204 protein-coding genes, 1 tRNA gene, 6 pseudogenes and 1 other annotated feature (2 of these 212 only partly in view) are annotated in these 227,371 nt (G+C 66.3%); of the genes and pseudogenes, 129 read left to right on the top strand and 82 right to left on the bottom strand.

Going from position 1 to position 227,371, the window contains the following annotated elements:
* The 11 genes in view from ACOGXA_RS04270 to ACOGXA_RS04220 are tightly spaced (at most 52 nt apart) and all read left to right on the top strand, a layout consistent with a single transcriptional unit that may run on beyond the window.
* On the top strand, nt 1-201 hold the final stretch of the coding sequence (locus tag ACOGXA_RS04270) for a sugar ABC transporter substrate-binding protein (protein ID WP_419926043.1). Its footprint begins 798 nt before the window's first position; 201 of the gene's 999 nt are visible here — the last part of the coding sequence; the start codon falls outside the window, past its left edge; its stop codon occupies nt 199-201.
* A 33-nt stretch (nt 202-234) separates the two neighbouring features.
* A complete protein-coding gene (locus tag ACOGXA_RS04265; protein ID WP_419926042.1) occupies nt 235-1,845 on the top strand; it encodes a GMC family oxidoreductase in 1,611 nt (536 codons plus the stop codon).
* Nucleotides 1,842-2,276, top strand: a complete 435-nt coding sequence (locus ACOGXA_RS04260; RefSeq protein WP_419926041.1) for a hypothetical protein — start codon at nt 1,842-1,844, stop codon at nt 2,274-2,276. Before ACOGXA_RS04265 ends, ACOGXA_RS04260 begins: the two co-directional genes overlap by 4 nt.
* Nucleotides 2,277-2,328: 52 nt before the next feature.
* The gene (locus tag ACOGXA_RS04255) at nt 2,329-3,417 is read left to right on the top strand and encodes a zinc-binding dehydrogenase (RefSeq protein ID WP_419926040.1); all 1,089 of its coding nucleotides are present in this window, start codon (nt 2,329-2,331) and stop codon (nt 3,415-3,417) included.
* Entirely contained in the window at nt 3,414-4,886 is a 1,473-nt protein-coding gene (locus ACOGXA_RS04250) for an aldehyde dehydrogenase family protein (RefSeq protein ID WP_419926039.1), read from the top strand. The genes ACOGXA_RS04255 and ACOGXA_RS04250 overlap by 4 nt, the downstream gene beginning before the upstream one ends.
* Nucleotides 4,883-5,596, top strand: coding sequence for a class II aldolase/adducin family protein (locus ACOGXA_RS04245; RefSeq protein ID WP_419926038.1), 714 nt, complete (start codon nt 4,883-4,885; stop codon nt 5,594-5,596). Before ACOGXA_RS04250 ends, ACOGXA_RS04245 begins: the two co-directional genes overlap by 4 nt.
* The gene (locus ACOGXA_RS04240) at nt 5,596-7,917 is read left to right on the top strand and encodes a xanthine dehydrogenase family protein molybdopterin-binding subunit (RefSeq protein ID WP_419926037.1); all 2,322 of its coding nucleotides are present in this window, start codon (nt 5,596-5,598) and stop codon (nt 7,915-7,917) included. Before ACOGXA_RS04245 ends, ACOGXA_RS04240 begins: the two co-directional genes overlap by 1 nt.
* Nucleotides 7,914-8,747, top strand: a complete 834-nt coding sequence (locus tag ACOGXA_RS04235; protein ID WP_419926036.1) for an ATP-binding cassette domain-containing protein — start codon at nt 7,914-7,916, stop codon at nt 8,745-8,747. The genes ACOGXA_RS04240 and ACOGXA_RS04235 overlap by 4 nt, the downstream gene beginning before the upstream one ends.
* A complete protein-coding gene (locus tag ACOGXA_RS04230) occupies nt 8,734-9,525 on the top strand; it encodes an LLM class F420-dependent oxidoreductase (RefSeq protein WP_419926035.1) in 792 nt (263 codons plus the stop codon). The genes ACOGXA_RS04235 and ACOGXA_RS04230 overlap by 14 nt, the downstream gene beginning before the upstream one ends.
* 43 nt (nt 9,526-9,568) lie before the next feature.
* Complete coding sequence (locus tag ACOGXA_RS04225) at nt 9,569-10,810, top strand: aspartate aminotransferase family protein (RefSeq protein ID WP_419926034.1); 1,242 nt, start codon at nt 9,569-9,571, stop codon at nt 10,808-10,810.
* Complete coding sequence (locus tag ACOGXA_RS04220; protein WP_419926033.1) at nt 10,807-11,334, top strand: MarR family winged helix-turn-helix transcriptional regulator; 528 nt, start codon at nt 10,807-10,809, stop codon at nt 11,332-11,334. The genes ACOGXA_RS04225 and ACOGXA_RS04220 overlap by 4 nt, the downstream gene beginning before the upstream one ends.
* Here ACOGXA_RS04220 and ACOGXA_RS04215 read toward each other — a convergent pair.
* Nucleotides 11,331-11,750, bottom strand: coding sequence for a hypothetical protein (locus tag ACOGXA_RS04215; RefSeq protein ID WP_419926032.1), 420 nt, complete (start codon nt 11,748-11,750; stop codon nt 11,331-11,333). The genes ACOGXA_RS04220 and ACOGXA_RS04215 overlap by 4 nt on opposite strands.
* Before the next feature lie 143 nt (nt 11,751-11,893).
* Between ACOGXA_RS04215 and ACOGXA_RS04210 the strand changes: the two genes are divergently transcribed.
* On the top strand, nt 11,894-13,789 hold the full coding sequence (locus tag ACOGXA_RS04210; protein WP_419926031.1) for a protein kinase domain-containing protein: 1,896 nt from the start codon (nt 11,894-11,896) through the stop codon (nt 13,787-13,789).
* A gap of 75 nt (nt 13,790-13,864) precedes the next feature.
* Here ACOGXA_RS04210 and ACOGXA_RS04205 read toward each other — a convergent pair whose 3' ends face one another.
* Nucleotides 13,865-14,296, bottom strand: a complete 432-nt coding sequence (locus tag ACOGXA_RS04205) for a hypothetical protein (RefSeq protein ID WP_419926030.1) — start codon at nt 14,294-14,296, stop codon at nt 13,865-13,867.
* 130 nt (nt 14,297-14,426) lie between these two features.
* Here ACOGXA_RS04205 and gatC point away from each other — a divergent pair, with 130 nt between their 5' ends.
* From gatC to ACOGXA_RS04175, 6 genes are all read left to right on the top strand, one after another.
* On the top strand, nt 14,427-14,732 hold the full coding sequence (gene gatC / locus ACOGXA_RS04200; protein ID WP_419926029.1) for an Asp-tRNA(Asn)/Glu-tRNA(Gln) amidotransferase subunit GatC: 306 nt from the start codon (nt 14,427-14,429) through the stop codon (nt 14,730-14,732).
* A complete protein-coding gene (gene gatA, locus ACOGXA_RS04195; RefSeq protein WP_419926028.1) occupies nt 14,729-16,144 on the top strand; it encodes an Asp-tRNA(Asn)/Glu-tRNA(Gln) amidotransferase subunit GatA in 1,416 nt (471 codons plus the stop codon). The genes gatC and gatA overlap by 4 nt, the downstream gene beginning before the upstream one ends.
* 11 nt (nt 16,145-16,155) lie before the next feature.
* Nucleotides 16,156-17,595 (top strand): Asp-tRNA(Asn)/Glu-tRNA(Gln) amidotransferase subunit GatB, encoded by a 1,440-nt coding sequence (gene gatB / locus ACOGXA_RS04190; RefSeq protein WP_419926027.1) that lies wholly within the window; start codon nt 16,156-16,158, stop codon nt 17,593-17,595.
* Nucleotides 17,596-17,657: 62 nt separating this feature from the next.
* The gene (locus ACOGXA_RS04185) at nt 17,658-18,899 is read left to right on the top strand and encodes an alkyl sulfatase dimerization domain-containing protein (RefSeq protein ID WP_419926026.1); all 1,242 of its coding nucleotides are present in this window, start codon (nt 17,658-17,660) and stop codon (nt 18,897-18,899) included.
* Entirely contained in the window at nt 18,896-20,050 is a 1,155-nt protein-coding gene (locus ACOGXA_RS04180) for a nitroreductase family protein (protein WP_419926025.1), read from the top strand. The genes ACOGXA_RS04185 and ACOGXA_RS04180 overlap by 4 nt, the downstream gene beginning before the upstream one ends.
* A 169-nt stretch (nt 20,051-20,219) precedes the next feature.
* Nucleotides 20,220-21,068, top strand: a complete 849-nt coding sequence (locus ACOGXA_RS04175; RefSeq protein ID WP_419926024.1) for a DUF5131 family protein — start codon at nt 20,220-20,222, stop codon at nt 21,066-21,068.
* On the opposite strand, the gene ACOGXA_RS04170 is transcribed toward ACOGXA_RS04175, so the two are convergent.
* Together ACOGXA_RS04170 and ACOGXA_RS04165 are read right to left on the bottom strand one after the other, a co-directional pair.
* A complete protein-coding gene (locus ACOGXA_RS04170) occupies nt 21,047-22,156 on the bottom strand; it encodes a three-Cys-motif partner protein TcmP (protein WP_419926023.1) in 1,110 nt (369 codons plus the stop codon). The genes ACOGXA_RS04175 and ACOGXA_RS04170 overlap by 22 nt on opposite strands.
* A gap of 113 nt (nt 22,157-22,269) precedes the next feature.
* Nucleotides 22,270-25,101, bottom strand: a complete 2,832-nt coding sequence (locus ACOGXA_RS04165) for a hypothetical protein (protein WP_419926022.1) — start codon at nt 25,099-25,101, stop codon at nt 22,270-22,272.
* Between the two features lie 371 nt (nt 25,102-25,472).
* Here ACOGXA_RS04165 and ACOGXA_RS04160 point away from each other — a divergent pair, with 371 nt between their 5' ends.
* A complete protein-coding gene (locus ACOGXA_RS04160) occupies nt 25,473-26,642 on the top strand; it encodes an ATP-binding protein (RefSeq protein ID WP_419926021.1) in 1,170 nt (389 codons plus the stop codon).
* A gap of 115 nt (nt 26,643-26,757) precedes the next feature.
* Nucleotides 26,758-28,053 (top strand): DUF222 domain-containing protein, encoded by a 1,296-nt coding sequence (locus ACOGXA_RS04155; RefSeq protein ID WP_419926020.1) that lies wholly within the window; start codon nt 26,758-26,760, stop codon nt 28,051-28,053.
* 132 nt (nt 28,054-28,185) lie between these two features.
* On the opposite strand, the gene ACOGXA_RS04150 is transcribed toward ACOGXA_RS04155, so the two are convergent.
* A complete protein-coding gene (locus tag ACOGXA_RS04150; RefSeq protein ID WP_419926019.1) occupies nt 28,186-29,502 on the bottom strand; it encodes an MATE family efflux transporter in 1,317 nt (438 codons plus the stop codon).
* Nucleotides 29,503-29,544: 42 nt separating this feature from the next.
* On the opposite strand from ACOGXA_RS04150, the gene ilvD reads away from it, so the two are divergent.
* Nucleotides 29,545-31,221 carry a dihydroxy-acid dehydratase gene (gene ilvD, locus ACOGXA_RS04145; RefSeq protein WP_419926018.1) on the top strand — a complete coding sequence of 559 codons (1,677 nt, stop codon included), beginning with the start codon at nt 29,545-29,547 and terminating at the stop codon, nt 31,219-31,221.
* A gap of 7 nt (nt 31,222-31,228) precedes the next feature.
* Here ilvD and ACOGXA_RS04140 read toward each other — a convergent pair whose 3' ends face one another.
* Nucleotides 31,229-31,792 (bottom strand): nicotinate-nicotinamide nucleotide adenylyltransferase, encoded by a 564-nt coding sequence (locus ACOGXA_RS04140; protein WP_419926017.1) that lies wholly within the window; start codon nt 31,790-31,792, stop codon nt 31,229-31,231.
* A 218-nt stretch (nt 31,793-32,010) separates the two neighbouring features.
* Here ACOGXA_RS04140 and ilvB point away from each other — a divergent pair, with 218 nt between their 5' ends.
* The 5 genes from ilvB (at nt 32,011) to ACOGXA_RS04115 (ending at nt 38,348) form a co-directional block, all read left to right on the top strand.
* Nucleotides 32,011-33,750, top strand: a complete 1,740-nt coding sequence (gene ilvB, locus ACOGXA_RS04135) for a biosynthetic-type acetolactate synthase large subunit (RefSeq protein ID WP_419926016.1) — start codon at nt 32,011-32,013, stop codon at nt 33,748-33,750.
* Entirely contained in the window at nt 33,747-34,280 is a 534-nt protein-coding gene (gene ilvN, locus ACOGXA_RS04130) for an acetolactate synthase small subunit (protein WP_419926015.1), read from the top strand. Before ilvB ends, ilvN begins: the two co-directional genes overlap by 4 nt.
* Nucleotides 34,281-34,307: 27 nt before the next feature.
* Nucleotides 34,308-35,345 (top strand): ketol-acid reductoisomerase, encoded by a 1,038-nt coding sequence (gene ilvC / locus ACOGXA_RS04125; RefSeq protein WP_419926014.1) that lies wholly within the window; start codon nt 34,308-34,310, stop codon nt 35,343-35,345.
* 74 nt (nt 35,346-35,419) lie between these two features.
* Entirely contained in the window at nt 35,420-36,733 is a 1,314-nt protein-coding gene (locus ACOGXA_RS04120; RefSeq protein WP_419926013.1) for a bifunctional o-acetylhomoserine/o-acetylserine sulfhydrylase, read from the top strand.
* Nucleotides 36,734-36,776: 43 nt separating this feature from the next.
* Nucleotides 36,777-38,348, top strand: coding sequence for a hypothetical protein (locus ACOGXA_RS04115; RefSeq protein WP_419926012.1), 1,572 nt, complete (start codon nt 36,777-36,779; stop codon nt 38,346-38,348).
* Here the strand turns inward: ACOGXA_RS04115 and ACOGXA_RS04110 are convergent.
* Nucleotides 38,345-40,696, bottom strand: coding sequence for a CaiB/BaiF CoA transferase family protein (locus tag ACOGXA_RS04110; protein ID WP_419926011.1), 2,352 nt, complete (start codon nt 40,694-40,696; stop codon nt 38,345-38,347). The two genes, ACOGXA_RS04115 and ACOGXA_RS04110, sit on opposite strands and share 4 nt — an antisense overlap.
* Before the next feature lie 182 nt (nt 40,697-40,878).
* Here ACOGXA_RS04110 and ACOGXA_RS04105 point away from each other — a divergent pair, with 182 nt between their 5' ends.
* Both ACOGXA_RS04105 and ACOGXA_RS04100 read left to right on the top strand, forming a co-directional pair.
* Entirely contained in the window at nt 40,879-41,808 is a 930-nt protein-coding gene (locus ACOGXA_RS04105; RefSeq protein ID WP_419926010.1) for an alpha/beta hydrolase, read from the top strand.
* Between the two features lie 51 nt (nt 41,809-41,859).
* A complete protein-coding gene (locus ACOGXA_RS04100; protein WP_419926009.1) occupies nt 41,860-43,134 on the top strand; it encodes a hypothetical protein in 1,275 nt (424 codons plus the stop codon).
* Between the two features lie 10 nt (nt 43,135-43,144).
* On the opposite strand, the gene ACOGXA_RS04095 is transcribed toward ACOGXA_RS04100, so the two are convergent.
* Nucleotides 43,145-43,612: a PPOX class F420-dependent oxidoreductase gene (locus tag ACOGXA_RS04095; RefSeq protein WP_419926008.1), complete on the bottom strand. Its 468-nt coding sequence runs from the start codon at nt 43,610-43,612 to the stop codon at nt 43,145-43,147.
* A 37-nt stretch (nt 43,613-43,649) separates the two neighbouring features.
* On the bottom strand, nt 43,650-44,534 hold the full coding sequence (locus ACOGXA_RS04090; protein ID WP_419926007.1) for a crotonase/enoyl-CoA hydratase family protein: 885 nt from the start codon (nt 44,532-44,534) through the stop codon (nt 43,650-43,652).
* Nucleotides 44,535-44,615: 81 nt separating this feature from the next.
* On the opposite strand from ACOGXA_RS04090, the gene ACOGXA_RS04085 reads away from it, so the two are divergent.
* On the top strand, nt 44,616-45,386 hold the full coding sequence (locus ACOGXA_RS04085; protein ID WP_419926006.1) for an amidohydrolase family protein: 771 nt from the start codon (nt 44,616-44,618) through the stop codon (nt 45,384-45,386).
* Between the two features lie 12 nt (nt 45,387-45,398).
* Here the strand turns inward: ACOGXA_RS04085 and ACOGXA_RS04080 are convergent, their stop codons facing one another.
* Together ACOGXA_RS04080 and ACOGXA_RS04075 are read right to left on the bottom strand one after the other, a co-directional pair.
* The gene (locus ACOGXA_RS04080) at nt 45,399-46,250 is read right to left on the bottom strand and encodes an enoyl-CoA hydratase/isomerase family protein (protein WP_419926005.1); all 852 of its coding nucleotides are present in this window, start codon (nt 46,248-46,250) and stop codon (nt 45,399-45,401) included.
* Nucleotides 46,247-46,858 carry a nitroreductase family protein gene (locus ACOGXA_RS04075; RefSeq protein ID WP_419926004.1) on the bottom strand — a complete coding sequence of 204 codons (612 nt, stop codon included), beginning with the start codon at nt 46,856-46,858 and terminating at the stop codon, nt 46,247-46,249. Before ACOGXA_RS04075 ends, ACOGXA_RS04080 begins: the two co-directional genes overlap by 4 nt.
* Before the next feature lie 121 nt (nt 46,859-46,979).
* Here ACOGXA_RS04075 and ACOGXA_RS04070 point away from each other — a divergent pair.
* Together ACOGXA_RS04070 and ACOGXA_RS04065 are read left to right on the top strand one after the other, a co-directional pair.
* A pseudogene (locus ACOGXA_RS04070) lies at nt 46,980-47,195 on the top strand (Rdx family protein); the annotation flags it as partial.
* Nucleotides 47,196-47,233: 38 nt separating this feature from the next.
* On the top strand, nt 47,234-48,496 hold the full coding sequence (locus ACOGXA_RS04065; RefSeq protein ID WP_419926003.1) for a cytochrome P450: 1,263 nt from the start codon (nt 47,234-47,236) through the stop codon (nt 48,494-48,496).
* A gap of 32 nt (nt 48,497-48,528) precedes the next feature.
* On the opposite strand, the gene ACOGXA_RS04060 is transcribed toward ACOGXA_RS04065, so the two are convergent.
* Complete coding sequence (locus ACOGXA_RS04060; RefSeq protein WP_419926002.1) at nt 48,529-49,731, bottom strand: acetyl-CoA C-acetyltransferase; 1,203 nt, start codon at nt 49,729-49,731, stop codon at nt 48,529-48,531.
* A 75-nt stretch (nt 49,732-49,806) separates the two neighbouring features.
* A complete protein-coding gene (locus ACOGXA_RS04055) occupies nt 49,807-51,525 on the bottom strand; it encodes an N-acyl-D-amino-acid deacylase family protein (RefSeq protein ID WP_419926001.1) in 1,719 nt (572 codons plus the stop codon).
* A 102-nt stretch (nt 51,526-51,627) separates the two neighbouring features.
* Here ACOGXA_RS04055 and ACOGXA_RS04050 point away from each other — a divergent pair, with 102 nt between their 5' ends.
* From ACOGXA_RS04050 to ACOGXA_RS04035, 4 genes are all read left to right on the top strand, one after another.
* Nucleotides 51,628-52,848, top strand: coding sequence for an amidohydrolase family protein (locus tag ACOGXA_RS04050; protein WP_419926000.1), 1,221 nt, complete (start codon nt 51,628-51,630; stop codon nt 52,846-52,848).
* Between the two features lie 37 nt (nt 52,849-52,885).
* Complete coding sequence (locus ACOGXA_RS04045; protein WP_419925999.1) at nt 52,886-54,367, top strand: aldehyde dehydrogenase family protein; 1,482 nt, start codon at nt 52,886-52,888, stop codon at nt 54,365-54,367.
* A gap of 16 nt (nt 54,368-54,383) precedes the next feature.
* Complete coding sequence (locus ACOGXA_RS04040) at nt 54,384-55,358, top strand: NAD(P)-dependent oxidoreductase (RefSeq protein ID WP_419925998.1); 975 nt, start codon at nt 54,384-54,386, stop codon at nt 55,356-55,358.
* A 189-nt stretch (nt 55,359-55,547) separates the two neighbouring features.
* A complete protein-coding gene (locus tag ACOGXA_RS04035; RefSeq protein WP_419925997.1) occupies nt 55,548-56,018 on the top strand; it encodes a peroxiredoxin in 471 nt (156 codons plus the stop codon).
* 15 nt (nt 56,019-56,033) lie between these two features.
* Here ACOGXA_RS04035 and ACOGXA_RS04030 read toward each other — a convergent pair whose 3' ends face one another.
* The 10 genes from ACOGXA_RS04030 to ACOGXA_RS03985 form a co-directional block, all read right to left on the bottom strand.
* On the bottom strand, nt 56,034-56,270 hold the full coding sequence (locus ACOGXA_RS04030) for a hypothetical protein (RefSeq protein ID WP_419925996.1): 237 nt from the start codon (nt 56,268-56,270) through the stop codon (nt 56,034-56,036).
* A gap of 556 nt (nt 56,271-56,826) precedes the next feature.
* Nucleotides 56,827-57,768 (bottom strand): NADP-dependent oxidoreductase, encoded by a 942-nt coding sequence (locus tag ACOGXA_RS04025; RefSeq protein WP_419925995.1) that lies wholly within the window; start codon nt 57,766-57,768, stop codon nt 56,827-56,829.
* Nucleotides 57,769-57,802: 34 nt separating this feature from the next.
* Nucleotides 57,803-58,621, bottom strand: coding sequence for an RCC1 domain-containing protein (locus ACOGXA_RS04020; RefSeq protein WP_419925994.1), 819 nt, complete (start codon nt 58,619-58,621; stop codon nt 57,803-57,805).
* Nucleotides 58,622-58,917: 296 nt separating this feature from the next.
* Nucleotides 58,918-59,748, bottom strand: coding sequence for an SDR family NAD(P)-dependent oxidoreductase (locus ACOGXA_RS04015; RefSeq protein WP_419925993.1), 831 nt, complete (start codon nt 59,746-59,748; stop codon nt 58,918-58,920).
* The gene (locus ACOGXA_RS04010; RefSeq protein WP_419925992.1) at nt 59,745-60,716 is read right to left on the bottom strand and encodes an LLM class flavin-dependent oxidoreductase; all 972 of its coding nucleotides are present in this window, start codon (nt 60,714-60,716) and stop codon (nt 59,745-59,747) included. Before ACOGXA_RS04010 ends, ACOGXA_RS04015 begins: the two co-directional genes overlap by 4 nt.
* 28 nt (nt 60,717-60,744) lie before the next feature.
* Nucleotides 60,745-61,578 (bottom strand): enoyl-CoA hydratase-related protein, encoded by an 834-nt coding sequence (locus ACOGXA_RS04005; RefSeq protein ID WP_419925991.1) that lies wholly within the window; start codon nt 61,576-61,578, stop codon nt 60,745-60,747.
* Nucleotides 61,578-63,950 carry an HAD-IC family P-type ATPase gene (locus ACOGXA_RS04000; protein ID WP_419925990.1) on the bottom strand — a complete coding sequence of 791 codons (2,373 nt, stop codon included), beginning with the start codon at nt 63,948-63,950 and terminating at the stop codon, nt 61,578-61,580. The genes ACOGXA_RS04005 and ACOGXA_RS04000 overlap by 1 nt, the downstream gene beginning before the upstream one ends.
* Before the next feature lie 51 nt (nt 63,951-64,001).
* Nucleotides 64,002-65,381: a hypothetical protein gene (locus tag ACOGXA_RS03995; protein ID WP_419925989.1), complete on the bottom strand. Its 1,380-nt coding sequence runs from the start codon at nt 65,379-65,381 to the stop codon at nt 64,002-64,004.
* Entirely contained in the window at nt 65,378-66,115 is a 738-nt protein-coding gene (locus tag ACOGXA_RS03990; RefSeq protein ID WP_419925988.1) for an NUDIX hydrolase, read from the bottom strand. The genes ACOGXA_RS03995 and ACOGXA_RS03990 overlap by 4 nt, the downstream gene beginning before the upstream one ends.
* Nucleotides 66,112-66,951 (bottom strand): SDR family NAD(P)-dependent oxidoreductase, encoded by an 840-nt coding sequence (locus tag ACOGXA_RS03985; protein WP_419925987.1) that lies wholly within the window; start codon nt 66,949-66,951, stop codon nt 66,112-66,114. The genes ACOGXA_RS03990 and ACOGXA_RS03985 overlap by 4 nt, the downstream gene beginning before the upstream one ends.
* 196 nt (nt 66,952-67,147) lie before the next feature.
* Between ACOGXA_RS03985 and ACOGXA_RS03980 the strand changes: the two genes are divergently transcribed.
* Nucleotides 67,148-68,356, top strand: a complete 1,209-nt coding sequence (locus ACOGXA_RS03980; RefSeq protein WP_419925986.1) for a phytanoyl-CoA dioxygenase family protein — start codon at nt 67,148-67,150, stop codon at nt 68,354-68,356.
* A 24-nt stretch (nt 68,357-68,380) separates the two neighbouring features.
* On the opposite strand, the pseudogene ACOGXA_RS03975 reads toward ACOGXA_RS03980, so the two are convergent.
* The 3 genes and pseudogenes from ACOGXA_RS03975 to ACOGXA_RS03965 all read right to left on the bottom strand — a co-directional run.
* Nucleotides 68,381-68,611: pseudogene (locus ACOGXA_RS03975) on the bottom strand (UGSC family (seleno)protein); the annotation flags it as partial.
* A gap of 12 nt (nt 68,612-68,623) precedes the next feature.
* The gene (locus tag ACOGXA_RS03970; protein ID WP_419925985.1) at nt 68,624-68,929 is read right to left on the bottom strand and encodes a hypothetical protein; all 306 of its coding nucleotides are present in this window, start codon (nt 68,927-68,929) and stop codon (nt 68,624-68,626) included.
* A 21-nt stretch (nt 68,930-68,950) separates the two neighbouring features.
* Entirely contained in the window at nt 68,951-69,994 is a 1,044-nt protein-coding gene (locus ACOGXA_RS03965) for a hypothetical protein (protein ID WP_419925984.1), read from the bottom strand.
* 112 nt (nt 69,995-70,106) lie between these two features.
* Between ACOGXA_RS03965 and ACOGXA_RS03960 the strand changes: the two genes are divergently transcribed.
* From ACOGXA_RS03960 to ACOGXA_RS03950, 3 genes are all read left to right on the top strand, one after another.
* Entirely contained in the window at nt 70,107-71,009 is a 903-nt protein-coding gene (locus ACOGXA_RS03960) for an LLM class F420-dependent oxidoreductase (RefSeq protein WP_419925983.1), read from the top strand.
* Between the two features lie 2 nt (nt 71,010-71,011).
* Nucleotides 71,012-71,869 carry an MBL fold metallo-hydrolase gene (locus tag ACOGXA_RS03955; RefSeq protein ID WP_419925982.1) on the top strand — a complete coding sequence of 286 codons (858 nt, stop codon included), beginning with the start codon at nt 71,012-71,014 and terminating at the stop codon, nt 71,867-71,869.
* 153 nt (nt 71,870-72,022) lie between these two features.
* Nucleotides 72,023-72,454 carry a hypothetical protein gene (locus ACOGXA_RS03950; RefSeq protein WP_419925981.1) on the top strand — a complete coding sequence of 144 codons (432 nt, stop codon included), beginning with the start codon at nt 72,023-72,025 and terminating at the stop codon, nt 72,452-72,454.
* A gap of 83 nt (nt 72,455-72,537) precedes the next feature.
* Here the strand turns inward: ACOGXA_RS03950 and ACOGXA_RS03945 are convergent, their stop codons facing one another.
* On the bottom strand, nt 72,538-72,882 hold the full coding sequence (locus ACOGXA_RS03945; RefSeq protein ID WP_419925980.1) for a carboxymuconolactone decarboxylase family protein: 345 nt from the start codon (nt 72,880-72,882) through the stop codon (nt 72,538-72,540).
* A gap of 199 nt (nt 72,883-73,081) precedes the next feature.
* Here ACOGXA_RS03945 and ACOGXA_RS03940 point away from each other — a divergent pair, with 199 nt between their 5' ends.
* The 6 genes and pseudogenes from ACOGXA_RS03940 (at nt 73,082) to ACOGXA_RS03915 (ending at nt 81,191) form a co-directional block, all read left to right on the top strand.
* Nucleotides 73,082-74,266: a hypothetical protein gene (locus ACOGXA_RS03940; protein WP_419925979.1), complete on the top strand. Its 1,185-nt coding sequence runs from the start codon at nt 73,082-73,084 to the stop codon at nt 74,264-74,266.
* Between the two features lie 87 nt (nt 74,267-74,353).
* Nucleotides 74,354-75,937 carry a type I restriction-modification system subunit M gene (locus ACOGXA_RS03935; RefSeq protein ID WP_419925978.1) on the top strand — a complete coding sequence of 528 codons (1,584 nt, stop codon included), beginning with the start codon at nt 74,354-74,356 and terminating at the stop codon, nt 75,935-75,937.
* Entirely contained in the window at nt 75,938-76,360 is a 423-nt protein-coding gene (locus tag ACOGXA_RS03930) for a nucleotidyltransferase substrate binding protein (protein ID WP_419925977.1), read from the top strand. It abuts the gene before it with no gap.
* The gene (locus ACOGXA_RS03925; protein WP_419925976.1) at nt 76,351-77,895 is read left to right on the top strand and encodes a restriction endonuclease subunit S; all 1,545 of its coding nucleotides are present in this window, start codon (nt 76,351-76,353) and stop codon (nt 77,893-77,895) included. The genes ACOGXA_RS03930 and ACOGXA_RS03925 overlap by 10 nt, the downstream gene beginning before the upstream one ends.
* Nucleotides 77,896-78,220: 325 nt before the next feature.
* Nucleotides 78,221-80,706: pseudogene (locus tag ACOGXA_RS03920) on the top strand (type I restriction endonuclease subunit R).
* 128 nt (nt 80,707-80,834) lie between these two features.
* Nucleotides 80,835-81,191 (top strand): DUF2442 domain-containing protein, encoded by a 357-nt coding sequence (locus ACOGXA_RS03915; protein ID WP_419925975.1) that lies wholly within the window; start codon nt 80,835-80,837, stop codon nt 81,189-81,191.
* Here ACOGXA_RS03915 and ACOGXA_RS03910 read toward each other — a convergent pair.
* On the bottom strand, nt 81,188-81,964 hold the full coding sequence (locus ACOGXA_RS03910) for a YhjD/YihY/BrkB family envelope integrity protein (RefSeq protein ID WP_419925974.1): 777 nt from the start codon (nt 81,962-81,964) through the stop codon (nt 81,188-81,190). The genes ACOGXA_RS03915 and ACOGXA_RS03910 overlap by 4 nt on opposite strands.
* 10 nt (nt 81,965-81,974) lie before the next feature.
* Complete coding sequence (locus ACOGXA_RS03905; protein ID WP_419925973.1) at nt 81,975-83,813, bottom strand: FAD-binding protein; 1,839 nt, start codon at nt 83,811-83,813, stop codon at nt 81,975-81,977.
* 85 nt (nt 83,814-83,898) lie between these two features.
* Between ACOGXA_RS03905 and ACOGXA_RS03900 the strand changes: the two genes are divergently transcribed.
* Nucleotides 83,899-84,852 (top strand): cupin domain-containing protein, encoded by a 954-nt coding sequence (locus ACOGXA_RS03900; protein ID WP_419925972.1) that lies wholly within the window; start codon nt 83,899-83,901, stop codon nt 84,850-84,852.
* A gap of 41 nt (nt 84,853-84,893) precedes the next feature.
* Here ACOGXA_RS03900 and ACOGXA_RS03895 read toward each other — a convergent pair whose 3' ends face one another.
* Nucleotides 84,894-85,352 carry a cupin domain-containing protein gene (locus ACOGXA_RS03895; RefSeq protein WP_419925971.1) on the bottom strand — a complete coding sequence of 153 codons (459 nt, stop codon included), beginning with the start codon at nt 85,350-85,352 and terminating at the stop codon, nt 84,894-84,896.
* 20 nt (nt 85,353-85,372) lie between these two features.
* Here ACOGXA_RS03895 and ACOGXA_RS03890 point away from each other — a divergent pair, with 20 nt between their 5' ends.
* Together ACOGXA_RS03890 and ACOGXA_RS03885 are read left to right on the top strand one after the other, a co-directional pair.
* Complete coding sequence (locus ACOGXA_RS03890) at nt 85,373-87,175, top strand: flavin-containing monooxygenase (RefSeq protein WP_419925970.1); 1,803 nt, start codon at nt 85,373-85,375, stop codon at nt 87,173-87,175.
* A gap of 4 nt (nt 87,176-87,179) precedes the next feature.
* Nucleotides 87,180-88,355 carry a cytochrome P450 gene (locus ACOGXA_RS03885; RefSeq protein WP_419925969.1) on the top strand — a complete coding sequence of 392 codons (1,176 nt, stop codon included), beginning with the start codon at nt 87,180-87,182 and terminating at the stop codon, nt 88,353-88,355.
* A 3-nt stretch (nt 88,356-88,358) separates the two neighbouring features.
* On the opposite strand, the gene ACOGXA_RS03880 is transcribed toward ACOGXA_RS03885, so the two are convergent.
* Together ACOGXA_RS03880 and ACOGXA_RS03875 are read right to left on the bottom strand one after the other, a co-directional pair.
* Nucleotides 88,359-88,700, bottom strand: a complete 342-nt coding sequence (locus ACOGXA_RS03880) for a hypothetical protein (protein ID WP_419925968.1) — start codon at nt 88,698-88,700, stop codon at nt 88,359-88,361.
* A 31-nt stretch (nt 88,701-88,731) separates the two neighbouring features.
* Nucleotides 88,732-89,151 (bottom strand): hypothetical protein, encoded by a 420-nt coding sequence (locus ACOGXA_RS03875; protein WP_419925967.1) that lies wholly within the window; start codon nt 89,149-89,151, stop codon nt 88,732-88,734.
* Between the two features lie 371 nt (nt 89,152-89,522).
* Between ACOGXA_RS03875 and ACOGXA_RS03870 the strand changes: the two genes are divergently transcribed.
* Complete coding sequence (locus ACOGXA_RS03870) at nt 89,523-89,927, top strand: TIGR03668 family PPOX class F420-dependent oxidoreductase (RefSeq protein ID WP_419925966.1); 405 nt, start codon at nt 89,523-89,525, stop codon at nt 89,925-89,927.
* 17 nt (nt 89,928-89,944) lie between these two features.
* Here the strand turns inward: ACOGXA_RS03870 and ACOGXA_RS03865 are convergent, their stop codons facing one another.
* A complete protein-coding gene (locus tag ACOGXA_RS03865; protein ID WP_419925965.1) occupies nt 89,945-91,381 on the bottom strand; it encodes an FAD-dependent oxidoreductase in 1,437 nt (478 codons plus the stop codon).
* A gap of 9 nt (nt 91,382-91,390) precedes the next feature.
* Complete coding sequence (locus ACOGXA_RS03860; protein ID WP_419925964.1) at nt 91,391-92,533, bottom strand: amidohydrolase family protein; 1,143 nt, start codon at nt 92,531-92,533, stop codon at nt 91,391-91,393.
* Nucleotides 92,534-92,604: 71 nt separating this feature from the next.
* Here ACOGXA_RS03860 and ACOGXA_RS03855 point away from each other — a divergent pair, with 71 nt between their 5' ends.
* Nucleotides 92,605-94,308 carry a glutamine--tRNA ligase/YqeY domain fusion protein gene (locus tag ACOGXA_RS03855; RefSeq protein ID WP_419925963.1) on the top strand — a complete coding sequence of 568 codons (1,704 nt, stop codon included), beginning with the start codon at nt 92,605-92,607 and terminating at the stop codon, nt 94,306-94,308.
* 26 nt (nt 94,309-94,334) lie between these two features.
* On the opposite strand, the gene ACOGXA_RS03850 is transcribed toward ACOGXA_RS03855, so the two are convergent.
* A complete protein-coding gene (locus ACOGXA_RS03850) occupies nt 94,335-95,132 on the bottom strand; it encodes an SDR family oxidoreductase (protein ID WP_419925962.1) in 798 nt (265 codons plus the stop codon).
* A 97-nt stretch (nt 95,133-95,229) separates the two neighbouring features.
* Here ACOGXA_RS03850 and ACOGXA_RS03845 point away from each other — a divergent pair, with 97 nt between their 5' ends.
* Nucleotides 95,230-96,453, top strand: coding sequence for an ATP-binding protein (locus ACOGXA_RS03845; protein WP_419925961.1), 1,224 nt, complete (start codon nt 95,230-95,232; stop codon nt 96,451-96,453).
* A gap of 16 nt (nt 96,454-96,469) precedes the next feature.
* Here ACOGXA_RS03845 and ACOGXA_RS03840 read toward each other — a convergent pair whose 3' ends face one another.
* Both ACOGXA_RS03840 and ACOGXA_RS03835 read right to left on the bottom strand, forming a co-directional pair.
* A complete protein-coding gene (locus ACOGXA_RS03840; RefSeq protein WP_419925960.1) occupies nt 96,470-96,775 on the bottom strand; it encodes an AAA family ATPase in 306 nt (101 codons plus the stop codon).
* A gap of 111 nt (nt 96,776-96,886) precedes the next feature.
* Complete coding sequence (locus ACOGXA_RS03835; RefSeq protein ID WP_419925959.1) at nt 96,887-97,690, bottom strand: enoyl-CoA hydratase/isomerase family protein; 804 nt, start codon at nt 97,688-97,690, stop codon at nt 96,887-96,889.
* 90 nt (nt 97,691-97,780) lie between these two features.
* Between ACOGXA_RS03835 and ACOGXA_RS03830 the strand changes: the two genes are divergently transcribed.
* The 6 genes and pseudogenes from ACOGXA_RS03830 (at nt 97,781) to ACOGXA_RS03805 (ending at nt 101,730) form a co-directional block, all read left to right on the top strand.
* Nucleotides 97,781-98,590 (top strand): DM13 domain-containing protein, encoded by an 810-nt coding sequence (locus ACOGXA_RS03830; RefSeq protein WP_419925958.1) that lies wholly within the window; start codon nt 97,781-97,783, stop codon nt 98,588-98,590.
* Nucleotides 98,591-98,606: 16 nt separating this feature from the next.
* Nucleotides 98,607-99,416: an enoyl-CoA hydratase/isomerase family protein gene (locus tag ACOGXA_RS03825; RefSeq protein WP_419925957.1), complete on the top strand. Its 810-nt coding sequence runs from the start codon at nt 98,607-98,609 to the stop codon at nt 99,414-99,416.
* Nucleotides 99,417-99,463: 47 nt separating this feature from the next.
* Nucleotides 99,464-99,751, top strand: coding sequence for a hypothetical protein (locus tag ACOGXA_RS03820; protein WP_419925956.1), 288 nt, complete (start codon nt 99,464-99,466; stop codon nt 99,749-99,751).
* Nucleotides 99,752-99,763: 12 nt separating this feature from the next.
* Nucleotides 99,764-99,997 (top strand): annotated as a pseudogene (locus ACOGXA_RS03815) (UGSC family (seleno)protein); the annotation flags it as partial.
* A complete protein-coding gene (locus ACOGXA_RS03810; protein WP_419925955.1) occupies nt 99,998-101,086 on the top strand; it encodes a hypothetical protein in 1,089 nt (362 codons plus the stop codon).
* A complete protein-coding gene (locus tag ACOGXA_RS03805; protein WP_419925954.1) occupies nt 101,086-101,730 on the top strand; it encodes a thiamine diphosphokinase in 645 nt (214 codons plus the stop codon). Before ACOGXA_RS03810 ends, ACOGXA_RS03805 begins: the two co-directional genes overlap by 1 nt.
* Here the strand turns inward: ACOGXA_RS03805 and ACOGXA_RS03800 are convergent.
* Together ACOGXA_RS03800 and ACOGXA_RS03795 are read right to left on the bottom strand one after the other, a co-directional pair.
* Nucleotides 101,720-102,187 (bottom strand): nuclear transport factor 2 family protein, encoded by a 468-nt coding sequence (locus ACOGXA_RS03800; protein ID WP_419925953.1) that lies wholly within the window; start codon nt 102,185-102,187, stop codon nt 101,720-101,722. The two genes, ACOGXA_RS03805 and ACOGXA_RS03800, sit on opposite strands and share 11 nt — an antisense overlap.
* 10 nt (nt 102,188-102,197) lie before the next feature.
* On the bottom strand, nt 102,198-103,208 hold the full coding sequence (locus ACOGXA_RS03795) for an NADP-dependent oxidoreductase (protein WP_419925952.1): 1,011 nt from the start codon (nt 103,206-103,208) through the stop codon (nt 102,198-102,200).
* A 161-nt stretch (nt 103,209-103,369) separates the two neighbouring features.
* Between ACOGXA_RS03795 and ACOGXA_RS03790 the strand changes: the two genes are divergently transcribed.
* From ACOGXA_RS03790 to ACOGXA_RS03775, 4 genes are all read left to right on the top strand, one after another.
* A complete protein-coding gene (locus tag ACOGXA_RS03790; protein ID WP_419925951.1) occupies nt 103,370-103,609 on the top strand; it encodes a hypothetical protein in 240 nt (79 codons plus the stop codon).
* Between the two features lie 226 nt (nt 103,610-103,835).
* Entirely contained in the window at nt 103,836-106,154 is a 2,319-nt protein-coding gene (locus ACOGXA_RS03785) for an arylsulfatase (RefSeq protein WP_419925950.1), read from the top strand.
* Nucleotides 106,155-106,186: 32 nt separating this feature from the next.
* Nucleotides 106,187-108,511: an arylsulfatase gene (locus tag ACOGXA_RS03780; protein ID WP_419925949.1), complete on the top strand. Its 2,325-nt coding sequence runs from the start codon at nt 106,187-106,189 to the stop codon at nt 108,509-108,511.
* Between the two features lie 201 nt (nt 108,512-108,712).
* Nucleotides 108,713-109,105 (top strand): hypothetical protein, encoded by a 393-nt coding sequence (locus ACOGXA_RS03775; RefSeq protein WP_419925948.1) that lies wholly within the window; start codon nt 108,713-108,715, stop codon nt 109,103-109,105.
* A gap of 57 nt (nt 109,106-109,162) precedes the next feature.
* Here the strand turns inward: ACOGXA_RS03775 and ACOGXA_RS03770 are convergent, their stop codons facing one another.
* The 3 genes from ACOGXA_RS03770 to ACOGXA_RS03760 form a co-directional block, all read right to left on the bottom strand.
* On the bottom strand, nt 109,163-109,756 hold the full coding sequence (locus ACOGXA_RS03770; RefSeq protein ID WP_419925947.1) for a DUF6036 family nucleotidyltransferase: 594 nt from the start codon (nt 109,754-109,756) through the stop codon (nt 109,163-109,165).
* On the bottom strand, nt 109,740-110,189 hold the full coding sequence (locus tag ACOGXA_RS03765) for a hypothetical protein (RefSeq protein ID WP_419925946.1): 450 nt from the start codon (nt 110,187-110,189) through the stop codon (nt 109,740-109,742). Before ACOGXA_RS03765 ends, ACOGXA_RS03770 begins: the two co-directional genes overlap by 17 nt.
* A gap of 563 nt (nt 110,190-110,752) precedes the next feature.
* Nucleotides 110,753-112,237 (bottom strand): sulfatase-like hydrolase/transferase, encoded by a 1,485-nt coding sequence (locus ACOGXA_RS03760; RefSeq protein WP_419925945.1) that lies wholly within the window; start codon nt 112,235-112,237, stop codon nt 110,753-110,755.
* Nucleotides 112,238-112,384: 147 nt separating this feature from the next.
* On the opposite strand from ACOGXA_RS03760, the gene ACOGXA_RS03755 reads away from it, so the two are divergent.
* The 3 genes from ACOGXA_RS03755 (at nt 112,385) to ACOGXA_RS03745 (ending at nt 116,280) form a co-directional block, all read left to right on the top strand.
* The gene (locus tag ACOGXA_RS03755; RefSeq protein WP_419925944.1) at nt 112,385-114,481 is read left to right on the top strand and encodes an ABC transporter substrate-binding protein; all 2,097 of its coding nucleotides are present in this window, start codon (nt 112,385-112,387) and stop codon (nt 114,479-114,481) included.
* Nucleotides 114,482-114,560: 79 nt separating this feature from the next.
* Entirely contained in the window at nt 114,561-115,337 is a 777-nt protein-coding gene (locus ACOGXA_RS03750) for an ABC transporter ATP-binding protein (protein ID WP_419925943.1), read from the top strand.
* The gene (locus tag ACOGXA_RS03745; protein ID WP_419925942.1) at nt 115,324-116,280 is read left to right on the top strand and encodes an ABC transporter permease; all 957 of its coding nucleotides are present in this window, start codon (nt 115,324-115,326) and stop codon (nt 116,278-116,280) included. Before ACOGXA_RS03750 ends, ACOGXA_RS03745 begins: the two co-directional genes overlap by 14 nt.
* Nucleotides 116,281-116,292: 12 nt before the next feature.
* Here the strand turns inward: ACOGXA_RS03745 and ACOGXA_RS03740 are convergent, their stop codons facing one another.
* The 6 genes from ACOGXA_RS03740 to ACOGXA_RS03715 form a co-directional block, all read right to left on the bottom strand.
* The gene (locus ACOGXA_RS03740) at nt 116,293-117,741 is read right to left on the bottom strand and encodes a DNA-methyltransferase (protein WP_419925941.1); all 1,449 of its coding nucleotides are present in this window, start codon (nt 117,739-117,741) and stop codon (nt 116,293-116,295) included.
* Between the two features lie 62 nt (nt 117,742-117,803).
* A complete protein-coding gene (locus tag ACOGXA_RS03735) occupies nt 117,804-118,244 on the bottom strand; it encodes a hypothetical protein (RefSeq protein ID WP_419925940.1) in 441 nt (146 codons plus the stop codon).
* 70 nt (nt 118,245-118,314) lie between these two features.
* Nucleotides 118,315-119,103 (bottom strand): ABC transporter ATP-binding protein, encoded by a 789-nt coding sequence (locus tag ACOGXA_RS03730; RefSeq protein ID WP_419925939.1) that lies wholly within the window; start codon nt 119,101-119,103, stop codon nt 118,315-118,317.
* A gap of 5 nt (nt 119,104-119,108) precedes the next feature.
* Nucleotides 119,109-121,007, bottom strand: a complete 1,899-nt coding sequence (locus ACOGXA_RS03725) for an ABC transporter ATP-binding protein (RefSeq protein ID WP_419925938.1) — start codon at nt 121,005-121,007, stop codon at nt 119,109-119,111.
* Nucleotides 121,007-122,941 carry an ABC transporter ATP-binding protein gene (locus ACOGXA_RS03720; RefSeq protein ID WP_419925937.1) on the bottom strand — a complete coding sequence of 645 codons (1,935 nt, stop codon included), beginning with the start codon at nt 122,939-122,941 and terminating at the stop codon, nt 121,007-121,009. The genes ACOGXA_RS03725 and ACOGXA_RS03720 overlap by 1 nt, the downstream gene beginning before the upstream one ends.
* A complete protein-coding gene (locus ACOGXA_RS03715) occupies nt 122,938-123,393 on the bottom strand; it encodes a MarR family winged helix-turn-helix transcriptional regulator (RefSeq protein ID WP_419925936.1) in 456 nt (151 codons plus the stop codon). The genes ACOGXA_RS03720 and ACOGXA_RS03715 overlap by 4 nt, the downstream gene beginning before the upstream one ends.
* A gap of 62 nt (nt 123,394-123,455) precedes the next feature.
* Here ACOGXA_RS03715 and ACOGXA_RS03710 point away from each other — a divergent pair, with 62 nt between their 5' ends.
* The 3 genes from ACOGXA_RS03710 to ACOGXA_RS03700 are packed head-to-tail and all read left to right on the top strand — an operon-like array spanning nt 123,456 to nt 126,770.
* Nucleotides 123,456-124,784 (top strand): hemolysin family protein, encoded by a 1,329-nt coding sequence (locus ACOGXA_RS03710; protein WP_419925935.1) that lies wholly within the window; start codon nt 123,456-123,458, stop codon nt 124,782-124,784.
* Nucleotides 124,781-125,854 (top strand): hemolysin family protein, encoded by a 1,074-nt coding sequence (locus tag ACOGXA_RS03705; protein WP_419925934.1) that lies wholly within the window; start codon nt 124,781-124,783, stop codon nt 125,852-125,854. The genes ACOGXA_RS03710 and ACOGXA_RS03705 overlap by 4 nt, the downstream gene beginning before the upstream one ends.
* 7 nt (nt 125,855-125,861) lie before the next feature.
* Complete coding sequence (locus tag ACOGXA_RS03700; RefSeq protein WP_419925933.1) at nt 125,862-126,770, top strand: TIGR03619 family F420-dependent LLM class oxidoreductase; 909 nt, start codon at nt 125,862-125,864, stop codon at nt 126,768-126,770.
* A 92-nt stretch (nt 126,771-126,862) separates the two neighbouring features.
* Here ACOGXA_RS03700 and ACOGXA_RS03695 read toward each other — a convergent pair whose 3' ends face one another.
* Complete coding sequence (locus ACOGXA_RS03695; RefSeq protein WP_419925932.1) at nt 126,863-127,333, bottom strand: hypothetical protein; 471 nt, start codon at nt 127,331-127,333, stop codon at nt 126,863-126,865.
* Between the two features lie 108 nt (nt 127,334-127,441).
* Nucleotides 127,442-128,212 (bottom strand): enoyl-ACP reductase FabI, encoded by a 771-nt coding sequence (gene fabI, locus ACOGXA_RS03690; RefSeq protein WP_419927039.1) that lies wholly within the window; start codon nt 128,210-128,212, stop codon nt 127,442-127,444.
* 209 nt (nt 128,213-128,421) lie between these two features.
* Here fabI and npdG point away from each other — a divergent pair, with 209 nt between their 5' ends.
* Nucleotides 128,422-129,087, top strand: coding sequence for an NADPH-dependent F420 reductase (gene npdG, locus ACOGXA_RS03685; RefSeq protein WP_419925931.1), 666 nt, complete (start codon nt 128,422-128,424; stop codon nt 129,085-129,087).
* A 50-nt stretch (nt 129,088-129,137) separates the two neighbouring features.
* Complete coding sequence (gene cysS / locus ACOGXA_RS03680) at nt 129,138-130,262, top strand: cysteine--tRNA ligase (protein ID WP_419925930.1); 1,125 nt, start codon at nt 129,138-129,140, stop codon at nt 130,260-130,262.
* A 34-nt stretch (nt 130,263-130,296) separates the two neighbouring features.
* Here the strand turns inward: cysS and ACOGXA_RS03675 are convergent, their stop codons facing one another.
* The gene (locus ACOGXA_RS03675) at nt 130,297-130,800 is read right to left on the bottom strand and encodes an HIT family protein (protein ID WP_419925929.1); all 504 of its coding nucleotides are present in this window, start codon (nt 130,798-130,800) and stop codon (nt 130,297-130,299) included.
* A complete protein-coding gene (gene thrS / locus ACOGXA_RS03670; RefSeq protein ID WP_419925928.1) occupies nt 130,800-132,788 on the bottom strand; it encodes a threonine--tRNA ligase in 1,989 nt (662 codons plus the stop codon). The genes ACOGXA_RS03675 and thrS overlap by 1 nt, the downstream gene beginning before the upstream one ends.
* A 105-nt stretch (nt 132,789-132,893) precedes the next feature.
* Here thrS and ACOGXA_RS03665 point away from each other — a divergent pair, with 105 nt between their 5' ends.
* From ACOGXA_RS03665 to ACOGXA_RS03625, 9 genes are read left to right on the top strand one after another with little or no spacing between them, the layout of a single operon-like run.
* Nucleotides 132,894-133,400: a hypothetical protein gene (locus tag ACOGXA_RS03665; protein ID WP_419925927.1), complete on the top strand. Its 507-nt coding sequence runs from the start codon at nt 132,894-132,896 to the stop codon at nt 133,398-133,400.
* A 7-nt stretch (nt 133,401-133,407) separates the two neighbouring features.
* On the top strand, nt 133,408-134,001 hold the full coding sequence (locus ACOGXA_RS03660) for a CDP-alcohol phosphatidyltransferase family protein (protein ID WP_419925926.1): 594 nt from the start codon (nt 133,408-133,410) through the stop codon (nt 133,999-134,001).
* Complete coding sequence (locus tag ACOGXA_RS03655) at nt 133,998-135,002, top strand: phosphatidylinositol mannoside acyltransferase (RefSeq protein WP_419925925.1); 1,005 nt, start codon at nt 133,998-134,000, stop codon at nt 135,000-135,002. Before ACOGXA_RS03660 ends, ACOGXA_RS03655 begins: the two co-directional genes overlap by 4 nt.
* On the top strand, nt 134,999-136,120 hold the full coding sequence (locus ACOGXA_RS03650; protein WP_419925924.1) for a glycosyltransferase family 4 protein: 1,122 nt from the start codon (nt 134,999-135,001) through the stop codon (nt 136,118-136,120). Before ACOGXA_RS03655 ends, ACOGXA_RS03650 begins: the two co-directional genes overlap by 4 nt.
* Nucleotides 136,117-136,875, top strand: coding sequence for a M48 family metalloprotease (locus ACOGXA_RS03645; RefSeq protein WP_419925923.1), 759 nt, complete (start codon nt 136,117-136,119; stop codon nt 136,873-136,875). The genes ACOGXA_RS03650 and ACOGXA_RS03645 overlap by 4 nt, the downstream gene beginning before the upstream one ends.
* Nucleotides 136,876-136,919: 44 nt before the next feature.
* Nucleotides 136,920-138,203: a DUF3048 domain-containing protein gene (locus ACOGXA_RS03640; RefSeq protein WP_419925922.1), complete on the top strand. Its 1,284-nt coding sequence runs from the start codon at nt 136,920-136,922 to the stop codon at nt 138,201-138,203.
* Between the two features lie 48 nt (nt 138,204-138,251).
* Nucleotides 138,252-139,151 carry a pyridoxal 5'-phosphate synthase lyase subunit PdxS gene (gene pdxS, locus ACOGXA_RS03635; RefSeq protein WP_419925921.1) on the top strand — a complete coding sequence of 300 codons (900 nt, stop codon included), beginning with the start codon at nt 138,252-138,254 and terminating at the stop codon, nt 139,149-139,151.
* A 55-nt stretch (nt 139,152-139,206) separates the two neighbouring features.
* Nucleotides 139,207-139,773 (top strand): pyridoxal 5'-phosphate synthase glutaminase subunit PdxT, encoded by a 567-nt coding sequence (pdxT, locus tag ACOGXA_RS03630; protein WP_419925920.1) that lies wholly within the window; start codon nt 139,207-139,209, stop codon nt 139,771-139,773.
* A 12-nt stretch (nt 139,774-139,785) separates the two neighbouring features.
* Entirely contained in the window at nt 139,786-140,535 is a 750-nt protein-coding gene (locus ACOGXA_RS03625) for a YebC/PmpR family DNA-binding transcriptional regulator (RefSeq protein ID WP_419925919.1), read from the top strand.
* A gap of 48 nt (nt 140,536-140,583) precedes the next feature.
* On the opposite strand, the gene ruvB is transcribed toward ACOGXA_RS03625, so the two are convergent.
* From ruvB to ruvC, 3 genes are read right to left on the bottom strand one after another with little or no spacing between them, the layout of a single operon-like run.
* Nucleotides 140,584-141,618 (bottom strand): Holliday junction branch migration DNA helicase RuvB, encoded by a 1,035-nt coding sequence (gene ruvB / locus ACOGXA_RS03620; protein ID WP_419925918.1) that lies wholly within the window; start codon nt 141,616-141,618, stop codon nt 140,584-140,586.
* 7 nt (nt 141,619-141,625) lie between these two features.
* Nucleotides 141,626-142,228 (bottom strand): Holliday junction branch migration protein RuvA, encoded by a 603-nt coding sequence (gene ruvA / locus ACOGXA_RS03615; protein ID WP_419925917.1) that lies wholly within the window; start codon nt 142,226-142,228, stop codon nt 141,626-141,628.
* The gene (gene ruvC, locus ACOGXA_RS03610) at nt 142,225-142,722 is read right to left on the bottom strand and encodes a crossover junction endodeoxyribonuclease RuvC (protein ID WP_419925916.1); all 498 of its coding nucleotides are present in this window, start codon (nt 142,720-142,722) and stop codon (nt 142,225-142,227) included. Before ruvC ends, ruvA begins: the two co-directional genes overlap by 4 nt.
* Nucleotides 142,723-142,903: 181 nt before the next feature.
* Here ruvC and queA point away from each other — a divergent pair, with 181 nt between their 5' ends.
* The 5 genes from queA (at nt 142,904) to secF (ending at nt 148,099) form a co-directional block, all read left to right on the top strand.
* Nucleotides 142,904-143,908, top strand: coding sequence for a tRNA preQ1(34) S-adenosylmethionine ribosyltransferase-isomerase QueA (gene queA / locus ACOGXA_RS03605; RefSeq protein WP_419925915.1), 1,005 nt, complete (start codon nt 142,904-142,906; stop codon nt 143,906-143,908).
* Nucleotides 143,905-145,044: a tRNA guanosine(34) transglycosylase Tgt gene (gene tgt, locus ACOGXA_RS03600; protein WP_419925914.1), complete on the top strand. Its 1,140-nt coding sequence runs from the start codon at nt 143,905-143,907 to the stop codon at nt 145,042-145,044. The genes queA and tgt overlap by 4 nt, the downstream gene beginning before the upstream one ends.
* A 95-nt stretch (nt 145,045-145,139) precedes the next feature.
* A complete protein-coding gene (gene yajC / locus ACOGXA_RS03595) occupies nt 145,140-145,427 on the top strand; it encodes a preprotein translocase subunit YajC (protein WP_419925913.1) in 288 nt (95 codons plus the stop codon).
* 18 nt (nt 145,428-145,445) lie between these two features.
* Nucleotides 145,446-146,999, top strand: a complete 1,554-nt coding sequence (gene secD / locus ACOGXA_RS03590) for a protein translocase subunit SecD (protein WP_419925912.1) — start codon at nt 145,446-145,448, stop codon at nt 146,997-146,999.
* Nucleotides 146,996-148,099: a protein translocase subunit SecF gene (gene secF, locus ACOGXA_RS03585; RefSeq protein ID WP_419925911.1), complete on the top strand. Its 1,104-nt coding sequence runs from the start codon at nt 146,996-146,998 to the stop codon at nt 148,097-148,099. Before secD ends, secF begins: the two co-directional genes overlap by 4 nt.
* Nucleotides 148,100-148,163: 64 nt before the next feature.
* Here secF and ACOGXA_RS03580 read toward each other — a convergent pair whose 3' ends face one another.
* Nucleotides 148,164-148,427: a hypothetical protein gene (locus ACOGXA_RS03580; RefSeq protein WP_419925910.1), complete on the bottom strand. Its 264-nt coding sequence runs from the start codon at nt 148,425-148,427 to the stop codon at nt 148,164-148,166.
* A gap of 468 nt (nt 148,428-148,895) precedes the next feature.
* On the opposite strand from ACOGXA_RS03580, the gene ACOGXA_RS03575 reads away from it, so the two are divergent.
* The 4 genes and pseudogenes from ACOGXA_RS03575 to ACOGXA_RS03560 all read left to right on the top strand — a co-directional run bounded on the left by ACOGXA_RS03575 (nt 148,896) and on the right by ACOGXA_RS03560 (nt 151,332).
* Nucleotides 148,896-149,132: a helix-turn-helix transcriptional regulator gene (locus ACOGXA_RS03575; RefSeq protein ID WP_419925909.1), complete on the top strand. Its 237-nt coding sequence runs from the start codon at nt 148,896-148,898 to the stop codon at nt 149,130-149,132.
* 30 nt (nt 149,133-149,162) lie between these two features.
* A pseudogene (locus ACOGXA_RS03570) lies at nt 149,163-149,444 on the top strand (HipA N-terminal domain-containing protein); the annotation flags it as partial.
* A gap of 99 nt (nt 149,445-149,543) precedes the next feature.
* A complete protein-coding gene (locus ACOGXA_RS03565) occupies nt 149,544-150,611 on the top strand; it encodes a HipA domain-containing protein (protein WP_419927038.1) in 1,068 nt (355 codons plus the stop codon).
* A 172-nt stretch (nt 150,612-150,783) separates the two neighbouring features.
* Nucleotides 150,784-151,332: a hypothetical protein gene (locus ACOGXA_RS03560; protein ID WP_419925908.1), complete on the top strand. Its 549-nt coding sequence runs from the start codon at nt 150,784-150,786 to the stop codon at nt 151,330-151,332.
* Here the strand turns inward: ACOGXA_RS03560 and ACOGXA_RS03555 are convergent.
* From ACOGXA_RS03555 to ACOGXA_RS03540, 4 genes are all read right to left on the bottom strand, one after another.
* Nucleotides 151,308-151,727 carry a hypothetical protein gene (locus ACOGXA_RS03555; RefSeq protein WP_419925907.1) on the bottom strand — a complete coding sequence of 140 codons (420 nt, stop codon included), beginning with the start codon at nt 151,725-151,727 and terminating at the stop codon, nt 151,308-151,310. The genes ACOGXA_RS03560 and ACOGXA_RS03555 overlap by 25 nt on opposite strands.
* 603 nt (nt 151,728-152,330) lie before the next feature.
* Nucleotides 152,331-152,765 (bottom strand): hypothetical protein, encoded by a 435-nt coding sequence (locus ACOGXA_RS03550; protein WP_419925906.1) that lies wholly within the window; start codon nt 152,763-152,765, stop codon nt 152,331-152,333.
* Nucleotides 152,766-152,943: 178 nt separating this feature from the next.
* A complete protein-coding gene (locus tag ACOGXA_RS03545) occupies nt 152,944-153,135 on the bottom strand; it encodes a hypothetical protein (RefSeq protein ID WP_419925905.1) in 192 nt (63 codons plus the stop codon).
* 291 nt (nt 153,136-153,426) lie between these two features.
* Complete coding sequence (locus tag ACOGXA_RS03540; RefSeq protein ID WP_419925904.1) at nt 153,427-153,915, bottom strand: DUF488 family protein; 489 nt, start codon at nt 153,913-153,915, stop codon at nt 153,427-153,429.
* Nucleotides 153,916-154,150: 235 nt separating this feature from the next.
* Between ACOGXA_RS03540 and ACOGXA_RS03535 the strand changes: the two are divergent.
* The 5 genes and pseudogenes from ACOGXA_RS03535 to hisS all read left to right on the top strand — a co-directional run.
* Nucleotides 154,151-154,288: pseudogene (locus ACOGXA_RS03535) on the top strand (DUF2188 domain-containing protein); the annotation flags it as partial.
* A 56-nt stretch (nt 154,289-154,344) separates the two neighbouring features.
* Nucleotides 154,345-155,037, top strand: coding sequence for a DUF4145 domain-containing protein (locus ACOGXA_RS03530; protein WP_419925903.1), 693 nt, complete (start codon nt 154,345-154,347; stop codon nt 155,035-155,037).
* 202 nt (nt 155,038-155,239) lie between these two features.
* Nucleotides 155,240-155,785 carry an adenine phosphoribosyltransferase gene (locus ACOGXA_RS03525; protein ID WP_419925902.1) on the top strand — a complete coding sequence of 182 codons (546 nt, stop codon included), beginning with the start codon at nt 155,240-155,242 and terminating at the stop codon, nt 155,783-155,785.
* A 30-nt stretch (nt 155,786-155,815) separates the two neighbouring features.
* Nucleotides 155,816-158,026 carry a RelA/SpoT family protein gene (locus tag ACOGXA_RS03520; RefSeq protein WP_419925901.1) on the top strand — a complete coding sequence of 737 codons (2,211 nt, stop codon included), beginning with the start codon at nt 155,816-155,818 and terminating at the stop codon, nt 158,024-158,026.
* An 8-nt stretch (nt 158,027-158,034) separates the two neighbouring features.
* Complete coding sequence (gene hisS, locus ACOGXA_RS03515; protein ID WP_419925900.1) at nt 158,035-159,288, top strand: histidine--tRNA ligase; 1,254 nt, start codon at nt 158,035-158,037, stop codon at nt 159,286-159,288.
* Nucleotides 159,289-159,316: 28 nt separating this feature from the next.
* Here the strand turns inward: hisS and ACOGXA_RS03510 are convergent, their stop codons facing one another.
* On the bottom strand, nt 159,317-160,834 hold the full coding sequence (locus tag ACOGXA_RS03510; protein ID WP_419925899.1) for a S1C family serine protease: 1,518 nt from the start codon (nt 160,832-160,834) through the stop codon (nt 159,317-159,319).
* A 207-nt stretch (nt 160,835-161,041) separates the two neighbouring features.
* On the opposite strand from ACOGXA_RS03510, the gene aspS reads away from it, so the two are divergent.
* From aspS to ACOGXA_RS03445, 13 genes are all read left to right on the top strand, one after another.
* Complete coding sequence (gene aspS, locus ACOGXA_RS03505; protein ID WP_419925898.1) at nt 161,042-162,778, top strand: aspartate--tRNA ligase; 1,737 nt, start codon at nt 161,042-161,044, stop codon at nt 162,776-162,778.
* A 117-nt stretch (nt 162,779-162,895) separates the two neighbouring features.
* Nucleotides 162,896-164,212, top strand: coding sequence for a replication-associated recombination protein A (locus ACOGXA_RS03500; protein WP_419925897.1), 1,317 nt, complete (start codon nt 162,896-162,898; stop codon nt 164,210-164,212).
* A 40-nt stretch (nt 164,213-164,252) separates the two neighbouring features.
* Nucleotides 164,253-164,501, top strand: coding sequence for a hypothetical protein (locus ACOGXA_RS03495; RefSeq protein WP_419925896.1), 249 nt, complete (start codon nt 164,253-164,255; stop codon nt 164,499-164,501).
* Between the two features lie 10 nt (nt 164,502-164,511).
* The gene (alaS, locus tag ACOGXA_RS03490) at nt 164,512-167,088 is read left to right on the top strand and encodes an alanine--tRNA ligase (protein ID WP_419925895.1); all 2,577 of its coding nucleotides are present in this window, start codon (nt 164,512-164,514) and stop codon (nt 167,086-167,088) included.
* Nucleotides 167,088-167,522, top strand: coding sequence for a Holliday junction resolvase RuvX (ruvX, locus tag ACOGXA_RS03485; RefSeq protein ID WP_419925894.1), 435 nt, complete (start codon nt 167,088-167,090; stop codon nt 167,520-167,522). The genes alaS and ruvX overlap by 1 nt, the downstream gene beginning before the upstream one ends.
* Complete coding sequence (gene mltG / locus ACOGXA_RS03480) at nt 167,519-168,616, top strand: endolytic transglycosylase MltG (RefSeq protein ID WP_419925893.1); 1,098 nt, start codon at nt 167,519-167,521, stop codon at nt 168,614-168,616. The genes ruvX and mltG overlap by 4 nt, the downstream gene beginning before the upstream one ends.
* Nucleotides 168,617-168,688: 72 nt before the next feature.
* A complete protein-coding gene (gene aroE, locus ACOGXA_RS03475) occupies nt 168,689-169,537 on the top strand; it encodes a shikimate dehydrogenase (protein ID WP_419925892.1) in 849 nt (282 codons plus the stop codon).
* Nucleotides 169,538-169,638: 101 nt separating this feature from the next.
* Nucleotides 169,639-170,337 carry a prepilin peptidase gene (locus ACOGXA_RS03470; RefSeq protein ID WP_419925891.1) on the top strand — a complete coding sequence of 233 codons (699 nt, stop codon included), beginning with the start codon at nt 169,639-169,641 and terminating at the stop codon, nt 170,335-170,337.
* Between the two features lie 16 nt (nt 170,338-170,353).
* Complete coding sequence (locus tag ACOGXA_RS03465; RefSeq protein WP_419925890.1) at nt 170,354-170,884, top strand: shikimate kinase; 531 nt, start codon at nt 170,354-170,356, stop codon at nt 170,882-170,884.
* Between the two features lie 32 nt (nt 170,885-170,916).
* Nucleotides 170,917-171,954 carry a 3-dehydroquinate synthase family protein gene (locus ACOGXA_RS03460; protein ID WP_419925889.1) on the top strand — a complete coding sequence of 346 codons (1,038 nt, stop codon included), beginning with the start codon at nt 170,917-170,919 and terminating at the stop codon, nt 171,952-171,954.
* Nucleotides 171,951-172,391, top strand: coding sequence for a type II 3-dehydroquinate dehydratase (locus ACOGXA_RS03455; protein WP_419925888.1), 441 nt, complete (start codon nt 171,951-171,953; stop codon nt 172,389-172,391). The genes ACOGXA_RS03460 and ACOGXA_RS03455 overlap by 4 nt, the downstream gene beginning before the upstream one ends.
* Nucleotides 172,388-173,494, top strand: a complete 1,107-nt coding sequence (locus tag ACOGXA_RS03450) for a M24 family metallopeptidase (protein ID WP_419925887.1) — start codon at nt 172,388-172,390, stop codon at nt 173,492-173,494. Before ACOGXA_RS03455 ends, ACOGXA_RS03450 begins: the two co-directional genes overlap by 4 nt.
* Before the next feature lie 99 nt (nt 173,495-173,593).
* Nucleotides 173,594-174,076 (top strand): hypothetical protein, encoded by a 483-nt coding sequence (locus ACOGXA_RS03445; protein ID WP_419925886.1) that lies wholly within the window; start codon nt 173,594-173,596, stop codon nt 174,074-174,076.
* Between the two features lie 7 nt (nt 174,077-174,083).
* Here the strand turns inward: ACOGXA_RS03445 and ACOGXA_RS03440 are convergent, their stop codons facing one another.
* Nucleotides 174,084-175,748 carry a class I adenylate-forming enzyme family protein gene (locus ACOGXA_RS03440; RefSeq protein WP_419925885.1) on the bottom strand — a complete coding sequence of 555 codons (1,665 nt, stop codon included), beginning with the start codon at nt 175,746-175,748 and terminating at the stop codon, nt 174,084-174,086.
* 172 nt (nt 175,749-175,920) lie between these two features.
* On the opposite strand from ACOGXA_RS03440, the gene ACOGXA_RS03435 reads away from it, so the two are divergent.
* Nucleotides 175,921-175,991 (top strand) — tRNA-Ser (locus ACOGXA_RS03435).
* A gap of 73 nt (nt 175,992-176,064) precedes the next feature.
* Here ACOGXA_RS03435 and ACOGXA_RS03430 read toward each other — a convergent pair.
* Genes ACOGXA_RS03430 through ACOGXA_RS03415 form a run of 4 tightly spaced genes read right to left on the bottom strand, consistent with a single transcriptional unit; the run spans nt 176,065 to nt 179,300 of the window.
* Complete coding sequence (locus tag ACOGXA_RS03430; protein WP_419925884.1) at nt 176,065-177,321, bottom strand: amidohydrolase family protein; 1,257 nt, start codon at nt 177,319-177,321, stop codon at nt 176,065-176,067.
* Between the two features lie 18 nt (nt 177,322-177,339).
* Nucleotides 177,340-177,798: a hypothetical protein gene (locus tag ACOGXA_RS03425; RefSeq protein ID WP_419925883.1), complete on the bottom strand. Its 459-nt coding sequence runs from the start codon at nt 177,796-177,798 to the stop codon at nt 177,340-177,342.
* The gene (locus tag ACOGXA_RS03420; protein WP_419925882.1) at nt 177,795-178,478 is read right to left on the bottom strand and encodes a hypothetical protein; all 684 of its coding nucleotides are present in this window, start codon (nt 178,476-178,478) and stop codon (nt 177,795-177,797) included. The genes ACOGXA_RS03425 and ACOGXA_RS03420 overlap by 4 nt, the downstream gene beginning before the upstream one ends.
* 24 nt (nt 178,479-178,502) lie before the next feature.
* Nucleotides 178,503-179,300, bottom strand: a complete 798-nt coding sequence (locus tag ACOGXA_RS03415) for an enoyl-CoA hydratase-related protein (protein ID WP_419925881.1) — start codon at nt 179,298-179,300, stop codon at nt 178,503-178,505.
* 81 nt (nt 179,301-179,381) lie between these two features.
* On the opposite strand from ACOGXA_RS03415, the gene ACOGXA_RS03410 reads away from it, so the two are divergent.
* Nucleotides 179,382-180,557 carry a CaiB/BaiF CoA transferase family protein gene (locus tag ACOGXA_RS03410; RefSeq protein WP_419925880.1) on the top strand — a complete coding sequence of 392 codons (1,176 nt, stop codon included), beginning with the start codon at nt 179,382-179,384 and terminating at the stop codon, nt 180,555-180,557.
* 11 nt (nt 180,558-180,568) lie between these two features.
* On the opposite strand, the gene ACOGXA_RS03405 is transcribed toward ACOGXA_RS03410, so the two are convergent.
* The 7 genes from ACOGXA_RS03405 to ACOGXA_RS03375 all read right to left on the bottom strand — a co-directional run bounded on the left by ACOGXA_RS03405 (nt 180,569) and on the right by ACOGXA_RS03375 (nt 192,036).
* Nucleotides 180,569-181,537: a nucleoside hydrolase gene (locus ACOGXA_RS03405; protein ID WP_419925879.1), complete on the bottom strand. Its 969-nt coding sequence runs from the start codon at nt 181,535-181,537 to the stop codon at nt 180,569-180,571.
* Nucleotides 181,534-182,280, bottom strand: a complete 747-nt coding sequence (locus ACOGXA_RS03400) for a type 1 glutamine amidotransferase (protein WP_419925878.1) — start codon at nt 182,278-182,280, stop codon at nt 181,534-181,536. The genes ACOGXA_RS03405 and ACOGXA_RS03400 overlap by 4 nt, the downstream gene beginning before the upstream one ends.
* Nucleotides 182,277-183,659 carry a MurT ligase domain-containing protein gene (locus tag ACOGXA_RS03395; RefSeq protein ID WP_419925877.1) on the bottom strand — a complete coding sequence of 461 codons (1,383 nt, stop codon included), beginning with the start codon at nt 183,657-183,659 and terminating at the stop codon, nt 182,277-182,279. The genes ACOGXA_RS03400 and ACOGXA_RS03395 overlap by 4 nt, the downstream gene beginning before the upstream one ends.
* A complete protein-coding gene (locus tag ACOGXA_RS03390; protein ID WP_419925876.1) occupies nt 183,659-184,834 on the bottom strand; it encodes an ATP-binding protein in 1,176 nt (391 codons plus the stop codon). The genes ACOGXA_RS03395 and ACOGXA_RS03390 overlap by 1 nt, the downstream gene beginning before the upstream one ends.
* A gap of 122 nt (nt 184,835-184,956) precedes the next feature.
* Nucleotides 184,957-186,087 carry an epoxide hydrolase family protein gene (locus ACOGXA_RS03385; RefSeq protein ID WP_419925875.1) on the bottom strand — a complete coding sequence of 377 codons (1,131 nt, stop codon included), beginning with the start codon at nt 186,085-186,087 and terminating at the stop codon, nt 184,957-184,959.
* A 233-nt stretch (nt 186,088-186,320) separates the two neighbouring features.
* Nucleotides 186,321-187,319, bottom strand: coding sequence for a tryptophan--tRNA ligase (gene trpS, locus ACOGXA_RS03380; protein WP_419925874.1), 999 nt, complete (start codon nt 187,317-187,319; stop codon nt 186,321-186,323).
* A gap of 247 nt (nt 187,320-187,566) precedes the next feature.
* Nucleotides 187,567-192,036: a fibronectin type III domain-containing protein gene (locus ACOGXA_RS03375; protein WP_419925873.1), complete on the bottom strand. Its 4,470-nt coding sequence runs from the start codon at nt 192,034-192,036 to the stop codon at nt 187,567-187,569.
* A gap of 15 nt (nt 192,037-192,051) precedes the next feature.
* Here ACOGXA_RS03375 and ACOGXA_RS03370 point away from each other — a divergent pair, with 15 nt between their 5' ends.
* The 4 genes from ACOGXA_RS03370 (at nt 192,052) to ACOGXA_RS03355 (ending at nt 195,826) form a co-directional block, all read left to right on the top strand.
* Complete coding sequence (locus ACOGXA_RS03370) at nt 192,052-192,255, top strand: MarR family transcriptional regulator (protein WP_419925872.1); 204 nt, start codon at nt 192,052-192,054, stop codon at nt 192,253-192,255.
* A 63-nt stretch (nt 192,256-192,318) separates the two neighbouring features.
* The gene (locus ACOGXA_RS03365; RefSeq protein WP_419925871.1) at nt 192,319-193,188 is read left to right on the top strand and encodes a hypothetical protein; all 870 of its coding nucleotides are present in this window, start codon (nt 192,319-192,321) and stop codon (nt 193,186-193,188) included.
* Nucleotides 193,185-194,213 (top strand): nucleotidyl transferase AbiEii/AbiGii toxin family protein, encoded by a 1,029-nt coding sequence (locus ACOGXA_RS03360; protein WP_419925870.1) that lies wholly within the window; start codon nt 193,185-193,187, stop codon nt 194,211-194,213. Before ACOGXA_RS03365 ends, ACOGXA_RS03360 begins: the two co-directional genes overlap by 4 nt.
* Nucleotides 194,214-194,542: 329 nt before the next feature.
* Complete coding sequence (locus tag ACOGXA_RS03355; RefSeq protein WP_419925869.1) at nt 194,543-195,826, top strand: type IV toxin-antitoxin system AbiEi family antitoxin domain-containing protein; 1,284 nt, start codon at nt 194,543-194,545, stop codon at nt 195,824-195,826.
* 261 nt (nt 195,827-196,087) lie between these two features.
* On the opposite strand, the gene ACOGXA_RS03350 is transcribed toward ACOGXA_RS03355, so the two are convergent.
* Complete coding sequence (locus ACOGXA_RS03350) at nt 196,088-196,225, bottom strand: hypothetical protein (protein WP_419925868.1); 138 nt, start codon at nt 196,223-196,225, stop codon at nt 196,088-196,090.
* Between the two features lie 342 nt (nt 196,226-196,567).
* Here ACOGXA_RS03350 and ACOGXA_RS03345 point away from each other — a divergent pair, with 342 nt between their 5' ends.
* Nucleotides 196,568-196,888, top strand: coding sequence for a DUF3467 domain-containing protein (locus ACOGXA_RS03345; protein ID WP_419925867.1), 321 nt, complete (start codon nt 196,568-196,570; stop codon nt 196,886-196,888).
* Nucleotides 196,885-197,043, top strand: coding sequence for a hypothetical protein (locus ACOGXA_RS03340; protein WP_419925866.1), 159 nt, complete (start codon nt 196,885-196,887; stop codon nt 197,041-197,043). Before ACOGXA_RS03345 ends, ACOGXA_RS03340 begins: the two co-directional genes overlap by 4 nt.
* A gap of 385 nt (nt 197,044-197,428) precedes the next feature.
* Here the strand turns inward: ACOGXA_RS03340 and ACOGXA_RS03335 are convergent, their stop codons facing one another.
* Both ACOGXA_RS03335 and ACOGXA_RS03330 read right to left on the bottom strand, forming a co-directional pair.
* On the bottom strand, nt 197,429-202,342 hold the full coding sequence (locus ACOGXA_RS03335) for a fibronectin type III domain-containing protein (protein ID WP_419925865.1): 4,914 nt from the start codon (nt 202,340-202,342) through the stop codon (nt 197,429-197,431).
* Nucleotides 202,343-202,639: 297 nt separating this feature from the next.
* Nucleotides 202,640-207,553 (bottom strand): fibronectin type III domain-containing protein, encoded by a 4,914-nt coding sequence (locus ACOGXA_RS03330; RefSeq protein ID WP_419925865.1) that lies wholly within the window; start codon nt 207,551-207,553, stop codon nt 202,640-202,642.
* An 853-nt stretch (nt 207,554-208,406) separates the two neighbouring features.
* Here ACOGXA_RS03330 and ACOGXA_RS03325 point away from each other — a divergent pair.
* Nucleotides 208,407-208,745, top strand: coding sequence for a hypothetical protein (locus tag ACOGXA_RS03325; RefSeq protein WP_419925864.1), 339 nt, complete (start codon nt 208,407-208,409; stop codon nt 208,743-208,745).
* Between the two features lie 110 nt (nt 208,746-208,855).
* Nucleotides 208,856-209,095: a hypothetical protein gene (locus tag ACOGXA_RS03320; protein ID WP_419925863.1), complete on the top strand. Its 240-nt coding sequence runs from the start codon at nt 208,856-208,858 to the stop codon at nt 209,093-209,095.
* A gap of 190 nt (nt 209,096-209,285) precedes the next feature.
* Here ACOGXA_RS03320 and ACOGXA_RS03315 read toward each other — a convergent pair whose 3' ends face one another.
* Entirely contained in the window at nt 209,286-209,912 is a 627-nt protein-coding gene (locus ACOGXA_RS03315) for an alpha-ketoglutarate-dependent dioxygenase AlkB (RefSeq protein ID WP_419925862.1), read from the bottom strand.
* A gap of 2 nt (nt 209,913-209,914) precedes the next feature.
* Nucleotides 209,915-210,349, bottom strand: a complete 435-nt coding sequence (locus ACOGXA_RS03310) for a hypothetical protein (RefSeq protein WP_419925861.1) — start codon at nt 210,347-210,349, stop codon at nt 209,915-209,917.
* Nucleotides 210,350-211,116: 767 nt separating this feature from the next.
* Between ACOGXA_RS03310 and ACOGXA_RS03305 the strand changes: the two genes are divergently transcribed.
* The 6 genes from ACOGXA_RS03305 to ACOGXA_RS03280 all read left to right on the top strand — a co-directional run bounded on the left by ACOGXA_RS03305 (nt 211,117) and on the right by ACOGXA_RS03280 (nt 215,343).
* Entirely contained in the window at nt 211,117-211,488 is a 372-nt protein-coding gene (locus ACOGXA_RS03305; protein WP_419925860.1) for a hypothetical protein, read from the top strand.
* Between the two features lie 110 nt (nt 211,489-211,598).
* Nucleotides 211,599-211,970: a hypothetical protein gene (locus tag ACOGXA_RS03300; RefSeq protein ID WP_419925859.1), complete on the top strand. Its 372-nt coding sequence runs from the start codon at nt 211,599-211,601 to the stop codon at nt 211,968-211,970.
* A gap of 802 nt (nt 211,971-212,772) precedes the next feature.
* Nucleotides 212,773-212,898 (top strand): hypothetical protein, encoded by a 126-nt coding sequence (locus ACOGXA_RS03295; protein WP_419925858.1) that lies wholly within the window; start codon nt 212,773-212,775, stop codon nt 212,896-212,898.
* Nucleotides 212,899-212,965: 67 nt separating this feature from the next.
* Complete coding sequence (locus ACOGXA_RS03290; RefSeq protein ID WP_419925857.1) at nt 212,966-213,748, top strand: hypothetical protein; 783 nt, start codon at nt 212,966-212,968, stop codon at nt 213,746-213,748.
* Nucleotides 213,745-214,902 carry a nucleotidyl transferase AbiEii/AbiGii toxin family protein gene (locus tag ACOGXA_RS03285; RefSeq protein ID WP_419925856.1) on the top strand — a complete coding sequence of 386 codons (1,158 nt, stop codon included), beginning with the start codon at nt 213,745-213,747 and terminating at the stop codon, nt 214,900-214,902. The genes ACOGXA_RS03290 and ACOGXA_RS03285 overlap by 4 nt, the downstream gene beginning before the upstream one ends.
* An 84-nt stretch (nt 214,903-214,986) precedes the next feature.
* Nucleotides 214,987-215,343, top strand: coding sequence for a hypothetical protein (locus ACOGXA_RS03280; protein ID WP_419925855.1), 357 nt, complete (start codon nt 214,987-214,989; stop codon nt 215,341-215,343).
* 71 nt (nt 215,344-215,414) lie between these two features.
* Here ACOGXA_RS03280 and ACOGXA_RS03275 read toward each other — a convergent pair whose 3' ends face one another.
* Both ACOGXA_RS03275 and ACOGXA_RS03270 read right to left on the bottom strand, forming a co-directional pair.
* A complete protein-coding gene (locus ACOGXA_RS03275) occupies nt 215,415-216,158 on the bottom strand; it encodes a hypothetical protein (RefSeq protein ID WP_419925854.1) in 744 nt (247 codons plus the stop codon).
* A protein-coding gene (locus tag ACOGXA_RS03270; protein WP_419925131.1) for an IS3 family transposase occupies nt 216,155-217,431 on the bottom strand; the annotation gives its coding sequence in 2 pieces (ribosomal slippage) (nt 216,155-217,152 and nt 217,152-217,431; 1,278 coding nt in all). Before ACOGXA_RS03270 ends, ACOGXA_RS03275 begins: the two co-directional genes overlap by 4 nt.
* Nucleotides 217,025-217,153 (bottom strand) — a sequence feature (AL1L pseudoknot). (Overlaps the previous gene by 129 nt.)
* Before the next feature lie 875 nt (nt 217,432-218,306).
* On the opposite strand from ACOGXA_RS03270, the gene ACOGXA_RS03265 reads away from it, so the two are divergent.
* Both ACOGXA_RS03265 and scpB read left to right on the top strand, forming a co-directional pair.
* Entirely contained in the window at nt 218,307-219,149 is an 843-nt protein-coding gene (locus tag ACOGXA_RS03265; RefSeq protein WP_419925853.1) for a segregation and condensation protein A, read from the top strand.
* Between the two features lie 50 nt (nt 219,150-219,199).
* Complete coding sequence (gene scpB, locus ACOGXA_RS03260; RefSeq protein WP_419925852.1) at nt 219,200-219,808, top strand: SMC-Scp complex subunit ScpB; 609 nt, start codon at nt 219,200-219,202, stop codon at nt 219,806-219,808.
* Nucleotides 219,809-219,820: 12 nt separating this feature from the next.
* On the opposite strand, the gene ACOGXA_RS03255 is transcribed toward scpB, so the two are convergent.
* Nucleotides 219,821-221,449, bottom strand: coding sequence for a fibronectin type III domain-containing protein (locus ACOGXA_RS03255; protein ID WP_419925851.1), 1,629 nt, complete (start codon nt 221,447-221,449; stop codon nt 219,821-219,823).
* A 66-nt stretch (nt 221,450-221,515) separates the two neighbouring features.
* Between ACOGXA_RS03255 and ACOGXA_RS03250 the strand changes: the two genes are divergently transcribed.
* From ACOGXA_RS03250 to ACOGXA_RS03225, 6 genes are all read left to right on the top strand, one after another.
* Nucleotides 221,516-222,235: a pseudouridine synthase gene (locus tag ACOGXA_RS03250; RefSeq protein WP_419925850.1), complete on the top strand. Its 720-nt coding sequence runs from the start codon at nt 221,516-221,518 to the stop codon at nt 222,233-222,235.
* Nucleotides 222,236-222,325: 90 nt separating this feature from the next.
* Entirely contained in the window at nt 222,326-222,694 is a 369-nt protein-coding gene (gene aroH, locus ACOGXA_RS03245) for a chorismate mutase (RefSeq protein WP_419925849.1), read from the top strand.
* Nucleotides 222,695-222,740: 46 nt separating this feature from the next.
* The gene (locus ACOGXA_RS03240; protein WP_419925848.1) at nt 222,741-223,817 is read left to right on the top strand and encodes a prephenate dehydrogenase/arogenate dehydrogenase family protein; all 1,077 of its coding nucleotides are present in this window, start codon (nt 222,741-222,743) and stop codon (nt 223,815-223,817) included.
* A gap of 70 nt (nt 223,818-223,887) precedes the next feature.
* A complete protein-coding gene (aroA, locus tag ACOGXA_RS03235) occupies nt 223,888-225,165 on the top strand; it encodes a 3-phosphoshikimate 1-carboxyvinyltransferase (RefSeq protein ID WP_419925847.1) in 1,278 nt (425 codons plus the stop codon).
* A gap of 46 nt (nt 225,166-225,211) precedes the next feature.
* The gene (gene cmk / locus ACOGXA_RS03230; RefSeq protein WP_419927037.1) at nt 225,212-225,844 is read left to right on the top strand and encodes a (d)CMP kinase; all 633 of its coding nucleotides are present in this window, start codon (nt 225,212-225,214) and stop codon (nt 225,842-225,844) included.
* 34 nt (nt 225,845-225,878) lie between these two features.
* A complete protein-coding gene (locus ACOGXA_RS03225) occupies nt 225,879-226,604 on the top strand; it encodes a lysophospholipid acyltransferase family protein (RefSeq protein WP_419925846.1) in 726 nt (241 codons plus the stop codon).
* 58 nt (nt 226,605-226,662) lie between these two features.
* Here ACOGXA_RS03225 and ispH read toward each other — a convergent pair whose 3' ends face one another.
* Nucleotides 226,663-227,371, bottom strand: partial view of a 4-hydroxy-3-methylbut-2-enyl diphosphate reductase gene (ispH, locus tag ACOGXA_RS03220; RefSeq protein WP_419925845.1) — the 3' portion only. 329 nt of this gene lie beyond the right edge of the window; only the last 709 of its 1,038 coding nucleotides appear in the window; the start codon falls outside the window, past its right edge — the gene reads right to left on this strand; it ends in the stop codon at nt 226,663-226,665.

Below are 227,371 nucleotides of genomic sequence, written 5' to 3'. Positions count from 1 at the left end.
GTGTTCGACCAGATCCGGGCCGGTAGCGGCGTGGATATGACCATCGCGCTACGGGGCTATCAGTGGGGTTGGCAGACCGCTGCGGTCGCCCACCAGTACCTGACCACCGGTAGCACCGGCCAGGGCTACTTCATTCAGGCGCCCACCATCGTGGTGGATGCCGACACTATCGAAGGCACGACCAACGCCGATCTCCGGTAGGGGTTCTTCCTCTCTGGATTTTCGATAGCGAACATGACCTATCGGGCCGACGTCCTCATCATCGGCGCCGGTGCTTCCGGCGGGGTGGCGGCGCGCCACTTGGCCGAGCACGGCTTCGATGTCGTCTGCCTCGAGCAGGGCGATTGGCCCGACAGGTCTGCGTTCCCCGGAACCCGGCCCGACTGGGAACTGGCCATCCGCAAGGACTGGGCCATGAGCCCCAACGTGCGGAATCGGCCGGAGGACTACCCAGTGGTGTACGACGACTCGGACATCGAGCCCCTCATGTACAACGCCGTGGGGGGCAGCATGATCATCTACGCCGGTACGTGGCCGCGGATGCTTCCATCAGATCTGCGGGTGCGAACCCTGGACGGGGTTGCCGATGACTGGCCCATCGCCTACCGCGACCTGGTGCCGTACTACGACGCCATCGACCGGCAGATCGGCGTGTCCGGCCTGGCCGGCGATCCGGCCTACCCGCCCCATGACGACTACCCGCTTCCGCCGCTGCCCTTGGGAGTGGCCGGACGGCGGGTAGCCGAGGGGCACAACAAGCTGGGGTGGCACTGGTGGCCCGAGCCCAACGCTATCTTGTCGGCCCCCTACGACGGGCGGAGGCCGTGTGTGCAGCGGGGAGTGTGTACCTCGGGATGCGCCGAGGGGGCCAAGGCCTCCACCGACCTGACCCATTGGCCCAAGGCGGCCGCCGCCGGTGCTCGACTCATCACCGGCGCCCGGGTCGCCCGGGTAACCATCGGGCCTCGGGGCCTGGCTACCGGGGCCGTGTGGTTGGACCGTGCCGGGGTCGAGCACCACCAGGAAGCCGATGTGGTGATCCTGGCGGCCAACGCGGTGGGCACGGCCCGCCTGCTGTTGCTGTCGGCGGATGACCGCCACTGCCCTGAAGGCCTGGCCAACTCCAGCGGCCTCGTCGGTCGGCGCTTGATGATGCACCCCTTCTCGGTGGTTACCGGGTGGTGGGACGATCAGGTTGAGGGCTGGCAGGGCCACTTCGGGGCCAGCATCACCACCTACCAGTTTTACGAGACCAACGCCGACCGAGAGTTTGCGCGGGGGGCCAAGTGGGCGCTCTCGCCAGTCGGCGGCCCCCTCAACCACATCCTGCCCATGAGGGCCGGCAACGAGGTGTGGGGACCCGATCACCACGTGCTCATGGGAAAGACATTTGGGCGGGGGGCGAGTTGGGCCATTTTCGGGGAGGACCTCCCCGAGAAGTACAACCGGGTGGAACTCGACCCGGACCGCACCGACAGCCACGGCATTCCCGCGCCCCGGGTGACCTATCGGATCTCTGACCACTCTCGGCGGCTGATGGCCTTCCAAGAAGAGAGGGCTACCGAATCGCTCAAAGCATCGGGATGCCAGGAGACCGCGGTGGCCAGCATGATTCCCTATTCGGGGTGGCACCTCATGGGTACGGCCCGCATGGGAGACGACCCGGCGGCATCTGTGGTCAACTCCCGCCAGCAGGCCCATGATGTGGCCAACCTGTATGTCGCCGATGCCAGCGTGTTCGTGACTAGCTCGGGGGTCAACCCCACCTGCACAATCACTGCACTGGCGCTGCGGACTGCCGATCTGCTGGTTCAAAACCGAAGCGAGCAGAAAGTCCCGGCATGACGACCGCCGACAACCGCACCGCTATCGACGTTGACCGATTGAAACAGCTGGCCGACATCATGCTGCCCGCGGCCCATGGCATGCCCTCGGCCTCCGAAGTGGAGGCGGTGGACTCGTATCTCGACGAGGTGCTGGGATGGCGCGACGATCTGCGCCAACCGCTGGCCGAGGCTTTGACTGCTCTCGATCCGGCAACGTTCACGATGGAAAGGCTGTCGGCCTTACTTTCTGAGGATGAAGATGCATACACCGCTCTCACCACCGTGGTGGCGGCCTGCTACTACCTCAGCCCGGTGGTGCGCGACCACATCGGCTATCCGGGCCAGGTGGCCAAAACCTATGATCCCTTCGCCTACACCGAGTGGGTGGCCGAAGGGCTGCTCGACCCGGTTGTCGAACGGGGCCCGATATGGCGAAAGGCCCCAGAATGACTTGGACAAACCGGGTGAATAGGGAAGACGGAGCGGCCGTGGAGTTGTCAATATGAGCCGCGCCGTAGTCTTGTCCGACTATGCCCGGGGTCCCGCGGTCGAGCGCCTGGAGCTCGGCCCGGTTTTGCCGGGGGGCGCCTTGGTGAAGATCGACGCGGCCACGGTGTGCGGAACCGACGTCCACATCTCCGACGGCGTGTTCGAGCAGTTGGCCCGCTTACCGCTGGTGATGGGTCACGAGGGCACCGGAACGGTTCTAGAGCTGGGCGCGGGATTGGAGCGCGACGCCCGCGGCCAACCGCTGCGACCGGGCGACCGCATCATCTGGGCCCACAACTGGTGCGGTCGTTGCTACTTCTGCGCAGTAGCCAAACAACCCACCCTTTGCGAGAACACCATGGGCTACGGGTGGGGGCCGTACGAGGAGGGGGCAGTCAACGGCACATTCTCGGAGCACCTCCACGTGTCGCCCGATTCACGGGTGCTGCGGGTGCCTGACAGCGTGTCCAGTCCGCTGGCGTCGGCGGCCACCTGCGCCCTCCGCACGGTGATGCACGCCTTAGACCGCCTGCCCCGCGTCCGCTTCAGCGACACCGTGGCCGTGCTCGGTGCCGGCCCGGTGGGCGTTCTGTGCGCGGCGGCGGCCCTGCACAGCGGGGCCCACCAAGTGGTGCTCATTGGCGCGCCCGCCTCCCGGCTAGCGGCCACCGAGAAGTGGGGTCTCACTACGCGCATCGACATCGACCACACCGAACCCGAGGAGCGAATCGAGGCAGTCCGCAACCTGACCGGCGGCCGCGGCGCCGACGTGGTGTTCGAGTGCGCTGGGCCTCCCGACGCCTTTACCGAGGGAATGGAGATGGTACGGGTCGGTGGCGCGCTCATGGTGATCGGCCAAGCCCACGGACAAACGGTGCCGGTGGCCACCACGGCCATGAAGGTACGCCAGCTCACGGTGCGGACCTCCCTGTCGGCCGACATCTCCCATTTCTACGACGCCCTCCAGTTCTTGGACCGCCATGGCGAGGCGCTGGATCTGGAGTCGGTGGTGTGCTCCAAGACCTATGCGCTGGATCAAATTGCCGATGCCCTTTCCTCGATGCGGGCGGGGGCGGAGATGAAGCCGGTGATCGTCCCATGACTGCTGAAGCTGCCATCCGAGATCGCTATCCGCTACTGGTAGGGGGCCGCGAGGTCTCCGCAAGCGCAAAGATGGCGGCCAAGGCACCGGGCACCGGCGAGACAGTGGCCGAAGTTCCGCTGGCCGATGCCGAGGTTGTGGATCGGGCTGTCGAGGCGGCGGCGGCGGCCCAGCCGGCATGGGCGGCGTTGTCGGCGGCTGAGCGAGGACGACATCTCCGCGATCTGGCCGACGCGGTGCGGGAACAAGCCGAGCGGCTGGCCCGGATCGACGCCCTGGACAGTGGCAATCCCCTGGCCGCCATGCGAAACGACGCGGCCTACGGGGCCGACTCCCTGGACTACTTCGCCGGAATTGCCCGCGAGCTGCACGGCAAAACCCTCCCGGCTTCGGCCAAGGGCCTCCATCTGACGCTGCCTGAGCCCTATGGCGTGGTGGCCCGCATTCTGCCCTTCAACCACCCGCTCATGTTCACCCTCTTCCACGCGGCCGCCCCCCTGGCTGCCGGCAACACGGTGATTGTGAAGGCCCCCGATCAGACGCCGATCTCCCCCCTGGAGGTGGCCTATCTGGCCGCGGAGATCCTTCCCCCCGGCGTGCTCACCGTGCTCACCGGCGATGGGGCCACCACCGGCGAGGCATTGGTGGCCCACCCGGGGATCGGCCGGATCGGGTTCACCGGGCGGGGAACCACTGGCCTGCGGGTTATGGAGGCTGCTGCTGCGTCGGGCCACGTCAAGCACGTGACCGTCGAGCTCGGCGGGAAGAACCCCCTGTTGGCCGCCCCTGATGCCGACCCCGCCTATGTGGCCGAGCAGGCCGTGGGGGGCATGAACTTCGAGTCCTCCCAAGGGCAGTCGTGCGGGTCGACATCGCGGCTGTATGTGCCGGCTGGAATGCGCGATGACGTGGTGGACGCAGTGGCCGCCCGGCTCGACCAAGTCAAGGTGGGCGACCCCCTCGATCCGGCAACCACCATGGGGCCCCTGGTCTCCGAGCCCCAGCTCAACCTGGTCCGGGGCTACGTGGAGACCGGAAAATCAGAGGGCGCCCGACTGGTCCGGGGTGGAGGCACTCCAGGGGGCGTACACGACGGCGGGTATTACCTGGCGCCCACGCTGTTCGACCAGGTGACGCCCGGCCATGTCATCGCCACCGAGGAAATATTCGGTCCGGTGCTGTCGGTGCTGGAATGGCGCGACAGAGACGACCTCATCGCCCAAGCCAACGCCACCCGTTACGGGCTGACCGCCAACATCATCACCAACGATTTGGACTGGGCTATGGACACCGCCCGCCAAGTGCAGGCCGGATGCGTATGGATCAACGGGCGAGGCCAGCACTTCTTGGAAACCCCGTTCGGGGGATACAAGGACTCCGGGCTGGGAGCAGAGGGGTCGATGGAGTCGCTGATCAGCTACACCCGGACCAAAGTCGTCCACGTTCTCGACATCGGAGCACGACCATGAGCAACCACCCCGCCGAGGCCATCGCCGTCCTCAAGGAGAAGATCGCCACCTCGACTCGGATTCTGGTCCGAGAGCGGCTGATCGGGCCCTTCGGCCACCCTTCGGCCCGGATCCCCGGCACCGATCTGGTGGCGGTGCTGGGCCATACCCACGACGACGTGAAAGACCTGGCCGAGACCGAGCCAGGCGACGTGGTAGTGATGGACTTGGACGGCGAGATGGTCGAGGGGTCCATGGACGCCCCCGGCGAGCGCTTCATGCACACCGAGATATATCAGGCACGACCCGACGTGGGCGCAGTGATCCACGCCCACCCCATGCACTGCATCGCGTTCTCGATGACCGACGTTCCCCTCGCCCCGGTGTGGCATCTGTGTACCCTGTTTGCCGACGGCGTGCCGGTTTACGACTCCGCCGTGCAGATCGACAACCCCGACCGCGGCCGGGAGGTGGCCGCGGCCTTGGGCGACTGCAAAGGCGTGCTGTTGAAAGGCCATGGCCTAACCGTGGTGGGCTCGTCTATCGAGGAGGCCACGGTGAGCGCGGTCAACCTCGAGCGCTCAGCCCGATTGCAGATCATGGCCCAGGGCATCGGATCGGTGGAGGCCATCGATCGAAACGAGCTCACCGACGATCTGTTGACCGACGGCCTCACGCTGGAGGAGTACACCCACACCCAGTGGGACTATTGGGCCATGGAGACGACCTGATGACACAGCTGCGGCGCGAGGATCCCCGGCTTCTGCGGGGAGGCGGACGCTACGTGGCCGACATCGAGCAGCCGTCGATGCGGTACGCCGCGTTTGTGCGCAGTCCGGTGGCCCACGCCGATGTAATCGGGGTGGAACTGCCCTCCGGCGTTGTCGGCTGGACAGGCCAAGACCTGATCGGGCGGATCGACACCATGGCGCCCAATGAAGCCGACGGCGGCGTCTACCAGGACAGATTGCTGGAATCTCTAGGTGACGACCGGCTGTTCGTGCGTCATGAGGGGCGGCCTCTGCTGGCAGTAGACCGGGTGCGCCATGTGGGCGACCCCATTGCCGTAGTCGTCGCCGACACTCCCTACGGTGCGGCGGATGCGGCCGATCGGGTGGGCCTCGACCTGGAGAGCCGCCCGGCGGTGGTCGACCCCTTTGCCGCACTGGCCGACGACGCTCCCCGGCTGTACGACCACTGGCCCGACAACCGGTCGCTGTTCGTTGCCGCCGGTTTCGGCGACATTGCCGCCGCCTTCGCCGACGCGGCCCACGTGAGTCGCCGCCGACTGCACTCGGGAAGGCTGGCTTGTCATCCCATGGAGCCTAGGGGCGTGGTGGCCCAGCACGATCCCCGCACCGATCTGCTCACGGTATGGAGCAGCACGCAGATTCCCCATCCGTTGCGCACCGCGTTGGCCAAATCCCTGGGGCACCCGTCCCACCGGATCAGGGTGGTAGCCCCCGATGTGGGCGGCGGATTCGGGGTCAAGGCCATTCCCTACGCCGAGGAGATGATCTTGGCCTTTCTCGCACTGGAACTCGGCGTGGCGCTCAAATGGGTGGAGGAGCGGAGCGAGCACGGCATAGCCGCCATTCAGTCCCGCGACCAGATCCACGACATCGAACTGGCCCTTGACGGCGACGCCCGAATCCTGGGAGTACGCGACCGCTTCGTAATGGACAGCGGGGCAGCCAACCCCCTTGGCGTCGTCCAGCCCTACAACACGCTGGCCCACCTCTGCGGGTGCTATCGGGTACCGGCGCTGGATGTGGAGGCCACCGCGGTGGTGACCAACAAGGCCCCGAACTCGCCCTATCGGGGGGCGGGCCGGCCCGAGGCGGTCTTCGCTATGGACCGCATCCTTGACGTGGCCGCCCGAGAGATGGGAATCGATCCGGTGGAACTTCGCCGCCGCAACCTCATCTCCACCGAAGAGATGCCCTATTCCGTCGGGCTCAACTACCGAGACGGCACTGCCATGACCTACGACAGCGGCGATTTCTCCGGTTGCTTCGAGACGGCCATTGCCATGAGCGACATTTCCAAAGGGCTCAGGGGAGGGGCCCGGGACCAAGCCGGCCGGCTGGTGGGCGTTGGAGTGTCCTCCTATGTGGAAGGCACGGGGGTTGGCCCGTTTGAGAGCGCCCGAGTGCGGGTAGACGAGACCGGTTGGGTGGAAGTGGCCACAGGTGCCTGCTCTCAGGGCCAAGGCCATGAGACGGTGTTTGCCGATGTATGCGCACAGGCGCTCGGGGCCGACCCCGCAAGGGTGACGGTGATCGGAGGTGACACCGCGGCGGTCGAATTCGGCTGGGGCACGCTGGCCAGCCGCAGCGCGGTGGTGGCAGGCAGCGCCATCCACCAAGCCGCCACGGCGCTGCGCAACCGGATTGTCGATGCGGTGGCCGGGCAGTGGGAGGTGGCCTCGGCCGACCTGTGCATCCGCAACGGCGCGGTGGAGGTGGTGGGAACCCCCACCCGCCGCATGGAATTGTCCGAGGTGGCCGCCGGCTTCGCCCCCGGGGGGGTGTTGGCCAACGGCAGCAGCGCCGGCTTGGAGGAGATGGTCTGCTTCGAGCCACCCACCGTCACCTTTGCGGCTGGCGTACACGTGGCCCGGGTGGCGGTTGACCCGTCCACCGGCGCGGCGGAGATTCTCGACTACGTGGTGGCCCATGATTGCGGGCCGTTGCTGTCGCCGATGATCGTGGACGGCCAGATCGCCGGGGGAGTGGCCCAGGGGATCGGGGCTGCGCTGTTCGAGCAGGTGGCCTACGACGCCGAGGGGCAGCCCCAGAACCCCAGTCTGGCCGACTATCTAGTTCCCGACGCCGCTGGGGTGCCCGGTTTGTCGGTCACCCATTTGGAGACCCCATCGACGCTCAACCCGCTGGGCATCAAGGGTGTGGGGGAGGCTGGGGCGATCTCGCCGCCAGCCGCGGTGGCCAACGCCATCGAAGACGCTCTGGCCGGGCTGGGCGTGGAGGTGAACCGGGTGCCGGTGTCGCCCGACTTTCTGTTCGACCAACTTCACGGAGCGAGATCATGACTGCGAGCCGATCGAGATCTGTTGTCGACGCACCCCGTTCAGGCGGGCCGGATGCGTCGGACATCGCTCTGAGCGTGGCGGGAATCCACAAGCGCTACGGCGGAGTGGTTGCCCTTCGAGACGTTTCGCTGGATTTTCCCACTGGGACGCTCACCGCCATCGTGGGCGACAACGGCGCTGGGAAGAGCACCCTGCTGAAGGTGATCTCCGGAGCAGAGCAGCCCGATGCGGGAAGAGTGGTGCTGCACGGTGTGGCCCGCCGCTTCCGCTCTCCCCTGGACGCCCGGACCGCGGGCATCGAAACCGTGTATCAAGACTTGGCGCTAGCCGACAACCTTGATGCCGCCCAGAATCTGTTCATGGGGCGGGAGCTCAAAGTGGGATGGGGACCGTTCACATTCCTGCGCCAACGGGCTATGCGGCGTGAGACCGAGCAGATCATCCAGCGGCTCAACATCAAGATCCCATCGGCGCGAATCCCGGTGCAGCACTTCTCCGGGGGCCAGCGCCAAGGGGTGGCCATTGCCCGGGCCATGAACTGGGGCAACGAGGTGCTCATCATGGACGAGCCCACCGCGGCGCTGGGAATCGCCGAGACGGCCCGGGTGGAAGACCTCATCACCACGCTGCGAGAGCGCAAGTTGACCATCGTCGTGGTGAGCCACAACCTCGACCAGGTGTTTCGGCTCGCCGACCGGATTGCGGTCATGCGCCGAGGCCAGCTCATCGAACTGCTGGACGCCCACAGCACCGACGCCCAGAAGCTGGTGTCGCTCATCACCGGGCTGTCCGCATCTCATGAAGGGACAGATGGCCATGAAAGCGCCTGAGATGGTGCCGCGGGTGGGCGTCCAGATACGGCCCAACCATGTGAGTTGGGGCGAAATGGTGGCCGCCTGGCAGTACGCCGATGGGGCCGGGGCCGACAGCATCTGGACCTTTGATCACTTCTTTCCCATTGACGGCGATCCCGAAGGCTCTGCCTTTGAATGCTGGACCACGCTCGCCGCCATGGCGTCGGTCACCAAGACAGCCCTGATCGGCCCGCTGGTCACCTGTACGGGTTTCCGCAACCCCGATCTGCTGGCCGATATGGCCCGAACAGTCGACCACGCGTCCGAGGGCCGGGTGGTGCTCGGGCTGGGGTCGGGCTGGTTGGAGCGGGACTACCAGTCCTACGGGTACGCCATGCCCCGCGACGCCGATCGGATCCGCGAGATGGAGGTCGCCATCCACCGCATCCGCCATCGGCTGGGCCAGCTCCGTCCCGGCCCGGCAGGCCCACTCCCCATTCTTGTGGGCGGCCTGGGGGAGCGTATGACCCTGAACGTGTGCGCCCGGTTGGCCGACGCCTGGAACGGGTGGGGCGCCCCCGACGAGATCGCCCGCCTCAACCGGGTCTTGGACCACTGGTGCGAGCGGGCCGAGCGCGATCCGTCACAGGTGGAGAGGACGGTGGCGCTGTTCGAGGTTGCCAGCGATGCCACCTATGACGATTATGCGGCTGCCGGGGCCGAGCATCTCATCTTGGTCCGCTCGGGCCCCGACTATCGGATCGAAGAGATGGGCTCCCTCCTGGCCTGGCGGGATTCGCGGAGCGGATTGTGAGACGGGCCGATCAAGAACAGAGGCGGCAATGGGCGCGGGCCGCATGAGGAGCGCAACCGGCGCCCTGTGGATGCCGTTCACCTCGGCGGGCGGCAGCACGCCGCCGGTGGTGGTGGCCGGGGACGGCAACTACGTGGTGACCGACGATGGAACCCGACTGCTCGACGCCACCGCCGGCGGGGTGGCCTGTGTGATCTTGGGGCACGGCCGGACCGAGATCGCCGACGCGGTGGCCGAGCAGCTCCGCACGCTCGAGTATCACTGCCTCTTCGGGTACAGCCATCCTCGGGCCCGGGAGCTGGCCGAGGCGGTGGCCGCCCGCGCCCCGGGCGACCTGGACCACGTCTTCTTCACCAACTCCGGCTCAGAGGCGGTGGAGACGGCCCTGAAGATGGCCCGCGGGTACTGGCGCCGGGTCGGCCAGGGATCCAAGACCGGATTCGTGTCGCTGCACCGGGGCTACCACGGCATGAACTTCGGCGGCATCTCAGTGGGCGGCCTCACCGAGAACCGGGCCGGATTCGGCCCGCTGCTGGAAGGCTGCACCCAGGTTCCGGCCCACGACATCGGCGCCCTGGAGCGGGAGTTGGCCTACCGGGATCCCAGCACCATAGCCGCAGTGATAATGGAGCCAGTGCAGGCCGCCGGAGGCGTCTTCCCACCCCCCGAGGACTACTTGTGCCAGGTGAGGGCGATGTGCGACCGCAACGACGTGCTCCTGGTGTTGGACGAGGTGGTCTGCGGATTCGGACGGCTGGGGCACTGGTTCGGCGGCCACCGCTATGGGGTGGTTCCCGATATCATGACCACAGCCAAGGGGCTGACATCGGCCTACGTCCCAATGGGAGCTGCGGTAGCCGGCAATCGGGTTCATGATGCGTTCGTAGATCCCCAAGGCTCCATCGAGCTGATGCACGGCTACACCTATAGCGGGCATCCCGCGGCCTGCACCGCGGGGCTGAAGGTGATCGAGATCATGGAGAGGGAGGAACTGGTGGGCCACAGTCGCCAAACCGGCCGGCATCTTCAGGAGCGAATCGGCACGCTGGCCTCTCTGCCGGCGGTGGCCGAGGTTCGGGGGGAGGGGATGCTGGCCGCGGTGGAGCTGCGCGGCGACAGCCCGGCGCCCCTGGTGGCCGAGGCCCAGCGGCGCATACAGGCGGCCGGGGTGCTCGTTCGGGCCCAGGCCGACCATCTGGGCATCTACCCTCCGTTCACGTTCACCCCTGCCGAGGTAGACCGAGTAGTGGACACCGCCGGGACGGTACTGGGGGAGTTGTCGTGACCCTTGACCGGGTGGACTCGATCTTGGAGCAGTGGGCCGGCGAGCGCCCCGACTTGGATGCCTCGCCCATCGGGATCTTCGGGCGGATCTCCCGCATAGACCGCCTGTTCGAGCAGTCCATGGCCGAGTTCCTCCGCCCCTACGGCCTCACCTTGGGCCTGTTCGACGTGTTGGCCGCTCTTCGGCGAAACGGCGAGCCCTTCAAGGCGAAGCCGAGCCAGTTGGCCGCTATGACCATGCTCACCTCCGGGGGCATGACCGGGCGGCTGGACCAGCTCGAGAAGCTGAGCCTGGTGTCGCGGGTGCCCGACCCCGACGACCGCCGGGTCATGATGGCCCAACTCAGCCCTGAGGGCAGAGTCCTGATCGACCGGCTCATGGGCGAGCACCTGGATCGCGAGCGCACACGGCTGGAGTGGTTGCAGGCCGGAGAGCCGGAGGAGTTCGCCGGATACCTGCGAAAGCTGGAGGCTTCCCTCCGGTCCCTCGATGGCAAAGGCTGGGCAGAAGGCTCGGACGGCTAAGAGGCGGTGAAGCACCAGGAGATGGTGCTGGCAGCCTCGGCACCGGCCGCCTGGCGCCAGTAGATCGCCTGCACGCAGTTCTGCTCGGCTTGAAGACGCTCGATCACTTTGTCCTGATCGGGTCGGAAGGTGAAGCGGTTGAGGTTGGGCAGATGGCGCAGCTGCTCTCGGGGTATGGCCACCCCGTTGATGGCCAGACGGGCGTCATAGCCGAGGGCCAGGTCGATGCCGACGGTTTCTTGGGAGAGGACCTCGGCGCCGCGAGGCGGGATGAGCTCGTCCACTGCGGCGTTGCCGGTCACAGACACGTCGTTGTCGTCGGTTTCGGCCAACCACAGGGCCGACAAGATGGCCGCCGCGCCCACCAGGGCCGCGGCGGCCAACAACACCCGGCGCAGCACAATGGACTCCAGCACCCTCACAGTGTGCCCGCTGGCCGGGCAAGACCCCAAGCATGGGTGGGCGGACGAACGCCCGCCGGGCCCGTGTGCTCGCCGGCCGGGTGGTGGGCCACCCTGGGTGGCGCAGAATCTCACGGAACAGCCGGTACCCTCAAGGCGTGTCCCAAGGCAGCGGCGAGACCGGGGTGATCGGCCGAGTCCTGGGAGGGCGCTTCCGGCTCGCGGCCCGAATCGGCGCCGGCCGGTTCACCGAGGTCTACCTGGCCTACGACCTGGCCGCGTCGCGCCAGGTGGCGGTCAAACTGCTGCCCGAGGAGATCCTGGCCGAGGCGAATAGACACGACCCGCTGTTCGCCGCCCGATTCTTGGAGGCCGCTGAGGAAGCCGCCGCGGTTAACCACCCGCACCTGGTGGCTGTGTACGACTGGGGAGACTCCGATATCGGCCTCTACGTGGTGAGCGAATACGTGATGGGCGGCAGCCTTGGGGGAATCCTGGGGACCGGCTACCTGCTGTCGCCGTCGCAGGCTCTGTTGGTTGGCTTGGAGGCTTCCCGGGGGTTGGAGCACCTGCACAGCCAGGGGTTCGTCCATCTCGATGTCCGGCCCTCCAACATCCTGTTCGACAGCCGCGGCCGGGTCCGCCTGGCCGACCGGGGCACGTCTTGGATCATGACCTCGTCGGGTGTGGGGAGGGCGCTGATGGCCCGGTCGGTCTTCATGGCGGTCGACGAGGTGCGATATGCCTCCCCCGAGCAGGCCCAGGGCCTCACCCCCGGCCATAAGAGCGACGTGTACTCCCTGGTCTTGGTGCTCACCGAGGCGCTGTCGGGCCGGGTGCCATTCGAGTCCGACGACCCCGAGTACACCCAGATGGCCAAGATGAGCCGGCATCTGGATTTGGCCGGACAGTTCGGCCGCTTGGGCCGAGTATTGGAGCAGGCGGGGCGACCGGAGAGGAACGACCGTCCCAGCGCACGCGATCTGTCCATTGCGCTGTTGGCTGCGGCGGAGTCGCTGCCCCGCCCCGGGCCTCTTCCGCTGTCGAGGGCGTTGCCGGAGATTCCCGAGCCGGGTGAGACCGCAGGTCAAGCCGGCGCCCCCGCCCATGAGCGGCGGCAGGAGCTCAGCACCCCATCACAGGCTGCCCCCGCGGCGGTTCCAAGACTGCTGCTGCCCCTGGTGGCGCTGCTGCTTTTGGGGGCTGTGGGATTCGGCGCCTACACGCTGTGGGACAACTGGTTCGGCACTGAGACCCAACCGGTACCCGATCTGGCCGGCGCCACCGAGGCCGATCTGGTTGGTATCGAGAATGAGTTCGGTTGGGTGCTCAACCGCCGCGAGCAACGCCGAGACGGCACCGTGGCGGGCCAAGTGCTGGGCCAGGCGCCCCAGCCGGGCACTGCGCTGGAACGGGGCAAGACGGTCACGGTCTGGATCTCGCTGGGCCCCGAGTTGGCGCTCATTCCCAGCAACCTGGCCGGACTGGCGGTGGAGGACGCCGTGAATGCCCTAGAGGCAGCGGGTCTGTCGGCGGGAGAGATCACCGAGCGCTACGACGAGTCCATGCTTCAGGGGGTTGTCATCGAAGTAGACGAGATGCTCCCCCAGGCCGAGCGGGGGAGCCGCGTGGGGTTGGTGGTGTCACTCGGACCGATGCCCCGGCTGGTGCCCGAAATCAACGCGGGCACGTCGCTGGCCCTAGCTCTTGAGGAACTGGAAGAGGCCGGGTTGGGAGTGCTCGAATGGCGGGTGGAGAACAATCAGGTGGAAGCTGACCACGTTGTGAGGGTGGAGCCTGCGCCGGGAACAGAAGTGGCCGCCGGCTCGGTGGTAACGGTGGTGGTCTCAGACGGTCCCGAGCAGGTGAGAGTGCCTTTCTTGGCCACCCTCGGCGTGGAGGAGGCCGCTGAGATCCTGGAGTCAATCGGTTTGTGCCGGGGCGAGATCGAGGGTCCGCCCGACACGGAGGTGTTGGCGACCAACCCGCCGGCCGAAGCAGTAGTGGACTTTGGGGCGTGCATCAGCCTCATCACCCGGGCAGAGGAGAGCTGAGGGCTCAGTCCTCGCTGAGCACTGTGATCGGCCGACCAGCACCACATCCTGCCCGACCCCGCGAGAGCTGAGGGATCAGTCATCGCTGAGCACTGTGATGGCCCGCAGCCGGGTCTGAGCATGGCGGGCGAAAGCAGCCTGCTCATCGGTCATCCCCTCTCCGAACAGGATTAGGACCAGGGCCAAGTCGCCGTCCACTCTGAGAGCACCGGTGAGAAACCCCTGGGCAACGATGTCTGGGTCGTCGGCGACGAAAGCGGCCAGGGCTGCCGGGTAGTCGAGCATCACGGTGGCGTCGGGGCAGTCCAGGCTGCCCGGTACCGGCAGCGGACCTCCGGCCCCGGTGTCGATGTAGGCCCGGAACTCGCCGTCGCCGAAAGGGCTTTCGGCGACTACCAGGTTGACCCTGGCTGTTTGAACCGGATCAGGGGCGACTGGCGCCAGCTCATCGCGCAGCGCCGTGGCTGCTTCAATCCACTCAGGGCTGAGAAACGGGTGCGCCCCCATCTCGGCAACGTATCGCCATCGGGGCACGGGCAAAGCGATGGTTGGGCGGTAGCCCCCCACACCCACGACGGTGGTGCAACCATTGGGGCACGGGCAAAGCGATGGTTGGGCGGTACGATGTCGCTTCGGTATGGGGCACCAACGAATCACCCGGGACGAGTGCGGCCATGTGGCCGCTTTGGCCCGACTCCACCTGACCGACGACGAGCTAGATCGGTTCAGCGTCCAGATGGATGCGCTGTTAGACCATGTGGCCGAGGTGGAGGCCCTCGATGTCGGGGGCTTGGATCCCACGATGCACGCGCTGCCTGTCTCCAACTTGCTCAGGCCCGACACCCCGGGCGATGTGTTGGACCGCGACGAGGTGCTGGCCCACGCACCGCAGGCCGAAGGCGGCCAGTTCCGGGTTCCCCCGGTGTTGGGAGAGGCCCCGTGACCGCCGTGGAGATCGCGGCGGCCGTACGCACGGCTCAGCGCTCGGCCCGATCGGTGGTCGACGACCACCTGGCCGCGATCTCAGAGGGCGACGGCGATATCAGCGCATTCAACTTGGTGGCCGCACAACAAGCGCAGACTCGGGCCGACGAAATCGACGCCGCGGTGGCCCAGGGCTGCGATCCCGGTCCGCTGGCCGGCGTGCCGGTGGCGCTCAAAGACAACCTGTGTACTCGAGGGGTGCCCACAACCTGCTCTTCCCGCATCCTCGAAGGCTGGGCGCCTCCCTATGACGCCACCGTGGTCGAGCGGCTCCGCGATGCCGGCGCGGTGCTGGTTGGCAAGACCAACATGGACGAGTTCGCCATGGGAAGCTCCACTGAGAACTCCGCGTTCGGCCCCACCCGCAACCCGCGCGATCCCAACCGGGTGCCGGGGGGCTCGTCGGGGGGAAGCGCCGCCGCAGTGGCCGCCGGGTTCGCCCCGATAGCGCTGGGCAGCGACACCGGCGGTTCGATCCGCCAGCCCGCTGCATTGTGCGGGGTGGTCGGCGTCAAGCCCACCTATGGCTTGGTTTCCCGCTATGGCCTGGTGGCTTTCGCCTCGTCTTTGGACCAGATCGGCCCGCTCACCACCACGGTGGCCGATGCGGCCGCGGTTCTGGACGTGATTGCCGGCCCCGATTCCCGGGATTCCACCAGTATCAGACAGCCTCAGCCCCCGGTGTCTGAGACGCTGGTCGAAGGAGTGGGCGGTCTCCGGGTGGGGGTGCTGGCCGAGTTGAGCGGCGACGGCATCGCCGCCGATGTGGCGGCGCGATTGCAGGCTGCGGTGGGCGCGCTGGAATCAGCCGGCGCCCGAGTGGGCCAGGCCAGCGTGCCGGCGGCGGTGTACGGGCTGTCGGCCTACTACCTGATAGCCCCGGCCGAGGCGTCGAGCAACCTGGCCCGCTACGACGGCGTCCGCTATGGGCTGAGGGTGGACGCCCCCAGCACCCCGGAGATGAACACCGCCACCCGCTCCGCCGGCTTCGGCGACGAGGTGAAGCGCCGCATCATGCTCGGCACCTACGCCTTGTCGGCCGGGTACTACGACGCCTACTACGGCAAAGCCCAGAAGGTGCGCACGCTCATCATCAACGACTTCGCCTTGGTGTGGGAGCAGTTCGACCTGCTGATTAGCCCCACGTCGCCCACCACCGCGTTCTCGCTGGGTGAGCGCACCGCCGATCCCATGGCCATGTACATGAGCGACGTGTGTACCGTGTCGGTGAACCTCACCGGCCAGGCGGCCATGTCGGTGCCCTACGGCGTCGGCAACGACGGATTGCCGGTGGGCGTGCAGATCTTGGCCCCCGCGCTGGGCGAGCCGGTCATGTTCCGGGCCGCTGCGGTGCTGGAAGCGAGTCTGTGATGAGCACGGGGATGCGCGAAGTGCCTGGCCTCGGCGCCCCGGCCGACACTGAGTGGGAGACGGTGGTAGGGCTTGAAGTCCACGCCGAGCTGGCCACCGCCACCAAGCTGTTCAGCGCCAGCCCCAACCGGTTCGGCGGCGAGCCCAACACCCACATCGACCCGGTGTCGCTGGGCCTGCCCGGCTCGCTCCCCGTGCTCAATGAGCAGGCGGTGGAGTTGGCCATCCGGGTGGGCTTGGCCCTCAACTGCCGGATCCAGCCGTCGGTGTTTTCCCGTAAGAACTACTTCTACCCCGACATGCCCAAGGACTACCAGATCAGCCAGTACGACCAGCCGATCAACGTCGACGGCTGGCTGGAGCTGCCCTCGGGCAGGCGCATCGGCATCGAGCGGGCCCACCTGGAAGAAGACACCGGCAAGACCGTCCACATCGGCGGGGGAGGGCGCATCCACGAGGCCGGCTACTCGCTGGTGGACTACAACCGAGCCGGGGTGCCGCTCATCGAGATCGTCGGCCATCCCGAGCTGCGCTCGGCCTCCGAGGCCCGCCAGTATGTGGCCGAGCTGCGGTCGATCCTGGTGGCGGTGGGGGCGTCGGACGGCAAGATGGAGGAGGGGTCGCTGCGGGTGGACTGCAACGTTTCGGTGAGGCCGGTGGGCTGCGACCGGCTGGGAACCCGGTGCGAGATCAAGAACGTGAACTCGCTGCGGTCGCTGGGCCGGGCCGTCGAATACGAGTCCCGCCGCCAGATCGACCTTTTGACCGCCGGGCAGCCCATCGAGCAGCAAACCCGGCACTGGAACGAGGACGACGGGCGCACCCACGCCCTTCGCTCCAAGGAGGAGGACTACGACTACCGGTATTTCCCCGAGCCCGACCTGCTGCCCCTAGACCCCAGCCCCGCGTGGGTGGAGGAGATCCGCCGCCAGTTGCCCCCGCTGCCCCGCGATCGCCGGCTTCGGCTGGTGCAGGCCGCGCCCTCGGTGGAGGCGGACCACATCGCATTGGCCGTCGAGCGCTCGATGGATGATCTGGCGCTGGCCGCCATCGGCGGGGGAGGGGCACCCGAGCGGGTGATGACCCACATTGTTCACAATCTGGCCGACGGGGCCGGGGTTCTGTCGCCGGAATCGCTCGCTGGCCTGGTCGCCATGGAAGAAGCGGGGGAGCTGACCGCAACCCAGGCCAAAAGGGTGCTCGCTTCGCTGGTGGAGAGCGGGGGATCGCCCCAAGACGCGGCCCAGTCACTGGGATTCGAGGCCATGGACACCGGCGAGCTGGAGTCCATGGTCGACGGCCTCATCACCGCTCACCCTGACGAGTGGTCTCGCTTCTGCGAAGGCGACAAGAAGCTGACCGGATTCTTCGTCGGCCAGGTGATGAAGGCCACCCAGGGCCGAGCCGACGGAAAAGCAGTGACCCAGCTCCTCAGCTCCCGCCGCGGCTAGCAGCCGGCAACCCCGTCTTCCCCGGTGGACTCCGAGGATGACGGGGTAGGGTGCTGGCCTGTATGACGCTGCTGGAGCGGTCGGCCCGGTATATCGACGAAGGCATTCATGAGGGGCAGCAGTCGGTACAGCCCATGGACGGCTCGTTCCACGAGATCGCTGATGGCATTGCCTTGGTGTGCGCCTTCTCGCATATCTGGTCGGTGGCCGCCGATGAGGGGCTGGTGGTGATCGACACGTCGTTGCCGGGGTTCGCCCCCGGTGCGCGGGATCATCTCCGCCGGTGGAAGGACCATCCAGTCCACACCATTGTGTACACCCACGGCCACGTGGATCATGTCGGCGGGGCCGGCGTCTTTGTGGAAGAAGCCCGAGAACAGGGGCGACCCGCTCCCCGGGTGCTGGCCCATGAGGACGTGGAGCGCCGATTCGACCGCTACGACCTCACTTCGGGATACAACCAGGTGATCAACCGCCGCCAATTCGGCGATGGCCCCTTCGCCGATCTGTTCGACGGCGAATGGGTGCGCCCCCAAACCACCTATTCCACCACGCTCGACGTGGAGGTGGGCAGCACATCGATGAGGTTGATCCATGCCCAAGGTGAGACCGACGACCACACTTTTGTGTGGGTGCCCCAGTCACGGGCGCTGTTCGCGGGCGACCTGTTCATCTGGTTCTTCCCCAATGCGGGCAATCCCCAGAAGGTGCAGCGCTACCCCGCTGAATGGGCCGCCGCCCTGCGCCGGATGATCGAGTTGCGTCCCGCATTGCTCCTGCCCGCTCACGGCCTGCCCATCGAGGGAGAGGGGCGCATCGCCACGGTGCTCGACGATGTGGCCACCGCGCTGGAGGGGCTGGTGGCCGACACCCTGGAGATGATGAACGCCGGCGCTCGCCTCGACGACATCATCCACCAGGTGCGGGTGCCCGATGATCTGCTGGCCAAGCCCTACCTGCGACCCAACTACGACGAGCCCGAGTTCGTGGTTCGCAACATCTGGCGCCTATACGGGGGCTGGTACGACGGCAACCCCGCTCACCTCAAGCCCGCACCTGATGGGGCGGTGGCCGCTGAGGTGGCCGGGCTGGCCGGGGGTGCTTCGGCGCTGGCTGCCCGGGCCGTCGAGCTATCCGAGATGGGCGAGTTGCGGCTCGCCTGCCATCTCGCCGAGTGGGCCGCCCAAGCCGCTCCCGATGACCCAGCGGTGATCGAGCAGCGAGCCGAGGTGTACCGGCAGCGGCGAAGCCAAGAGCAGTCGCTAATGTCCCGCGGCATCTACAACGAAGCCGCCAAAACGTGAACATAGACACAGCGGCGGTGGATTTGGCGCTGACCACGACGAGGGCGGTGCGGCGGCGGCTGGATCTGGAGCGGCCGGTGGACGACCAGATCATCCTCGACTGCATCGACATCGCCGAGCAGGCCCCCACCGGGGGCAACCAGACCAGCCGCCGATGGATCGTGGTGCGCGACCCTAAGATCAAACAAGAACTGGCCCGGCTCTACCGCGAGGTGGTGGGCGGCTTCATGCTCGAGGCCCGCGACCGCCTGGAGGGCACCAACCATCCCCAGGCCAAAACGGTGAACTCGGGGGCCCATTTGGCAGAGCACTTGGCCGAGGTACCGGCGATCGTCATTCCCGCCATCGTGGGCCGCCACGACGGAAGCGGTGCTCCCGGCCTGTTCGACTCCGTCATCCAGAGCGGTTGGAGCTTCTGCGTGGCCCTGCGTGCCCGGGGGCTGGGCACTGCTTGGACCACGGCCGTCTTGGCCAAGGGTTCTGAGTTGAAGGAACTGCTCGGCATCCCCGACGAGATCACCGAGATCGCCATATTCCCCGTGGCCTGGACCATAGGAACCGACTTCCGCCCCGCTCGCCGCACCCCGGCCCGAAAGATCACCTTCTTCGACGGCTATGGCCGCACCTATGAGTCAGGTCCGGCAACCCCGGTGAGCATGGCCGACGGCCCCGGCACCATGGTGGAGGTTGACATTGCAGCCGAGTTGGACGAAGTATGGGCCGCGGTCACCGACATCGACCTGCCGGCCCAGTTCTCCGACGAGTTCACCGGCGCGACCTGGGACGAGGGCTTCGACGGCCCTGCGTTGGGCGCCACCTTCACCGGCCGCAACTACCTGGAGGTCATGGGCGACTGGGAGGTGCCGTGTTTTGTGGATGTGTGCGAGGCGCCCGCGGCCTTCGGCTGGTGTACCTCCGACCCCGACAACCCCGGCGCCCGATGGCGCTTCGAACTCCAACCCCTCATGGGCGGCGGCACCCGGCTGATCTACCGCCTTCTCCTCGGCCCCGGCCCCTCCGGCCTCAATACGTTCATCGAGCAGAACCCCGAAAAAGAGCACCGCATCATCGCCAACCGCCTCCGCGTCCACCGAACCAACATGCAGCGAGTGGTGGATGGCTTCAAAGCCCACGTCGAGACATCAATGTGATCCTGTTAACCACCATGAAGACCGGGTGTCCACACTTGACGACGATTAGTCATTGCAGTTGCAACTATTGCTCTATCATAGACCTTGAAGATTCACCCGACAGGTGAACTGTCGCTCCCCTTCCCTATGATGTATCCCGCTAAACCAGTAATGAATGAGGGAGGTGCCTGTGAGCGACCGGTCAACGATTGAGTGGACCGAGGCTACTTGGAATCCCACAACGGGATGTGACCAGCTTTCGCCTGGCTGCGACAACTGCTACGCGCTCACCCTTGCCAAGCGGCTTAAGGCGATGGGTAATCCGAAATATCAAGAAGATGGAGCCTCACGAACCAGTGGTCCTGGATTTGCCTTGACGCTTCATAAGGATGAACTAGCCCTTCCACATCGTTGGAAATCTCCACGGGTGATTTTCGTGAACTCAATGAGTGATCTATTCCATCCTGAAGTTCCTGATGAGTTCATTGAAGATGTCTTTCAGGTTATGGCTGATACGCCCCGGCACACGTACCAAGTTCTTACCAAGAGATCACAACGGCTGCTCAAACTTTCCACGCGCCTTTCTTGGCCCGACAACATTTGGATGGGTGTGAGTGTGGAGACGGACCGCTATTGTTTTAGGGTCGACCACCTGAGAAAAGTGCCCGCAGCAATTCGCTTTGTATCTGCCGAGCCTCTCCTGGGAGAATTACATTCCCTTGGCCTTGACGCCATAGATTGGGTCATAGCTGGAGGTGAATCAGGAGCAAACGCTCGACCCATGCATCCTTCATGGGCATTTGATCTCCGAGATAGGTGTATAGATACCAATACAGCATTCTTCTTCAAGCAATGGGGGGCATGGACTCCGAGGGATGATGATAATGCAGTCCTAGTAGTGAATGATGGAACGTTTGTTGCGAAATCAGACTCTACCCTCATCCCTGGATCGCCAATCCTTATGCGTCGAGTCAGCAAGAGTGAGGCAGGTCGCGAACTTGAGGGAAAAACCTGGGATCAAATGCCCAATGTAGGTTGAAAGAATATCTTCGTTCCTGGTGGAACAGTACCAGTTCTGGGCTTTTCGGGAGAGTCAACTACTGCGAGTCTCCCTGCATTTTCCAAGGGTGCCAAGGTCATGCGTTTTATGTGGGACTCTTTGTAGGGTGTTTCGAGGAGTACGTACTCTTCAATTTTCTCGATGCCCAAGGTCTCCCCTGAGAATACCCTGCTAAGTTCCTGTTGGAGCAAAGTAGTATCTACATTAGGCCCTGCAAAAAGAGGTACTTGATTCCAGTGCAAGTCTGAGAATTGCTGCCCACCTGCAGTATCAACTGTCCACATTGCGTCTTTCAACTTTCTGACTCCAGTGATGTTCTTTGTAGCGTAAATTATATAATAGGCATTGTGGCCGTCTGATCGTATCATTTGGAAGTCTAACGCAAACAAAAAGCCAGCGACTTTCTTTAGTTGATTCTTATATTTCTCAACTAACACAGGTACAGCATCATCAGCAGCTTCTACGTCATCGAAGTTGACAGTTCCATAAAGAGTTTCAAAATGGCCCCTTACCGAACTGGGCGACTTGAATCGGTTGAGATGATCTACCATTAGAATCATTATCAATTCACACTTTGGCGCGCTTGGAAATCGCCGAATGGTATCCATTGGAACCCCCGAAAATCCAAATGGATCAATGAATGCAAGCGTCGGAGCTAGTCTCGCTTCTTCTTCTGCTGGATTTCCCAGTATTTCTTCAATTACGTTTTGAAACTCTCCCTCGATCGCCTCAACACTCACATTGAGTGGCAGCGGATACAAACTACGCAACTCGGTCTTTAGGCGGTCTAGTCTCTGGCTATCGTTTTCGATAAATAGGAAAACAAAGTTGCATTCATTTAGATTTGGAAAGTAGCTGTGTTCGAGAAGAGTATTGATGGCGACTATTGGTGAGCCAGGTTGACTGCCTTCGTAGATGCCTGGTCCAGCGAAACCGTCTAGGAAGACAACACGTCCCGAATGTCGTGCGAGAATCGGATACCAAGCCTTCAGATAGTGCCTGAGAAGGTCATGTTTTGCCGCGGTGTGCGGTTCAAGCGTCCATACCGTGTCGCGGGGAGCAGCCATGGGAGAGAAAACGGTAGCAGTGCCAACGGGGAAAGCGGTGGATGCCACCCAAGAGATGGAATGGGTTAATTGACGAGGAGAATCGGCGGGTCCGTGGACAGCGGCGCCTGCCGCTAGGCCCTTCTAGCGATGTGTGGCTCAGCGCACCACGCAGTTCTCAGTACGGCCAGTGCTTCCATGAACTCGTCGTCGGTCGCATTGCATAGGAGGGGCAGTCCGAGTAGCCCGCAGAAGACCCTTCGGTCTAGGCAAACCCGATTCTCGTCGACGTCGGCTTGGTTCGCAGGGAGCAACTTCCACGACTTTGCCTCTTCGAACAAAGTGGTGGCGTCTTGGGCCTTGCCAACGCTCAGTGACCGCGGGTCGTACACGGGCAGCAAAGGGAGGCTGGTTACCGTGTGTATCGACCTCCTTTTCTGCTGGCGGCTGCCAGTGCTCCAAAAGGTAAAGAGACCGAGGGTGGTGTTCATCCACAGGGCAAGGAACTCCGTGTGAGCCTCGTTCGCCGGTTTGAAACCGGGCCATGCCCTGCCGCCCAGAGACCTCTTCGGGGTGACTGCAGCAGCGAGCATCTGCGACCCGAAGTCAAAGTCTTGGTTGATGTGGAGGCGCACAGCCCAGTTCTTGAATAGTTGGCGAGCCGTCGCGCCCTTTCCCTTTCTGATGCTCCCCGCCTTGTCTGGGTGTGTTTCTATACACGATTCTCGCCCGCTGACTGCATCGTGCGCCCAGAGCATCGGGAATGGATCGCTGCCTGGCGGTCCTGATCCGTCAATGAAGAACGGGGCGCGGTCGCCCTTCGACCCCTGCGAGTCTCGGCTAGTGGCAACGTCGAGGTGGTATGGCCCCCTTTCACCTAGTTCGCCCAAGGGGACAACCGGCAAGCTCGCTGGGGCGAGGCGCTGAAGCCGTAATTCTCCGACGGCGATGCCGGAGCACGCTTCGGTCACTGTCTGAGACTTGACAGCGAGCAGTCCGCCGTCTTCGATACCTGCCTCGACGACTCGCCCGATCTCGGTTTGGCCGAGGCGCAATGACGCGAAAGCTTTCTCGGAACGTTCGTCAGAGATGATCCTGGCTGCGACCACCGCTTCGGGTTCTGAAGGCGGCCTCGTATCTAGGCTGGCCCACCTCACTCTTGCAGGTTCGTCGTCTGTCCCGCGTGCCTGATGCCGTCTTGTTGCTATCAACAAGGTTTCGGCTATGCCAGTGTCGGCTGAGAATTGGCGTTCGTCATCGGTGGCTCCTGCTAATCCGACGAACACGATGTCGTCGTAGTGGGATGCGAGAAGGCTTCTGAGCCCGCTCCAGTCCTTGCCTGTGGCAGAGGTGAGGGGCAGCACCAGCGCCACCACACCGCCAGACTTCACCTTGGCGTGTGCGAGGTCGAAAAAGTAGGAACCCATCCCCGCGTTCCCGTGGGCAGCACCTCGTGAACGCTTTACGATTTTGTTCAGCCGATCGGCCATGGCTCTTTGGTCTTCGGGTGATGCTCCGAACGCTGCGAACGGCGGTATTAGCTCTACAGTCCGGCCAGCGTGCGTGGCGGACGCTCGGCTGTGTTTCGTCGCCCGACCATAAGGTGGGTTCATTATCACCAGGTCGCAGGATCCGCTTTCAATGACAGCCAGGAAGTCGCCGCCCTCAGCGCCGTCCGGTGATCCAGCGACCTGTTGGTCTGATTGCCTACCGAATAAGGACGCGGTGCCCTTCACGTCGGTGTCCAGCAGTTCCAGGGAGCCAATTTTCGCCACCTGCATTCCCTTGGTGTTCGTTTCGACTCGGAACGGCACGAGGTGAATGTTGGACTTGGTATAAATCTGGTCAGGGTGAGCGGCTGAAACTGCCATAGCGGTGAGGTGCGCCGCTGACGGAAGAACGTCCATGCCGATGATGCACTCTTCGATCATCTGCCTGTGAACGTCAGCGTCGTCGAGGCCGTTTCGTCGTACTCTAGATGCGATGCGCCGATACACGGACGACAGCAGCATCCCCGTACCGCAGGCAAAATCGGCGACCCGGATCGCGGTGACAGTGTCGGGATCGCCGTAATTCCGCTGGCGATCAAGTTGCTTCACCGCCATCTCGGACAGTAAGGCAGCGGCTTCGGGCCGCGTGTAGTGAGCCTTTAGCAAGTCCCTGTCGGTAACCATCTTGCCGAACATCTGGCCTGCCATATCTTGGACGCCTCCCAGATTGGCGGACAGCATTCTTCGAGCGCCGCTAACCGTTTCGTCTAAGATCAGCGGTGCCTCCAGCGGTGGCAGTGTCTCAACTATGCGCTTGGCAATGTCGAAGATTGGCCGCCAGTTGGTTTTCAGTATCTGCGCCCACTGCAAACACACCGCCTCTACGGTCGGCAAAAGCCTCTCCTGTCCGTCCGCACCAATCGTCAGGTCGCTTCGCAGCGCCTGAACTGGCCGTATATTGAAACGGGAACTCCCTTTCTGTGTGGCAAGAATGTCTTGGAATACAAAAGCGTTCACGATGAGCATTGCGGCCATGCGGGATGCCTGGGCGGGGGTCGCTTCGGGATCGTGGTGCTGTCTCAGCAGTTCGGCGATAGCGGTGGCCTGGCCTGTGTTTTCAATGCGGCTGCCAGCTTTTCTGATGGTTTCAGCGAGCACGTCGGCCGCTGCTTGGACTTGGGAGGCAGACACTCCGCCTAACTCGATGATGTCTGCAAGTCCGTGCAGAGTGGTCGGAATCCACCCATCTTCCGGAAAGCGGCCAGCATGGGTGAGTATGGCCCAAGCCAGACTCCCACCGCCTTCTTCTTGCAGCGCGGCCCAAATGGCGTCGTCGGTCTCTCTTGCCCAGTCTGAGGGGTAAGTGAGCATTATTACCGTTTCGACAGACTGCCCGCCGACTGTCTCTTCAAGCCTCTCTTCGCACTGGTCCTCCAAGGCAGCTGTGTTGTTGTCGAACTTCGCTTCGACGATCACAGGCGCATGGCTTTTCGGGCAGACCAGGATGTCAGGCCTGTCAGACGGCTTACCGTCTAGCACCTGCGTCGACTCGATACGGAAACTGTCTCCTGACCACCGGGGGCTCAACGCGCGCAGCATCGGCCCGACCATGCTCGAAGTGATGTGCGACTCCGTGCTCACTAGGTCCTCCCTTGAACAAGAATGGCAAAAGGAAGGCTACACAGCGCTGACCTTGCACCTTTGTCACCGCAACAAGCTTTGACGTCAACCGCGCCAGCCCAGTCATTCAGCGATTGGGGCCGGGGATGAGCAAGTTCTGGAGGAACGTATCTTAACATTATGTTGATTTATCATAAACTCCATAATACTGGATAAGATCTGTTGATATGGACCGTTTCGAGAATCCCTATCGGCCGGGAGCAGGATCGGCGCCTCCTGCGCTTGTGGGGCGCGACGATCTTATTGGCGACTTTGAGATAACCATGCGAAGGGCCTTGGACAGGCGGCCCGGAAAGAGTTGCGTGCTGCTGGGTTTGCGGGGAGTCGGCAAGACGGTGCTCCTGAACCGCTTCTCGCGGATCGCGGAGCAACAAGGAGTGAAGGTCGGATTCATCGAAGCCTCGGAAGGCAGAGGCTTTCCCGAGCTGCTAGCTGTTCGTTTGAGGAGAATCCTACTAGATCTTGAGCAGGGAGCGGCCCGCCGCGCGCTGTCAGCGGTGAGGCGGGCTCTCTCGGTGCTTGCATCGTTCACCCATACCTTCGCCGATGGCTCATCTGTCGCCGTGAGTCTCGAGCCGCTGGCTGGTCAAGCCGATTCTGGTGTGTTTTCTGAGGATCTCACCGATCTGCTGGTGGCAGTCGGAGAGGCAGCAGACACCTGCGAATCTGGATTGCTCTTGGCCATCGACGAACTTCAGTACCTGACCGACGAAGAGCTGGCCGCGGTTGTCGGAGCGACGCATCGATCAGTGCAACTCGACCTGCCGGTCGTCGTTGCCGGAGCTGGACTGCCTCAGGTGCCTGCATTGCTGGGAAATGCCAGAACTTATGCCGAGCGGCTGTTCCAGTTCCCTGAAATTGGGCGCTTGGACGAGGACGACGCAGCTGCGGCGATCGTGCTTCCGGCTGTTGACCTCGGTGTCGAGATCGAAGAAGCAGCAGTGCGGAGGATAATCGAAGAGTCGGGCAGCTATCCCTACTTCTTGCAGGAATGGTCCTACCACGCATGGAACGCGGCACCGGCCTCGCCGATTACCGATGACGACGCCAGGTCAGCAAAGGCCAGCGTGGTGGACAAGCTGGACCGGGACTTCTTCCGAGTTCGCTACGACCGGCTTACACCGAAGGAGAGCGAATACCTGCGGGCTATGGCCGAGTTGGGCCCCGGCCCCCACCGCTCTGGAGACATCGCTGAAGTGCTGGGGGTGCAGGTTACGTCTGTCGCACCTCGCCGATCGGCGTTGATAGCCAAGGGAATGATCTACAGCCCTTCCCATGGTGACACTGCCTTCACCGTCCCGCTGTTCGATGAATTCATAAAGCGCGCTGCCCATTGATAAATGTGAGTGGTATTGCCTATGTTCAAGTCACAGTTAATAACTCCCAGGATATTTTCGCCTATACGGCCTTATTCAGGTGGTTGTTGTCACTGGGGTCGGTATACTTGCATGTATGGAGTTTAGGCCCCTTGAGCAGGGGAGACGGGCTGATAACGAGCCTTCCGGGCCGGTATGGCCGGAGGCGGTTGACGTTGACGTTTTGTCGTTGTCGGAGTTGCGGGAGCGGCTTGGGTTGATCAAGAGGGCCGAGGCTCGGCTGGCGGCGATGAAGACGGAGACGCTGGCTGAGTATTCCAGCCGGGGAGGCGAGGGCTTGGCCCGCCGGGTGGTGTTGGAAGAGCTTCAGGCTTCCAAGCAGCAGGCCCGCCGGGAGGTGGAGACGGCCTCTCAGCTCTCCAAGGTTCCCGAGACCCTAGATGCGCTGGGCGCCGGTGAGATTCCCGAGGCTCACGCCAAAAAGATCGCCAAGGCCGCTTCTGAGGGGCCGGTCGACGAGACCGTGCTGGTGGAGGCGGCCCGCCGAGAGGATTTCGGCACGTTCTCCAAGACGTTGCGCGACCACCAGCATGAGATGTCGGGCGACGACGGCAAGTCGTTGATGGCCAAGCAGCGGGAGCGCCGCTCTTTGAGCTTTTTCAAGTCTCCTGACGACGGCATGTTCATCTTGAACGGCCGGTTCGACCCCGTTGCGGGGAACCGGATCGAGGCTGCGCTGGCCGATGAGGTGCGTCGCCAACGGAAAGGCAGCGACGCGGGCGATCTGATCGCGTTCGACCAGCGGATGGCCGACGCGCTCGAGAATCTGGTCTGCGCCGACACCGACGACCGCAAACCGCAGGGAACCACTTTGATCCTGACTGCCGACTGGGACGCGCTGAACCAGAAGCTGGCCGATGCCCGCCTGCTCGACGGCACGCCTTTGCCGGTGTCTGAGGCTCTGCGGCTGGCCTGCAACGCCGAGGTTGTGCCCACGGTGTTCGACACCAGGAACCAGGAGCTGTGGGTGGGGCGCAAACACCGTTTGGCCACCGAGGCCCAGCGGGCAGCGCTCATCGTCCGCGACAAGCACTGCATCGGCTGCGGACGATCAGCCGTTTGGTGCGAAGCCCACCACATCGACGAATGGCTGAGGGGCGGACCCACCGACATCGACAACCTGGTGCTGGTCTGCAAAAGCTGCCACCACAACATCCACGACGACGGCTGGGTTGTGTACCGAAACCAAAACGGCACCTACGAACTACGACCACCGCCAGCGCCCTACGCCGACCTTCCGCCTGGACAGGCACGCTCAGGGCCACCCCACGCAAAATCGCAATCCAGCCCCGACGTCCTTGCCGACGCCTTTCCTGAAATTGGCATCACCAACTGGCAGCCCAGGGATTCCAAGCAGCTGCTATTGAGCTGACACAGCGTTCCAGAGTTCGCTGAATCGCAGAATCAAGCTGCCGCCCAGGGGTTCTTGATTCTGACGCTAACCCCAGACCCCTGCTGATGAACTGGCGACCGCTATGGGATTTACTGCTAGGCGCTCAGGTCTTCAGCGAACGGCGCCGGGTACTAGCCAGCGGGGGCCGGCGAAGCGCCAGAGCAGGGCTACCAGGCGGGCAACCATGAGGGCCCACATGGCGCCCCACAGCCAGCCGATGCCCCCGTCGGCGGCCATCACCCACCACGCCAGGGGGACGAACACCATGGCGGCGGCAGTCATGGCCTTGGCCAGAAACCGCATGTCGCCGGCACCGATCAGCACGCCGTCAAGGGCGAACACGACCCCGTTCACCGGCTGCAAAAGGGCCAGGTGCAACATCAAGAATCCGACCAGCGACAGCACCGCCTCATCGTTGGAGAACACCAGCGGCAGCCACGGCCTGCCGGCCAGCAGTACCACGGTGGCCGTCAAGCCCGAAGCCAGTCCCCACTCGATCATGCGCCGTCCCGCGGCCCGGGCCTGCTCCAACTCGCCGGCGCCCAGGAGACGCCCGATCATGGCCTGTCCGGCGATGGCCACCGCGTCGAGGGCTAGGGCCACGAAGAACATGAGTTGGTAGACAACCTCATGAGCGGCCAGATCGACATCGCCCAGACGGGCGGCCACCGCCACCGACATGGTGAACGAAGCTCGAAGGGCCGCAGTCCTCAGGAACAGGTCCAATCCCACCACGGCCAACTGGGCGATGATGGATCGGTCAGGAGCCATGGTCACCCCGTGTGCTTTCACCGCCTCTCGGATCCACCACACGTAGGCCCCGGCCGCCAGCCATTGGGCAACCACAGTGGACAGAGCCGAGGCCCCTATCCCGAAGCCGAGCCCATAAATCAACAGCAGCTCCAACACGAGGTTCAGCCCGGCGGTGACCACCGCCACCTTCAGCGGGCGCATCGTGTCTTGGAGCCCGCGCAGGTAGCCCACCCCGGCCAGGGTGATGAGCATTCCCGGCAGGCCGAAGAGGCTGATGCGCAGGTAGATCCGGCCTTGGGCCAGCACCTCTCCGTCGGCGCCCAGAACTCTTAGCAGGGGATCGGCGAGGACATAAGCGGCCACGGCCAGCACCGCTCCTACCGCCGCGGCCAGCCACAGCCCCTGCACCGCCTGCTGGGCGGCCCGGCGGTGGTCTCCGGCGCCGATGAGCCGTCCCACCGCGGCGGTGGTCCCATAGGCCAGGAAGATGAACAGCGACAGCGCCCCCAGCAATACCTGGGAAGCCACTGCCAGCCCGCCGAGGTGGGGGGTGCCAAGATGTCCGACCACGGCGGTGTCGGCCAGGGTGTAGAGCGGCTCGGCGATCAGCGCTCCGAGGGCGGGTACCGCCAGCCGGGCGATCTCCCGATCGTAGGGCGATTTGTGCAATCCCACTAGCCCTCTGATCCGCGCCATGCCACTGGATAGCCTGTCGCCATGAGCGATATGAAGCCACGTTCCCACGAGGTCACTTCCGGAGCGGGGCGGGCGCCGGCCAGGGCCATGCTCCGAGCCGTGGGCATGACCGACGACGACTGGGACAAGGCCCAGGTAGGGGTGGCGTCGTCGTGGAACGAGGTGACCCCCTGCAACCTGCCGCTGGACCGGCTGGCCAAGCGGGCCAAGCAGGGGGTGCGCGACGCCGGCGGCTTTCCCATCGAGTTCAACACCATCGCAGTATCCGATGGCATCTCCATGGGACACGAAGGGATGCGGGCCTCGCTGGTGAGCCGGGAGATCATCGCCGACTCGGTGGAGGCGGTGATGCACGCTGAGCGGTTGGACGCCTTCGTCAGCTTCGCAGGCTGCGACAAGTCGCTCCCCGGCATGCTGATGGCCGCGGCCCGCCTCAATCTGCCGTCGGTGTTCGTGTACGGCGGGTCGATTCTCCCCGGACAGCACAACGGACAAGTGCTCGACATCGTGAGCGTGTTCGAGGCGGTGGGTGCTCACGCGGTGGGCGACATCGACGACGAAGAACTCGACGCCATTGAGCGCAACGCCTGCCCCACCGAGGGCTCGTGCGCCGGAATGTTCACCGCCAACACCATGGCCTCGATCGGAGAGGCTCTGGGCATGTCTTTGCCGGGCAGCGCATCGGCCGCCGCGGTCGACCGCCGCCGCGACGACTACAGCTATGCCAGCGGCACCGCGGTGATCGGACTCTTGCGGGAGAACATCCGGCCCCGCGCCATAATGACCAAAGCGGCGTTCGAGAACGCCATCGCGGTGACGATGGCTCTGGGCGGGTCTACCAACGCGGTGCTGCACCTGCTGGCCATCGCTTGGGAGGCCGAGGTGGAGTTGGAGCTCGACGACTTCAACCGGGTGGCCGCCAGGGTTCCCCATCTGGCCGACACCAAGCCCCACGGGCAGTACCACATGGCCGACATCGACCGCATCGGCGGCGTCCCGGTGGTGCTGAAGATGCTGCTGGATGAGGGCCTGCTGCACGGCGACGAGGTCACCGTGACCGGCAAGACCATGGCCGAGAACCTGGCTCTGCTCGACCCGCCCGGACCCGACGGGGAGGTGATCCGCCGCTTCGGTGAACCGATCCACGACATCGGCGGCATCGCGGTGCTGACCGGGTCGCTGGCCCCCAACGGGGCGGTGTTGAAGGTGGCCGGCATCGACTTCGACCACTTCGAGGGCCGGGCCCGGGTGTTCGACGGGGAGGACGCGGCCATGGATGCAGTGCTGAACGGGAGCATCGAGGCCGGCGACATCGTTGTGATCCGCTACGAGGGCCCTAAGGGAGGTCCTGGCATGAGGGAGATGCTGGCCATCACCGGGGCGATGAAGGGCGCGGGCCGCGGGGGCGACGCCGCCTTGGTGACCGACGGCCGGTTCTCCGGGGGCACCCACGGGTTCTGTGTGGGCCACATTGCCCCCGAGGCCGCCGAAGGAGGGCCGATCGCGCTGGTGGCCGAGGGCGACCGGATTCGGATAGACGTGCGGGACCACTCCATCGACCTGCTGGTGGACGAGGTCGCCCTCGCCGAGCGCCGGGCCAACTGGAAGCCCCCCGAGCCCCGCTACACCAAAGGCGTGCTGGCCAAATACGCCCGCCTGGCTCAAGGCGCCGAAAAGGGCGCCATCACCGAGGCTTGAGCAGCCTCTAGGGCCGCCCAGAGAGATCGGGGTCGGACCAGGCGCCGGTGGCTTCGTCGAAGGCCCGGGCCGCGGCGGTCATCCAATCCGGCCGTCCCTGGCGGGCGCCGCTTGAGGACACCGGCCCCAATTCGGCGTCGACAAACAGCTCGGCGCCAGACGGCACCTCGAACGGAGGTCGGGGAGCGATGGCCAATTCCAACTGGGAGAGGGCGTCAACCGCCTGGTCGCGGGACTGCTCTGAGTGGCCGTAGAACGCCGGATCCAGCACTTGGGCCCACTTGTCGGCCCCCATGACCACCACATCGTACCCCCGGGCGATGTCCGCTAGGAGCTGGTGATCGGTCACCGCCACCTCCAACCCGTCGATGTCGGCCACCGATGCTTCCAGCACTGCGATGCGATCATCGAAGGCCGGTCGGTCCACCAGCTCTTTGCCCAGCGCCACCCGTGACACCATGAGGTCCACCCGGTCAAGCCCCCGCTGGTGCAGCGCCGCCCGCGCGATGGCCAGGTGCCCGATGGTGGGCGGGTTGAACGAGCCGGGATACACCCCTAACCGTCTTGTCACCGGGAGGCCTCAGCGTTCATACTGGTGTGATCCTATGAAGCGCCATCCCCACCCCGGGGCGATTCTCGTAGTACGCCTATAGCGCACGGTCCCGGCCGACCCGGAGACCGAGCGCTTCCGACCTCCCTCGCTGGGAGGTCTTTCCTTTTAGGACAAGCCCGAAAGGTTGATCCCAACAGGAAGATCATGGTGGAAGTCAAAGTGAACGGTTGCCAAACATGAATATGAACGGCGGACAAGCCCTGATGAAGGCCCTCGAGGACGAGGGGGTGGACATCTTGTTCGGGCTGCCCGGCGGGGCCATCCTGCCGGTGTACGACCCGCTGATCGACTCGTCCATCCGCCATGTGCTGGTGCGCCACGAGCAGGGCGCCGGCCACATGGCCGAGGGGTACGCCCACGCCACCGGGCGCCCCGGCGTGGCCATGGTCACCTCGGGACCGGCGGCCACCAACATCGTCACCCCGCTGTGCGACGCCTACATGGACTCGATTCCCATGGTGGTGGTCACCGGCCAGGTTCCCTACGCGGCCATCGGCACCGATGCCTTCCAGGAGTGCGACACCACCGGGATAACCATGTCGGTGACCAAGCACAACTACCTGGTGACCGAGGCGGCCGACATCCCGCAGGTGATTCACGACGCCTTCCACATCGCCACCACCGGCCGACCCGGCCCGGTGCTGGTGGACATCCCCAAAGACATCGTCGACCCCAACAACCCCCGCTCGGCGATGGAGTGGTACACCCCCGACAGCCACGACCTGCCCGGCTACCGGCCCAACCGCGCCGGCGACGCCGAGTTGGTCCGCCAGGCGGCCAAGCTGATCTGCGAGTCCGAGCGCCCGGTGATCTACAGCGGAGGCGGAATCTTGAAGGCCCGGGCCGCCGAGGCCCTGTTGGAGTTGGCCGAGCTCACCGGCACCCCCGTGGTCACCACGCTGATGAACCGAGGCGGGTTCCCCGACGACCATCCGCTTTGCTTGGGCATGCCCGGCATGCACGGCAACTACACCGCGGTTACCGCCATGCAAGAGGCCGACCTGCTCATCGCACTAGGCGCCCGCTTCGACGACCGGGTCACCGGCAAAGTGGCCGGGTTCGCCCCCCTGGCCAAGATCATCCACGTGGATATCGACAGCGCCGAGTTGGGCAAGGTGCGCCGCCCGGATGTGGCCATTCAGGGCGACTGCCGGTTGGTGATCGAGGATATGGTCAAAGCCCTGGGAGAGCTGGGCGGGAGCGAGGCCCAAGCCGACCGGAATCCGTGGAGGTCCCGCATCAGCGGATGGCAGGAGCGGTTCCCGCTGACCTATGAGCACTCGAAGGACGATGAGCTGCTGAAGCCGCAGTTCGTTCTGGAGCAGTTGCGCGACGCCACCCCCGACGACACCATCGTGGCCTCAGGCGTGGGCCAGCATCAGATGTGGACCAGCCAGTATTGGAAGTTCAACCACCCCTATACCTGGGTGAACTCGGGAGGGCTGGGCACCATGGGTTTCGCCATCCCCGCGGCCATCGGGGCCAAAGCGGGCCGCCCCGAAGCCATGGTGTGGGCGGTGGACGGCGACGGCTGCTTCCAGATGACTGCCCAAGAGCTGGTCACCGCGGCCACCGAGGGGTTCCCCATCAAGGTGGCCCTGATCAACAACGCCTATCTGGGCATGGTCCGCCAATGGCAGGAGATGTTCTATGAGGAGCGCTATTCCGAGGTGTACCTGACCCGCGACGTGCCCGACTACAAGCTGTGGGCTGAGGCCCTGGGCTGTGTCGGGCTCCGGGTGGAGTCGCCCGAGGAGGTCGGTCCGGCCATCGAGCAGGCCAATGAGGTAGACGACCGCCCGGTGGTGGTCGAGTTCCGCTGCGAGGCGGGCGAGAATGTGTACCCGATGGTCCCCGCCGGCATGTCGAACAGCGACGTGGTGGTCGATCCCTCCCAGCAGGATCGCCCCCGATGAGCGCGTCAGCCGGACCGAACGGGGGCGGCACCACCACTCTGGTGGTGCGGGTGGAGAACAAGGCCGGCGTGCTGGCCCGGGTGGCCGGGCTGTTCGCCCGACGGGGGTTCAACATCGAGTCGCTGGCGGTGGCCCCCACCGACGACGAGCGGTTCAGCCGGCTCACCATCGTGGTGGGGGTCGACGCCGCCCCCATGGAACAGGTGGTGAAGCAGCTCGACAAGCTGGTCAACGTGGTGGAAATCCGGGAGCTGAACCCCGCGGCCAGCGTGGAGCGGGAGCTGATGATGGTCACCGTCCGGGCCGATCCCGCCATTCGGGGCCAGATCTTGGACTTGGTGAGGATTTTCCAGGCCACCGTGTTGAACGTCGGCTACGACGAGATCATGGTGTCGCTCACCGGATCGCCCAGCCGAGTGGATGACTTCGAGGACCTTCTGCGACCCTATGGGATTGTTGACGTTCAGCGGACCGGCAAGGTAGCGCTGCCGAAGCTGGCGAAGACCGCCCCCGACCCCCTGGCCCCCTGACGGCCCTCAAACAACCAAGGACAGCAAATGGCAACCGTGATGTACGAGAAGGACGCCGACCGCTCCCACATCGCCGACCGCAAGGTGGCGATCTTGGGATACGGCTCTCAGGGCCACGCCCACGCCCTGAACCTGAGAGACTCAGGGGTCGACGTGCGGGTCGGGCTGCGCGAGGGATCGTCATCGGCGGCCAAGGCCGCTGAGGCCGGCCTGCGGGTGATGTCGATTGCGCAGGCTTCGGACGAGGCCGATGTCATCATGCTGCTTCTGCCCGACACCGAGCAGGGAGACATCTACCAGGCCCATATCGAGCCCCACCTCCAGGCGGGCGACGCGCTGTTCTTCGCCCACGGGTTCAACGTGCGGTTCGACTTCATCTCCGCCCCCGCCGGGGTGGACGTGGCCATGGTGGCCCCCAAGGGCCCTGGCCATCTGGTGCGGCGCACCTACGTGGAGGGCGGCGGGGTGCCGTGCCTGATCGCGGTTGGACAAGATGCCACCGGCGCCGCCCGGGAGCTGGCCCTAGCCTATGCCGACGCCATCGGCGGGGCCCGGGCCGGGGTGATCGAGACCACCTTCGCCGAGGAGTGCGAGACCGACTTGTTCGGTGAGCAGGTGGTGCTGTGCGGCGGGCTCACCTCGCTGGTAACCGCGGCGTTCGAGACTCTGTGCGAGGCGGGATACCAGCCTGAGGTGGCCTACTTCGAATGCCTCCACGAGCTGAAGCTGATCGTCGACCTCATGTACGAGGAGGGGATCGGCGGGATGCGCTACTCCATCTCCGACACCGCCGAGTACGGAGATCTGAGCCGGGGCGACCGGATCATCAACCAGGACACCCGAGCGGAGATGAAGAGGATCCTGAGCGAGATCCAGAGCGGGTCGTTCGCCGAGGAGTGGATGGGGGAGAGCCGCAACGGCCGGCCCAACTTCTTGCGGCTGGAGGCCGAGGGCCAAAAGCACCCCATCGAGCAGGTGGGAGCGGAGCTGCGGGCCATGATGCCGTGGATCTCCGAGGGCCGCCAGAGCGTGGCCGACGTGTCCGGCGGGCAGGGGAAGGGGTAGCTCCCCGATAGCTGCCGGTAGCCAGTATTTCAGTAGTATCTACCCGGCAACTCTGAGAGAAAGAGAGAAGAGCCGTGAGCGACAACTGGGGTTTCGAGACCAAACAGATCCATGCCGGGCAGGAGCCCGATCCGGCCACCGGGGCCCGGGCCGTGCCCATCTATCAGACCACCTCCTATGTGTTCCGCGATACCGAGCACGCCGCCGCGCTGTTCGGGCTGGCCGAGGTGGGCAACATCTACACCCGCATCATGAATCCCACCCAGATGGTGCTGGAGGCCCGGCTCTCCGCGCTTGAAGGCGGGACTGAGACCGCCATCGGGATCCCCGGCGCGCTGGCCATGGCATCGGGGCAGGCGGCAGAGACGCTGGCCATCTTGAACCTGGCCGAGTCGGGCGACCATGTTGTGTCCTCCGCGTCGTTGTACGGCGGCACCTACAACCTTCTTCACTACACCCTGCCCAAGATGGGCATCGAGGTGTCGTTCATCGAGGACCCCGACGACTTGGGCGCCTGGAAGAACGCCATCCGGGAGAACACCAAGGTGCTCTACGCCGAGACCATCGGCAACCCCAAGAACGACTGCCTCGACATCGAGGGCGTCGCCGCAGTGGGACATGCCGAGGGCATCCCCCTGATGGTGGACAACACGGTGCCGTCTCCCTACCTGATCCAGCCGCTGGCCCACGGCGCCGACATCGTGGTGCACTCCATGACCAAGTTCATCGGCGGCCACGGCAACTCCATCGGGGGGGTCATCGTCGACGGCGGCACCTTCGATTACGGGGCCAGCGGCCGTTTCCCCAACTTCACCGAGCCCGACCCCAGCTATCACGGATTGGCCTTCTGGCCGGCGCTGGGACACGGCTCATTCATCATCAAGGCTCGGGTGCAACTGCTTCGGGACATCGGAGCAGCCATCTCCCCGCAGAACGCCTTCTACTTCCTGCAAGGCCTCGAGACGCTCAGCATCCGCATGGAACGGCACTGCTCCAATGCCGAGGCGGTGGTCGAATATCTGGACGGCCACGACCAGGTGGAATCGGTGCAGTTCGGGGGGCTGTCGTCCAGCCCGTGGCACGAGCGGATAAGCCGCTACACCGGCGGCAAGGGCTACGGCTCGGTGCCCGCCTTCCACATCAAGGGCGGACGTGAGGCCGGCGAGAAGTTCGTGAATGCGCTCACCCTGCACAGCCACGTGGCCAACATCGGCGATGTGCGCAGCCTGGTGATCCACCCGGCGTCCACCACCCATTCGCAGCTCACCGAAGCCGAGCAGATCAGCACCGGGGTGTACCCCGGACTCGTGCGGTTGTCGGTCGGCTTGGAGACGGTGGACGACATCATCTCCGACCTGGAGCAGGGCTTCGCGGCCGCCCAGGCCTGATCCCGCGGCCCGCGCGACACTGAAGACGCGCGACCATTAGGGCGTGCAGCCCGCCCGCCTGCTCAAGAAAGCCTCGGCACCGCTGGCCTTGGCCACGGCTCTGGTATTGGTTGCCGCGGCCTGCGTAGAGCCCGATTTGCAGGGGCCGGAGGTGTCCTCGCCCGTTCTGTCCACCGCCACCCCCACCCCGGAGATCACCGCCACCGCGGCACCGGGGCCGACCGCGGCACCGGTCATTCCAGGCATCGGCGAGGAGGTGATCCGAATCGGGGTCATCGCCGACGGCAGTGACGGCAATGTGGTCACCGACGGCAGCGAGGCGGCCTGGCTGGCCATGCGGGCTTGGGCCCAGTCGGTGAACGACAGCGGGGGCCTCGGGGGTCGTGATGTGGAGGTCGTCCTCATAGACGCCAGCGTGTTCGACCACCGGGCCGCCATCCAGCAGGCGTGCCGGGGCGACATCTTCGCCCTGGTGGGCTCCTACGCGTTGTTCGACGGCGACGGGGTTGACATCTTGAACGACGATTCCTGTCGCCTGCCCGACTTCCCGGCAGCCGCGTTGAGCCCGGCCCGGCGCGACTCGCCGGTCACCTTCGTGTCCAATCCCATCTCCAGCGATCGGTGGCAAGCCGGCCCGGCCCAGTTCCTGAGCGAGCAGTTCCCCTTGGCCGCCGCCGCGGTGGGCACAGTGGTTCTGGATCTGCCGATGTCCTTCTACCGGGCCGAGCGGGAGATCGAGGCGGCCACCGAGGGGGGATTCACCTTCACCTTCCAGACCTCCGCTGACATCAACGAGGACTACGGGGCAATAGCGGTAGCGCTGCTGGAGGAAGAGGTCCGGGCGATCTCCTGGTCGGCGGACAGCCGCCGGCTTCTTGAACTGCTCGAGGCCCGGGCCGAGCTGATAGCACAGCTGCCGCTGCCTCCCGCTGCGGCCGAGGAGCCAGACGAACAGACCCCTGGGGACCCTGAGGAGGAGCCCCCAAGCGATGAGGATGAGCCAGAACCAGAGCCAGAGCCGGAGGGGGAGCCAGAGCCAGAGCCGGAGCAGGAGGGGTTTCCGAGGGATCTGACCTTTGTCCACTGCCCGATGGACTGCTACTCCCGTAGTTGGGCCAACGAGGTGGGGGAGCTGGGATCGAACATCTGGGTGAGTATCGGGATGCTCCCGTTCGAGGAGTCGGGTGAGAACGCCGCTTTGGTGGAGTATCTGTTCTACCTGACCCAGGTCGACCCTGATGGCGACCCGGAGGCCGGGCTGGAGCTGATCGGCCTGTCCAGCTGGGCGTCGGCCCTGTTGTTCGAGCAGGCGGTCAATCAGGCCATGTTCACCAGCGGCGGCGGGCTGACCCGGGAGCTGGTGATCGAGGCCGCGGGCACCATCACCGAATGGGACGGCCGCGGCCTGCACGGCCCGACCAACCCTGCCGAGGGCATCCCCTCGCCCTGCTTCGTGCTGATGACTCCCACTCCGGGCGGCTGGATCCGCCGCCACCCCCTCACCCAGGGCACCATGGACTGCGACGCCGACAACCTGGTGGAGCTCACCGCCTCGGCCACGCTGGGGATGGATCCCAGCGGTCCCGGTCCCGCCGAGCCATCTGGGACGCGCTAGAGCCCAGCGGGGCGGGTGCCGATTATGGCTCTGGCCTCCAATTCGGCCAGCTCCTCATCGGTCAGGCCCAGTTCACCGCCCAGCACCTCGCGGTTGTGCTGGCCCAGGGTGGGCGCGGGGATCCGGACCCAGCCGTCTGGCGCCGACTCGAACCGGAACGGCAGGCTGGCGGCGGGGACCTTGCCGCACACCGGGTGGTCGATTGGCTCGATGAACGAGCGCTGGAGAAGCTGGGGATGGCTGCCGACCTCGGCGCCGAGTACCACCACGCTGGCCGGGATCCCGGCGTCGAGCAGTTGCGCCACCGCGTCAGCGTCGGTTTGAGGGGCTATCCACTCGGCCAGCCCGGCATCGATGGCGTCGGCGGCAGCCCGTCGCTGGTCGGCGGTGCCGTAGTCGCCCCAGTCGGGGCGGTCGAGCAAGCGGCAGAGGGCCTCCCACTGGTGGTCGTCGGCCACCGACACGGCCACCCAGCGCTCGAAACCGGCCGCGGGGTATACGCCTTGGGGGGCGGCCCGCGGGCTCCGGTTGCCCTCACGGGGGGGTTGGCGGCCGAGGGCCGAGTACTCCACTAGCTGCTCGGCGGCGGCATTGAGGGCGGCGGCCACCATGGTCACCTCCACCAGTCGGCCCCGGCCGGTGCGGTCTCTTTCCTCCAACGCGGCGAGGGTGGCGAACACCGCGTGCATGCCGGCCAGCGGGTCGCACGGCCCTCGGGGAATCTGGGGGTCCTCGTCGGGATACCCGGTGATGGCGGCCATCCCGGTGAGCTGCTCCATGGTCTGGGCGAACCCGGTGTTGTTCCGCCAGGCGCCGTCGAGGCCGAAGGCGGGCATCCGCGTCATGATCAGCCTCGGATTGAGGGCCGACAGCCGCTCCCAAGTGAGGCCGAAGCCCTCCATCACCCGGGGGGTGAAGTTCTCGATCACCACATCGGCATCGGCGATGAGCTCCTCGGCCACTGCCACTCCCTCGGGGGAGCGGAGGTCGAGGGTGATCCCCCGTTTGTTGGTGTTGGATCCGTGGAAGACCATGCCCCAATCCCACCACTGGTCCACGCTGGGCGGGCGGGCGGAGGCGAAGCGCATTCCATCGGGTCGCTGAACCGACTCGACCTTGACCACGTCGGCGCCCAGAAGGGCCAGGGAATGGCTGGCGATGGGGCCGGCCCACCAGGCGGTGAAGTCGATGACCCGCACTCCCTCCAAGGGGAGAGCAGCGGGTTCGCCCCGGTTGGGCTGGGCGGCATGGGCCTCGATCTGGCCGGTGTGCTCTCCCGCAGCGGGCACCGGCTCGAAGGGCCGGGTGGGTGCTCCGTGCAGCCGGTAGGGGACGGCCGGCTGGGTGAAGCCACCCGACGGGTTGACGGTGAATGCGTCCCGACCGGAAAACGCCTCCAGAGTCGGCACGGTGGCCCCGTTCCCGATGGGGGCCACCGGGATGCGCCGGGCCGACGCTTCGGCGATCACCTCAGCGGTGGTCCGCTGGGTGGTCCAGGCGTGCATGGCAGCTCGGAACTCGTCCCGCCGCTTCCAGCGGCCGCCGTAGCCGCACATCTCCTCGTCCTCCAGCCAATCAGGACGGTCGATCATCACCAGGAAGTCCAGGAACTGCTGGCGGGCCACCGTGCAAAAGCCCACGTGGCCGTCGGCGGTGGGCTCGATGGAGGGCAGCTCCACCGTGCGCCCGGGCCGTTCGGGGGTGGTGTCGCCGGCGAACAGGCCGGATATCCACGCGTAGGTGTTCATGGTCATGACCATCGTCTCGAACATGGACACGTCCACGTGATCGCCCCGACCGCTGCGCCCGGCGGCTCGGGCGGCAGCCAGCGCTCCCGCGCCGGCGTAGATTGCCGCGGTCCATTCGCCGATGGCACCTCCGGCCTGCACCGGTGGTCGCTCTGGATTGCCTCGCTTGCCGATGCCCCCGCACTCGGCCTGGAGGGTGAACTCGGTGGCCGGCCGGTGGGCGTAGGGTCCGGTGCGCCCCCAGGGGGAGATCGACACCAACACCAGGGCGGGGTTGGCCCGGCGGGCGGTGTCGATGGTTGCGGGAGGCAGCCCTTGGTCGGTGGAATCGATGAGGATGTCGGCGCTGACCAGCAGATCAGCCGTGGCCGGATCGGTTGGGTCGCCGGTCACCGAGCGCTTGGAAGTGTTGAGAAACTGGAACAGCGGGCCGTCTTTATCGCCCAGTTCCGCGCCTGACGCCGACCACCGGCGCAGAGGCTCGCCCCCAGGGGGCTCAATCTTGATCACGTCGGCCCCGGCGTCGGCCAACAGCTTGCCCGCATAGGAGGCCGATATGCCACCGCCCACCTCGACGACCCGCAGGTGCTGGAGGATCATCGCGGGCTCAGGGGCTCAGCGCAGGGCATCGCCCGGCAGGTTACTCAGCACGGGCATCAGGTACCCACGCCAGTGAACTGGGTGCCGGTGAACCATTCATGACAAGCGGTTGGCTTCAGTGTCTAGTATTCGTGCTCGTTCATACCGGTCGGGTAGCCGACGAGCAAAGAGAGGGAGCTGACATGGCGACGGTTGCGCTGCACGAGGAGATTGAGCCGCTCAAGGACATGGTGCCCATCGGTGAGGTCAATGCGGAGGTCTTGCCCGAGTTGCGGGAATCACGGCTGGGGGAGCTTCCCGAGCTCAGCGAGGCGGTGGAGCGCACCGACTACATGGTGGACGAGGCCAATGGCGTGGTGGTGCGGGTACACCGAGCGGTGGGGCAACAGGGTGCGGTTCCGTGCGTGTACTCGATCCACGGCGGGGGCTACATCCTGGGCAGCTACGAGATGGACGACGCCAAGTTCGACCGGTGGTGCCCCACCTACGGCATTGTCGGGGTGTCGGTGGAATACCGCCTGTCGCCCGAGACGGCGTATCCCGGACCGCTGGAGGACTGCTATGCCGGTCTGAAGTGGACGTATGACAACGCCGACAAGATCGGCATCGACCGAAACAAGATCGGCATCACCGGCGTCAGCGCCGGAGGCGGGCTGTGCGCGGCGCTGGCGCTGCTGGCTCGGGACCGGGGCGAGGTGCCGTTGCGGTTCCAGTTGCTGGACTGCCCGATGATCGACGACCGCCAGATCACCCCTTCCAGCCAGCTCGACGACCTGTTGATCTGGCACAAGAACTCCAACACGTTCGGCTGGCAGTGCTATCTCGGCGACCTCTACGGCGCCGACGACCTGCCCTACACCGCGGCGCCCGCCCGAGCCGAGGACTTGTCGGGCCTGCCCGAGGCCTACGTGTGCGTCGGCGGTGCCGACGGCTTCCGCGACGAGGACATCGACTACGCCATGCGCCTCTACGGCGCCGGCGTCCCCACCGAACTCCACGTCTACCCCGGCGCCCCCCACGGAGTGGCGATGTTCGCCCACCTCGAAGTGGCCCAGCGCTACTCCGCCGACCAGGAGGATTGGCTCCGTCGCCAACTCGGGCGGCTGAGGTAGAAGAAGCGAGTCAGCAGGACACAAGGCGATCAGGTAGGGGATACTCCTGTCGTGGATATAACCCTGACCGTGGTCTTGATCGCGTTGGTGTCAGCGTTGATCGGGCTGGTGCTGGTGGTTGTTCGCCGACTTGAGCCAGCAGGGGAGGAACACCGCACGAAAGCCGCCTTTGAGGAGTCCCCGGGGGAGTTGGAGCTGTCTGTGCCGGTGGTCCGCTCGCAGCGGTCCGAAGACGGTCGGCTGACACTTCGAGCCGATGACCGTCTGTTGGCCACCATCGATCTTGAGCCTGCCCCGGCTGTTTCGGGAGTTGAGGCCGCGCCGGCTGGTACAACGGTCACGGCCGCAGTGTTGGAGCTGTCCCGCACCGTGCCCGGTCTGCTCGACACGTTGGCCTCAACCGGGTCTCAGCTGACGTTTTCCCGAGACACGCTGCGAGGCTTGGCCGAGGGGTCGCTGCGCATGATGAGCGGAGACTACGCCCTAGCGGTGGATGCCGCTACCGCCCGCATTGTTGAAGTCGGCAAGATCGGCCGAACAGCAGCAAGCCGCTTGTCGGCATCCTGGCCTCAGCTGCTGGCCGGGGGGACGGCCATTGCCGCCGCAGCAGTGCAGCAGCACCAACTCGAGGCAGCTCTTTCGGAGATCAACGCGGGAATCGAAGAGGTCTACCAGCGTCAGATAGACGACGACAGCGGGAGGCTTCATGCAGCCTCCCACCTCGTGCGAGAAGCCATCAGCGCCGCGCAAGAAGGGCCGATTCCCGCCCAGATGGCCACTGAGCTTGCCGTCGCGCGACGGGAGGTCGAGGGCATCTACTTTGCCCGTCGAGAGCAGATGCGGAGATTCATCGAAGACATAGAGAAGGCCCAAGACCAACATGAGGCCAAGCACGGGCAAGCCGTTGCGTGGGCTAAAGGGGTGAAGGGGGCATTCGGCAACCCAGACCACTTTCATGCCGACGCTCTCGCCTTTATCCGATCAGCCGCCGTCAAGGCCCATCTGGCGGCAGGCGCTGCTGCCGTCATAGCGGCTGATGGCCGCCCCGACTTCTCCTTCACCCTCCTTCAGGAGAACGAAGACCTGCTCCGGGCCGATGTGCTCGATTTCCAGCGCAGGATCAGCGCTCTAGCTGCTGTAGCTCCCTCACAGTTCTTGCGCCGATTCGGCAAGAGCGATGAACTCCATGCCGTGGTGGAGTCGCTACGAGGGGAGATCGACCACCGAATCAAGCCGCTGCTCCCACTCAGAGCCCCCGATACCATTGCCCTGCAACTCGACCCGGCGATCGTGCGGAGAGAGATCGGAGCATCACCACCCAAGTAGAGCTGTCATTTCAGCCCCCCTGGGCTAGGCGGGCGGGGAAGCCGCCTTTGGATATGGGGCCCCATTGGTCGATGGTCAGGCGGATGAGGCATTTGTTCTGGTGGGCCATGGCTTGGCGGTATTCGTCCCAGTCGGGGTGCTCGCCGGAGATGACCCGGAAGTACTCGATGAGGCCGTCTAGGGCCTCGGGCATGTCTAGGCACTCAGCCATTCCGTCGAGCTGAATCCACTCGCCGCCGAACTCGTCGGACATCACCACCATCGAAGCCGCGGGGTTGCGCTTGACGTTCATCGACTTGGCCCGCTCGGGGTAGCTGGAGACCACCACCCGGCCGCTGGTGTCGAGGCCCAGCGTGACCAGCGAGCTCTGGGGACGGCCGTCGCGGCGCGTGGTGAGCAGGACGCCTCGGTGACGGGGACGGACGAAGTCCTCCATCTCGGCTCGGTCGACATAGCGGTCGGTTGCAATTGAAGCCATGTATTGAACCTAGTTGCCTGCTACTTGCACTCCAGAACTACAGAGTGCGCCGGATGGGCAGGAGGTTCTGGAATACCGGGTCGCGGCTTTCTGTCCGGGCCGCGAAGACCTCGGCCATGTCGTCGGGGTGGAACATGCCAGCTTGCCAGGTGGCTACGTGGTTGAGGCCGTCGGCCACGCTGTGGTCGCGGGTGTAATTGAGCATCTCCTTTGATCCCCACACGGCCAATGGCGAGCGTTCGGCGATCTCCCCGGCGATCTCCAACACACCCTCAAGCATGGCTTCCTGATCGGCGTAGACCCGGTTGACCAGGCCGGCTGCCATTGCTTCATCGGCTGTGAGCCGGCGCCCGGTGTAGGCCAGTTCTCGGGCCAGGCCATCGGGAATGATCCGGGGCAGCCGTTGCAGGGTGCCCAGATCAGCAGTCAGAGCGATGTTGATCTCTTGAATGCAAAAGAAAGCATCACCAGTGCAGTACCGCATATCGGCGGCGCAAACCATGTCCACCCCTCCGCCGACGCAGCCCCCCTGAACCGCGGCCAGCACCGGCATCCGGGCCTTCTCCAAGCAACTAAACGACTCCTGGAGGGTCAGGGCCAAGTTGCGGGTCTCCGCCCGGACCCGGCCGAATTCCGGTGCCCCCCGAGATTCTGAGTCGGCATCTGAGCCGCCCGAGAACAGCGAATCCGGCTGCGTGAACACCGACAGGTCCATTCCCGCGGTGAAATGGCGGCCGGTGGAGGAGACCACCAGTGCTCGGGCCTCCCCGGAGTCGGACAGCTCGTTCACCGCTGCGGGCAGCTCAGACCAGAACTCCGGAATCATCGAGTTCCTGGCCTCAGGTCGGCTGAGCTGAAGGTGGGCTACTCCGTCTTCGAGGCTGACCTCAAAGCAGGCATACGTCGGAAATGAACTGGTCATCTCCCGGCCTCCTCTCACGCCCTGCCGGTTGTGTCTGCCGAATGATCGGCGTTGGGGGGCGCTGAGGGGCAGACTACCCAAGTGCTCATAGTGGACACCCATACTCACGTGATCTCTGACGACCATGGGAAATACCCCCTTCGGGTGGCCGACTATCCGGGGGTCGAGTGGGTACACGAGGCGCCGGTGACTGCTGAGGAGTTGCGGGCTGAGATTTTCGCCGCCGGGGTGAACCGGGCGGTGCTAGTGCAGGCCCAAGGGGGCTACGGCACGGACAACTCCTATGTGGTGGACGCTCGGGCCTCCTATCCCGAGACATTCAGCGCGGTGGTCATCGTGGATGACCCCGCCGAACTCGATTCGCTGGCCGCCGCCGGGGCGGGCGGGGTGAGGTTCTTCGCCATCGGCGGGGGAGGGCCGTTGCACGAAGAGGCAACTTGGGACACTGCGAGGCGGCTCGGCCTGCGGGTGAGCGCGGCCACGGTGCCCGAGCACCTGCCCGCGCTGGTGGAGGCAGTGGCCGCTCATCCTGATGTGGTCTTGGCTCTGGACCACTGCGGGTTCGCCCCGGAGACAATTGGCGACTACGCCCACCTGCCAAATCTGTTCTTGAAGGTCACGCCCCATGTGCTGGATACGGGGGGCGACGATCCGGCCCCAGCGCTGGAACGGCTGGCCGAGCAATTCGGGCTCGACCGGCTAATGTGGGGATCGGACTACTCCCAGACCCACGACCGGCCCTACGGTGAGCTCGCCGACCAGGCTCGAGCGGCCTGTGCAGGGCTTTCAGCTAGCGAGCAGGCCCAGTTCCTGGGGGGCACCGCACTGGCGCTCTGGCCTGAGCTGAGTTGATCCTGCGCCGGGCTAGTCGATCTCCAGCATCTGGTCGATCACCGCGGCCATAGCATCGGGGTCACGCTCAACATTTCGAGTCTGGCCGCCGGCGTCGAGGAAGCGCTGCATGAGGGGCACATGCTGGCCAGTGGCCGAGCAGGCCATCATCGCCTGGGTCTCGGCCAACAGCCCCGGTTCCACCGGTCCCAGTGCAGCGTCCACCGCCTGCTTGGCCTTGCTTATGGACAACCGGGGCGATGCGGCAATGCGTCCAGCTACTTGAGCGGTGTGGGCTCGGAGCTGGTCGGAGGGCAGCACCCGGTTGACGTAGCCGATGGCCGCAGCCTCTTCGGCAGTCACGTCGTTACCCGATAAAACGATCTCCAACGCCCGGCTGCGGCCCACCAGGCGGGCCAGGCGCTGGGTGCCGCCGGCGCCGGGGATGATGCCCATGGCCACCTCGGGCTGGCCGAGCACGGTTCGGGGTCCGGCGAAGCGCATGTCGAGCGACAGCAGGAACTCCGATCCGCCGCCCCGGGCGACACCGTCGATCATTCCGATGGTGGCCACCCCGATGGTGCGGCACCGGTCGAACGCAGCGGCAGCCATGTTGGGCTCGGCGGGCACTTCAGCCGGGGCCTCCATGGCCAGGATCTGCTCAACATCGCCGTGCATCAAGAAGAAGTCGGGATCGGCGCTCTCGAACACCAGCACCCGAACTTGACCGCCATCCCCATTGGCAGCTTCCACCGCGTTCAGCAGCCCGATCAACCCGCCGATCAGATCACCGTCCACCAGCTGCTTCGGCGGGTGGTCGATCATCGCCCAGCCGACGCCGCGGTCAACGCTCAGCGAAAACGGGCCAAAACTCTGTTCGTTCATTCTGGGCCCTCCCACTGGTTCCAATACGCAACTTCAGACAAGGGCCGCCGCCGGACCGGGCCGAAAGGCACCGCGGGCCAACCCATCGGGATGCCGCACACGATGTGGATGTCGTCGGGGATGCCGAGCACGGCCCGCACCTCGTCGGCCCGAAACGTGTGCAGCGTGGTCAACACGGTGCCCAGGCCCAGGCTGCGAGCGGCTACCAGGAGGTTCTGCACCGCGGGATACACCGAGTGGCTCACCCCACGGCGGGTGGAGCACACGATGATGAACACCGGCACATCGCCCACCTCCCGGGCGAACTTGGCCGCCTTCTCAACGATCTCCGCCTCCTGACCCCGCAGCCCTTCGGCACCCGCGGCCGGGTTGTTGTAGGACTCCTGCTGGGCGTCGAGATAGAACTCGCCCAAACGGCGGCGTTTTGCGGGATCAGTGACCACCACGAAGCGGGCGAACTGGCCGTTGATGGCGCTGGGGGCCCGGATGGCGGCGTCCAGCACCTTGGCGATGAGCTCGTGCGGCACTGGGTCGGGCAGATAGCGGCGCACTGCCCGCTGGGTATGCATGGCCTCGAACACGCCGACCTCGGCGGCTTGTTGATTCATGGGCTGGACAGTAGTTGCAGCCGGGGTGGTAGTAGTCACCCCACTCCGGCGGTAGCCTGCCCCCATGGCGCAAAAGCACCGAATCACCATCACTTATTGAGTTCCTTGAAACTATTCCGAGCACGCCGTGAGCGCTGCCCAGGACCTGCTTCAGAACTACCAGCACATCATCGAGGATCTGACTCTGGTGACCGGTGCGTCGGGCATCTTCGACGTGGAAGTAGACGGCGAGATGCTCTACTCCAAAGACGACTGCTGTCGCCACGCCGAACCCGGCGAGGTGCTGAAGCTGTTCGCCGACCGGTACGCCGCCGGAGTGCTGCGCTACGGAACCTAGCCGCAGGGGCCGACTAGGCGGGCCACTACGCTGCGGGCGTGGACGGCGCCACAGCAGAAGACACAGTCGACATCGATCATCAGACGCCGGAGTTCGTCGCCGACCGCCATAACCGCTACCACGAGTTGCGGGAGCGCTGCCCGGTGGTGTTCAACCAGCACTATGGCGGGTTCTGGATGGTTACCGACTACGAGTCGGTGGCCCAAGTAGCCCGAGACAACGAGACGTTCGCCCACAAGTACGAGCCCGACGCCCCCGACGGCATTTCCTACATGGGCATCTGCGGCGTGCCCCGCCCGTCGTACATACCTCGCCAGGGGGTCTCAGAAATCGACGGCCCCGAGCACGCCGATCTGCGCCGGGTGCTGAATCCGCTCATGACCATCAATGCCGTCGAGAGCAACCGACCCAGGATGGAAGCGGTGTCGGGGTGGTTCCTCGACGAGATCGTCGAGGCGGGCGCGGCCGATCTGGTGCTGGACTACACCACCCCGGTTCCTGCCGTGCTGACGCTGGAGATGATGGGAATGGTTTCGTCGAACTGGCAGCACTACGCCGATTTTTTCCATGCCACATCGTCGTACGAGCCCTCCGATGAGCGATACCTCAGCGCTATCGCCCACCAGCCGGATATGTGGGGTGAACTGCGCGACTTCGCCAGATTCCGCCGGGAGAATCCGGCCGACGATGTCACTTCGGCCCTGGTTTCGTCCCCGCTCGCTGGCCGGTTGCTGAGCGACGACGAGATCACCGCCATCATGTGGAACCTGGTGGCCGGAGGCCTCGATACCACCACCTCGCTGGTGTCTTGGGGCCTGCACCACTTGGGCACCCATCCCGAGGACCGTTCCCGGCTCGTCGAGGACCCGAGCCTTATCCCGGCGGCGGTGGAGGAGTTCCTCCGCCACTACAGCCCCAGCGAGACCCTCACCCGAACCGCCACCCGCGATGTGGAACTGGGCGGCCGTGAAATACGGCGGGGCGACGTGGTGTTCATCAGCTGGGTGACGGCCAACCACGATCCCGAGGTGTTCGATGCCCCCGACGAGGTGCGTTTCGACCGCGACGTGAACAAGCACCTGGCGTTCGGACTGGGCGGCCACCGCTGCATCGGCTCGTCGATCGCCCGCATCGAGTCGGAACTCATGTTGAGGGACGTGCTGTCTAGGATCGGCGACTACGAGATCGACGCCGATGGGTTCAAGCCCTATCCTGGCAACCTGCTGATGACCGGCGTGGTGTCGATGCCGGTCGCTTTTACGCCTGGAAATCGCTCAGGCGCAATCGACCCTTTCGTATGAGCGCTCGAACAGCCCCAGATTGACAAGTCGGGCTAGCTCAGCCGTTCGACGATCATGGCCATGCCCTGGCCGCCGCCCACGCACATGCTCTCGACGCCGATGGTCTTGTCGGCGTCCTCCAGCCCGTTGAGCAGGGTTCCCATGATGCGGGCGCCGGTCATGCCGAAGGGATGGCCCAAGGCGATGGCGCCGCCGTTCACGTTGAGCTTGTCGTAGTCGATGCCCAGTTCGTCGGCCGAGGGGATCACCTGGGCGGCGAAGGCCTCGTTGATCTCCACCAAGTCGATGTCGTCGATGGTCATGCCCGCCCGGTCCAGCACCTGGGTGATGGCCGGAATGGGGCCGAGGCCCATGATCTCGGGGTTCACCGCAGCCACGCCGGAGGCCACGATCCGGGCCAGCGGCCTGACGCCCAGCTCAGCGGCCTTGGTGTCGCTCATCACCACCACCGCGGCGGCCCCGTCGTTGAGAGGACACGCATTTCCCGCGGTGACCGTGCCGCCGGGGCGGAACACCGGATTGAGCTGGGACACCTTCTCGATAACGGTGCCGGCCCGGATGCCGTCGTCGGTGCTCACCAGCGTGCCGTCGGCCAGCGGAAACGGGGTGATCTCCCGCTCGAAGAATCCCCGCTCCTGGGCGGCTTCGGCCCGGTTCTGAGACCTGACGCCGAACTCGTCTTGGCGCTCCCGGCTCACGTTCCAGGCCTGGGCCACGTTCTCAGCGGTCTGGCCCATGGCGATGTAGATGTCGGGCAAGCCCTCGGGGGGCGACCACACCGGCGTGTCCTCGCCGCTGCGCTCGGCCGAGCGGGCCTCGGCCTCGGCGAACTTCTCGTTCTTGCCGCCCCGGTCGGAAGCGCCCGCGGCGAAGCGGCTCACGCACTCAACGCCGCCGGACACGAACACATCGCCCTCGCCGGCGCGCACCGCGTGGGCGGCCATGCGGATGGTCTGGAGCGACGAGGAGCAGTACCGGTTGACAGTCACGCCGGGCACGTCGAGGCCGGCTAGGAGCCCCGACAGGCGGGCGATGTTGTAGCCGGCCTCGCCCGCGGGCTGAGCGCAGCCCCACATAACGTCCTCAACGTCGGACCCGTTGATCTGGGGAACCTTGCCCAGCACGTCGTCGATGATGAACGCCGACATGTCGTCGGGGCGGACGTCGACCAGCGATCCCTTCACGGCCCGTCCGATGGGCGTGCGGGAGGTGGCGACGATTACTGCTTCGGGCATGGTGGGCTCCTGTTTGTTGATTGGGATCTCTCGATCGGTGGAGTTGGGGCCTCTTGGAGGCTAGGACAGGTCGACTTAAGACAGATCGACTCTCTCGGTATCGCTTCCGCTGCGCAGGTGCTTGCCGGGTCGGGCGTCGGTGAACTGCCCGTCCCGCACGATCTCCTCACCGTTGCAGAACACATGGTTGATGCCCTCGGCCTCCCCGAAGAGGCGGGGGGCGCCGGCGGGCAGGTCGGCCACGACAGTGAGCGGCTTGGCCCCCACCTGGCTCTCGTCGATAACCACCACGTCGCCGTGCCAGCCCTCTTGGAGCTGGCCCCGCTCTTTGAGGCCGTAGAGGCGGGCCTGAACGTCGGTCATGAGGTGGACAGCCTCTTCGGCCGAGATCAGCTCCCGCTCCCGCATGCACTGGCCGAGCATCGAGGTGGCGTAATTGGCCGTCATGAACAGGTCGAGGTGGGCGCCGGCATCAGAGGCCCCGATCACCGCCCGGCCGTCTCGCCAGATCTCCATGCGGGCCTTCCAGTCCTCGGTGGAGGACACCGGCGGCGGGGTGCCGAAGGACGTCTTCAGCTCGTCGGCCACCACGATGTCGCACAGGGCGTCGAACGGCTTTTTGCCCTCGGCTTCGGCGATCTGGCCCACGGTGCGTCCCCGGTACTGCTCGTTCTCGGGGGCGAAGGTGTCGAAGATGATCTTGGTGGACCAATCAGCCAGTCCCTTGAGGGGTCCAGGCTGTTGGGACAGTTCATTGAGCCGGTCGCGCTCGGCCTGGTCGGCCAGAAGCGCCATCTTCTCGGTGGGCGGGGCCAGCATGGCGCCCTCCCAGTCGGGCAGGGCGTCGAGCACGAAGCCGCCGGCCATGCTGAGGCGTACCGAGAAGGCCATGGGAACGGTGAGGGCCACCACCTTGCCGCCGTTGGCCTTGGCGTGGTCGCTGGCCTCCAGCTTGGCGTAGCACTCGTCCAAGTTGCCCTCAGCCACGGTCATCACGTTCCAGTTGAGCTGGGTCTGGGCGGCCACCGACATGTCGGTCATGAGGTTGACGGCAGCGTCGTCGAACGGGCCGACGCAGGGGATCAACTCCAGCGAGGTGCCCTCGTACTCCGAGCACACCCGGGCCAGCTCCACCAGCTCATGGCGGCTGGCGTAACGGCTGGGCACCATGTTGCCGAAGGGATCGTTGTGGGTGCGGGCATACGAGGACGAGAAACCCAAGGCGCCGGCCTCCAGCCCGGCCCGGAGCAGATCCTGCATCTGGGCCAACTCCTCGGGGGTGGCCTCCCGCTTGACGCACTCGGGGCCCATCACCACCCGGCGCAGCGCGGAGTGGCCCACCTTGAAGGCGGTGTTGATCGACAAAGTGCCGTCGAAGGCGTCGAAGTACTCGGCGGTGGAGCGCCAGTTCCACGGCACGCCGACCTGGAGCGACTCAAGCGGCATGCCCTCCACCCGGGCCAACATTTGCATCAGGTATTCGCCGTCGGCGGGATCATCGGTGAGAGGGGCGATGGTGAACCCGCAGTTCCCCCCGATCACGCTGGTCACCCCGTGCAGAGGCGAGGGGCTCAGCGTGGTGTCCCAGAACACCTGGGCGTCGAGGTGGGTGTGAACGTCCACGAAGCCGGGGCACACCGCCTTGCCGGCAGCGTCCACCGTATTGGCCGCCTCGGCCGCGCTCAGGTCGCCGATCGACGCGATCCGCCCGCCTGACAACCCCAGATCGGCTCGATAGCGGGGGCTGCCAGTGCCGTCGATGATGTCTCCGCCCTTGATGATGGTGTCAAACATGATTTGCCCCTTGTATTCGCCCTTGCGCTGCACTCCTTTTGTGCACCGTGGTTGCGTGCTCGGTGAACAATCTAGGCCATAGCGTCGATAAGCTTCCTGCTCATGGCTGAGATCCCCCGCATCATCTCCGTGGACGACCACGTGGTCGAGCCGCCCGACCTGTGGATCGAGCGTCTTCCCCGCAAGTACCACGACCGCTGCCCCCGGGTGGAGCGCGACAAGGCCACCTTCCACTTCGAGGGCGGGGTGTTCAGCTACGAGAAAGGGGCGCCCGACGGCACATGGGGCGACTGGTGGCTCTACGACGACCTGATCTATCCGTTCCCCAAGCTTTCGGCCGCCATCGGGTTCGAACCGCTCACCAACACGCCGGTGACCTTCGACGAGATCCTGCCGGGGTGCTGGAAGCAGAAGGAGCGCCTGGCCGACATGGCCGCCAACCACGTTGATGCGTCGATCTGCTTCCCCAATGTGCTGCCCCGATTCTGCGGCCAGACCTTCCACGAGCGGGAGGACAAGGAACTGGCCCTGCTGTGCGTCAAGGCCTACAACGATTGGATGATCGACGAGTGGTGCGCCGGCGACGGCCAGGGGCGGCTGATCCCGCTCACCATCATCCCGCTGTGGGACTCCCGCCTGGCCGCTGAGGAGATCCACCGATGCGCCGACAAGGGCAGCTTCGCGGTGGCCTTCTCCGAGAACCCCTACCACCTGGGTCTGCCGTCGATCCATCACCCCAGCAAGTTCTGGGAGCCGTTCTTCGCCGCCTGCGAGGAGACCGGGACGGTGGTGAACATGCACATCGGCTCGTCCTCGAAGATGCCGAGCACGTCGCCCGACTCGCCGTTCGCGGTCAGCTCCACCATCACCTTCAGCAACGCCATGGGCTCGATGTGCGACTACATCTTGTCGGGGGTTTTCGAGCGGTACCCCGGGCTGCGGGTGGCCTATAGCGAGGGCCAGGTGGGGTGGATGCCCTATGTGATCGAGCGCATGGACAAGCTGTGGGAAGAGCGGATCAACGACGACGACGGCGAGTTCGGGGTGAACCTGCCCAACCCGCCGTCCACCTATATCCCCGGCCACGTTTGGGGCTGCATGTTCGACGACGCAGTGGGGCTGCGCAACCGCGACCTGATCGGCATGGACCAGATCACCTTCGAGGTGGACTATCCCCACGCCGACTCCACCTTCCCCCGCTCCAAGGAAGTGGCCACCAGGATCGTGACCGAGGCCGGGCTCGACGACGAGGAGACCTACAAGCTGCTCCGGGGCAACGCCATCGAGCTGTACGGCCTGGAGAAGTACGGCATCGCAGCCTAGCCCGCTTGACGAACGAGCACCAACAAAGGGGACTGCCATGGCGCTGGCCGAGATGGAGCCGCTGAACGTCGACGAGGAGTACCGCCTGCTCATCGGGGGTGAATGGGCGGCCCCGGAGTCGGGCACCTACGAGATCGTCGATCCCAACACCGCTCAGGTGATCGGCCATGCCCCCGAGGCGTCGATGGCACAGGTGGCCGACGCGGCCGCGGCGGCCAAGGCCGCTCTGCCGGGCTGGCGGGACACGCCGATGGTGGAGCGGTGCGCCCTTTTGGGCCGGGCCGCCAACCTGATCGACGAGCGGATCGGCGGCTTGACCGGGCTGGTGCAGGGGGAGACCGGGGCCACCATCAACATCACCGAGGCCGTGCAGCTTCCGGCGTGCGGCGAGCGGTTCCGCCAGTACGAGATCCCCGTGAATCTGGACGAGTCGATGGCGCCGTACCCGGTAGAGGCCAACCCGCTGGGGCCGGCCGGCCTGGCCGGGGCCCATGTGATCCGCCAGCCGGTGGGGGTGGTGGCTTGCATCACCTCGTACAACTTCCCGCTGGTCAACGTGTCGGGCAAGGTCGCGCCCGCGCTGGCCATGGGCAACACCGTGGTGATCAAGCCCGCGCCTCAGGATCCCCTGGCCATGATCAAGGCGGTGGAGTTCATCGAGGAGGCCGGATTCCCGCCGGGGGTGGTCAACATCGTCACCGGATCGGGGGCCGCAGCCGGGGCCGCGCTGGTGGATTCTCCCGATGTGAACATGGTGAGCTTCACCGGCTCCTCCGCGGTGGGGGTGAAGATCATGGAAGCGGGAGCCGCCACCATGAAGCGCCTGCTCATGGAGTTGGGCGGCAAGGGCGCCTGCGTGCTGACCGACGATTGCGACGTGGACGCCGCGGTGGGGGCCATCGCGTCGGTGTGGGGGCTCCACAGCGGGCAGATCTGCACCGCCCCCACCCGGGTGATCGTCCACCGCTCCCGCCACGACGAGCTGGTGGACAAGCTGACCACGGTGGCCGGGATGCTCAAAGTGGGCGACGCCCTCAACCGGGAGACCATCGTCGGCCCGGTCATCACCGAGGCCCACCGCGACCGGGTGGAGCATTTCATCGCCGGCGGCGTGGCCGATGGGGCCACCTTGCAGTGCGGAGGGGAGCGACCGGATCTGCCGGGATACTTCGTGGCCCCCACCCTGCTGGTGGATTGCGGGCCAGACATGAGCGTCGTGCAGCACGAGATTTTCGGGCCGGTGGTGGCGGTGCTGGCCCACGACGGCGACGATCACGCTGTAGAGCTGGCCAACGACAGCGACTACGGTCTGTTCAGCTACGTGTTCGCGGGCAGCGCCGCCCGGGCTTTCGAGATCGGCCGGCGCATCGAGTCGGGCAATGTCGGCCTCAATTCACTGGCCCCCCACGTCCAAGCCCCCTTCGGCGGCTTCAAGCTGAGCGGCGTGGGCCGCGACCGGGGCGTCTTCGGCCTCCACGCCTACAGCGAAATCCAAGCCCTCAGCTGGCTGGCCAAGTAGCTCCCGTTCCTGATTGATGGAGACCTCAGCCACAGGCCGGGTCGGGTTCATCGGGCTGGGCAACGTCGGGGGGAAGCTGGCGGCCAGTCTGCTGCGGCAGGGGTTCGAGCTAACCGTGCGCGACCTTGACCGGGCTGCGGCCGAGCCCCTGCTCGCCGAGGGGGCGCATTGGGCCAATACCGGAAAAGAGCTGGCCCAGCGATGCGATGTGGTCGTGACCTGCTTGCCGTCGCCCGCAGCGTCAGCGGAGGTGATGGAGGCGCCCGACGGGGTGATCGCCGGACTCCGCCCGGGAACGATCTGGCTGGAGATGAGCACCACCGACAACGCCGAAGCCCGCCGCATCGGTGCGCTGGTGGAGGCTGTCGGCGGCCTCCCGCTGGACACGCCGGTGTCGGGCGGCTGCCACCGGGCCGCCACCGGCAACATCGCCATCTTGGCGGGTGGCGAGAGGGCGGCTTTCGAGCGGGCGTTGCCGCTGCTGGCCGCCATGGGCCGCGAGATCGTGCATACCGGGCCATTGGGGAGCGCGTCGGTGCTCAAGGTGGTCACCAACTATCTGGCCGGAGTGCATCTGCTGGCCATCGGCGAGGCCCTGATGGTGGCCAAGAAGGCGGGCGCCGACCTGGGCGTGGCCTATGAGGCCATCCGGGTGTCGTCGGGCAACTCCTTCGTACACGAAACCGAGAGCCAGGTGATCTTGAACGGCAGCTACAACATCAACTTCACCATGGACCTCGAGGTGAAGGACCTCACCCTGTTCGACAATCTCGGCACCAAGCTGGGCGTGCCCCTGGAGCTGTCGCCGCTGGCGGTGTCGATCATGCGCGACGGCCTGGATCGCTACGGACCCCGGGCATGGTCGTCAATGATCGTGAAGCGCTTGGAGGACGCCTGCGGCGAGGACCTGCGAGCCTCCGGCTTCCCCGCCGAGCTCACCGACTCCGAGCCCCCGGCCCCCGGCCACGAAGTCCGACGACCAGGGGTTTAACCCCTAGATCGACCGGTAGCCACCGGGGTAGGGGGCGGTGGGTTAGAGGGTCATGACGGTGATGCCCAGTTCGTCGAGCAGGGAGAGGCTGGACATGATTTGGCCGCAGCGGTCGAAGGGGCAGTCGCAGAAGGCCACAGGCGCTTCCAACTGCTCTGTCTTTGACTGCCGGCACTAGGGTCACCACCCATGTTGAGCGAAGGCACGAAAGCCCCGGAGTTCACCGCGCTAGACGAGAACGGCGACGATCTGTCGCTGGCCGACTTGCGGGGCAATTGGGTGGCGTTCTGGTGGTACCCGAAAGCGTCCACCAAGGGTTGAACCATCCAAGGACAGGGATTCCGTGATCGAATCTCCGAGTTTGAGGCCCTCGGCGCCGTGGTGGTGGGGGCGTCGTTCGACACCGTGGCGGAGCAGAAGGCCTTTGTCGACGGGGAAGGTTTCCCGTTCAAGCTGATCTCCGACCCCGACCGCACTGTCGGGCGGGCCTATGACGCCGAGCGGGCCGAGGGCGAGCCCTACTTTGAGCACGGCCTGCCCCGCCGGATCAGCTACCTGATCTCACCCGACGGCACCGTGGCCAAGGCCTACGACCTAGAGAGTCAAGATCTGGCCCAGCACGCCGCCGCGGTCATCGCCGACATCAAGGCGCTGAGCTAGCAAGTACCCCCGGCCCTACCCGGTAGGAGCCAGCTTGAGCACCGCCTCCTGTGCGTGCGAGAGCAGGTCGTTGATCAATTGCTCTTCGGTGAGCAGGGACTTCTCGGCCAGGGTGTGATCGATTTCAGCAATCAACCTCGACGTCATGCCCCAGGTGCGTCCGACATGCCAGTCTTCGAACTCGAAGACCGTCATTCTGCCGTTTTCAATCTGTTTGAGTTGATCTAGAATCTCGGTATCGATTCCTTCCATGTGAAGAATCCTACGCGACAGTGTGTCCAAGACCACGGGTACATGGACGAAATTGGGTGCAAAGCAACCAGACGCACCTGTCCGACGTCGCGTCGAGCCCGACGAAATTAGAAGGCGATTCAACAGTTCGGAATTGTTTGAACGAGCTGTGCGAGGTGAGTTGGTCCAAGTGTTGAGGTCTGACCGGTTGGTCCAGCCAGAAGTGGGGTTGCCTGACGGAGCGCGTAGCCAAATGGTCTGGTATCTAAGCCCCGAGGGTCAAGAGCCGGCCCTTGTTCACCAATACCTGCTGCCCGATGGCACCATAGGGGGTTCGGGGCGGCCTGATCCTAAGCGCATGAATCTGGATGACGAGATCATCTACTGCTGATGTGCTGGTTGCCGAGAACGAGGCTCCTCAGAGCTGGCAGTCTGCCAAAAACCGGTTGCCCATCGGCCCTGGGTCCGTCGTCTGCCACCGGTTCGTTCATCATGGCGAAATTATGGCCGAAAGTTCTGAGTTCGACCCATTGCGCGGTCTGGTGAGCGAGACATAGGTAGAGCCGTCGGTGCAAACTCAGAACTCGATAATCCAACGGCCCCGGGTGCCGCCGGCTTCCAGTCGGGCGTGGGCTTCGGAGGCGTTTTCCATGGGGACGGTGCCGGCCACCCTCAGGGATACCTGGCCGTCTTCGGCCTGTTGTCGCAAGCGGTCGAGCTTTGCCTGTTCTTTGAAGTAGTCGAATACCCAGGTGACGTGGAACTGGATGCCCCGCTCGCCGTTGCCCGGCCATCCCCGCACCGAGGCGAAGCCTCCGCCGTCGCGCACTGCGGCCACCAAGGGCTCCATCTGCACCGAGCCGTCGGCCAAGCCGTCCACGCCGTCGGGGGCGTGCTCTCGGATGCGGTCGGCCACGTCGTCGCCCCGCCGCACGGTCACATCGGCCCCGAATCCCACCACCAGCTCCTCGTCGGCCTCGGAGGCATCGGCGATCACCCGCAGGCCGTCGGCCTTGGCCAACTCCACCATGTAGCCGCCATAGCACCCCGCCGCGCCGGTGACCGCCAGGGTCTGGCCGGGCAAAAGGGCGAGTTGGTCGAGGCTCAGCCGGGCGGTGAGGCCGTTCATGGGCAGGGTGCTGGCCTCGGCAAACGACGATCCGTCCGGCATCCGGGCCACCGATTCGGCCGGCAGCACCACAAGTTCCGAGTAGGCCCCGTGGGACCCCATGGGTAGAACGATGGCCATGACCTGATCGCCCACTTGCAGGTCGGTCTCGGTGCCTTCGCCGATTTGGTCGAGCACCCCGGCAACGTCCATGCCTGGGACATACGGCGGCGGGCCGGTTTTGGCCTGGTCTGCGGCTCGGGTGCCCGAGCGCACATGAGTATCGGTGGGGCTGACCGCGGTGGCCCGCACCCGAATTCTCACCTTGCCGGTACCAGCCTCTGGAGTGGGGAGCTCCACAACCTCAAGGGCATCGGGCCCGCCGTATTCGATGACTCCAACTGCTCGCATGGGCCGAGAGCCTAGTGGCGAAAACCTGGGAAGCTCAGTCCCAGCACTGCACTCTGTCGTTGTCGCGTAACCCGCAGACATGGTGGGGGCCGGAGGAAAGGGAGACGAACCGGCGCCCCGGCGGATCAGCTGCCCCGCCGGTGCCCCAACATCGAACGGTCTGGTCGTCGCGGATGCCGCACGTGTGGGCCTCTCCGGCCGAGATGGCGGTGTACAGGCTGAGCGGCGGGTCGGCGCGCCCGCCAGTGTTGTCGCCCCAGCATTGGGCGGTGCCGTCGTCGCGCAGCCCGCACGCATGGGAGACACCAACCGTTATGGCCGTGAAACGGCCGCCAGGGGGAGTCGCCCAACTGGCAGCGCCCCAGCATTGGGCGGTGCCGTCGTCGCGCAGCCCGCAGGACACGTCGCCCCATCCGACTGAGATGGCGGTGAAACGGCCCTCAGGCGTGTCTGGGAGATCAGGGCCGCCCTCGCGGTTGCTCCAGCACTGAAGACTGCCGCTCTCATCAAGGCCGCAGGTGTTCTTGGCGCCCCCGGAGATGGCGGTGAAGATTCCCCCAGGGGGGTCCACCCCTGCTCGATATTCATCGCCCCAGCACTCGACAGAGCCGTCTTCCCGCAAGCCGCACGAATAGCCTGATCCTGCGGAGACGGCAGTGAAACGGCCCTCGAGGTACACCGCCCACCCCGGGTTGTCCCAACCGGCTCCCCAGCAGAGGGGGGCACCGTTTTCGCCTACCCCGCACGAGTGATCGCCGCCGGCGGAGACAGAGATGAAGTTGCCACCAGGAGAGTCGGATTCCTCGACGCCACAAGCCGCGGCCAAGACCGCCAGCAGGACCACCGCTGGCACGAGGCGTGCAGCGGATGCCGATTGCCGGAAAAGCCGATCCATCCAGACCAGTGTGCCCCAACACACCGCCAGGCCGTAAAGAGCCACTGGAGCCGAAGGCCGCGTGCCCGGCGCAGAGCAGCACTTGAACTCCGTCGGGATGCAAGTCAGGCCGTAAAGAGCCACCGGAGCGGAAAGCGATGGCCGCCGACGTGAGTAGCCTGCAACCAGCGGAGGTGACGCGCCATGCAGCCGTTCAAGATCGCTAGGTGGAGTGAAGTGCCCGACCGTGAGCCGGCTGAACTTTGGTTTGGGGGTTACTGCGCTGTGGCGCGAGAGGCCACCACATCGGAGAAGTCCACGAACGAGCGCAGGGTGTGGCCGCCGTCCACGGTGATGAACTGGCCGGTGGTGAAGCTCGACTCTGGGCCGGCCAGAAAGCGGATGGCTTCGGCGATGTCGTTAGGGCGGCCGATGCGCTGGAGGGGCTGCTGGTCGAGATACTGGGCCACCACAGAGTCGTTGTTCACCAGTCCTTGGGTGGTGTCGGTGGCGGTAAGCCCCGGCCTAACTGCGTTGACCCGGACCCCGAGAGCACCCAACTCATCGGCGGCCACTCGGACCAGGGCGTCTACCCCGGCCTTGCCCGCGCAATAGGCGGCCAGGAAGCGGCATGATTGGATGGCCGCGGTAGACGACACTGCCACGATGGAACCGCCTCCGGCGCCGGCCATGTGCTGTCCGGCGTGTTTGATCATGATGAAGGGCGCCACCACGTTGAAGCTGACGATTTCGGCGACCTGCTCTGGTTCGTAGTCGAGCACCGCGGCCATTGCGCCCCCGCCAGGCACCGACACCGCCATGTCGAGCCGTCCGGTAGGCTCGGCGGCCAGCGCCACCGCGGCCAGCACCTGTTCGCTGTCGGTGGCGTCGCAGGTGGTCCAGCGGATGGAGCCGCCCGCCTCGACAGCCAGCGGGGACAGCTCCTCGGCCGTCTCTCGGAGATGGCCCGAACTGCGGCTGGCGATCACCACATGGGCACCGTCGCCCACAAGCAACCGGGCGGTGGAACGGCCGATGCCGCCGGCGCCGCCGGTGATCAGGGCGGCCATTCCGGTCAATGGACGGCTCTCAGACTGGATGCTCATAGGTCGGCCACTCCCTCTCTCACCGCGGTACACAGCAACTCCGCGTGGCGGTGGGCCAAGTCGTCGGGCATGCCGGCGATGCTGGCCCAGCAGTAGGCCTCCACCATGGGAATGTCCTTCGACAAGCGCCGCAGATGGTCGATGGCGTCGTCGGGGGTGAGCACTTCCAGCGGGGAGATCACCCCCATGGTGCTGCGGCGCTCCCGCAGCTTCTCCACTGTGAGCGGGCTGGGGGTCTTGCCGGTGCCCGACGCCCCCGCGGCCCGGTAGGTGTTGAGCTGCCACGCCAGGTGGGGCAGGATGCGCTCGTGGGCCTCGTCGGGGTCGTCGGCCACCACCATGCTCACCACCCCGGCCATCTTGGCCGTGCCCGAGTGGTGGCCTGCCTCGGCCAAGCCCTCGGTATAGGGGGCCAGCGAGGCCGGGTTGACCGACAGCAGGCCGCAGCCCAGCCGCCCGGCCCGCCGGGCGCCCTGGGGGCCGTTGTAGCCCAGCCAGATGGGGAAGGGGTTCTGCACCGCCGGCGGGGTGACGACGCCGCCGTCGAGCAGCTCCCGCAACTCCCGAACCCGCTGGTCGGTGATGGTGTAACGCTTTGACAGGTCGGCCCCGTAAGCGGCGAACTCATCGGATACGTAGCCCGCGCCCAAGCCCAGGTCGATCCGGCCGTTGCTGATCTGGTCGGCCACCGCGGCCTCCTCGGCAATCTGGGGGGCGAGGCGCAGCGGGGCCAGCAGAACGGCGGTTCCGATCCTGATGCGCTGGGTTCTGGCCGCTACGGCAGCAGCGAAGGTGAGGGGCTGGGGCAAATAGCCGTCCTCGAAGAAGTGGTGCTCGCTGAGCCACACCGAGTCGGCCCCCCACTCCTCGGCTTGGACGGCCAGCTCCAGCGCCTGCCGGTAGAAGTCGGGCCAGGGCTTTTGCCATTCGGGCGGATTCCGCAGGTCCAGGTAGATGCCTATGCGCATCCTGTGACCCTACTGATCCTGGGTGGCTCTATTCGTCTTGAGTGGCGGGGGGCATCCAGTCGGGCCAGTGTTCGGCCAGGGTGAGCGACCACTCCGGCGGGCGTTTCTCCAGGAAGGCCATGACACCCTCGGTGGCGTCGGGCCGGCCCATGACGTGGAGATGGGTGCGGCGCTCCAGATCGTTGACAACTCCCTGGTCGCCGGGCGAAGTGGTCCACAGCAGACGTTTGCTGAGGGCGACCGAAACCGGGGCCACGTTGACGGCGATGTCTTTGGCGGTCTCCATGGCGGTGGGCAGAACCTGGTCAGCGGGCAAGGCGGCGGTGGCCAAACCCATTTGGGCGGCTTCTTCTCCGGTGTACATCTTGCCGGTGAGCAGGATTTCCAAAGCCTTGGCGTGACCCACCGTGCGGGGCAGAGTCCAATGGGCGCGGAAGTCGGGCAGCACTCCCCGTCGGTTCTGCACGATGCCCCATCGGGCGTCGGACGCGATGTAGCGGATGTCGCACTGGAGGGCCATGGTCATGCCCAGGCCCACCGCATGGCCGTTGACGGCCGCGATGACCGGCTTGCGCACATCCCAGGGATGGAACTCGAGGGCGTCGGAGCGGAACCTGTCCTTGTCGGGGGTGCCGAACACTCCCGGACCGCCGGAGAAGTCGGCACCGGCACAGAAGGCCCGCCCCGCCCCGGTGATGATCGCCGCCCGCACTTCCTCATCAGCATCACAGCGGCGCAGGGCGCCGGACAGCTCGGTGCCCATGAGGCTGCTGAAGGCGTTGAGCTTCTCCGGGCGGTTCAGGGTGATTACCGCCACTCGGTCGTCGACCGAGTAGGCGATGTCTTGGTAGTCGTAAGCCACTAGTGCTGGTATCTCCTCAAGGCTCGGGGGATGGTAACCACGCCGGCGCCAGCAATCACCACTGCGGCGATGGTGGGAATCCACATCCAGGCCGGCGGCACGTCCAGCTCGAAGAACTTCCGGGCCCACGGCCACACCATGACCACCATGTACGACCCGGCCATGGCCGCGGCCAGGCCGATCTTCCACGGGCGCAGCGGACGGCTGATTACCACCAAGATCACCAGCCCCACTCCCAGCAAGGTGAACGTGGCCACCGTGCGGGCCTCGGGCAGAGTCACTTCTTCGTGGCGACGGGCGATCTCGTAGACGAAGAACGACGCCACTGCGGCCAGCGCTCCGGCGGGGATGGAGAACCGCAGCACCCGGTTGAGAAAGCCGGGGCGGATCAGCTCGGTGCTGGGGGCCAGGGCCAGAAACAGGCCGGGCACGCCGATGGAGAACGTGCCCACCAGGGTGAGGTGGCGGGGCAGAAACGGATATTCCACCGTGAAAATGCCCACCAGCACGGTGAGCAGCACGGCGTAGGCCGCCTTGGTCACGAACAGATTGGCCACTCGCTCCACGTTGTTGATCACCTTGCGGCCCTGGGCCAGCACCTCGGGCAGGGTGGCGAACGAGTTGTCGAGCAACACCAACTGGGCCACCGCCCGGGTGGAGGCCGACCCGCTGCCCATGGCGATGCCCATATCGGCGTTCTTCAGAGCCAGCACGTCGTTCACGCCGTCGCCGGTCATGGCCACGGTGTGTCCTCTCGACTGGAGGGCCCCAACCATGGCCCGCTTCTGCTGGGGGGTGACCCGGCCGAACACCGCGTTCTCAGCCAGCACCGAAGCCATCTCGTCGGTGTCGTCGGGCAGCTCCCGGGCATCCATGTGGTTGTGGGCGTTGGGTATGCCTGCCCGCTGTGCCACCGCGGCCACCGTGGCGGTGTGATCCCCCGATATCACCTTTAGACTCACCCCCTGCTCCTGGAAGAAAGCCAAGATCTCAGGAGCGTCGGGGCGGATCGTGTCCTCCAGCAGTATCAGGCCCAGCGGGGACCGGCTCTCGGGCAGGGTCTCGTCGGCCAGGGATTCGGGGCTGCGGGCCAAGAGCAGGGTGCGCCGCCCCGCCTCGGCATGCCCTGCCACCCGGTCCATCACCGCGGGGAGGTCGCCGGCAATCACGTCGGGGGCGCCGAAATAGAAGGCGCCATGGCTGCGGAACTCCATGGCCGACCACTTGCGGGCGCTGGAGAATGGAGTGGCGCCCACTGGGGTCCAATCCCCGGAGTCGTGGCCCTCCGGGGCGGGGTAGGCATCGCGCACGGCCAGCATGGTGGCATTGGGGGCCTCATCGCCATGGGCCAAGGCCCCGAGAGCAGCGGCAACCAGGGCAGGATCTGCGCCGGGCAGGATCTCCACCTCGCCGAAGCTGATGTGGCCGGTGGTGATGGTTCCGGTTTTGTCCAGGCAAAGCACATCGGTGCGGGCCAGCAGCTCCACGGTGGCCAGTTCTTTGGCCAGCGCCCTACGGCGGGCCAACGCGATCACCCCGGCCACGAAAGAGAGGCTGGTGAGCAGTACCAGTCCGTCGGGCACCATGGCCACCGCAGCAGCCACCGTGCCTTGGAGGGCGTTGTGCCAACGGTCCTCGGTGTCCAGCAGCACCAAGATGAGAAGCGCCGAGGCCGGCGGGATGATGATGATGAGCCAGCGCAGCACAGTGTCGATGCCTCGGCGCAGCTCGCTGTTGACCAAAGTGAAGCGCTTGGCCTCCTCAGACAGAGAACTAGCGTAGGACTCGGCACCGATGCGGGTGGCCTGGTACCTCCCGCTGCCCGCGGCCACGAAGCTGCCCGACAGCAGCTCGTCGCCGGGGGTCTTCTCGATGGGGTCGGCCTCGCCGGTGAGCAGGGACTCGTCGGCTTCCAGCCCGGAAGATGTCAAGACCGTTCCATCCACCACCACCTGATCGCCGGGGGCCAGATCCAGCACCTCGTCGGCCACCACTTCGCTGACACCTACCTCGAGAATCTCCCCGTCGCGAACCACCCGGGCCTGGGGGGCGCTGAGCACCGCCAACTTGTCCAACTCCCGTTTGGCCCGGATCTCCTGGGCCACCCCGATGATGGCGTTGGACACCACCACCCCTACGAACAGCCCGTCTCTGGGGAATCCGGCGACCAATATGGCGGCGAACAGGGCCAGCATGATCCCGTTCACCGGGGAGAAGACGTTGGCCCGAAGGATCTCACCCAGCGTGCGCACCGGCGCATCCGGCACCCGGTTGGTGCGACCCGCGGCCACCCGCTGGGCCACCTGCTCGCTGGCTAGGCCCAGTGCTGGGCTCACCGCGGTTGGCGGGTTCGGAGCGGCGTCAGGAGCCATTGGGCTTTGAAGTTATCGGCTGAGAATCGAAGCGGGTGGACTCAAGGTCGCTCACTGCCAAATCCTCAGGGAGCCCTCGAGGGTGGCGGCGGCGATCGACAGCGTGCCGTCGGGGCGGGTCAAAACCGCGATGTTGGTGGCCAGCGTTCCCCCCAAGGGGCGGCTCCACATGTCCACCACTCCGTCGGGACCGTGGCGAACCCCGGCTACGTTCTGGCGATCGAGGGTGGGGACGATCACCTCGATATGGCCGTCCCGGTCGACATCGGCCGCCAGAGTCTGCTCGAGGTTGCGGGACCCGAATTGGTGGGACCGGTAGCCAGTGCGGGTGGATACCACCCTCAATTCGCTCCCGTCCAAGGCCAGGAACCGGACCGAACCGGTGGCGTCGGGATAGAGGACCTCGGCGATCTCGGTTTCTCCGCCTGGCCCAAACGGGCCCACCGCCACCAGTTGCCGCCAGCCCAAGAGCCGGTCCACCGGTTCGCTGGCCGCCACCACGCCGCCACCGGTGCCCGATGCCACCACGAACCAGATTTCTTCGTCGTTGCTCACGGTGAGGACCACCTCGTCGATCCCGTCGCCGTCCACATCGGCCAAAAGGGGTGCGATGGATTCAATGACGTCACCCTCCGATCGGAACACCGTCTCGACCTCATTCACCCCCACAGTCACCACCACTGCGGTGGTGGCCTCGAGATTGTCGCCCAAAGAGGAGTGGGGAAAGCGATCGGTCGGCTCGGCCAGCACCAGGACCTGCTCGGGGCCCACTTGGACGACACGGGAGTCGGGCAGGACTTCGAGATCGGGCCGCCAAAGCGTGCCGTCGGCCTCCAGCACGGTGAGCCGTTGCAGGTTGTCCACATAGGCGGCTCTACCACCGGCCAGATACACCGGAACGCTGTTGGGCGACGCATTGGCCGGCGTGGTGGCCAGGCGCACCGAATTGCCCCGGACCGCCAGCACCGGCGGCTGGTCGGGTACCAGCCGGTCGCCGGTGAAGTCGATTTCAACCGGCTGGTCTGCCGCAGGAACCTGGAATCCGACGACCGTTCCGTCGTCCAAGGCCACCACCCAGACGTCGCCGTCGGGAGTGCTGGCACCGGTGACCCAAGCGGGGATGCCGTCGAGATTTATGTCTTTGGTGGTCACCTGCTGTATGAAACCGGTGCCCAGCCCCGATCCGTCAGCCAGCCGATTGCCATCGGGCTGGTACACGGGGTCGGCGTAGACCGGCGACCCCAGGTCGGCGGTCAGCGTGGTGGTCGGCATGGGAGCAGGGGAGGACGGAGGGGCAGATGGAGTGGTCACCGCAGCGGAGCCGCTCGAACCGGTGCCGCAGGCCCCGATGAGCACTGCGGCGAGGACGGCGATGAGCACAGCCGTCGAACGGGGCAACACCGCGGGCTCGCGGGCAGCGCCGCGTCTCATGTCCGCTCGAACCGCCAGCCGCCCTCGAGCAGGGTTAGGCGATGCCGGGGACCAGGAGCGCCGGCGTCATGGGATTCGTAGCCGGCGTCGCCGTGCCATAGCGACACTGGGACCTTGCCGTCGAGGGCGATGTGGGTGGCGTATTGGGGGATGTCGTCGGCTCGGGCGCGTGCCGCGGCCAAGGCGTGGTCGGCGGTGGGGTGTTCGGCCAGTTCCATCAGGGTGATGAACGTGGGCGGGACCATATCGATTTCGCCCGCCTTGTGGCGGGCCAGGGTGTCGCCCGGGCGCCACCAGGCGTGCTCTTTGATCTCGCCGCCGTCCACGGTGACCGCGCCGGCAGGAGCGGGGGCGAGGAAGAACCAGGTGGCGAACCGCTTTTCGATGGTGGTGGGGGGCACCCAATGGGAGTAGGGCACCAAGTCTTCGACCGCGATGACCAGATTGGCCTCCTCGGCGGCTTCTCGCACCGCCGCAGCCCGGCTGGCGGCCAGAACGTCGTCAGGCCGGCCGGCAGGGTAGTCGCCGTCATCCACCCGCCCGCCGGGGAATACCCACATCCCTCCCACAAAGCTGAGCTTGGAGCTTCGCCGCACCATCAGGGTCTCCAGTCCCCCGGGGGTGTCGCGCAGCAAAACCACAGTGGCGGCCGCCACCAGCTCGGGGGCGTCTTCGGACTTACCGGCCCATTCTGTGAAACGCACGCGCCGGGCACCGCTGGGGGATTCGCTCATGGGGAGTCGCTTCCCATCATCCGCGCTTTGACCTCGGGGTCGGTGACAAACACCGGGGCGTTGTCGTCGCCCAGCATGGCCAGCTTCACCGACATGCCTCCGTCCACGGCCAGCACCTGTCCGGTGATGTAGCTGGCTTGGGGGCTGAGCAGGAACGCCGCGGCGCCGGCAATCTCGACGGGATGGCCTCGGCGGCCGAGGGGGATGGCCCGCTTGGCCGCTTCGGGAGACTCCTCGTCGCCTGCCCGGGGGGTGGTGATGGTGCCGGGGGCGATGGCATTGACCCTGATGCTGTGGCCACCCCACTCCACTGCCATGGTGCGGGTGAGCGAGTTGAGTCCGGCCTTTGCCGCCCCGTAGGCGGCGAGGAAGGGCTGGGACGCCAGGCTGCTAACCGAGGAGACGTTGACCATGGCTCCTCCGGTGCCGGCGCCGATCATGGCCCGGGCCACCGCCCGGTTGAGAAATGCCACATAGCGGAGGTTGTTGGCCATGACCCGGTCCCAGCCTTGGTGGTCGATGTCCACCAGGGGGCCGAAGTCGTCGATGCCGGTGCCGCCGGCCACGTTGATGAGCCCGTCGATGCGGCCATGGGCATTGAGTGCGGCCTGGACAACGGCTGCTGGGGCGTCGGGGTCGGTGAGGTCGGCTTGGACTTTGACCACCGGGCGGGAGAGCAGGTCGAGCTTGTCCAACTCCCCCGGAGACCGCTCCACAGCCACCACCTCGGCACCAGCAGCCAGCGCGGCCTCGCAGGAACAAGTGCCGATGCCACCTCCTCCGGCCCCGGCCACGATCACAATTGCCCCGGTGAGATCGACAACAGGATCAGCCATCCCCCTCACCCTACGGCCTGTCGCCCAAGCTGCCTTGTCATGCAGAAATCACCGGCGGAGAGACGTTCCTGGCCATACGGGTCGCAGCCCTGCAAGAGCTCAAAGGCAAGGTTGCGGTGGTGACCGGGGCGGCCAGCGGGATCGGGTTCTAGGGGCGCTTCGGGGTTTGCCAGGAACACTGGACTAAATTCTCGTCATGGCTGTAGTGGATCATGCTCCCCGTCTTCCCCTGTTCGACACCCTCGACTTCGACGACTTCCATGCCGAAGATCTGCCCCGGCGGCTGGCCGCGGGCCATGGAGCGCTGGCCGCGGGCATAGGGGCCGGGGCTCTGGTCGAGAGCTTCGCCTGGCGGCTGACCGACGGGCGGTCGATTACCTATGCGATCGGCGAAAACGGTGTTGAGCTCCGCCCCGGCGACGACGCCGAACTGGTGGTGGAGGTCAGCGAGCAGGACTGGTCGAACTACGTGGCCGAGCTGTGGACCTGGGTCGGCTTGCTGTATGCCGAGGCCGCCGAGATGGTTAGGGGCGATTTCGGGCTGTTCGAGGACTTCGAGCCGGTGCTGTTGGCCATGTACCACGGTCGCCCCCTGTATGAGGGATGGGCGCCCACGGTGGACCTCTCACGGAGCTTCACCCTTGACGACGACCACGAGGAGATGGGCCGGTTCCTCGATGAGGCCGGGTTCCTCCACATCCGCGGTGTGTTCAGCGCCGAGGAGGTCGAGGCCCTGCGGGCCGAGGTGGAGCGCCAGCGAAGCGCGGCCACCCCCGAAGATCACCGCTCCTGGTGGGCCACCAACGCCGACAGCGAGGAAGTGTGCTGCCGGGTGACCCACATGGACGACCGCAGCGAGCTGATGCTCAGTCTAATAGGCGACCGCCGTTTGGACGCCATCGGCGCGCTCGGCGGAGACGACTTCGCCGCCTATCCCGAGCGGGGCGACGGCGTGTCGGTGGTCGTCAAGCTGCCCAGCATCGTGGAGGGCCTGGCCGATTTGCCCTGGCATCGGGACTGCGGCACCGGCGGGCACTCCATCACCTGTCCTGCGGTGAGCATCGGCATCCAGCTCGACGAGTGTACCGAGGCCAACGGCCAGCTCCACTACCTGGCCGGCTCGAACAAGTCGTCCAACCGGGCTCGCCAGGTGCGCGACGACTGGCCCACGGTGGCCATCAGCGCCTCGCCCGGCGACGTCACCGTCCACTACGGCCACACCATGCACGGCGCCCCGCCCCCCACTGACGCCCCCGCCTCCGGTGGCCGCCGCACCATCTACGTTGGCTACCACAAGCCCATCTGGGCCGAGTTCATTCCCCCCGGCCAGGGCTACAACGACATCCTGTTCAAAGACGGCGGCCGCATCAAAAGCCCCGAGGAGTTCCAAGAGCAAAGCATCTGAGCAGCAGTCTGGCTGCCCGGCCGTTCAGCGAATCAGCAGTCGATCGACGATCTCTTCCAGCAGGGGCTCGAGTTTCTTGGCGATGGCGTCGGTGTCCTCGCTGAGGTAGTCGTGGGGGATCACCACTCGGGGGATGTCGGGCAGGCCCAGGGAGCGGGCCACGGTGTCTGCGGCCACGGTGAACGGCTCGGTGACCACGGTGACGGTGGGGATGCCCAGCCTTTCCAGATTGACGGCGTCGAGCACACTGCCCGACGTGCATGAGCCTCATTTGGCCAGGCCGTTGACCACCCCGGCGCAGGCCCGGAACGAGGCCAGCATGTCGTCGCCGGCCGGACGGCTGAGCACCGGCTTGTGCTGGCGGACCACCGCGGTCACGTCCAGGCGGTGGCGAAACTCCCGCTCCAGCACCTCGGTGTAGCGGGTGAAGTCGGGGCCCGAGGAGGGGTTGAATTCGTTGACCAAAAAGCCGATGGTCAGCGGTCCCTGGATGTGCCCTCGGCGGGGGGCCAGTTCGCCATCGTTTACCACCACCTCGCCCCGGGGATCCACCAGCTCGCCGATCAATTTCACGCCCTAATCCTGCCAGTTCTCTCAGTCGAGCGCCCGGCTCACTGCGTAGCCGCCCAGATTCCCCCATCCGGCGCACACCGCCATCCACGGGATCGACTCGGCGCCGGTGACCATCATGTGGATGTCCTCGGGCCGCTCGGTGACCGGCACCAGCGTGTCGGGGTCGTCGGCGTCTACCCAGTCAGGCCACCAGGCATAGGGAGCAACGCCGGGGGAGAGCAGGTCGCCGATGCGCCGCCGGGCCTGCTGCCACAGTTCTTCTTGCACGGCGGCCCGGTCGTAGCCCTGTTCGGCCAGGTGGCGAGCCTCGTTGGGAGTGAGCACCACCAAGGTCTCACCCATGGTGTGGCTGTTGTTGCATCCCTTGATGGCCATGGCATCGGCCAACTGAGCCAGGCGGTTGACGGGGGAGTCGTCGGCGCCCCACATGGCCACGCTGGTGGGGGACTCGCAGGCGAACACAGTGATCCCGCTATCTGATTCGACGCCGCGGGCCTGGTGCAGGGCGGGCCACGGGCTGTTGGGCGACTCAGCCACGCAGAAGGCGTAGCGGCCGGGGTGGCCGAACACCTCTTTGACCGGCTCGCCGGGGGTGGCCCCGCCGACGTTCCACAACAGCAGCTTGACGGCTCGGCCGATGGCCGCATTGGCGTGGGCCCCGCCGCCGCTGAACACCGACTCGGCATGGGCCATTTCGAGCCGCTCCACCGCCGGCCCCGACACGATGACCAACGGCCAGCATGGATGGGTGGTGGTGACCACCCCCCGCAGGTTGAAGCGGTCCTCCAGCATGGCCTCGACGGCGGCCAGCACCACCTCGAAGTGCTCGGGCTTGCAGCCGGCCATGACCGCGTTGGCCGCTACCACTTCAACGGTGGCCGCCCCGCCCCTGGGCGGAATGGCTCCGAGCAACTGGCCAGGATCTCGGCCCGAGGCGGCCACCAGGGCGTCGACCGCCGCTCGGGTGGGGGGATACACCGGCAGCCCATCGGTCAGTCCATCGGCGTGGGCCAGCTCCACCCACTCCTCGATGGTCTCAGCGGTGATCACCAGATGCTCCGGCATTCCACGAAGCTAACCCGTCAGCCCCCTCGAGCGTTTGTTTCCCGCTCGTGTTGGTTGGCCCCTCTGGGGTGCGGTGGCCCGCGCCGGACGGGCAGTGCGTAGTCTTCTGCCCATGGTCAGCCTTGGAGTCCTGCCCCACATGCACGAGTCGGTCATCACCGACCCCCGCTGGCTCACCCAGTTCGCCCAAGCGATGGACCAAGAGGGGGTGGAGTCGATCTGGACGGTGGAGCACGTGGTGGTGGCCAACAACTACGAGCCCCGCTATTCGTACTCGGAGTCGGGCCGCATGCCCGGCGCCCCCGGCGTGGTGATGCCCGACCCGCTGGAGATGCTGGCGTTCATGGCCTCGGTGACCGAGCGGGTGCGGTTGGGTACCGGCGTGGTGGTGCTGCCCCTGCACCCGCCGGCGGTGATGGCCAAGCGGGTGGCCACCCTCGACGTCCTCAGCGGAGGTCGGGTGATCCTCGGAGTGGGCAGCGGCTGGCAGGTCGAGGAGTACGCCGCCTGCGGGGTGCCCTATGAGGGACGCGGCGATCGTCTGGACGAGTGCATCGGCGCATTGCGAGAGCTATGGGCTCCCGGCTACCGCAGCTACGAATCCAACGCAGTGAGTTTCACCGAGTGCGAGAGCCTGCCCAATCCGGCCCGGCCCGGAGGCCCGCCCATCGTCATCGGGGGCAGCACCGGCCGAGCGGCCCGGCGAGCCGGGCGCATCGGCGACGGCTTCTATCCTTATGTGATCTCACCGGATGACTATGCCGACCGGGTGGCCACCATTCGGGCCACCGCCGTTGAGCACGGCCGAGATCCCGGCGCAATCGAGATGACCGTGTGGCCGGGCAGCTTCCAGCAGGGCGGATCATTCGACCTGGGGCTCATCGAGAAATATGCCGCATCGGGCCTCGACCGGCTGATCGTGTCGGTCGCAGAGTCGGGGAGCACCGATATCGACGACATCCGGCGCTTTGTCGGCCGCTACCAGGGCGAAGTCCTGGACAAGATCGGAGGATAACCATGGCACTGACCACCCAGATCGGCGACGTGAAGGTAATCCTGGTGCGGGAAACCCTGCAACCGGTTTCGGCAGAGGGCATGTATGTGGAGCCCGACATGGGAGTGTTCGAGGCCAACGCCGACTGGCTGGCGCCCCACTTCTTGGACGAGTCCGGCGACCTGGCCCTGTCCATCCACGCCCTGGTGCTGGAGTCCCAGGGCCAGACCATCATGGTGGACACCTGCATCGGCAACCGCCCCATCGAGATGGTCCCCCAGATGAGCCATCTGAGCAACGGTTTCCTCGACGAGTTGGCCGCCGCCGGCTATGAGCCCGCCGATATCGACATCGTGCTATGCACCCACCTGCACTTCGACCACGTGGGCTGGAACACGATCATGGTGGACGGCCAGTGGGTGCCCACCTTTGCCGATGCCCGCTACCTGTTCAACCGCACCGAGTACGAGTACTGGGACTCCGGCGCCGAGGGCGCCGCGATTACTTTCGGCGATGCGGTGCGCCCCGTGCTGGAAGCAGGGCTGGCCGATCTGGTGGGCAGCGACCACGCGGTTACCGATGAGGTCAGCCTCGAGCCCTCGCCCGGTCACACCCCCGGCCATGTCAGCGTTCGCATCTCCTCTGCCGGCCAAGAGGCGGTGATAACTGGCGATCTCGTCCACCACCCCGTGCAATTCGTCGCCCCCGAGTGGGTGATGACCGCCGACGACAACCCGCCCCAAGCCTCCGCCACCCGAGTGGAGTTCCGTCAGCGCTACGCCGACTCCGGCGTCCTCATCTTCGGCACCCACTTCGCCGGCCCCAGCTGCGGCCACCTCTCAAATGCCGACGGCCGCTGGGTGTTCACCGCGAAGACGTAGCCACCGCGAAACCGATGGTTGCAGAGGATTGCGCCCCGCGATATGTTGGCGCTCAAACACTCGGGGACGGTGTACGAGGTCCCCCTCCAAAGACAGATGATTCCGAGGAGGCTGGTTATGCCTGCGAGTGAGCCCATTGGCGAGGATCGGCGTTTGGCCTTGATGCAACGTCTGACCGAGGTCTTGGGAGAGGAGGAGGCCAGAACACTCATGGAGAGCCTTCCCCCCACCTTCTGGTACCACCTCGCCACCAAAGACGACCTCAAAGCTCTTGATGGACGAATCCAAGCCAAATTCGATGGAGTCGATGCGAAGTTCGATGGAGTCGATGCGAAGTTCGAAGGAATCGATGCCAAGTTCGAAGGAATCGATGCCAGATTCGAAGGAATCGATGCCAGATTCGAGAAAGTCGATGGCGAGTTCGCCAAGGTTTATGGCGAGTTCGCGCTAGTGCGGAGCGAGATGGAGAAGAACAAGGGTGAGATCGCGCTGATGATCGCCAATCAAACCCGCACGCTGGTATTCATTCTGGTCGGATTCGCCGTGACGATTTGGGGTTCAATCCTGGCCGTCGGCCTCAACTGACGCTGCCTCCGACGACGGTGGCGCGGACCATCGTGCGGGGGAGTGGCGGCGCATGATCCCCTTTGTGCCAGATGCGGCTGCTCTCAACCCGAAGCGTCGCGTTCGGCAAAGATGTCGGTGGCGATCTCGAAGGCCTTCATGGCCGCGGGAAAACCGGCGTAGATGGCGGCCTGGATCATGACCTCGCAGATCTCCTCTCGGCTGAGGCCGAAGGAGTCCAAGCCCATGATGATGTGCTCGCGGATGGCGAACTCGTTTCCCAATGCGGTCATCATGGCGATAGTGGCCAGGCTGCGCTCCCGTCGGCTCAGCACCGGCCGGCCCCACACTGCTGAGGGGCCGGCCCTCAACATCTCCATCACGTCGTCGCGGACTTCCTCGGGGATCGGCAGGCGGCTGAGTACATCAGGTTGGCGGGGTTCGGTCATGGCCCGACCGTACTCCAAGCTGGAAATCCCGCGGCTGAAATCCACGGTGCTGCTTCTGCGGCCTGCGACTCCCAGGTATCGTGAGTCGGGTGAAGGGATTAGCAGATTGAGTCGCAAACGCAATCGAAAATCGGGCAGCAGATACACCCCCAGGGGCACCAGCCCGCGATCTCCCAAGCAGTCGCAGCATCCTCAGCGGTTGACAAGAGGCGCCGAGTTTCTGCTCCACGATGCCGGCAGAGCCATAGACGAGATCCAGAGTCTCAATGAATCCGACGTCTGGGCTTCATCCATACAGTCCGCCTTTCGGCCTTCCGCCTTCGAAACGGCGCCGTTCTGCGACGTGTTCGATGCCCTTTCTGCTGCGTCCGGGCGAGGCGGCAATGCGGCCGCCGCGCTGGCAGCCGCGATTGCGGTCTACGGGCCCGTGGCTGCCCGGCCCCGCGCGCGGCGGCTATACCTCCGGCTGGTCGAGCGCGGCGTGGAGGTCCCGGAATGGGTGGAGTCGCTGGGCATCGCCACGCCTGTCAAGGCAATCTGTTTCACCGACGAGTGGGACGATGAGCGCCTTGTAAGTATCGACTTCACCCGTCCTGACGGAACGACGATCGGATTGTTCGTTGTGGTTGAACTCCTGCTGGGAGGTGTCGCCCACAACTTCGGCAGCTTCGCGAACGCAGAAGAGTTCCGGACGGCTGTCTCCGATATCGAGTCCGGCATGGCAGTCGAGGTCGACTTGGCGGAAGCCCGGGCCATTGTCGAGGCCGGGTTGCGCCAGCGTGAATCCTGGTCAAAGGAGTTGCTCGATGTTGAGGACGACGAAGAGGAAGCCAGGGAGGTATACGAGTCCGACGAGGACTTGCTGGCTCTGGTAGAGCAGTGGATCACTCTGCTGCCCGATGGGGGCGACACGGCCGTGCCCAGTGAAATTGACCCGGATGCGGTCGGCGAGATGGTTGCCGACTTCTTCATGCAGCAGAACGGCGAGATCTCCTCGTGGGAAGGCGAAGCAGTCATCGACATCTGCTCTTTCAGCTCTTCGTGCTACAAGAGCGACTTGCTCACCTGGAGCCCGAAGAAGACCCTCGCGCTGTTGATCAGATGGGAATACACCGACCGTGGCGAGGATCAGGACGGCCGCAAGGGCATGGAGTCGGTGCTGCCCAAATGGCTGGAGTACAGCGCCCAGAGGCGAGGGCTGGACCCTGAGGGGCTGGATGTCAATCTCTATGTGGCCGACAGGTACTTCAGGGTCACTCGCCGCCGGGCCTTGGCACTACCAGGCGCCGACCATGGGGGCTGTCAGCATTTCGGCTGCATGGAGGACGCGGATATCGACTACTCAAACCGGGAGGCTGTCCGCGCCTGGGCCGAGCGGCGCTAGGGCCTTTGGGCGCTATTCGCATAGATCGGCAACGAGGTGCGGTAACTTGCCCGGTATCCCTACAGCAGAGCGGGAGGTGGGTTCCAGGTGCCCGATGGGAGGCCGAAGAAGCAAAAGCCCGGCAGCGGGGCATCCCCCGCCTCTCAGGGGGCTACCACTGGCTTTGAAGCCGAGCTATGGCAGGCGGCCAACACGCTGAGGGGCAGCATGGATGCGGCCGAGTACAAACACGTGGTGCTGGGCCTGGTCTTCCTCAAGTACGTGTCGGATGCCTTCGAGGAGCGGAGGGCCGAGCTGGACGGCGAAATCGACGAAGGGGCCGACCCCGAAGACCCCGACGAGTACCGGGCCCACAACGTCTTCTGGGTGCCTCCAGAAGCCCGCTGGGCCGAGTTGAAGGCCGATGCCCGCCAGTCCTATATCGGCGAGACGGTGGATGAGGCGATGGAGGCCATTGAGCGGGCCAACCCGGCGCTGAAAGACGTGCTGCCCAAGGATTACGCCCGTCCTGTTCTCGACAAGCAGCGGCTGGGCCAGCTCATAGACTTGGTGAGCAACATCGCCATCGGCACCGCCGAAGCCCGCTCAAAGGATGTGCTTGGCCGGGTGTATGAGTACTTCCTGTCGCAGTTCGCCAGCGCCGAGGGCAAGCGCGGCGGGGAATTTTACACGCCGCGCTGTGTGGTCAAGCTGCTGGTGGAGATGATCGAGCCCTACCGGGGCCGGGTGTACGACCCGTGCTGCGGCTCGTCGGGGATGTTCGTGCAGTCGGTGGAGTTCATCTCAGCCCACGCCACCGGCAATGGCAACGGAGGCGCCCAGCCCCAGGGCACCCGTCGGGACATTTCCATCTACGGACAGGAGGCCAACTACACGACCTGGCGGCTGGCCAAGATGAACCTTGCCATCCGGGGCATCGAGGGCCAGATCGCCCAGGGCGACAGCTTCCACAACGACCTGCACCCCGACCTGAAGGCCGACTTCATCCTGGCCAACCCGCCGTTCAACATCTCCGACTGGGGCGGCGACCGGCTGACCGACGACAAGCGCTGGAGGTACGGCGTGCCCCCCAAGCGCAACGCCAACTTCGCCTGGGTGCAGCACATGGTCCACCACCTGGCCCCCGCCGGAATCGCCGGCTTTGTGTTGGCCAACGGCTCGATGTCGTCGCAGCAGTCGGGGGAGGGGGAGATCCGCAAGAACCTGGTGGAGGCCGATCTGGTGGATTGCATGGTGGCGCTTCCCGGCCAGCTCTTCTACTCCACCCAGATTCCCGCCTGCCTGTGGTTTGTGGCCCGAGACCGCCAGCGCGCAGGAGAGATACTCTTCATCGACGCCCGGGAGATGGGCGCCATGGTCGACCGCACCCACCGTGAGTTCACCGACGACGACATCACCCGAATTGCCGACACTTACCACACCTGGCGGGACAGTTCAGCCGGCTACGCCGACGCTCCCGGTTTTTGCAAGGCCGTTACCCTCGAGGAAATCCGCAGACACGAACACATCCTCACCCCCGGCCGCTACGTAGGCACCAAACCCCGAGAAGAAGACGACGAACCCTTCGAAGAGAAGATGCGCCGCCTGACCGCTAAGTGGCGCGAGCAACAGAGAGAATCCGCTCGACTGGATGCCGTCATCGAGGCCAACCTGGATAGCCTGGGTTTCTGAATGGCACAGATCGACTACACCAAGTTCCAGATGTCGCTGGAGCGTCTCGTGGAACAGCATGAGAACTATCTGACTTCCAACCCCTCGAGGTCGACGTTGGACCTAGAGGGGGTCGCTGAATCTGTCATTCAACGATTCGAGACATGTTATGACTGTCTGTGGAAGGTGTTGAAGCGATACTTGGGCGAAGAACTCGCAATACCCGACACCCCGAACAGCCCGAAGCCGATCTTGAAACTTGCTGCCGAAAACAATTTGTTTGATGTGCCATTGGATCAATGGTTGGATTATGCCCAAGCTCGTACTGACACATCCCATGACTACGATGGCGCAAAGGCGCAGGCTTGCTTAGAGTTGGCTGGCCACTTCATTAGTGATGCTATCGACCTGCTCCAAACTATGACGGGCGAGCCATGGGATTGAGCACGGCCATCGACCTCACCGTTGACCACCAAGAGACCGTAGTAGCCCTTATTCAGAAACACCTGCCCAACACTACTGCTTGGGCCTACGGCTCGCGAGTAAAGTGGACTTCTCACCCAAATTCAGACTTAGACATTGTCATCTTTGCACCTCCTGAACGATTACGCCAGGTTTCTGAGTTGCGGGATGCGTTTAGCGAGAGCAATCTGCCATTCCGAGTTGATCTATTTGTTTGGGACGCAGTTCCTGACACATTTCGGAAAAATATCGAAAATAATCATATGGTATTGGTAGAGTCTCCTAATATGACTGCGCTAAAGGACATAGTCGATCTGAGAATTAGCAGTGTTGACAACAAGATAAATGACGACGAGTATTCTGTAGCTATTTGCAACTATATAGATGTCTACAAGAATAGCTTCATTCAACCCGATATCCAGTTTATGGGTGGTACAGCTACTGAAGTAGAGATTTCAAAGTTTACACTAAAACAAGAAGATGTGATTATCACTAAGGACTCCGAGCAGTATGATGATATAGGTGTACCGGCACTAATGCGCCACGAGATAGACAACCTAGTTTGCGGCTATCGTCTGGCAATTCTCCGTCCTGACACATCGAAGGTTTACGGTTCCTATTTATATTACGCTCTGAATACGGTTGAAGCAAGAGATCAATTTCATTCTTATGCCAATGGGGTGAAGAAATTCGGGTTGAGGAAAGCAGATATTGGTCGATTAGAAATTCCCTTACCAGATATATCCAGACAGCGGACTGTAGCGGATATGCTAGTAGTACTAGACGACAACATTGATCTAAACCGCCGAATGAACCACACATTGGAAGAGATGGCTGCTCTTCTATATCGGGAGTGGTTTGTGTACTTCCGGTTTCCGGGGCATGAGGATGTCGGGCTGGTCGACTCCGATCTCGGCCCGATCCCCGAGGGGTGGGAAGTGGCTCCGCTGATCGAGATGTGTTCATTTGTCATGGGCCAATCGCCGAGATCGGAGCACTACAACGACATCGGAGAAGGGCTTCCGTTCCATCAGGGTGTGACCGGCTTTGGACCGAGGTATCCGAGCCACACCAAGTGGACGACGGTGGACAAGAGAGTTGCCGAACCCGGAGACATCTTGTTCAGCGTCAGGGCACCTGTGGGGCGCATCAATTTGGCTCCTGACCGTCTTGTGGTCGGCCGGGGACTCAGTGCAATCCGAGACTCGGATGGACATCAGAATTTCCTGTTGATGCAGCTGAAAGACAGATTTGCTGTTGAAGACTCAACCGGCGGTGGAACAGTCTTCAAAGCTGTGACCAAAAGGGATATGGAGTCAATTATGTTGCTGAAGCCAATGACTTCCCTCGTCAAGAAATTTGAAGCTGCGGTTGCACCGTTGGAGGACTTGATCGCGAACCTCTCTCGACAGAGCGTTCTTCTCCGCGAGGCTCGAGACCTGCTTCTGCCACGTTTGATTTCGGGCGAGTTGGATGTGTCGGAGCTTGATTTGGAGTTGGAGGCTTCGGTGGTGTGAGCGGAGCTCGGCTGGGTGAGGGCATTTGTAGGATCTTCGCGCTAATGGTGGGGCCGGGGCCGTACTCGACGCGGGGGCTGCGCAGCTGAGTAGAGGATTTGGCGAACCGATCTTTCTTTGGCCCTAGGACCAGAACAAGGCCTTGCCAGCCCGCAGGGACCGGTTTGTCTGTGCCCAGTGCTGAGGCAGGAGTGCATCGACCGTTTGAAATGAGCCGTTGTCTACCCTGGGTTTTCTGCCTTGAATAGGAGGATGAGGGTGTGTTCTCTGATGCCAATATGATTCCTGAGTCGACCAGTGGATCTTGCTGCTTCTTGGAGATGCGATGACCGGACTGATCGAGGCTGATGTCGAGGAGTTGGCCCTCGACTGTCTGCGGAGCCTGGGATGGGGAGTGGTCCATGGGCGGGACATCGCACCCGCCATAGCAGGGGCCGAACGGGATGACTACGGGCAGGTGGTGTTGGCGGGAAGGCTGCGGGCTGCGCTGGTGCGGCTGAATCCCGATGTGCCGGATGAGGCTCGACAAGATGCGGCCCGCAAGCTGGTCCATCCCGAGGGGGCGACGCTGGAGGCTCGCAATCGGGCCTTTCACCGCATGGCGGTGGAGGGGGTGGCGGTGGAGTACCGCGATGACGGCGGGCGCGTCCGGGGGGCGCAGGTGCGGGTGTTCGACTTCGACGGTCCTCAGAACAACGACTGGCTCGCCGTCAACCAGTTCACGGTGGTGGAGGACAAGCACGAGCGCCGACTCGACATCTTGCTCTTCGTGAACGGCCTGCCTCTCGGGGTGATCGAGTTGAAGAACCCGACTGATGCCGAGGCCACGGTGTGGGCCGCGTGGCAGCAACTCCAGACCTACAAGGCCGAGTTGCCCACACTCTTCTCGATGAACGAGGCCCTCGTGGTGTCTGATGGGCTGGAGGCCCGAATCGGCACGCTGACCGCGGGACGGGAGTGGTTCAAGCCGTGGCGCACCGCCTCCGGAGAAGGTGAGGCGGCTCCGTCGGTGCCCCAGCTTCAGGTTCTGCTGGAAGGGGTGTGCGCTCCCGAGCGGTTCTTGGCCTTGGTGCGCGACTTCATCGTGTTCGAGGATGACGGCAGCGGACAGATGGCCAAGAAGATGGCGGGTTATCACCAGCTCCACGCCGTCGAAGCTGCGGTGGGCGAGACGTTGCGGGCGGCCCGGCTCCAAGGCGGGTTAGAGCCCGTGGGCGATGGTGCCGACTCTGGCGCTGAGGGCCGCAAGCCAGGCGGGGTGCCGGGAGACCGGCGCATCGGGGTGGTCTGGCATACCCAGGGGTCGGGACCAAGAAGCGCCTTGCTCTTATCGCCGGCGACATCGTGGATCACTTCGAGAAGCGCCTAGAGAGCATGGAGGGCAAGGCCATGGTGGTGTGCATGAGCCGGCGCATCTGCGTGGACCTCTATCAGGAGCTGATCCGGCTGCATCCCGACTGGCACCATGACGAAGACGGCCTAGGTGAGATCAAGGTGGTGATGACCGGATCGGCATCTGATCCGGTCGAATGGCAGCAGCACATCCGCAACAAGCCCAGGCGTGAGGCATTGGCCAATCGCTTTCGCGATCCTGCCGATCCGCTGCGGATCGTACTTGTGCGCGATATGTGGCTCACCGGTTTCGACGCACCGAGCCTGCACACGATGTACGTGGACAAGCCCATGCGAGGTCATGGGCTCATGCAGGCGATCGCCCGAGTGAACCGGGTTTTCAGCGACAAACCGGGTGGGCTGGTGGTGGACTATCTGGGTCTTGCCCACGAATTGAAAAAGGCCCTGGCCACCTACACCCAAAGTGGAGGCCGAGGAGACACCGTGCTCAATCAGGCCGACGCGATTGCGGTCATGCAAGAGAAGTATGAGATCTGCTGCGGGCTTTTCCATGGCTTCGACTGGTCGCTGTGGATCACAGGCACACCCGAGCAGCGGCTCGGCCTGCTGCCCCCTGCTCAAGAGCACATTTTGGCCCAAGAAGACGGCAAGGACCGGTGCATGCAAGCTGTACGCGAGCTGTCGCAAGCCTTTGCGTTGGCAGTGCCAAGCGATGAAGCGCTTGCCATCCGTGACGACGTGGCCTTCTTCCAGGCTGTGCGGGCCGCCTTGTCCAAGCGGGCGCCGGCCGATGCCCGCCCTGAGGAAGATCTGGATCACGCGGTACGTCAGATCATCTCCAAAGCGGTGGCATCCGAAGAAGTAGTGGATATCTTTGCCGCTGCCGGGTTGGGCAAGCCGGACATCTCGATCCTGTCTGAGGAGTTCCTAGTCGAGGTGCAGGGAATGCCTCAGCGAAACTTGGCGGTGGAACTATTGCAGAAGCTGTTGAAGGGCGAGATCAACTCTCGTCGTCGCCGCAATGTGGTCCAGGCTAAGTCCTTCGCTGAAATGCTTGAGCAGACGATACGCCGCTACCAGAACCGGGCTATCGAGGCAGCCCAGGTGATTGAGGAATTGATCCAGCTTGCCCGGGAGATCAATGCTGCCGGGCAACGGGGCGAGAAACTGGGTCTTTCTGAGGACGAACTGGCCTTCTACGATGCCCTTGGCGTCAACGACAGCGCCGTCGCTGTCCTCGGCGACGAAGTCCTATGCCAGATCGCCGGGGAGCTGGTCGAAACCGTGCGCAACAGCGTGACCATTGACTGGACCCTGCGTGAGAACGTGAGAGCCGACATCCGCCGCATGGTCAAACGCGTCCTCCGCAAGCACAACTACCCGCCCGACAAACAGGAGCAAGCCACACTAACCGTTCTAGAGCAAGCCGAAGTCGTATCCGCTGCCTGGGCAGCATGAGGATCAGCCACGGCCAGTGGGGTGTTAGCCGTCGAGTCCGGTAGTTTGGACAAGTAGGTAAGGCCGAATGCAAGTGTTGAGGCTTTGAGCGTATGTAAAACACAGGCAACCTGAACCGCCCGATTGAAGTGTCACCCCGCGAGGGATACCGAGTCTGGATTCGGTACGCCGACGAGGTAGCCGGTGAGGTTGACCTGTCTGATCTAGCTGGCCGAGGGGTGTTCAAAGCTTGGGAAAACCGCTCCTGTTTTGAGGCAGTACGAGTTGCCGCAGATGGAGGGATTGCCTGGGGAGACGAGATCGAGCTTTTCCCAGATGCTCTCTACATGAGGCTCACCGACAAGTCCGTTTCGACAATTGCCCGACGTCAGGAGGGCAATCAGATGGGCAAATGGCTAGTCGAGAACATGCCGAGGGGTATCAACCTTGAACTGCCCGACAGGGGGGAACATGATCGAGAGATCCCCTTTCTTGGTGGCGATTAGGCGTTCTGCTGATCGAGGGCGCCAGCCACGGCGGCGCCGGCGGTTACGCCGCAGGCGGCGGCCCATAGCCAGCTGAGGGCGGCGAGGGTTCCGGCTGTGGCCACGGTGATGGCTGTGCCGCCTAGGGTCCAGTTCACGGCTATTGCGGCGATTGTCGATACGACGGAGAACCAGAGGGCGGATACGAAGCCGCCGATCAGGTCATGGCGTAGGGGTCGCCGGGGGCAGGCCACCTTTTGTACGAGGGTGAACACTGCCACCGCCGCCACGAATCCGACCACTGGGGCCAGCCGAGGATCTACCCACACCGCAATCGCGGTGGGACCGGCGATAAGGGGAACGGCCCTGATCAGGAGCCAGAATCCGGCAAATCTCTCCAGCCACCACGACCGGCGGGATTCGCCCCGCACTCGGCGGACAGCCCGACAGGCGGCGGCCGCGGCCCTCATGGTGCCCCACACCGCGACCACTGCGGCGATCGAGGTGGCGGCCACCGGCGCCGACACCACGTCGGCGAACTCCTCGCCGATGGTGCTGTCCACATCGCCGAGCGCAGTCTGCCCGGCGTCGGCCAGCCATTCGTTGAACCGGTCGGCGATACGGTCGGACACGGCCCGCACGGTGGAGGCGATGGCGGCGGCGGCCACCGCGGCGGGGAACAGTGATACCGCCGACCAGAAGGCGATTTCTGCCGCTCCGGTACCGCCCTCTCCCTCCTGCCAGCACTTGATTGATTGCTTGGCCAGGGAGATGAGCCTGGCGAACCAATTCACCGACGAACCGCTAACCCGCCTGGGCTTCGGCCAGACGGGGGATCAGGGCGTCGAACACCTCGGCCCAGTCGCCCACGAAGCCGATGTCCACCACTTCCCATAGGGGAGCGTCGGGGTCGGGGTTGATGCCCACCACCGTGCCGGCGTTGCGCACTCCCACGGTGTGGTTGAACTTCCCGCTCATGCCGATTGCGAAGTAGAGGCGGGGGCTGATGCTGTGGCCGGTGATGCCCACTTGGCGGGCCCGGGGCATCCACCCGTAGTCGGTCACCTTGCGGGTGGCGCACAGGGCGGCCCCGATGGCGGCCTGGTGCTTTTCCAGCTTGGGGTAGTCGGCTGGGTCCACCCCCTGGCCCACGCCGATCACCACCGAGGCGTTGGCCAGCTCATCGCTGTCGTCGTCCCGATAGCGCCGGATGATCTCCAGGCGGCTGCGGCCCGGGGAGTGCAGCGACAATCGGCGAGCCGGGGGACGGTCGGCATTGAATCGGGGGAAGGGCAGCACCCCGGGGCGCACCGTGGCCATCTGCACCGAGGAAGCGCAGAGGATCTCGGCCACCAGCCATCCGCCGAAGGCCGGCTTCATGGCGATCAGCTTTCCGGCGTCGTCCACTCTCAGCCCCACTGCGTCACCGGTGAGCCCCGCGCCCAGCGTTGCCGCCAACCGGGAGGCCACCTCGCGGCCCCAAGCGGTGCCCGGCGCCAACACGGCCCAGGGCTGGGTTTCGGCCGCCCAGGGCGAAATGGCCGACGCCAAGTCTTCCTCGACCGGCGCGTTTCCGCTGGCCCCGACGCCGATGGCTATCTGTGCGTCGGCCCCCCATGTACCCAGATCCTCGTCGGGGTCGTCCAGGCCGGGACCCAGGGCGGCCACCCACCCGTCGATCTCGGCGGCCAGCGCGGCGGCGGCGCCCATCAGCTCCCGGTTCACCCGCCCTCGGCCAGGCTCCACCAACACCGCAATAGCCGGGCCGTCGAAATCAGCCCCAGTACGGTGCGGAACCAAGGGCGGCTCGGTGCTCAAGCCGCTGGCCAGCGCTCCCTTCTCGGCCAAGACCGCTATCGCCTCACCGATCTGCTCGTCCAGGGTGCCGGTCATCATGTGGCGGCGGCGCTCCACGTCGATCATCTGAACTGGGCCGACCGAGGTGGGGCTGGCGGCCTGGCCCCACGGGCCGGGGCCCAGGTCGGCGGCGCTCACCGTCTGGATGTGCGAGGCGTCCACCGTGGCCCAGGCCTCGGGATCCTTGATCTTGCAGGGGTCGCACAGCCGCTCGGCGCACGACACCACCGCAGGCAGTTCCACCGCCACGTCCACCCACTCGTCGTCATGCTCCAATCGCAGTTCCAGGCGGTCGCCGTGAAGGGAGAGGTAGCGAACCCCGGTGGCGAACGGCAGCCCCAGCATCTCGGCCATCTGCGGCGGCACCTGGCCGGTATCGGAGTCCACCGAGTTGCGTCCCATCATCACCAGGTCGAACGGCCCGAAACACTCCAGAGCAGTGGCCAGGGCCTTGGCGGTGGCCCAGGTGTCGGAACCGGCGAACTCCGGGTCGCAGATGTGGATTCCGGCGTCCACCCCGAAAAGAAGAGCTTCCCGACAGACATTTTCGGCCGACTGCGGACCCAGGGTGAACACGGTGACCGTGCCCCCGCTGGCCAGGGCCACCTCGGTGCCCTTGGCCACGGCGCGGCGGCAGTAGTCGTTCATGTGCATGTCGATGCCGTCTCGGACCATGCGGCCATCGGGTCCCAGCACCATGTCCTCGAACACGGGGATCTGCTTGACCAACACGGCCACTCGCAGGGGCCGATCCGGGGCGATCACGTCGGCAGGTGGGTCAACCATCTGCTTCGAGGCTACCTACTAGGCATAGGGATTCTTGGATTGGGCGGCGTGCATCGGGGTTGCTGCGGGCCGCTACGGTTGCCGGATGGCATTCACAAGACGGCGAATCGTAACCGGTCACGACGCATCGGGAGCACCGGTGATCATCTCCGACGGACAGGCCGAGTCGAGCTTCTTGGGACGGAGCACGGCCAGCATGTGGTACGTCGGCCAGCATCCCGCCACCGTGGATGACGGCGGGGACGAGCCGGCCGACCGCAAGGACTTCGTCCCCCCGCCCGGCGGGATTTCGTGGCGCTTCTTTTCGCTCAAGCCCTCGGGGGGAAAGGCGATCGGCCCGCTCGACGACCCCCGGTTCGACCAAGACCGGGTCGGCTTTCATGCCACCCCCACCATCGACTTCATCGAGATCATCTCGGGCCAGATCCGCTTGGAGCTGAACGATCATTGGGTGGAGCTGGAAGGGGGCGACTGCGTGATCCAGCGGGGCACGTGGCATCGGTGGATCGTCATCGGCGACGAGCCCTGCGTGTTCAGCGCCACCATGCTGGCTGCCACCGATGGCGCCGATCCCGGATTCGCCGGGGCGTCTACCGGCGCCGTGGGTCCTCGCCGGATCGTTACCGACGGTGACGGGGTGTGCGCCGACGGCCCGCCCGGCACCGCTACCCATTCGGAGGGTGGGTCGGTAACCGCCGAGCTGTGGCACACTTTCGCCCCGGTGGCCAGCGAACTCCAGGGCGGTGATGCCCCGGTGTCGGACATGCAGCTCAACCCGCCCGGTGGGGGGATCACCTGGAAGCACGTGACCATCCCGGCGGCCATGGCCGACCGGGCGGCCATGATGCACCAGACTCCCACCATCGATTTCGTGCGAATCGTCGAGGGCACGGTGGATTTGGAGCTCCCCAGCCAGCCGCCGGTTCACCTCAGCGCCGGCGACTGTGTGATCCAGAGGGGCACCGATCACGCCTGGCGAAATACCGGCGACGGACCGTTCACCCTGTCGGCGGTGATGATCGGGGTGGGCAGTGGTTGATCAATCAGGGGCTAACCCGGAGCCCCGGATATGAGGCTGTCCTAGCCTCCCATGAGGGGGCCGTCAGACATCGACTCGATGGTGGACACCGCGGTGATGTTGTGGTCGGCGTCGAGCGACTCGAACAACACGCCGGTGGGGGAGTGGAGGTTGAACAGCACGATGGCCCCGTCAGGCCCGCCCCGCTCCATGTGAATCTCCCCGCCGGGGCTCTGGCCGTAGGTGCCGGCGGGCTTGATCTTGTGGACGGGCTCGCCGTCGGGCTCGGTGTCGAACACGTGGTGCTCGCCCTGGAGCACCAGTGTGCGGGTGGCGGCCACATGGCGGTGGAAGTGGCAGTGGGAGTTGGGGGCAAAGCGAACCAGCAGGTCGAGAGTGCCGTTCTCAGGCTGAGAGCCGAGCACGGCCACGTCGTATTCGATGGGATAGTCGAACTCCGGACCGCCTTCCATGTGGCTCCAATGCACGCTGCTCAGGTCGAATCGGGCCTCGAAGGTCATGGGTTCTATCGTAGTAAGCCATGACCGACACTCTCTCTTCCGACACCAGGATGGAATTCAACCCCGACGCCCTCCGAGAGAAGTACCGCCAGGAGCGCGACAAGCGCCTACGGACCGAAGGCAACGGCCAGTACATCGCTATGGACGGCGAGTATTCCCGGTACCTGGACGACCCATCTCAAGCCGGCATCACCCGGGCGCCGCTCACCGACGAGGTGGACGTGGCCATCATCGGCACCGGGTTCAGCGGGCTTTTGGCCGGGTCACGGCTCCGCCAGCTAGGGGTGGAGAGCATCCGGATGATCGAGACCGGGGCCGAGTTCGGCGGCACCTGGTACTGGAACCAGTACCCCGGGGTGCAGTGCGACATCGAGTCGTACATCTACCTGCCGATGCTGGAGGAGATGGGCTACATGCCCAAGGAGAAGTACTCCTACGGCCCCGAGATCCTGGAGCACTGCAAGGCGCTGGGCCGCCACTTCGACCTGTACCGCGACGTGTGCTTCGGCACTCGGGTATACGAGATGCACTGGGACGATGCCGACAACCGGTGGGTGCTTCACACCAACCATCAAGATCGGATGCGGGCCCGGTTCGTGATCATGGCCATCGGCCCGCTCAGCCGCCCCAAGCTGCCCGGCATCGCCGGCATCGACACCTTCGAGGGCCACTCGTTCCACACCAGCCGGTGGGACTACGACTACACCGGGGGCGACACCAACGGGAACCTCGCCAAGCTCTCCGACAAGGTGGTCGGGGTGATCGGCACCGGCGCCACCGCGGTGCAGTGCATCCCCCATGTGGGCGAGGCCGCCCAGCACCTGTACGTGTTCCAGCGCACTCCGTCGTCCATCGACGTGCGGGGCAACCGGCCCACCGACCCGGAGTGGGCCATGTCGCTGGAACCCGGCTGGCAGCAGCACCGCATCGAGAACTTCGGCAACATCGTGGCCGGCAGCAGGCAAGAGGAAGACCTGGTCAGCGACGGCTGGACCGACATCTTGCGCAATCTCACCGCCCTGGGGGAGGGCACCCGCCTCGGCACTCCCGAGGAGATCGCCGAGGCCATGGAGATGGCCGACTTCCAGAAGATGGAGCAGATCCGCCGCCGGGTCGATGAGCTGATAGAAGACCCGTCCATCGCCGAGGCCCTCAAGCCCTACTACCGGCAGTTCTGCAAGCGGCCGTGCTTCCACGACGACTATCTGCCCACCTTCAACCGCGACAACGTCACGCTGGTGGACACCGACGGCCAAGGCGTGGAGCGCATCACCCCTCGGGGCTTGGTGGCCGGCGGACAGGAGTATGAGCTGGACTGCCTCATCTTCGCCACCGGGTTCGAAGTGGGAACCGACTACTCCCACCGGGCCAACTGCGACATCTACGGCCGGGGCGGGGTGACGCTGAGCGAGCGGTGGGCCGACGGCATGTCCACCTTCCACGGGGTGGTCACCCGGGGATATCCCAACCTGTTGCACATGGGCGGCATCCAGTCGGGGGTGTCCCCCAACTTCACCGAGCTCTACAACGAGCAGAGCCAGCACGCGGCCTACATCGTCGAGCGGGGGCTGTCGGCAGGCGCCGAGGTGGTCGAGCCCACCGAGCAGGCCGAGTCCGACTGGGTGCGCCTCATCATGGAGTCGGCCTATCGCCGAGCCGGCTTCTTGGAGTCGTGTACGCCCGGCTATTACAACAACGAGGGCAAGCCCGACGACGGCCCCGGCTGGTTCGGCGGCACCTACGGCGGAGGGGCCCAAGAGTTCTTCAAGCTCCTGAAAGCCTGGCGAGACGAGGGCTCCCTTGAGGGCCTAGAGCTGAGGTAGCCCGATGTCGGTCAAGTTCGCCTATCGCAGCGGCGAGACGTGGGCCGAGCCCTGGGACGACTACCGCGCTCTGAGGGATGAGGATCCGGTCCACGAGGTGGGCGACGGCCAATTCTGGGTTTTGTCGCGGTTCGAAGACGTCTTCGCTGCCGCCCGCGACACCGCCACTTATTCGTCGGCCAATGGCCTGACCACCGCCCCCGACGACATGGCCAGCTTCGATGAGAAAGCCCGGCCCATCGTGATGATGGACCCGCCCGAGCACACCGCAATGCGCCGATTGGTGAGCCGGCCCATGACCCCCCGCCAGGTGGCCCCGGTAGAGGACCTGGTTCGGGAGTTCATCACCGACAAGCTCGATACGGTGGCCGACGCCGGGAACGCAGACATCGTCCAGTCCCTGTTCAAGCCGCTGCCCAGCTACCTGGTCGCCCACTACCTGGGCGTTCCCCCTGAAGACCGGGTGCTGTTCGACCGGTGGACCGAGCGCATCGTGCAGGCCACGGCGGAGTCCACTGCCGAATATGGTCAGGATGCCAGTGCGTTCCTCGAGCTGTTCGAGTACGCCAGCGGGCTGATCGAGCGCCGCAAGACCGATCCCGGCGACGACCTGGTGACCGGCCTGGTGCAGGTAGGCGAAGACGTCGCCTCGGCCATGTGGATCGTGGGGTTCATCTTCACCATGATCACCGGCGGCAACGACACCGTGACCGGGATGCTCAGCGCTTCGACGGTGCTGCTCGACCGCCATCGGGACCAGCGCCGGGCACTGATAGACGACCCTTCGGCGATCCCCAATGCGGTGGAGGAGCTGCTGCGGCTGACTTCGCCCGTGCAGAACCTGGCCCGCACACTGACCCGTGATATGACGCTGCACGGCGTCACCATTCCCGAGGGCAAGAAGGCGCTGCTGCTGTTCGCGTCGGCCAACCGGGATGAACGGGAGTTCGGCCCCACCGCCGGGGAGCTCGACGTCAATCGCAAGATCGACAAGATCGTGGCCCTTGGCTACGGCGCCCACCACTGCCTCGGCGCGTCGGTGGCCCGGCTCCAGTGCCGAGTCGCCCTCGAAGAGCTGCTGGGGCGGTTCCCGGACTACTCGGTCGACGAGGGAACCGCCCGCTTTGCCGGCGGCTGGTCAACCCGGCGGTACGAGTACCTGCCGTTCTCAACCGGCTGAGCGCTAGAACTGGTCCAAGCGCTCCAGCAATGCGTCGGGGGCGCCCGCGTACTGGGCGATCTCTGATGCCGGGATTGCCTCGCTCCACTGCCCATCGCGGCGGCGCAGGATGGAGGGCAGCCCAGAAGAGGCGGCAAGCTGCTCGGCGGTGGCCTCGTTTCGATGCAAGAGCTCGATCTCGACGTCTGACACCGCACATGCCTGCTTCCAGCTCTTGGACCCCATCGGATTCCACCCGTGGGTGATGTCGCACAGTGCGCACTTGCCCCGCCCCAGAAGCTTGCCGGCCACATACCGCAGCTCGCCGCCAAGCCCCCCATCAGCGTCGTAAGTGCCTACAAACAACACGCCCTATGGTATCGGGCCAAAGCCTCGTTCAGTCGGGCTGGCAGGCCCATTGCGACCAGGGGGGGTGGCCGTTGACGTCTTCGTAGTGGCGGACGAACTTGGCGGCTTGCAGGTTGGTGGCTGGATCGGTGAGATCGACGGGCTGTCCGTTGTGGGAGAGGATCGACCACTCCGGCCGACTCCACCCGGTGAGCCATCCTTCGTTGATCTGCATGAGCCCCAGCGAGTAGTCCCCCCATTCCTCGAGGAAGCGGGTGTTGGGGTTGCCATGTGACTCGCAGCCCATAACCGAGAGCACGTCGTCTACCTCGTCGGCCGGGAAAATTTCCTCCACCAGCGGACGCCACTGCTCCACGCCGAAGTGGTCGTAGCTGTCGATCCGGCTTCCGGTGGCAACCAAGGCCAAGCCAGACAGGGCGATAAAACTGAGCAAGCGGATTGTGCGCATAACGTGGGCATGCGACGGTCACAGTGGCAGGCATCTAGTGGCGGTCGGGTCAGTCGACCCGTTGGTTAGGGACTAGGCAGTGAATTCGCCTAAAGGGCTCCCCGGCCAGAATTGCCCTGACGTCTCTTGTGGCGTCTGATTCCTTCCAGAGTCTTCGGCCCCGACCCTCGCCGAGGCCCCCCTGATCCATAGGCAGTATTTCTAGGAGGCCAATTTTAGCCAACAGGTTGGCAAACCAAGCAATTTGGAAAATGCCGGTGACGTTGTGCTCGCCGGAGCAGCAGATTTGCCGGGATCCTTGCCGACCGGCCAGCCTGCCAGCAGCCGGGAGCAGGGCGGTGGCCAACCGCTGAGCACCGTAGAGTCTGGAAATGGATGGCAGCGAAATGCGGCGGCTGGTGCGAGAGGCGCGATCCGGGGTGCTCAGCACCGTGACCGGCGGTGGTCGCCCCCACGCAGTGCCGTGCTGTTTCGCGCTGGAGGGCGATGTGGCGTACTCCGCGATCGACGCCAAGCCCAAGTCCACCCTGGCGCTGCGCCGCTTGGACAACCTGTCCGCCAATCCGATGGCCTGTCTGCTGGTGGACCGCTACGACGACGACTGGTCGAAGCTGTGGTGGATCCGAGTTGACGGCACCGCTCGAGTGCTGGTGCAGGGCGATGAGCGCGACCATGCCCTCGACTTGCTGGCCGCCAAATACGCCCAGTACCAACAAACCCGTCCTCCCGGCCCGGTCATCGCCCTCGACAGCACCGCTTGGCGTGCCTGGCCATAGGCCAGATCGGGCTGGGCCTATCGAGGTGCCTCGGCAGCGGCATTGCGGCCGGCCACCCGGCCAAAAGCCAGCGCATCGCCGATGTGGAAGCCGCCGTCTTTGCACCGGCTGTAGGTGGAGCTGACCGTGCCGGCGGCGTAGAGGCGGCCGATGGCCCCGCCGAAGGGGTCTAGCACCTGGGCTTTTTCGTTGCGGCGAGGCCCGCCGTTGGTCCAGCCCAAAAGCGGGGCCGAGGTGAATCCGTAGTACGGGGGAGTGGCCAGCGGGGCCAGAGTGGCCGCGGGACGGCCCAGCGGATCGTGTCCGGCAGCACAGGCGTCGTTCCATGAGGCCACCGACGCCTCTAGCCCGTCGGGTTCGATGCCCAGAACTCCAGCGAGCTCATCGAGGGTGTCGGCCTTTTGGATCCACCCCCTTTCGATCTCGGCGGAGTTGTCGGCGCTCCACTCATAGCCCTCCATGAGCAGGTTCCACCCCACCGGCAGAATTTCTCGAGGCGGCGAGATGGGCCCGGCCTGCCGGGTGGCCTCGTCGAAGATCACGTGCAGAGGTCGGCGCTGGAAGAGTTCGTAGTCGCCGTCGATCAGGCCGTGGCCGTGGCCTTGGGGCGGCATCTCGTTGTGGGACCGGCGGCCGTCGTTGCCCACGCAGATGAATCCCATGGAGAAGATGAACATCACGTACATCCCCGCCTCGAAACCCTCGGCGGCAAAGCCGAGAGCGGCCATCATGTTGTCCATGTGCCACAGATCGGCGCCTGCCTTCTGGGCCATCTTGATGCCGTCTCCGGTGCCCGCGGGCGAGCCCCACACCGGGGAGCCGGGAAGCTGCAAGTAGTCGCGCACCATCTCCGGGTTGTTCTCGAATCCGCCGGTGGCCAGCACCACGCCCCGGCGGGCGCCCACCCGCAACCGCTGGCCGCCAGAGGTGGCCACCACGCCGGTCACTGCGCCGTCGGAGTCGGTCACCAGCTCTTGGGCCGGGGAGTCCAGCAACACCTCCACGCCCCGGCCCCGCACTACGTCCGACAGGGCCTTCCACAGAAGCTGCTGTCCCATCTCCCCGTTGACACCCAGATAGCCGCCGTAGAACTCGGCGCCGGGCATCTCGGGATATTCGGGCTTGTAGTCGGCGTGGACGCCCGGAGTGACCCCCAGGCTCTCCAGCCACTCGGTGTTCTTGTAGGTCTCCTCGGCCCACACCTCGATGACCTCTTCAGGCAGCGTGTAGGGGCCGCACAGTGACCGCAGGTAAGTGGCCATCCCATCGGGATCGAGGCTGTTGAACCAGATACCCCCGGAGATGCGGGTGTTGCCCCCCTCGCGGCCCTCGGGCATCTTCTCCAGCAAGACGACCGACGCCCCCGCATCGGCCGCGGCAATGGCCGCCGCGCACCCCGCCGCGCCCATCCCCAGCACCGCGACATCGGCTTCCCGGTCCCATTTTTCGCTCATGGCAGGAATCTAGGCGGGCGACTCCACTCGGTACAGTTTCTCGGCGTTGCCCCAGAGGAGTTGGTGGCGGTCTTGGGGGGACAGGTGGCCGATGCTGGCGGCGATCTTCTCCTCCACGTTGTCGTACAGGCAGGTGGGATGGGGGAAATCGGTCTCGAACAGCACGTTGTCGAGCGGGATTCGCCCGCCGAGCATGTCTTGGGGCGCCGATTCCTCGAACCAGAACGTGGTGTACACCTGCCCGGTGAAGTACTCGCTGGGCAGCTTTTGGAATTCGGGCCGGTCATTCATCCCGCCGCCCTCGGTGAACTGATTGTCGAGCGCCTCAAGCATGAAGGGCAGCCAACCGATGCCCGACTCCACCGACACCACCTTCAGCTTGGGGAAGCGGGGCAGCACGCCCGACAGCAAGAGGTCGCACACCTGGATGCCGTTCTTGGTGAACAGATCCACCGATTGCAGGGCGTAGGCCTCGGCGAAGCCTCGGCGCTCCACTCGGGTGTGGTCCCAGTTGAACTCGCCGCTGCCGATGTGAAAAGACACCACCATGTCGCAGTCGCACACTGCCGACCAGAACGGGTCCCAATGGGACTCGCCCAGATAGGGCAGCCCGAACACTTGGGGCTCCCCGGTGAAGTTCACCGAGCGATAGCCCAGTGAGGCGCACCGCTGCACCTCGGCCACCGCGTTGTCCACGTCCCAGAACGGGGTGGCCATCGACGGTATGAGCCGACGGTCATCGGCACTGCACCACTCGGACAAGAAGTCGTTGTAGGCCCTCACGCACTCGTACTTGAGCTCGGCATCGTCAATAGTCAAAAAGCGCTGGGCGCCGAACCCGCCCACGTTGGGATACAGCACCTCGGCCCACACCCCGCGCTGGTCCATGAGCTCCAACCGGGCCCGCGCGTCAAAGGCCGCCGGGTGTACCTCGTCGTAGCCGGCCGGGGAGTCGGGCATGGGCTTGGGCCACCCAGCCGGGGCGGTGGGGCCGACCGCGCCGATGCGGTCGTCGCCCAGCAGCCAGATCTGGCGGCCATCGATCACCTCCACTCGAGGCACACGGTCGCGGTGGCGGGCGGACACCCGACTGGTCCAGGTGTCAGCCGGCTCGGTGATGTGGGTGTCGACGTCGATGATCGAATAGGCCATGCACCAGTCTCGCGCCGTCCAAACCACTAATGCATTGGCGACAGGCCGAGGATCGGTAAAGGATGGTGGCCATGAGCAATGCCGGGAGCACCGGAGGCGAGGAGCCCGGCGAGCGCAGCGACTTCATACGCAGCCTTATCCGCCAGAACATCGCCGACTGCACCTTCGGCGGGCGGGTTCAAACCCGGTTCCCACCCGAGCCCAACGGCTATCTGCACATCGGCCATGCCAAGTCGATCTGCCTGAACTTCGACTTGGCCGCCGAGTTCGGCGGCACCTGCAACCTTCGGTTCGACGACACCAACCCCGAGACCGAGCGGGCCGACTTCGTGGCCGCCATCGAGGAGGACATCGCCTGGCTGGGCTATCAGTCCGACCGGGGCACCCTGTATGCCTCCGACTATTTCGAGCAGCTCTACCAGTGGGCTGAGGATCTGATCCGCGCCGGGCTGGCCTACGTGGACGACCAGGACGCCGAGGCCATCTCCCGGAATCGGGGCGGCTTCACCGAGGCCGGCACCGACAGCCCGTGGCGCAACCGCACCCCTGAGGAGAACCTCGACCTGTTCCGGCGGATGCGGGCGGGGGAGTTCCCCGACGGAGAGAGGGTGCTGCGGGCCCGCATAGACATGGGCCACGAGAACATGCTCATGCGCGACCCGGTGCTGTACCGCATCCGCCACGCCAGCCACCACCGCACCGGCGACCAGTGGTGCATCTACCCCACCTACGACTGGGCCCACGGCCAGAGCGACGCGGTGGAGGGGGTGACCAACTCCGTATGCACCCTGGAGTTCGACGCTCACCGCCCTCTGTACGACTGGTTCTTGGACCATCTCAACCTGCCCGGCGACCGCCCCCGCCAAACCGAGTTCGCCCGCTTGAACATCACCCACGCCGTGCTGTCCAAGCGCCGTCTGTCGCAGTTGGTGGGCGACGGCCATGTCGATGGCTGGGACGACCCCCGTTTGCCCACATTGCGAGGTCTTCGCCGCCGAGGATTCCCGCCCAAGGCCATCCGGGAGTTCTGCCGCCACGTCGGGGTGGCCCGGGTGGACGGCACTGTGGAGGTGGAGCTGCTGGAGTCGTTCGTCCGCCGGGAGCTCAACGAGGTATCGCTGCGGCGGATGGCGGTGCTCAACCCGCTGCGCCTGGTGATAGAGAACTACCCCGAGGGCCAGGTGGAGATTCGGGAGGCGGGCAACAACCCCGAGGATCCATCAGCCGGGGCCCGGCAGGTGCCGTTCTCAAGGGAGCTCTACATCGAGCACGACGACTTCATGCTCGATCCACCCCCCAAGTTCTACCGGCTATCACCGGGTCGCGAGGTGCGGCTGCGGTCGGGCTACTTCGTGACCTGCACCGAGGTGGACACCGACGCCGACGGCAACGTCACCGAGGTGCGCTGTACCTACGACCCCGAGACCGGATCAGGCCAAGCCCCCGACGGCCGCAAGGTCAAGGCCACCATCCACTGGGTGTCGGCCGCCCACGCCCTCGACGGCCGAGCGGTGCTCTACGAGCGCCTCTTCACCGACCCCCATCCCGGCGCCGACGGCGCCGACCCCATGGACTCGCTCAACCCCGACTCCGCCCGGCTCGTCGAAGGCGCCCGCTTCGAGCCGGCCATGGCCGACATCGCCCCCGGCCAGGTGGTCCAGTTCGAGCGCCTCGGCTACTTCGCCCGCGACCCCGACAGCCCCGACATCTTCCACCGCACCGTCGGCCTCAGAGACGAATGGGCCCGCATCCAAAAACGACAGCGCAAGAAATAGGGAGTCGAAGCTTCGACGAGGAGCAGTCAGTCTCCGATGGGCCAGCGGTCGGCGGTGGTGTTGGCTGCGGGCCAGGCGTCGGCGTTGAGCGCGGCGTCGCTGCCGCCGTCCATGAACACCACCGAGCCGCAGAAGAGGCTGGCGTCGGGGGACAGAAGGAAGGCCAGCAGGTTGGCCACCTCGGCAGCCCGCCCGGGTCGCCCAATGGGGATGGGGTAGACGTCGCCCAGGTTCATGATCATGTCCATGTTCTCGGCCACCAATGGCGTGTCGATGAGGCCGGGGGCCACCGCGTTCAGTCGGATTCCCGAGCCGATCCATTCACCCCCGGTGGCGGTGCGCCGAACCCAGCGGGCCAGGGCCAGCTTGCTGGTGGCATAGGCCGTGCTCGGATCGGCGCCGGCCAGTTCACGGGCTTGGGCTTCGTCGTCGTCTAGGCAGGCCTCCACCAGTCCATCGGGCAATTCGACCAGCGTTGTGCAGGAGTTGGAGCTGATGGCCACTGCCGAAGAGTCGGTGCCTTGGGCCAGCAGCGGGCGCAGCCCCTCGACGGTGGCCACCGCGCCGAAGTAGTTGATCGACACCACCTGTTCGGGTTCGGGGCCGGTGATGCCCGCTCCGGCCACCAGTCCGTCGATGCGCCCTCCGCTGGCCGCGGCGACCGCGCCGATCATCGCGTTGCGCCCCTCGGGAGTGGAAAGATCGGCGATGACCTCGGCGTCGCGTATGTCCACGCCGATCACCTCATGGCCGTCTCGCACCAGCCGCTCCCTGGTGGCCAGGCCGATTCCGCCCGCTGATCCGGTGATGACAATCGTTCCCATGAGTACTTATCCTTAGCAGGCTCCTGCGGTGCCTTCCATATTTTCATTTTCCTGGTGAATAAATTGTATTCACCATATGAATAGATATGATTTTCCTGTGGACGGCACTGCTTTGCCCCGCCTCGCCACGTCGAGTCTGGCCGCTCGGCTGCGGGTCATGCCCGCGGTGGTGGTTACCGGCGCACGCCAATCGGGCAAGAGCACTCTCGTCCGAGAGCTGATTCCGGGCACGCGGCGCTATCTCACCCTCGATGACCTTGATGTGGTCGACATGGTCCGCAGCGATCCCTCCGCTTTGGTGGGTGGCGACCGGCCGACGGCGATAGATGAGGTGCAACGTGCGCCCGAAATGCTCCATGAGATCAAGCGGGCCATCGACCAGGACCGCAAGCCGGGACAGTATTTGCTGACCGGCTCGGCCAACCTGCTGTTGATGAGCCGGGTCTCGGAGTCTCTGGCCGGACGGGCCAGCTACCTGACTCTGTGGCCGATGACCCGACGGGAGCAAATGGGCTTGGGTCGGGGCGGGATCTGGGAGGAGCTGCTCGCCACTTCTGGTGATGAATGGCTCGAGCTGGTGGTTGCCCAGCCTGACAGCCGCGAGGATTGGCGCGCCTTGTGCCGGAGGGGCGGGTTTCCCCAGCCGGCGGTGCATCTGGGATCGGCGGAGGAGCGGGCCATCTTGTTTGACGGCTACGTGAGAACCTACCTGGAGCGCGACCTGCGAGACATCTCATCGATTTCGTCGCTGCCTAACTTCCGCAGGTTGATGCGGGCCGCCTGCCGCCGCTTGGGCCAGATCCTCAACCAAGTGGAACTGGGCCGGGACGTCGCTCTGTCCCAGTCGACGGCTCACCGGTACCTCAACCTGCTGGAGACCTCGTACCTGCTGGTACGGCTTCCGGCGTTCGCGGTGAACCGAACCAAAAGGCTCGTCAAGTCGCCCAAGCTGTACTGGGGAGATACCGGAATAGCCCTGCACCTGGCCCAGTCGGCCGAGCCCGAAGGCGCCCATCTGGAGAACTTGGTGCTCTGCGACGTGTTGGCCTGGCGCGACGCCCGGATCAACCAGGCCGACGTGTTCTACTGGCGCACTAGGACGGGAGAGGAAGTGGACTTGGTGATCGAGGCCGCCGACCGACTCCTACCCATCGAGATCAAAGCCACCGACCGCCCCCGCCTCAGCGACGCCGCCCACCTGCGAGCGTTCCGAACCGAATACGGCGACCGGGCCGGCCCAGGCCTGCTGCTCCACACCGGCTCCACCGTCGAATGGCTAACCCCCGACGTGCTCGCCGCCCCCTGGTGGAAGGTGATGTAGCCCTCGGAGATGGTTCTTATTTGGTGTGGTCGGCGAGCGGGTCTTGTGCTGCGAGGAGGTCGGTGGCGGTGATGGCGGTGATGTGGTCGGTGAGGGGGAAGCTGTGGGGGCCGGCGTCGCGCAGCGCCAGGGTCGGCTCGGCCAAACGAGCAAGGTCGCGATGGTCCTCAAGGTCAAAGAAGGCTTGCGGCGACGATGCGACGGTCTGGCGGGCCAAGGTGGACTTGCCCGCTTGGCGAGGACCGGTAAGCAACGTCACTGGCGCGCGCGATACCGCATCACGCAAGTTCCCGGCATCAAGCGGCCGGTCAATCAGCGCCATCTGACCATATTATCCTTGAAAATCTGTCATGCAATACGAGAATTGGCATGCAAAACAAAGCCCAGCGCCCGCTTCGAGCGTTGCTGAGGGCCTGATGGGTACTTATCTGGCCTAAATCGGGTCCAAAGGCGTCCATCGAGGCTCGCGTTTTTCAGCAAAGGCGGCGGGGCCCTCCACTTGGTCGGGGTGGCCCCATATGCCGGTCATGTGGAAGGCACCGGTTTTGCTGGCGTCGGTGAGGCCGTGCTCCAGGGCGTCCCACAGGGCCTTTTTGGTGGCGGCCATGGCCGATGGGGAGTTGCGGGCGATGGCCTCGGCGATCTCGCCGGCCCGCTCCCGCAGGCGCTCGGGCGGATCGACGATCTCGCTGATCATGCCCAGCTCGTAGGCCCGCTGGGGACCCATGCGCTCGTGGGCCCCCATCAGCGCCATGCGCATCACCGTCTCGGCCGGCATCTTCTTCAACAGCGCGATGGCCTCGAGAGCCACCACCTGGCCCACCGACACATGGGGGTCGAAGAACTGGGCGTCGGAGGCGGCGATCACGATGTCGGCGTCGGCCACCCAGTGGAACCCGCCCCCGCAGCAAATGCCGTTGACCGCGGTGATCACCGGCTTGCGCACCTTTTGGTGCCACGAGGTGAAGTGCAGATCGAAGTTCTCCACCGACTCCCGGTAGCGCTCCATGCCCTGCCCGTCGGTGGCCAACTCCACCACATCCACCCCGGTTTGGAAGGCCCGGCCCTCGCCGGTGTGGACGATCACCCGCACTTCCGGGTCTTGGTCAAGCTCCAGCCAGGCCTCGGCGAACTCCTCCCGCATCTGGGAGTTCATGGCGTTGAGCTGATCGGGCCGGTTGTTGATCAGCCACCCCACTCGGCCCGCGCGCTCCACGATCAGCGTCTCGTAGCCCATCCGCCCAGTTTGTCGCGCCCCGTTCGACAATGCTCGGTTGTCGGGGGTCGCTACCTGTGTCTTGGGCCTTTTACCCCTACATTGGATGGTATGAAACGGTTGATATCTCGCTTGTGGGGATGGTTGAAGAAGTTGTCGGTCCGGGCCAAGGTGCTGCTCGCAGTGTTGCTTGCGACCCTGTCGGGGTTCTTGATCTGGGCGGTGTTCTTCTGGTTCGCATTCCAGACCTACTTCATCGACGACAAAGTGGATGAGGCAGGCCCGGTGTTCGACAGCGGTGCGGCGGCTGACACCCCGCTTGCTGAGCCGGACGCGACCACGCCGACCGCGACCGAACCCGCCGCTCCTCAGCCGACGGCGGGCGACTCCGGTGCCCCCGATTCGGGGGCGACGACCACTGCCTCTGAGCCCGCCACTGCCGCGCCAACGACGGCCGCTGGTCCCATGCCGGGCGACGAATTGTCGGAAGAGCTAGTCGCCGAGATGGACGAAGCCATGGAGGAACTCGGCATGCCCGAGGAGCAACCGGTAACCGAGACGATGCCGGACATGCCCCAGGTGAGGGTGGAGGCATCCGGCGAGTTCATCAGACGCAGCCACCCCACTCAGGGACAGGTGGATGTGCTGGGCGATGGCACCGGCCAGAGGTTCCTGCGGTTCGAGGACTTCAGAACCGACAACGGCCCCGATCTGAACGTCTACCTGAGCGCGGCTCCCCCGGACGCCCCCGCCGGACAGTTCGACGACGACTTTGTGGACCTCGGCGACTTGAAGGGCAACGTGGGCTCGCAGAACTACGAGATCCCCCGCGACCTCGACCTCGACGTCTACTCCACCGTGGTGATCTGGTGCGTGAGGTTCTCGGTGATATTCGGTGCCGCCGATCTCGTCGCCAGCTGATTAGCCTGGGCCGGGCATGAAGCCCTATCCGACGCCGCCCGAAGGGCTGCAAGTGGTCTCGGCGCCGCCGATTTTGACCCTCACCCTCGATCGGCCGCAGCGGCGCAACTCGCTGACCGACGACATCGTGCTGGCCCTGATCGACACCTTGGAGGCGGCCAGCGCCGACGAGGAGATCCGGGCCGTTCTGCTCAACGCCGTAGGCGACAACTTTTGCAGCGGCTTCGACCTAGCGGGTCGGGCTGGAAGCGGTTCCCGGCCTCGGCCGGGCAGCATCTCCCGGCGTATGCCCTATCTGGTGAATCGGCTCATCCCGGTGATGCTGGAGGTGCAGGTCCCCATAGTGTGCGCGGCGAGGGGCTGGGCCGTGGGGCTGGGCCTCAGCCTGGTGCTGGCCTCCGACTTCGCGGTGGTTGCCGACGATGCCCGGCTGAGGGCCCCGTTCACGGCCATGGGCATCACCCCCGACAGCGGCACGTCGTGGCTGCTGCCCCGGCTGGCCGGTGTGGTCTGGGCTAAGCGAATGCTGATGTTGGGAGAGGAGGTCTCAGGGGCCGAGGCGGCCGAATGGGGCCTCATCCACCAGGCGTTGCCTGCCGGTCAAGTCGATGCCGAAGCTGCCGTCTTGGCCACCAGATTGGCCTCCTCGGCCACCGTGGCCGTCGGTCTGGCCAAGACCCTCGTACACCGCAGCGCGGGGCGCAGCCTGGAGGCCCACCTGGGCGACGAGGCGTTCGCCATGGAGTTGTCGTCCCGCTCAGCCGACTTCCGGGAGTGGGCCGAATCCCGCCAAGAGGGCCGTCCCCCCGATTTCACCGGCCGGTAAGCACTGCCCAATCCGGCTTCAGCAGAACTGGCCGGTAGTCTGCACCCATGTTGGTATTGGATCCGACGGCTGCTCCACTGGCTACCGATCCGGATAGGGGGCCTGATGCCGGTCCCCTGACCGGCAAGCGAGTGGGCATCCGCTACGACCTCACTTGGCGCTCCTTTTTGTGGACTGTCGATGAATGGACCCGCAAGCTGGAGGCGGCGGGGGCCGAGGTGGTGCCGTGGTGCTCGGAGTCCCGCCAGGACGTGAAGCTCGAGGACGCCGTGCTGGTGGAGTTGGAGAACTTCGCCACCGATGTGGACATCGCCATCGTCGGGTTGGGCAATTGAGGCAGCTGCACGTCTTGGACCGTCCACGACGCAGTTGCAGTGGCGGTCCAAGACAAGACGGCGGTCGCCGTCGTAACCGAGGAGTTCGTGCCGCTGGCCGAGATCATGGCCCGCAACCTGGAGCGGCCCGGCCTGCGCCAGTGCGTTTTGCCCTACCCGCTGGACACCCGTCCCGAGCCGGAAGTGCGCCAGATCGCCCGCGATTTCTGGCCATCGCTGCTGGATTCGCTGGGAGTGCCTGCGTAGATGGCCCCTGACGGCGACGCCATTCCCGACGGGCGGGTCGAGGCCCCCGATGGGCAGGTCGAGGTGCCTCACGGGCGGGTCGAGGCCCCAGACGACCCCGTGGAGTTCATGGCCTGGGCCACGGCTCGGGGCTGGGGCGACGGCCTCCCGTTGATCCCGCCCACTCCCGAGCGGGTGGCCCAGTTCACTGCCGCCGCCGGCCGCCCGGCAGGCTCGGTGCTGTTGGAGGTGCCGCCGGCCAACGCCTGGTGTACGGTGGAGAAGCTGGCCGTCAACGCCTGCATGGCCGGGGCCGCCCCCGAGGCCATGCCCTTGATGATGGCCGCGCTGGAGGCCATGGCCGAGCGCCCGTTCGACCTTTTCGCCCTCAACACCACCACCAGCTCGGTGGTGCCCTGCCTGTTCGTGAACGGACCGGCCCGCGACCGGCTGGATCTGCCCTATCAGGCCGGGTGCTTCGGCGGCGCGGCCGGGGCCGGTCCGGCTATCGGGCGGGCCATCCGGCTGGTCATGCGCAACGTCGGCGGCCAAGTGGCCGGGGAGACCTCCAAGTGCGTGCTGGGCCAGCCCGCTCGGGTGGTGGGTTTGGTGATGGGGGAGTGGGAGGAGCGCTCCCCGTGGCCACCGCTGGCCGAGCGCCGGGGGGTGGGCGGCAACGCGGTCACCGTCTACGGCACCATCGGCACCATGGACATCGCCGACATCGCGGCCGACGACGGCCGCTCGCTGGCCTGGGTCATCGGCCAGTCGCTGGCCTATGTGGGCACCAATGCCTACATCTCCCATTGGGGGGCCGAGGTCATGGTGGTGGTGCCCCCGCCCTGGGCCGACATGCTGGCCGCCGCCTTCCCCTCCATCGAAGACGTGCAAGAGGCCCTGTGGCGAAACGCCGGCCACCAGGAGGACCGGTTCCCCGAGACCCACCGGGAGTGGCTGGCCGAGCGCGACCGGATCAGCCCCGACGGCACCGCCTACATCGTGGAGCAGCCCTCCGACGTGATCGTGATGTGCGCCGGCGGCCTCGGCAACCTCCACGCCGGCGGCCTCCACAACTTCGGCCCCACCCGGGCCATCACCCGCCCCTTCTGATGCCCGAGCCCGAGTCGACAGCAGTCACCGTGGTCGTGGTGGCCGGCGGCGACCCCCCAACCCCCGAAGAGATCGCCCGCCTCCCCGCCGACCCCGTAGTGGTGGCCGCTGATGCCGGCCTAGACCACGCCCTAGCCGCCGGACTGACGCCGGCAGTAGCAGTGGGCGATATGGACTCCGTATCACCCGAAGCCCTGGCTGTCGCCGAACAGTCCGGAACCCGCATAGAGCGCCACCCCGCCGACAAAGACCAAACCGACCTGGAGCTAGCCCTCGAACTAGCCACCCGCCTCGCCGACCAGATCATCGTCATCGGCGCCGCCGGCGGCCGCCTAGACCACCTGATCGGCAACCTAACCGTGCTGTCTTCCCCACAATGGTCCGGAGTCAACATCGAAGCCTGGCTGGGCAACGCCCTAGCCGTGGTAGCTCACAGCCATCGGGTTTTGGACGTGGAGCCCGGTGCCACTGTGTCATTGTTCGCCGTGGGCGGCCCGGCGCGAGTAACGACCACCGGCCTCGCCTGGCCCTTAACCGACGAGCTCCTAGACCCCCTCACCAGCCGAGGAGTAAGCAACCGCGCCACCAACCCCTCACCTGAGCTTTCCGTTTCCGAAGGCGTGGTTTTGGCAGTTATCCCGTAGGCCGCTCCGCCGGGAACACCCGATTCCCCTCAACCTCCACCCGCTGCCGCCGCAACAGGAGCGAGGCGATCCGCCACTGGCCGTCGTCGCATTTGCGGTAGGTCTCCTCGTACCAGCCCGTGCCCCATATCTGGCCCACACCGCTCTCCGGCGGCCAGTCCAGGTGGTCCTCCATCGACCACACCGCAGAGGCGGTATTCGGCCCGTCGATGCTGATCTCGCTCATGTGGCCGTGGTGGGTGGTGATGATGGGGGCCAAGATGGGCTCCAGGTACACCCGGAAGGCCCTGTTGCCGTGGATGTCGGAGTCCTCATCTGTGTCGTCGGGGGTGGAGATCACCACGTCGTCGCAGAACACGTCTTCCCACTCATCCCACCGCTTCTGGTCCATGAACCGGAAATACCGGGCCTTGAGCTGGCGAATGGCCTCAATCTCAACCAAATCCTCAGGAGTCATGGCTGGCACGCTAGTGGGCCGAAACTCTCACAAGCTGCTTGCCGATGTTGCGGCCATCGAAGAGCCGAACCAGCGCCTGGGGCACGTTCTCGATGCCGTCCACCACGTCCACCTGGTAGCGGATGCGGCCGTCGTGGACCCACTGGGCCAAGATGGGCAGGGCTTCACCGAAGCGGTGGAAATAGTCGGTGATGATGATTCCCTGCACTCTCACCCGGCGGAACAAGATATTGCGGAACAGCCGGGGCGACCACCAGTCGCCCTTGGCGTTGTAGGTGGAGATAAGCCCGCAAAGCACCACCCGGGCATGGTGGTTGACCTGGCCCATAACGGCGTCCATCACGTCGCCGCCCACGTTCTCGAAGTCCACGTCGATCCCATCGGGGCACGCCTCCCGGAACTGCTCGTCGAGGTTGCCGGCCCGATGGTCCACGCAGGCGTCGAAGCCCAACTCCTCGGTCACGAACCGGCACTTCTCCGGCCCGCCGGCCACCCCCACCACCCGGCAGCCTGAGATCTTGCCGATCTGTCCCGCCACCGAGCCGGTGGCCCCCGCGGCGGCCGAAACCACCATGGTCTCGCCCGGCCGGGGCTCGCCCACATCCAGCAGACCCCAGTAGGCGGTCATTCCGGTGGGGCCGAGCACGCCTGTGAACGCCTCCAGCGGCAACCCCAGCTCCATGGGGATGCGCTCGGCCCGGTCCAGCACCGAGTATTCCTCCCAGATAAGCCCGCCGGTGACCACGTCGCCGGCCTGGAACTCCGGATGGCGGGATTCGACCACCGTGCCCCACGTCCGCCCCCGCATGGGGTCGCCCACCTCGATCGGGGGCATATAGGCGTCGATATCGCTCATCCAGATCCGATGGGTGGGGTCCATCGACAGAAAGGCGTTGCGCACCAGCAACTGGCCCTCACCCGGCCTGGCCACCGCAAGCTCCGTCAACTCCATGTCCCCTGCGGTGATGTCACCCTCCGGCCGACCCCGCAATATCCACCGCCGGTTTCGCTCGCTGCTCATGTCGTTCTCCTCGCCATCGCCGGCACACCATACGGCGTTGTCTGTACCCTCACGGGTCGGATGTCGCAAAAGGGAGCACCCAAGTTTTGACATCGGAATGGCTAATGGGTAACAAGTCCTCACGAAATTGTATATAAACTAGTATGCAAAATCGTATATGAATGAGTGCGGTTCCCGAGGATCCCCTCGACATTCTGGGACATCTGCAAATCGCTCTAGCCGGAGGGTTTCCAGCCGCAGTAGCGGCCTCAAGTGCCGACAGGCGTTCCCGGTGGATGCGCAGCTACGTCCAGGTGGCGACAACCCGCGATCTCGGTGAGTTCGACAGCACCACGGGTCGCTGTCGCAGCCCGCTAGGGGAGGGCATCGAAGCTGTCCCCATCGCCGGCCTCTGGGGCTGACCGATAGACCTTTCACCAATTTTTCGAGCCTGCGCGGTTTTGTAGGGTGAGAGGTTGGGATCAGGGCGGCGAGAACGGCGGGCAGGAACCTGGGGAGCGCGGGGCCCCAGAGTAAGCAACAACCCACCTCAGCAGATACCTGGCACATTGAACGGTCAAATACCCCCGGAAGATGGTGCATCGACGGGTGCCGTATTGTGTCGGCGGCAGACCGCAAGGAGCACCGATGACCGATCAGCGCCAGCAGGAGCACTATCCCGGGTTCGAAGGGACAGTGGGCAAGATCATGGCCACCTCCGAGTCGTGGTGGCCGCCCCGCCCCACTGCGCCGGATGGTGCTCCCAACGTCGTTGTCGTGCTGGCCGACGATCTGGGCTACTCCGACGTGAGCTGCTACGGCTCGGAGATCGCCACCCCGGCCATCGACGAGTTGGCCGCCACCGGGGTCCGCTACACCAACTTCCACGTCACCCCGCTGTGCTCGCCCACCCGGGCCGCGCTGTTGACCGGGCTCAACTCCCATCATGTGGGCGTGGGGTTCGTGGCCAACGCCGATCCCGGTTTCCCCGGCTATGCCGGTGAGCTGCCTCCCAACCAGTCGACGCTGGCCGAGATGCTCAAGGCCAGCGGCTACGCCACCATGGCGGTGGGCAAGTGGCACCTGTGCAAGGAAACCGACTTGTCGATCGCCGGCGATACCCATTCATGGCCGCTCCAGCGGGGCTTCGACCAGTTCTACGGATTCCTCGAGGCCCTCACCAACTTCCACCACCCCCACCAGATGTACGAGGGCAACAGCCCCATCGACATCGCCGAGTATCCCGAGGGCTATTACCTCACCGACGACCTGACCGACCGGGCCTGCCGCATGATCAGAGAGGTCAAGGCCACCGACCAGGACAAGCCGTTCTTCATGTACTACGCCCACGGTGCGGTCCACGCCCCGCTGCACGCCAAGGCCGACAACATCGCCCGCCACCGGGGCCACTACGACAAGGGCTGGGACCAACTCCGCGAAGAGCGCTTGGCCCGCCAGATCGAACTCGGAGTGGTTCCGCCAGACACCGAGCTGCCGCCCCGGAACTTCGAGCCCGACGAGGACGTGCGGGCCTGGGACAGCTACTCGGAGGGCGAGCGCCGGGTCATGGCCCGCTACATGGAGGTGTACGCCGCCATGGTGGAGTCCATCGACGACAGCGTGGCCCGCATCCGAGCCGAGCTAAACGCCATCGGCCAGCTCGACAACACCATCTTCGTGTTCACCAGCGACAACGGCGCATCCCGAGAGGGCCGGGCCCAGGGAACCACCTCGTACTTCACCTACAGCAACCCCGGAGCGATGTCTTCGGCGGAGGTGGGCGAAGAGGAGATGAACGCCCTCGACGCCATCGGCGGCCCCACCACCTGGCCCCACTACCCCCGGGGCTGGGCCATGGCCTGCAATACCCCCTTCCGGCTGTACAAGATCACCTCCTATCGGGGTGGCCACTCGGTGCCGTTCGTGCTGTCGTGGCCAGCCCGCACCGCGGTGAATGGCGGGGAGCTGCGCAACCAGTACACCCACATCATCGACCTGCTGCCCACTTTGTCTGAGCTGTTGGGTATGGACATCCCCACCGAGCGCCACGGGCTGGCCTCCGAGGCCCCCGACGGGGTGTCGTTCGCCGCCACGCTGGATGATCCCGATGCCCCCTCCGACCACACCGAGCAGTACTACGAGTGCATCGGCCACCGGGCCTATTACCGCGACGGTTGGGCGGCGGCCGCCTTCCACGAGTTCATGGCCCCGTTCAGCACCGACCGGTGGGAGCTGTTCAACCTGACCGAAGACCTCAACGAGCGGATCGACCTGGCCGATGCCGAGCCCGAGAAGCTGGCCGAGCTGGTGCAGGCCTGGGATGAGGCCGCCTGGCGCAACCGGGTCTTCCCCCTCGACGAGGGCACCGGCCTTTACCGCCTGTTGCGGCCCGCTGAGCATGAGCTGCTCACCCGTGAACTGCGAATCCTGCCCGGCACCCCCACCGTGGAGCGCTACCGGGCATCTCGGGTCATCGCCGGCGGCAACTTCACCGTCACCGTCGATCTGCACCACCGCCCCGGCGACCAGGGCGTACTGGTGGCCCACGGCGGGCAGGCCTCGGGCTATGTGCTCTACATCGAAGACGGCGCACTGCACTTCGAGGTGAACAGCGGCGGCCAGCCCATGGTGTTCGACCCCATGGACCTGCCGGGCGAGTGCCGCCAGATCATCCTGGACGTCGCCGCCCCCGGCGGGCGCATCTGGAACATCACCGTGAGCGCCGACGGCCGCACCGGCATCGCTGCGTCGAACATTCCCCAGATCTACGGCTTCATCCCCTGGGAGGGAATCGACGTGGGTGTCGACCGCCGCTCCCCGGTGTCATGGCAGCTCCACCAGCGCCACGGCTCCTTCCCCTACACCGGCACCCTCCACCAAGTGACCTACACCCCCGGCCCCCCCGCTCCCGACACCGAAGAAGCCCGCCTAGCCGAACTCCGCGAAATCGGAATGGGTTTGGAATAGCCCCTACTCTCGCAAACGACCAAGGAGAATCGATGACTGATCAGCGCCAGCAGGAGCATTATCCGGGGTTCGGGGGGAAGATCGGGAAGATCATCGCCACTTCAGAGTCGTGGTGGCCGCCCCGCCCCACAGCGCCGGCCGATGCTCCCAACGTCGTGATCGTGCTGGCCGACGATCTGGGCTTTTCCGATCTGGGCTGTTTCGGCTCGGAGATACCCACCCCGGCCATCGACGAGTTGGCCGCCACCGGGGTCCGCTACACCAATTTCCACGTCACCCCGCTGTGCTCGCCCACCAGGGCGGCGCTGCTGACCGGGCTCAACTCCCATCATGCCGGGATGGGGTTTGTGGCCAACGCCAACCCCGGTTTTCCCGGCTACGCCGGCGAGCTGCCCCACAACCAGTCGACGCTGGCCGAGATGTTGCGGGACAACGGCTACGCCACCATGGCGGTGGGCAAGTGGCATCTGTGTTTGGAATCCGACCTCTCGGTGGCCGGCGACACGCACTCGTGGCCATTGCAGCGGGGCTTCGACCAATACTACGGGTTCTTGGAAGCCCTCACCGACTTCCACTTCCCCCATCAGCTGTATGAGGGCAACAACCCCGTCCACGTAGACGAGTATCCCGAGGGCTACTACCTCACCGACGATCTCACCGACCGGGCCTGCCGCATGATCCGCGACGTGAAGACCACCGACCCCGACAAGCCGCTCTTCTTGTACTACGCCCACGGCGCGGTCCACGCCCCGCTGCACGCCAAGGCCGACGACATCGCCCGCCACCGGGGCAACTACGACAAGGGCTGGGACCAGCTACGCGAGGAGCGCCTGGCCCGGCAGAAGGAGTTGGGCATCGTCCCGCCCGACGCCCAACTGCCGTCCCGCAACCCCGAGCCCAACGAGGACGTGCGGGCGTGGGACAGCTACTCAGAGGACGAGCGCCGGGTCATGGCCCGCTATATGGAGGTGTACGCCGCCATGGTGGAGTCCATCGACGAGAGCGTGGCCCGCATCAGCGCCGAACTCGAGGCTCTCGGCCAGCTCGACAACACCATCTTCGTGTTCACCAGCGACAACGGCGCGTCCCGAGAGGGGCGGGCCCAGGGAAGCACCTCGTATTTCACCCACAGCGGCACCGGGGCGAGGCCCTCACCGCCGGTGAGCGAGTTCGAACTTGAGGCCCTCGAGGCCGACGTCATTGGCGGTCCCACCACCTGGCCCCATTATCCCCGGGGCTGGGCCATGGCCTGCAATACCCCCTTTAGGCTTTACAAGATCACCGCTCACCGGGGCGGCCACTCGGTGCCCATGGTGCTGTCGTGGCCGGCCCGCACCGAGGCGATCGGCGGGGAGCTGCGCCCCCAGTACACCCACATCACCGATCTCATGCCCACCCTGGCCGACCTGCTCGGCCTCAACGTCCCCACCGAGCGCCACGGGCAGGCTTCCGACGCTCCCGACGGGGTGTCGTTTGCCGCCTCCCTGGACGATCCCAGCGCCCCCTCCGATCACACCGAGCAGTACATCGAGTGCATCGGCCACCGGGGCATCTATCGAGACGGCTGGTCGGCGGCCATTTTCCACGAGCATCACACCCCGTTCAGCTCCGATCGCTGGGAGCTGTTCAACCTGGCCGACGATTTCAACGAGCGAAACGACCTGGCCGACGCCGAGCCCGAGAAACTGGACGAGCTGGTGCAGGCCTGGGAGGAGGCCGCCTGGCGCAACCGGGTTTTCCCGCTCGACGAGGCCTCTGGGCTGTTCCGCACGTTGAAGCCCCCCGAACACGCCAAGCTCACCCGCGAACTGCGGATTCTCCCCGGATCGCCCACCGTGGAGCGATTGCGGTCGTCCCGGCTCATCGCCGGCGGCAACTTCACCGTCACCGTCGACCTGCATCACCGCCCCGGCGACCAGGGCGTGCTGGTGGCCCACGGCAGCCAGGCGTCGGGCTATGTGCTCTACATCGAGAACGACGCCTTGTGTTTCGTGGTCAACAGCTCCGGTCGGTACCTGACCGCCGATCCCATGGGCCTGTCGGGGGAGTGCCGGCAGATAGTGCTCGACGTCCAAGCCCCCGGCGGGCGCATCTGGAACGCCTCAGTGGGCGCCGACGGCCAGGTCGGATCCACCCTCTCCGGCATCCCGCAGATGATCGGCTTTTTGCCCTGGCAGGGCATCGACGTCGGCATCAATCGGCGCTCCCCGGTCTCGTGGGACATCTACCAGCGCCACGGCACCTTCCCCTATACCGGCACCCTCCACCAAGTGACCTATACCCCCGGTCCCCCCGCCCCCGACGCCGACGAAGTCCTCCTAGAAGAGTTCCGCGAATTCGGCATGGCCCTGGAGTAGCCCGCCGCCCCGCTGATGGGGTGTTGTGGGCGGGGGCGGGCTGGACGGTCCGGGCGAGCTGTCGGCGGCCGGTTCGGGCGGGCGCGTCGGTGGTGGGTTCATGCTCGTTCGGGCGGTTGGCCGGGTTGGGTTGGTCTCAGCGCTCCGAGCCCCGGTTCTCGGTGTTTTGCCTGGTGTAGGCCATTTTTTTCCTCAGGTTCGGTGCCGCCGGTGTCGGCCCATGAGCAGACTGAGCGGGTACGGGTACGCGTCGCGCCCTCCTCGACGGGCGCCGAACAAGGCGAAGAACCCATCAACTACCAAGGCCCCGCCACCGAAATACACGCCCAAAGGCAAGAAGGCCATACCTACACGATCAGAATCAGAGCCCGCGCCCAAACCGGCCAAAAATGGTCCGGCTGGACCAACCCCAAAACCATCAAATGCAACCCCCTCAACCCCGTCTTGCTCACCGCTGGCCGCGCGGTGGGCGTGAGCCCTCATTGGGCGAACCCGAACGGGTCATGGGTGAACCTCGCTCCCGGCCGACAGTGGATCGCCCCTCAAGTGCTGCGCTACATGCCCGACGACCCCGACGCCCCCAACCCGGAGTAACTCAAATAGGGGGGAAGCTCAGGTTTATTGGGACCTTGCGGTGGGGGGTTGTGAGGTTCAGAGTCCTAGGTCGATGCCGGGTTGGGGGCCTTGGCGGTGTGTTGTGCTGTATTGCCTTTGGCGGATTGCTTCCGCTACCAGAACGATGGCGTCCTCGCGGGCGTGGGCTCTTTCGGGGCCGTAGACGTCCAAGACGAGCGGTAGCAGTTCTGTGCTGTCCACATTCTGCTCGTTCATCAGCATTTCGATGTCGGCTATGTCGCCGGGGCGGGCCGCGTATGCCTTCATGGCGAGGAGATACTTGCGGGTGGCTGCGGCGACGCTGAGCCTGTCGCCCTCATAGACCGGCTCTGTTTGCAGGCCCTGTGGGCGGAACAGGGATGCGGAGTGGTTGAGCCAGTCAGGTCTCAGCCCGTTGCGTGCGGCCACTGTGGCAATGGCAATGGACAGCCTGGCGGGGAACTCGTCGAGGGCGTCGACGTCGTGGGTGGCGCGGTCATCCCACCCCATCGCCAAAGCGGCGCCCCCGCAGATGACCACCTCGACTCGGGGGCCCTTTGCGTCGAGCTCTGCATCCAATTCGTCGAACAACTGGCGCAGGCGGTCGCCGGTCAATACGTCGTGGGGGAGGAATTCATCTGACGTGGACACCGAGTACCTCGAAGAATCCGCTGCCGAACCAGCACCTGTGCCATGCGCACGCGTCCGGCGCCTCCTGGCGCTCGGAAGCCCCCAATGCGCTGTGCCAGGGCACTTCTGCGATCAGCATCTCGTCGTCGTCGTCGAAGCGGTAGTGGTAAACCCATGAAGGTACCGCCATCGCCCCCTGGTCGCAAAGGGCGTGCACCACGGTCGCGATCCGCACAGCGTCGCCCAAATCGCTACCCGGACTGGGCGGGTCGGCGACCATCTCAGCGCGGTCCGCCAACGGGCTGAACCAGTCTTTGACGAACTGGCGCAACGGAAGATGCCTTCCCCTCACCGATGGCTGGGCCATCAGCAGTGGAATCTCTTTGGCCAACAGATAGGGCCGGGGCCGCAACGGACCCGACGACTCCTGTGCGAGCGGCGCACCAGCACTCATCACCTCCAACACTACCCTCCGACCCCTGCCGTGCCCCGCCGCAAAATCCCCCCGACACCGTGCCGCAACCGACTCCAACTCGGCCTTCCGGACCTGCCCGCACGGAGCGGACAAGCCGCTCGAGGTTTCACGCCGGCCCCAGCGGAGTCATCTCAGTTGTCGCCTCGCGGCTAGTGGTGCTGGCATCGCCCGCGATTCCTCAGAAGGACTTACCCCAAACACGACCACCGAGAAACAAACTGAGCTTTCCGACGAGATAGTGAGGCGCGCCGGAACTTCCCAGGACTCGATGGGCAGACGCCGCCGAGAGCTAGTGCTCGACGAACTGGCGCGCCGGGGCAGCCTGTCAACCGCTGAAGCCGCCAGACTGCTGGGCGAGGATCGACAGTCGGCGCGCCTACTCCTCAACGAACTGGCGAGTACAGGCATGGTTCGCGCCGAGGGCAATACTCGTGCTCGCCGCTATGTCGCGATACACCGACAGCACTAGACGAGAAAGACGGGAACGCCTCAAACCGGCCCAGCCCCTCTGCACACTAGGGGATGGCCATGACTCCAATGCGCTAACTCCGGTATTCGGCCGCCTCCAAGGCCTTCAACGATTCAAACCGATCCCGCAACTCGCCGCGCCGGCTGCGGTCGTTGGCCAGGTTCACCAACTCGTGGGGATCGTCGTCGTGGTCGTACCACTCGTGGTCGTGGTCGTCGAAGTCAGCGTCGGGGCCGAACAGCATTGAGTCGCCCAGCGACACCCCGAGGTTGCTGACTCCGCCGCCGATGCCGTAGTAGCGGCAGTACTTGTGGCGGCCGTCGAACACCCCTGAGGAGGCGTAGCGCACTTTCTCCACTCCCAGGTACCACGGCCACCGCTGGGCGAACAGGATGTGGTCGCGGATCACCGCCGACTGGTCGTCGAACAACGGGCTCAGGCTCTCACCGGGCAGATCCGTTGCGTCCACCCCGGCCAGCTCCAGGATGGTGGCGGCCAAATCGGTGTGGCTGGTGAGCGACTCGGTGGCCGTGCCCGGTGCGGTCAGCCCCGGCGCCGACAGGTACAGCGGGATCCGCATCGTCTCCTCGTAGTTCCACGGACCCTTGGACCGCAGGCCGTGTGAGCCGCACTGGTCGCCATGGTCGGAGGTGAACACCACCACGGTGTCGTCCCACTGGTCGATGTCGTCCAGCGCGGCCAAAATCACCGCCAAACACTGGTCGCTGAGCTGGTGCAGCTTCACGTAGTAGTCGAGCTGGCGCAGCCAGATGTCGTGGTCGTCGGGGTCCATCGGTCCTGGTGTGCTGTTGCGCTCCATCTCCAGCAGCCAGCGGCGGTGGACTTCGGGCTTGGTGTGCAGGTCGTCGTCGAAGTTCTCGGGCAGCTCGGTACACCACCGCTCGATCTCATGGGCGAAGGCGGGCAGGTTGGTGGCCCGGCCCCACTTGCGCCGGTCGAGCTTCTCCCGGCTCTGGGCCACGTAGTCGGGCTCTTGCTCCCAGAACCAGGGCTGGTCGAGCGGGAACCACATGATGTCGTGGGGGTTCACCAGCCCCACCGTCAAGAACCACGGCTGGGTGGCGCCGCTCTGGTCGCGCAGCCAGGAGGCGGAGTCGGCGGCGATGGGCTCGTCGAACTCGGTGCCGCTGCCGGGCAGCCCCCAAAAGGCCATGTCGTTGCCGGTCCAATCAGAAAAGCCGTAGGCCTCCATATCGGGCTCGGCGGCGGCTTCGAGGTGCCACTTGCCCTTGTAGGCAGTTCGATAGCCGGCCTCTCGCAGCCGGGTGCCCAGGGTGGGGATGTCGGTGGAGAGCTGGGTGTTGTTGGGATAGCTGGAGTTCTCGGTCACCCCGTGCTCGTCCATGTGCAGCCCGGTGAAAAGGGTGGCCCGAGACGGCGAGCACGGCGAGGTGTGGGTGTAGTGGCGGCGGAACTCCAGCGACCGGTCCAACAAGCGCTGGCGGGCCGGCAGCGGCACTCCAGGGGGAAGCCAGTCGCGCTGGCGCTCCTGATCAGACACCAGCAGCAGAATGTTGGGCGGCTTCGTTTCCGACATTGCGGGGAGCGTAGCGGCGCAATTACCCGAGTTTCTTGCGCTTCCGAACATTTAGTGGTGAAATATCGGCCTGCACACTGCGTGCCTGCACGTGTCCGAGGGGGATACATGAAACGTTCTTGGCTGTTTTCACTACTTGCCATCTTGATGGCTTTCTCGCTGGTTGCCACGGCCTGCGGCAACGACGATGACGAACCCGGGGTCAGCGACGGCCCATCGGCGCCGTCCGATGAACCGGGGGATGAGCCATCGGATGAGCCTGGCGACGATCCATCCGGAGGAGGGGATGAGCCATCGGATGAGCCTGGCGACGATCCATCAGGTGAGCCCGGCGATGGTCCTACGGATGACGCCGTTGTCATAGGGGAAATCGGCCCGCCCGAGGACACCGTCGTCACGGTGTGCGACGCGCCGTCGTTCACGCAGATCTACGCCAAGGTGATGGCCAATCAGGGCTTTGCCGAGAACCGGGGCTTCGAGATCGACTTCGTGGCCTGCCACTCCGGTTCCGCCCAAGCCGCGGCGCTGGTCTCCGGCCAGGTTGACATCGCCCTGAACACTCCCGACAACATGCTGCAAATCCGCAACGCCGATTTCGACGTGGTGATGTTCGCCCAGACCGTCGACAACCACTTCTTCGACATCGTGGTGTCGAACAACTTCGGCGAGATCGACTGTCCCCAGGGTGATTGGGAGTGCGCCATGGCCGCGCTCAACGGTACCCGCGTGGGCGTTGTGGCCCGGGGCGTGGCCGCCGAGCAGATCGCCCGCCAGCTATTGGACTCCGCCGGTTTCGACCCCGACGACACCACCTATATCGCCACCGGGTTGGCGGGCACGACGCTGGCCGCGCTGGAGTCCGACGAGGTGGACTGGGCGATCACGTTTGAGCCCGGCTTGAGTCGGGCCGAGCTCGATGACATCGGCTACGCACCGTTCCGACTGCGGAGCGGCGATGGTCCGACCGAGCTGGACTGGCCGTCCGCGGTGATGATCACCGCCCGCTCCTATTGGGATGCCAATCCCAATACCGTTTTGAATTACCGGGCGGCGATCCTCGAATCCATGGCGTGGTTGCGCGACCCGGCCAACCAGGACGCGGTCCTGGAAGAGTTGGACGCCCACTTAGGCCTCGAACCCGACGTCGCCCAGTACATATTCGACAACAACATCGGCTCGATGACCGTCACCGCTGAGCTTGACCCTGTGCGGATCACCAACAACGTCAACTACGCCGTGGGCCGAGGCATCCTCAAAGAGGCCCAGGCATTCGGCGAATTCGCGGTAGGCCCCGGCATCGACGTGATCTTGCCCGAGGCCTTGGTGCCGGAGACGACCAAGGTCGGGATATGCACAGCCGCTTCCTTCAACGGCATGGTCGCCCACATCTCGGTGATCAAGGGCTTCTTGGCGGAGCGCGGGGTGGAAGGCGAGTTCATCCAGTGTCCCTCTGGTGCCGCCAATGCCGCCGCGCTGATCGCCGGAGAGGTCCAGTTCGTCATCAACACCCCCGACAACATGCTGGGGATCCGCAACGCCGGCTTCGACGTTGTGATGTTCCAGCAGTTGGCCGACAAGCACTTCTTCGACATCCTGGTCAGCAACAACTTCGGCCCGATCGATTGCGAGCAGGGCGACTGGCAGTGCATCATGGAGGCGCTTGAGGGCACCCGGGTGGGCGTGGTAGCCCGAGGCGTGGCCGCAGAGCAGATCGCCCGCCAGCTCATAGACTCCGCTGGACTCGATCCCGATGGTGCCACCTACATCGCCACCGGCCTGTCAGGCACCACATTGGCGGCGCTGTCGTCCGGTGAGGTGGACTGGGCCATCACCTTCGAGCCTGGTCTGAGCCAGGGGGTAGTAGATGGAATCGCATACTCCCCATTTGCCCTGCGGGGCGGGGACGGGCCGAGCGAATTGGACTGGCCGTCGTTGGTAAACACCACATCTCGCGAGTTCTTCGACAACAACCGCAACACGGTGGCCATCTACGCGCAGACGATGCGCAACACCATGGACTGGATACGCAATCCAGCCAACCGTGCTGAGGTGTTGGAGGTAATGGATGACTTCCTTGACGTGCAGGGCGAGCTGGCCGAGGCCATCCTCAACAAGAACGTCGGGATCTTCTCGCTCAACGGTGCCCTTCAGCCCGCCCGGCTCCAGAACAATGTGGACTACGCGGTTGGACGAGGCATCCTCGAAGAGGCCCAGGACTTCAGCGAGTTCTCGGTTTCCCCGTAGCCAACCCTTCTTCTGGCTGGGCGGTTGTTCAGGTCGCCCAGCCAGAAGGGTTTACTAAAGGTACCCAGATGGTGGCGTTGTGAATCCAGCGGTCGAACTGAAGGATGTGACCCTCATCTTCGGGGGTGACAACCCCAAAGACGAGCCAGTGCTAGCCATCCAAGACATCGACCTCGCCATCCCGGCCGGCCAGTTCGTGGCCGTCGTGGGGCCGAGCGGTTGCGGCAAGACCACCATTTTGAACATGCTGGCCGGAATCCTCAATGCCACCCGGGGATCGGTTCTTCGCCATGGGGGGGGGGTCGACGGTCCCAGCGACGACATCGGCTACATGCTGGCTCGCTCGGGGCTGAGCCCGTGGCGCACCGCCCGCCGCAACGTAGAGCTGGGACTTGAGTTCCGGGGCGTGCCCCGGAGCGAGCGGCGTCAGCGGGCTATGGAATTGCTGGCCAAGCTCCGTCTGGAGGGTTTCGCCGACTCATTCCCCTCTCAGCTCAGCCAGGGTATGCGCCAGCGGGTGGCCATCGCCCGCACGCTGGCCATCGATCCCGACTTGTGGCTCATGGACGAGCCCTTCGGCGCCCTCGACGCCCAGACCCGGCTCACCGTTCAGTCGGAGTTTTTGGATATCTGGTACGAGACCCACAAGACGGTCATCTTCGTCACCCACGACCTCGAAGAGGCCGTGCTTTTGGCCGACCGGGTGGTGGTCATGACCGCCCGCCCCGGCCGCATCAAGTCGGACACCATCGTTGATCTGGCCCGCCCCCGGGTGATCGACGAACTCCGCTTCGACCCGGTTTTCCGGGAGACCGAGCACAAGATCTGGGAGGAGTTGCGCGGTGAGATCGTCTGACGTCGACGAGCCCCGGGAAGCCGACATGGCCAACCAGACCAGGTTGGCCGACGCGCTCAGCCAAGAAGAAGTGGAGGCGCTGATCCCCCACGAGTCCATTTGGAGATACCGCTTGCGCCGCCTCGACATCCCCGTGCAGGCCTTGCGGATCGCCATCCTGTTTGGGATCTGGGCGCTGTGGCAATACGAGGTCGTCTGGAATGGCTGGGACGCGTTCTCGGTATTCGGCATCCAGCCGTTCCCCAACGTGCCCGAGACGTTCCGGGCCAGCCCTGGTGAGACCTGGGAGTACTTCACCCAGATCTACCACGAGAAGCTCTTCTGGCAGGATCTCTGGGTCACGGTGAAAGAGGCATTGTTCGGCTTCGCCATCGGGTCGATTCTTGGTCTTCTCGTCGGCATCGTGCTCGGGCGCTTCCAGAGAGCCTCCAAAGCGGTGGGGCCCTTCATCGTCATCATCAACGCCATGCCCAAGATCGCCTTCTTGCCGCTGATCCTGATCGTGTACGGCGTGGGCGAGACTTCCAAGGTGGTCTTGGCCGTGATCATCGTCTTCTTCATCGTGCAGGTGCCCACCCAGGCCGCGGTGGCCCTGGTCGATCCCGACCTCGACATGGTGGCCCGCACCATGGGCGCATCCCAAAGGCAGCTCTTCACCAAGGTCACGCTGCCCGGCATAACCCCCGCGGTGTTCGGCGCGCTGCGGCTGTCGGCGGTCATCTCGGTTCTGGCGGTGGTGTTCGGCGAGATCTTCTCCGCTCGCCGGGGCCTCGGCCAGCGCCTCATCACCGCGGCCAACCAACTCTCCTACGGCGACACCTTCGCCATCGTGTTCATCCTGGCCCTCATCGCGCTCATAATGAACGGCGGAATCGGCTTCGCGGAGCGCAAATCCCTCCGCTGGCAATCCTCCCACCAAGGCGGCCAAGTCATCTCGCTGTAGGTTGCGGTTAGATCAGGCTTTACCGCGGGCCAAGTCGCGCAAGCGGGCCACGTCGCCACGATCAAGCATTCCGATCACGTCGCGAACCGGCTTGTCGGGGCCGGTGACCGCGTTGAGTGCCCGATGGCCTGAGCTGGTGGGCGCTGGCCGGTCGGTGGTCAACAGCACCAGCGGGGTGGTTACGCCAGACGAATGCAACACCGAGGCCTTGCCCACCGCCTTCCACAGGGTGTCGGTGCGGCGCAGCCCAGGCCGCTGGGTAACGGTGAAGGCGCCTGACACGTCGAACAGCCACCGTTGCCCCTGCTGGTCAATGGCCTCGAAGTTCACCTCCACGCCGCAGGAGAACCTGACCTTCTCTCGGATATCGCGGAATCCACTCTGCTTGAGAACCTCTCGGGCCATCTCCTGGGCCTTGCGGCCTTGTTGTCCGGCCCGAACCTGGAAGTCGTCGCTCCACTCTGGTTCGGGGCTGCTGGCCGATGGAGTGACGGCAACTCGCCACTGCTGCTTTTCGGCGGGCTGTTCGAGCCGGTCTCGCTCGTCGGCGATTCGCTTTTTGGCCAGGGCGATGTAGTCGGCGTCGGTGTCGAAGCCGACATAGTGGCGTTCGGTGCGGACTGCGGCCACCGCAGTGGTGCCCGCGCCCATGAACGGGTCGAGCACCAGATCGCCCCGATAGGTGTAGAGGTCGATCAGCCGCTGGGGCAGCTCCACCGGGAACGGCGCAGGATGGCCCACCCGTTTAGCCGACTCGGTGGGTATCTCCCACACGTCGGTAGTGGCCTCCATGAACTCATCCACATAGGCGGTACCCTCTGACGGCAGGGCACGCTCGGAACGCTCGGCGGCGGGCACCGCCCGGTCGAAGCGCCCCTTCGAGGCGATGACAACCCTTTCTGTGAGGTCTCGTAGCACCGGGTTGCCCGGGCGCTGGAAGCTGCCCCATGCGCAACTGCCTCCGGCGCCTTTGGCCTTTTGCCAGATCACCTCACCCCTCAGCAGCAGCCCCAGGCGGTCTTGGAGTATGGCGATCACGTCTGCCGACAAGGAGCGGTATGGGCGGCGCCCCAAGTTGGCCACGTTCACCGCAATACGCCCTCCGGGCTCCAGTTTGCGCACGCACTGGGCGAACACCTCTTCGAGCATGGTGAGGAAGTCCACGTAGTCGGCGGGAGTGTGGCCTTTGCCCACTGCCTCCTCGTACTCCTTGCCCACGAAATAGGGCGGAGAGGTGACCACCAGTGCCACTGAGTTGTCGGCCACCTGCCCGAAGACGTCCATCTTGCGGGCGTCGCCCACCCAAAGCTGGTCGCGGCAGGCTGGGGGGGAAACCTCGTCATCCTCGCTGATCTCTGGAACTGGAAACCGGTCGTAGAACGCAGAGGCATCATGCCCCTCCCGCCGGCCTGCCCCAAAATGAGAGGTGGCCGTCGGTTGCCGACGCCGGGAAGACTCCACCCCTTGAAACTACATCGTGGTAGTGGCAGTTTCGGGGAGTTCCGCCCGGTAAAGCGCCACCGCTATTGAGAAGTGTCGGTTTCGGGCTCCGAGACTTCGGCTCGGCCCTCTAGGCGGCCCACTCTCCGACACAGGTCCATGACGATGTCGGTGAGCTTGTCCAAACGTGTGTGGACGTGCTTGAAGCCGTCGTTCGTCACGTCGCTGATTTTGGCGTCGCCATCGCGCATCTCGCCGCTGATTTTGGCGTCGCCACCGCGCATCTCTTGGCAGATCTTGGCGTCGCCATCCCGCATCTCTTGGCGGAGTTGAGCGAAGCCGTTGTGCATCTCCGTTCGAATTTGCGCTCTGTCGGCGCGGGCTTCTTTGAAGCCTTCGTTAGTGTCCGTTCGGAGCTGGGCGATGTCGGCGCGGCGACCGCGGTCGAGGTAGAGCATCAGGGTGACGATGACCCCGATCATTGTGAGGGTGATCCCCTGCATGGCGAGTATGGCTTGTTCCATGAGTTCTCCTAGGAGTTCTCAGCGCATGGGGGAAGTGGAAGCCAGCGTAACAGCACAGACAACACCAGCGTCAACAGGCTTGGGAGTGCCAGCGGCCGTGGCGGTGTTCGAGTTCTAGGGGGAGGGCGAAGCAAGCTGACAGAGACTCGGAAGTGAGCACATCTTCCAGGGGGCCCTGGGCCAGCACTTGGCCATTGCGCAGCAACAGAACGTGGGTGAAGCCGGCGGGGATCTCCTCGGTGCGGTGGGTGACCATCACCAGGGGAGGGGCGGCGGGGTCGTTGGCCAGGGCGGTGAGGTCGCCCACCAGCATCTCCCGGCCGCCTAAGTCCAGGGTGGAGGCGGGCTCGTCCAGCAGTATCAGGCCGGGGTCGGCCATCAGGCTGCGGGCGATCTGCACTCGCTGGCGCTCTCCCGACGACAGGGTGGCGATGATGCGGTCACCCATCCCGGACGCGCCCACCTGTTCCAGCAGCTTTTCTGCCCGCTCGCGGTCGTTGTCGGTGTAGTCGTGCCACCACGGTTCCAGCGCGCCGTGGCGGGCGGTCATCACCACCTCGACCGCCGTCAAGTGGGGCCGCAGCATCTGGGCCAGCGCAGGCGACACGAAGCCCACCCGGTGCCGCAACCGTCGCACATCAACCTGGCCCAATCGCTGCCCGAGCACCTCGACGGTCCCCGCCGTCGGGTGCTCGTAGAGCGCCGCGATCCGCAGCAGCGTGGTCTTGCCGCTGCCGTTGGCCCCCAGCACCACCCAGCGCTGGCCCTCGGCTACTTCCCAGTTGACGTCGGCCAAGATGGGCCGCTTGTAGCGGGCAAAGCCCACCCCGGCCAACCTCAGCGCCAACACCTCGGTCATCGCGCTCAGTTGGTGTGGGCCATCCAGGTGGCGTACATGTCGCCATAGTGGCCGCCCAGGGCCACCAGCTCGTCGTGAGTGCCGATCTCGGTGATATGCCCGTCTTCCACCACCGCGATCCGGTCGGCCCGCATGGCGGTGGCCAAACGGTGGGCGATGATGATGGCCGTCCGCCCCTCCAGCACCACGTCTAGGGCGGCCTCGATCTTGGACTCCGACCGCAGGTCCAGGTTGGACGTGGCCTCATCCAGCACCAGCACCCGAGGACGGGCCAGAAACGCTCGGGCCAGTGCCAACAGCTGCCGTTCGCCGGCCGACAGCGACGCCCCCCGCTCATGCACCAGGGAGTTGACATCATCGGGCAGCCGCTCCAGCAGCTCGGTCAGCCCGACCGCCCGGCAAGCCTCCAGCACCTCGGCCATGGAAGCATCGGGCCGGGCGAAGGCCACGTTGTCGCGGATGGAGCCGTAGAACAGGAACGGCTCCTGGGGCACCACCCCCAACTGGCGGCGCAGCGAGGCCAGCGTCACCGTCCGCAGATCGCAGCCGTCGATGCGCACCGTCCCGTGCTGGGGGTCGTAGAACCGCGCGATCAGCTTGGCCACCGTGGACTTGCCCGCCCCGGTGGGCCCCACCACGGCCAGACTCTCGCCCGGCGCCAGCCGCAAGCTCACATCGTGCAGCACTGGAGTGTCGCCGTCGTAGCCGAAGCTCACCTGGTCCAGGGTGATCTCCCCTTCGATGGGAGGCAGGTCCACCGCATCAGAGGCCTCAGCAACCGAGGGCTCGTTTTCCAGCAATTCGCGCAGCTTCTTGGCCGATGCCTGTCCCTGCTGGTAGCCGTTGTAGAGCTGCACAAGCTGCTGGATGGGAGCGAAGAAGAACGTCAGATAGAGCACGAAGGCGGTCAGCTCACCGGGGGTGAGGCTGCCATTGATCAACATGGTTCCGCCGATCACCAGCAAGATGGCCTGGCCGATTATCACGATGGCCTCGGTGGTGGGGGCGTAGACGGACGCGGCCCGCACCCCGGCCAAGTTGGCGTCTTTGTGCCGCCCCACCACGTTGGTGTGGTTGACCACGTTGTGGCGCCGGCGGTTGTGGGCGGTGATCACCCGGATGCCGGCCAAGCTCTCCTGCAAGTCGGCCAGAACCTCGGCAATGCGGTCGCGGACCAAGCCGTAGTACAGATCGGAGACCTTGCGGAACCAGATGCTGAGCAGGAACGTGCCCGGCACCACGATCACCAGGGTCAGCACCGCCAGCAGCGGGTTCAGGTAGAACAACACCGCGGTGATAACCGTGAGCACCAATCCCTGCACTGCGAAGTTCACCAAGCCCTCTTGGAACAGCACGGTCAGGGCTTCGATATCGCTGGTCATCCGGGTCATCAGCACGCCGGCCTTCTCATTGGTGAAGAAGTTCAGCGACAGCCTCTGGTAATGGGAGAACACCCGTATCCTCAAGGCGTACATGAGGCGCTCGCCCAGCTTGCCGGTGTAGCGGATGCGCAGCGAGGAGCTCAGCGCATGGGCAGCCACGGTGCCGAGAAAAACCGCGGCCACCACCAGCAGCACTTGCCCATTGCCGGAGCTGACCCCGTGGTCGATGCCCAGCTGGGCCAAAAGCGGCCCCGACTGCATCATCGCCGATTCGATCACCACCAGCAGCAGCGCCACCGCCAGCTGTCGGCGGAAGGGCCACAGCAGGGAGCGCAGCGTCAGCGGCGGGTCAGCCGGCTGGCGGTGGCTGAATTCGACCTCCACTGGCGTATACTCGGGCTCGGCCCTCAGCACCTCTTCGACTTGGACCCGCAGGTTGCCGGGCACGCCGGCATGGGGGAGTCCGGCGTCGCGAGCCGCGCTCTGGGCCTGGGGCCCGCCGAAGTACCCTCCCCAGCCCATTACCAGCCGTTTCCAGAAAATCTGGCGCTGGTCCCTCGCTGACCGTCGCCGTTGTCCACCGCATCGTGTGGCCCGTCGTCGCTGTGGCGGGCCAGGATCTCCACGTAATGGGGGTCGGTGGCCAGCAGTTCGGCGTGGGTGCCCATGTTGGCCACACGGCCTTGGTCCAGCACCACCACCCGCTCAGCCAAGCTGATAGTGGACAGGCGGTGGGCGATGATGATGGTGGTGCGGTTGGCCATGAGCTCTCGCAGGGCCTCGTGGATAGCCTCCTCCACGGTCACGTCAATGGCGCTGGTGGCATCGTCGAGAATCAGCACCTTGGGGTTGGACAGCAAAGTCCGGGCGATGGCGATGCGCTGGCGTTGACCGCCCGACAATGTGTAGCCCCGCTCGCCGACCACGGTGTCGTAGCCCTCGGCCAGCTCGCTGATGAACCCGTGGGCCTGGGCCGCTTGGGCTGCGACCATGACCTCGGCGCGGGAGGCGCCGGGACGGCTATAGGCGACGTTGTCGTGGACTGAGGCCGAGAACAGGAACGGCTCGTCCAACACCAGCCCCACGGTGTGGCGCAGGCTGCGCAGGGTCACGTCGCGCACGTCGGTGCCGTCGATGCGAACCGATCCGCCATCGACGTCGTAGAACCGGTCCAGCAGCCGGACCACGGTCGACTTGCCGCTCCCGGTGCTGCCCACAATGGCCACTCGCTCCCCAGGCTCGATATGCAGGGAAAACCCGTCCAGCACCGGGGTATCGGAGTTGTAGCCGAAGCGGACGTCATCGAAGTCCACCAGTCCCTGAGGCTCGACGATGTCCACCGCGGCAGGGGAGTCGATGATCTCGGGCACCTCATCGAGGATCTCGTAAATCCGCTGGGCGGCGGCACCGGCCCGCTGGCCCTGCATGAGCACGAACCCGGCCATGCGGAAGGGCACCTGGAGCATGATCACGTAGGCGCTGAAGGCCAGCAGCGTCCCTATCGACACGATGCCCTCGATGGCCAGCCACCCGCCGTAGAGCACCACCATGGCCGTGCCTAGCCGGGGCAGCGACTCGATTAGGGGATTCCAGCGGGACCGGCTCTTGGCGATCTCCACGTTGGCCCACTGGATGCGCTGGGCCGACCTTCCCAGCAGGGCGATCTGGCGCTCCTCGGCGGCGAACGACTTCACCACTCGGGTGCCGTTCACATTCTCGTCAACGATGGTGGCCAGATCGGCCATCCGGGCCTGGCTCACCCACGACAGCGGGAACACCCGGTCGCGGAACTTGAGGCCGAACCAGTAAACGCCGGGCAGCGGGGCCAGCGCCACCAGGGCCAGCCAGGGGTGGATATACACCATGAACCCCAGGGCCATCACGAACATCAGCACGTTCATGCTGACGAGCGGCCCGAATGCCAGCAGGAGCTGTACCGACCGGATATCGCTGTTGGCCCGGGAGATGACCTGGCCCGACTGGGTGCGGTCGTAATAGGAGAACGACAGCCGGGTGAGGTGCTCGTACACGATGGCCCGCAAGTCGGTCTCCACATTCCAGCCCAGCTTGAACAGATGGAAGCGGTAGACCCCGCCGAAAGCCAGCCGGCCGATGCCGAACACCGCGATGAGCACCGCCACAATCCACAGTGCCTGGCGATCTCCGGTTATGGCCGCGTCCACGGCCGAACGCCCCGCTGCCGGCACGGCCACCTGAGTGGCCAGCGCGAAGACACCGGTGATCACGCCGATTGCCAGGGTCCGCCTATGGGCGCGGACCAACGGCATCATGCGCTTCATCCAGCCCTTGGTCTTGTCGGGGTCGATCCCTGCGGTGGGCGGTGCATACTGGGCCGAAACCCCGATGGGCTCGAATTCGGGGAGCTCTGGTCGGGCCCCGGCCTCGTCGGGCTCGAGCCCCGGAATGCCGAGAGGACCGGTCTCGGTGGCAGTCACTTCTTGGCTTCCCGCTGGCTGCGGGCCCGGGTGAGCGCCTCGTTCCAGAGGGCCAGTCCCTCCAGGGCCTGATCGGCCTCGTCGGCATCGAGATGGGCGGCGAGGCCGGTGATCTGCTCAGCCACCGCGTCGTCGGCCGCAGCCAGTGCCTGCTTGCCGGCGTCGGTCAGCTCGTGGGCCACTTTTCGGCGGTCGGCTGGATCGGACTTCCTTTGGAGCAAGCCCCGCCTTTCCAAACCGTCAGCCAGCGCAGTCACGCTGGGGCGGCTCACCGCCAGGCGCCCGGCCACCGCCGAGGCGGCCGCGTTTCCTTCCGACAAGAACAACAGCAGGCGATACTGTGAGGGTGACAGGTCTAAGTCTCCCAGCGCTACCGCCACCTGGCGGGCGAGGCGAGTCGCCGCCTGAGCCGCTTCCAAAGCGGTTCGAGACGGTGATTGTTTGAGACTCACATGTTTAGTCTCCCTAAAGATTATGGAAGATGCCAAGCCAGCAGCCGGGTAGTTGACCGCCGATGAACTGGACCACCGTTCTCGGCCTGGTGGCCGCTGTGCTTCTGGTAGCGGCTAACGCGGTGTTTGTGGCTGCGGAATTTGCTCTGGTGGCGGTGGATCGGATTCGCATCGAGGGGCTGGCCGCCGAGGGTCGGCGAGCGGCTCGGACCACCCTGTCGCTGCTCAAGTCCCTCTCATTCAATCTGTCGGGGGCACAGTTCGGCATCACCGCCACCTCCTTGGCCCTGGGTTTCATCGCCCGGCCCGCTATCGCCGAGACCTTGGAGCCGGTGGCCGGCCGCATTGCCTCCAGAGCCGCGTCCGGCCTGTCCATCGCCGCCGCGCTGGCCATCGCGGTGGTCGTCCAAATGGTGCTCGGAGAGCTGGTGCCCAAAACCCTGGCCATCGCCCGCCCGCTGCCCACGGCGATGAGGCTGGCTTCTCCCATGAGGGGCTTCGCGACCGCAGCCGGGCCGTTCATCCGCCTATTCGACGGAACAGCCAACAGAGTCGTGTCCTGGATGGGAGTCGAACCCACCGAGCAGCTCAGCGAGGCCCGTTCCCGCGAGGAGCTGGCCTGGGTGATCCGGTCCTCTGGGCAGAAGGGCGCCATGCAGCCGTCCAGGGTTCGCCTGCTGACTCGGGCCATCCGCTTCGCGGAGCGCGACGCCGCCGACGTGCTGGTCCCCCGGGTCTCGGTGTGTACCATCGAGCACCACCAGTCGGTGGCCGAGTTGGTCTCCTTGTCGAGCCAGACCGGATTCTCCCGCTTCCCGGTGATCGCCGCCGACATCGACGATGTCGTGGGAGTGGCCCTGGTCAAGAACGTGTACGAGGTGCCGGCCGAGCGGTGGGCAGCCACCCCGGTCGCTGAGATCATGCGGGTGCCGCTCATCGTCCCCGAAACCCGGAATCTGCGCTCGCTGCTGCTGGACATGAGAGCGCAGCGCAGCCCCTTGGCGGTGGTCATGGACGAGCATGGGGGCACTGCGGGGATCGTCACCCAGGAGGATCTGGTGGAGGAGATCGTGGGCGAGATCGCCGACGAGCATGACGACACCGAACCCCCGGCGGTGGCCCGCGACGCGGGAGAGTTGGTTGTGCAGGGGGGAATCCACCCCGACGAGCTGCAAGACATGACCGGGCTCCGGGTGCCCGATGGCGACTACGAGACCCTGGCCGGCTTCATCTTGGACCATCTTCAGCGCCTCCCGGCTATCGGCGAGGTGTTCCGCTACCAGGGCTGGGAGTTCCAGATCGAGTCGGTGGACCGGCGGCGCATCGACACCGTGCGCCTGCGGCAGGTGGATGCAGGCCACCCGCCCCCGCTTGGCCGGGCAATCCCATGACCGCCCTGTACATCGCTATCGCGGTGGTGCTCTTGGCGGCCAATGCCGGCTTCGTGGCGGTGGAGTTCGCCCTCATCGCCGCCCGACGGTCTCGGCTGGAGCCGCTGGCCGAAGCAGGCAACCGCCGGGCCCGGCTGGCCCTGGCGGCCATGAGCGACCTCAATCGGCAGTTGGCCGGCGCTCAGCTCGGCATCACCATGGCATCGCTGGGGCTGGGCTTCGTGGCCGAGCCCGCGGTGGCCGACCTCATCGAGCGGGCAGTCGGGTCATTTGCCGAGCTGCCGTCAGGAGTGCTGCACGCTGTGTCTTTCGGGGTCTCGCTGGCAATTGTGGTGTTCTTGCACATGGTGCTGGGGGAGATGGTCCCGAAGAACATCGCCTTGGCCGGGGCCGAGCGTACCGCCATGTGGCTGGCCCCGGTTAACCGCCTCTACGCCATCGTCTTCGGCCCGCTAATCGGGCTGTTGAACCGCCTCAGCCGGGGGTTGGTGCGCCTTGGCGGCGTGGAGCCCCTCGACCAATTGCCCACCACCCATACCGCTCAGGAGTTTGCGGGCCTAGTTGAGCACTCCGCCGCCGAGGGGCTGCTGGACGATTTCGACCGGTCGCTGCTGTCCAGCGCTCTAGAGCTGGCCGCCCGCCCGGTTCGAACGGTCATGGTTCCCCGCGATCGGATCACCGCGGTGGAGCGCGAGGCCACAGTGGCCGAGGTGGTCGACTTGATGAACGCCAGCGGCCACTCCCGGGTAGTGGTCCAGAATGGCTCCCCTGATCGGGTGATCGGGTTCGTCCATGCCAAAGACCTCCTAGACGTGACCGGCGCGCGGGCCCGACAATCCCTCGGCGACGAGCTGATCCGCGTCGTGCCCGCCATCGAGGAGGAAACCTCGCTGGAGGGAGTGCTGGCGCTAATGCAGGGAAGCCGGCGCCATCTGGCTGTCGTCCGCGGGGGCACTCGCCGGCGCACCGTGGGGTTGGTCACCCTGGAGGATGTGCTGGAGGTGCTGGTCGGCGACCTCATCGATGAAACCGACCCTGCCGGGCCCGCCCCGTCTGATCATCAGACATAATGGCGGCATGAAATTCTGGTGTGTGACCGCGTTCATGAAGAGCACCGAGCTGGTGCCCATCGCCCGGATGGTCGATAAAGCCGGGTACCACGGGATGGTGCTCTCTGATCACATCTTCTATCCCCAGGACCTCGAAAGCCCCTACCCCTATTCGCCGTATGAGGACGGTCGGCCCATCTGGGATCCGGAGACTTCGTGGCCCGACACCTGGGTGACCATCGGTGCCATGATCGGCGCCACCCAGCAACTCCACTTCTCCAACAACATCTTCATCGCCCCCAACCGCCCCATCCTCTCTGTGGCCAAGCAGGTGTCCACCGCGGCGGTGATCTCCGAGAACAGGGTGGCGTTGGGCATGGCCGCGGGCTGGATGCGCGAAGAGTTCGAGCAGATGGGCCAAGACTTCGACAACCGCGGCCCCCGCAGCAACGAGATGATCGAAGCCCTGCGCGAGCTGTGGAAGCCGGGCTGGGTGGAGTTCCACGGGGAGTTCTACGACATCCCCCCGATGATGATGGGACCGGCTCCCGACCAGCCCATCCCCATCTACACCGGGGGCCACTCGGGGCCGGCGCTGCGCCGGGCAGCCCGCCATGCCGACGGCTGGGTGGGCAATGCCTACGACTGGGACACGCTGGCCGGCATCGTCGCCCGACTGCGGACGCTCTTGGCCGAAGAGGGCCGGGCCGAGGATCACTTCGAGATCATCTCCGGCTTCTATGAGCCGCCTTCACTAGACCTCTACCGCCGGGCAGAAGAGGAGCTGGGCATCACCGGTTTGTACGCCCTCCCCTGGGCAGAGCTCGAAGACGTCAGCACCGACAACCGCCAAGGCTTGCTGGAGAACGCCACCGCCTACCGCGACGCCATCAATCGTTTCGCCGACGACTTCGTCCGCCCCCTGGCAAACGGGTAGCGGGGGCCACAGCGGCGATCCAGAGTCATTGGACAACCGTCGGCTCCCCCGCAGACGGACAATGGCCTGCGAGGGGACGGGGGTAACGGAGATCAGGCGTTGGCGGCGGTCTTGCCCACCACTACTCGAGATGCCAGCAGAGCGATGATGAAGATTCCGTGCTGCTCCATGGCGGCGCGGTCGCCGAACAGGACCGCTCCCGCCGACAAGATGGCGAAGAACAAAATGCTGAGGGTCAAGCACGCCGCAATCGCGTCGCTGCTGTCAGCCTTGCGCCGGGCCAAGGAGACGAGCGCCCCCACAAACAGCAGGGCCAGCACAAGCTCGATAATCCCCACGATGGCGGCGATCGGCGCGGCCCACCCGTCGCCGAGTCCCAAGTTGGCCAGCAGTCCGTCTTGGTCAGGGGGGCCCTTGAGCTTGTTTTTGAAGTCAACTCCGAAGAAGTTGTCAGTGTTGAGGAACTTGTCCAGACCGTTAAGCAGCCAGAACACCGACCAGTGCAGAGCCAGCACCGCAGTGATGGTGACCGTCTTGTTGAGTTTGGCAAATTCGATTGGCATCTCTTACTCCTATTCCAAGCAACAGCTTTCTCGCCCCGACCATAGAGCTATAGCGAGCTCGGTTGGCGGATTTGAGCAGCGCAAGTGGGCAGGAGCCAGCGCTGAGCCTCAGGCGCCCACGGCGTGGTAGCCGCCGTCGACATGGATCATCTCGCCGGTGGTCATCGGGAACCAGTCAGACAAGAGAGCGACCGCGGCTTTGGCCACCGAGGAGCTGTCTTTGACGTCCCATCCCAGCGGGGCCCGGTCGGCCCATGTGTCCTCGAACACCCCGAATCCGGGGATGGAGCGGGCGGCCATGGTGCGCACCGGGCCGGCCGCCACCAGATTCACCCGGATGCCCTGCTCGCCCAGCGAGCGGGCCAAGTAGCGGGCGGCGGACTCGAAGGCCGCCTTGGCCACCCCCATCCAGTTGTAGGCGGGCCAGGCCACCGTGGCGTCGAAGTCGAGCCCCACGATTGATCCGCCTCCCGCCATGAGCGGCACCACCACCTCGGCCAGGGTCTTGAGGGAATAGGCCGAGATCTCCAGGGCCACCGCCACGTCGTCCCAACCGGCGGCCATGAAGTCGTCGCCCAAGCACACCTCCGGGGCGAAGCCGATGGCGTGTACGGCACCGTCCATCGCTCCCCACCTTTCGGCCAGCTCCCCCCGGAGGGCGGCGGGGTGTCCGGGGTCGGTCACGTCGAAGGCCAGAACCGGCGGCGGGCCCGGAAGCTTGCGGGCGGTGCGCTCGGTCAGGCTGAGGCCCCGGCCTGCGCCGGTCAGGACCAGCTCAGCGCCCTCTTCGGCGGCCAGCGCAGCGATGCCGAAGGCCAGCGACGCGTCGGTCAGCACCCCGGTTACCAGAATCCGTTTCCCGTCGAGGAGTCCCATGATCGTTGGAGGCTACTCGCCATCGAACCAAGCGGCAGCCCTATGAAGGTTGGCGAGGAACCCCACGACCGCCCAAGACAGCTCGCCATCGAACCAAGCGGCAGCCCTGCACAAGTTGGCGAGGAGCCCCACGACCGCCCGAGACAGCTCGCCTGAGCCGGTGCGGTTGCTGTATGTGAGTTTGCGAGTGATCCTCCTATACCGTTGGGCCGATGCGGATTGGCATTCTCGGAGGGACGGGCCCGGCGGGCGGAGCGTTGGCCGTCCGATTGGCATCGGAGGGATTCGACACCGTGGTGGGGTCGCGCTCGGCCGAGCGGGCCGCAGAAGTCTGCGACCGGCTGAAGGGGGAGTGGCCTGATCGCGGCCTTCCCCTCTCCGGCGCGGACAACAACGGCGCCGCCTCCTGCGAAGTGGTGGTGGTGGCCACCCCATGGGATGCCGCCGCGACCACCGCTGCCTCGGTGGCTGGTGAACTGGCCGGCAAGGTGGCCATCTGCATGGCCAACGCCCTGGTCAAGATGGGCCGGGAGTTCCAGCCGCTGATACCGTCCCGGGGCTCGGTGGCGGCTTCGGTGCAGTCCGCAGTGCCTCGGGCCCTGGTGTCGGCCGCCCTCCACCATGTGCCGGCCCACGATTTGGGCGATCTGAATCAGCCGGTGGACAGCGACGTGCTGGTGTGCTCCGACCACCCCGAGGCCACCGACACCACCATGGAAATCGTGGCCAGGCTGCCCGGAGTGCGGGCATTCGATGCCGGGCCGCTGTCTAGCGCCAGCCCGGTAGAGGCATTCACCGCGGTGCTGTTGCAACTCAATGTCCGCTACAAAACCCGGGTGGCGGTCCGCTTCACCGGGTTGGACCTCGAAGGCGGCTGAGCCCGTCGGCCATGCCACCCTCGCCATCTGCCGCATCCCCAGCAGAGCCGATGCGCCTCTACGACACCGCCCGGCAAGCGGTCGTTGCGTTCGAGCCGGGGCCGGTGGTGGCCATGTACACCTGCGGCATCACCCCCTACGACGCCACCCACCTGGGCCACGCCGCCACCTATGTGGCCTACGACGTCTTGCAGAGGCGGCTGCGCGACCGGGGACACGAGACCCGCTGCGTGCGCAATATCACCGATGTGGACGACGACATCCTCCGCAAGGCCAGGGAGGTCGGCGTCCATTACCTGGATCTGGCCGCGGCCGAGACCGCCCGGTTTGACTCCGACATGCAGGCCCTGGGAATGCTGCCGTGCTGGTCGGAGCCCCGGGCCACCTCGGCCATCGCCGACATCCGCAAGATGATCGGCCTCGTGCTCGACCGGGGCTACGCCTACCAGTCGGGGGGGTCGGTGTACTTCGACATCTCCGCCTTCGACCGCTTCGGCCAAATCAGCCATTTCGACCGGGACACCATGCTGGCCCTGGCTGCCGAGCACGGGGGCAACCCCGACGATCCCAACAAACGCGACCGGCTGGACTTCGTCCTGTGGCAGAAGTCCGCCCCCGACGAGCCCGCCTGGGACTCCAAGTGGGGCCCCGGCCGGCCCGGCTGGCACATCGAGTGCTCGGCGCTGGCCATGCGGGAGCTTGGCGATACCGTCGATCTCCACGGGGGCGGGACCGACCTGGTCTATCCCCACCACGAATGCGAGGCCGCCCAGTCGGAGGCAGTCACCGACAAGCAGTTCGTGCGCCACTGGATGCACCAGGCGATGGTGCGAATGGACGGCGCAAAGATGTCCAAGTCGCTGGGCAACCTGGTGTTCGTCTCCGACCTTCTGAAGGAATACGACCCCCGGGCCATCCGCCTGGCCATAGTGGCCCACCACTACCGCGATTCCTGGGAATGGAATGACTCACTAATGCCCACCGCCGCGGCCCGCCTCGAATCTTGGCAGGCCGCGCCCGAAGGCAGCCCCGATGCAGCCAACGCGGTCCTCTATCAGGTCCGTTCCTGCCTAGATGACGACTTAGACACCCCCTCAGCAGTAGCCGCCATCGACGCCGCCGCAACAACCGGCGCAATCACCCCCGCAGCCGCCCTGCTGGGCGTTCGGCTGTAAGCCATACCGAACCCTGCGCCCGTTTGTGTGCTCCCTATTCCCCCCAAGCATCCCTCAGCTTGGACCATGATTCGGCCAGGGGTTCGGGGAGCACTCGGGTTTCGGCTGCGGTGGTCATGAAATTGGTGTCGCCCCGCCAGCGGGGCAGGCAGTGGACGTGGAGGTGGTCGGGAATGCCGGCGCCGGCGGCCGCCCCCAAGTTGAGGCCCACGTTCACGCCGTCGGGGTTGTAGGCCCGGCGGATGGCGGCCACCGCGGCCCGAGTCGCGGCCCACAGCTCATCGCTCTCGGCGTCGCTGAGGCCGGCTAGGTCGGCCACCGGACGGTTGGGCACGACCATCAGGTGGCCGCTGCCGTAGGGATGGGCGTTGAGCAAGGCAAAGCAGGTCTGGCCCCGCCACAAGATGCCGGTCTCCTCATCGGATTCAGGGGCGGCCAGAATCTGCTCGAAAAGAGTGGCCTCTGCCGGCTCCGCGCCTGTGGCGGCTATACCCGCCACATAGCGGCTGCGCCACGGGGCCCACAAGCGCTCAAGCATCAGCGATGGTCCGCTACTTCTTCGTTCAGTCGATTGGCGAAGTCGCTCAGCAGCACGCCCCGCTCGTCGCCGTCGCTTCCCCGGGCGTTCACTCCCACCGTGCCGTGGGCCACGTCGTCGTCACCCACCACCAGCACATAGGGCAGCTTTTGGAGCTTGGCCGCCCTTATGCGCCGGCCCAGCGGCTCTTCAGCGGCGACCACATGGACTCTGAACCCCGCTCGGCTCAGCCGGGCCTCGACTTCAGCGGCGTAGTCGGCATGGGTGGCGGCCACCGGCAAAATGGCCGCTTGGACCGGGGCGAGCCACGCCGGGAACGCACCGCTGCAATGTTCGATGAGCACCCCGAAGAAGCGCTCAATGGCTCCCATGAGGGCGCGGTGGATCATCACCGGGCGATGGCGGTTGCCGTCGGAGCCCACATATTCGAGGCCGAACCGCTCGGGAAGTTGGAAGTCCACCTGGAGGGTGGACAGCTGCCAGCTCCTCCCGATGGCGTCGCGCACATCGATGTCGATCTTGGGCCCGTAGAAGGCGCCGCCGCCCTCGTCCAGTTGATACTCCAGCCCGGAGGCCTCCAGCGCCTCCCGGAGAGCGTCGGTGGCCAAGTCCCATTCGGCGTCCTCGCCGATCGACTTTTCCAGCGGCCGGGTGGCCAAGCGGGCCTCGAACTCCTCGAATCCGAACGCCCGCAGCACCGACAGCACGAACGCCACCAACGAGGCGATCTCGGCGGGGGCCTGCTCCCGGGTGGCGAAGATGTGGCTGTCGTCCTGGGTGAATCCTCGGATGCGCATCAGGCCATGGACCGCTCCCGACAGCTCATAGCGGTACACCGTGCCCAGTTCGAACAGTCGAATGGGCAGGTCGCGGTAGGAGCGCTGGCTGCTCTTGTAGATCAGCACGTGGAAGGGGCAGTTCATCGGCTTGAGGTGGTAGGAGGCGCCGTCCAACTCCATGGGCGGGTACATGGACTCCCGGTAGAAGTCCAGATGGCCGCTGGTCTCCCACAGCTCTGAGCGGGCGATGTGGGGGGTGACCACCGACTCATAGCCCCCCTCGTCGTGGCGGCTGCGGCTGTAGTCCTCGATGATGCGCCGCACCGCCGCCCCCTTGGGGTGCCAAACGGCGAGGCCCGGTCCCAGCTCGGTGGGCCACGACAGCAGGTCGAGCTCGCGGGCCAGTTTGCGGTGGTCGCGTTTTTCGGCCTCGGCCAGCCGGTGCAGGTGGGCGGCCAGGTCTTTGCGGGTTGCCCAGGCCGTGCCGTAGATGCGCTGCAAGGAGGGGCGGCCGGCGTCGCGGCGCCAGTAGGCCCCGGCCACGCTCATCAGCTTGAAGGACCCCAGCCGCCCAGTGGACGGGACATGGGGGCCGCGGCACAGGTCGATGAAGGAGTCGGAGTTGCGGTAGTAGCTGATCTGGCCGTCGCCGCCCACCTCGTCGGCCAGCTCATCAGCCGACTGCCCGGCATCATCGGATTCGGAAGCCAGGGCCACCGTTTCGATTATCTCCCGCTTGTAGGGGTGGTCGGCGAACAGCTCGAGCCCTTCGGCAGCCGACACCTCGTGGCGCTCGAAAGGCTGGTCGGCTTCGATGATCGCCCGCATCCGGGCCTCGATGGCCTCGAGGTCGTCGTCGCTGATAGTGGCCTCGTCAGGCAAGTCGAAGTCGTAGTAGAAGCCGTCTTGAATGGGCGGCCCGACGGCGTAGGTGGCGCCGGGGTACATCTCCAGCACCGCTTGGGCCAGCACATGGGCAGTGGAGTGGCGCAGCGTTTCCAGGCCGGCCTCGCTGTCGGCGGTGATGATCGCCACCTGCTGGCCATCGGCCAGCGGCACGCTCAGGTCCACCTCCACATCGTCGACGGTGGCGATGAGAGCGGCCTTGGCCAGACCAGGGCCTATGTCAGCCGCAAGGTCGCCCGCGGTGGCCCCCGAGCCAATCGTGCGCGTGCTGCCGTCCGGGAGAGTGACGTTGATCTCAGCCATATCGGGACAACCCTAGAAGCTCAAGCCCCTAGGAGGCTTATGCAATGCCGTTCAACGCCCCTTGTCCATGTCCTGCGCGCCGCGGCCAGCCGGTAGCCTTGTGCGGTGTCTGATGCGGAGATAACTGACGAGCTTCCCCAGGAGCTGAAGGTCAGCGAGTACGTCGGCCCCTATCTGTTTCCCAACAACAGCCGCCGCCGGATCCCCGCCATTATCTACCTGTCGGCCTCGGTGGTCTGCACCGTGGTGTGGGCGGTCGCCGCCGAGAGCCCGTTGGTCAACGGAGGAATCCTGGCCGCGGCCATCGCCCTGGCCGCGTTCGCCGTCTACGGCTTCGTGTGCGGGAAGGAGCTGAAGATCGACGAATCGGGCGCTTTGGTGGTTGCCGTCGCAGCGGTGGGCTTCCCGGTGGGCCACGCATCGGCGCAGATGGGCTGGCGGGGCTGGTTCAGCCGACCTGCTTGGCGGATCTTGCTCTACTCCAACGAGCCCCAGCCCGACCAGCGGGGCCTGGTCTTCGTAGACGGCATCAGCGGTGAGGTGATCGACCAGCTTGTGCAGCCCAATCCCGAGGACTGGACCGACCTCAGCGACAGCGCGCCGGTACAGTAGGGGTCGCATGTTCGACGGCAACTGGCGCTCGGCGGTCAATCGGGGGCTTGATCCCATCGGCGCCGTCCTCTGTCGGTTGGGTGTGAGCGCTGATGGGGTTACCTCCTTCGGCGTCGCAATGGCCGCGGTGGCCGCCGTGGTCATCGGCCGCGGCCAGTTGATCCTCGGCCTGATCTTCTTGATCCTGGCCGGTCTTTCTGACGCCCTCGACGGGCCCATCGCCAAGGCATCGGGCACCAGCTCGGTTCGGGGCGCCTTCTTCGACTCGGTCAGCGATCGGGTGTGCGACGCCCTGCTGTTCGGGGGATTGGCCTGGTATTTGGGGTCCACCGAGCCCGGTCACATCTTCATGCTGCCCCTGGCCCTCATGGGTGTGGCTTCGCTGGTCTCCTATCAGCGGGCCAAGGCCGAGTCGCTGGGCCTCGACGCCAAGGGCGGCCTCATGGAGCGCGCCGAGCGGTTCATCGTGCTCGGCGCCGGACTGGCCTTCAGCTTCGTGCTGATCCCGGTGCTCTGGGCCATGCTGGGCCTCACCGCGGCCACCGCCTTGCAACGATTTGCCAAAGTCTGGCGTCAAGCCGACACCATGCACTCAGTATGAATGCCGCCGAAGAGGCCACACCTCCCATAGCCCGAGCCCGCCGGCTGTCGGCCGATGTGCTCTTGTACCGCAGCGGCGCCGCCTTGGCCCGCCATCTGCCCCAACCGGTGGGCGCAGCCCTTACCCGCGCCATCAGCCGGAGCGCATACCGGATGCTCCCCGAGCGCCGGTTCATCACCGAGCGCCGGCTCCAGCGGGTGTGCGGCCCCGATTTCGGGGGCGATGCCTTGGCCCAGGCTGTCAAGGCCTCGTTTGAGTCCTACGCCCGGTACTGGTTCGACGGCGCCCGGCTCGGCAAGCTGGACGACGACACCGTAAGCGCCCGATTCACCCACCAGGGCTTCCACTACGTCCAAGAGGCCATCGACACCGGCACTGCGCCCATTCTGGCCCTGCCCCACCTCGGGGGATGGGAGTGGGCCGGCACGTGGATGGCCCGGATTCCCGGGTACCCGGTGATATCGGTGGTCGAGCCGCTCGAGCCGGCCCGGCTGTTCGACTGGATGGTGGGCGAGCGCCGTCGCATGGGCATCGACATCGTGCCCCTGGGACCGGCCGCGGTCTCCGCTCTCGTCAAGTCGCTGCGAGCCAAACAGGTGGTGTGCCTGCTAGCCGACCGGCAGGTGGGCCGAGGGGGAGTGGAGGTGGAGTTCTTCGGGGAGCGCACCCTGCTGCCCGGCGGACCGGCCACCCTGGCCCTGCGGACCGGCGCGGCAATTCTGCCCACCGCGGTGTACCAGGACGGGCCCGGTCATCGGGGCGTGGTGCTGCCGCCGGTCCCCGCCGAGCGCCACGGCAGGCTGCGGGCCGATGTGGCCCGGATCACCCAAGACCTGGCCCGATCCTTGGAAGGGCTGATACGCGCCGCCCCCGAGCAGTGGCACCTCATGCAGCCCAACTGGCCCAGCGACGAGGAGGCTCTCAGGAAGTTCCGCGAGCGGGGGAGCGGTGCAGACCCCTCCGCCAACGACGACTTCCCCAGAGTGGGGGTTCCGGGATGAGGGTCGGGCTGGTTTGCCCCTACAGCCTCACCATCCCCGGCGGGGTCCAGGGACAGGTCATGGGACTGGCCCGCTCCCTGCGCCGCATGGGGGTGGAAGCCCGGGTGCTGGCGCCCTGCGACGGCCCTCCGCCCGACGAGTCGGTCACGCCGTTGGGCAACAGCCTGCCCACGGCGGCCAACGGCTCTATCGCCCCGCTCGCCCCCGACCCCCCCGCCCAGCTCCGCACGATCCGGGTGGTGCGCGACGAGCACTTCGATGTGCTCCACCTCCATGAGCCGATCGCCCCCGGCCCCACCAACACTGCTGCCGTGCTGAAATCGGCGCCCCTGCTGGGCACCTTCCACCGGGCCGGCCACAGCACCGCCTATCAGCATTTGCGCCCCTTGGTGCAGTGGGTGGCCAATCGACTGGACTACCGCTGCGCGGTGTCGGAGGACGCCCGCCGCCTAGCCGAAGACCAGCTCGGCGGCTGCTACGAGCTGGTGTTCAACGGAGTTGAGCTCAATGCCCCCTCCGCTGAGCCGGTGACATCGTCTCATCCCACCATCTTCTTCGTGGGACGCCATGAGCCTCGCAAAGGGCTGGCAATCCTGATCGACGCCCTTCGGTATCTGCCGCCCGAAGTGCGGCTGTGGGTGGGGGGCGACGGTCCAGAGACCCAACACCTGAAAGAGCAGACCGGCAACGATCCCCGGGTGGAGTGGCTGGGACGGATCTCCGACGCGGAGAAGCAGTCCCGCTTGCAGGGCGCTGATGTGTTCTGCGCCCCGTCTTTGTTCGGCGAGTCGTTCGGGGTGGTGCTGCTGGAAGCCATGGCCGCTCGGACTCCGATCGTGGCCTCCGATCTGGACGCCTACGCCATCGTGGCCCGCCCGGGACGCGACGCCCTGCTCTCCGAGCCCGGCGATGCCGCCGCATTGGCCGCGGCCCTCAAACGAGTTCTGTTCGACGCCGACATGGCGGGCGCATTGATGGAATCGGGTTTGGACCGGGCCCAGCAGTTCTCCATGGACAAGCTGGCCTGCCGCTATGCCGAGATCTATGCCGATCTGGCCGCCCGCCGTCGGGTCCGCTCCCCAGAGCCCGAGACTGCCCAAAGCAAAGGGGGAGCGTGAACCCCGGACCGCGCCGATCCGCAACCGCCCTCGGCATTCTGGGCGCAGTTGTCGCCGCGGCAGCCCTGGTTGTTCTTCGCGCCCTTGTTGGCCTGCCCTGGCTATGGGCCCTCGTCATCGCGGCTGTCGCCGGCGCGGCCGCCGTCGGCGGGCTGCGCTTGACCGCTTGGCGGTTGCTGCTGCGCCTTGCCGGCGGCCAGGCCCCCGACGGTGCGGCCGAGGAGACCCTCGCCAATGTGCTGGAGGGCCTGTGTGTGAACCACGGCATTCCCGCTCCCGAGCTGCGCGTCATCCAGTCTGACTCCATCAATGCCCTGGCCGCGGCCCGTACCCCCGCTCATGCCGGCATCGTCGTCACCTCCGGCGCGGTCGAGCAGCTCGAGCGCATCGAATTGGAGGGACTGCTGGCCCATCATCTGTGCCGCATACGCCGGGGTGACGCCGCTTTTGAGACGCTGGCCGGAATCCTCCTGGCCTGGCCGCTGGGAGCGGTCGGCTGGCTGCGCAGCCGGGTGATGGGCCGGGTATTGCCGGCCGGCCGGAGCCTGAAAGCCGATTTCGAGGCGGTATCGCTCACTCGGTATCCGCCCGGTCTGCTGTCTGCGCTTATGACCATTTCCGGCCAAACCCCTGAAGTACCATCAGCCACAGTGGCTGCGCTGCACATGTGGATAGACGAGCCTGATTGGGGGATAGCCGACGCCGTGCGCCATCCCGGGCTGCAAACCCGGATAGCCGCGCTGAGCGAACTCTGATGGAAGGCTTGTCAGCGCCTCGGCCCGCATCCCGGCGCGCCAGAATGGTCGCCCCGCTGCTGGTCGCGGCTCTGGCGGCCGCAGGCTGCGGCGGTTCGAATGCGAGTGATCCCGCCGACGGGGCTGGGGGAACCAGCGCAGCCCCGCCCGCCTCGGAGTCGACGAGCACACCCACCGGCGATGGGGCGCCGGACACACCGGACGGGGCCACTGCCGAGCCGTCGGAGCGCGACCCCGATGCCGCCGGCTCGGGCAGTGCCGACCCTGATCCGCCCGCCTCCCCGATGCCGGGGGAAGACGGCGCCCCTGATCCCGTGCCGGCCACCCCCGACCCTCAACCGGCGCCCACTGAGCCGCTCACCGGTGAGCCGCTGGACAACCCCTCCATCATGAATCGGCCGGCCTTGGCGATCAAGGTAGGCACCAGCAGCGTGGGCCGCCCGCAAACCGGGATCAACCAGGCAGACATGCTCATCGAGGCCAGAGTGGAGGGGATCACCCGGCTGATGGCCGTATTCCACAGCCAGGGGGCCGAGCCGCTGGGCCCGGTCCGGTCGGCCCGCAGTTCCGACCCCGATATCCTGGCCAACTTCGGACAGCCGATATACGGACACTCCGGGGCCAATCCGGGCGTGCTCCGGGAAATCTCCCAGGGCCAGGCCGACGGCAAGCTCTATGAACTGCGCTGGGACAACCTGCCCACCGACTACTGGCGGGTGAGGGATCGGGTGCCGCCGTGGAACCTGTACACCACCACCGCAGCCATATGGGATGCGGCCCCCGGCCGTCTGGAAGCGCCGGCGCCGCTATTCGAGTACCGCCGGCCGGGGGAGAGCCTCCCGCCGTCCGCTCAGCCGGTGCCCGGCGTTGAGGTCCGCTATCTGAGCAGCAGCGGCGGCCTCGGACTGCTGGCGCAGTTCGCCTGGGACGGGGAATCCGGCGGCTGGGCCCGCTGGCAAGACGGAACCCCCCATGTGGACATGGCCCGGCACACCGACGGCACGCCCAATCCCGACATCGCCCCCGTCCAGGTGGCGCCGGCCAACGTGGTGGTGCTCCAAACCCGCTACACCGGCAGCGCCGCCGATCCCCGGAGTCCAGAGGCCATCACGGTCGATCCCAACGGAGGCGTCGCCCTGGTGTTCACCGCGGGCCATCTGATCCGAGGCCAATGGACCCGCCCGTCGGCCGGCCAGCCGTGGCAAGTGGCCGACGGCGACGGCAACCCGGTGCGGCTTACCCCTGGGCAAACATTCATCGCCCTGCCGGGGGGAGATGTCCTGGTGATGGTGGAAGACTTCGCCGAGAACCTGCTCAAGAAGCGGTAGCAGAAACCAACCTCGCGTTTTCCCGGCTGGAAGCCATAGACTGCCACCATGACCGCTGAGTCGATTTCAGGCCGCGAGAAGGGGACCACTCTGGTCAAGCGAGGGCTGGCCGAGATGCTCAAGGGAGGCGTGATCATGGACGTGGTCACCCCCGAGCAGGCCAAGATCGCCGAGGACGCCGGAGCGGCGGCGGTCATGGCCTTGGAGCGGGTTCCCGCCGACATCCGCCGCGACGGCGGGGTGGCCCGCATGAGCGACCCCGAGATGATCACCGGCATCCAGGGGGCGGTCACCATTCCGGTCATGGCCAAAGCCCGCATCGGCCACTTCGTCGAGGCCCAGATTCTGGAGGCCCTCGATGTGGACTACATCGACGAGAGCGAGGTGTTGACCCCGGCCGACGAGGCCCACCACATAGACAAGTGGTCGTTCACCGCGCCGTTCGTGTGCGGGGCCACCAATCTGGGCGAGGCACTGAGGCGCATCTCCGAGGGGGCGTGCATGATCCGCTCCAAGGGCGAGGCCGGCACCGGCAACATAGTGGAGGCCGTCCGCCATCTCCGGTCGATCATCGGCGATGTCCGCCGGATAACCCAGGCCGACTCGGCCGAGATGTTCGACTGGGCCAAGCAGCTCCAGGCCCCGCTGCCCCTTGTCCGGGAAGTGGCCGAGACCGGCTGGCTCCCGGTGCCGCTGTTCTGCGCCGGGGGCATCTCGACTCCGGCCGATGCTGGACTGGTCATGCAACTCGGCGCTGAGGCGGTGTTCGTGGGCTCGGGGATCTTCAAGTCCTCCGACCCGGCGCCCCGGGCCAAGGCCATAGTGGAGGCGGCCACCAACTACCGCGACCCCCACATTCTGGCCAAGGTCAGCCGCGGCTTGGGCGAGCCCATGCCCGGCCTGGAAATCGACGGGCTCGACACCCGACTGGCCGACCGCGGCTGGTAGCAGCGTCTGACCGTGCAGCAGGTCGAGATGTCGCCCCGAGACCCGGAGCCCCCGGGTGAAAGTCGGAATTCTGGCCCTACAGGGCGCCTTCGGGCTGCATGAGCAGGTCCTGAATCGGCTGGGAGTGGCCGCGGTCCAAGTCCGGACTCCCCAAGAGCTGGCCGAGGTCGACCGCTTGGTGATTCCCGGCGGCGAGTCCACCGCGATCTCCAAGCTGATAGATGCCAATGGCTTGGCCGGCCCGCTGGCCGATCGCCTGGCCGACGGCATCCCGGTTCTGGGAACCTGCGCCGGGATGATCCTTCTGGCGTCCGAGGTGGTGGACGGCTATCCCGGCCAACACTGCTTCGCGGCAATTGACGTGTCGGTGATTCGCAACGGCTACGGCCGCCAGTCCGACTCGTTCAGCGCGCCGATCGCCGTCGACGGCTGGGGCGCCACGTTTCCCGGCGTGTTCATCCGCGCCCCGGTGGTGGAATCGGCGGGAGCAGAAGTAGAGACCATGGCCGAATTGGACGGGGTGCCGGTGCTATGCCGCCAAGGCTCGGTGGTGGTGTCGTCGTTCCATCCCGAGCTGGCCGACGATGATCGAATCCACCGCTGGTTCACAGAGCGGGAATAGGGGAGAGCACCCATGTCAGGACACTCCAAGTGGGCCACCATCAAGCATCGCAAGGGCGCAGCCGACAAGCGGCGGGGCAAGCTGTTCGCCAAGCTCATCCGCCAGGTGGAAGTGGCCGCACGCGAGGGGGGCGGCGATCTCGACGCCAACCCCACGCTTCGCACCATGTTCCAGAAGGCCAGGGACAACTCGGTGCCATTGGACACCATCGAGCGAGCCATCAAGCGGGGCACCGGCGAGCTGGAAGGGGTCTCCTACCAGTCGGTGTCCTATGAGGGTTACGCCCCCGGCGGAGTGGCCCTCTACGTGGAGGCGCTCACCGACAACCGCAACCGCACCAGCTCGGAGGTGCGGACGCTGTTCACCCGCAACGGGGGATCGCTGGCCGAGCCCGGCGCGGTGGCCTGGCAGTTCGAGCGCAAAGGGGTGGTGGTCTTGGACCGCTCGGTGGACGAGGACGAGCTGATGATGGCCGCCCTCGACGCCGGCGGCGAGGACTTGGCCGACGAGGGCGACACCTGGCGCCTCACCTGTGACCCATCGGACCTCTCGACGATGCGCGACGCCCTGACCGATACCGGCATCTCCTTCGTGTCGGCCTCCTCCACCATGCTGCCCACCTCGGTAGTAGGCGTCGAAAGCACCGACGCCGCCCGTGCCGTCCTCCGCCTCATAGACGCCCTCGACGACCACGACGACGTCCAAGACGTGTACGCCAACTTCGACATACCCGACGACATCCTCCAAGCGGTGGCCATCTGAGGCTGCCTCCGCTCACCGGTGCTCTGCACAGTTCTTCGTTCAGGCAGATCAGTCGAACAGGTTGGATTGGTCCGCGGCGCTGGCGGGCGCGGCCAAGCCCAGGTGTTGCCACGCCGTGGTGGTGGCCACTCGGCCTCGGGGGGTGCGCATCAGCAGGCCCTGCTGGATGAGGAAGGGCTCGTACACGTCCTCCACCGTCTCGGCCGGCTCGCTGACGCTGATGGCCAGGGTGGACAGCCCGACCGGCCCTCCGCTGAACCGCTCGCACAGGGCCGACAGGATGGCCCGGTCGATCTTGTCGAGGCCGGCGGGGTCCACGCCGAACACTTTCAGCCCGGCGGCCGCGACGGCATGGTCGATGACACCATCGGCTCGGACCTCGGCGTAATCCCGCACTCGGCGCAGCAGCCGGTTGGCGATACGGGGAGTGCCCCGGGCCCGGAGGGCGATCTCGGCCGCTCCGGCCTGGTCGACCCGGATGTCGAGGATGGTCGCCGCCCGGGCCACGATGGCCTCCAAATCCGAAGTGTTGTAGTAGTCGAGCCGCGACACCAGCCCGAATCGGTCTCGCAGCGGTCCGGTGATGAGCCCGGTGCGGGTGGTGGCGCCCACCAGGGTAAATCTGGCCAAATCGAGGCGAACCGATTGAGCCGCCGGCCCCTTGCCCAGCACGATGTCGACGTTGAAGTCCTCCATGGCCGGGTACATCACCTCTTCGACGATGCGGGGCAGTCGATGGATCTCATCGATGAACAGCACATCGCCGTCCTCCAGCTTGGACAAGATGGCGGCCAAATCGCCCGCCCGCTCCAGCGCCGGACCCGATGTGATGTGGAGCCCGGCGTCCATCTCCTTGGCGACAATGTGGGCCAGTGTGGTCTTGCCCAAGCCCGGGGGTCCGGCGAACAGCAGATGGTCGGCCGGCTGCGATCGGGCTCGGGCCGCGCCTAGGATGATGTGAAGATGCTCCTTCAGCTCCGACTGGCCCACGAACTCGTCCAGCCGGGCAGGCCGCAGCCCCGGCTCGGCCGCAGCATCTTCCGGCAGCGTGACCCCCGCCAGGAGCTCCTCCCTCTTGGTCATGGCCGGCTCACACCCCTGATGCCAGGTGGCGGAGGGCCTCTTTGAGCAGGGCAGAAGAGTTGTCCCCGGGGGGGAGGGCGGCGATGGCGGCGCGGATCTCCTCGGCGCTGTAGCCCAGTTCGGCCAACGCTTGGCGGACCACGTTGCGGGCATCGGAAGGCTGCTCGCCCTCCGGCCGGTCTGATGCCAGCGCAGAGGTCACGTCGCCGATGTCGAGCCGGGATTTGAGCTCCACCAAGAGCCGGGCCGCGGTCTTCTTGCCCACTCCGGGCACCAGGCACAAGGCGTTGATGTCGTCGGTGGCCAGAATCCCGGCCAGCTCCGCAGGCCCGAATACCGACATGATGGCCATGCCCATCGACGGCCCCACGCCGTGAGCCGAGATGAGCCCCTCGAATACCCGGCGCTTGTCGGGAGTGTCGAACCCGTAGAGGGTCTGGGCGTCTTCCCGAATGTGATGGTGGGTGTGCAGCAGCACTTCTTGACCCAACTCTCCCAAGGAGGCCGAAGTCTCCGGCGCAACGGTCACCCGATAGCCGACGCCTGCGGCTTCCACGATCACCTCGTCGTGATCCCGCAGAGCCAGCGTGCCCCGCAGCAGCCCGATCACCGCGCCGCCTGGATCCGGGTTCGGGCAGGACGATGGGCCAGATGGCACAGGGCAACCGCAACCGCGTCGGCGGCGTCCACCGGCTTCAGGGGTCGGGGCAGGCCCAGAAGGGTCTGCACCATCTGTCCCATCTGCTCTTTGCCGGCGGCGCCCCAGCCCGCCACAGCCTTCTTGATCTGGGTGGGGGAGTACTCGGACACCTCAGCACCCGCCCCGACCGCCGCGGCCATGGCCACCCCACTGGCTTGACCCACCCCCATGGCGGTGCGCACATTCACCTGGAACAGCACTTGCTCGATGGCCACCGCATCTGGGCGATGGGCGTCCATCAGATCGGCCAGCTCGACCTGGAGCTCATACAGCCGCTGGGGGACGGGGTCGTCCTTGTCGGTGCGGATTACCCCGGCGGCCACCGCCTCGGTGACGCGGCCCTTCTGTCGGACGACGCCGTAGCCGCACCGGGACAGTCCGGGATCGATTCCCATCACCAGCATCAGCCCCAAACTACCGGGCAGGGCGGGCTGCCACGCGGACCCATCCGGCGACCGCGGCTGGCATCGGGGCAGGGGTGTCTGATGGTTGCGTTTGGAACCGTCGGCCCCATCATCGTTATCCTGCCCCCGGTCGAGCCGCAATGATCTAGGCGCCGGGAGGCGCTTAAGGTAGAAACAGGGCATGCGGACCGCGGAGTTCGATTATGAGCTGCCCGAAGCCGCCATCGCCCAGCGGCCCGCTGAACCCCGGGACAGCTCTCGGCTGCTGGTAGACCGGGGACCGGCTGTTCCGCCTGAGCATCGCTTGACCTGCGACCTTCCCCGTCTTCTCGGCCCCGGCGACGTGCTGGTGGTGAACAACAGCCGGGTCATGGCTGCCCGGCTTCGGCTTCACAAGGCAACGGGGGGCCGAGTCGAGGTCTTGTTGCTGGAATCGGGCGCACACGGGTGGTGGAGCGCCCTGGTGCGACCCGGCCGACGAGTGCCGCCGGGCACTGAGCTGTGGTTCGACGGCCAGCCAGTCATGGAGGTGGGGGAGCGGATCGGCGGCGACGGACGGCGCTGGGTGAGGCCCACCGGCGATCCCAGCGCTCTAATGGGCCAAGCCGGCGAGGTGCCTCTGCCCCCCTATGTGACCGAGGATCTGGCCGACACCGAGCGCTACCAGACGGTCTATGCCGACCGGCCGGTCTCGGCCGCCGCGCCCACCGCAGGGCTTCACCTCACAGAGGAGGTGCTCCACCGCTGCCGGGCGACGGGTGCCAGAGTCTGCATGCTGGAGCTGGCCGTGGGTGCCGCCACGTTCACCCCGGTTGCGGCCGACGAGCTCGACGACCACGTCATGCACTCCGAGTGGTACCGCATTCCCGAGGCCACTCTGGCCGCATGCGCAGGAGCTGAGCGAGTGGTGGCGGTGGGCACCACCGTGGTGAGGGCGCTGGAGTCGGCCGCGATCACCGGATCGGCTCGTGGGTCGACCAGTCTGTTCATCAAGCCGGGACACCAGTTCGCGGCGGTCGATGCCCTGCTCACCAATTTCCACCTGCCCCGGTCCAGCCTCCTGGCCCTGTTGGCCGCGTTCGTCGGGCCCCGCTGGCGAGACACCTACACCACCGCCCTGGCCGAGGGCTACCGTTTCCTTTCTCTGGGGGATGCCATGTTCTGCACCAGAAATCCAGGGCCATGACCCTGCGATTTGAAGCGCTGGCCCGCGACGGGCAGGCCCGCAAGGGCCGCATCACCACCCAAAGGGGCTCGTTCGCCACTCCGTGCTTCATGCCGGTGGGCACTCGGGCCGCGGTCCGCACCCTCGACACCGCCGACCTCGAAGCGCTCAACCCCCCGGTGGTGCTGGCCAACACCTACCACCTGATGATGAGGCCCGGCCCGGAGGTGGTGCAGCGCTTGGGCGGCGTTCACGGCTTCACCGGGTGGTCGGGCCATGTGCTCACCGACTCCGGGGGATACCAGGTGTTCTCCCTCGACCCCGAAGTCGACGACGACGGCGCCGTTTTCCGATCGGCCTACGACGGCTCGACCCATCTTTTCACCGCCGAGCGGGTGGTGGATGTTCAGCTCCAACTCGGCGCCGATATCCAGATGGCCTTCGATGTGTGCCCTCCGTCTGAGGCCCCCGCGCCCGTTCAGCGCCTAGCGGTCGACCGCACCGCAGCTTGGGCCGCCCGGGCCCGCCGCCGCTTCACGGAGCAGAGCGGACACCACACCGGGGCCAGCCAATTCGGCATTGTCCAAGGCGGCACCGACCCCGTCCTGCGGGCCGAGAGCGCGGCGCGGACCATCGAGCTGGGCTTCGACGGCTACGCGGTGGGCGGGCTGTCGGTGGGTGAGCGCCAAGACCAGATGCTGGCCGCTCTGGCCGCTACCGTCCCCCGCCTGCCCGAAGACCAGCCCCGCTACTTCATGGGCCTGGGCGATCCGGTCGGGCTGGTGGAGTGCGTGGCGCTGGGAGTGGACATGTTCGACTGCGTGCTTCCCACCCGTCTGGCCCGCCACGGCACCGCCCTCACCTGGGAGGGCCGCCTCAACATCGGCAACTCGTCGTTCGCCGCCGACGACCGTCCCGTCGACCCCGCTTTTCCGGCCAGCCCGGCCGCCCGCTATTCCCGGGCCTACCTGCGCCATCTGTTCAACGTGGACGAGCCATCGGCGGCCCGACTGCTCACCCTTCACAACGTGGCCTGGCTGCTCGCACTAATGGACTCAGTCCGAGATGCCATCGTTGAAGGCACCCTCAACCGGCTGCGCGACAGGGTGGCCGAGGCATGGACCCGCCCCGCCGAGAAAAAGCAGCCCGGCCAATAGCAGCCCGGCCCGCCGCGGCGGATGAGCGGCCAAGCCATTGACAGCCCGGCCCGCGAGTCGTCTGCGGGCTCGGTCTTCCGTTAGGATTCAGGGCCTTGGAGATCCTCCCGCTTCTGCTCTTGATGTTCGTCGCCATGTACTTCTTCATGGTGCGCCCCCAGCAGCGCAAGGCGCGCGAGCACCGCGCGCTGCTCGATGCCCTGGATGTGGGCGACGAGGTGATCACCGCATCGGGGCTGTACGGGATGATCACCGACTTCGACGGCGGCACCGTGTTCATCGAGATATCCGACGGCGTCGAGATCAAGATCAGCCGCGAGACCATCGCCAACAAGATCGTGTATTCCGACGTCGACGTCGATGGCGACGAAGCTGACGCCTAGCCCCCAGATCCAGCGCCAATGAGCCGCCGATCGCTGGTTTCCCTTGCCCTCATCGTGGCGGCGGCCGCGGGGCTGTTGGCGGCCTCGCTGGCCGTGGGCAACCGACCCCTGCTCGGACTCGACCTCAAAGGCGGGGTTGAGGTGGTGCTGGTGCCGGTGGACGACCCCGACCGCCCGGTGGCCATAACCGAGGGAGACTTGGACACCGCGGTCAACATCATCCGCGACCGCATCGACGGCCTGGGGGTGGCCGAGCCCGACGTGACCCGCCAGGGCAATCGGGTGGTGGTCCAGCTTCCCGGCATCAGCGACCAGCAGCGGGCCATCGACATCGTTGGCCAAACCGCCGAACTGCGCTTCCGCCCGGTGTGCGCCGAGCTCCTGGCCCAGCCGATTCTCATTTCTGATGCCGAATCCGACGCCGGGCCGCAACCGCCACCGGTACTGCCCGATCCTGCGTTGGACGAGCGGGGGCTGGCGCCGTGCCCAACGGATATCGACTACGCCGGCTTGGAGACCACCGCGTCAGCCGGCGACCTGCTCGAGCGCTTCGTGGTGCTGCCCGAGAGGGATGACAACGGCGATGTCCTCAGGCGCTATCTGCTCGGGCCGTCCACGCTGACCGGGGCCGGACTGTCGGGCGCCGACAGCTCGTTCCGGGCTCAGTTCGTGGTGAACGCCACCTTCAAAGGGGGCGACGAGGGCGCTGACAAGTTCGACGAGATGGCCGGAGAATGCTTCTCGGGGACTGCTTACTGCCCGACTGGCGCCCGGGGGCTCGGTCAGCTGGCCATCGTCGTTGACGGCAACGTGGAGTCGGCGCCCACGGTGCAGACCGGGAACTTCGGCGGCCAAGTGGAAATCACCGGCAACTTCACCGAGCAAGAGGCCGACGATCTGGCCCTGGTGCTGAGCTACGGCGCGCTGCCCATCGAATTCCAAGACCCCACCGATCCCCAGAGCGACAGCACCAGCCGGGCGGTGTCGGCCACCATCGGGGGCGACTCCCTGCGGGCCGGGGTTATCGCCGGCATTGTCGGGCTGGCGTTGGTGTTCTTGTTCATGGTCGCCATGTACCGGCTCTTGGGCGTGGCCGCCATGCTGAGCCTGGGAGTATCGGCCACCCTTTTGTGGGTGATCGTGGCCTGGCTGGGCGAAACCCAGGATCTGGCGCTGACTTTGGCCGGGGTCACCGGTCTCATCGTGTCAATCGGCGTGTCGCTCGACTCCAATGTGGTGTATTTCGAGCACCTCAAAGAGGATGTGGCCACCGGTCGGATGCTGCGCTCTTCCCTGGAGCAGTCGTTCCCGGCGGCGTTTCGGACCATCTTCCGGGCCAACTTCGCCTCGCTCATCGCCGCGGTCATCTTGTACTGGCTCTCGGCCGGCTCGGTTCGGGGTTTCGCCCTCATGCTGGGCTTGGCCTCGGTGCTCGACTTGGTGGCCACCTACTACTTCCTACGGCCCTGCGCCCTTTTGATGGCCCGCTCCAAGGGCCTGATGGCCCATCCCCACCGCCTCGGCCTGCCCACCGCCGACGAGGCCGCGACCGCAGCGGGAGGCGGATCATGAGCCGCTGGCAGCGCCTGCGGCGCAACCAGACCAGGGTCGACTTCCCCGAGCTCTGGAAGACCACCCTGAAGGTGTCGGCCGCCTTGGTCCTCATAAGCGTCGTGGCCCTTTTGGTGCGAGGCGTCAATTTGGGCATCGAGTTCGAGGGGGGAACGGTGTGGGAGGCCTCGGCGCCCGACGTCTCCACCGCCGATGTGCGCGACGCCCTGCGGAGCGTGGGCCAAGCCGATGCCAAGATCCAGTTCGTCGGCGGCGACGTGCTGCGGGTGAGGGCCGAGTTGGAGGCCACCGACGCCTCCAGCGTGGCCCAGGTGTCAGCGGCCCTGGCCAATCTCACCGGCCAGAGCCTCGACGACATCAGCTTCAACTCCATCAGCGCGTCGTGGGGCGGCGAGATCACCGACAAGGCCATCCGGGCCCTGATCGTGTTCTTCATCGTGGTGGCCATCTACATCACGCTGACCCTGGAGTGGCGAATGGCCCTAGCCGCCCTCGTGGCGGTGGCCCACGACATCGTGATCACCGTGGGCATCTACTCCCTGTTCCAGTTCGAGGTGACCCCGGCCACCGTCATCGCCTTCCTCACCATCATGGGCTACTCCCTGTACGACACCCTGGTGGTGTTCGACAAGGCCCGCGATTTCCAGCGGCGCTCCGCATTGGTCGGGCGGGCCACCTACACCCGCATCATGACCTCGGCGCTCAACACCGTGCTCATGCGCTCGGTGAACACCACCGTCACCTCGGTGATGCCGGTGCTGTCGATGCTGGTGATCGGCACGCTGGTGCTGGGCGCGGTAACCCTGGCCGAGTTCGCGGTGGCCCTGCTGATAGGCCTGTTGGTGGGCACCTACTCGTCGCTGTTCGTGGCCGCCCCGGCGGTCACCTGGCTCAAAGAGCGCGAGCCCGAATACACCGAGCTGCGAGAGCGCTTGGCGGCCCGGGCCCAGTCTCGGGGCACCACGGTCCACCAGGTGGAGGACGTGGCCGTAGGGCCGACCCCGCCGCAGGCGGCGCCCCCTGCTTCCGGGGCCACCCGCCGGCCTGCGCAAGCCGCCACCGCCATCCCCCCCCGCCCCCGAAAGCGCAAGCGACGGTAGCCGCTCAGTAGTTTTCCGAGGGGGATTACATACCTATTTACCCAACACGGTAGATGACCGAGGATTACGCGGACGCTGCGCGTTGTTTGCGGGCGAATAGGCTCACGAGTTGCTGCATGGTTTCCTCAGCAGCGCCGTTTGGGATGCTGATACGCCTGACAATGCGACCGGTGTGCGGAGGATTGGGCTTGTGCTCAACGTTCGCGAAGGTCAATTCAATTTCGTATTCGTGCTCATTCACGAAGACCTTGTTGGCTTTGAGCAGTTCATATTCGCCGTTGGTGTATTCCAGTTCGTAGCCAATTGTTCCGGCTGTGGGTTCACTCATCGGTTTCTCCGTCGCTTGGGGACACTGGGGGTGTTGTTGGTGGAACGTTGACATAGGTGCGACCGTCCACATGGGTATCGCCTGCTTGGGCGTGGGACTCATGAGACGTTTTCACTTGCATCGAAATTCTCTGCTCGATGCTCTTGATCTTCGCCAGGCCGACGGCACTAGCCACGAGTGCTGGGATTGCGGTGCTCAATGCCACTACAAGGTTCACGATATCGCTTCCGGTTTCCATTGGCTTACCAGTCCGGTGCGCTGGGTGGGCTTTGGGCACTCCTGCTTCACAGGTTGCGTTAAGAGGCATCATCAGACGGCTGAGCCGCAGGAGCACGCTTGTCTGGTGGTGCGATCAATCGTCTCGACGACCAATTGTGCGTCAGTACCGTAGCAGGTCAACTGTGTTACAATATTGTGGCAGATCAATGGTGCTACAATACCATCGCAAATCGATTTCGGGGGTTTTCAGTGTCCGAGTTCTTCCTACCATTCAACACAGTAGGAGGGCTCGCCGACGAGCTCCGCAGGCTCCGCTTGGATGCCGGTCTCACCCAGGCCGAGCTCGCCGACAAGGCTGGCGTGTCGAGGCGCTGGGTCGGCAATGCGGAGAAAGGCCATGTGGGAGGCGAGATAGGCAACCTGATGATGGTGGTCAGGGCGCTGGGCGTGAAGTTCGTATTCGAGCGCGACCCCTGGGCGGACTGATTAGTGCAGCAGGAGCCAGTCGCCGTGTTCATGCACGGCGAAGTTGCAGCGAGGATCGCCCCTGACGGGAAGGGAGGCGGTTCGCTCCGATATGACGGTGCCTATCGTCCCAACCGCGACGCGGTTCCGCTCTCGCTCTCGCTGCCCATGAACGTACAGGACCACAGTCCAGAGGCCACCGCTTCGTGGATTGGCGGATTGCTGCCTGACAACCCGCGCGTGTTGGAACGGTGGTATGCCAATGAGGGCGTTTCGCCTCCCACTCCCCTGGGATTGCTCAGCACCCGAGTCGGGCGAGACTGCGCTGGCGCGGTCCAATTTGTGCCTGAGGGTGCTGAGACAGAGGTGCTCGGGCGAGGTGGAGCGTTGAAGGGGCTGAGCGATTCTGACGTGGCAAAAGAGGTGCGGAGCATGGCCGCCGATTTGTCCTACTGGCTGCCCGACGCCGAGGAGGCATATTTCAGCCTGGGCGGCTATCAGGCCAAGACCGCACTCCACCTGCTTGACGACGGAACGTGGGCGCGCCCGTCAGGCAGCACGCCGACCACCCACATTCTCAAGCCGTCGCCTACGACGCAGCCGGAGATGGCGGCAGTCGAACACGTCTGCCTGGACATAGCCAGGCGGCTTGGGTTGAATGCGGCGGATTCAACGCTGGAGACCTACGGCGGCGTGAAGGTCTGCGTGATTAGGAGGCACGACAGGCGGCGAGGCGGAGATGGCTGGGAGCGCGTGCATCAAGAGGACGCCTGCCAGGCGATGGGGATACATCCGCACCTCAAGTACGAAGCGCAGGGCGGCCCTGGGATAGCTCAGATAGGGGACTTGATTAGGAGAAGCTCTGCCATGCCCAGTGAGGACATCGAGTCGTTTCGCGACACGCTGCTGTACTACTGGCTGATCGTGAACAGGGATGCCCACGCCAGGAACTACAGCTTCCTGATTGAGCCAGGCGGTGTCAGGTTGGCACCGATCTACGATCCCGGGTCGGTTCTGCCAGGCGCGCGGAAAAGGATCGGCTCGTATGAGCTTGCCATGCGCTTCGGAAGGGACTTCACCGTTTACAGGTCCCACGCCAAGGATTCTTTGTCCACGCTGGCCGCCTATTTGCGCGTCGAACACGGCGACACACTGAGCAGGGCCGAAGAGTTAGCAGCAACCATCGTGGATTGCGCCGAGAAGTCCATCGCCGCGTTGCCCGCGGCACACCAAACGCCGCAGATGGAAAGAATGCTTCAAGGGCTCAACAAGCGCTCAGATGAATGCCGAAAGACGGTTCGAGCAGCTAGAGGCATCATTTCCACTGCCAACAGGATCAGGCGCAAGAAGACAGGTCAGGCGGATATAGGCGACGACGCCCTGTCGCCAACTCAGATCGGACAGTTTAGGAAAGCGCAATGCGGGCATAGAAGCACTAGGACAGGCAAGCGGTGCGTCATGGGAGCAGGCCACACGTCCCCCCACCGCTACAAGCGCTGAAGGCTTCCTGGGCGGTCCTCTGAGATCGCGTTGACACATCGCCTGCCAGCGTTCCTTCATCAAGATGATGAAGCCCTGCAATCCCGATGTCTCCGAAGTGCCCGAGGCGGTGAGATCGGCGCTGGCGAGAAGGGACAGTCCCCATACGCCAGAAGCGCTCTGGCATTGGTCCTTGAGTTTGGTCGCCGAAGGCGACCTGAGGATCATCGCTCCCCGATCCTGCTGCCATGCCGACCGCAGGATCGGCTTGGTGCTGCGGGTCGATGCGGCCACCAGGTTCGCTGAGGTCCTGCTAGCCCACACCGCCCCCGAGATGGCGACGGACCGCGACGCAGTTCTCCCCCTTTGGGCGGCATCCGCCCCCTACGTTGCCGTCGTGCAGACCGACTTGCGCGGAGCCGTCTGGCTATCCCAGTTCGGATGGCGGGTCGGGCAACTTCCAGAACCTGCCCTCGCCGACGTGAAAGCGGGCTGGAACGCTCCCGATCCCCCAATACCTCGAACACCAGCTATCAGCACAGGACTCCCGCTAGCTGGTCCGCTCGACCTGCGTTGGCGGTTCAAGGAACCCGAGGGGACTGCGCTGAGGGCGCTGACCGCCCAATGCACAGAAGCCCTGATCGAGGAAGGGCTCATGGCGCCGCTCGCTGGGGCGGAGCCGTGCAGTGCAGATCATGGACTCCCGAACGAGGTGCGCTATCCGCGCACGCTTCCGTTGTAGGCGCCGCCCAGGCCGTCTCCGCGCCGCCAGGCGGTCCCGTCGCCCGCCCCAGAGTGGAAGGCGTTTCCGCGGCCTTCGCCTGCACGGTCGGCGTTCCCGCCGCCGGTCGCATAGTGCATGGCATCGCCCCTGCCTGAACTCCGCCGTTCGGCGTCCCCGCTGCCTGATCCGTCGCGCAAGGCATCGCCGTCGCCTGTTCCATTCCGATATGCCAGCCCTGCGCCTGCCCCATGGCGGATAGCGTCTCCGCGTCCGTCTCCGCCGCGGCGGGCGCTTCCCTCGCCGCGGCCCCAGCGTTCGGCGTTCCCGTTCCCGCTGCCGACCAGTTCGACTGTGCATGAATGTTCACTGTCCACCTTGACGTGCAGGTTCAGATCGGTCTCGAACCACCACACGTCTCGAACTTCAACAGGCGGGCATCGGCTTCCCAAGTGCAGCCTTCGGGAAGCGATCCTTCAGGCCCGTCGGCGCCAATTTGGAAGGTATAGACATCACTCTCCACCGTATGTATAGGCAGGATGTGATACGCCCCCGCACGACAGATCGACGCTGGGGCAGTCGGGGACGGCTGGTCGCCCGCTGCTCGGCTTCGGAGCAAAGCGCCCCCCTTGCCTCGCTTGTGCTTAGATTCGAATTCGGGGTTCTTCACACCTATGAGGATGCCGCGGAACGGCTCAAGTTGATTCGACCTAGCGTCCTGTCGTCATCACTGCGCGCCAGGTCTCATCGTCCTGCCCGCCGCTCTCGGCTCTCGATCCGCCACTCGGCGGGGCTCGCGGCCTTCGCCTTCCATATGCACTCGGCCAGCGCCCACGACTCGGCCCACCTCTCGTCGGCGGCGGTGACACCCCCGCCGACGGCGGTCCGACAACCCCACCAACACGCACCACGACCCACTCGACGACTGCGCCAGGGAAACACCGCCCCCGCCCCGCGTCGCCTAGGACGCGGCGAGAGGCTGGCCCTCAGCCCGCTCGTCTCCGCGCCTGGGAAGGCACTCACTCGGACTCTCGCACAGCGCTACGCGCCCCTCCGCTCGTGAACCTGCTGTAATTGACTCTGCGGCTTCCGTCCGCATGGTCGGCAAACACGTCGGACTCGGCGACGGGGCGGATAGGCGGGATCAATATCCACCCGTCGGGTGGGCCCGGGTCGGAGGAGTACCACGGCGGGCAGGAGTCCGCGGAGTCGTTCCGCATCTCGGGGCGGTGGTAGCCGAGAGCGGACTTCGACTCATGATCAGCCCTCAGCGCACGCCTCATCTCGCGATCCAGCGCCTTCAGCGCCTCCTGGCGGTGGTAAAGGAGAGCGTCAGGCACCCGTTTCATCACAGCGTCGAGCCTGGCGCAAGCGGCAGCGGTCTGCCCTTCGTCCTTGTCGTTGTCGGCCAGTGCCTGATCGATCCGGGATATCGCGTCCTGCGCGCCGTCCATCAAGGTGTTCCGCTTGGCGGCTACCGCGTTTGCGGTCGCTAATCCGGCATCTTTGCCCATCAGCGCTCGCGGTCCTGATAGAGCAGCCTGAGGAATACGGCGGTCGCGACCAAGAAGCTGGCCGAGAGGCTGATGATCGGCCCTTGTGCGGTCAGTGCGACAAGTACCGCGGCCATGGTTACTGCCTGTCGAATGCAGTGCTCCGGGCCAGGCACTTGGTAGCCGCCGCCCGATGCTCGGCAGTTCGGGCGTGGTCGCCTGCTGCTTCGCAGAGGTTCGCAGCGGCCCGGTTCCCGTCTGCTGCTGCCCGCCATTCGTTGATGGCGGCCCGCCGGTCGGCGGCTTCGATCTTGATGGTGGTCTGCGTCATATCGGGTCCGCCCTTCTGCGTAAGGACCGCCCCTCGTCGGCGGCCGTCCGATCTGTTCACCCCATGGTCCCACTGCCAGTGACAGTTCCCACTCCCAGGCGGCAGCAGTTAGCCAGCGAGGGGCTTGGCTCGCATATCAATCCCCACCGCTTCATGTCGAGTTCCTAGGCAACGCCATGCTGGGCGCTACGCGAACAGATAACCACGCCGAGCGTGCTCGCCCTCAGGGTCGGCGCGGTCTTGACCTGGCAGATGGAGTCCATCCGACATCCAGGGTCGTATCGCCGCGCCTCAGACAGCCAGGCAAGAAATGCCGTGGTGCTTCTCGACCATCTCGGTGATGCAAGACCTGTGGCACGACTCGTGGGAACGCTCGAAACAGAGCAGCGCTATCCGCGTCTCCAGGGAGAGGCGGATAGCCGCGTCATAAGCGGGCCGCGAGCCATTGCCCAACACGGCCCGGTAGCGATTCTTCGCCCGTTCTTCGCCGTTGCGGAAAGGCTCCCTGTTGTCCTTCGGGTTCCCCAGCGCCCTCTCGTGCCGGTACTCGATGCCCGCGTCGTTCAAAGCGTTGCCCAAGGCGGTCTTGGACAGCCCTCTCTTGCGGGAGACGGCATTCAAGCGGACATCGACCAAAACGTTGACCCCATTGTCCGTCAGAAGCGAGACCAGCTCCTCCACGCTGCGACCCTCATACCCGACCGAAATGATCACGGTGTCGCCGAATGCGGTTTCTCTCCCGCTTAGATCATCGGACGAGACGGCGGGAGGCTGTGCCACGTTCGTGACCTTAGCCCTCTCGGCAGCACGGCCCCTCGATGCTTGCCCAGCCTTCTAGCCGTCGCACCCGTCCCCTAGAATTATGATGTTTGCCAGCTAGCCGCCTGCCCTCAGATCACCGGCAGGCAAGAAAGGAAGCCCAGCGATGAGCAAGAAACCCCCAGTACATACAGTCCCGCACGGCGACGGGTGGGCCAACCGGCGCGAAGGGTCATAACAGGTCAGTAGAAGATTCCCCACGAAGAAGGAAGCCCAACAGGCAGGGCGCAACACCGCCAGGCGGGAGGGCACCGAACACTTCATCCACAAGAAAGACGGCACAATCGGCGAGCGGAACAGATACGGCAACGACCCGTATCCGCCGAAAGGGTGACGATGGCCAATGGGCAGCTTCAGTGGGGCAACCCGGGCATTTGCCCCTCTTGTGGTGTGGTCACCGACCACAGCTGGTTCGCAGGAGTCACGGGGGGTTTCGAGCACCCCAGCGACGGCAAATGGGTCGAATCCCCAATGCAGGGAAGTCAAGGTCACCTCTTCGTCTCAAAGTGCCTATCTCAAAGCTGCCAGGCACTCGCCCTATGGATTGCTAGCTACGAGGAAGGACCGCCTATCGAAGGACCGCCGCAGTTCCATGACGGTCAGCAGGTATCGTCATGGGTCCCGTCTCGCAAGAAGGTGGCGCTGTTGGTATTCCCCCATAAGGGAATTCGCGTTCCCCCTGAGCACGGGTTGGAGCCAGAAGAGGTCAAGCTCTACGAGGAAGCCGCTGCTGTGGCCCTGATATCCCCCAGGGCTGCTTGTGCTTTGGTGCGTGTTCTTTTGGAAGCGCTGCTGAAGCGCTTCCTCGTTGCTCCCGAGCACTCAATCAGGCCCCCCAAAGGAGGGAACAAGTCTCTTGTCGAACTGATCGACATGGCTGTCGCGGACCTTCCCCTATCTGCCACGTTGAGGGACGGGTTGACAGCAATCCGCAAGCGGGGGAACACCGCTCTCCACGACCTCGACGGCCTCAACGATGAGACCCGCGCCGAGGAACTGCCGTGGCTGTTCCAGGCTGTCGACGATCTCGTGGACGATTTGCACACCAAACCTCAGAGATGGGCTGGGATGGCCAAGCCTTGATCCAAGTGGCTGCCAGAGAGAGCAGTCACGGCCAAGGGCCAAAACCTCTGTTCCTGTTCGACGATGCCGTTTACTCCTACTTCCTTGTGAGGCAAGGTATTCGATTGGGGATTACATACCTATTTACCCAAGAGGTGTGACAGTTGCCCCTTGGGTAAATAGGTATGTAATCCCCTTTCCGAGAGCAGATAGGATTGGGACAGTGGATTCCGGCTGGCCTGAGAGCCTTATCAGGGATGTTCCCGACTTCCCCGCCGAGGGGATCATGTTCAAAGACATCACCCCGCTGCTCGACGACGGCGAAGCCCTCCGGTGGGCTGCCGACACGCTGGCCGACCGCCTTTCGGCAACACCGGCCGACCGCGTGGTGGGAATCGAGGCCCGGGGGTTCATACTGGGCGCCGCAGTGGCCTATCGGATGGGCCTGGGATTCGTGCCCTTCCGCAAGCCGGGCAAGCTTCCCCGCCAAACCCGATCGGTCACCTATCAGCTCGAGTACGCCACCGCCTCTCTGGAAGCCCACACCGATGCCCTGGTTCCCGGCCAACGGGTGCTGATCGTGGACGATGTGCTGGCCACCGGGGGCACCGCGGCCGGCGCAGTTGAACTGGCCAGATCCAGTGGGGCCGCCGTCGCCGGAGCGGGGTTTCTGGTCGAGCTGGGCTTTCTCGGCGGTCGGGCCAGGCTCGACAACGGCTGTCCGGTGATTTCGCTGTTCAGCTACGGGGGCTCAGATGACCCCAACTGAGCGAACGCTGTTCCACAACGGGGGTGGCGGGTGACGCTGGCCGAGCGGACGCGGCCCTGGGCGGAGCAGCCCGGCCAGGATGTGACCCCGCTGCTCGACGCCTACCTCCAGCGCCACCCCAACGACACCTCCGAGCGCGTCGAGACGGCCTATCGCCTGGCCGAGCAGGCCCACGCCGGACAGGTTCGCAAATCCGGCGAGCCCTACGTGTCCCACCCCCTGGCCGTGGCCCACATCGTGGTGGAGCTGGGGCTGGACGACGTGTCGGTCATCGCCGCGCTCTTGCACGACGCCATCGAGGACACTGCCATGGACCTGGCCGAAGTCGAGCAGCACTTCGGCGGCGAGGTGGCCTCGATCGTCGACAGCGTCACCCGCCTCGACCGGCTCAAGTTCAACACCCAAGAAGAGGAGCAGGCCGCCTCCATGCGCAAGATGCTGGTAGCCATCGCCAAGGACTTGCGGGTATTGGTGGTGAAGCTGTCCGACCGGCTGCACAACATGCGGACGCTGGCCGCGTTGTCCTTGGAGAAGCAGCACCGGGTGGCCCGCGAGACCATGGACATCTACGCCCCTTTGGCCAACCGCCTGGGGATGCAGGACATGAAGCTCCAGCTCGAAGACCTGGCCTTCGCCGCCCTCCACCCCAAGCGCTACGCCGAGATAGACCGCATGGTGGCCACTCGGGCGCCCGAGCGCGACCTGTATCTTACCCAGGTGCTGTCCAGCGTGGACGCCCGGTTGGCCGAGCTGGGCATCCAGGCTCAGGTCACCGGCCGCCCCAAGCACCTCTGGAGCATCTACGAGAAGATGATGGTCAAGGAGCGCAGCTTCGACGAGATCTTCGATTTGGTGGGCATCCGGGTGGTCGTCGACTCGGTGAGGGACTGCTACGCCGCGCTGGGCTCCATCCACGCCACATGGAAGCCGGTGCAGGGGAGATTCAAGGACTACATCGCCATGCCCAAGTTCAACCTCTACCAGTCGCTGCACACCACAGTGGTCGGGCCCGGGGGCAAATCGCTGGAGGTCCAGCTTCGCACCAATGAGATGCATGCCCGAGCCGAGCAGGGGGTGGCCGCCCATCACGGCTACAAGGAGGGCGCGGCCATCGACGACCTGGCCTGGCTGAGCCGCATCATCGACTGGCAGCAGGAGACTTCCGACGCCGCGGAGTTCTTGAGCAACCTCAAAACCGACCTCGACCACGACGAGGTGCAGGTGTTCACCCCCAAGGGCGGTGTGGTCTCGCTGCCCATGGGAGCGATCCCCATCGACTTCGCCTACGCCATCCACACCGAGGTGGGCCACGCCTGCATCGGCGCCCGGGTCAACGGCCAGCTCGTCCCGCTGGACCGCGAGCTGCGGCCCGGCGACATGGTGGAGATCTTCACCTCCAAGGTGGCCGACAAGGGGCCGTCGCGCGATTGGCTGGGCCTGGTGGCCTCCCATCGGGCCCGCAACAAGATCCGCCAGTGGTTCGCCCAGGCCCGGCGGGATGACGCCATCAAGGCCGGCCGCGACGCAGTGGCCGCCGCGTTGCGCCGAGAGCGCCTCCCGGTGGCCAAGATCATGTCGGGAGACGAGCTGGTGCAGGCAGCCCAGGACATGAACTACCGCGACCTCGACACCCTGTTGGCCGCCGTGGGGGAGCGCCATGTGTCGGCCAAGGCAGTTGCCGAGCGAGTGGCCGGACTGCGGGGTGCGCCGGCCGCCGACGAGGAGATGGATGGCGATGTGGTGGTCGCCCCGCCGCCCGCGGCGCTGCCCCGCCGCACCGATCAGCCGGTGGAGGTGGAGGGCCTCGACGATGTGCTGGTCAACCTGGCCCGCTGCTGCAAGCCGGTTCCCCCCGACGAGATCATCGGCTTCGTCACCCGGGGCCGGGGGGTCTCGGTCCACCGGGCGGAGTGCGCCAACGCCGTGTCGCTGTCGTTCGAGCAGGGCAATCGCCTCATCGACGTGGACTGGAGCGCCGAGCGCAGCGGCGCCTACTGCGTGACCATCGAGGTCAAGGCGTTCGACCGCACCCGCCTGCTGCGAGATGTGGCCAACGCCCTGTCCACCGGATCGGTGAACATCCTGGCCTGCGAGACCCGCACCGGGCCCGACCAGATCTCCGTGATGCGGTTCGATTTCGAGTTGAGCGACGCCACCCACCTGAGCGCCCTGCTGCGCACCATCCGGGGCATAGAGTCGGTGTACAACGCCTACCGAGTCCTCCCCACCGCTTCGAGCTAGCATATCTGATGTTCCAAGCGCCCAAGGGCACCCGCGACATCGTGCCCCCGGAGTCGCACCGCTGGCAGCGTCTGGTCGCGGTGTTCGCCGAGGTGGTGGGCCGGGCCGGCTATGGGCTGGTGCAGAGCCCAATGTTCGAGGACATCGGGGTGTTCCAGCGCTTGGGCGAGGGCACCGAGGTGGTGCGCAAGGAGATGTACGACTTCTTCGACAAGGGCGATCGCCACTTGGCCCTGCGCCCCGAGGGCACCGCATCGGTGGTTCGGGCCTACAACCAGCACCGGCCGACAGTGCCCTGGAAAGTGTGGTACCTCACCCCTTGCTTCCGCTACGAGGAGCCCCAAGCCGGGCGATTCCGCCAGCATCACCAGGTCGGTGTGGAGGCCATCGGCTCGGCCGACCCGGACCTCGATGTGGAGGTCATCGCCCTCCAGCATGATTTCTACCGGGCTCTGGGCCTGAGCCGCCTGTCGCTGCGACTCAATTCCATGGGCGGCCCCGGCGATCGGCAGGCCTACGCCGAGCGGTTGGGCGGGTGGCTGGGCCGGCGGCTGGGCGACTTGGATGAGGCCGACCGGGCCAACGCCGACGCCTACCCGCTGCGGGTGCTCGACTCCAAGCGAGAGCGCACGGTGGCGGTGGTGGCCGACGCCCCCCTCATCACCGACCACCTGTCCGATGACGCCGCCGCCCACTTCGCCCGGGTGCAAGCTGGCTTGGCCGCCCTCGGGATTGCCTGCGAGATCGCCCCCCGGCTGGTGCGGGGCTTGGACTACTACACCCACTCCACCTGGGAGTTCGCCGCCGGTGCCCTGGCCTCGGCCCAGAACGCGGTGGGCGGCGGGGGGCGCTACGACGGGCTGGCCGAGTCTTTGGGGGGCAAACCTGCTCCCGGGGTGGGGTTCGGCGCGGGAATCGAGCGCATTCTGCTGGCCGCCGACGCCGAGGGCGCCCTCGGTGGCGCATCGGGCTCGGTAGCCGTGTTCGTGGTGGACGTGACCGGGGGCGACGCCGGGCGAGATCTCACTTTTGAGCTGCGCCGCAACGGAATCTCGGCCGACCGGGCCTTCGACGCCCGCTCCATGAAGGCCCAGATGAAGGTGGCCGACCGCTCGGGCGCCCAGCTGGCCCTCTTGGTGGGGGAGGAGGAGTTGGCCACCGGGATCGTGACCGCCCGCCACCTGCGCTCGGGCGGGGGCCAAACCGCCTTGGCGCGGGACGATGTTGTGCGGGAGGTGGCCGCGCTGCTTGCCGACCGGTGATCGGCTCTCCGCCCCGCTGTCATGAGTTTCAGCAGGAGACTTGGCGGCGGGTCCGGTCTTGGGCTTCTTGAAGCTCTCGGTCGGATTCTGCCGACCTGTCAAGCGACAGCAACGCCCCCCGCTGCCGCCATGCGTCGAGCAGTTCGACGTAGAGGCGGGAGGGAGCAGTGGGACTGTCCGAGATGATCTCGGTGAACTGCTGGTGGACCACGAATCGGGAGGACCCGTTGGCGAAGTGCTGCACGATGTCGGCCCGGACGAACGAGGCCTGGCTGGGGTGGGCCTCGTTCCAAATTCGGATGTAGCCCTGCCTCAAGAGGTTTCCCGACGACCATGTCGGGGTCCAGAACGCGATGCTCCAATAGTCTCCACCGCAGGGAAACTCGTGGATGACCGCGCCCCCGCTGTCATCGTCCTTGTGGGCGACATACCACAGATATTCGGTTCCGTTCTCGTATTGGCCCTGTTGCCATTCCCCCCGATCGGGGGCGCCATCGCCCAACTCCGGCTTGGGGTCGGGCGGCGGCGCTGGTTCTTGGTCGGGGTCGGCTTGAGCCTGGGCAAGCGCGGTCGCAAGTGCATGCTCGGTTACCGAGTAGTTGACCCCCTCGGCCCCCGGGGCGGCGGGCTTGCTGACCACCATGCCGGCCACCTTCCCGCAGGCGTTGAGCATGGGTCCGCCGCTGTTTCCCGGGTTCGCTGAAGCGTCGGTTTGAAGGACTCTGCCCAGCTCTGGGTCGTCGAACACTCGCGACACCACTCCTCTCGACACCGCGGGCGTGGATGCCTCATACAGCGGGTAGCCGACCGAGTAGATGGCCGATCCGGGGGCCGCGCCGGACAGCCCGCCGAACTCCAGTGCCGCCTCCGGGCCCATCGGGGTGGACAGCACGGCGATGTCACCGGCACGGTCGGCCGTCACCACCCGTGCCGAATAGCTCGCCCCCGAGTGGTTGAGCTCGACAGTCTGCGACCCTCGCACCACATGCTCGGCGGTGAGCCACCAAGAGCGGTCGGCGGCGGTCCCCAAATGGAACGCCGTGCCCAGGGATTGACCGGTATGCACTTGCCACACCGACTCCACAGCGTTGGCGGCGTGATCGGCGAAGTCGCAGGTCGCCGGGTCGGTGGGCAAAGACGAGGGCCGCCCGTCGGCACATCCGCCGGGAACCACGCTGGTGTCGATGCCGAACTGGCACCGGTACACGTTCAAGAGCGATTCTTGCGCCAAGATGAGCCGATCTCGTTGGGCAACCTCCGTCCACGTGGGTGTGCCCGCGAACGGAATCTGCGGCTCAGCGGAGGAGGCAGGCGCCCCGTTGGCGCAGCCGCCGGGCACCACGATGGTGTCGATGTTGAATCGGCACCGATAGGCGTTCAACAGCGACTCTTGGGCCGAGATGAGCCCGTCTCGCTCGACGATGCGTTGCAGAATGGGCTGCTGATCCTGGGCCGACGCGCCGACCGGCGCCCCTGCGAAGCACAGCGCCAGGGCCAGCATTGCGATGAGCAAGGCGCGAGGTCTGGAGAGCGCGGCCACAGGCATACGCGAACATTTTGACCGATAGAGAGGCCAGTTCGCACGACCGGCACCACCTTTGGGTCCGCCGACGTCGGGGGGATGGGGAGCAATCACGCGGCGGCGGTAGCATCGGGCGCTGTGGCCGTCTTGCGCCGAGTGCTCGAAGGGATGAGAGAACCACGATGAGGGAGAACCGACTTTGCTGTGGGGGCCGAGGAGGCGAACCGCGCCATGCGAACTGACTACTGCGGCGAGCTGCGCGCCGGCGACATCGGACGAGAGGCGTCGGTGTGCGGTTGGGTGGACCGCCGCCGAGAGCACGGCGAGAACCTGGCGTTCATCGACCTGCGGGATCGCACGGGGGTGATCCAGTGCGTGGTCGACGAGCGCCACGACCTCCGCTCGGAGTACGTGGTGCGCATCAGCGGCACTGTGCGGCCACGGCCTGAGGGCACTGCCAACCCCAAGCTGGCCACCGGCGAGGTGGAGATCGGCGACTGCAAGGTGGAGGTGCTGTCAGAGGCCGAGCCTCCCCCGTTTCCGCTTCACTCCCGTACCGAGGTGGACGAGAACGTGCGCTTGCGCCATCGATACGTCGACCTGCGAGGGGAGCGGCTCCAGCGCAACCTGTCGCTGCGGGCGAGGGTCAACAGCGCCATCCGCCGCACCATGGAGGCTCAGCGCTTCACCGAGATCGAGACCCCGATGCTGGTGGCCTCCACCCCCGAGGGGGCCCGCGACTTCGTGGTGCCGTCCCGGCTGCACCCGGGCCGGTTCTACGCCCTGCCCCAGTCGCCCCAGATATTCAAGCAGCTCTGCATGGTCGGAGGCATCGACCGCTACTACCAGATCGCCCGCTGTCTGCGCGACGAAGACCTCCGGGCCGACCGGCAATTCGAGTTCATGCAGCTCGACGCCGAGGCCAGCTTCTCAGACCAACACGACGTGACGGCCTTCATCACCGAGGCGGTGTTCGCCGCGGTGGAAGCAGTGACCGGGACCCGCCCCGCCACCCCGGCCTTCATGACCTGGACCGAAGCCATGGAGCGGTACGGCTCCGACAAGCCCGACGTGCGCTTCGGAATGGAATTGGTCGAGCTGACCGGGCTGTTTGAGGGCACCGAGGCCAAGGTCTTCCAGGTGGAATGCGTCAAGGGCATCAACTGCAAGGGCGGCGGGGAGAGCCTGGGGCGCAACGCCATCGACGAGCTCACCCGCAAGTGCCGGCAATGGGGGGCCAAGGGGCTGGCCTGGTTCCGGGTGGGCGACGACGGCGCCCTCGACGGCGCTTTGACGAAGTTCATGTCGGCTGACGAGCGGGCCGCGCTCGGTCCGGCCATGGGCGCTGAGCCGGGCGACCTGCTGCTGCTGATAGCCGACCGCCGACAGAAGGTGCGCGACATCCTCGGCCTGCTCCGCTTGGAGCTGGGCCGACCGCCGATCACCGAGGGCGGCCTCAACTTCATCTGGGTCACCGAGTTCCCGCTGTTCGAGTCAATAGACGACCAGGGTCGGCCCATCGCCGCCCACCACCCGTTCACCATGCCCCACCCCGACGACGTGGGGCTGCTGGATGGCACCGGCGAGGAGCTCTTGGCGGTGCGCTCGCAGGCCTACGATCTGGTGCTCAACGGCTGGGAGCTGGGCTCGGGCAGCGTGCGGATCCACCGGTCCGACATCCAGCGGGCGGTGTTCCGGGCCCTGGGCATCAGCGACGATGAGGCCGAGGAGAGATTCGGGTTCCTGCTGGACGCCTTCCGCTACGGAGCACCCCCTCACGCCGGCTTCGCCTTCGGCATCGACCGGCTGGTGGCCATCTTGGCCGGAGAGGAGAACATCCGAGAGGTGATCGCCTTTCCCAAGACCCAGTCAGGCGCCGATCCGCTGTCCAACTCGCCCACGCCGATAAACGTCCGCCACCTGGACGAATTGGGTTTGCGCGTTCTGCCGCCCCCTGCCTCCGGGTGAGCAGCAGACGGGCCAGGCGGCAATGAGCGGCGACCGGTTGAATCCGCCTGGGGCGGCAATGAGCGGCGACCGGTTGAATCTGCCTGGGCACCGGGTGAGCTGTCCAGCAGGTTTCCAGTGAGCGGCGACCTGTTCGCCGCGGCCGCTGCTGAGCGCCTGGCCCAGACAGCCCCGCTGGCCGATCGGCTTCGCCCCGGCACCCTCGATGATCTGGTGGGCCAGGAGCACCTGCTCGGCCCGGGCAAACCGCTCCGCAGCCTCATCGAATCCGATCGGCTGTCATCGGCCATCTTGTGGGGGCCGCCGGGCACCGGCAAGACCACCATCGCCCGATTGGTGGCCGGCACCACGGCCAGGGCCTACGTTCAGCTCTCGGCGGTGACCGCCACGGTCAAAGATGTGCGGGAGGTGATCGCGTCGGCCCGCGACCGCTTGGGCCAGCACGATCAGGGCACGATCCTGTTCCTCGACGAGGTCCACCGGTTCAACCGCGCCCAGCAGGACGCCCTTCTGCCCGCGGTGGAGTCGGGGCTTATCACGCTGATCGGGGCGACCACCGAGAACCCGTACTTCGAGGTCAACCCGCCGCTGCGGTCTCGCTCCACCCTGTTCCGACTCGAGCCCCTTGAAGCCGATGCGCTGGCGGAGCTGCTGCACCGAGGGATGCGAGCTGAGGGCGCGGTGGCCGACGACGACGCCCTGGCCCATCTGTCCACACAGGCCGCCGGCGACGGCCGCCAGGCCCTGACCAGCTTGGAGGTGGCGGTGGCCCTGGCCTCGGCCCGCCCCGGCGACCCACCCCTAATCACCCTGGCCGATGCCGAGAGCGCCCTCGGGGCCAGCGCGGTTCGCTACGGCCGCGACGAGCACTACGACGTGATCAGCGCCTTCATCAAGAGCTTGCGGGGGTCCGACACCGACGCCGGGCTCTATTGGCTGTCCAGAATGCTGGAAGCGGGAGAGGATCCCCGGTTCATCGCCCGCCGAATGGTGATTCTGGCCTCCGAGGACATCGGCATGGCCGACTCCCAGGCCTTGGTGGTGGCCGACGCCGCCGCCCGGGCGGTGGAGTTCGTGGGATTGCCCGAGGCGCAGGTCAACCTGGCCCATGCCGCGGTGTATCTGGCCACTGCCCCCAAGTCGAACACGGTCACCGCCGCGCTGGGCAGAGCTCGGGCCGACGCGGGCGACGGCAGCGGCGAGGTGCCCGCCCACCTGCGCGACGCCCACTATCAGGGGGCGTCCGGCCTAGGGCACGGCGCAGGCTACGTGTATCCTCATGATGATCCCCGGGGTTGGGTGAGCCAGGAATATCGCCCCGAACGCTTTGGCGATCGGCGTTATTACCTTCCCTCCCAACACGGTGCCGAGAAGGAGATCCACCAGCAAATGAAGCGCCGTCTAGATGACAAGCCCGAAGGCGAGGCCGGCTGATGGCCAAGCGACTCGTGAAGCCCGAAGGCGAGGCCTGCTGATGGCCAAGCGACTGGTTTGGTTCACTGCGGGTGCGGGCGCGGGCGCGGCGGGGGCAACCTATCTGCGCCGCAAGCTGCGCCAGGCTACTCAGAGGGCAGCGCCCGTCAGGGCGAACTCCAACGCCAGCGCCCGAGTCAAGGCGGCTGCATCGGAGGCTCGGGCTGCTCTGGCCGAGGGCACGGCCGCGGTCCGCCGCTACCGGGCCGAGGTTGCCCGTCGGGCTCTCGAGGATCCCCCTGGTCGATGAGGCCGCCAGCGTGACCCCCAAGCGAGCCCAGGAGATCCGCAGCGCTTTCACCGCCTTCTTCGGCGAACGGGACCATGCTGTTTTGCCGTCGGCCAGTTTGATCCCCCGCGATCCCACCGTGCTGTTCACCGTAGCGGGGATGGTGCCGTTCAAGCCCTACTTCTTGGGCGAGGAGGCCGCTCCCCACCGTCGGGCCGTCACTGTCCAGAAGTGTGTGCGGGCCGGGGGCAAGCACAACGATTTGGACGAGATCGGACGCACCCGCCGCCATCTCACCTTCTTCGAGATGCTGGGCAATTTCAGCTTCGGCGACTACTTCAAAGCCGAGGCCATCGGCTGGGCCTGGGAGTTCGCAACCGAGGGCCTGGGCTTCGACCCCGACCGGCTGTGGGTGACCGTCCACCTCAGCGACGACGAGGCCGCCGAGATCTGGCGGGATGCGGCCGGAGTGCATCCCGGCCGCATCCAGCGGATGGACGAGGACAACTACTGGCGCATGGCCGATACCGGCCCCTGTGGCCCGTGCTCGGAGATCTTCTTCGACAAGGGTCCCGAGTTCGGCGCCGACGGAGGGCCGGCCCACGGCGGCGACGAGCGGTTCCTGGAGTTCTGGAACCTGGTGTTCATGCAGTTCGACCAGCAGCCCGGCGGCCTGGTCCCGCTGCCCAAGCCCAGCATCGACACCGGGGCCGGGCTGGAGCGCATCCTGACCCTGATCCAGGGGGTGGAGTCGGTGTTCGACATCGACGAGATGGCTGCTCTGGTGGGGGAGGCCAGTGCGGTGACCAGGGTGAAGCTGGGCGCGGCCAGCCACAGCGATCTCACCCTGCGGATCCTGGCCGAGCACGCCCGCACCATGACCTTCCTCATCTCCGACGGGGTGTTCCCCTCCAACGAGGACCGGGGCTACGTGCTGCGCCGCATCATGCGCCGGGCCATCCGCCGGGCCTATCTGCTCGGGGTCAACGAGGTGGTCACCCCCGAGCTGGTCGACAAGGTGGTCGACATCATGGGCCCCGACTACCCCGACATCACCGCCAACCACAGCTTCATCCGGGAGGTGGTCGCCCGGGAGGAAGAGGGCTTCCGTTCCACTCTGGCCCAGGGATCCCAGATCCTCGACGACGCCATCGACCGCTTGGGCGACGGGCAGGAGCTGGCCGGGGATGTGGCCTTCTTGCTGCACGACACCTACGGCTTCCCCTTCGAGGTGACCGAGGAGACCGCCCGCGAGCGGGACGTCGCCGTTGACCGGGCCGGCTTCGACCGCCACATGGACACCCAGCGCTCGCGGGCCCGAAAGGACTTCGATGCCCGCCACGCCACCTCGGCCGACGTCTCGGCCTATCTCGAGCTGGTCGCCGAGCATGGTCCCACCGATTTCATGGGCCGCGAATTCGACACCGCCGAGGCCGTGGTGCTGGCCGTCACCGATGACGGGATCATCCTGGACCGGTCCCCCTTCTACGCCGAGTCCGGCGGCCAGGTGGGCGACACCGGCACCATCACCTCGCCCACCGGATCGGCCCGAATCACCGACACCACCTACGTGGTGCCCGAGCTGCACCTGCATCACACCGGCGCCGCCGAGGGTCGGCTCACCGTCGGCCAGTCGGTGATCGCGGCCATCGACGCCGATCGCCGGGCCGCCATCCGCCGCAACCACACCGCCACACATCTCCTGCACTGGGCGCTCAAGCAAACCCTGGGCAACCACGTCAAACAGCAGGGCTCGCTGGTGGCCGACGACCGGCTGCGCTTCGACTTCACCCATTTCGAGGCCCTCACCGCCGCCCAGATAGCCGAGATCGAACAGCGGGCCAACGCCGACATCCTGGACAACCCCCCCACCCGCCATTACGAGACATCGATGGCCGAGGCCACCGCAGCCGGGGCCGTGGCTTTTTTCGGCGACAAATACGGCGAGAGGGTGAGGGTGCTGGAAGCCGGGCCGCACTCCATCGAGCTGTGCGGGGGAACCCATGTGAAGGCCCTGGGCGACATCGGCCCGGTGAAGATCGTCTCCGAGGGTTCCATCGGCGCCAACATCCGCCGCATCGAAGCGGTGAGCGGAACCCGCCCGGTGGAGCTTTTGACCGCCCGGGAACAGGTAGTGGCCCAGGCTGCCGAGCTTTTGGGGGTGCCGGCCGAGCAGCTCCTGACGGGGGCCGACAAGCGCATGGCCGAGATCAAGAGCCTCCGGGCCGAGCTGGCCGCGCTGCACCAGGCGGCCTCAGCCGACCAATCGGCGGTGTTGGCCCAACAGGCGGTTGACGGGGTGGTGGTCGCGCTGGTCGAGGGCGTGGACCGGGGGCAGCTGCGCGATCTGGCCATCGCCACCCGAGACCGGCCCAGCGTGGCCGCGGTGGTGCTGGGCGCAGCGCCCGAGGGCGGCGGCGCGGCCCTGGTTGCCGCCGTCACCCCCGATAGCGATCTGGATGCCGGTGAGCTGATCGCCGAAGCGGCCGCCACCATCGGAGGCGGCGGCGGCCGAGACGCCAAGCTGGCCATCGCCGGCGGCCGGGATCCGTCGCGTTTGGAAGAGGCTCTGAGCCAGGTGCGAGCTGCTGCTGGCATCGGGAGCTGATGTCGGCCAGGGCGCTGGGCATCGACCTCGGTGAGCGCCGCATCGGAGTGGCGGTCTCCGACGGCGAGGGCCGCCTGGCCACTCCGCTGGCGGTGATCGAGCGATCGGGCAGCCGTCAGCTCGACCACCGCCAGATCGCCGAGCTGGTCGCCGAATACGGGGCCGAGGTGGTGGTGGTGGGCCTGCCCCTGTCGCTCGACGGCAGTGCTGGTCCGGCCGCCCGCGGCGCCGAGCGCGAGGCCGAGCAGCTCGAGGCGGCGCTAGACGTCCCGGTGGTGGCCCACGACGAGCGCCTGACCACCGTCATCGCCGATCAGGCGCTGGCCCACTCGGGCCTCAGCGCCAAGGCCCGGCGCCAGCGGGTGGACATGGTGGCCGCGTCGGTCATCTTGCAGGGTTGGCTGGATCTGACCGGACAGGATTCACAGCCATGACCGACGAGGATCCCCAGGAATGGGACTGGTTGCCCCGCCGGACCTCCACCCTCACCCGGATGGCCATAATCTTGGCCTCCCTGGGCGTCGCGGTGTTGATCGCCGCGCTGTTCGTCAAGGGCTGGATTGACGACCGCCTCGACCCGCCCGGCGACGAGGGCTCAGAACTGGTGGTCAACATCCCCCAAGGAGCGTCGATCAACGACATCGCCCGCATCTTCGAGGAGGAGGGGGTGGTGGCCAATTCCACGGTGTTCCGCTACTACCTGCGCTACAAGGACGCCGGCGACTTCCAGGCCGGCAACTACGTGCTGAACCAGAACATGTCGGTATGGCGGGCCAAAGACGTGCTGTTGGCCGGTCCCGCCCCCGGTCCGGCCGACGACGCCATCAGGGTGGTGCTGCCCGAGGGCCTCACTCTGGCCCAGGTCCAAGCCGAGCTGCTTTCGCAGCTCCCCACCTTCGACGCCGATGACTTGGCCCGAGCCCTGGCCTTCCCGCCGGTGCGTTCACGCCACCAGCCGGCCAACAGCACGCTGGAGGGGATGCTGTTTCCCGACACCTACCATCTCGATTCGGCTACCGCCGAAGACGAGGCCGCGCTCATAGTCCGCCTGATCGGCCAGTTCGACACGGTGGCCTCCGAGGTCGGCTTGGCCACCGCTCCCGACACTGTGGGGATCACCCCCCACGAAGCGGTCATCGTGGCCTCGCTTATCGAGAAGGAGGCCCTGGTGAACGAAGACCGGGCCAAGATCGCCAGGGTCATCTACAACCGGCTGGCCGCCGGCTGGCCGCTCCAGATAGACGCCGCGGTGCGCTACGCCGTAAACAAGCCGTCCGAGCCGCTCACCCGGGCTGACCTGGCCGTGGAGAACCCCTACAACGTGTACAACCGCACCGGCCTGCCCCCCGGCCCCATCGCCGCCCCCGGAAGGGACTCCCTCATCGCGGCATTGAATCCGGCCAACGGCTTCTGGCTGTTCTACGCTCGCACCGATGATCCGGTGGTCGGCGCCCACACCTTCAGCGCGACCATCGAAGACCACGAAGCCGCAGTGGCTGTCTGCCGGGAGAAGAACCTGGGATGCTGATCGCCCGCAACTGCCGGGAGAAGAACCTGGGATGCTGATCGCCCGCAACTGCCGGGAGAGGAACCTGGGATGATGACTCCCATCGGGGTTTCTCTCGATACCGAGGTTGCCGCCGGCGTGATCGGCTATCCCGTGCGCCATTCCCTGTCGCCGGTCATCTGTCAGGCCGCGTTCGACGAGCTGGGGCTGGATTGGGTCTACGCCGCCTTCGAGGTGGCGCCTGGGGAGGCCGGGCGGGCGCTCGACCACATGCGGAAGCGGGCAATGGCCGGGTTGTCGGTGACCATGCCCCACAAGGCCGACGCCGCCGCCGCGGTAGACGAGCTCAGCCCCGCGGCCGCCGCATTGGGGGTGGTGAACTGCGTGGGCCGCGACGGCGACCGCCTCATCGGCCACAACACCGACGGCGCCGGATTCTGCGACGCCCTGCGGGCCGACGGGGTGGAGCTCTCCGGTGTGGCCTGCGCCGTTCTGGGCGCCGGCGGAGCGGCCCGGGCGGTGGTGGCCGAGCTGGCCCGCCGGGGAGCCGCAGAGGTGGCAGTGATCGCCCGCCGGCCGGATCGGGCGGCGTCGGCCGCTGAGCTGGGCGGCGCCGCCGGAACGGTGGCCGGCCCTGCCGATGTCGGACGGTACCGGCTGGTGGTAAACGCCACCCCGGTGGGGATGGCCGAAACCGAGGGGGCCGGCAGCCTGCCCTTGGATCCCAACCTCATCCACCCGGCTCAACACGTGGCCGAACTGGTGTACAACCCGCTCCGCACCCCGCTGCTGGCCGAATGCCAACGCCGGGGCGTGCCCGCATCCACCGGGGTGGGGATGCTGGTCCACCAAGCAGCCCACGCCGTTCGGATTTGGACCGGGTTAGAGCCCCCCACCGAGGCCATGACCGCGGCGGCCACCGCCGCGCTGCAAAACCGATGAGCCGGGCTCCTCGCGGACGGCCGACAGAGACATGAGCCGGGCTCCTCGCGGACGGCCGACAGGGACATGAGCCGGGCTCCTCGCGGACGGCCGACAGGGACATGAGCCGGGCGGCCATGGTCGTGGCCGGGCTGGCCGTTGGAACCGTGGCCGGGCGCTACCTGCTGCGACTGGTGTGGCGCTTCGGAGTGCGCGACAGCCGTTCCCTGCGGGTGCTGGTCCCGTCGTTCACCGCTGTCTCCCTGGGGGTGGCCGGCGGCATTATGGGCACCACCTGGGATGTGCTCCCGGTGTGGGCGCTGTTCGTTGCCTTGGCCGGGGTCACCACCGTGGATCTGCACCACTACCGCATTCCCGACGGCATCGTGTTCCCCACCGTTGCAGTGCTGCTGCCGCTCATGGCCCTCATCTCCCTGTTGCGGGATCGACCGGGTTCGGTCGGGCAAGCGGTTGCCGCCGCCGGGCTCTACGGTGCCATGATGTCGATGCTGTTCGTGTTCTCGAGGGGCAACCTCGGACTGGGCGACGTGAAGCTGTCCGTGCCGGTCGGCCTGGTGCTGGGCTGGGTGGGGTCGGGCTACGGCCAGTCGCTCATGGCCGTGTTCCTCACCTTTGTGCTGGCCTCATTCTTCGGCGTGACCATGGGCCTCGTCGTTTGGGGCATGAGGAAGTGGGGCAACGAAGTCCTGCCCGACCCCCTGGCCGACCCCGCCAACCGCCGTTCCACCGTCTTCCCCTTTGCCCCCCCGATGGCCACCGCCGCCGCGGTCATAACCCTTGCGGTTCCCGCCATCGGGTGACAGGTAGTATCTGCCTGTGGCAAGTCGACCTCACGTGGCCCTGATCGGGATGATGGGGTCGGGAAAATCGACTGCGGGCTTCTGGCTGGCCCAGTCGGAGGGACTGCGGTTCGTGGACTTGGATGCGGCCATCGAGGAGCGCCATGGCCGGTCGGTGTCAGAGATCTTCAAGGCCGACGGCGAAGAGCGCTTCCGCGATATGGAGCAGTCGGAGCTCGACGGGTGCATGACATCGGCGCAGCCGCTGATTGTCTCCTGCGGCGGGGGGGTGGTGCTTCGGGCCGGCAATCGGGCTCTGCTGCGCCAGCGGGCTTGGGTGTGCTGGCTCCGGGCCTCCATAGAGACGCTGACCCGGCGGATTCGCACCGGCAACAGCCGCCCCCTTCTGGGCGAAAACCCCGTTGCCGACCTGATTCAGATCAGCGATGCCCGGGCGGCGCTCTACGCCGAGACCGCCCATCGGGTGATCGACGTGGACAGCCTGGAAGCCAGCCAAGTCGCCGAGCGGATCAAACACATCTGGCCCCACCAGCCCTCGCTGCGATGATCCGCGGCGAGGGCCTGGGAGGAAGCGCTGCGATGGCGATTGCGCCGTCTTTGGAGGAAGCGCTGCGGGTGCCGGTAGAGCTGGGGGAGCGTTCTTACGGGGTGTGGGTCGGCCCGGGCGTTCGCCACCGGCTGGCCGATGTCATCCCCCGTGACGTGAGTCGGGCGGCGGTGGTCACCCAGGCGGCGGTGGCCGATGCAGGAATCACCGTGGACCCCGGCGTCGAGCACCGGGTGTTCATCACCGACGACGGCGAGCACATCAAAACCCTGGGGGCAGTGGAGGAGCTGTGCCGCCAGCTCGCCCAATGGGGGCTCACCCGCCGCGATGCGGTGGTGGCCGTGGGCGGGGGCGCGGTCACCGACCTGGCCGGGTTCACCGCCGCCGTCTACCACCGGGGCATCCGAGTGGTGTACGTGGCCACCACCCTTTTGGGCCAGATCGACGCCTCGGTGGGGGGCAAGACCGGCGTCAACCTCCCCGAGGGCAAGAACCTGGTGGGGGCCTTCTGGCAGCCGGCCGCGGTCCTGTGCGACACCGAGGCGCTCGACACCCTGCCCCCCGAGGAGATGCGATCGGGTTTGGGAGAGATGGCCAAATACCACTTCATCGCCGACGCCGGCCTCGGCTCGCTGCCGCTGCCCGAGCGCATCGCCCGCTGCGTGGCCATCAAGGCCGAGGTGGTGGCGGCCGACGAGCGCGAGTCCGGCCGCCGAGCGGTGCTGAACTACGGCCATACCCTGGCCCACGCCCTCGAAACCCACGGGGGCTACGGCCTCCGCCACGGCGAGGCGGTGGCCGTCGGCCTGGTCTACGCCGCCGAGTTGGCCCACCGCGCCGGGCGCATCGACGCTTGCCGGGTGGACGAGCACCGCCGGGTAGTGGGCGGCTACCACCTGTCCGCCAAACTGCCGGCCGACGCCGACGCCGAAGGCCTCGTGAGGCAGTTCAGCCGGGACAAGAAGGCCATCGGCGGGGTCACCTTCATGTTGGACGGCCCCGACGGCATCGAACCGGTAACCGGCCTCGATCAAGCCCTCATGCTCGACGCCCTGGAGGCCATCCGATGAGCTCGACGATCCTTTTGCTGTCGGGGCCCAATCTCAACCTGCTGGGCGACCGGGAACCCGAGGTGTACGGCACCGACACCCTCGACGACCATGTGGCCACCGCGGCAACAACTGCCGAGCGCCACGGCCTCTCCGTAGAGCATCACCAGTCCAACGACGAGGGCGTGATCATCGGCCACATCCACCGGGCTCGACGACGGTGCGCGGCCATCATCGTCAACCCCGGCGCGTTCACCCACTACTCCTGGGCCATCCACGACGCCCTGGCCGCCTTCGAGGGCCCGGTGGTGGAACTGCATCTCTCCAACCCCAACGCCCGGGAGCCCTGGCGCCACACTTCGGTGGTCAGCCCGGTGGCCACCGGCACCATCGTGGGCTTCGGAGGCCACGGCTACGAGCTGGCCGTTGAAGCGGTGGCCCGGCTGCTCTCAAGATGACCGGGGCCCCAGACCTCGTCCCCATGGATGTGGCGGGTCGGGCGGGGCGGGTGCGCGAGGCGGCAGCCGATGCCGGGTGCGATGCCCTGCTGGTGTCCAACCTGGCCAACGTCCGCTACCTCACCGGGTTCACCGGTTCGGCCGGGCTGGTGTGGATGGGGGCCGATGAACTGGTGCTGGTCACCGATCGGCGCTATGGCAGCCAGTCTGCTACCGAGGCCGGCCAGGCCGGGGCGAGCGTCCGCATCGAGATCACCAACGATTCCCCCCGGGAGATCTTGGCCGCGGCGGCGGCCGGGGCGAGCCGCATCGGCCTGGAGGCGGACTCGGTGAGCTGGGCCGACCAGCGCCAGTATGCCGAGTGGTTCAGCACGGCCGAGTTGATCCCTACCACCGGAGTGGTACAGCGCTGCCGCCAGATCAAAGACGACGGCGAGATCGACCGCATCGCCAAGGCCGCGTCCATCGCCGACGCCGCACTGGCTGAGGTGTGCCCCCTGCTGGCCGACGGCCCCACCGAGAAGGCCGCGGCTTTGGCCCTGGACACCGCCGTTCGCCGCCTAGGGGCCGACGGCAGCGCGTTCGCCACCATCGTGGCCGCCGGCCCCAACGCCGCACTGCCCCACATCCGGCCCACCGACCGCCCAATCGGGGTGGGCGAGTTGGTGATCGTGGACTTCGGCGCGTTGGTGGACGGCTATCGCTCCGACATGACCCGAACCTTGGCGGTGGGCGAGCCCGATGCCAGCGCCCGCCAGGTGTACGAGACGGTCCGCGACGCCCAGCAGCTCGGCGTGGCCCGGGCAGCCCCCGGCGCACCCATCGCCGAGGTGGACAAGGCCTGTCGCGACCGCATTGCCGCCAGCGGTTGGGCCGACGCCTTCATCCACGGCACCGGCCACGGCGTGGGGCTCGAGATCCACGAGCAACCCTGGGTGCGGGCCGCCGCCGACGAGGCATTGCAAGCCGGCCATGTCATCACTGTGGAGCCCGGCGTCTACCTGCCCGGCTTCTGCGGCGCCCGAGTGGAAGACACCGTTTTGGTGTCCAACGACGGTCCCCGGCGGCTAACCCGCTCCCCCAAAGAGCTTGTGGTGTCGTGAGCCATCCCCGTGCCGCGGCCTGATCTCGGGTTGGACGGTGCCCGCCGGTGCGGAGTGTCGCTACGGTGGTCGGATGGCTTTGACGGCGGGTCGCTAGCGATGGGGCTCGAAAAGCGGCCCATCACCTTTGAGCCGCCCGACACCGATGCGGTGGTCCACGAGATGCTGACCCTGGCCGCCCGGGGCGACGGCAAGGGGTGGATGAACATCCAGCCGGTGGTGGCCGACGAGCACCGGCCACCCGAGTCGCCGCTGTTCAAGCTGTTCACCGCCCGAGGCCCGGCCATCCCGCTGGGGACCTGGGTGCCGGGCCACCACTACCGCGACAAATGGCAGCCCGCCTCGGCAGGCTTGCAGCACGCCGGCGGACGGCACGCCTCCGAGTTGCTGAAGGAGCGGGGGGTGGCCGAGCCGTCAGGGTGGAACCGCCGCCAAGACCACATCAAGCGGGGCTTGGTGTACGAACTGCCCGAGAGCCAAGACCCGAAGGTGGCGCTGGATTTCCTGGTGGATGCCATGGCCCAGCTAGTCGGCTTCCCGCTCAGCGGGCGCTGGCGGGCCACGATCTTGACCCAGCGCTAACCCGCAACTAGCGGGGTTTGGCCCCCAGCCGGGCCGAGGCATCGGCCTTGAGCCGGCCCTTGGCCACCTTGCCGCCCGAGGAGCGGGGCAGGGCATCGACCACGAACAGGTGCTCGGGCCACCACTCCCGGGACACGCCTCGGCCGGCCAGATGCCCCCGGAGCCCGTCCAACTCCAGGCTGGCCCCGGCCGATAGCTCCACATAAACGGCCACCCGCTCGCCGAACACCGGGTCGGGGGCGGCCACCGCGGCCACCATGGCCACCGCCGGGTGGGTCATCACCTCGTCTTCCACCGCGGGGGCGCTGATGTTCTTGCCGCCCCGGATGATGAAGTCAGACGTGCGCCCCACCACCCGCAGATAGCCGTCGTCGTCGATCTCCACGATGTCGCCCATCAGCATCCGGCCGTCGGGGGTCGTCAGCTCGGCGTTGGCCTCGGCATCATCGTAGTAGCCCAGCGCGGTGGCCGGTCCCCGGCAGGCGGGCCGGCCCCGGCCCCGCAGTTCGCCAAGCGGCTGCCCGTCGTCGGGGTCGTACAGCCAACAGTCCATCTCAGGCTCGCACTTCCCGCCGGAGCGCAGGCGGGCCGACCGCGGATCGCTCAAGCGGGTGCCGCTCAGCATCCCGGTCTCGTTGGAGCCATAGAAATTGAGCACCGTGCAGCCGGTGCGGTCCTCGAACTCGGAGGCCCGCTGATAGGGGATGGCCTCGCCCCCGGTGAACATCAGCCGCAGCGACGACAGGTCGTGGCGGTCGAACACCGGGGAGTTGAGCATCATGATGAACTGGGTGGTCACCGCGCACAGCACGGTCACCCGCTCGGCTTCGATGAGGCGAATGAGCGCGGCAGCGTCGAAGTCGGCCATCACCACGGTGGGCACGCCCAAGATGGCAGGGGTGTAGTGGGCGGTCCACAGCCCGAAGCCGAACGGCGCCGGCACCGGCACGCAGAACACCTCGTCGGAACCCAGGCCGCTGTACTCCACCGCCTTCTGGTGGAAGTAGAACCAGCGGTTATGGGTCTGCATCACGCACTTGGGCAAACCCGTGGTGCCCGAGGTGGAGTTCAAAAGGCACAGCTCTGAGGCCCCCAGGCGGCGGGCCTCGACGACCTCGGCAATGTCGGGAACCGACTCAGGCGGGGGTGCCGAATCGCCGTCAAGCGTGATGGCTGCGCCCTGGCCGGGGCCGTCGATGGTGATGTGGTGTTGAAGGCCAGCCAGGCCACGTCGCAACTCGGCCACCGCGTCGCCTGCTGGACGTCCTCGGAGCTCGGCCCCGGTGATGACGGCCCGAGCCCCGGATTTGTGGACCAAATGGGCGATCTCGGCCGGCCCGGCCCGATGGCCGATGCCCATGACAACCACCCCGACCTTGTCGGCGCCGGTGAAGGCGGCATGGACCCCAGCCCCGTCGGGCAGGATCACCGCCGCCCGGTCGCCCCGGTCCAGCCCCGCCGCCAACAGCGCAGCGGCCACCCGATCGGACAACCGGTCATAACCCGCCCACGTGGTGTGGTCGATGCTCCCCAGCGCGTCCTCTGCCTCACCAGCTGGGCGCCTCCAGGTGATGTAGGCAACGTCATCGGGCCGCTCGGCCGCGTTGCGCCGGATCAGGTCGGTGGGCGTGTCATGCCCCCACCAACCGGCAGCCACATAGGCAGCCGCCACTTCGGGATCAGCGGCCAGATCGTTCAGCAGATTTCCCTTCTGTCAGTCATTATCAAGATGGTAGAAGTATTATTGATAACTGTTGTGTCTATCCGTACAATCGACAGGGCCGCACCGGTACTTGCGCACAAGCCCGGTGCGGCCCTTGGAGAGAGCAGTGCTTTCTCCTTGCGGGGCTGCCCGTTGGCCGGGGCGGCCGAGCCTTGACACCTCACCGCGGGGGTTCGATTCCCCCCAGCTCCACCGGAGCATCCTACCGAGCCCACCAGCAGGCGACAACAGGATCCCAGCAGCGATGGGCATATCTCAAGCCGGCTCAGAAGCTCTCGGGGTCGGCGATTATGGAGTCGGGGACGGGGTGGCGGAAGAGGTCGCTGGCGTTGGCCCAGCAGATGCGGGCCACCTCGTCGGCGGGGATGCCGTTGAGCTGTTGGCGGAGCAGTTCTTGGGTGTTGGGCCAGGTGGAGTCGGCGTGGGGGTAGTCGGACTCCACCATCAGGTTCTCCAAACCGATGTAGTGGCGGTGATCGAATGCCGAGGGATCGTCTATGGCGCAGAACCAGAAGTTGCGGCGCAGCGTGTCGGCGGGGGAAAGCTCCACGTCGTTCCAGGTGCCGTACATGGAGTCGTACTTGCGGACGTGCTCCAAGCGGTCGAGCAGCCCGGCCACCCATCCGAGGCCCCCCTCGCTGAGGGCTATCTTGATCTTGGGGAAGCGCACCGGGATCTTGGAGTACAGCCAGTCGACCGCGGCGAACATGGCGTAGCCGAAGAACAGCACCCCCACAGTGTCGGAGGGGGCGTCGGGGGAGGTGGCCGGCGAGGTGCCCGATGAGCCGACGTGCAGGCACACCACCGTCTCGGTCTCCTCGCAGGCGGCCATGATCGGATCCCAGTGGCCGGAGTGCAGGCTGGGGAACCCCAAGGAGTGGGGGGCCTCGGAGAAGCTGATGGCCCGAAAACCCCGCTCGGCGTTGCGGTACACCTCGGCCGCGCCCACCTCGGGGTCGAGGAAATAGGTGATCTGGCACGGGATCATGCGGTCGGGATGGGCCCCGGACCACTCCTCGATGTTCCAGTCGTTCCAGGCCCGCACCGCGGCCAGGGCCAACTCCGGGTCGTCGGTGAGCTGTTGGAACCGCTGGCCGCAGAAGCCGGGGAGGAACGACGGGAAGCACAGCGAGGCGTACACCCCGTTCAGGTCCATGTCGGCGATGCGGGCGTCGATGTCCCAGGCTCCCCGGCGCATGTCCTCGAAGCGGGAGGGATCGAAGCTGTACTCGCTGACCGGGCGACCGGCCACCGCGTTGAACCCCACATTGGGCAGCGAGTGCCCGGCGTACAGCCAGGTCTCGGTGCCGTCGTCGAGGGTGGCCACCCGGGGGGCGGCGTCGGCGTGCTTGGCCGGGAACCGGTCGGCGAAGGCGCCGGGAGGCTCCACGATGTGGTCGTCCACCGATATCACCGGCGTCCACCGGGGTGCCCGCTCGGGCTCGGGCAGGAACGTGACCCGGCCCTTCACGTTCTGGGTGAACGAGGTGTCGCCGGCAAGGTCGTCAAGCGATATGGCCATACCCAAGCTTGCCCTTTCTCAGGGGGGCGGGGCCACTGAGAGGCGGACTTGGAGGTCGGTGAACGCTGGAGGGCCGAGGCCGTCGCTGCAATGCAGCGAGAGGTGGTTCTCGCCGGGTTCCACAACCATGCCGGCGTTGCCCAGCCAGGCTGATTCGACCCCGCCCAGATCCCAGGCGTTCCACACCTCCAACCGCCGGGCGCGGTCCCCGAGCACGGTCAGCTCCACCGCGGCGGGGCTGGTGTCGGACCACAGCGAGATGATCTCGGCCACAGCCTCGTCCACCCCCAAGAGGCCGTCCACCGCGGCCAGCTTGAGCGCCTGGCGGCGGTCGGGCCTAACGGCGATGCGCTCCACCCGCACCCTGGTGCCCTCCGACACCGCCAGCCGCAGCAGCGGCCTCACCTCGCGGCCGTCGTGCCAAACGGTCTCAGCCCCGTCGGCAAACCGGTCGCTGAGCGCCATGGGACCGGTCATGGCCCGGCATAGGGGTCTAGGCCCTGGTCGTCCCAGGTGGGGGAGGGCTTGCGGCCAGTGGACCAGCACTGGCGCAGCATGGGCTCGGGCAGGGTCATCTCCTGCATGGCGCCGGTGCGGGGATTGAAGCGCTGCGGGGCTTCGCCGATGGCCATGAGAGCCCGGTTGGCCTCGCCGAACACCACCGATGCCCGATGCTCAGACAGGTTCTTCCAGTAGCGGCGGCGCACCGCGGTGATCGACGGCGGTGCACCCCGAGGGGTGGGCTTGAAGATGGAGTCGCCCGCCTGCCACGGCCCCAACGCCGGTGGTTCCCCTTGATCGGGGGCGGGGTTGAGGGCGCGGGGCTCGACGGGCTGGGCATCGGGGGATACCGACTGACCCAAGGGAGGCGAACCGGCAACCATCCCACCAGGCTGGCCCTCCGCGGCTGCCGACTGCTCCAACAGAGGCGAACCGGCAACCATCCCGCCAGGCTGGCCCCCCGAATGCCCAGCAGGGCCCGAGGCGGGGCTCTGCGGGGGGAGGGGGGCGTCGACCGCCAGCCACGCCGGCGTCCCGGCGGTGCGGGGGCGGAAGGCGCGGCGGATGGGCTTGCCCATCCAGTCCAAGATGATGGCCAGGGTGGCCAAGGCCAGCATGATCAGCACGAAGACGAAGAAAGCGGCAACCGTGGACATAGCAGTGTTCGGTTGATTGTATTCTCAACTGCCCCGAAAACGGGGTTCGCGATGCTCGGCGAAGGCGACCCGGCCCTCGGCGAAGTCCTCGCTGGCCCAGCAGTCGGCGATGGCCTCCATCGCGGCCTGCCGCTCGCCCCGGCCGGTTGCGGCGGCGATCGACAGCTTGGCCGACCGCAGGGCGAGCGGGGCGTTGGCCACCAGGCGGGCGCACAGCCGGTCGACCTCGCCGCCGAGTTGGTCGGCGGGCACCACCGAGTGGGCCAAGCCCATCCGCAGGGCGTCTTCGGCGCTGAACCGGTCTCCGGTCATCAAGATGAGCGCGGCGTTGGCGGCGCCCACCCGGCCGACGAGCTGTTCGACGCCCTCGATGGGATAGCCCACGCCCAAGCGGGCGGCCGGGATGCCGAACTGGGCTCGGTCGGTGGCCACCAGCAGGTCGGCGTGCAGCGCGACCATGAGCCCGCCCCCCAGGCAGTAGCCGTCGACCGCGGCGATCAGCGGCTTGGTGAGGCGGCCCAGCGCGGCGGGCCCTCGGCCGGTGCGGGCATCAGCCGGTGACGGGTGGCGGTTCGGACCCCGGGAGGAGTCCAGGTTGGCGATGTCGGCGCCGGAGGCGAACGCCCGGCCTCCCGCACCGGAGATCACCACCACCCGGATCGCGGGATCCTGCTCGTAGGCATCGACCACCGCACCCAGCGCCGCGAACATTTCGGGCGTGATGGCGTTGCGCCGCTCGGGGTTGTCGAACACGATGCGGCCAACCGCGCCGTCAATCTCGCCGATCAGCTTGTCGGCACCGGTTTCCACTTGTTGGGCCATCTGATAGTAGTAGCACGATGTCGCCGACTGGATACTGCTGCCGGCCGCTGGCCGACCCCCGAGAGCAACAGGGGTAGCCCGGTGTCGCTGTACGACCGAGCCGAGCCGGGAAACGGGCCGCTGGCGGGCTTGCGGGTGGTAGACCTGACCACGGCGCGGGCCGGCCCCACCTGCACCCGGCAGCTTGCCGACATGGGCGCCGACGTCGTCTGGGTGGCCAACCCCCATCGGAGCTTCGATCTGGGCGGATCCGACCAGCACAACCTCCGGCGAAACAAGCGGTCGGTGCTGCTGGATCTGGCCGACCCCCAGGGGAATGGGGCATTCCTGCGGTTAGCCGACCGGGCCGATGTGGTGGTGGAGAACTACCGTCCCGCGGTGAAGCACCGGCTAAACATCGACTACGACATCCTGTCGGCCCGCAACCCCCGGCTGGTGTACGCCAGCATTTCGGGATTCGGCCAGGAGGGTCCACACGCCGGGCGACCGGGAGTCGACCAGATAGCCCAGGGGGTGAGCGGGCTGATGAGCGTGACCGGCCCGCCAGGGGAGGGGCCGTGGCGGACGGGGATCGCCGTCTCCGACACCGCGGCGGGCACATTCCTCACCCAGGGGGTGCTGGCCGCTCTGTTGGCCCGGGAGCGCACCGGTCGGGGCCAGTGGGTCCACACCTCGCTTCTGGAGGCGGCCATCAACTTCATGGACTTCCAGGCGGTGCGCTGGCTGACCGACGGCGAGATCCCGCCGCAAGAGGGAAACAACCATCCCACCATCGTGCCCATGGGCACGTTCACCACCGCCGACGGTCATGTGAACGTGGCCCCGGTAGGCCGGCTGGACGACTTCGCCACGGCGCTGGGCGTCCCCGAGCTGATCGAAGACCCCCGATTCGCCGATCTCAACTCCCGCCGGGCCCACCGGGATGAGCTGGCCGAGATCATCCAGCACCGCCTAGCCACGGCAACCACCGCCGAGTGGGTGGAGCGGCTCAACGCCGCCGGATGCCCGTGCGGGCCGGTGCTCGCGGTGGACGAGACCTTCGCCGACTCCCAGGTGGAGCACCTCAACGTGTTCTCGATGGTTCCCCACCCCGACGGCGGCGAGGTGGCTGCCCTGCGCCTGCCCCTGACCTTCTCCGCCACCCCTGCCGCCGTGGGCGCCGGCCCCGTCCACCCCGGCCACCACACCCGCGAAGTCCTGGCCGAGCTGGGCTACGGCCCCGCCGAGATCGAAGCCTTGGCCGGTCCCGCGGCTTGAATGCCGAACGGCTAGGGGAGGCGGGCTAGGAGGGTGAGGAGCAGATCGTAGAAGCCGTCGGCGTCCACTTCGGTGATGTAGTGGCAGTTGGGGGGGCGGTCGGTAACGTTCCACCAGTCCACCACGGTCATGCCCCGGGTGAGGGGGGAGTCGATCTCCACCTCCACGTTGCAGCGGCGGCCCTGATACAGGTCGGGGCGCAGCAGGTAGGCGATCACGTTGGGGTCGTGGAGGGGGCCGCCGGTGGTGCCGTACTTGTCCACGTCGAATCGCTCGTAGAAGTCCAGCATCCCGGCGGCGGCGGCCCCGGTGTGGGTGCCCAGGGCCCGCAGCCGGTCGATCCAGGCGTCGGCCATCAGCGCCTTGTGGGTCACGTCTAGGGGCAGCATGGTGACCGGGGCCCCGCAGTGGAGCACTGTCTGGGCGGCGTCGGGGTCGACGAACACGTTGAACTCCGCGGCCGGCGAGGTGTTGCCGCCGCCGAAGAATCCGCCGCCCATGCAGACGATCTCCCGTATGCCCCGGGCCGCCTCCGGGGCGGTCTGAAGCACGGTGGCCACATTGGTCATCGGGCCCAGCGTGCAGACGGTGATCTCCCGGTCGCCGGCGGCCAGAAGGGTCTCGGCCATCCAGTCGACCGCGTGCTGCGGTTGCAGGGCGGTGGCGGGCTCGGCCAGGTCTGCGCCGTCGATCCCGGTGGTGCCGTGGACGTGCTCGGCGGTGACCAGGTCGCGGCGCAGCGGGCGGTCGCAGCCCGCGAACACCGGCACCTCGGGGCGACCGGCCAGCTCGACGAGGATGCGGGCGTTGCGGGCGGTCAACTCCAGGGGCACGTTTCCCGCCACCGCAGTGATGCCCATAACCCGCAGCTCAGGGGCGGCCAACGCGGCCAAGATGGCGATGGCGTCGTCTTGGCCGGGGTCGGTGTCGATGATCACAGGGCGGGGACCGGCGTCGTCGGAATCGGGGGGTTGGGTCATCGCTTTTGTCCTGCTCTGGTGGCGGCTTCGGCGTGGGCCGCCTGTTCGAGGCGGTCGTCCAATGGTTCCAGATCGGCGGCGCTCCCCGCGCACTCCAGGGCCCAGCCCAAGAGGGTGTCGGCCAACCAGGGGTTCTTGGGCAGCAGCGGCCCGTGCAGGTATGTGCCCACCGTGCGGCCCGCCACCGCTCCCTCGCAGCCGTCGGCGCCGTTGTTGCCGTGGCCCCGGCGCAGATGGCCAAGCGGAGTGCAGCCCCCGCCCAGATGGGTGCGCCCGGCGTGGTTCTCGTAGCCGACAACCGTGTCGGTGCGCCCGCCAAGGGTCACGTCCAACACCACATCGCCAATCAGCCGGCTGTCGGCGGCAGTGGTCTCCAAGTCCAGCATGCCGATGCCCGGAATCGGGCGACCGTCGGCCGCGGCGTAGCGGTGGCCCAAGAGCTGGTAGCCGCCGCACACCCCCAGCACCACCGCGCCGCCGGCCGCGGCGAGGCGCAAGGGATCGGCTTTGGCGATCAGGTCCTCAGCCACCAGCTTCTGGTCGCGGTCTTGGCCGCCGCCCAGATAGTAGAGGTGGCAGTCGGCCGGGATGGGGTCGCCGATCCCTGCCTCCACCACTTCCAGCACCAGCCCCCGCCACTCCAAACGGCGCTGGAGCACCGCGATGTTGCCCCGGTCGGCGTAGATGTTCAGGTGCTCGGGATACAGATGGCACGCCCGAACATGGGGTGCGCCGGTGCTCACCGGTCCTCCCAGAAAGCGGGGGCGAGGCCCCGGCCGGCCAGCACAGCCTGGAGTTCCAGCAAGGCGGTGTAGGTGGGCAGCACGTAGAGGTCGCCTGCGCCGCAGTCCGCCAGCGCGGCGTCGAGGGCCGCGGACACCGAGGGCGCCACCGACATTTCGTCGGGGTCGAACCCGGCGTAGCGGAACCGCAGGGCCATGTCGTGGGCCCGGTCGCCCCCCACGGTGAGCGATGCCAACCGGTCGCTGTGCAGCAGCAGCTCGTAGTCGACGTCCCAGATCCACGACACGTCTTGGCCGTCGGCGGTGCGGTCGTTGAGCAGCACCAGCAGGTGCAGGGCACCGCCCTCCAGCAACATGGTGCGGATGTTCTCGTTGGCCCCGGCCGGGTTCTTGGCCAAAAGCGTGGTGAGCCGGGCGTCGCCCACCGAGGTGCGCTCGGCCCGGCCGAAGGCGGCCTGGCGACGGGCCAGCGCGGGGCCGATGGACTCGGGGGCCAGTCCCAGGGCCAGGGCGGTGGCGGTGGCGGCAACGGCGTTGTAGGCGTTGTGGGTTCCCGGCAGGCGCAGCGACAGCTCGATCGGGCCGCAGGGTGTAGCCAGGGCCAGCCGCTGGCCGCCCATGCCGTGCAGCTCCACCCGGGTGGCCGCCACCTCGGGCTGGGGCCGGGCCAGGCCGCACGACGGGCAACACCACCGGCCGAGGTGGGCGATGGTCACCATCTCGTGCCGCAACCGGGTTCCGCAGCGCCGGCACTCGGTGGCGTCGGCCGCGTGGGGCAGCCGGTCGCGGCCCACCCGGGCGTCGTCGATGCCGTAGGACACGGTATTGGGGTGGGGGGCGGCGATTTCGGCCACCGCGGGATCGTCGGCGTTGTAGACAACGATGGTGGCCGGGTCGAGTCCCGCCACCGCCTCGCTCCAGCGCTGCGCCAGGTGCTCTAGCTCGCCGTAGCGGTCGAGCTGATCCCGGAACAGGTTCATCAAGGCCACGACTCTGGGCCGGGTCTGTTCGATCAGCCCCGGCAGGGCGGCCTCGTCGGCCTCGAACAGGGCCATCTCGGCGCCGCCGGCGTTGAGCAGCGCGCTGGCCACCCCCCGCTCCAGGTTCGAGCCGGCGGTGTTGGCCACCACCTTGGCCCCGGAGGCGTCGAGCACGGCTCGCACCAGGCGGGCGGTAGTGGTTTTGCCGTTGGTGCCCGAGATGAGGATCACCCCGCCGGCAATCGCCCCGGCCATCTCCGCGGTGGCGTTGGGCCGCAGCCGGTTGAGCACCAGGCCCGGCAGCGTGGTGCCGCCCCCCTTCCCCAGCCCCTGCGACAGCCGCCCCGCCCCTCGCGCCAACCCCGCGGCCACCCCCCGAGGCAGCGACGGCACCCGCATCAGAATCTCCGCTTCAAGAACTCGTCGAACATCGGTACGGTGAACGCAATCACGTCGTGGGCGGGTGCGAAGCACAATCCTCGTTTGATCAGCGAGTCTCGAATGGGGGAGACCTGTCGGGTCGTGCGGCCCAGCCGCTTCGCCACATCGCTCGACCGGCATCGGTCGGCACCGAGCGACGACATAGCCACCAAGTAGTCGCGCTCAGCTTTGGTGGCTCGGTCGATCCGCACGTTGAAAAACCCCTTGTCGAGCTCTTCCATCGCTAGCGGAACCGCAGTGAGCACATCAGCGCGGGTGATACGCGCTGGACCCGGCGCCACCCTCCATGCCTGCTTGCCGAACTCCTGCAAGAAGTAGGGATAGCCGGCGGTGGCCTCGACCAGTTCGTGTAACGCCGCATCCTCCCATTCGACGCCTTCGCCAAGGGCAGGGGCCTCCAGTGCCTCGATGGCCGACTCCCGGTTGAGCCTGTCGATTGAAGAGAATGCAAACAGGCGTTCCGCGTAGGATCTCGCCTCGCCGAGCAGCCCGAACAGCGACGGCAGGCCGGCACCCGCCACGACCAGCGGGAGTTGAAGCTGGCTGATCTCGTGCAGTGCCACCAACAGTGGCGTGAGCCGCTCTGCATGCAGATGTTGGATCTCGTCGATAGCGAGCAGCACGCCAGTTTCACGTTCCTTGGCCAACTGGCTGACTGCTCGGAACAAGTCGGTGAGGTCGCGCCCGAAATCCCCGGAGTCGGCCCGACCCGGCATGGGGTCGGGGTCGAAACCCAGAGTCACCGACCCGCCGCTGGGAATCTCCCAGGCGAGTTGGAACGACTTGAGTACGCCCAAGGCCCGTGAGCCCCATTCAGCCATCCGTTTGCCGGCGGAGAGATCCAAGATCGCCGTTCTGGAGAGGTTCGCCGCGGCCTGCGCGAGATTGGTGTCCTCGACGCATTCGAGGTGCTGGCAGACCCATCCCCGTCGCGCCGCGGTGTTGCTGAACTCGCGCAGCAGCACCGTCTTTCCCACGCCGCGAAGACCGATAAGCATTTGGCTTCTATCCGCACGACCGAGCGCGAGCCGCTCCACGGCCACCTCGAAGTTGGCGATCTCGGTGTCCCGGCCCACGAGGGCCGGCGGGGGAGTTCCTGCGCCAGGGCTATAGGGATTTCTCAATGCCTCCACCGTCGGCGCCTCTCGGGTCGGACTCGGGCCAGGAAAAGTCTAGCTATATCTACCCATGTATAGCCGATCTTCTTATACGCAACTAGATATCGATAGAAACTGGTTGCCGTCGGCGGCGCGGGTTAGCGGAAGCGGCGGAAGAAGCGGCGGATGTCTTGGGCGAGGGCGTCGGGTTCCTCCATGGCGGCGAAGTGGCCGCCTTCGGCCATTTCGGTCCAGTGGACGATGTTGTAGCTGCCCTCAAGCCAGTGGCGGGGGGCTCGCATGATCTCCATGGGGAAGTTGGCCACCCCGATGGGGGTGTCGAGGGGTTCGGTGATGCCCGCCGCACCGGGGCGCAGCACCTCGTAGTACATGCGGGCCGACGATCCCGCGGTGGCGGTGAACCAGTAGAGCGAGACGTTGGTGAGCAGGCGGTCGCGGCTCACCGCCGTCTCGATGGCGCCGTCGTTGTCGGTCCAGGCCAGGAACTTCTCGGCGATCCAGGCCAGTTGCCCCACGGGGGAGTCGTTGAGGCCGTAGGCCAGGGTCTGGGGCTTGGTGCTCTGGATCTGCATGTAGCCCGCCCCCTCGGTGAAATAGAGGTTGGCGCGGGCCAAACCGGCCTCCTCGGCCTCGGTGAGCTCGCCGGGGCCGTCGTCGGGAGCGGTGGCGAACAAGAAGTTCACGTGGACAGCCTCGCAGTGGTCGGTATCGCAGCGGCCGATGTTCTGGGAGATGAACGAGCCCCAGTCGCCCCCCTGGGCGCCGTAGCTCCCGTACCCCAGCCGCCCCATGAGGGTGGCGAACGCCCGGGCGGTGCGCACCGCGTCCCAGCCCCGCTCGGCGGTCGGCCCCGAGAAGCCGTAGCCGGGCAGCGAGGGGGCCACCACATGGAAGGCGTCGGCCGGGTCGTCGGGGTGGGTGAGCAGGCCGATGATGTCGAGGAACTCCACCACCGAGCCGGGCCACCCGTGGCTGATGACCAGCGGGTAGGCGTCGGGGTGCGGCGAGCGCTGGTGGATGAAGTGGATGTTCTGGCCGTCCACGGCGGTGGTGTAGTGGTCGAGCCGGTTCAGCTCGGCCTCGGCCGCCCGCCAGTCGTACTCTTCGGCCCAATAGCGGGCCAGTTCCTGGATGTAGCCCATCTCCGCCCCATAGTCCCAGCCGGCATCGGGAATCTGGTCGGGCCACCGTGCCTCCCTCAGCCGCCTCCGCAGGTCTTCCAGCGCAGCATCGGGAATATCAACAGTGAAAGGCGCGATCTCAGACATGGAACTCCTCAGGGATTCGGCGCTCGGGTCTCTCCGCACAGGGCGGCGGTCACTGCTCGAGAATATCAGCGACGCGGTAGATGACAGTGCGGCTTGGTCGCGTCATTTTTCATCGAACCTGCCAACGATGTCGAGCAGTTCATCAAACCGCCTGGGATATTTCAGCTCAACAGCAGCAGTTTGAATTCCTTAGGCTGCATTCTCCAAGGCGTCGGGACACGGTGTCAGCAAGATCAAGAGGACGGGGCGAGCGGGGGGCGGGGGAGGAGGCCGGCGTTGGTTTGGGCTCGTTTCAGGGTGGCGGCGGCGGTGGTGCGGGCCTTGTCGGCGCCGGCGGCGAGCAGCCGGGCCACTTCGGCGGGGTCAGACGACAGCTCGGCGTATCGGTTGCGGATCGGGTCGAGGAGGCTGTTCACCGCGTCGGCGGTGTCGGCTTTGAGCGGCCCGTACTGGGTGTATTCGCCGGCCACCGCTTGGGGGGTGCGCCCGGAGGCCGAGGCCAAGATGCCCAGCAGGTTGGACACCCCCGGTTTGGCCACCGGGTCGTAGCGCACCTCGTTTTCGCTGTCGGTGACCGCCCGCTTGAACTTTCGGGCCACAGCGGCGGCTTCTTCCAAGATGGCAACGGTGCCGGCCGACTCCAGCGACTTCGACATCTTGTCGGTGGGGTTCTGGAGGTCCATCACCCGGGCCCCAGTCTCGGGAATCACATGGGCGGGCACGGTGAAGGTGTCGCCGTAGCGGTGGTTGAACCGCTCGGCGATGTCGCGGCACAGCTCGATGTGCTGGCGCTGGTCGTCGCCCACCGGCACCAGGTCGGTGTCGTACAACAAGATGTCGGCGGCCTGGAGAGCCGGGTAGGTGAACAGCCCGGCCGACACGAAGTCGCTGCGGTCGGCCTTGTCCTTGAACTGGGTCATGCGGCGCAGCTCTCCGAAGCCCACCGTACACTCCATCATCCAGGCCAGCTCGGCGTGCTCGCCCACCGAGCTCTGCACGAACAGGGTCGACCGCTCGGGGTCGATGCCCGCCGACATGAGCAATGCGGCCGCGGCCAGGGTGTGCTCGCGCAGCTCGGCCGGGTCGGGAGCGGTGGTGAGGGCGTGCAGATCGACCACGCAGTACACCGCCTCGTGCTCGCTCTGGTAGGCCGCCCAGTTGCGCAGCGCACCCAGCAAGTTGCCCAAGTGCATCCCGCCCGACGGCTGTATCCCCGAAAACACCCGAGCCACAGCCCACCATCCTACCAAGGACCCGGGAAGCCTCTGAAGTGCCCGGCCCGAAGGCCGCATGGCAGCGCAATTCCCAGCTCCTGAAGTGTCTCTGCCTGCGGGTCTCTTGTTTCCACTTTTGGCGCGCCAATAATGTTAGCGCGCTACATGCGGGGCAGAAGGCTCAGTTCTCTGGGAATGGGCAGTGTGTGCATCTGTAGGTGGCTGGCCCGAAGGCCGCATGGCTGGGCGGCTGATGTTGTGGCGCTCAGGGGGCGCAGGCGTCGGTTTCGAGGTGGGCGGGGTTGTCGCCGTAGTCGGCGCCGGTGAGGCCGCGGCAGGCGGTGGCGAGCTCTCGGCGGAAGTCTGCGGTGTAGGTGGCTGCGAGGATGTCGCCTGCCAGTTGGCGGGCGATGGCCTCGCGGCGGGTGTAGGGCAGGGCGCACACGTCGGCGACACCGTCGCCGTCGGAGTCGTGCGGGTAGGTGGTGGGCCCGCCGAGGGACCGGTTGGCGCAGAAGCTGGGGCCGGTGATGATGCCCGAGTAGAACGGGCCGCCGCTGTTGATCGGCACCGCCGGCGGGGGGGCGGTGGTGTCGCCGCCGCAGTCGGCGTCGCCGGGGGTGACCTCGCAGGCCGCGTTCACCAGGCCGGCGTACTCGTCGGCGTACTGGTAGACCAGCGCGTCGACCGCGTTCTGGCGGGCGATGGCCTCGCGGCGGGTGTAGGGCAGCGAGCACACGTCGGCTGTGCCGTCGCCGTCGGAGTCGTGGGCGAACAGGCGGGCGCCGCCCAATGACAGGTCGGAGCAGAAGCCCGGCCCGGAGACCACGCCCGAGTAGAAGTCGCCTCCGGCGGACTGCTCGCCGACCGGCGCCACCTCAACCGACGCGGTGCCCGCCGCGCCCTCGCCGACGCCGTTCACCGCCCGCACCTCGAAGGTGTAGGACAACACGCCGGTGCCGCTGGCGAGGCCGGAGACGGTGACGCTGGTGGTGTCGTCCGACACCTGCGTCCAGTCGCCGTAGTCGCCGACGCTGATCCTCATGCGGTGGTGCCAGCCGGTGACCGCGGAGCCGCCGTCGTCGCCGGCGGTCCACGAAACCTCGATCTCGCCGCCTCCCTCGGTTGCGGCCACGTCGGGCGCCGCTGGCACGGCGCCGGCCTCAACCGACGCGGTGCCCGCCGCGCCCTGGCCCACATCGCTCACGGCCCTCACCCCGAAGGTGTAGGCGGTGCCGTCGTCGGTGGGCACCTCATAGGAATCGCCGTCGGCGCCGACGCCCAAGGCTGTCAGATCCATCCACTCGCCGCCGTTCACCTGCAATTGCCAGCCGACCACCGCCGAGCCGCCGTCATCGCCCGCGGTCCACGACACCGTTGTGGCCCCATCGCCGCGCTCGGCGGACACCACCGGCGCCGAAGGCGCGTTTGCCGGGGTTACCGGGCCGGCGCTGGCGGCGTCGCCGGGGCCGAAGGCGTTCACCGCCCGCACCTCGATGGAATAGGCCACTCCGTTGACCAGCCCGATCACCGTGTAGCTGTCGGTGTCGGCCCCGCTGCCGGCGATGTCGGACCACCCGCCGTAAGCGCCCCCGGCGGCCCTGGTGCGATACTGCCAGCCGGTGATGGCCGAGCCGCCGTCGCTCGGGGACACCCACATGAGCTCGGCTTGGGCGTCACCGGGGACGGCGCTCAGCGCGACGGCTGGAGGCGGGCCCACCGGGGTGACCGGCGCCAGCGTCGTCGCCTCGCTCGGGCCGTAGGCGTTCACGGCCCGCACTTGGAAGGTGTAGCTGATGCCGTTGGCCACGCTGGTCACCGTTGCCACGGTGGATGTCTCAGTGCCGACCCTTGGCACCGTCTGCCAGGCATCGTAGGTGCCGTCGGGCGCCTCCCTCTTGCGGATCTGGTAGCTGGTTACCGGGCTGTTGTGGTCTTCACGGGGGACGGTCACGATGACGGTAACCTGGCCGCGGCCCGCGGTGGCCACCGCCTGATAGGGAGCTTCCGGCGCCCGGCCCGGAATCGCCGGTATGGCCTGCGCCCTCTCTCCCCGGCCGAGTCCGCTCCAAGCCCGAACGAGGAAGGTGTAGGCCGTGCCGTTGACGAGATTCTCGATGGTGTGGCTGTTGGTGTCCGGCCCGCTGCCGTCAATGTCGGTCCAGCCCCCTCCGGTGTCCACATCCCCACAGGAATTGGCGCTGATCTTCCGGCAGAACTGCCACTTGGTGATCGGCGGGCCGCCAACCCTCAAGATCCACGTCAAGGTCACTTGGCGATCGCCCCCGACGCCCTCGAGGCCAAAGGGCGCCAGCGGCACGCCGCCGGGCACGACCGCCTCGGATTCCAAGCTGGGGCCGGCAATCTGGCCGTTAACGCCGCGGATTCTGAACGTGTGCGGTGCGCCGTTGTCCAAGAAATCGACGATGATGTCGTCGAACCAGAAGCCCACATTGTTGGAGATCCAGCCGCCGTACTCGCCGTCGCCCACCTTGTAGGAGTACTCCCAGAGGGTGGCGCCGGTGATGCCGCCGACATTTCCCACGTTGCCCGTGCGGGCCAGGGAGAGGGAGACCTGGTTGGCGGCCGCCTCCAGGTTGATAACAGGGGGGGTGCCTGCTTCATCGGCGCCGGGCGTCGGCGGGCCCCCGTGGGTGTAAGCAGCCGACTCGGCGATGTCGCTGTGGCCGACAGCGTTTTCGGCCCGTACCCGCACCCGATACTGCTCCCCCCATGTCGCCCCCAAGATGGTGGCCGCGTTGGTGTCGGTGTTGGACCACGCAGTCCAGGGGTCGCCTCCGGTTCGGTAGGACCACTGGTAGCGCAGGCGGGTGGTGGTTCCGGGGATGTCGGTGTTGGCGCCGCCGTCGGTGGACGAGGGCCACCAAACCCTGAAGCTCTCCTCGTCGGCGTCTCGGAAATAAACGGCCGGGGGAGTCGACGGGACGATCCGCGGGATGGTGGTGGCGGCAACGCCCGACGGCAAGCCGGTGCCGTGCTCGTTCACGGCGCGGAGCACGACGTAGTAGGTCTCACCGGCCACCGGAAGCAGTTCTGAGCCGTCAGACCCGGCGGTTATGCCCAGAGCGGCCAGCGAGGCGGCGGTGCGGGGCACCGTGATACTGCTCCTAGACCGACAGGCGGCATCTGCCCGGACCGTGGTGTCGCAGATCGTCACCCAGCCCTGGTCGTTGTAGAAGGTGCTCACGTCCTGGGCTGAAGTGGTGTGCTTGTACTCCCACTTGGACACCGGGGCCCCGCCGTCATCGCCCGCATCCCAGCTCAGGGTGACCTGTCTGGTGCCCTGGGCCGCGTCGTAGGAGTTGGCCACCGTCAGAGACTCCGGGGCGGCGGGAGCGGTGCCCGGATAAATCGGCGTCCTCGTTGTCGAGGATGCACCGCCTCCCACGTCGTTCACCGCTCTAACCCTGAACTGGTAGGCCGTTCCCGCGGTCAGCCCGCTCACCTCGTGAGAGCCGGTGTCGGGGCCAGAGCCGACGATATCCTGCCAGGCGCCGTAGCCGCCGCTGCCGGCCCTCTGGGAGTATTGGTAGCCGGTGATCGGCGAGCCGCCGTCGCCGGGGCGGCTCCACGTCAAAACGGCAGTATCGGTTGCCCCCTCTTTGAGGGACACGGCAAAGCCGATCGGCCTCGCCGGCACCGTTCCAGGCTCCACCACCCCCGTCGTACCCGCTATGCCCAGCCCGATGTCGTTCACGGCGCGCACTTCGAATCGATAGACCAGGCTGTTGTTCAAACCGCCCACGGTGTAGCTGGTAGTGCTGGCGTTGCTGCCGGGGATCACCACCCACGCCGTATCGGCGGCGATGTCGGCGCTTCCTGTTCCCCGGCGGTACTGCCAGCTCGTTACCGGGGCGCCGCCATCGCTGCTCGCCGCCCACAGCAGCACGACTCTCCTGTTGCCGGCCCTGCCCGTCAACTCCCGGGGCGGCCCCGGCACGGTGGCTACCAGTACCGGCGGTGTCTCAGCGGCCGCGCCCGTTCCATTGGCGTTGCGGGCTCGAACCTCGAACTGGTAGGTGGTGCCGTTGACCAAACCGGTAATGGTGTGGGTTGTGGTGGCAGGGCCAGAGCCGATGATGATGGTCCACGGGGCGTAGGCGCCGTCGCCGGTCTTCTGGCGATACTCGTACGCCGTGATGGGAGAAAAACCGTCGTTTTGGCCTCCCGCCGGCCCACCCGTGGTGACAGGCGCCCTCCAGCTCAGCGCAACCTGCGAATTCCCGGCCGTGCCCCTCAGTCCGACGGGGGGGGCCGGAGTGGTGGACGGGGAGACGTTCTCATCGCCGCCTGCCTCGGTGCTGGCCCGCGACGCGCCGGGCACGCCGGGGCCTGCGAAATTGACGGCGCGAACCTCGAACCGATAGGGGACTCCGTTGGTCAAACCAACCACGGTGTGGGTGGTGGTGGCCGGACCGCTGCCGGGCATTTGGAGCCAGACATTGCTAGCCACGGGCACAATCTGCCGGTATTCCCAGCGGATGATCCTGGCGCCGCCATCGCTCACCGGCTGCCAAACCAGCGTTATGCTCCCGTCGCCGGGCCTGGCCACCACATCCGGGGCGCTGGGTGGGCTTTGGGCGCTAGCCGACGATGCCGGGGCCAGGAGCGCAGCCAAAAGCACCACACTGCCGAGCGCTACCCACACCCCGACCCGACGCCGAGAGCGGGAAGGGGTGCTCTCCGGCTCGATCCCTGAGAACAAACGAAACACAGCCCAACATCTTAGATGGCGAACAGCCATGGCGGCAGGTCGCCGACAGGCAGCCTGGCAACGGGCGGGCAGTTGGAGGCAATCGCCGCCAGCGGGGGAGCTGCCACATCATCCCAAGTAGCACAAGATACGGGGATGGATAAGAAAACCGCCAACGACGCTCTCCGCCGTCTGACCGACACCGGATATCTAGTCCGACCCGGCCTCGGAGACCATTGAATCGGTTTTAATCGGTTCAAAACCCAACTGTAAGAATGCCCTGCCTGTCGCTAGGATTGCGGTGTGAACTTCGACCAGCTGTACGACGACAGGGCGCAACCTGATAAACCGATCCGGATGGGCATCGAGGAGTTCGGGGCTGCCCGGCGCTCCGGTTCGCGTCGCGATGGGCGTCTGCCCTCTTGCAGGTACAGGCCGGGCACGGAATCGGCGAGGGTCCGGGAATGGGTTATCGCGCGGGCTGAGCGGTCATGGTTCCGCATCGGAGACGTGCCAGCATCGCCGGGAGTGGCGGCGAAGGTGCTGTGCGAGATGGCTGCCCGCGGCGATGATGTCGAGCGGGTGGTCAAGGGCATCTACTGGCGCCGCGGCGCGGATGAGCGATCAGCGCTCGCCGCGGCCCGAAAAGACTTCCTGGCGATGGCCTTTGTCGGTGCCGGTTCAGGGTTCGCAGGGCTTACCGCCGTGTGCCGCGCCGGGTGGGCCTGGCAGGCGGCGGCACAGGACATGATCGCCGTAGTCGGGCACTGTCCGGCTCCCGCATACCCCGGCGTCCGCTTCTTCTCCCGCCGCAACCAGTCCCGCGAAGAGCTTACATGGGCGGAAATCACAGTCGTCGAGGCGGTCCGGTCATCGCGGCTCGCCCAGCCGAAGTCGAAGCGATGGGAACGCGAATCGGACGCCAGTGCTGCTTCCGCTGCATGGGTTGACGCCCTCAACAGCGCGGAAAGCGGCCAGCTCGCTGAGAGCCTCGGCTGGGGGGCGGTACTGCGCCCCGAGGCAATACTCGAAACTGCCAGACAGGAAGTGCGCCAGCCGCGGGCGTTCCACCAGCGCATCGCCGAGCTCTCCGAGCGGCTGCCCGCCGCCCCGGCCGGGGTGGCGGCCCCATCGCTGCCCGACCCGATCCCAGTACTCGGCGCGGCGGCATGAGCAGCGGCGGCAGTTCGCCTGCGCCCGCACGAAAGGATTCCGCTGAGGGGGGACGGGGACTGCCCAGCGCGGCAATCGCTCCCGCGCAGATCCCCGACGACCTGTTCGATTCGATCGATCAGACGGCTCACCGGCTCGACCTCTCAGCACAGCAGATCGTCCACGACTATTTGCTGCACAAAGGCCTCTACGGCCTGGCGAGCCAATACCCGCCGCGTAGCACAGTGCCAGACCCCGGCTACTCGACGGACGCGGGCACATGGGCTTTCGCCGGAGGCACATCGCTTGTGAGCGCCCACCGGCTCGTCGATCGCTGGTCAGAGGACATCGACCTGGTGCTTGTGCCGCAGGCCGGCATCGCGAAAAGGGCCGCTAGGCGCGCCCAGAAGCATCTCGTGCAGACAGCCGCGGCCGCCCTCGACCCAGACCCCGGGCAGCACAGGTGGGAATCGGGCCGCGACGTTGCCACAGTCATGGTGGCAACCGGGATAGGCGAGGTTAGGTTCGACGCCTCCCAACAGCCCACCGCCCCCAACATCATCGTCGGCGCCGTGGTGGCCTCTCTGCTCGGACGGCACGCTGACCGGGAAACTGTCGCCGACCACCCCGAACTCGGAGGATTCAATGTGCCGGCGCTGGCTGTCCCCGTGACCGCCGTCAACAAGATGATGACTCTGCACCGGCTCGCCAGCACCGGCGACGACGAGCGGATCTTCGCCCGTGCACGCGACCTCAGCGACCTCGCCTGCATCGCAGCCAGCCCACACCATGCCAGCGAAACGCGCCGCCGGGCCGCTGAGCTGGCTGAACTGCTCGACGAGGGCGGCGTGAGCCGCAAAGGGCAGACGCCCCGACCCGACCACGGTTACCTCAGCGGCCCCGAATTCCAGCCTGGTGCCTCCTCCCGCACCGCACTCGAGGACGGCTACCTGGCGATGCAGGACATGTTATGGGGTACCGACCACCCAGACTTCGAGGAAACCCTGGCCGCCGCCCGGTCGCTCGACCAGCCCTCTGGCCAATAGGGGCGACCGCGAAACCGGCCCGCCTATTTCAGGCATCACACATAATCCGGTATTCCTGCCTCCGCGACAAACCAGCCCGCCGAGCCCCTTTTTACGTTGTTGGGTCGCCCTGGCCGTGGGAGTGTAGGGGCTGGGTGCTCGCCGTGGCGGGTAGGGCTTTGTCCCCCTGTCGTTTGACGGTTCGGGGGGGGGGGGGGGGGGCGCCCCCCGCTGCGAGGGGCGTCTGGGACCTCTGACAGGGCAGTGCCTCTCGCTCTGTCGCCCTACATAATGCGCCAAATCGTGATGTTGTGCGTCAAAACCGGTTTTCATGCGATTAAGCTTGTCGAATGGCACAGAACTCTCTGCTGGGCCGGCCATCCACCAGCCCCTTCTCCCCCCACTTCGGCAGAACCCCGCACTCTCTCGTGGGAAGGGACAGTCTGCTAGCCGAGGTGGGAGGCGGGCTCCTCACCGGGCCCAACGACCCGCGCTACACCAGCATATTCATGGGTGTGCGAGGATCGGGCAAGACTGTGGCCCTCAACGAGGTCGAGGACAGAGCCGCTGGCGAAGGATGGGTTGTGCTCTCCATGGACGCCGGCACCCCCGGGCTGTTGGAGCGAATCACCCAGGCCATCTCCCAGGCCGATCGCACTTATGAGGCGCTCAACCTGGCCGAGATCACCGATAGGCGATCCATTGAGAAAGGCATCGGAATCAGGCTCGGCCCACTCGAGGGGAAGATGGCCACCACCGAGCATCGCGACCACGGGGCGACCATGGGATTGAGGGAGCACCTCACCTATCTGGTGCAAGCAGCCCAGCGGCACGGAGCCTCGGTGCTCCTGACCATCGACGAGTTGCAGGGCATCGACAGGGTAGAGGGGCGCAGGCTCTCAAACGACCTCCAGCACATCACCAGGCGCGCCGAATTGCCGTTGGCTTTTCTCGGCGCAGGTCTGCTGGAACTGAAGCACACCCTCCTGGGAGACCGCAAGATGACCTTCTTCCACCGATGCGAGCACTTCGACATGCCGCCCCTCGCAACCGAGGACGCCGCTATCGGCCTCGCCGGGCCGATACAGAGCTCAGGCGGGACGATCACCGGGACTGCGCTGGCGCTGGGCTCTAAAGCCGTTAACGGCTCCCCCTACCGGCTCCAGGTGATAGGCGACATCGCATGGAAGACCTCCGGCGCGCCGGACAGCGCAATCGACACCCCCGACATCGAGGCGGCCATCGCCGTCGCCGCCGAGGTGGTCGACGCCAAGATAAGCGTCGCGGCATGGCACGACCTCTCAGAAGGCAGTCAGAGGCTTTTGGAGGCAATCGGCACCAGAGGCGGGACTACCACCTCAGCCCAAGCAGCGCAGGACTCGGGGATAGACGGGAAAACCGCCAACGACGCACTCCGCCGCCTGGCCGACACCGGTTATCTGGAGCGCCCCGGCCACGGAACCTACCGCCTCACCGATCTGGTGCCGCGAGAGATAATTCGCCGCGAAACCGAGCCCCCCCAAACCACGCCGCCGATCCCCGCTGCCCTGCTGAAATGCCGCAAATGGATGCCGCGGGCCAAAGCATACTGCGTCCTCTCCAAGAACCACACCGGGGGCTGCCGATCCAAATAGCCGCCAAGGCACCTGTCTCCAGCGTTGGCCGACAATCTCGACAACAAGGGTGTGGACGAGGAATCACATGGCGTCGGCGTTGCCGGGTCCTCGGGGGAGTGGTGCGCCTTGTTCGACTCCGCCTCCCGCAGCTTGCTCACAACCTGCTCGGGTGTATGCCGCCTCCGACTAGCCATACCCACGATCCTCCCCCATACAGCAACACCGTACAACGGACCCTCACAACAGGCTGACCAACCACAGGGGGTCACGCCATTGGGTTTAGGCGCAGGCGTCGGTTTCGAGGTGGGCGGGGTTGTCGCCGTAGTCGGCGCCGGTGAGGCCGCGGCAGGCGGTGGCCAGCTCTCGGGGGAAGTCTGCGGTCAGCCACACCCTGACGCAAACGAGCGTCAGGGTCACGAACTACTCCGACAGAACCAAACCGGAGACTGTCGATCTAGTTAAGCACCCACCGGTCGCCTGGACAACCCCCAAAAGCCACCAAGAGCCGGCTTAGCCGCAGGGCGTCTGGGTCCTGGGGGGGCGTCGAGCCGGGTAGCGCATGGTCGAGTAGGGGGACGAGGTGCCCGTGCTCCCGTGGATGCTACATGTGCGGCTTCTCCGCTCCTGGTTAGGAATCTGTAAATCAAAATGTTCAAGAGGTCATGAGTCATAACCAGTATTCATGCGGGTAGGGTTACAGGATGGCCTTGAGTTCCCTGTCTGGACGTGGAAACTGCCCGCACGCTACCGTTCGCCGTCATGCCTGACAACGGGCAGAGGCTCAACATAAAGGTGAGCGACGAAATACTGGGCGGCACCTACGCCAACGAGGTCCTTATCTGGCACACCCAAAAGGAGTTCACCCTTGACTTCCTGGTCGTGCCGTCGATGCCAAGCCCATATCCCGAAGCTGACGGGGCGACGGAGATTCCCGGTCAGCACGTTGCTAGACTGAAAATACCGCTATCCACGATTTTTGAAATCGCCAAAGCCATTTCAAATAACATTGGAGTCTACGAGGAATCCTATGGAGCGCTTACTCCACAACCCGAAGATGATCCAAGAGGTGGCACATTATGACCGATAGCTACACCATCGATGCGTCAACACCCGGGTGTTCGTACTTCGATCACAGCGGGTACAGCCAACAGCACCGCGATGCGCTGCAAGCGGTAGCCCAACGCGCCCAGCCAGAGGACGGCTTCATCGAGCGGGTATTCACAATCGACGGCTGAGCGGGTCAAGGTTTTTGGCTCGAATCCCCTGATTGTCAAAGGCTGAGTCGACGGCGGCGGCGAGCGTTTCGAGGTCGTCCATGCCGTGTGCTCGCCTGGCTGTCGTTCCATTTTGGCGACCTGGACATCGTTGCCAATCAGATGTGCCGCGTAAAAGCGTGGAATCAATCTAGGGATCTGTGGATGGTGGTTCCCGCTTGGCTGTGGCTGGCACTGGAATTCTCAGTTGTGTTGATGGTCGAACGCTGTGAGTAGCGCTAGCCGCTGACAATCTTTGGCCTGGGCGCGGGCTCCCCCGGCATTGGTGGGTGCCGGGGGAGCTGGGGTTGGCTGTGTTTTGGTGTGGCCGCCCTGATTCACCCTGTGGGTGGGGGCGGTTGTGGGTTTAGGCGCAGGCGTCGGTTTCGAGGTGGGCGGGGTTGTCGCCGTAGTCGGCGCCGGTGAGGCCGCGGCAGGCGGTGGCGAGCTCTCGGCGGAAGTCTGCGGTGTAGGTGGCTGCGAGGATGTCGCCTGCCAGTTGGCGGGCGATGGCCTCGCGGCGGGTGTAGGGGAGTGCGCACACGTCGGCTACGCCGTCGCCGTCGGAGTCGTGCGGGTAGGTGGTGGGCCCGCCGAGGGACCGGTTGGCGCAGAAGCTGGGGCCGGTGATGATGCCCGAGTAGAACGGGCCGCCGCTGTTGATGGGCACCGCCGGGGGGGCGTCGGTGGTGTCGCCGCCGCAGTCGGCGTCGCCGGGGGTGACCTCGCAGGCCGCGTTGACCAGGGAGGCGTACTCGTCGGCGTACTGGTAGACCAGCGCGTCGACCGCGTTCTGGCGGGCGATGGCCTCGCGGCGGGTGTAGGGCAGCGAGCACACGTCGGCTATGCCGTCTGCGTCGGAGTCGTGGGCGAACAGGCGGGCGCCGCCCAACGACAGGTTGGAGCAGAAGCCCGGCCCGGTCACGACGCCGGAGTAGAAGTCGTCCCCGGCGGGCTGCTCGGTTACGGGCATGGCCTCGTTCGAGGTTCCCGCCGCGCCCTCGCCGACGCCGTTCACGGCCCGCACCTGGAAGGTGTAGGCCAGCACGCCGGTGCCGCTGGCGAGGCCGGAGACGGTGACGCTGGTGGTGTCGGCCGACACCTGCGTCCAGTCGCCGTAGTCGCCGACGCTGATCCTCATGCGGTGGTGCCAGCCGGTGACCGCGGAGCCGCCGTCGTCGCCTGGCGTCCACGTGACGGTGATCTCGCCGTCGCCGCCGACAGCGGCCACCTCGGGCGCCTCGGGCGCAGTGCCGGCGGCGACCGTGGCGGTTCCCGCTGGGCCTTCGCCTGCGCTGTTGACGGCCCGCACCCCGAAGGTGTAGGCGGCACCGTCGTCGGTGTCCACCTCGTTGCTGGCGGCGGCGGCGCCCCCGTCTACGGGGACCCACTCGCCGCCGTTGACCTGGATGTGCCAGCCGGTGATCGGCGAGCCGCCGTCGGCGGCGGCGGTCCACGACACCGTCGTGGTGCCCGAGCCGCGCTCGGCGGTCACCTCGGGCGCTGCGGGGGCAGAAGCCGGGGTGACGGGTCCGGCGGAGCCGGCTGCGCCTGAGCCGAAGGCGTTCACGCCCCGCACCTCGAAGGTGTAGGCCACGCCGTTTTCGAGCCCGGTCGCCGAGTGGCTTGTGGTGTCGGCGCCGCTGTCGGCAATGTCGGACCACTCGCCTTCGGCCATGCGGTACTGCCAGCTGGTGGCGGGGGCGGCGTAGTCGTCGCTGCCGGGCTCGCCGGAGGCGCCGGGCGTCCACGACAGGTCGACCTGGCCGTTGCCCGGGGCTGCTTGCACCTCGGGCGCCGGCGGGGCGGTGCCCGGGGTGACCGGAGCGGAGGCGATGGGGGCGCCGGCGCCCTGCTGGTTCACGGCCCGCACCTGGAAGGTGTAGCTGACGCCGTTGGACAGGCCGCTGACGGTGTGGGCGGCGGTGGCCGGGCCGCTGTCGGCAATGTCGGCCCAGGCGCTGTAGCCGCCGCCGGACTCGCTTTGGCGGTACTGCCACTTGGTGATGTCGCTGCCGCCGCTGGTGGCCGGCGCCCAGGTGAGCACCACCTGGCCGTCGCCGGCATCGGCGCCCAGCATGGCCGCGACCGGGGTGCCGACCGGGGTGCGGGCATCCGAGGTGATCTCGGAGCCGGGGCCGTAGGCGTTCACGGCCCGCACCTGGAAGGTGTAGCTGACGCCGTTGGTGAGACCGCTCACCACCGCACTTGTTTCAGCGGACGGCCGCTGCTGCCCGGTCGCGCTCGTGCCCAGGGACTCCCAGGCGTCGTAGGCACCGTCGCCCTGGCGCTTGCGCACCTGGTAGCCCGTTGCGGCTGAGCGCTGGGTGGCAGGCGGAGCGTCCACCGTGATGGTGACCTGGCCGTCGCCCGCTTCCACTATCACCCGCGAAGGATCAGCCGGCGCATTGCCCGGCGTCGCCGGATTCGCCTGAGCCCTGGCACCGGAACCGATGGCGTTCGCGGCCCGAACCAGGTAGGTGAATTCAGTGCCGTTGGCAAGTGGACTAGCGGCAGTACCGATGGTGTGGCTGGTGGTGTCGGGGCCGCTCCTCGGAACTGGGCGCCAACCAGCCGCATCATTTGCCGGATCGGCGTCCAGATTCGCAGCAGGCGTTGCAACATCTCCTCCACAATCCGAACTCGGCGTTACCGAAGTTCCAGCAGCCCTCTGATCAGCGGTGCGAGTTAAGTATTCGCAGTACTCCCACCGGGTGATCGCCGGGCCACCGCTGCCTCCCGAAGTCCACGACAACGTAACCTGACCGTCGCCGGCAGAGGCGGACAGCCCCCGCGGCGCCGGAGGGGCGACACCCGGAGTGACAGGCCTGGCCTCAAGGACAGGGCTGCTCAACTGGCCATTGAGGGCGCGGACCCTGAACGTGTGGGCGACACCGTTCTCCAAACCGGAGATCTGCGAACCATCTGTATCTGGGTCGTCGTCGGGTGCAGTGAAGCTGGCGCCATTATTGCTGAACGCCCAGCTGCCGTACTCGCCGTCGCCGACCTTGTAGGAATACTCCCACCGAGCGCTGGTGCTGTTGCCGGTAGTGACGGCGCCGCCGGAAGCGTCTGCCAAGCTCACCGTGACCCGGGTCGTTCCGGCAACTGCGTTGAGCACAGGCGCTGTGCCAGCAGTTCCCGCGCCGGGCGACCCTGGGGCGCCGGGAGCTATCTCGGGCGATTCGGTGGAGGCACCGGCGCCGACGACGGCATTCACAGCCCGAACCCTGAACGTGTACACAGTGCCAGCCGTCAAGCCCGTAATTTGCTCCGTGGTGTCGGCCACGCCAGTCGATTGCGCACTCGTCCACGGACCCCACGAGCCGTCTCCGGTCTTCTGGGCGTACTCGTAGGTTCTGAAGGCAGACCCGCCTAGAACCGATTGCGTCCACCACAACGTGACGCTCGCCGTGCCAGGGGTGGTGCCACGGGCCGTGGTCTGGATGTACACATCACTGGGCGCAGACGGGACAGTTGCGGCAAACCTGGCGCTGTCGGTGCCAGACTGGAAGCCGTCGCCGCGGGCGTTGACAGCCCGGATCACGAAGTGATGCTCGTCGTCGTCCGGGTCGTCGGCGGCTGACGCCAAGCCGTTCTTCAACGCGGTATCCAATGCGACGTCGCCTGGATTCAACGAGCCGGGGGTTTGCCCAGGACGGGGCAGCGCGACGCTGGTCATGGACGCGCAGGCCGGAGATGCACCCATAGTGTTATCGCAGATGTCCACCCAGGTCGTAGAGTCGGCCAAAGCAGACAGCGAGGTGCCGTGCTTGTACTGCCACTTGGTGATCGGGGAGCCGCCGTCGCCGCCAGAGGCCCACGACAAAGCAACCTGGGCCATCCCGCTCGCCGCGTCGTACACGGGGCGAGCGCTCAAGTTGGCCGGGGCCAACGGCTTGGTGCCCGGATAAACGGGGATGTCGTCGGTGAACCCGGCATGACGGCCGGCACCCGTCGCGTTGACGGCCCGAACCCTGAACAGATACGCAGTGCCTGCTGTCAAGCCGCTCACGGTGTGGCTCTTGTCGCCGGAAGTATTGAGCGCGGCGTTAGCGATAGACGTCGCCGGTACGGGCATCCACTCGCCGTAGTCGCCATCACCGGTCTTCTGGGAGTATTCGTAACGGATGATCGGAGAGCCGCCGTTAGCGATGTCGCCTTCGTCTGTGTTGTCCGTGGGAGTGCTATCGGGGGCATCCCAGCTCAAGGTGACGGAGTTCTCCGACGCGACACCCATCAAATTGGTCGGCGCACCGGGGGGCTCCCCGGGGTTCACTACTGCGCTCGTAGCAGGGCTGCCCAGACCGCGGGCGTTGACCGCGCGGACCTGGAACCTATAAATCATGTTATTTCTCAAACTGGCCACGGTGTAACTCGTGGTGTCAGCACCGCTGCCAGGAATTGTGACCCAAGCCTCATCGTTGAAAGTGGTGGTTAGAGAGCCTCCGTCAGCAGCCGTCTGCAAGCGGAACTGCCAGCTCGTGATCGGGGAACCTCCGTCGCTGCTCGCCGTCCACGACAAAGCCACCTGCTCGTTGCCGGGCACCGCGGCCAGCGACCGGGGACGCCCCGGCTCGGAGGCGATAGTGACCGGCGGCGTCTCAGCGGCAGCCCCCACACCCCTGACGTTGCGGGCCCGCACCTCAAACTGATAGGGGACACCGTTGGTCAAACCCCTAACAGTGTGGGTCGCGGTGGTAGCACCAGAGCCGATGATGATGGACCACGGGGAATAGGCCCCGCCGCCCGTCCTCTGCCGATACTCATACGACACGATCGGCGAAAACCCGTTCGCGCTGTTCCTGACAGTTGCGTCAGTAGCGGTGGCCGCCCTCCATGTCAGCACGACCTCCGAATTCCCCGCCTTGCCACTCAAACCGGCGGGCGCCGAAGGAACAGTAGACGGTATGGCTGCTTCCGAAGCCTCGGACTCTTCTCCGTTGCCCACCCTGTTGACAGCCCGAACCCTGAACTGATACGCAGTCCTCGTTGTCCCGTCCGTGCCCAACGCGCCGCCGTTGGACAAACCGGTAACGGTATACCTGTCAGTGTTGCGACCGCTGCCGGGAATGGGAACCCAAACATTCGTCTCAGGAGCTGACTGCTCATACTCCCACCGGATGACCGTGCTGCCATTGTCAGCACCCGCATCCCACGTCAACGTGACCTGCCCATCACCGGCCGTCGCCGACGTGATCGTCGGCGCAGCAGGCACCGCCGGAGCCGTCTGCGCACCCGCAGAAGACAACGGCGCCAACAGCGTCGCCAACAACGCCACAACACCCAAAGCAGCCCACAACGTGAACCGCCCACCACCACGGGACAACCCGCCGGACACAACAGGGCGAACCCCAACACAACTCATCGCTGAGAAAACCTTTTTAGCCATAGCCGACACGCTACGAGACCAAACACACAAAAACAAGCCTTTAGACCCAAACCCCCCAACAACCGTAAATCATCTTTGGCCTGGGCGCGGGCTCCCCCGGCATTGGTGGGTGCCGGGGGAGCTGGGGTTGGCTGTGTTTTGGTGTGGCCGCCCTGATTCACCCTGTGGGTGGGGGCGGTTGTGGGTTTAGGCGCAGGCGTCGGTTTCGAGGTGGGCGGGGTTGTCGCCGTAGTCGGCGCCGGTGAGGCCGCGGCAGGCGGTGGCGAGCTCTCGGCGGAAGTCTGCGGTGTAGGTGGCTGCGAGGATGTCGCCTGCCAGTTGGCGGGCGATGGCCTCGCGGCGGGTGTAGGGGAGTGCGCACACGTCGGCTACGCCGTCGCCGTCGGAGTCGTGCGGGTAGGTGGTGGGCCCGCCGAGGGACCGGTTGGCGCAGAAGCTGGGGCCGGTGATGATGCCCGAGTAGAACGGGCCGCCGCTGTTGATGGGCACCGCCGGGGGGGCGTCGGTGGTGTCGCCGCCGCAGTCGGCGTCGCCGGGGGTGACCTCGCAGGCCGCGTTGACCAGGGAGGCGTACTCGTCGGCGTACTGGTAGACCAGCGCGTCGACCGCGTTCTGGCGGGCGATGGCCTCGCGGCGGGTGTAGGGCAGCGAGCACACGTCGGCTATGCCGTCTGCGTCGGAGTCGTGGGCGAACAGGCGGGCGCCGCCCAACGACAGGTTGGAGCAGAAGCCCGGCCCGGTCACGACGCCGGAGTAGAAGTCGTCCCCGGCGGGCTGCTCGGTTACGGGCATGGCCTCGTTCGAGGTTCCCGCCGCGCCCTCGCCGACGCCGTTCACGGCCCGCACCTGGAAGGTGTAGGCCAGCACGCCGGTGCCGCTGGCGAGGCCGGAGACGGTGACGCTGGTGGTGTCGGCCGACACCTGCGTCCAGTCGCCGTAGTCGCCGACGCTGATCCTCATGCGGTGGTGCCAGCCGGTGACCGCGGAGCCGCCGTCGTCGCCTGGCGTCCACGTGACGGTGATCTCGCCGTCGCCGCCGACAGCGGCCACCTCGGGCGCCTCGGGCGCAGTGCCGGCGGCGACCGTGGCGGTTCCCGCTGGGCCTTCGCCTGCGCTGTTGACGGCCCGCACCCCGAAGGTGTAGGCGGCACCGTCGTCGGTGTCCACCTCGTTGCTGGCGGCGGCGGCGCCCCCGTCTACGGGGACCCACTCGCCGCCGTTGACCTGGATGTGCCAGCCGGTGATCGGCGAGCCGCCGTCGGCGGCGGCGGTCCACGACACCGTCGTGGTGCCCGAGCCGCGCTCGGCGGTCACCTCGGGCGCTGCGGGGGCAGAAGCCGGGGTGACGGGTCCGGCGGAGCCGGCTGCGCCTGAGCCGAAGGCGTTCACGCCCCGCACCTCGAAGGTGTAGGCCACGCCGTTTTCGAGCCCGGTCGCCGAGTGGCTTGTGGTGTCGGCGCCGCTGTCGGCAATGTCGGACCACTCGCCTTCGGCCATGCGGTACTGCCAGCTGGTGGCGGGGGCGGCGTAGTCGTCGCTGCCGGGCTCGCCGGAGGCGCCGGGCGTCCACGACAGGTCGACCTGGCCGTTGCCCGGGGCTGCTTGCACCTCGGGCGCCGGCGGGGCGGTGCCCGGGGTGACCGGAGCGGAGGCGATGGGGGCGCCGGCGCCCTGCTGGTTCACGGCCCGCACCTGGAAGGTGTAGCTGACGCCGTTGGACAGGCCGCTGACGGTGTGGGCGGCGGTGGCCGGGCCGCTGTCGGCAATGTCGGCCCAGGCGCTGTAGCCGCCGCCGGACTCGCTTTGGCGGTACTGCCACTTGGTGATGTCGCTGCCGCCGCTGGTGGCCGGCGCCCAGGTGAGCACCACCTGGCCGTCGCCGGCATCGGCGCCCAGCATGGCCGCGACCGGGGTGCCGACCGGGGTGCGGGCATCCGAGGTGATCTCGGAGCCGGGGCCGTAGGCGTTCACGGCCCGCACCTGGAAGGTGTAGCTGACGCCGTTGGTGAGACCGCTCACCACCGCACTTGTTTCAGCGGACGGCCGCTGCTGCCCGGTCGCGCTCGTGCCCAGGGACTCCCAGGCGTCGTAGGCACCGTCGCCCTGGCGCTTGCGCACCTGGTAGCCCGTTGCGGCTGAGCGCTGGGTGGCAGGCGGAGCGTCCACCGTGATGGTGACCTGGCCGTCGCCCGCTTCCACTATCACCCGCGAAGGATCAGCCGGCGCATTGCCCGGCGTCGCCGGATTCGCCTGAGCCCTGGCACCGGAACCGATGGCGTTCGCGGCCCGAACCAGGTAGGTGAATTCAGTGCCGTTGGCAAGTGGACTAGCGGCAGTACCGATGGTGTGGCTGGTGGTGTCGGGGCCGCTCCTCGGAACTGGGCGCCAACCAGCCGCATCATTTGCCGGATCGGCGTCCAGATTCGCAGCAGGCGTTGCAACATCTCCTCCACAATCCGAACTCGGCGTTACCGAAGTTCCAGCAGCCCTCTGATCAGCGGTGCGAGTTAAGTATTCGCAGTACTCCCACCGGGTGATCGCCGGGCCACCGCTGCCTCCCGAAGTCCACGACAACGTAACCTGACCGTCGCCGGCAGAGGCGGACAGCCCCCGCGGCGCCGGAGGGGCGACACCCGGAGTGACAGGCCTGGCCTCAAGGACAGGGCTGCTCAACTGGCCATTGAGGGCGCGGACCCTGAACGTGTGGGCGACACCGTTCTCCAAACCGGAGATCTGCGAACCATCTGTATCTGGGTCGTCGTCGGGTGCAGTGAAGCTGGCGCCATTATTGCTGAACGCCCAGCTGCCGTACTCGCCGTCGCCGACCTTGTAGGAATACTCCCACCGAGCGCTGGTGCTGTTGCCGGTAGTGACGGCGCCGCCGGAAGCGTCTGCCAAGCTCACCGTGACCCGGGTCGTTCCGGCAACTGCGTTGAGCACAGGCGCTGTGCCAGCAGTTCCCGCGCCGGGCGACCCTGGGGCGCCGGGAGCTATCTCGGGCGATTCGGTGGAGGCACCGGCGCCGACGACGGCATTCACAGCCCGAACCCTGAACGTGTACACAGTGCCAGCCGTCAAGCCCGTAATTTGCTCCGTGGTGTCGGCCACGCCAGTCGATTGCGCACTCGTCCACGGACCCCACGAGCCGTCTCCGGTCTTCTGGGCGTACTCGTAGGTTCTGAAGGCAGACCCGCCTAGAACCGATTGCGTCCACCACAACGTGACGCTCGCCGTGCCAGGGGTGGTGCCACGGGCCGTGGTCTGGATGTACACATCACTGGGCGCAGACGGGACAGTTGCGGCAAACCTGGCGCTGTCGGTGCCAGACTGGAAGCCGTCGCCGCGGGCGTTGACAGCCCGGATCACGAAGTGATGCTCGTCGTCGTCCGGGTCGTCGGCGGCTGACGCCAAGCCGTTCTTCAACGCGGTATCCAATGCGACGTCGCCTGGATTCAACGAGCCGGGGGTTTGCCCAGGACGGGGCAGCGCGACGCTGGTCATGGACGCGCAGGCCGGAGATGCACCCATAGTGTTATCGCAGATGTCCACCCAGGTCGTAGAGTCGGCCAAAGCAGACAGCGAGGTGCCGTGCTTGTACTGCCACTTGGTGATCGGGGAGCCGCCGTCGCCGCCAGAGGCCCACGACAAAGCAACCTGGGCCATCCCGCTCGCCGCGTCGTACACGGGGCGAGCGCTCAAGTTGGCCGGGGCCAACGGCTTGGTGCCCGGATAAACGGGGATGTCGTCGGTGAACCCGGCATGACGGCCGGCACCCGTCGCGTTGACGGCCCGAACCCTGAACAGATACGCAGTGCCTGCTGTCAAGCCGCTCACGGTGTGGCTCTTGTCGCCGGAAGTATTGAGCGCGGCGTTAGCGATAGACGTCGCCGGTACGGGCATCCACTCGCCGTAGTCGCCATCACCGGTCTTCTGGGAGTATTCGTAACGGATGATCGGAGAGCCGCCGTTAGCGATGTCGCCTTCGTCTGTGTTGTCCGTGGGAGTGCTATCGGGGGCATCCCAGCTCAAGGTGACGGAGTTCTCCGACGCGACACCCATCAAATTGGTCGGCGCACCGGGGGGCTCCCCGGGGTTCACTACTGCGCTCGTAGCAGGGCTGCCCAGACCGCGGGCGTTGACCGCGCGGACCTGGAACCTATAAATCATGTTATTTCTCAAACTGGCCACGGTGTAACTCGTGGTGTCAGCACCGCTGCCAGGAATTGTGACCCAAGCCTCATCGTTGAAAGTGGTGGTTAGAGAGCCTCCGTCAGCAGCCGTCTGCAAGCGGAACTGCCAGCTCGTGATCGGGGAACCTCCGTCGCTGCTCGCCGTCCACGACAAAGCCACCTGCTCGTTGCCGGGCACCGCGGCCAGCGACCGGGGACGCCCCGGCTCGGAGGCGATAGTGACCGGCGGCGTCTCAGCGGCAGCCCCCACACCCCTGACGTTGCGGGCCCGCACCTCAAACTGATAGGGGACACCGTTGGTCAAACCCCTAACAGTGTGGGTCGCGGTGGTAGCACCAGAGCCGATGATGATGGACCACGGGGAATAGGCCCCGCCGCCCGTCCTCTGCCGATACTCATACGACACGATCGGCGAAAACCCGTTCGCGCTGTTCCTGACAGTTGCGTCAGTAGCGGTGGCCGCCCTCCATGTCAGCACGACCTCCGAATTCCCCGCCTTGCCACTCAAACCGGCGGGCGCCGAAGGAACAGTAGACGGTATGGCTGCTTCCGAAGCCTCGGACTCTTCTCCGTTGCCCACCCTGTTGACAGCCCGAACCCTGAACTGATACGCAGTCCTCGTTGTCCCGTCCGTGCCCAACGCGCCGCCGTTGGACAAACCGGTAACGGTATACCTGTCAGTGTTGCGACCGCTGCCGGGAATGGGAACCCAAACATTCGTCTCAGGAGCTGACTGCTCATACTCCCACCGGATGACCGTGCTGCCATTGTCAGCACCCGCATCCCACGTCAACGTGACCTGCCCATCACCGGCCGTCGCCGACGTGATCGTCGGCGCAGCAGGCACCGCCGGAGCCGTCTGCGCACCCGCAGAAGACAACGGCGCCAACAGCGTCGCCAACAACGCCACAACACCCAAAGCAGCCCACAACGTGAACCGCCCACCACCACGGGACAACCCGCCGGACACAACAGGGCGAACCCCAACACAACTCATCGCTGAGAAAACCTTTTTAGCCATAGCCGACACGCTACGAGACCAAACACACAAAAACAAGCCTTTAGACCCAAACCCCCCAACAACCACCCCCAACACACCCACACCACCCCCCACAAACAGCCAACCACCCTGTATTCAGCGCCCAGGGGCAGGCGTCAGATCCGAGGTCGGCGTGGTCGCCGCCGCAGTCGGCGCCGGTGAGGCCGCAGCAGCAGGACGCCGCCCGAGGTGCCGAGCATCCGCCACTGGGTGGCCCTGGCCGCGCCGTGCAAGCGTCGGCTCGCTGGCATCTCAGGGAAAATGAAGGAGGACCACATACCTAATTGCCCACCGGCTGGGCGGCCGGAGGTATTTGCTGCATATAGGCGCCCGCATTAGTTCGGCGGGCTGTGCCTGCTGGTCAGTGCAGCCTTCGAGGTAGCTCAAGTCAGTCTTCGGGGGTGCGGAGAGGACGCAGCGTGCCTACGGCGGCGCTGAGTCGTCGATGCGGTCGGGCGCATCACAGCCGGGCCACACCCGGTTCGCGTCCGAGGCTCTGGCGCGGGTGCGCCGATGAGGCCGCGGCGGCAGCACGCCGCCCGAGGTGCCGGGCATCGACCACAGGGACCCTGGCCGCTGCGCCGTGCAAGCGTCGGCTCGCTGAGGCCTCAGGGCGTCCGACAGCCCTGTCACCTGCGATTCCCCGTTGCGGCCCGTCGGTCGGGTGCTACGCTAATCCCATTCACTTCCCCCTCCCAACACCTCCTTTCGGAGGGAGAATCAAATGGAAGCAATAACCGCAACCGTCATCGGCGTCGTGGGCACCGCCCTGTTCGCCATGTTCTTCATGCAATTCCAACACCTGCGCCAGGACATGGCTGCCGGCTTCCAAGCAGCAGCCCAAGACCGCAAAGCCCTCGACGAGAAGTTCACCGGCGAGCTCAAAGCCCAAGGCCACGAGCTCAAAGCCCAAGGCCACGAGCTCAAAGCCCTCGAGGTCAGGCTCACCGACAAGTTCACCGGCGAGATCAAGGCCCTCGACCACCTGCTTCGCGGCCACGGCGAGCGCCTGGCCCGCATCGAAGCAAAACTGGAGATCGAACCCCCTGCCGAAGCCGCCTAACCGAACACAGCCCCGCCACCTACGATTCCCCATTGCGGCCCGTCGGGCGGGTGCTACGCTCATCCCAATCACTTCCCCCTCCCAACACCTCCTTTCGGAGGGAAAACCCAATGGAAGCAATAACCGCAACCGTCATCGGCGTCGTGGGCACCGCCCTGTTCGCCATGATCTTCATGCAATTCCAACACCTGCGCCAGGACATGGCTGCCGGCTTCCAAGCCGCCAACCGCGACCTCAAAGCCCAAGGCCATGAGCTCAAAGCCCTCGACCACTTGCTTCGAGGCCACGGCGAGCGCCTGGCCCGCATCGAAGCAAAACTGGAGATCGAACCCCCTGCCGAAGCCGCCTAACCGAACACAGCCCCGCCACCTGCGATTCACCGTTGCGGCCCGTCGGGCGGGTGCTACGCTCATCCCAATCACTTCCCCCTCCCAACACCTCCTTTCGGGGGGAAAACCCAATGGAAGCAAAAGCCCTGGCTGTCATCAGCGTCGACCACCGGCCATACAACGCCTCGGCTCGGCCAATGGGAGACGCCAGTCAGGTGTGCGCTAGCTCGGCCTCTGCAATGGTGCGAAACGTGATCGAAACGCGTCGCTGACGCTTGGTCTTTTGGCCGTTCAATGTGTCGGATTGCCGCTTCGCGATGCCATGGCGCCACTTGGAGCGAGCATCGCCGTGCAAGAGGACAAGGCTGCGTGGCGCCAAGCACTGCACGTATTCGTTCCCGGTCGAATCGCAGCAGAAGTCCATGTTGGTCGCCGAGCCCAAGCTCACGGTCGCAACAATAGGGCCGAAGCAGTCCCTGTCGATATGGGGGGCGATGCCCTGTCCAGGCTGGTACTCGTTGATGATCGCCTGTTCGAACGGTTGCTGAGGGTCGAGCAACCCCTTGAGTTCCTCAGATGCAGCTTCACGCACCATGTGCGACAGTTGTGCCAGCCACTCGGGCAATGGCCCAATGTGAGCCGATTGGTCGAGGCTGCGGCTGGTGTAGTCGTACTTGTAGCCGAAGTGCATTACACGCCGGGACAGGTCCGTGAGCCACTCAGAGCTGTCGATATGAGCGAGCAGCCCTTCCTCCTGGGAGGCAGCCAAGAAGTCCGGGTGGTACTCAAGCCCCGTCGGCACAGTGGCTGCTTCGGTGTCAATCAGCGATAGTTGCAAGCTCATGCGCTCAAAATCCAGTGCTCTGCTTCTACATCCCACACCCTACTTTGCACCTCCCAGAGCATCCGACCATCGCTGCTGACGGACTCTGGAAAACGCCGCCGCACCTGAACTCCAACGGGGCGTGGCTTCCCGTGGATCTTGGCCTCCTTGAGCATCTGCTTGAGGTGGATATGGGCGCCGCCTTCGAGGTTTGCGGCCGTGGTGTAGATCAACTCGACGGGTCTATCCACCTCGATCACGGCTCGCTTGATGACGCGTGCCCATCCCTCTATATGGGCAGGCGCGACAGCTTTTTGGTGGACCACATAGCTGAGCGAGAAGAGCAACCGATCTATGTCCGTGAAGTCAACATCTTCAAGCGACTTGATGTACTCGGCCGAGTTGAACCCGGCATTGAGATGCTTGAGGATCCGCCTCCCGAGCTTTTGCATCGTTGGGTTCGGGTCGAAGGCCAGGTACCAGGTAGTCGACCCGCTGGCGCTGGCGTCGCCCGAGAGCCTCGCTTAGCGCAACGGCCACCGTCGCCGCACCGGCACCAATGTCGACGACCAGCAGACGCTCACCATTCCTCGGCGGAGCATGGGGTGCGCTTTTGTACACCTCTCTGAATACATCGGCGTGACCCCGTTGGTAGCTATAGGAGTCTCGCAGCGCAAGAGACCCCGACGCATCCGGTGCCAGCTGTCCTTGGCGTCTTGGGAACTCGGCTTCACTTCGCTGTTCGTCTGGAGTGTCGTTCCATCGCTGCTGGATGACCTTCGCAAAAGCTCTGTCGTAGTCCACTTCCACTTCACGTACCTCTAGCACAACCGACTGATGTTCTCAGAGGCTTGCGTGGAAGTGACGACATTCGTTTCAAACCATGATCTGAACCTCCCCGGGTTTCACGCAGGCTGTGACGGTTCCCGCGCTTCCCTCGATCAATTGGCTTGATCGGAGTTCCTTTCTGGCCCGGCGTCAGATCCGAGGTCGGCGGGGTCGCCGCCGGTGAGGCAGCGGCAGCAGCACGCCGCCCGAGGTGCCGGGCATCGACCACAGGGGCCCTGGCCGCTGCGCCGTGCAAGCGTCGGCTCGCTGGCATCTCGGGGCATCTGACAGCCCCGCCACCTGCGATTCCCCATTGCGGCCCGTCGAGCGGGTGCTACGCTCGTTTCAATCACTTCCCCCTCCCAACACCTCCTTTCGGGGGGAGAACCCAATGGAAGCAATAACCGCAACCGTCATCGGCGTCGTGGGCACCGCCCTGTTCGCCATGATCTTCATGCAATTCCAACACCTGCGCCAAGACATGGCTGCCGGCTTCCAAGCCGCCAACCGCGACCTCAAAGCCCAAGGCCACGAGATCAAAGCCCTCGACGAGAAGTTCACCGGCGAGTTCAAGGCCCTCAACGAGAAGTTCACCGGCGAGCTCAAAGCCCAAGGCCACGAGCTCAAGGCCCTCGAGATCAGGCTCACCGACAAGTTCACCGGCGAGATCAAGGCCCTCGACCACTTGCTTCGAGGCCACGGCGAGCGCCTGGCCCGCATCGAAGCAAAACTGGAGATCGAACCCCCCGCCGAAGCCGCCTAACCGAACACAGCCCCGCCACCTGCGATTCCCCGTTGCGGCCCGTCGAGCGGGTGCTACGCTCGTTTCATTCACTTCCCCCTCCCAACACCTCCTTTCGGGGGGAGAACCCAATGGAAGCAAGCGCCATAACCGTCATCGGCGTCGTGGGCACCGCCCTGTTCGCCATGTTCTTCATGCAATTCCAACACCTGCGCCAAGACATGGCTGCCGGCTTCCATGCAGCAGCCCAAGACCGCAAAGCCCTCGACGACAAGTTCACCGGCGAACTCAAAGCCCAAGGCCACGAACTCAAAGCCCTCGGCCACGAGATCAATGCCCTCGAGATCAGGCTCACCGACAAGTTCACCGGCGAGATCAAAGCCCTCGACCAGAAGTTCACCGGCGAGATCAAAGCCCTCGACCACTTGCTTCGAGGCCACGGCGAGCGCCTGGCCCGCATCGAAGCAAAACTGGAGATCGAACCCCCCGCCGAAGCCGCTTAGCCAAGCGCTGTTCGGCCCTGAAGCCCTGAGGGGCACGGGTGCCGCCTTCTCCGCGGGCGTGGCGCTACTCGGAGATGGTCTCCATTCATGGCCCAGCACCAGGGTCGAGCGAAGCCCGAATAGCTCTCCGAATACGGCCCGCATAGTCCGGGGTGGGGCCGATGGGAGCGGGGATGCAGCGCGGGGTCAGAAGAGCCTACCGAGCAAAAGCCGCCCAACCACATCCGCTACGCACCACGTAGATCTACATCGCTGGCTCCACCAACCGCCAGGCATCATAATAGGATTGCCCTATCTCTCCCAGGGAATCTGTCCAGTCAGCTGGCGAGCTGGTTGTGAGAAATTGTCGGAGTTCCTCTGTCCTGCGGCCCTCGCCGTGTGTCCGGGCAAGTGCAAGGGCGGCTGCCCTTGGGACACCTAATAGACGGAATGCAACCGCTTCACGGGTATCGACTCCGTAGAAAACGTAGGAGGGTATGTCTCGCGAGTTGCTCGGGATCTCTTCTTCAGTGCGTCTGGACATGGCAAGTGCCTGTAGAGCAGACAGGCCCCAAGAAACAGTTGGAGCTTATATACGTGACTAGCCAATAGGCCCCTGACCTGGCTAAATGCGTCTCAGGGAAATTGTCATAGCTGCCGGTATCTGTGGGAGAGGCACAGCACACAACCCCGCACCAGACCACACTCAGAGGCCAACAGTCGTAGCCCCATCGGATAAGCCGCCCGCTGTCGTCCGCTCGGTCCCACGCTTTCATTGCCCACCCACTCGGGTCATGGCTAGCACGATGGCAGAACGGAGCGCATGGCCGAGCCTGCGCTCGAAGTGGGAATGGTGGACGGCGAGATACGGGTCGTGGACAGGTGGGAGTTCGACTGCGCCTCTGTGGGAGTCAATGGACGCGGCGTATCGGACAGCGTGGAGCGGTGAGGGTCTTGAAGCAGGCGACCGCTTTGCCGGTGGAATAATGGCGTATCGAACGTGATAGGCTGTGAGCATGGAGGTCAAAGACTCTCGTCCAGTTCGCCAGACTAGGCATGGTTCGGTCGCCTCTGATATCCGCGAGTGGGTGTTCAGTCTGCCCGAGGGCAGCGCCTTCTACCTCGCCGATGTGCCCGCAGCGCCCAGGGCAGCCGCCAGAGTGCTGCACGATCTGGTTCGGGACCACTACGAGATCGAGCGCATATTCAAGGGCTTCTACTGGCGCGGGTCGCCGCTGGACAGCCTCAACCCAGTCGATCCCCCGCTCGGCAGGCTTGCAATGGCCTACGCAGGGGCAGGTTCAGGGTATGCAGGCGCCACTGCTGTGAATCGGCTCGGGTGGACGACTCAGGTGCCTGTCGGCTACGAGATCGGCGTTGTCGGGCGCGCCCCGCAACCTGGGTCCAACTTCGTCCGCTTCTCGTCGCGGAGCAACAGGGAGCGCCTCGACCTCACCTGGGCGGAGATCACGCTCCTAGAGGGTGTGCTGAACTTCCACCTGGCTGAGGCTATGAGCTGGGACGACGAGTCTGATGCGTCCTATGCCGAAGCGGCTTGGGCTGGCGCACTCGAAGAGCTGCGTAGCGGTTGGTCCGCCCACAGGCTGGGCCCGGGCGCTCATATCCGCACGAAAGCGGTCCTTGAAGCCGCTCCGGCAGAGCCGCGCCAGCCAGCAGGATTCCTGGATTTGGTGGAGGATCTCGCTCAGCAGTTGCCTGATGCCATCACCACGGGCGACGGACACGGCGAAAGCACCGCCTATAGCGGATTCAACGCTCCCGCTCTCGCGCTGCTATGAGCCGCCTCTGCGGGTCTGACAACACAGCCAGTGGGAAACCCTGCCGGAACCCAGCCGCGTCATGCCCGATTCCACATCACAGGTTCTCTCGACGGAAGGTGTCGTCCAGGTCCCAGGCAAAGCTGCCGCCGATAACTGCCGAGGCGGTAACCGCCAATCTGACAAAGAGAGAATCCGACAGATGCTGGCAGATGCCGTTGGTGAGTGCCGACCCTGGCCGTTTTCGCCAGCTGCGTGATTTAGCCGCTGCTGAAACTGGGCTTCCCGCAGCGCAGATAACTCACGACTACCATTTGCATCGCACTCTTTACGGTCTTGGCAGCACTCTTCCCAGCAGTAGCCCGCTTGTTGACACCAACGACGAAGCCACCGTCATCGGGGAGTCCTGGGCGTTTGCAGGTGGCACGGCTCTAGCTAGCGCCCACCGCCTGGTCGACAGGTTCTCCGAAGACGTCGACCTTGTTGCTTTCGTGCCTCCCTCTGTTGGACGCTCGTCGCTTGATCGCACGCTTCGTCGCGGGTTGATCTCTGCGGCTGCCCACGCCGCTAATCCCGACCCAGCGAGCCACAGAATTCCAGGGAGCGGCAGTGTTGCGACCGCCAATATCAGGATCGCCGGCGGAATAGTCGTAAGGGTGGATGCCGCGACGATGGCACCTCGGGCGGGTACTCCCAACCCTGATGTGGTCCTTCTCCATCCCTACTCGCTCATGGGTAGGTATGCCGACTCTGGTGACCTCGAAGCACACCCCGAGCTAGGCGGGTATGCAGTAGACGGCTTGGCGGTTCAGGTGACTGCCGCCAACAAAATGGCAGCCCTCCATGAGGCTGCTGTCCAGAACAGGCTGGACCAAGTACGTCAACGTGGCAGAGACCTCTACGACCTGGCTTGTATCGCCAACTCAGACGGTCACGCCAGCGCTGCTAAGGAACACATAGCAGATATAGCGGGACACACCGTTCGGACGGCGCGTACAAGACGAGGGAATGCAGGGCGGCCAGAGGGCGGCTACTCCACTAGCCAGGTGTTTGACCCTCGAACCGCGCCAGGCGAGGCACTTCGCGTCGGCTATGAACAGATGCAGCCCATGATTTTTGGCTCCTACCGCCCGATGTTTGAAGAGGCATTGGCCGCAGCGAAGACCCTTGATTGAACGGAAGTCTGCAGTCAACAGGTTAGCGGCAGTCGCCCTTGGCGCAACCGTGGCGCGGTCCATTGGTGCATCGATACTGGGCGCATGGTCGAGCCTGCGCTCACAGTGGAAATGGTAGGCGACGAGCTGAGGGTCGTGGGCAGATGGGAGCCCGACCGCGCCGCTGTGGCAGTCGACGGCCGCGATGTGTCGGACTGCGTGGAACGGGTGCGGATCGAGACGGTCCACTGCCCTGCGAGAGCGGGCTGCGGCGATGGCTGTCAGAAGACGGACGTCGACTGCTGGCATAGGGCGCGGTGCCTGCGACTGGACGGGGATGTGCGAGTGCTAGCCCCTCTGTTCGAAGAGGGTCGGGTGCTGGTCACCGTGTCCGCTGACAGCCTGCCCGAACCGTTCGAGTTCGCAGCAGATCAGGTCACTGGGGCTTATATACGTGACTAGCCAAGAGGTCGCTGCTCGCCTGGATAGGGGTTTTGAGTTTGACGGGCGGCGGTCCCTTGCTGATGCAGGTGTCAGAACAGGCTGGCGACTTTTGTCTCGATCTCCGCTCCGATCTCTGATTCGCTGAGCCATTTGCGGATATCGTCTCTCGCCGCTCTGCTGCTAGTCGCTTTACCCGCTTCCTGCCGCTCTTTTTTTCGGGCCTGCCATACTTTGGCGGCTTGATCGGCTGCCCGTTTGCCTGCTTCGGCCAACTCGTGGTGGAGAGTGTTTTCCTGGTCGTAGGCGGGGATGGGGAGCTTCCACAGGTGCCTCATCAAGTCACGCGCACCGAATTGGCCCTTGGGCATAAGCGGCTCCACCGATGTGTAGAGGTGGTTGCTGTTGATGATGGCTGCGAGGTAGTGCGCCTCGGCGGTGCTGGCGCACTTTATCCAGTACAGCTTGTAGTCGATCACCGCCTCCGGGTCTTTGCAGACCGCTGCCGTTGCCCGCCCGGACTGAGGATAAAGCAGGCGGACGGGGGCGGGGTTGAGTTGTCGTGTGAGTTTGCCCATGTAGTCGAGCTGTTCCAGCAGCCCGAGCTTGCTGTGCGTGCCCTTGTGTGTTTCCCAAATCTCGTCGATGGCGCTCCATCTGGTTTTGGTGCGGAACGGCAGCTTCGCGGTGTCGAGTTCGCCGTCCGCAATTGGAAGCACGGCAAGTGCTGGCTCCAAGAGCAGGAATGGGGCGATGGTGTCGCCGCGGTGAACGTTGAATATGCTTTCGGCTTCAACGGACTGGTTCTTCAACTCCTGCGGGTCAAGGTGAATCACGCCGGGTTTGGTAGAGACTGTTTTTGTTGGGTCACGGCCGGGGTGGCTGTGGTGTTGTTATGGTAGGCGGTTTCGTGGTCGGCGGGGGTGGTGTAGGTGTATCGGCCTTTGAGGAGTTGGCTGTGGCTGCGTCGGTTGTTGTACCAGTCGATGTATTCGAGGGTGGCGAACTCGACGTCGCTTTGTCCCTGCCAGGGGCCGTGCGGGTAGATGAGTTCCCATTTGAACAGGCCGTTGAAGCTCTCGATCATGGCGTTGTCGTAGCTGTCGCCTTTGCTGCCGACCGAGGCGACGATGTCGTTGTCGTCGAGGCGCTGGCTGTAGCGGATCGACACATATTGCGATCCGCGGTCGCTGTGGTGGACGGCTTTGTCGATGCTGTGGCCGCAGCGCCGGCGGGCGGCGATGGCCATGTCCAAAGCGTCGAGCGCCAACTCGGTGCGCAAAGAGCGCGACGCCTGCCAGCCCAGGACCCGGCGGGAGTAGGCGTCGACGACGAACGCCATGTAGACCCAGCCGGAGCGGGTCCGCACCCAGGTGAGGTCAGCGAGCCACAGCCGATCCGGGGCGTCGGCGCCGAAGTCCCTGTTCACGATGTCCTCGGGCATCTCGCCGCCGGCGGCGGGCGTGGTGGTGCGGGGCTTTTTGCCCCGGCGGGCGCCCGCCAGGCCCATCTGGCCCATCAGCCGCTCGACGGTGCAGCGGGCCACCCGCACGCCCTCGACGCGGTTTAGGTGGTCCCACACCTTGGCCGCGCCGTAGGCGCCGTAGTTCGCCTTGTGCGCCCTAGCGATCACCGGGCGCAGCCGGGCGTCGCGCAAAGCACGCTCCGACGGGGCCCGCTTTTTGGCCGCCCAGTAGGTGGACGGGGCGATCCCGACGCCGTGCTCTGTGAGCACCGCGCAGATCGGCTCGACCCCGAACCGGTGCCGGTAGGCGTCGATGAACGCCACTACAGCCTGGACTGGCGGTCGAGCTCCGCCCCGAAGAAAGCCGACGCCGCTTTCAATATCTCGTTAGCCCGGCGCAGCTCGCGGTTCTCGCGCTCGAGCTTTTGGAGCCGCCCGCGCTCCGCGGTCGTCACCCCCGGGCGCATCCCGCCGTCGACCTCCGCTCGGCGCACCTGATTGCGCACCGTCTCCGCCGACGGGCCCAGCTTGTCAGCGACCGAGCAGACCGCCTCCCACTGCGACCCGTGATGCCGCTCGTTGTCCAGCACCATCCGCACCGCCCGCTCACGCAACTCGGCGGGATATCTCCCATGATTTGGCATTGCTCCATCCTCTCAAGGAACAGAGCCTCCACAAAACACGGGGTGATTCAGATCCCCCCACCCGCGTTTCCGAATTAGTAGTTGCCAAACATCGAGCACGACCAGTTCGGTGGCGGTGCCCCATCCGGCTGCGACGATCCCCGTACCCTCTACTCCTTCAAGGAGTTTCCTCGTTTGCGCATGCACCTCTCCGAGCACTCCGAACAACGCAGCCCGGGTGCGGGCCCGCGAAGCCTCGAGTGCAGAGAGTGCCGATCGCAATCCGCCGTCCTGTAGGACAGCTCGCAGCAACTCGAACGCCTCCCGGCATGCTGCCTTGGCGCCATCACCCCCAGCAAGCGCAAGACGAAGTGCGACTACCTCGATTGTGTATGCCGAGAAGGAAACTGCATCTGGATCTTGAAGTGCGCTGTCCTCACCCAGAATGGCCAGCGCAGCCACGCTGCCCGCGTCCTGAGATGCGGAGCTAATGGGCTCAGAATGGATGGTTCCGACAAGGGAGTCAGTCACGCTGGCACCCACCTTGTCCATTCAGCCATCGGCCTAGGCATGTACATGGCGTAGAGCTCGACTGAACCAGGTTCAGGTACCTGCCCTCCCAAACCCCTTCCTCGGCTACTGACATCTTTCTCGTTAGCAGGCGTATCGCGAACGAGCACTCCAATGAACCGAACTGAGGTCCCTTCACTCCCTATGAACGCGGTTCTGCGTCGTCATGACCATACCTCTTTTCAAGATCTATCCATATATTTCATAGTGGCACATACTAGCGGCCGCGACAAGAGGAAATCAGCGCTCGGGAAAGAGGCAGGTTGGCTGCCACGGGGGCGCGGGGGAGTCGCCTTCTCTGCGGGGTGGCGCATTATGGTGGCGGTGTGGCAGCGGTGGCGCATACCGGGGTGTCCGACGGGCCGACCGAGGGTCGCTCGGTGGTGCATGGGGGGCCTTTTGAGGTACGCACCGAGGTGTTCGAGGGGCCGTTTGACCTGCTGTTGCACCTGATACTGCGCGACGAGGTGGACTTATACGAGGTGGTGGTGGGCGACATCGTGGACGCCTACCTGGCCGAGCTCGACCACATGGAGCAGCTCGACTTGGAGGTGGCCACCGAGTTCTTGTTGATCGCGGCCACCCTGGTGCAGCTCAAGAGCAGCCGGCTGCTGCCCGACAGCGCCTCGGTGGACCTCGATGAGGAGCTGGCCCTGTGGAGCGAGCGCGACCTGCTGTTGGCCCGGCTGCTGGAGTGCCACACCTTCAAGGTGGCATCGGCGGCGCTGGAGCAGCTGGCCGCGGCGGCCGGGCGGGGCTTTTCCCGCAACGCGGGGCCCGACGACCGCTACGCGGATCTGGTGCCCGACTTCTTGGCCGGGATCGGCCCCGACGACCTGCGAGCCGCGTTCTTGCGGGCCACCGTCGCTCGGCCCGAGCCCAAGGTGAGCCTGGCGCATGTGACCGACATCCCCGTGACGGTGAACGAGGTGGCCACCGAGCTGGCGGCCCGGCTGCCCGCCATGGGCACTGTGGGATTCCGGGAGCTCACCGGGCACCTGTCCACCGGCATCGAGGTGGTGGTGTACTTCCTGGCTGTGCTGGAACTGTACAAGCGGGGCCTGGTGGAGGTGTCGCAAGCGGCCACCTTCGGGCGAATCGCCATAGCCTGGAGCGGCGACGACGATATTGCCGCCCCCTTCGCCGAGATCGACGCCTATGAGGGATGAGCGCAGGGTTGTCAGGGGCGCCTTGTTGGAAAAGCCGCCCGGGATGTGCCATGGCTGATGAGCGCGGGGAGGCTCGGCGGGCGGTGGAGGCCATTGTGATGGTGGCCGAGGAGCCGGTGGCGCCGGGGCTGATGGCGCAGCTCATCGAGATTCCCGCGGCGCAGGTGGCGGCCATCTGCGAAGAGCTGGCCGCCGAGTACCGGGCCGAGGGGCGGGGGTTCGAGCTGGTGCGGGCCGCGGGCGGATACCGCTACCGAAGCCATCCCGACGCCGAGAGCTACGTGAAGCGATTCGTGGTGAGCGGCCAGAGCGCCCGGCTGTCTTCGGCCGCTCTGGAGACGCTGGCCATCGTGGCCTACAAACAGCCGCTGTCGCGGGCCCAAGTGTCGGCCATCAGGGGGGTGAACGCCGAGGGCGCCATGCGCACCCTCGAGCATCGGGGCCTCGTCTACGAGGCGGGCCGCGACCCCGGCCCCGGCAGTGCCCGGCTGTTCGCCACCACGCCGGCTTTCTTGGAGCGCCTTGGCCTCGACTCCTTGCGCGACCTGCCCCCGCTGGTGGACTTCGTGCCCGGCCCCGAGGTGATCGAGGCCCTGGAAACCAGCCTCATGGCCGACAACCGCCCCACTCCGGCGGGCGACGGCGAAGCTACGGGATAGCCAAATGAATGTTCAGGAACTGACCGAAACCGGCTGAGCGCAGGCGTCTTTGGCCGAGTCGGCGGGGTTGTCGCCGAAGTCGGTGTGGGCGAGGGAGCGGCAGGCGCTTTGGAGCCGGGTTTGGAACTGCTCGGGGAACCTTGCTGCAAGGATTTGGCCGGCTAGTTGGCGGGCGATGGCCTCGCGGCGGGTGTAGGGCAGCGAGCACACATCGGCGATGCCATCGCCATTCGAGTCATGGGGATAAGTGGTGGGACCGCCTAACGACCGGTTGGCGCAAAAACTAGGGCCGGTGATGACGCCGGAGTAGAAGCGGCCACCAGCGGGAGGCACCGGCGGCGCGGCGCTCGGGTTGTCGCCGCCGCAGGCCACGGTGCCCTCGGTGACGGCGCAAGCCTCGTTCACCAGCATGGCGTAAAGGTCGGTGTGCTGGTTGGCCAATGCGATCACCGCTTGCTGGCGGGCGATGGCCTCGCGGCGGGTATAGGGCAGCGAGCACACGTCGGCGATGCCATCGCCATTCGAATCGTGGGGATAGGTGATGGGACCGCCCAGCGACCGATCGGTGCAGAAGTTGGGCGCGGTGATGACGCCGGAGTAGAAGCGGCCGCCAGCGGGAGGCACCTCCACCGGAACAGCCGGCTTGGTGGTTTCGGGCTCGGCAGTGTCGGGCTTAGCGACTTCCGGCTCGGAGGGCACCGGCTCAGCGGTTCCCGGCTCGGCAGTGCCGGGTTCGGTTGTCTTTGGTTCGGCGGTCTCCGGCCCAGTCGTTTCGGAGTCGGCAGTGTCGGGCTCGGCGGTCTCCGGCCCAGTCGTTTCGGAGTCGGCAGTGTCGGGCTCGGCGGTCTCTCGCCCAGTCGTTTCGGAGTCGGCAGTGTCGGGTTCGGCGGTGTCGGGTTCGGCGGTGTCGGGTTCGGCGGTCTCCGGCCCAGTCGTTTCGGGCTCAGCGACTTCCGGCTCGGAGGATTCCGGCTGGGTAGTTCCCGGCCCTTGGGCGTTCACCGCGCGGACTTGGAATTGGTAGGTAACGCCGTTGGTCAATCCGGTAACGGTGTGGCTGGTGGTGGCGGCAGTGGAATCGACGATGATGGTCCAAGGGGTGTAGGCGCCGGCGCCGACCCTCTGGCGGATTTCGTAGTGCAGGATCGGCGAACCGCCGTCAAATCCGGGAGTCCAGGTCAGCGTGGCTTGGGAGTTGCCCGGAGTGGCCTTCAATCCGATGGGCTGGGCCGGGGTTGTGGCCGGTATGGCGGGCAGCAGCACCGCGGTGGCCACGGCCCCGTTGCCCTCGTAGTTGACGGCTCGCAGGCGGAACCGGTAGGCGGTGCCGTTGGTCAAGCCGGTGACGGTGTGGCTGGTGGTGCGGCGATTGCTCCCGGGAACGGGGTACCACACGTTCACAGCCACGCCGTTCTCATCAAATGTGTACTCGTACCGGATGATCGTGCTGCCGCCGTCGTCGCCCGGGGTCCAGGCCAGCGCGACCTGCCGGTCGCCCGGCGTCGCCGTCACACCCACAGGCTCAGCGGGCACACTCGGCTGGGCCCTGGCGACGGGTGGCGGGGCTAACAGCCCGGCCAACAGCGCCAAGGCGCCCAGTGCGGCCCAAATCCGGGGGCTGGATACGGCGAAAGGTTGCATAGCCATATGCTCGTCTGGCCCAAATGCTTCGGCGGCATCCGGGTGTGCGTGCCATGGTAGCCCCGTATGGAGGGCGACTCTGAGCGGATACAGAAGGTACTGGCCCGGGCGGGGGTGGCCAGCAGGCGAGCGGTGGAGGAGATGGTGGCCGAAGGCCGCATCACCGTGAACGGGCAGCCGGCCCGCCTCGGCCAGCGGATCGACCCAGAGCGCGATTCGGTGGCGGTGGACGGTGCAACGGTGGGGCTGTCGTCCGATCTGGTTTACTACCTGTTGAACAAGCCGCGGGGCGTGGTGACCACTGCGTCGGACCCCGAGGGGCGGCCCACGGTGGTGGAGATGGTGCCCGGGGAGCCCCGGGTTTTCCCGGTGGGGCGCCTCGACGCCGACAGCGAGGGCCTGCTGGTGCTGACCAACGACGGCGAGCTGGCCCACCGGCTGGCCCACCCCTCGTTCGGGGTGGACAAGGAATACCTGGCCCAGGTGGAGGGCCGGCCCCGCCGGGGGGCGCTGAGGCGGCTGCGCGAGGGTGTGGAGTTGGACGACGGGGTTGCCCGGGCAGCCGCGGTGTCGCTGCCGGAGCCGTCGGTGGTGCGCATCGTGGTCCACGAGGGCCGCAACCGCCTGGTGCGCCGCATGTGCGAGGCGGTGGGCCACCCGGTGCTGCGCCTGGTGCGCACCCGCATCGGCCCGCTGGCCGACCGCAAGCTCCCCCCCGGCCAATGGCGGGAGCTGCACCCCGGCGAAGTGCGGACTTTGGAGCGGGCCTGCCGCGAAGGGGGCTGAGCCCCGGCGAAATGCGGTGCTGGGCCCCCAGCAGCGGCTCTGTTGAAACAGAGTTCGGGGCCGGGGGCGGGGGTCGGTAGAATCTGGGGCGTGAGCCGCGCCGTGCGGGCCCTGCGGGGCGCCACCACCATCGACGTCGACACCGCCGAGCAGATCGAGAAGCGGATGATCGCTCTTTTGACCGAGCTCTTCGACCGCAACGAAATCGCCCACGACGACTTGATCAGCATCGTGTTCACCGCCACCTCAGACATCAACTCGGCCTTCCCGGCCGCCGCGGCCCGGGCGTTCGGCCTGGGCGACGTGCCGCTGCTGTGCGCCCAGGAGCTGGACATCGACGGCGGAACCCCGCGGTGTCTGCGGGTGCTCATCCATCTCACCACCCCGCGGGGGCGCGACGAGCTGCACCACATCTACCTGGAAGGCGCCCAGGGCCTGCGCGACGACCTTCCCGAGTGATGCCGGCGAACAGGGCGGCCATGGCGCGGCGTGAGGCTGGGCGGCTGTGGCGCTAGGAGGCGACGCCCCTCGGCGGGCCGCCATCGTGGGCACCGGGCTCATCGGGGCCTCCATAGGCCTGGCCCTGCGGGAGCGGGGCTGGCAGGTGGTGGGAACCGACCAGGACGAGTCGGTGGCCGCCGAGGCATTGAGCCGAAGGGCTCTCGACGCGGTGGGGCCGCCGACCGGTGCCGACATCGTGTTTGTGGCCACCCCGGTGGGGGCGGCCGCCGCCGAAGCCCGCAAGGCGCTGGACGCGGGCGCGGGGCTGGTAACCGATGTGGGCAGTGTGAAGGCGCCCATCGTGGGCGCGGTGGACGACCGCCGTTTCGTGGGCGGTCACCCCATGGCCGGCAGCGAGCAGGAGGGCGTGGCCGGCGCCCGGGCCAACCTGTTCGCCAACGCGGTGTGGGTGCTCACCCCCACCGAGGAGACCGACGACGGCGCCCTGGTGCAGATCCGCTCGGTGGTGGCGTCGCTGGGGGCCGACGTGGTGTCGCTGGCTCCCGAGCGCCACGACGCACTGGTGGCGGTGGTGTCGCACGTTCCCCACCTGACCGCGGCCACGCTCATGGCGATGGCCGACGAACGCTCCGAGGAGCACCGGGCGATGCTGCGGCTGGCCGCAGGCGGATTCCGGGACATGACCCGCATCGCCTCCGGTAACCCCGGCATATGGCCCGACATCTGCCAGGAGAACGCCGAGGCCATCTGCTCGGTGCTCGACCGGTTCATCGACGCGTTGGGCGAGGTGCGCTCGCTGGTGTCCAGCGGCGACCGGGGCGGGCTGCTGGCTCTGTTGGAGCAGGCCCGGGCGGCCCGGCTGCATCTGCCGTCGGGCTTGGACCGGGACGTGACGCTGGCCGAGGTGCGGGTGCGGGTTTTCGACCGTCCCGGCGAGCTGGCCCGCATCACCAGCCTGACCACCGACGTCGGGGCCAACATCTACGACCTGGAGATCGCCCACTCGGTGGAGGGGGGCGAGGGCGTGGCCATTTTGGTGGTGAACGAGGAGATGGCCGACAGCCTGGCTGAGGCCCTGGGCCGGCAGGGCTACAACCCGACGGTGGGCGTTTTGTCGTGAGGGTGCGGTGGGGTTGGCCGGCTTGTCGGAGCGGGAGGTCCCGGAATTGCCGGGGTGAGGGGGTTCGGTGGTGAGCGCCATCACCGTGAGCGGGCCGCGGCGCTTTTCGGGCCGGCTGCGGGTGCCCGGCGACAAGTCGATCTCGCACCGGGCGCTGATGATCGCCGCGCTCGGCCGACAGCCGTGCACCATCGGGGGCCTGTCGGATGGCGACGATGTGACCCGCACCCGCAGCGCCCTGGAGGCTCTGGGCGCCCGGGTCGAAGACCACGCATCGGGGGATGTCACCGTTACCGGCGGGCTGGACGGGGCGCCCAACCCCATCGACCTCGGGAACTCCGGCACCGGCATCCGCCTGCTGGCCGGTTTGGTGGCCGGATACGACTTCACCACCACCCTGGACGGCGACGCCTCCATCCGGCGACGGCCCATGGGCCGGATCATCGAGCCGCTGTCGGCTATGGGGGCTTCGGTGCGGGGCCGCGGGGCGAGCGGCGCCCTGGCGCCGCTGACCGTGGAGGGCAGGCCGCTGCGGGGCATCGAATACGCCCTTCCGGTGGCCTCGGCCCAGGTGAAGAGCGCGGTGCTTCTGGCTGGCCTGCGGGCCACAGGATCCACAACCGTTCACGAGCCGGCGCCCACCCGGGCCCACACCGAGGAGATGCTGGCCGCCGCCGGGGTGAGGGTTGAGCGCGAGGGCGGATCGGTGACGGTGTGGCCCGGCGAGGTGGCGCCGCCCAACTCGATAGGCATACCCGGCGACCCGTCGCAGGCCGCGTTCTGGCTCGCTGGGGCGTGCATGGCCCCAGCCAGCCACCTCGTTGTGGAGAATGTGTACCTCGGCCCGGCCCGGGGAGGGTTCCTCGAGGTGCTGGCCCGCATGGGGGCCGACATCACCGTTGACTCGGACACCGGCAATATCGAGGCCCGTTCCAGCGAGCTAGAAGGCACCCGGGTGACCGCCGAGGAACTGCCGGGGTGCATCGACGAGGTGCCCGTGTTGGCGGTGGCCGCGGCGGTGGCCGACGGGGTCACCGTGTTCGAGGCCATCGGCGAGCTGCGGGTGAAAGAGAGCGACCGGGCCGCGGCCATCGTCGAGATGCTCACCGGGTTGGGGGCACATTGCCGGATAGACGGCCAAACGCTGGTGATCGCCGGGGGGGGCCGGGCCCAAGGGCTGGGCGGCGGAACGGTACACGCTCGCGGAGACCACCGGATGGCCATGTCCGCCGCCATTGCCGGGGCCGCGGGCTGCGGATCGGTGACCATAGAGGGATTCGAGGCAACGGCCACCAGCTACCCGGGCTTTGCCCGCGACCTGAGCCGCGCCACAGGATGGGCGCCGTGAGTGTGATCGGGATGGGACGCGGGTGAGCGAGCGGGAGGACGGCCAGATGAGAGTCATTGCCATCGACGGGCCGGCGGGGTCGGGCAAATCCACGGTAGCCCGGCGGCTGGCCGAGCGGCTGGGGCTGGAGTACCTGGACACCGGGGCGATGTACCGGGCAGTGGCGTTCGCGGCGATGGCCCGAGAGGTGGACCTGGCGGATCCCGAGGCCATTGTGGAGGTGGCCCGAACCAGCGACATCCGCATCGACGACGCGGCGGTCATCGTGGACGGAGTGGATGCCACCACCCAGATCCGAGGCCCGGAGGTGACCCGGTCGGTGAGCACGGTGGCGGCCATCTCCGGGGTGCGGGAGGTGCTGCGGGTGCGCCAGCGGGCCTGGGCGGTGGAGAGGGGCGGCGGCGTGCTGGAGGGCCGGGACATCGGCACGGTGGTGTTCCCCGACGCCGAGCTGAAGGTGTATTTGAGCGCCTCGGCCGAGGTCAGGGCCGAGCGCCGGGCGGGCGAGGTCAGCGCTCTCGACTACGAGACGGTGGCCGCCGACCTGGCCGCCCGCGACGCGGCCGACTCCACCCGCCAGCACGACCCGCTGGCCCAAGCTCCCGACGCGGTTCACATCGACACCACCCGCCTCGCCATAGACGAGGTGGTGGACAAGCTGCTCGCCTGGCTGGCATGAGGCTGCTGTGGCGCCCGATGATCGCCTGGGTGGCATGAGGCGAGTCGAGCTTCGTCCTGAGGATCTAGAGGTCAGGGGCCGGGTGGCGGGAGTGGTGTTTCACTTCTTCGTGCAGCGACTGGCCCGAGCGGTGTTCGGTGCGTACTTCCGGTGCTACGCCCGAGGACGCCGCAACCTGCCCCGGGCTGGCGGGGTGATCATCGCCCCCACCCACCGCTCCAACCTGGACACCCTGCTGGTGGGGGCGTCGGCCGGTCGCCCGCTGCGCTATTTCGCCAAGAGCGGACTGTTCCGGGGCCCGATCACCACGCGGTTCTTGGTGACCATGGGCGCTTTTCCCGTGCGGCGGGAGATGGTGGACCGCAGCGCGCTGAAGGCCGCACTGACGGTGCTGGAAGCCGAAAGGGCGCTGGTGGTGTTCCCGGAGGGTGAGCGCAAGTCGGGTGTCCACATCCATCCGCTGCTGGACGGGGTGGCCTGGCTGGCGGCCAAGGCCCAAGTGCCGGTGATGCCGGTGGCCGTCGGCGGCACTGAGCGGGCCATGGGCATCGGCGTGCGAATGCCTCGGCCCCGGACTGTTCGGATTGTGTGGGGGGAGCCGCTTGCACCACCTGAGGTTGACGATCGGGGTCGACAGAGCCGGGAGTCGTTGATCGCGTACTCCGCGGAGCTGCGGGAGGTTCTCCAGAGCATGTTCGACGACCTGCAACAAGAATTGGGCATCCCCGTCGAGCGGCCCGGAGACAGCCCGCAGGCCTGAACAGCCCCTTGGCTCAGGAAGGGGACTCGACAGTGATGGGATCGGGCTCGGGATCTGCTCAGTGGCCGGCGATCAGTACGTCGAGGACGTCGCTGGCCGCCACATGGCGGTCCACCATCGAGGCGGGCGACGGTGCTCCCCCCAGGCTGAAGGAGGCCAGCGAGCCGGAGGCCTCGATGAGCTCTCGTAGGTTTCGGGGCGGGGGGAAGTACTCGTCTTCTCCGGTGACCGAGACCTCCTCGATTCCCTGCTCCGGCGCCAGGCGCTCCAACACCTCGTTGATCAGCTCCTCGGGGGCCGACGCCCCCGCGGTGACCCCAACCACCCCGGTGATGTCGTCGGGCAGCTCTGAGGCACAGTTCACCCGGTACACGTTCTCGCAGCCCAGCTCTCGGGCCAGCTTCTCCAGTGCCTGGGTGTTGGAGGAATTGGCCGAGCCGACGACCACGAACGTGCTGCACCGCCCGACGATGGCAGTCAGCGCGGCCTGACGGTTGGTGGTGGCGAAGCACAGATCGCTGCGACCCGGCGTCCACATCTCGGGAAACCGGTCTTGGGCCGCGTACAGCACCCCTTCCCAGTCGCGGTGCGACAGCGTGGTCTGGGCCAAAAGGGCCACCGGTTCGGCGAAATCGGGCAGCGCCTCCACATCGTCGGTGCACTCCACCGGATGGATGGACTTGGGCGCAACGGCCATGGTGCCCACCGCCTCCTCGTGGTCCTCGTGGCCTACATAGATGATGCGATAGCCCTTGTTGGCCCGAACC

This window comes from Candidatus Poriferisocius sp., from assembly GCF_965208475.1.
In the GTDB taxonomy this organism is placed as follows: Bacteria; Actinomycetota; Acidimicrobiia; order Acidimicrobiales; family Bin134; genus Poriferisocius.
The sequence above is the reverse complement of the archived record's forward strand: the minus strand, read 5'-3'. Positions and strand labels throughout refer to the sequence as shown.

What these genes read in the sequence shown, in the direction of transcription:
- ACOGXA_RS04265 (WP_419926042.1), top strand. Translation starts at nt 235, where the DNA reads ATGACCTATCGGGCCGACGTCCTCATCATCGGCGCCGGTGCTTCCGGC.
- ACOGXA_RS04260 (WP_419926041.1), top strand. Translation starts at nt 1,842, where the DNA reads ATGACGACCGCCGACAACCGCACCGCTATCGACGTTGACCGATTGAAA.
- ACOGXA_RS04255 (WP_419926040.1), top strand. Translation starts at nt 2,329, where the DNA reads ATGAGCCGCGCCGTAGTCTTGTCCGACTATGCCCGGGGTCCCGCGGTC.
- ACOGXA_RS04250 (WP_419926039.1), top strand. Translation starts at nt 3,414, where the DNA reads ATGACTGCTGAAGCTGCCATCCGAGATCGCTATCCGCTACTGGTAGGG.
- ACOGXA_RS04245 (WP_419926038.1), top strand. Translation starts at nt 4,883, where the DNA reads ATGAGCAACCACCCCGCCGAGGCCATCGCCGTCCTCAAGGAGAAGATC.
- ACOGXA_RS04240 (WP_419926037.1), top strand. Translation starts at nt 5,596, where the DNA reads ATGACACAGCTGCGGCGCGAGGATCCCCGGCTTCTGCGGGGAGGCGGA.
- ACOGXA_RS04235 (WP_419926036.1), top strand. Translation starts at nt 7,914, where the DNA reads ATGACTGCGAGCCGATCGAGATCTGTTGTCGACGCACCCCGTTCAGGC.
- ACOGXA_RS04230 (WP_419926035.1), top strand. Translation starts at nt 8,734, where the DNA reads ATGAAAGCGCCTGAGATGGTGCCGCGGGTGGGCGTCCAGATACGGCCC.
- ACOGXA_RS04225 (WP_419926034.1), top strand. Translation starts at nt 9,569, where the DNA reads ATGAGGAGCGCAACCGGCGCCCTGTGGATGCCGTTCACCTCGGCGGGC.
- ACOGXA_RS04205 (WP_419926030.1), bottom strand. Translation starts at nt 14,296, where the DNA reads ATGGGGGCGCACCCGTTTCTCAGCCCTGAGTGGATTGAAGCAGCCACG.
- gatC (WP_419926029.1), top strand. Translation starts at nt 14,427, where the DNA reads ATGGGGCACCAACGAATCACCCGGGACGAGTGCGGCCATGTGGCCGCT.
- gatB (WP_419926027.1), top strand. Translation starts at nt 16,156, where the DNA reads ATGCGCGAAGTGCCTGGCCTCGGCGCCCCGGCCGACACTGAGTGGGAG.
- ACOGXA_RS04185 (WP_419926026.1), top strand. Translation starts at nt 17,658, where the DNA reads ATGACGCTGCTGGAGCGGTCGGCCCGGTATATCGACGAAGGCATTCAT.
- ACOGXA_RS04170 (WP_419926023.1), bottom strand. Translation starts at nt 22,156, where the DNA reads ATGGCTGCTCCCCGCGACACGGTATGGACGCTTGAACCGCACACCGCG.
- ACOGXA_RS04160 (WP_419926021.1), top strand. Translation starts at nt 25,473, where the DNA reads ATGGACCGTTTCGAGAATCCCTATCGGCCGGGAGCAGGATCGGCGCCT.
- ACOGXA_RS04155 (WP_419926020.1), top strand. Translation starts at nt 26,758, where the DNA reads ATGGAGTTTAGGCCCCTTGAGCAGGGGAGACGGGCTGATAACGAGCCT.
- ilvD (WP_419926018.1), top strand. Translation starts at nt 29,545, where the DNA reads ATGAGCGATATGAAGCCACGTTCCCACGAGGTCACTTCCGGAGCGGGG.
- ilvB (WP_419926016.1), top strand. Translation starts at nt 32,011, where the DNA reads ATGAATATGAACGGCGGACAAGCCCTGATGAAGGCCCTCGAGGACGAG.
- ilvN (WP_419926015.1), top strand. Translation starts at nt 33,747, where the DNA reads ATGAGCGCGTCAGCCGGACCGAACGGGGGCGGCACCACCACTCTGGTG.
- ilvC (WP_419926014.1), top strand. Translation starts at nt 34,308, where the DNA reads ATGGCAACCGTGATGTACGAGAAGGACGCCGACCGCTCCCACATCGCC.
- ACOGXA_RS04110 (WP_419926011.1), bottom strand. Translation starts at nt 40,696, where the DNA reads ATGATCCTCCAGCACCTGCGGGTCGTCGAGGTGGGCGGTGGCATATCG.
- ACOGXA_RS04105 (WP_419926010.1), top strand. Translation starts at nt 40,879, where the DNA reads ATGGCGACGGTTGCGCTGCACGAGGAGATTGAGCCGCTCAAGGACATG.
- ACOGXA_RS04095 (WP_419926008.1), bottom strand. Translation starts at nt 43,612, where the DNA reads ATGGCTTCAATTGCAACCGACCGCTATGTCGACCGAGCCGAGATGGAG.
- ACOGXA_RS04090 (WP_419926007.1), bottom strand. Translation starts at nt 44,534, where the DNA reads ATGACCAGTTCATTTCCGACGTATGCCTGCTTTGAGGTCAGCCTCGAA.
- ACOGXA_RS04080 (WP_419926005.1), bottom strand. Translation starts at nt 46,250, where the DNA reads ATGAACGAACAGAGTTTTGGCCCGTTTTCGCTGAGCGTTGACCGCGGC.
- ACOGXA_RS04075 (WP_419926004.1), bottom strand. Translation starts at nt 46,858, where the DNA reads ATGAATCAACAAGCCGCCGAGGTCGGCGTGTTCGAGGCCATGCATACC.
- ACOGXA_RS04060 (WP_419926002.1), bottom strand. Translation starts at nt 49,731, where the DNA reads ATGCCCGAAGCAGTAATCGTCGCCACCTCCCGCACGCCCATCGGACGG.
- ACOGXA_RS04055 (WP_419926001.1), bottom strand. Translation starts at nt 51,525, where the DNA reads ATGTTTGACACCATCATCAAGGGCGGAGACATCATCGACGGCACTGGC.
- ACOGXA_RS04050 (WP_419926000.1), top strand. Translation starts at nt 51,628, where the DNA reads ATGGCTGAGATCCCCCGCATCATCTCCGTGGACGACCACGTGGTCGAG.
- ACOGXA_RS04045 (WP_419925999.1), top strand. Translation starts at nt 52,886, where the DNA reads ATGGCGCTGGCCGAGATGGAGCCGCTGAACGTCGACGAGGAGTACCGC.
- ACOGXA_RS04040 (WP_419925998.1), top strand. Translation starts at nt 54,384, where the DNA reads ATGGAGACCTCAGCCACAGGCCGGGTCGGGTTCATCGGGCTGGGCAAC.
- ACOGXA_RS04030 (WP_419925996.1), bottom strand. Translation starts at nt 56,270, where the DNA reads ATGGAAGGAATCGATACCGAGATTCTAGATCAACTCAAACAGATTGAA.
- ACOGXA_RS04025 (WP_419925995.1), bottom strand. Translation starts at nt 57,768, where the DNA reads ATGCGAGCAGTTGGAGTCATCGAATACGGCGGGCCCGATGCCCTTGAG.
- ACOGXA_RS04015 (WP_419925993.1), bottom strand. Translation starts at nt 59,748, where the DNA reads ATGAGCATCCAGTCTGAGAGCCGTCCATTGACCGGAATGGCCGCCCTG.
- ACOGXA_RS04010 (WP_419925992.1), bottom strand. Translation starts at nt 60,716, where the DNA reads ATGCGCATAGGCATCTACCTGGACCTGCGGAATCCGCCCGAATGGCAA.
- ACOGXA_RS04000 (WP_419925990.1), bottom strand. Translation starts at nt 63,950, where the DNA reads ATGGCTCCTGACGCCGCTCCGAACCCGCCAACCGCGGTGAGCCCAGCA.
- ACOGXA_RS03995 (WP_419925989.1), bottom strand. Translation starts at nt 65,381, where the DNA reads ATGAGACGCGGCGCTGCCCGCGAGCCCGCGGTGTTGCCCCGTTCGACG.
- ACOGXA_RS03990 (WP_419925988.1), bottom strand. Translation starts at nt 66,115, where the DNA reads ATGAGCGAATCCCCCAGCGGTGCCCGGCGCGTGCGTTTCACAGAATGG.
- ACOGXA_RS03985 (WP_419925987.1), bottom strand. Translation starts at nt 66,951, where the DNA reads ATGGCTGATCCTGTTGTCGATCTCACCGGGGCAATTGTGATCGTGGCC.
- ACOGXA_RS03980 (WP_419925986.1), top strand. Translation starts at nt 67,148, where the DNA reads ATGGCTGTAGTGGATCATGCTCCCCGTCTTCCCCTGTTCGACACCCTC.
- ACOGXA_RS03965 (WP_419925984.1), bottom strand. Translation starts at nt 69,994, where the DNA reads ATGCCGGAGCATCTGGTGATCACCGCTGAGACCATCGAGGAGTGGGTG.
- ACOGXA_RS03960 (WP_419925983.1), top strand. Translation starts at nt 70,107, where the DNA reads ATGGTCAGCCTTGGAGTCCTGCCCCACATGCACGAGTCGGTCATCACC.
- ACOGXA_RS03955 (WP_419925982.1), top strand. Translation starts at nt 71,012, where the DNA reads ATGGCACTGACCACCCAGATCGGCGACGTGAAGGTAATCCTGGTGCGG.
- ACOGXA_RS03945 (WP_419925980.1), bottom strand. Translation starts at nt 72,882, where the DNA reads ATGACCGAACCCCGCCAACCTGATGTACTCAGCCGCCTGCCGATCCCC.
- ACOGXA_RS03930 (WP_419925977.1), top strand. Translation starts at nt 75,938, where the DNA reads ATGGCACAGATCGACTACACCAAGTTCCAGATGTCGCTGGAGCGTCTC.
- ACOGXA_RS03925 (WP_419925976.1), top strand. Translation starts at nt 76,351, where the DNA reads ATGGGATTGAGCACGGCCATCGACCTCACCGTTGACCACCAAGAGACC.
- ACOGXA_RS03905 (WP_419925973.1), bottom strand. Translation starts at nt 83,813, where the DNA reads ATGGTTGACCCACCTGCCGACGTGATCGCCCCGGATCGGCCCCTGCGA.
- ACOGXA_RS03900 (WP_419925972.1), top strand. Translation starts at nt 83,899, where the DNA reads ATGGCATTCACAAGACGGCGAATCGTAACCGGTCACGACGCATCGGGA.
- ACOGXA_RS03895 (WP_419925971.1), bottom strand. Translation starts at nt 85,352, where the DNA reads ATGACCTTCGAGGCCCGATTCGACCTGAGCAGCGTGCATTGGAGCCAC.
- ACOGXA_RS03890 (WP_419925970.1), top strand. Translation starts at nt 85,373, where the DNA reads ATGACCGACACTCTCTCTTCCGACACCAGGATGGAATTCAACCCCGAC.
- ACOGXA_RS03885 (WP_419925969.1), top strand. Translation starts at nt 87,180, where the DNA reads ATGTCGGTCAAGTTCGCCTATCGCAGCGGCGAGACGTGGGCCGAGCCC.
- ACOGXA_RS03875 (WP_419925967.1), bottom strand. Translation starts at nt 89,151, where the DNA reads ATGCGCACAATCCGCTTGCTCAGTTTTATCGCCCTGTCTGGCTTGGCC.
- ACOGXA_RS03870 (WP_419925966.1), top strand. Translation starts at nt 89,523, where the DNA reads ATGGATGGCAGCGAAATGCGGCGGCTGGTGCGAGAGGCGCGATCCGGG.
- ACOGXA_RS03865 (WP_419925965.1), bottom strand. Translation starts at nt 91,381, where the DNA reads ATGAGCGAAAAATGGGACCGGGAAGCCGATGTCGCGGTGCTGGGGATG.
- ACOGXA_RS03860 (WP_419925964.1), bottom strand. Translation starts at nt 92,533, where the DNA reads ATGGCCTATTCGATCATCGACGTCGACACCCACATCACCGAGCCGGCT.
- ACOGXA_RS03855 (WP_419925963.1), top strand. Translation starts at nt 92,605, where the DNA reads ATGAGCAATGCCGGGAGCACCGGAGGCGAGGAGCCCGGCGAGCGCAGC.
- ACOGXA_RS03850 (WP_419925962.1), bottom strand. Translation starts at nt 95,132, where the DNA reads ATGGGAACGATTGTCATCACCGGATCAGCGGGCGGAATCGGCCTGGCC.
- ACOGXA_RS03840 (WP_419925960.1), bottom strand. Translation starts at nt 96,775, where the DNA reads ATGGCGCTGATTGACCGGCCGCTTGATGCCGGGAACTTGCGTGATGCG.
- ACOGXA_RS03835 (WP_419925959.1), bottom strand. Translation starts at nt 97,690, where the DNA reads ATGGGCTACGAGACGCTGATCGTGGAGCGCGCGGGCCGAGTGGGGTGG.
- ACOGXA_RS03830 (WP_419925958.1), top strand. Translation starts at nt 97,781, where the DNA reads ATGAAACGGTTGATATCTCGCTTGTGGGGATGGTTGAAGAAGTTGTCG.
- ACOGXA_RS03825 (WP_419925957.1), top strand. Translation starts at nt 98,607, where the DNA reads ATGAAGCCCTATCCGACGCCGCCCGAAGGGCTGCAAGTGGTCTCGGCG.
- ACOGXA_RS03820 (WP_419925956.1), top strand. Translation starts at nt 99,464, where the DNA reads ATGTTGGTATTGGATCCGACGGCTGCTCCACTGGCTACCGATCCGGAT.
- ACOGXA_RS03810 (WP_419925955.1), top strand. Translation starts at nt 99,998, where the DNA reads ATGGCCCCTGACGGCGACGCCATTCCCGACGGGCGGGTCGAGGCCCCC.
- ACOGXA_RS03805 (WP_419925954.1), top strand. Translation starts at nt 101,086, where the DNA reads ATGCCCGAGCCCGAGTCGACAGCAGTCACCGTGGTCGTGGTGGCCGGC.
- ACOGXA_RS03800 (WP_419925953.1), bottom strand. Translation starts at nt 102,187, where the DNA reads ATGACTCCTGAGGATTTGGTTGAGATTGAGGCCATTCGCCAGCTCAAG.
- ACOGXA_RS03795 (WP_419925952.1), bottom strand. Translation starts at nt 103,208, where the DNA reads ATGAGCAGCGAGCGAAACCGGCGGTGGATATTGCGGGGTCGGCCGGAG.
- ACOGXA_RS03790 (WP_419925951.1), top strand. Translation starts at nt 103,370, where the DNA reads ATGAGTGCGGTTCCCGAGGATCCCCTCGACATTCTGGGACATCTGCAA.
- ACOGXA_RS03785 (WP_419925950.1), top strand. Translation starts at nt 103,836, where the DNA reads ATGACCGATCAGCGCCAGCAGGAGCACTATCCCGGGTTCGAAGGGACA.
- ACOGXA_RS03780 (WP_419925949.1), top strand. Translation starts at nt 106,187, where the DNA reads ATGACTGATCAGCGCCAGCAGGAGCATTATCCGGGGTTCGGGGGGAAG.
- ACOGXA_RS03765 (WP_419925946.1), bottom strand. Translation starts at nt 110,189, where the DNA reads ATGAGTGCTGGTGCGCCGCTCGCACAGGAGTCGTCGGGTCCGTTGCGG.
- ACOGXA_RS03760 (WP_419925945.1), bottom strand. Translation starts at nt 112,237, where the DNA reads ATGTCGGAAACGAAGCCGCCCAACATTCTGCTGCTGGTGTCTGATCAG.
- ACOGXA_RS03755 (WP_419925944.1), top strand. Translation starts at nt 112,385, where the DNA reads ATGGCTTTCTCGCTGGTTGCCACGGCCTGCGGCAACGACGATGACGAA.
- ACOGXA_RS03735 (WP_419925940.1), bottom strand. Translation starts at nt 118,244, where the DNA reads ATGGAACAAGCCATACTCGCCATGCAGGGGATCACCCTCACAATGATC.
- ACOGXA_RS03730 (WP_419925939.1), bottom strand. Translation starts at nt 119,103, where the DNA reads ATGACCGAGGTGTTGGCGCTGAGGTTGGCCGGGGTGGGCTTTGCCCGC.
- ACOGXA_RS03725 (WP_419925938.1), bottom strand. Translation starts at nt 121,007, where the DNA reads ATGGGCTGGGGAGGGTACTTCGGCGGGCCCCAGGCCCAGAGCGCGGCT.
- ACOGXA_RS03710 (WP_419925935.1), top strand. Translation starts at nt 123,456, where the DNA reads ATGAACTGGACCACCGTTCTCGGCCTGGTGGCCGCTGTGCTTCTGGTA.
- ACOGXA_RS03705 (WP_419925934.1), top strand. Translation starts at nt 124,781, where the DNA reads ATGACCGCCCTGTACATCGCTATCGCGGTGGTGCTCTTGGCGGCCAAT.
- ACOGXA_RS03700 (WP_419925933.1), top strand. Translation starts at nt 125,862, where the DNA reads ATGAAATTCTGGTGTGTGACCGCGTTCATGAAGAGCACCGAGCTGGTG.
- ACOGXA_RS03695 (WP_419925932.1), bottom strand. Translation starts at nt 127,333, where the DNA reads ATGCCAATCGAATTTGCCAAACTCAACAAGACGGTCACCATCACTGCG.
- npdG (WP_419925931.1), top strand. Translation starts at nt 128,422, where the DNA reads ATGCGGATTGGCATTCTCGGAGGGACGGGCCCGGCGGGCGGAGCGTTG.
- cysS (WP_419925930.1), top strand. Translation starts at nt 129,138, where the DNA reads ATGCGCCTCTACGACACCGCCCGGCAAGCGGTCGTTGCGTTCGAGCCG.
- ACOGXA_RS03675 (WP_419925929.1), bottom strand. Translation starts at nt 130,800, where the DNA reads ATGCTTGAGCGCTTGTGGGCCCCGTGGCGCAGCCGCTATGTGGCGGGT.
- thrS (WP_419925928.1), bottom strand. Translation starts at nt 132,788, where the DNA reads ATGGCTGAGATCAACGTCACTCTCCCGGACGGCAGCACGCGCACGATT.
- ACOGXA_RS03660 (WP_419925926.1), top strand. Translation starts at nt 133,408, where the DNA reads ATGTTCGACGGCAACTGGCGCTCGGCGGTCAATCGGGGGCTTGATCCC.
- ACOGXA_RS03655 (WP_419925925.1), top strand. Translation starts at nt 133,998, where the DNA reads ATGAATGCCGCCGAAGAGGCCACACCTCCCATAGCCCGAGCCCGCCGG.
- ACOGXA_RS03650 (WP_419925924.1), top strand. Translation starts at nt 134,999, where the DNA reads ATGAGGGTCGGGCTGGTTTGCCCCTACAGCCTCACCATCCCCGGCGGG.
- ACOGXA_RS03640 (WP_419925922.1), top strand. Translation starts at nt 136,920, where the DNA reads ATGGTCGCCCCGCTGCTGGTCGCGGCTCTGGCGGCCGCAGGCTGCGGC.
- pdxS (WP_419925921.1), top strand. Translation starts at nt 138,252, where the DNA reads ATGACCGCTGAGTCGATTTCAGGCCGCGAGAAGGGGACCACTCTGGTC.
- ACOGXA_RS03625 (WP_419925919.1), top strand. Translation starts at nt 139,786, where the DNA reads ATGTCAGGACACTCCAAGTGGGCCACCATCAAGCATCGCAAGGGCGCA.
- ruvB (WP_419925918.1), bottom strand. Translation starts at nt 141,618, where the DNA reads ATGACCAAGAGGGAGGAGCTCCTGGCGGGGGTCACGCTGCCGGAAGAT.
- ruvC (WP_419925916.1), bottom strand. Translation starts at nt 142,722, where the DNA reads ATGCTGGTGATGGGAATCGATCCCGGACTGTCCCGGTGCGGCTACGGC.
- queA (WP_419925915.1), top strand. Translation starts at nt 142,904, where the DNA reads ATGCGGACCGCGGAGTTCGATTATGAGCTGCCCGAAGCCGCCATCGCC.
- tgt (WP_419925914.1), top strand. Translation starts at nt 143,905, where the DNA reads ATGACCCTGCGATTTGAAGCGCTGGCCCGCGACGGGCAGGCCCGCAAG.
- secD (WP_419925912.1), top strand. Translation starts at nt 145,446, where the DNA reads ATGAGCCGCCGATCGCTGGTTTCCCTTGCCCTCATCGTGGCGGCGGCC.
- secF (WP_419925911.1), top strand. Translation starts at nt 146,996, where the DNA reads ATGAGCCGCTGGCAGCGCCTGCGGCGCAACCAGACCAGGGTCGACTTC.
- ACOGXA_RS03580 (WP_419925910.1), bottom strand. Translation starts at nt 148,427, where the DNA reads ATGAGTGAACCCACAGCCGGAACAATTGGCTACGAACTGGAATACACC.
- ACOGXA_RS03565 (WP_419927038.1), top strand. Translation starts at nt 149,544, where the DNA reads ATGGCCGCCGATTTGTCCTACTGGCTGCCCGACGCCGAGGAGGCATAT.
- ACOGXA_RS03550 (WP_419925906.1), bottom strand. Translation starts at nt 152,765, where the DNA reads ATGGACGGCGCGCAGGACGCGATATCCCGGATCGATCAGGCACTGGCC.
- ACOGXA_RS03545 (WP_419925905.1), bottom strand. Translation starts at nt 153,135, where the DNA reads ATGACGCAGACCACCATCAAGATCGAAGCCGCCGACCGGCGGGCCGCC.
- hisS (WP_419925900.1), top strand. Translation starts at nt 158,035, where the DNA reads ATGTTCCAAGCGCCCAAGGGCACCCGCGACATCGTGCCCCCGGAGTCG.
- ACOGXA_RS03510 (WP_419925899.1), bottom strand. Translation starts at nt 160,834, where the DNA reads ATGCCTGTGGCCGCGCTCTCCAGACCTCGCGCCTTGCTCATCGCAATG.
- aspS (WP_419925898.1), top strand. Translation starts at nt 161,042, where the DNA reads ATGCGAACTGACTACTGCGGCGAGCTGCGCGCCGGCGACATCGGACGA.
- ACOGXA_RS03495 (WP_419925896.1), top strand. Translation starts at nt 164,253, where the DNA reads ATGGCCAAGCGACTGGTTTGGTTCACTGCGGGTGCGGGCGCGGGCGCG.
- ruvX (WP_419925894.1), top strand. Translation starts at nt 167,088, where the DNA reads ATGTCGGCCAGGGCGCTGGGCATCGACCTCGGTGAGCGCCGCATCGGA.
- mltG (WP_419925893.1), top strand. Translation starts at nt 167,519, where the DNA reads ATGACCGACGAGGATCCCCAGGAATGGGACTGGTTGCCCCGCCGGACC.
- aroE (WP_419925892.1), top strand. Translation starts at nt 168,689, where the DNA reads ATGACTCCCATCGGGGTTTCTCTCGATACCGAGGTTGCCGCCGGCGTG.
- ACOGXA_RS03470 (WP_419925891.1), top strand. Translation starts at nt 169,639, where the DNA reads ATGAGCCGGGCGGCCATGGTCGTGGCCGGGCTGGCCGTTGGAACCGTG.
- ACOGXA_RS03460 (WP_419925889.1), top strand. Translation starts at nt 170,917, where the DNA reads ATGGCGATTGCGCCGTCTTTGGAGGAAGCGCTGCGGGTGCCGGTAGAG.
- ACOGXA_RS03455 (WP_419925888.1), top strand. Translation starts at nt 171,951, where the DNA reads ATGAGCTCGACGATCCTTTTGCTGTCGGGGCCCAATCTCAACCTGCTG.
- ACOGXA_RS03450 (WP_419925887.1), top strand. Translation starts at nt 172,388, where the DNA reads ATGACCGGGGCCCCAGACCTCGTCCCCATGGATGTGGCGGGTCGGGCG.
- ACOGXA_RS03445 (WP_419925886.1), top strand. Translation starts at nt 173,594, where the DNA reads ATGGGGCTCGAAAAGCGGCCCATCACCTTTGAGCCGCCCGACACCGAT.
- ACOGXA_RS03430 (WP_419925884.1), bottom strand. Translation starts at nt 177,321, where the DNA reads ATGGCCATATCGCTTGACGACCTTGCCGGCGACACCTCGTTCACCCAG.
- ACOGXA_RS03425 (WP_419925883.1), bottom strand. Translation starts at nt 177,798, where the DNA reads ATGACCGGTCCCATGGCGCTCAGCGACCGGTTTGCCGACGGGGCTGAG.
- ACOGXA_RS03420 (WP_419925882.1), bottom strand. Translation starts at nt 178,478, where the DNA reads ATGTCCACGGTTGCCGCTTTCTTCGTCTTCGTGCTGATCATGCTGGCC.
- ACOGXA_RS03415 (WP_419925881.1), bottom strand. Translation starts at nt 179,300, where the DNA reads ATGGCCCAACAAGTGGAAACCGGTGCCGACAAGCTGATCGGCGAGATT.
- ACOGXA_RS03405 (WP_419925879.1), bottom strand. Translation starts at nt 181,537, where the DNA reads ATGACCCAACCCCCCGATTCCGACGACGCCGGTCCCCGCCCTGTGATC.
- ACOGXA_RS03395 (WP_419925877.1), bottom strand. Translation starts at nt 183,659, where the DNA reads ATGCGGGTGCCGTCGCTGCCTCGGGGGGTGGCCGCGGGGTTGGCGCGA.
- ACOGXA_RS03385 (WP_419925875.1), bottom strand. Translation starts at nt 186,087, where the DNA reads ATGTCTGAGATCGCGCCTTTCACTGTTGATATTCCCGATGCTGCGCTG.
- ACOGXA_RS03370 (WP_419925872.1), top strand. Translation starts at nt 192,052, where the DNA reads ATGGCGAACAGCCATGGCGGCAGGTCGCCGACAGGCAGCCTGGCAACG.
- ACOGXA_RS03360 (WP_419925870.1), top strand. Translation starts at nt 193,185, where the DNA reads ATGAGCAGCGGCGGCAGTTCGCCTGCGCCCGCACGAAAGGATTCCGCT.
- ACOGXA_RS03355 (WP_419925869.1), top strand. Translation starts at nt 194,543, where the DNA reads ATGGCACAGAACTCTCTGCTGGGCCGGCCATCCACCAGCCCCTTCTCC.
- ACOGXA_RS03345 (WP_419925867.1), top strand. Translation starts at nt 196,568, where the DNA reads ATGCCTGACAACGGGCAGAGGCTCAACATAAAGGTGAGCGACGAAATA.
- ACOGXA_RS03340 (WP_419925866.1), top strand. Translation starts at nt 196,885, where the DNA reads ATGACCGATAGCTACACCATCGATGCGTCAACACCCGGGTGTTCGTAC.
- ACOGXA_RS03325 (WP_419925864.1), top strand. Translation starts at nt 208,407, where the DNA reads ATGGAAGCAATAACCGCAACCGTCATCGGCGTCGTGGGCACCGCCCTG.
- ACOGXA_RS03320 (WP_419925863.1), top strand. Translation starts at nt 208,856, where the DNA reads ATGGAAGCAATAACCGCAACCGTCATCGGCGTCGTGGGCACCGCCCTG.
- ACOGXA_RS03310 (WP_419925861.1), bottom strand. Translation starts at nt 210,349, where the DNA reads ATGCAAAAGCTCGGGAGGCGGATCCTCAAGCATCTCAATGCCGGGTTC.
- ACOGXA_RS03305 (WP_419925860.1), top strand. Translation starts at nt 211,117, where the DNA reads ATGGAAGCAATAACCGCAACCGTCATCGGCGTCGTGGGCACCGCCCTG.
- ACOGXA_RS03300 (WP_419925859.1), top strand. Translation starts at nt 211,599, where the DNA reads ATGGAAGCAAGCGCCATAACCGTCATCGGCGTCGTGGGCACCGCCCTG.
- ACOGXA_RS03295 (WP_419925858.1), top strand. Translation starts at nt 212,773, where the DNA reads ATGGCCGAGCCTGCGCTCGAAGTGGGAATGGTGGACGGCGAGATACGG.
- ACOGXA_RS03290 (WP_419925857.1), top strand. Translation starts at nt 212,966, where the DNA reads ATGGAGGTCAAAGACTCTCGTCCAGTTCGCCAGACTAGGCATGGTTCG.
- ACOGXA_RS03285 (WP_419925856.1), top strand. Translation starts at nt 213,745, where the DNA reads ATGAGCCGCCTCTGCGGGTCTGACAACACAGCCAGTGGGAAACCCTGC.
- ACOGXA_RS03280 (WP_419925855.1), top strand. Translation starts at nt 214,987, where the DNA reads ATGGTCGAGCCTGCGCTCACAGTGGAAATGGTAGGCGACGAGCTGAGG.
- scpB (WP_419925852.1), top strand. Translation starts at nt 219,200, where the DNA reads ATGGCTGATGAGCGCGGGGAGGCTCGGCGGGCGGTGGAGGCCATTGTG.
- ACOGXA_RS03255 (WP_419925851.1), bottom strand. Translation starts at nt 221,449, where the DNA reads ATGCAACCTTTCGCCGTATCCAGCCCCCGGATTTGGGCCGCACTGGGC.
- ACOGXA_RS03250 (WP_419925850.1), top strand. Translation starts at nt 221,516, where the DNA reads ATGGAGGGCGACTCTGAGCGGATACAGAAGGTACTGGCCCGGGCGGGG.
- cmk (WP_419927037.1), top strand. Translation starts at nt 225,212, where the DNA reads ATGAGAGTCATTGCCATCGACGGGCCGGCGGGGTCGGGCAAATCCACG.
- ACOGXA_RS03225 (WP_419925846.1), top strand. Translation starts at nt 225,879, where the DNA reads ATGAGGCGAGTCGAGCTTCGTCCTGAGGATCTAGAGGTCAGGGGCCGG.